Genomic DNA, 225,409 nt, shown 5'->3' with positions numbered 1-225,409 from the left:
AATCCGGCCAGCGCGAGCTTCCGCGTCTTTGGCACCACCAGGGCCAGCCCGATCGCAGTCTCGATCCCGCCGTCGATGTAGATGTGCGCCAGGGTGTTGTCCGGGAAGGCCGACTTGGTCGCCGATTCGAACAGTTCGGGGCGCACGAAGTGCGACAGCCCGGTGACGGCAACGACGACTCCGGTCAACTTGATCAACGGCTCTGCAGACATCGACGTCCTCTCAGGTTCAGCTGATGCGGTAATCGGACACCGGATACGTCGACGCCTCGCGTAGTGCTTCGTGCGTAGTCATCGGGCGCAACAGCGTCGCCTCACCACTGGGATTGAAATAGTACGACCGCGACGACGCGCAGTTGCCGAGGGTGAACAATGAGGTCCCGAGCAACTCGGTCATGTGGTCGAGGTACCGGGTGTTGGCCGCCTCGGTGATCTCGAATGTGGTGGCCCCACGCTGCTTGAGTTCTCCGAAGAGCCGGTCCATGTGTCGCATCTGATATTCCATCGAGTTGAAGAAGTTCAACCCGAGGAAGGCATACGGGCTGGCCAGGCTCAGGAAGTTGGGGAAGTACGGAACCGACACGCCCTGATACGCCTGGAACCGGGTCTCCCGCCACCACTTACCCAGGTTGCGCCCGCCGCGACCGACCACCTCGATGGCCGGGAAGTTGGCTTCCCAGAGATCGAAACCCGTTGCCAGCACCAGAGTGTCGATGACAGCTTTGCTGCCGTCGTTGGCGACGATGCCGTCGGCTTCGATGTGGTCGATGCCGCTGGTCTGCAGGTGCACATTGGGTTTGGTGAACGCCCGATAAAACTTGTTCGAGAATGTGGGCCGTTTACAGCCGAAGTCGTAATCCGGAGTGAGCTTGCGTCGCAGTTCCTTGTCCCTGATTGTGGCGAACCGCCACACTTTGGAGAGGTAAGCCGCGGCCTTGTTGCCCGCCGGGAAACGGCTGTAGTGCAGGATGCCCCAGTCGACCAGCACCTCGTAGACGAAGTCGGTGACGACGCGGATCGCACGCTGGGTGAGCGGGAACCGGGCGAAGATCCGCTGGGCCCGAGCCGAGAACGGGATGTCGATTTTGGGCACCACGTAGATCGCGGTGCGCTGGTACACAGTCAGGTCGGCGGCGTCCTTGGCCAACTCGGGGATGAGCTGGACGGCGGTGGCGCCCGTGCCGATGATGCCGACCTTGCGGTTGGCCGGCTCGTAGCTGTCGTCCCACTGCGCGGTGTGGATGACCGTGCCCTCGAAGCTGTGGATCCCCGGGATCTCCGGGGTGAACGGCTGCGACAAGAAGCCGGTTGCCGTGATCAGGTAGCGCGCCACCAGGGTGTCGCCGTCGGCCAGTGTGACCCGCCACAGGTTGTCTTCCTCGTCCCATTGCGCGCTCTCGGCGCATGCGTTGAACCGGATGTGGCGGCGTACGTCGTACTTGTCGGCGACATTGTCGGCGTATTGCTTGATTTCCGCGCCGGTCGAGAACAACCGGCTCCAGTTCGGGTTGGGCTCGAAGAAGTACGAATACGTGGTGGTCGGGACGTCGACGGTCAATCCTGGGTAGTGGTTGACGTACCAGGTGCCGCCCAGGTCGTCCTCGCGGTCGAGCACGACGAAGTTGTCGAACCCGGAGCGTTTGAGCTGTATTGCCGCACCGATTCCTGCGAAACCGGCACCGACGATGATCGCGTCGAGCTGCATCGATGGCATGCGGCCAGAATACCGTACCTTACTCACGAGTAAGGTGAAGCCGTTCGGCCCGAGTCCCGGGGACCAATGTCGTCAGCGCAGGGCCCGCAGCGCGGCATCGACCGCCAGTGTGGGGACGTCGAGCGTCTTGGACCCGAGGTCGTGGCGCGCGCCGGTGATCTCGACGATCTCGACGGGCCCGGCGATGCCGTTGGCGGCGTCGCGAACCTCGTCGATGCCGCCGAACGGGTCGGAGGTGCCGTGGGTGAACACCGTCGGGACGGTGATCCCGCCGAAGTGTTCGGTGCGCAGCCGGTCGGGCTTGCCCGGGGGATGCAGCGGATACGAGAACAGTGTGAGCAGGTCCAGCAGGTCGGGGTGCTCGGCGGCGACCATCGAGGTCTGCCGTCCGCCGTAGGAGTGCCCGCCGGCGATCACCGGGCCGCCTGCCAGCGTGCGGGCCAGGGTCAGCGCCTCGACGATGCCGTCCCGGTCGCCGGCCGCCGACCCCGACGGCGGTCCCTTCGGGCGGCGCCGCCGATAGGGCAGGTTGTAGCGCACCGCGAGCCAGCCGCGCGACGCCCACTCGTCGCAGATCCTGATCAGCAGCGGGGACTCCCGGCTGCCGCCGGCGCCGTGGGTCAGCATCACCACCCCGGCCGGTGTGCCGTCCGGTTCGTGGGCGACGCCCGCGATGTCGTCGAGGCTCATGCTTGCAGCCGGAACAGCGCCGACACCGGGCCGTGTCCGCCGCCCAATGGATAGGCGGCGCGCAGGCATTCGGTGACCCAGGCCTTACCGAAGGCCACCGCCTGGGGCATCGAATACCCGTGCGCCAGTGCGCATGCGGTGGCCGCGCCCAACGTGTCTCCGGCACCGTGGTCGTGGCCGGTGTCCACCCGCGCCGCGTCGAACTCGTGGAAGTCGGTGCCGTTGTAGAGGAGGTCGGGACTGTGCGCCGAACCCCGCAGATGGCCGCCCTTGACCAGCGCCCACTGCGGGCCCAGCGCATGCAGTGCCTTGGCGGCGTCGCGCTGGGTCTGCTCGTCGACGACGTCGATGCCGACCAGCAGGCGCACCTCGTCGAGGTTGGGGGTGACCAGGCTGGCCAGCGGGAACAGTTCGGTGCGCAGGGTTTCCAGTGCTGAGGGGTGCAGCAGTGGGTCGCCGTGCATGGACGCGCAGACCGGGTCGACGACGAACGGCGTGGTGCCGGCCAGTCCGAGGTCTCGCCAGGTCCCCGCGACCGTCTCGATGATCTGCGAGGAGGCCAGCATGCCGGTCTTGGCTGCCTGCAGACCGATGTCGCCGACCACCGCCTCGATCTGGCCGGCGATGATGTCCAGTGGAATCTCGTGGAAACCCTTGACACCCAACGAGTTCTGTACGGTCACGGCGGTGACGGCGACCAGTGAGTGCACCCCGAGTAGCGCGAAGGTGCGCATGTCGGCCTGGATGCCCGCGCCACCCCCGGAGTCGGATCCGGCGATGGTCAGGACGCGCAGCGGGGTCTGGCCCAGCGGGGTCAATGGCAGAAAATTCACGCCGACGAGTTTTCCAGAGGGATGTACACCCGGTTGCCGTGTGCGGCGAACTGCTCGGATTTGGCGGCCATCGCGTCGCGAATGTCGGCCGTGATGCGCATCGAGCAGAACTTCGGCCCGCACATCGAACAGAAGTGCGCGGTCTTGGCGGGCTCGGCCGGCAGGGTCTCGTCGTGGAATTCCCGCGCGGTGTCGGGGTCCAGCGACAGGGCGAATTGGTCGTGCCACCGGAAGTCGAACCGGGCCCGCGACAGCGCGTCGTCACGTTCCTGGGCGCGCGGGTGGCCCTTGGCCAGATCGGCGGCGTGGGCGGCGATCTTGTAGGCGATCACGCCGTCCTTGACGTCCTTGCGGTTGGGCAGCCCGAGGTGCTCCTTGGGGGTGACGTAGCACAGCATCGCGGTGCCGGCCTGGGCGATGATCGCCGCGCCGATCGCGGAGGTGATGTGGTCGTAGCCGGGCGCGATGTCGGTGGCCAGCGGTCCCAGCGTGTAGAACGGGGCCTCGTCGCACAGCTCCTCCTCGAGGCGGACGTTCTCAACGATCTTGTGCATCGGCACGTGGCCGGGACCCTCGATCATCACTTGCACCCCAGCGGCTTTCGCGATCTTGGTCAGCTCGCCGAGGGTGGCCAGCTCGGCGAACTGGGCCGCGTCGTTGGCGTCGGCGATCGACCCGGGCCGCAGGCCGTCGCCGAGGGAGAAGGTCACGTCATAGCGGGCAAGGATCGTGCACAGCTCTTCGAAGTTCGTGTACAGGAACGATTCTCGATGATGAGCCAAGCACCAGGCGGCCATGATCGACCCGCCGCGACTGACGATTCCGGTGACCCGCTCGACGGTCAGCGGGATGTGGCGCAACAGCACACCGGCGTGCACGGTCATGTAGTCCACGCCCTGCTCGCATTGCTCGATCACGGTGTCGCGGTAGATCTCCCACGTCAATTGAGTGGGATCGCCCTTGACCTTTTCCAGCGCCTGATACATCGGCACGGCGCCGACCGGCACGGGGGAGTTGCGCAGGATCCATTCTCGGGTGGTGTGGATGTCGGCGCCGGTGGACAAGTCCATGATGGTGTCGGCGCCCCACCGGGTGGCCCACACCATCTTGTCGACCTCCTCGGCGATCGAGGAGGTGACGGCCGAATTGCCGATATTGGCATTGACTTTCACGGCGAAGGCCTTGCCGATGATCATCGGCTCGCTCTCCGGGTGGCGGTGGTTGGCGGGGATCACGGCCCGCCCGCGCGCCACCTCGTCGCGGACCAGCTCGGCGGGCACGCCCTCCCTGACGGCGATGAACGCCATCTCCGCGGTGATCTCGCCCGCCCGGGCCCGCTGCAGCTGGGTGCCTTCGGCGACCACGCCCGGTCGCGCGGGCAGCCCGGCGTGCAGGTCGATCACCGCATCGGAGTCGGTGTAAGGGCCTGAAGTGTCGTAGAGATCGAGGTGTTCGTCGTTGGTGAGGAGAACCCGGCGAAACGGCACCCGGGCGCCGCCGTCGAGTTCGCGGTAGACCTTCGTGCTGCCGGCTATCGGGCCGGTGGTGACGGTCGGTTCGACAAATAGATCGGTCATGCTCACTCCCTACGCCGGCATTACCCGGACAGGTTCTACGGTCGACGGCCGTCAGCCGTCCTCTCAGCGCACTCGTTGTGCGCTCCCGTGTGGTTGGTTTCCGCCGCCCACAGTAACCCATCGCCGCGGTGCGCGACCGAGCGCGAGTTTCACGTTCTGCACCGACTCTTTCGATCTTTCGCTGCGAAACGTGAAACTCGACGGCCTGATCTTGCTACCCGCGGTGTCGGTGCCCGATGACATGCTCCCGCCATGGCCAAGCGGGAGGTGTTCCTGGGCCGGGAGGCGCTGACGACCGGCCGGCTCACCAGGAGTGAACTGGCCCGCTGGTATCGGCCGGTGTTCCGCGGTGTCTACGTGCCGAGGGATTCGCCGGTGACGTTGTGGGACAGGGCGAAGGCGGCGTGGTTGGCGACCGGCCGGCAGGCGGTGGTCACCGGTGTGGCGGCGTCCGGACTGTATGGCGCGAGCTGGGTCGACGCGGACGCCACGATTGAGCTGATCACCCCGCGGCACGCGCGGCCGCAGGCAGGTCTGGTCGTCCGTCAGGAGTCGCTCGCGCCCGACGAGGTCACCAAGGTTTCGGGCATTCCCGTGGTCGTACGCGCACGCGCGGCGTTCGACCTGGGTAGGCATCTGGGACGCGGTGAATCGATCGCCCGGCTGGACTCGCTGATGCGTAACGGAGTGTTCTCGGCTGAAGATGTGCTGGTCCTGGCCAAGCGGTATCCCGGAGTGCGCGGACTCAAGCAGTTGGTCGACGTGCTGCCGTTGGTGGATGGTGGAGCGGCCTCGCCGCAGGAGACTCGCCTGCGACTGTTGTACGTCGACGCCGGCCTCCCCCGTCCGGCAACTCAAGTCCCGGTGCTGAAGGGATGGGAGGCGGTCCGGATCCTCGACTTGGGGTGGGAGGAATTCCGGGTCGGCTCGGAGTACGACGGCGACGTGCATCGCACCGACCGGCGCGCGTACGTGAAGGACGTGCGCCTGCGCCCGATCGTGGAAAGCCTCGGCTGGGCGGTCGACCACGTCATCAAGGAAGACCGCGACGCCGACATCGTCGACCGCGCCCGTCGTCTTCTGCTGTCCCGCGGTTGGAAACCCTGACCCTCGCCGGCCGGGAATCGACTTTCACGTTTTGCAGGGGTGTACTCGATCTTTGGCTGCGAAAGGTGAAATTCGAACCCGGGAATATCGATTGGCCCCATTTGATTTGTATAGCTAACATATGTGTTTCGCATACGAAACGAGATTCGCCCGTGACGACCGAGCTTGACCCTGCCCTGGCTGAAACCGACCGTCGCCGTCGCCGGATGGACCACGACCATCCGCACTACAAGTGGGTCGTGCTGTCCAACACCACGCTGGGCATCCTCCTGGCGGCGGTCAACGCGTCGATCGTCCTGATCTCACTGCCTGCCATCTTCCGGGGTATCGGTCTCAACCCCCTGGCGCCCGGCAATGTCAGCTACCTGCTGTGGATGCTGATGGGTTACCTGGTGGTGACCGCCGTACTGGTAGTGCCGTTCGGCCGTCTCGGCGACATGTACGGCCGGGTGAAGATCTACAACGTCGGCTTCGTCGTGTTCACCCTGGCGGCCGTGGCGCTGTCGTTCGACCCGTTCCATCTCGACGGCGGGGCGATCTGGCTGATCGCCTGGCGCGTGATCCAGGGCGTCGGTGGCGCAATGCTGATGTCGTCGTCGTCGGCCATCCTCACCGATGCGTTCCCCGCCAATCAGCGCGGCATGGCGCTGGGGGTCAACATGGTCGCGGCGGTGGCCGGGTCGTTCCTCGGCCTGCTCATCGGCGGCGTGCTCTCCGAGATCCACTGGCAGGCCATCTTCTGGGTGGGCGTGCCGATCGGCATCATCGGCACCCTTTGGAGCGTGCGCTCCCTGAAGGAACTGGGGGTCCGTAGCCCCGGCCGCGTGGACTGGGCCGGCACCTTCACCTTCGGTATCGGACTGACCGTGCTGCTCGTCGGGATCACCTACGGAATCCAGCCCTACGGCGACTCGACGACGGGCTGGACCAACCCACTCGTCTTGGGCTCGATCATCGGCGGCGTGCTGCTTCTGGTGGCGTTCTGTTTCGTCGAACTGCGGGTGGCCCAGCCGATGGTCGATATCCGGTTGTTCCGGTCGGCCGCTTTCGGCATGGGCAACCTCGCCGGGTTGATGTCGTCGATGGGCCGGGGCGGCTTACAGTTCATGTTGATCATCTGGCTGCAGGGCATCTGGCTTCCGTTGCACGGCTATAGCTTTGAATCCACGCCGCTGTGGGCGGGCATTTACCTGCTGCCGGCGACGTTCGGCTTCCTCGCCGCCGCACCCATCGCCGGCTCGTTCGCCGACCGGTTCGGCGCGCGGCCGTTCACCGTCACCGGCATGCTGTTGATGGCGGTGACATTCGTTGCGCTGCTGATGATCCCGGTCAACTTCAACTACTGGGTCTTTGCGGTGCTGGTGTTTCTCAACGGCCTTGGCGGCGGTGTCTTCACCGCGCCCAACACCGCAGCCATCATGTCCAGCGTGCCCGCTTCCCAGCGGGGTGCGGCTTCCGGGGTGCGGTCGACGTTCTTCAATGCCGGCAACTCGTTGTCGATCGGCATCTTCTTCTCGCTGATGATCGTCGGACTGGCGCACACCCTGCCGGACGCAATGAGCCAGGGCCTACAGGCTCAAGGCGTTTCAGCGTCGGTGGCCCACGACGTGGCCAATCTGCCACCGGTGGGCAGCCTGTTCGCCGCGTTCTTGGGTTACAACCCGATCGCCGAGTTGCTGGCACCGTACGACGCGCTGCACCAACCGGGCGTCAATGCCGACGTGCTGACTGGGCAGACGTTCTTCCCGAACCTGATCACCGGTCCGTTCCACTCGGGCTTGGTGGTGGTGTTCGGCGCTGCCGCGCTGATGATGGTGATCGGCGCTATTGCGTCGCTGTTCAGCGCGGGCCGCTACGGCGGCGATTCGGTCACCGAGGACCAGACCCCCGAGCAGGCGACGGACGAGTAGACACCGCAGGAGCGGCACTCAACGTGACTGGCTGGACAACCAGGTGTGGATTCGTTCGGCGACATCGGACCAGCGGGGCTCCAGCATCATGACGTGCCCCATGTCGGGAAAGATCTCCACATCGGCCTGATAAATACCCGCTAGGGCCGAGGCGTCTCCCTCGATTCGCGATCCGTCGCTTCCTGCGCCGAGAACCAGCAACGGTGCTGTTATGTCGCGAGCATCGGGAAGTTGGTCCACGGTTTCTCTTGCAGCGCGTGCACTTTCGGGTTCGAGGCGGGACATACACGACATCACGATGGAGTCCGGGGTCTGGGCACTGAACAAGAATTCGCGGACCAGGGCCGGAGTGCTGAATAGATCAACCGGGTTGCCGAAGACGTTACTGCGGATAACCAGCCACGGGTGACGCTTGACGGCGCGGAATGCCCATCGGCGTAGGCCTTTCGGTGTTCCGGGTGCCATAAGAACTCCGGCTGGGGCACCGTGCTTCGTAAGGTAATTCAGTACGACCCAACAACCCATCGAATGGCCGATCAGCACCGGCGGAGAAGATAGTTGGGCGACAATGGCGCCTACGTCCTCCACATAGTCGGCAAGCGAACAATCGTTGAGAGGCTTGGATGTGCTGCTGTCGCCGTGGCCGCGAAGGCTCAGGGCGATGGCGCGATAGCCCTTGTCGGCGAAGAAGTCCAGGAAGTGGTCGTCCCACAGCTGTGCCGAGCTGCAAGCGCCGTGAACAAAAAGCAGCGGGGCGGCCGACCTGGTAGCCGCCCCTTTGTCGATCAATTCAAGCAATGAGCCACCCCCTGCGAACCGGCCACGGTCCTGGGCAGCATCTTTTCATAGCATTCGCGGTGGACTGGCGGCTTCTCGGCAGTTCCCGCGGATGCGAGAACTGCGTCCGGGCCGCTACGGCGAACCGGTCACCGAGGGCCGGGCGCCCGCGCAGGCGACGGCCGAGTAGGCACCGGCGGGGCCGTCCCCTCGGCGACCCAGCGATGCAGTCGTCCGGCGGTGCGCCACATGGCGGCCTGCATCTCGTCGGGACCCAATTCGTCCTGGGCACAAGCCTTGAGACGATCGGACACCCTGACCAGGGTGACGGCTGCCACCCGGGCGGTGCGGTCGCGGGACGCTCGCATGCTCTGCGAGATCACCTCACGGAGTTCGATGAGATCGCCGACCACCCGCGCACCTCCGGCGGGTCGTTCGCGGCGATAAAGCTCGATGAGTGCGTCGATGCACGTCAACGTCTGGTGTGCGGTGCTTTTGGGAATCAGGATATCGATGTCCGAACTCACCATCCCACCCCAGCACGTCTGCGCGAACAGACCGTGACGAGCCGAGAACGGCCCGGGTTCAGCAATCCGAACGGCCGACCAGAATGAGGTCGGCCAGGGCGAACGCCGGCACGGCGAGCACCTCGGAGAGTTGGGCAGCGTAGGCGCGGGCGATCAGGGTGCCGTCGCGCCGCTCGTCGAAGTCACCGGTCAGGTCCACGGCGATCCGGCAGCCGAATGTGTCGCCCGCCTCCACGACGTCGACGCCGAGCACCCCGGCGGGCATCGGCAGTTTCGACGCGGCGGCACGCACGTGCTCCACGGTGGCTGCCCAGTCGACATAAACCGACACAAACGATCGCATCTCGATGATCGTTGTTTCGGTGACGCGCTATCGCCACCCGAACCGCCGAATGTTCACCTGCCGGTAATCGCCGCCGGCTCACGTGCCCCGGACCGATACGTCGGTGGTCACCCGATCGTGGGACTGTCCCATCCTGGCTCCAAACTGTCGCCGCCTTGGGTAGCTTCACGTTCGTGCCCGCGCTGACGAACCGCCAGATCCTGCTGCGCCAACGCCCGACCGGGCTCGTGCAACCCGCCGACACCGAGCTGATCACCACGGCCGCACCCGAGCTCGCCGACGGCGAGGCGCTGCTGCGGACCACCTATGTGGGTCTGGACGCCGCCGTCCGCACCTGGCTCGACGATCAGCCGAGCTACCTGCCGCCAGTGCAACTCGGCGAGGTGATCCGTGCCGCGGGGATAGGCGAGGTGGTCGAATCGCGGTGTGCGGCGTTCGCGAAGGGCGACATCGTCACCACTCTCACCGGCTTTCAGGACTACGCGATCATCCGCGACGACGTGTTCAGCACGCCCATCCCCGGCGAAACGGACCAGCTGGCCATCATGAGCGTGTACGGCCCGACCGGCGCGACCGCCTATTTCGGGATGACCGACATCGGCCGCCCGCAGGATGGGGAGACGGTCGTGGTGTCGGCCGCGGCCGGCGCCACCGGCTCGGTGGCCGGGCAGATCGCCAAGATCGCCGGGGCCCGGGTCATCGGCATTGCCGGCGGACCGGACAAGTGCCGGGCCGTGGTCGAGGACTTCGGCTTCGACGCGTGCATCGACTACAAGAGCGACGACATCCCCGCCGCCCTCAAGGCGCACTGCCCCAAGGGCGTCAACGTCTATTTCGACAACGTCGGCGGCCCGATCCTCAACGCGGTGCTCGGCAGGCTGGCGCCCAAGGCCAGGGTGGTGTTGTGTGGCGTCATCTCCAGCTACCTGACCGGCGAGCATCCCGGGCCGGCCAATTACGTCAACCTGCTGGCGAAAACCGCCTCGATGCAAGGGTTCAACGCCCTCGACATGTGGGGCCGCTTCGACGAGGCGTTCGCCGATCTTCGCCGCTGGGAGTCCGAGGGCAAGCTGGTGCACCGCGAGACCGTCTTCGACGGGCTCGAATCGTGTGTCGACGCGCTCAACGGACTGTTCACCGGCGCCAACATCGGCAAGATGCTGGTGAAGGTCAGCGAGCCGTCAAGCCTCTGAAGACATTTGAGCTCAGCGGCGCAGATCGACCAGCACCGGTGCGTGATCACTGGGCGCAGGGTCGCCCTTCTTGCCGGGACGGCGTTCGTCCTTGACGATCTCGGCATGGGTCACCCGCTGTGCCAGCCCCGGTGAGCCGAGGATGAAGTCGATGCGCATGCCGCGGCGCTTCTGGAAGGCCAGCTGGGTGTAGTCCCAGTAGGTGTAGACCCCGGGACCGGGTGTGTATTGGCGGACCACATCGGTGAACTTGGTGTCGATGAAGGCGTTGAACGCCTTACGTTCTGGCTCCGACACATGGGTGGCGCCGTCAAAGGCCGCCATGTCCCAGACATCCTCGTCAGTGGGTGCGATGTTCCAGTCGCCGACCAGGGCGATCGGCTGCTGCGGATCGCTGTCCAGCCAGGCTTCGGCGGTATTGCGAAGGGCGGCAAGCCATTCCAACTTGTACTGATAGTGCGGATCGGCCAGGGTGCGGCCGTTGGGCACATAAAGGCTCCACACCCGCACGCCGTCGCAGGTGGCGGCCAGCGCGCGGGCCTCGGCCTTGGCGTCCGCCCCGTCTTTACTCCAGGACGGCTGGCCGTCGAAACCGACCTCGACGTCATCGAGGCCGACCCGGGAGGCGATCGCGACGCCGTTCCACTGGTTGAACCCGCAGTGCACCACTTCGTAGCCGGCCTCGAGGAACGGCATGGTGGGGAACTGGTCGTCGGCGCACTTGGTTTCCTGCATCGCGAGTACGTCGACGTCACCACGTTGCAGCCAGCTGACGACCCGGTCCACCCGCGTGCGAATCGAGTTCACATTCCAGGTGGCGATGCGCAGGACGTCGTCGGGCATGGGCTACACCCTACGTCCGGTCAACGACACGGCATCGACGTAGCGATGGTGATGGTGCAACCGGAAACCCAGCGCGTGATACAGCCTGATCGCACCGTCGTTTTCGCTCAGCACCTGCACATACGCCCGGGTCGCGCCGAGCTGCGCACCCCAGCGCATCAGCGCCGCGCACAACCGTCGGGCATGGCCTTGCCTGCGCTGTTCGGCCCCGACGTGCACCGCCGAGATCCCCAGCCAGCAGGCGCCGTCCGGCGCGGTCGTCACCGCCCCGCGCCCGACCGCGGCGCCGGAGGCGGCGAACACCACCTCGCCGTCCACGACCGCGGTCAGCACATCGGTGGGCACGTCGCGTGCGTAACCCGTCAGCCACGCCGCATCCGGGCGATCCAGCAGCGCGACCGCCGGATCCGGGACGGCGTCGGTGAGATCGGTGACCATCACCCGGGTGTGCTTGACGCCCTCAGCTCGAATCGGCAGCAGCCGCTCCGGCAGCGCCAGCCACGGCTGCAAACCCCGTTGGCGATACCAGTCGATGATCGGCGGCAGGGCCGCAATGGTCGCCGAGAAATCCAGCGGCACAGCCGAGTTGGCCCGGCTGGTGTACCCGCCGCCGGCACGCAACAGCCACCCGTGCTGCCAGCTCTGCTCGGTGCCCGGCCAGGCCAGCGCCGCCGCGTGCTCCAGCGCACGAATTTCGGAGGCCCGCACCGGAACCACGCTGAGCTCGCGTACAGCCACCACATCGGCGGGCGCGACCTCGACAAGTCCGTCGGATTTGGTGCGCACCACGATCACCGGATCGAGCGCCTGCAGTTCGCCGATCACGTCGGTCATGGGCGGCGTCGTGCCCGCGGGCAGGCGATAGCGAACGCTCACCCGGCTGCCGACCGGCGGCAGGCTCGTCATCGGATCAGTGACCGAACGGGTCGGGCACCTCGCCGGGCGTCCACGACAGGCCGGGCACACCCCAGCCGTTCTTCTTCACGGTCTTCTTCGCTGCCCGCGCGTGCCGGCCGATCAACTTGTCGACGTAGAGGAAGCCGTCGAGGTGGCCGGTCTCGTGCTGCAGCATGCGAGCGAACAGGTCGTGGCCCTCCAGAGTGACCGGATTGCCGTCGGCATCCAGACCGGTCACCCGGGCCCACTTCGCCCGGCCGCACGGAAACGACTCGCCCGGTACCGACAGGCAGCCTTCGTCGTCGTTGTCCGGGTCGGGCATCGTCTCGGGAATCTCCGAGGTCTCCAGCACCGGGTTGACCACCACACCGCGGTGGCGGGTGGTCTTGCCGCGTTCGTCGGCGCAGTCGTAGACGAATACCCGCAGTCCGACTCCGATTTGGTTGGCCGCCAGCCCGACTCCGTTGGCTGCGTCCATCGTGTCGTACATATCCTTGATCAGATCGGCCAGATCTTGCGGCAGCGAACCGTCGGCTCCGACCGGCACGGGTTGGGTCGGAGTGTGCAGAACGGGATCGCCCAGAATCACGATTGGTCTGACTGCCATGATCGGCAAGCTTAAGTCAGCCGACGCGCGGGCTTGGCTGCCGTCCCAACCGGCTCCACCGTGATTGAATGAGCGCCAAGCAAAGGGATGTCTTTTCCAGGTCTTCGAAAGGGTCAGCAGATCGAAATGGACGGCGCCATGGCACGGGCCGAGCGGTCTAATGACGACGCTGACCTTCCCGATGGGTTGACTCGCCGCGAATACGACATCCTGGCCTTCGAGCGGCAGTGGTGGAAGTACGCCGGCGCCAAGGAAGAGGCCATCAAGGAACTCTTCTCCATGTCGGCCACCCGCTACTACCAGGTGTTGAACGCCCTCGTCGATCGCCCCGAGGCGCTCGCCGCCGATCCGATGCTGGTCAAGCGGCTGCGACGGCTGCGGGCAAGCCGGCAGAAGGCGCGTGCGGCCCGCCGGCTCGGCTTCGAGGTCCCCTGATTTTTCTCCGTTGGCGGGCGCCCTGGTTACAGTGGGCGCGATGAACGACCGCGTTCCGGACTCCTCCGGCCTGCCGCTGCGGGCCATGGTGATGGTGCTGCTGTTCCTGGGTGTGATCTTCCTGCTGGTCGGTTTCCAGGCCATGGGCTCGGGCAGCGACACCAGCAGCGACGACACCTCGGTGCGCACCGTCACCACCACGACCAGCAAGACGTCGGCCGCGCCGGCGCCCAAGGCCGACGTGCGGGTGTTCAACGTCGGTGAAGGCGAAGGTGCGGCCAGCCGCATCGGTGACCGGCTGCGTGAGGCCGGCTGGAATGTCACCGAGACGACCAACCTTGAGGTGCCGCCGCTGCCCGCGACGACGGTGTACTACGGCACGACCGACGGGGAGCAGGCCGCTGCCGAGGCGGTGGGGAAGGTGCTCAGCGCCCCGGTGGCACCAAGAATTCCAGAAATTGCCGAGCAACCACCGGGCGTCATCGTTTTGGTGACCGGATAGGCTTCGGCACATGGTCAAGACTGTGAGCCCGTTGAGAACTGCCGCCGCCGTCCTGTTCGTTGCTCCCGTCGCGTTGCTGAGCGCGTGTAGCCCCAACGAACCGATCGCATCGCAGCCCGGAACCACGCCCCCGGTGTGGACCGGGTCCCCGGCTCCGGCCGCCGCGGGCGAGGAGTCGCACGGCGCGCCGGAGGCCCCCGCCGGCCACGGCGACACCCTGACCGCACAGATCAAGACCGCTGACGGCACCCAGGTCGCCGCGGCCACCTTCGAATTCACCGACGGCTTCGCCACCGTGACCGTGCAGACCACCGGCACGACCAAGCTGACGCCCGGCTTCCACGGCCTGCACCTGCACTCGTTCGCCAAATGCGAGGCCAACTCCGTCGCCCCGGCCGGCGGTGCGCCCGGCGACTTCCTCTCTGCCGGCGGCCACTTCCAGGCCGGCGGCCACACCGGGCATCCCGCCAGCGGCGACCTGGCCTCGCTGCAGGTCCGTGATGACGGCTCGGCGATGTTGGTGACCACCACCAGCGCGTTCACCAAAGAGGATCTGCTGGCGGGCGACGGAACGGCGATCATCATCCACGCCGATGCCGACAACTTCGCCAACATCCCGCCTCAGCGCTACCAGCAGATCACCGGCGGCGCGCCCGGCCCCGACGAAACCACCATGGCCACCGGCGACGCCGGCAAGCGGGTGGCCTGCGGTGTCATCGGTACCGGCTAAGCCGGCAGCGGGGAAACCCGACCGCATCGACTTCGCCGGCTCACCCCGGCCGACGCTCGGCGTCGAGTGGGAGTTCGCTCTGATCGACGCGAAGACCCGCGATCTGAGCAACGAGGCGGCCGCAGTGATCGCCGACGTGGGGGAAAACCCGCGCATCCACAAGGAGTTGCTGCGCAACACCATTGAGGTCGTCACCGGTGTCTGCGACACCGTCGACGAGGCAATGGCCGACCTTCGTACCACGCTGGGCAGCGCACGCGAGATCGTGCACGACCGCGGAATGGAGCTGTTCTGCGCGGGCACTCACCCGTTCGCGTCGTGGTCGGCGCAGAAGTTGACCGACGGACAGCGCTACGCCGAGCTGATCAACCGGACCCAGTGGTGGGGACGGCAGATGCTGATCTGGGGTGTGCACGTGCACGTCGGAGTGTCCTCGGCGCACAAGGTCATGCCGATCATCTCCTCACTGCTCAACCAGTATCCGCATCTGTTGGCGCTGTCGGCGTCCTCGCCGTTCTGGGCGGGCGAGGACACCGGCTATGCCAGCAACCGGGCGATGATGTTCCAGCAGTTGCCGACGGCGGGTCTGCCGTTCCAGTTCGAGAAATGGCGGCAGTTCGAACGGTTCGTGCACGACCAGAAGACCACGGGCATCATCGACCACATCAACGAGATCCGTTGGGACATCAGACCGTCGCCGCATCTGGGCACCGTCGAGGTGCGGGTGTTCGACGGTGTCTCCAACCTGCGTGAGCTGTCGGCGCTGGTGGCGCTGACGCACTGCCTGGTGGTCGACCTGGACCGCAGGCTCGATGCCGGTGAGCAGCTGCCGGTGATGCCGCCCTGGCATGTGCAGGAGAACAAGTGGCGTGCGGCCCGCTACGGGCTGGACGCGATCATCATCTTGGATGCCGACAGCAATGAGCGGCTGGTCACCGAGGATCTCGACGACCTGCTGACCCGGCTGCAGCCGGTCGCCGAATCGCTGCACTGCGCAGACGAATTGGCTGCCGTCGCCGATATTCCGCGGCGGGGAGCGTCGTATCAGCGCCAGCACAAGGTGGCCGACGACAATGGCGGGGATCTGCGCGCGGTGGTTGACTCGTTGGTCGGGGAGCTGGATGTATAGGAGGCGCCCGTGAGGATTCGTCGAATGGGATTGGCGGTGCTGGCCGCCACGGTGGTGCTGGCCGGTGGCGGCTGCGCCAAGGCGATCACCGGCACTCCGGTGGCCACGCCGGGGGAGGCGGGCAAGGGCATGGTGCCGGCCGACCTGCTCACCACGACCTGCCGTGAGTACCTGACCATGGACACCGTCACGCGGCGCGAGGTGATCGCAGAGATCGGCAAGAGCGGCAACCAGTTGGTCGCCATGAACCCGCAACTGTGGGCCGGGGTGGCCGCCGCGCTGTGCGGATTCGTCGATCCCAGCGCGCCGGTGAAGGACGTGGTGATGGGGCAGGGCATCCGCTAGCCATGGCGGCCCAACCGATGTTCCCGCTGCAGTCGGCACTGTTACCGGGAGAATTGTTGCCGCTGAGGATCTTTGAGCCTCGATACTCTCAGCTGGTGGCCGACTGCCTGGCGATGACCGACCCGGCGTTCGGCGTCGTGCTGATCACCCGTGGCCGTGAGGTCGGCGGCGGGGATGCCCGCAGCGATGTCGGCACGTTGGCCCGCATCGTCGAATACGCCGACCAGGGGATGGGCCGCTACCAGTTGAAAACTGTTCTCGGTGAACGTATCCGGGTGCTCGAATGGCTGGACGATGATCCGTACCCGCGGGCCGTCGTCGAACCCTGGCCCGACGAGCACGGCCCGCCGGTGACGCCCGAGCGGATCGGTGAGGTCATCGACAAGATCCTCGCGCTGTTCGAACGAATCGTCTCCACCCGCGGTGGCCAGCTGCGGCCTGATGCGCTGGCCGTCGAACCGGAGATCGCCGACGATCCGTCGCGGCACATCTACGAGCTGGCCGCGCGAGTGCCGATGGGTCAGGCCGACCGGTACGCGGTGCTGGCCGCGCCGACGTTGGCGCAGCGCGTCGACGTGTTGATCGATGCGATCGAAACCGTCACGGCCCTGGTCGAATTCCAGATCGCCGACGAGGATTCGTAGACGCTCGACTTGCTCCGCGATAGCGCCCGCGCGGCGCTGTCGGGGTGGGATGGCACCATCGGTGAATGACCTCGATGGAGCGGCCTATGCCGCCGCTGAATGCCGATGAGCGCACCACACTGGAAAGTTGGCTGGACTTCTACCGCGTGACCTTGGCCACCAAATGCGAAGGTCTCGAGGACGAGCGGCTGCGCTTCGCGTCAGTGTCGCCGTCGCAGTTGACGTTGTTGGGCTTGCTTCAGCATGTCGCAGAGGTGGAGCGTAATTGGTTCCGTCGCGTACTCGCGGGAGAGCAGGCGCCGCCGATTTTCGGACCATCCGATCAGCCCGAGGGTCGCGACGGTGGGTTCGCGGTCACCGCGCAATCGTCATATCGCGCCGCGGTGGAGATCTGGCAGGACGAAATCAGGCACGCGCGCGCGAACTGCGCGGCGCGGGCGCTCGACGACACCAGCCCGTTCATGGGCAGCGCGGTGAGTCTGCGCTGGATCTACATCCACATGGTCGGCGAGTATGCCCGCCATTGCGGGCACGCCGACCTGATTCGTGAACGCATCGACGGGGCCGTCGGTGTCTGAATCGATGGCCGTCCCCTATCCGATCCACGTCGCTGCGATGCGGCCTCAGGCGCCGCGGGAGTGACCGGTGAGCTCTGCGAGCAGGCTCAGAGCTTCCTGGCGTCGAGCAGAACCGTATCGGGCACCGGGTCCTCGAGTCCCTCGGGAGCCGGCCGTTGGTAGTGCGCCATCAGGTCGGCCGCGGCGATCGTGCTGACTTCCCAGCCGCGTTCGGTCAGCCACTTCGCAACGTCAGTGCGGGCCTCCATGTACCAGAGCCGGGTGACGTCAGAGACCTCCGGTCGACCAGCCTCGGCGGCAGCGCGACGGGCCTCGGCCATCCGTTCTCGCCGCCGGGCCAGCTGCTCGGCGGAGTAGAACACCTCCCCGAACGCCTCGACCGAGAGATGGCTGCCCCGCGCGCTGAGCGTGTGGATCTGTTCGAACAACGTGTCCTGGGCGGTGGCGGGCAGGTATGGCAGGAGCCCCTCGGCCGACCATGCAGTCGGGGTGGACGGGTCGAACCCGGCCTTGCGCAACGCCGTTGGCCAGTCGTGCCGCAGATCCACCGGCACCGCCGCGTAGCGAGCGGCAGGACGGGCTCGATGGTCGGCCAGTACGCGCTCCTTGAACTCGAGCACCCTCGGCTGGTCGATCTCGTAGACCGTGCTGTCGTCGATCCACGGCAGCCGCCAGGCGCGGGTGTCGAGGCCGGCGGCCAAGATCACCGCCTGGTCGACACCGTTGGCGCCGGCCGTGGTGAAGAACTCGTCGAAGAACTTCGTCCGCGATGCGATGTAGGCGGCCATGGCCTGTGCGCGCACCGGGTCCTCGTCGAGGAACGGTGAACGCCAGCCCGCCGCGATCGCGGTCTCGACGAAGAAGTGCGCGTAGGGATCGGTGTAGAGCGGGCACTTGGCGTCGGTCTCGGCGGCCCGGGCGCGGGCGACGCTCAGCGCGGTGGCGCCGACGCTTTCGGTGATGTCCCAGGTGTCGTCGTCGGTTCGGCTCACGGCTTCGGCTTCGTTCTCTCGGTGTCGTCGCGCATCTCGTCGACGGTCAGCTCATCGCTCACCTTCTGTTCACGGTAGGCGAGCTGTCCGACGCGGTGCGCGACGACGGGCGCTGTGATGAGGGTGAACATCGCGGTCAGTATGAGCATGCCCACGTCGACGTTGCCGGACAGGCGGATCGCGGCGCCACCGAGCACCAGCAGCAGCCCGAGCACCTGTGGTTTGGTCGCCGCGTGCATCCGGGTCAGGGTGTCCGGAAAGCGCAGGACGCCGATGGCGGCGGTCAGCGCCAGCGCCGAACCGGCCAACACCAATACTCCGGCCAGTACGTCGAGGGCACTCATACTTCGCGCTCCCGTCCCGGTGACTTCCCCGCGATATCGGGCACGCGGAAGCGGGCGACGCTCACCGAGCCGACGAAGCTGATCAACGCCAACGCCGCCAGGCTGTAGGTGACGGTCGTGTCGAGGCTGAACGCTGCCCACGCGGCGACGCCGCACATCGTCACCGCCACCAGGGTGTCGACGGCGACCAGCCGGTCCAGTGTGCTGGGGCCAGTCAGCAGGCGGAGCATCGTCACCGCGGCCGCCGCGACCAACATTATTCCGGAGAGAATCCACACCACCGTCATGCGCGATCTGCCTTCGCTGCTCGCTGAACCGTCACGAGACCTCCTCGGATTCGCTTGCTGCAGGGCGCCATTCGGAGTCGCGCTCGAATGCGGCGATCAACAGCCGCTCGAGCTGGGCCACCTGCCGGTAGAACTGTTCCACCGCGCGCTCGTTGCCGACGTCGAGCACATGCACGTAGACCAGCCGCCGGGACTGGTCTATCTCCAGCACGATCGTGCCCGGGGTCAGGTTCATGATGTTGACCGCCAGGGCCAGCACCAGGTCGGACTTTAGCGCCAGATGCCCGCGCAGCACCGCGGACCGCGGCGGGCGGCCGGGTCGGATTGCCAGCCAGGCAACTTGTATCGAGGACTGTGCCAACCACCACGCCACATTGAGCACCAACCACATCAGCGACAGGGGGTGTAGCCGGCCCTGCACCGGAACCGACGGCAGCGGCAGCAATAGCGTGATGGCCAGCGCCACGACCAATCCGGAGAGCACGTTGGCCGCCGACACGCTGCCCCACAGCAGCACCCACACCATCGTCAGCCACACCAGAATCCAGATCCGCAGGGTCAGTGTTCTCATCACGGGCTCATCTCCGGCGTCCCCAGCACCGCCGTGATGTACTGGCCGCGGTCGAGCACCTCGTGTGCGGCGCGGTCGGTGTAGCCGAAGATCGGACCGGCGGCGACCGTGAGTGCGATCCCGACGGCGATCAAACCCATTGTGGGAGCCAGCATTCCGACCGGCATCCGGCCGACGTCGTCGCGATCGTCGAAGGCGACGTCTTCGGAGTAGTCGTCGAGCAGCACCGACGGTGCGGAGTCGGCGAGCTCGCCCTCGGGTGCGTCGGCCCGAGCCCGCCAGAACGCCTTGGTCCACACCCGTGACACCACGTACAGCGTCAGCAGACTGGTCAGTACCGAACCCACGACCAGCAGCCAGGACAGCACCGAGCCGTTGGCGGTACCGGCCTCCAGCAGCGCCACTTTGCCGATGAAACCCGAAAAGGGCGGAATACCACCGAGATTCAACGCCGGAACTATGAAGACGAACGCCAGCAACGGGCTGGCGGCAGCCAGCCCACCCAGGCGGCGCAGTGTCGAGGCGCCGGCCTGCCGTTCGATCAGGCCGACGACCAGGAACAGCGTGGTCTGAACGACGATGTGGTGGGCGACGTAGTAGATCGCTCCTGACATGGCGAGCTGGCTGGACAGTGCGACGCCGAACACCATGTAGCCGATGTGGCTGACGAGGGTGAAGGACAGCAGGCGCTTGATGTCATTCTGGGCGATCGCGCCCAGGATGCCGACAAGCATCGTCAGCAGTGCGGCGACCAGCAACACGTTGTCCAGTCCGCCTGCGGGGAACAGCAGCGCGTGTGCCCGGATGATCGCGTACACACCCACTTTGGTCAGCAAGCCGGCGAAGACGGCGGTCACCGGTGCCGGTGCGGTGGGGTAGGAGTCCGGCAGCCACGCCGACAGCGGGAACACCGCGGCCTTGATGCCGAATGCCACCAGCAGCACTGCGAAGATCGCGCTGCGGGTGCCGTCGCTGATGTCATGCAACCGCAGCGACAGCTCGGCCATGTTCAGCGTGCCGGTCGCCGCGTAGACCAGGGCCAGGCCGATCAGGAAGATCAGCGAGGACACCATCGACACCATCACGTAGGAGATGCCCGCGCGAACCCGATCCTTGCTGGCGCCGATGGTCAACAGCACGAAGCTCGCCGACAGCAGCACTTCGAAGCCGACGTACAGGTTGAACAAGTCACCTGCCAGGAACGCGGTGCAGACGCCGGCCGAGAGCACCAGGTAGGTGGGCAGGAATATCGACACCGGCTGGTGTTCATCGCCGTCGCGGATGCCCTGTCCGATGGCGTAGAACACCACCGCCAGCAGCACGATCGCCGACACCACCAGCATCAGGGCCGAGAGCCGGTCGGCCACCAGGGTGATGCCCAGCGGCCCGAGGCCCGCTTCGGTCGGGCCCCAGCCGCCGACGTGCAGGGCCTGGGTGCCGTCGCGGTCGGTGAGGTACAACAGCACCGAGCACACCGCCAGCACCCCGGTCAACGCGGCGAGGGTGATCAGCCGCTGCAGGCGCGGCCTACGGCCGGCGATCAACGTCAACGCGGCCGCCACCAAAGGGATCAGCACCGGCAGCGGCATCAAAACACCCAAGGTTGTCATCGCGAGCCCTCGTGCCCGGGCAGCGCGTCGAGCTCGTCGGGTTCATCGGTATCGCGCTCGGCCACCGGCTGGGGGACGTCTTCGTCAACCGAGGAGGCTTCCTCATCGGACAGCTTCGAGACCCGGGCGTCCTCGGGGTCGATATCCACTTCCTCCTGGGTGGTCAACCGGAACGACCGGTAGGTCAGCGCCAGGACGAATGCGGCGATACCCATCGCGATGACGATCGCGGTCAGGATCATGCCCTGTGCCAGCGGGTCGGCCGTCGTCGTCTCCGAACCGCTCGTGCGCCCCCGGATGGGCGGGTTCCCGCTCTCGCCGCCGACGGTCAGGATCAGCAGGTTGACGGCGTTGCCGACCAGTAGCAGACCCAGCAGCATACGGGTGAGATTGCGGGAAAGCAGAAGGTAGACACCACAACTGGTGAGCCCACCGATGATGACGAGCGGAACCAGGTAGACGATCATGACGCCCTCGCCTTCACGGCGGAACGAGCGACGATGACCTCTTCGTCGATGCGCGCCCCGAGGCTGCGCAACACGTCGAGCACCAGTCCCACCACGATGAGGTACACCCCGAGGTCGAAGAACAGGGCGGTCACGAACTTCACCGTGCCGAGCAGCGGCAGGTGCAGCGTGATCACCGCCGAGGACAGGGCCGGCGCACCGAGCAGCATCGAGCCGACGGCGGTGCCGCCCGACAGCGCGAGCCCGGCGCCGAGGATCTTGCCGGCGTCCAGCGGAAGCGTCTCACCGAGTTCGTAGCGTCCACCGGCCAGGTAGCGCAGCACCAGCGCCAGGCCGGCGGTCAGCCCGCCGGCGAACCCGCCGCCGGGGGTGTTGTGCCCGGTGAAGAAGAAGTAGACCGACAGCACCATGATCAGCGGGAAGATCATCCTGGTGGCGACCTCGAGCACCAAAGAGCGGTTGCGCGGATCGCGCAATTCGCTGCCGCGCAGCCAGGTGGTGTCGCCCGCAGCGGGGCTGTAGGCCGTCGACGGCAACAGGCCGATGTCGGGCTGGCCGGCGTCGGAGACCCGCGGTGCGGCGCCGAACCGGCGGTTGCGGAACACCAGCGATGCGACGCCGGTGGCGGCGGCCACCAGGACCGAGATCTCGCCCAGGGTGTCCCAGGCGCGGATGTCGACCAGCAGCACGTTGACGGTGTTGGACCCGTGGCCGCGGTCGTAGGCGGCGTCCGGCAGAAGGTCGGCGATGGGCGTGCCGGTGCGGGCAGCCATCGCGAACACCGCGAGCGTGGTGACGCTGGCGCCGACTGCCAGCGACAGCGCGATGCGCGGCATGCGGAAGCGCTTGGCTTCTTCGGCCTCGGCGGGCAGCGTCCGCAGCACCAGCACGAAAATGACCAGGGTGAGGGTCTCTACCAGGAATTGGGTGAGCGCCAGGTCGGGGGCGCCATGGAAGGCGAAGATCGCACCGCAGCCATAACCGGTGATGCCGACCAACAGGACCGCGGCCAGCCGGTTGCGCATGATCGTGGCGGCCACTGCGGCGGCCAGGATGAGCAGACCCACCACCGGCTGCACCAGCGAGTCCCACAGCCGGAACTGCGGGTGGTTCCTGGCGCCGACGGCCAGCACGGCGATGGGGAACAACACCAGCGTCGACAGGATCACCGACTGGGTGACCGGAATCGAGCCGCGCTGGGTGACCGCGGTGAGCCGGACGGATACGAGGTCAGCACCGCGGATGACCGCGTCGTAGATCCGGTCGGCGTTACCGAGCGGCTGCCATGCGCCTACCCTGGCGCGGCGGAGGCGGTCGCGGCTGAAGAACGCGGCGATACCGATCGCCAGCACCGCCGCCGAGAGCACCAGCGGCAGGCCGATCCCGTGCCACAACGCCAGCGTGTAGTGCCCGTCGTCGGCTCCGGCGGCGGGCATGGTCTCGGCGTAGCCGTCGAGTGTGGTGTCCAGGTAGCTGGGCGCCACCCCGAAGAACAGGCCGGCCGCGGCCAGGATCGCGGGCGCGAGCAGGAATGCGGGCGGCGGCCGGTGCAGATTGGCGACCAGACTGGTCGGGCCCGCGGATCCCTTGCGCGCGAACGCACCCCAGAGGAATCGAAGGCTGTAGATGGTCGTGAAGACCGAACCGATCGCCACCCCGGCGAGCACCACCGGCGCCCAGCCGCCGAGTGACTCGCTGTGCGCGATGGATTCGAAGTCGGCCTCCTTGGCCACGAAACCCAGGAACGGTGGCAGTGCGGCCATGCTGGCGGTCGCGCCGGCAGCGATGACGAACAATCCGGGCATCCGGCGCCCGAGCCAGGCCAGCCTGCGGATGTCACGGGTGCCGGTCGAGTGGTCGATGACGCCGACGACCATGAACAGCGTCGCCTTGAACAACGCATGTGCGCAGAGCATGGCCAGCCCGGCCAGCATCAGATCCCGCCCGCCGCCACCGACCATGACGGTGATGAAGCCCAACTGGCTGACCGTGCCGAACGCGAGGATCAACTTGAGGTCGTATTCGCGGACCGCGCGCCAACCGGCCAGCAGCATGGTCACCACGCCGAGCGTGATGACGGTGGGTCGCCAGCCGGGGGAGTCGGCGAACCCGGGCGCAAGCCGGGCGACCAGGTAGACGCCGGCCTTGACCATGGCGGCGGCGTGTAGATAGGCGCTGACCGGGGTCGGGGCGGCCATGGCGCCGGGCAGCCAGAAGTGGAACGGCACGATGGCCGATTTGGACAGGGCGCCGATGAGTACCAGGACGACGGCGACCGCGACGGCCGTACCGTGCGGCGGTCTGGCCACGAGCTCGGAGAGCAGGTAGGTACCGGCCGCGTGCCCGAGGATGATGATCCCGGCCAGCATGGCCAACCCGCCCGCGGTGGTGACCAGCAGCGCCTGCATGGCGGCCCGGCGGCTGGTGGCCCGCTCGGCATAGTGCCCGACGAGCAGGAACGACAACACCGTGGTCAGTTCCCAGAAGGTGTAGAGCAGCAGCATGTTGTCGCTGACCACCAGGCCGAACATGGCTCCGGAGAACGCGACGAGTTCCGCGGCGAAGCTCGGGAGCCGGTTCTCGGTGTGGCCGTCGCGGTGGTGGAAGTACTCCGCGCAGTAGAACAGCACCAGCGCGCCGATACCGAGCACGAGCACGCTCATGACGGCGGTGAGCGTGTCGAAGCGCAGCGTGATGTTCATCGACAGCTCTGGCACCCACGGGATGTCCACCGATGCGGGCGGATCGTCGTTGGGCCAGTTGAGCGCCACCCAGATCAGTGAGGCCGCCGGGACGAGCGCGAGAGGGTAGAAAGCCAGCCGTCCCCATCGCTGGACGAGCGCCGGCGCCACGGCGGCGGCGATCGCATGCGCGATCAGGATGACGAGCATGGCACTCCGATCTGGCTAGCTGTCGGTCGGGGTGTCAGCCAAGGTGTTCGGCTATGTCCTGTCAACAGTCTACGGGGTTGACCCCCTCGCAGATTTCCGGGCCGGAGTGCCGCGGTGCTCAAACTTTGCGGGTCGGCTCCGAAATAGCTTGAGCAGCAATGCGTCTCAGCATCTTTCGGACGACGATCCGGTGTCCACCGGACCCGATCACCAGCGCGCGGTAGAGCTTGCCCCTGAGGCCGGGGAAGGCTGCCCAGGTCTGCGCGACGACGCGGGTGCCGCCTTCGGCGTCGTCGGACAGCAGGAAGATCAGCCGATACACCGAGAACCAGTGCCGTCCCTTGCACGCGAGGCGGTCCGGCTCCTCGGCGGCATCGAGGACGAACCCGAACGGGACCGTCGCGGGATCGGCGGGGTTGGTGCATATGGTGCGCAGCACTGCGTGCCACGTCGTGACCCGGTCTGCGGGGACGCGTATGGCATGCTCATCGATATAGGGTAAACGTTCCATATGGAAGGACTGTACTAGATCGTGGCGCCACCCCGAAAGCACGAGACCGACGTCATCCTCGACGCGGCGCGCGGGCTGCTCCTCGCCGAGGGGCCGCGGGCGGCCAGTGTCGCGGCGATCGCGAAAGCCAGCGGCGCCCCGGTGGGCACCCTCTACCACCGATTCGGCAATCGCGACGGCGTGGTGACGGCGGTGTGGTTGCGCGCGCTGGAGCGCTTCCAGGCCAGGGTGATGGCGGCGGCCGGCTCAGATCCGGTGGATGTCGCGGTCCAGATGGCGGTGGCTGCGGTCGGCTTCGCAACGGACTGCAACGAGGATGCCCGCCTGCTGTTGACCATCCGGCCCAGTGATCTGCGCGACGCCGAACCCGACCCGGAGTTCACGGCGACGGTGGCGGCGATGAACGCACCGCTGGCCGACCGGGTGGCCGTGCTGGCTCGCCAGCTGTACGGCGATGGCGACACCCGCAGCGTCGACGCCGTCACCAGGGCGGTCGTCGACCTGCCCTACGCGGTGGTGCGCAGGCACGCGTACGACGAGGGAATGCCGCCATGGGTGGCGGCCGATCTGGCCGCATCCGTTCGGGCCGTGTTGACGGCCCACCGGACGAGTTCGGGCTAACGCTGCATGTAGGTGATCGTCTGGACGGCGTTGGCGGCCGGGTTCTCCGTATACAGGACGTCGGTCGTGCCGGTTGCGCTTGCGCTGATGCGGGCCCGGCTGGCATCGGCGCGCGCGGCGATGGCGATACCCCCGGAGTTCATCAGGTGCTCGGGATGGCGATACGCGAAGTTGCAGTTGGCCGGACCGCCGCCTGCTCGGCTCTTGCCTTTCAGCAATCCGGTTGCGCCAGAAGCAATCCGCTGCGGACAGCTCGCGACATTGGCGCTGACCTCCGGCACAAAGATCAAGTCGTGGCCGCATGAGTTCGTGAGTTCGACTGCCCACCCGTTGTAGTTCGGTCCCCAGAGGTCGGGCCACTGGACAACCACAACCTGCGTGAGCGGGGTCTGATTGTGGATCTCTAACTCCCACCCATCCCGATTGGTGCCCCAGTCGAGTTGGGCCAGCTGATCGGGGACTGCATTCATCGTCGCGTTCACGGTTTTCCTTCTGTCGCATGCCAAGTGGCATAACGATGCCGCAGAAGGTGCGCGCTGCGCGTCGGGTGATCGGTGGGCAGCGGGGATGAAATCGTTGTCCCCCGATCGGAGTACCGACGCCTACCGGCAGAAGGTTCGCACCGGGAGCGCGTGTCCCAGCAGCCCGACGGCTCCACCGAGGATCGGCCAGACAGGCCAGAAATACGCGAAAGAACCCGTGGTGAGTGCGACGGCCAACCAGACGGTCAGGACGATCGCGACCATTGCCGCGTAGCCGGCCAGATGGATTCGCACCGAGGTGCGGGCGGCGTTTCTGCGGGCGGCGATGCGACGAGGGTCGATGCGGCGCAGGTGTTCGACGGGAAGGTCGGCGAGGACCCGTCGAAGCTCGTCGGCGGTCTCTGCGGCGAAGGCCGCTTGAACCCGGGTCTCGTATTCCGCGAGGTCGAAATATCCCTGGCCGAGGGCCTGGGACAGCAGGTCAGCGGTGGTCTGGCGATCGCGATCGCCGACTCGGACGGACGTGATGCTCATACCGTCCTACTCTGACATGTCATAAATGGAGTGTCAACGGGTGGGGTTGAATTGGGGCATGGTCGAACAGGATCGTGTCGTCAGTGCCAGCAGGCGGATCGCCGCACCCGCGGCAGCCATCTTCGAGCTGATCGCCGACCCGGCACGCCAGCCCGAATGGGACGGCAACGACAATCTCGCGCGGGCTTCGGCCGGCCAGCGGGTGCGAGGCGTCGGGGAGATGTTCACGACGACGCTGACCCAGGGCGCCGACCGGGAGAACCATGTCGTCGAATTCGACGAGGGCAGATTGATCGCCTGGCGGCCGTCCGAGCCCGGCAACACACCGCCGGGGCATCTGTGGCGCTGGCAGCTCGAACCCGTCGACGATGTCACCACCGTCGTCACGCATACCTACGACTGGACCGATCTGGCCGACCCCAAGCGTCTGCCGCGTGCGCAGGCCACCACGGCCGACAAGCTGGCGGCCTCGATCGACCGGCTCGCCGCACTCGCCGAACGGAGTTAGCGGCCCGCGGCAAAAGCGCGCAGCGACTCCACTTGAGCCGAATCCAGTGACGGCCGAACCGCTTCGCGGGCCTTGGCCACGTCGGCGGCGGTGACGTCGGCAGCGTCGATCGAGCGGCGCATCGCGGTCAGTGCGGCCTCGCGCAGCAGCGCCACGCAGTCTGCTGCGCTATAGCCGTCCAGCTCACCGGCCAGTGCGTCGAGATCGACCTCCGGCGACAGTGGCACGGATTTACCTGCCGTGCGCAGGATTTCGCGTCGGGCGTCGGTGTCCGGCGGCTCGACGAACACCAGCTTCTCCAGCCGTCCGGGGCGCAGCAGCGCGGGGTCGATCAGGTCGGGACGGTTGGTGGCACCGAGGACCACCACATCACGCAGCGGCTCGATCCCGTCGAGTTCGGTGAGCAACGCGGCTACCACCCGGTCGGTGACCCCGGAGTCAAAACTCTGCCCGCGCCGGGGAGCCAGTGCGTCGATCTCGTCGAGGAACACCAGCGACGGTGCGGAATCCCTTGCCCGGCGGAATAATTCGCGGACTGCCTTCTCGGAGGAGCCGACCCACTTGTCCATCAGTTCGGCGCCCTTCACCGCGTGCACGCTGAGCCGGCCGGAACTGGCCAGCGCGCGCACCACGAACGTCTTGCCGCAGCCCGGCGGGCCGTAGAGCAGCACGCCCTTGGGCGGTTCGACGCCGAGACGGGCGAAGGTGTCCGGATGCTGCAGCGGCCACAGCACCGCCTCGGTCAGCGCTTGTTTGACCTCGACCATATCGCCGACGTCGTCAAGGGTGACGGAACCGACCGAGACCTCCTCGGTGGCCGAGCGTGACAGCGGGCGAATGACCGTCAGCGCCCCCTTGAGGTCCTCCTGGGTAAGGGCGGGCGGCTTACCGTCCTCGCTCGCGCGGGCGGCCGCCCGCAGCGCCGCCTCCCGGACCAGCGCTGCCAGATCGGCGCGAACGAATCCCGGTGTGCGCTCGGCAATCTCGTCGAGCGCCAGGTCCTCGGCAGGCACATCGCGCAGCAGCACTTCCAGCACCGCCTTGCGCGTCGCGCCATCGGGCAGGCTCAGGCCGAGCTCACGGTCGCAGAGATCCGGTGCACGCAGCCGTGGATCCACCCCGTCGGGCTGCTGAGAGGTGGCCACCAGCGCCACCCCGGGTGTGGCCACGGCCTTGCGTAACTCGGCCAGGATCAGCGCCGACACCGGCTCGGCCGGGGTGGGCAGCAGCGCGTCGATATCGGTGACCAGCAGTACGCCACCGCCGCTGACGACGGTGGCGACGGCCTCGGCGACGGCACGCTGGCGATCCTGTGCGGCCAGCGCGCCGGTGTCGGGCCCGTCGAGTTCGACGAGACGCCGCCCCGCGCACACCGCGCGCACCAGGGTGGCCTTGCCGACCCCGGCCGGACCGGTGACCAGCACACCCAGAGTCGGTTTGGCGCCGAGCTTTTCCAGCAGTTCGGGCTCGTCGAGCGCCAGCTTGAGCCACTCGGTGAGCCGGCCGGCCTGCACATGCTGGCCCTTGAGGTCGTCGATCGACACCGCCGGGGCCTGCGGCCACACCATCGGCGGGCTGACGGCTGCGGCGAGTGCGGGCGGCGTGGACCCCGCTACCGCGTCACCCCAGCTGACCGACGAATTCGGTTGCACGCTCACCGGTCCCGCTGGATCGGTGCCCGTGACGGTCAACAGCTCGGAAGTCCAGGTGATCCCCACCGACGACGCCAGCGCGGAGCTGGCCGCCGTCGTCGACGTGCCGGGTCCGAGGTCCCGCGGCAACAGCGACACCGTGTCACCGACCGTCAGCACCTTGCCCAACAGCGCCTGTCGCAGGGTCGCCGACGACACCGACTGGGTCGCCAGAGTGGAGCCGCGCAGGGTGACCGATCGCGCGCCGTAGACGGTGACCGGCGCGACCAGCACCGCGGTGGCCTCGCGCAAGCCGGCGTTGGACAGCGTGACGTCGTCGAGTAGCGCAGTGCCCGCCGGCGTCCCCGGCGGCGCCACCGCGGCGACAGCGGTGGTGGTGCGAGAGCCGGTGAGCGACACCGCATCCCATTCACGAATGCCGAGGGCGGCGATCGCCTCGGGATGGAGGCGCACCACACCGCGACGGGTATCGAGCGCCGAGGTGTTCAGTCGTGCCGTCAGCGCCAGGTTTGTTGCCACGGTCAACCGCCCGGCTTACGAAGACCGAGCCGGGTCACCGAACGGCGGTTGGGCTGGCCGCGGCGGCTCGCGCGTCGCGCTGCGCGCCGCTGTTTGGGGGCGTCGTTCCAGGCCTCTGGGCGGGCCGCGACCCAGCGTTGGCTGTAGACCGTGAACGGGATGATGCACAGGTAGCCCGCGATGATCAGGAGGACCAGGATGTAGGGGAACAACAGCAACGCCGCGGCGGCGGCGGCGATGAGGATCAGCAGGATCGGTGCGGCGTTGGCCGGCATCTTCACTGCCTTGAGCGCCAGCGTCGGAACCCGGCTGATCAGCAGCGTGGCGTTGGCGGCGAACCAGAAGCAGATGAACCACGGTGAGGTCCACCAGCCGTGGCCGAACTGCAGCATTGCGGCGAGCGGGCCGATCACGCCGACCGCGCCACACGGTGCGGGCATGCCGGTGAAGTACTCCCGCGTGTAGGCAGGCCGGGTGTCGTCGTCGAGCAACGCGTTGAACCTGGCCAGGCGCAACACGATGCACACGGCGTAGAGCAGCGCGAAGATCCAGCCGACCGGCGACGTCGGCAGCAACGTCACGTAGACCACCAGCGCGGGTGCGACTCCGAAGTTCACCGCGTCGGCGAGCGAATCGATCTCGGCGCCCATCCGCGACTGAGCGTCCAGGGCGCGCGCAATGCCGCCGTCGATACCATCGAGCACCGCCGCGGCGCCGATCAACGCGAGGGCGATGTGCGGGCGTCCGTCCAGGGCGAACTTGATCGAGGTGAGCCCCGCGCAGATGGCCAACACCGTTGTCGCACTTGGCAGGATGCGCATGGCGGACGGGCGCGGCGATTTGATCATGGCAGTTGCGCCAGCACGGTCTCGCCGGCGGTCGCGCGCTGGCCGGGGGACACCAGCAGCGTGGAGCCTTCCGGCAGGTAGGTGTCCAGCCGTGACCCGTACCGGATCAGGCCGTAGGTGTCGCCGATCGCCACCGAATCGCCGGGGTGGACATCGCACACGATGCGCCGTGCGACCAGGCCGGCGATCTGCACGGCCACCACCTCGGCGCCGTCGGGAGTGCGGATGATGATGCTGTTGCGCTCGTTGTCTTCGCTGGCGGCGGGTAGGTCGGCCGAGACGAACCGGCCGGGCCGGTAATGCACCGCGGTCACCTGGCCGCCGACGGGCGCCCGCTGCACGTGCGCGTCGAACACTGACAGGAAGATGCTGATCCGCGGCAGGGGCTCGGCGGGAAGGCCGAGTTCGGCGGGCGGGACCGCAGTGTCGACGAGGCAGACCTGGCCGTCAGCGGGCGCGACGACCACACCCGGCCGGGTCGGTGGGACGCGGTGGGGGTGGCGGAAGAACGCGGCGTTGGCGCCGGCGGCGACCAGAGCCGCGCTGCGTACCCAGCGATGGCGCCGGCCGAGCGCGGCGACGGCCAGGCTGGCGCCAACGAACGGCAGGCCCGCCGGGTGCATCGGTGGCACGGTCGAACGGACCAGATCAAGCAGATGTGCTGCTTCGGATGTGCGTGGTCGTCTGGCCATCGGCGACGAGTCTAGCGGCCGGGCACTACGACAGGTCCCAGAGCTGGACCTGCTCGCCCGCGGACATCTCGGTGACGTCTTCGGCGATTTCCAGCAGACAGTTCGCCGAGGCCAGCCAGCGCAGGTGATGCGATGCCGGCGGCCCGTAGGTGGTCACCGTGCCTGCCGCCGCGTCGTACACACCGCGGCGGAACTGGCGCTTGCCGTTCGGCGAGGTGAGGCTGTCGGCCAAAATCGCGGTGCGCCGTTGCCGGTGCGGATGCGGCAGGCCCATCGCCGCCCGCAGGGCCGGGCGCACGAACACCTCGAAGGAGACCAGGGCGCTCACCGGATTGCCCGGCAGGGTGATGATCGGGCATCCGTTGATCCGTCCCGCACCTTGCGGCATGCCCGGCTGCATGGCGACCTTGACGAACTCGACAGCGCCCCCACCGAAGGCGTCCTTGACCACCTCGTAGGCGCCTGCGCTGACACCACCGGTGGTGATGATCAGGTCGGCCTGCCCGGCATACCCCTCGAGCACGGTGCTGAACTGGGCGACGTCGTCGCTGGACGTCGGGGTGGCCACGACCTCGCCGCCGGCCTCACGGACCGCGGCGGCCAGCATGATCGCGTTGGACTCGTAGATCTGGCCGGGCTTCAGCTCGGTGCCCGCCGACACCAGCTCGGTACCGGTCGACATCACCAGCACGCGCTGGCGCGGGCGCACGGTGAGTGAACCAAGGCCGAGCGCGGCAGCCAGGCCGAGTGCGGCCGGTGTCACCACGTGGCCGGTCTGCAACACCGTCGTGCCCGCGGTCACGTCCTCGCCGGCGCGGCGGATGTGCTGGCCCGCGCTGGGTGCCATCCGGATTTCGACGGTGTCGATTCCGCCATCGGTGGCCTCGACCGGTACCACAGCCGTCGCACCCGCCGGCAGTGGTGCTCCGGTCATGATTCGGTGCGCGGTACCGGCGGCCAATGTCAACCGGTCGATGCGCCCAGCTGGAATGTCTTCGGCCACAGGTAATCTCACCGGGTTGGCGTCGGCTCCGGCGACGTCTTCGGCGCGCACGGCATAACCGTCCATCGCGGAGTTGTCGAACACCGGCAACGACAGCGGCGCCGCCACGTCGGCCGCCAGGGCGAGCCCCTCGGCATCGACAAGCCCGACCGTCTGGGCCGCCCGTGCAGCGATGAGGTCGGCGACGACCTGCTGGTGTTCGGCGACGGTGCGCATCAGATTCCGTAGCTCACGCCGGTCAGCTCTTCGGACACCGTCCACAGTCGCCGCTGGAGGTCGGGATCGTGAGACTGCGAACTGGATCCCACCAGCTTGGGATTGCCGCGCTGCTCACCGAAGCCGTCCGGGCCGTAGTACTGACCGCCGCGCACATCGGGATCCGTCGCGGCGCGCAGCGTCGGCAGCGCCCCCATCGCCGCGCTCTGGAACAGCATCGGTCCGACGATGCGGTAGGCCGGGTGCAGGATCGTCGGAATGTTGCGCGCCAGCTCGGTGTAGGAACCGCCCGGATGGGCGGCCACCGCGATGGTGTCGGAATTGGCCTGTTCGAGGCGGCGCTGCAACTCGTAGGTGAACAGCAGATTGGCCAGCTTGGACTGGCCGTACGCGGCGATCCGGCTGTAGCGGCGTTCCCACTGCAGATCGTCGAAGTGGATGTCGGCCAGCAGCCGGTGGCCGAGGCTGCTGATCGTCACCACCCGCGAATTCGGTACTGGCAGAAGCGAGTCCAGCAGCAGGCCGGTGAACGCGAAGTGACCGAGATGGTTGGTGCCGAACTGCAGCTCGAAGCCGTCCTTGGTGGTCTCCTTCGGAGTCCACATCACACCGGCGTTGTTGATCAGCAGATCGATGCGCGGGTGCAACGCGCGCAGCGAATCGGCGGCGGCGCGGACCGAATCAAGAGACGTCAGATCCAACTGCTTGACGCTGACGTCGGAGCCCGGCGAGGCGGCCAGGATCTTGTCGCGTGCGGCGCCACCCTTCTCGAGGTTGCGCACCGCCATCACGACGCTGGCACCGCGCGCCGCGAGTACTGCGGCCGCCTCATAGCCGATGCCGGAGTTCGCGCCGGTGATGACGGCGACCCGGCCGTCCTGCGCGGGGACGTCGCCCGCCGTCCACTTGCTGCCGCTCATGGCACGACGATACGTCGGCCCAAGTTGCATCCAACCGGTGGCCGTTTACTGTCGCGGTATGGCTATCGGTGGGGTGCTCTTCGACATCGATGGCGTCTTGGTGACCTCATGGAAGCCGATCCCCGGTGCGGCCGAGGCGCTTGGTGTGCTCGCCGACCACCAGATCGCCTGTTCCTATCTGACCAACACGACCACCCGGACCCGCCAGCAGATCGCCTCGGCGTTGTCGCAGGCCGGAATCAGCGTGCGGCCCGACGAGGTGCTCACCGCCGCGGCGCTGACCGCGGACTACGTGCGGAACAACTATCCCGACGCGCGCTGCTTCCTGGTCAACAACGGTGACATCACCGACGACATGCCGGGCATCGACATCGTCGACTCGGTGATGTACGACGACGGTGTCGATCCCGATGTCCCCGACGTGATTCTGCTCGGCGGGGCGGGGCCCGAATACAGCCATCGCACGTTGAGCCGGGTCTACGAATGGATGGCCCAGGGCGTGCCGGTGGTGGCCATGCACCGCAGCACCGCGTGGACCACCACCGAGGGCCTGCGCATCGACACCGGCATGTATCTGATCGGTATGGAGGAGACCTCCGGGCGCAAGGCCACCGCCGTCGGCAAGCCGGCGCCTGCGGGATTCCTGGCGTCGGCGGCCCGGCTCGGCGTCGACCCCGACGAGATGTACATGATCGGCGATGACCTGAACAACGACGTGCTGGCCGCGCAGGTGGTCGGCATGACCGGCGTGCTGGTGCGCACCGGCAAGTTCCGTCAGGACACGCTGGACCGTTGGGCCGCAGACGAATTCGCCATGCAACCCAATCACGTCATCGACTCGGTGCGGAACCTGCCGGAGTTGCTCGGGCTCTAGACCGATGAGTTTCTCCTGCGGCGCCGGTCTAGAAGAGCATGACCGAAATTCTGATTGTGAACGCTGTCATCGACGCCCCCGCCGCGCGGGTGTTCGGTGTGTTGGCCGACCCGACCACCCACAAGGACATCGACGGGACCGGTTGGGTGCGGGATCCGCTGGACCCGCAGCCGCTGCGCGCGGTCGGGCAGGTGTTCCGCGTCGCGATGTACCACGACCAGCACCCCGACAAGCACTACGAGATGGCCAATCAGGTCACCGTGCTCGAACCCGACCGCGCCATCGGCTGGGCGCCGGGTGGGTTGGCCGAGGACGGCAGCGTCGAATTGGGCGGCTGGACCTGGCGCTACGACCTCGAACCCGTCGGCGCCGAGCAGACCCGCGTCGTCCTGACCTACGACTGGTCGAACGCGACGGCCGAGATCCGGCAGACCATCGTCTTCCCGCCGTTCGGCGTCTCGCACCTGGACAACTCGCTGGCGAACCTCGCGAAGCTGGTCACCTAGCGAAGTCGCCTTGGTCTCGAGTAGCCCACGACGGATTGCTGCACTGACCTGAGTAGCAAACTACTGGCGACAAGCGCGCCGGCGTGGGTCACTGTGCTTGTGACATGGCTATTTGCTGCGGATCAAGCGCTCGACCCCGGTCTCGGCCCACCACCGCCTCCCGGGTGGCCGGCGATCGCTCGAGGAGCGATCGAAATTTGCTGTGCTTGCCCCCCGCGGTGCTTCTCGGTGTGGTATTCATGCAGGCAATGTCGGTGCCCTCGATGGGCTATGCATTTCGCCTCCCGGGGGTAGAGGTCATGATCGATTGGCATTGCATTCGCTCAATAGTTGGAACCGGTAGCGACGCTGCTTCCCTAACGTCGGCACCCGATCTCGACGCTCGAGATATCACGGACCGGACATGAAGGGCGCGCGGTGCCAATCCTCCTGACCGGGCAGACGCCCGGCGAACAGATGCGAACGCTGGCGGGCGGGAAAGCACACAACCTGTGCGATCTGACGACTGCCGGCTTTCCGGTGCCACGGTGGGCCATTCTCGGCACAGAGGCCTTCGAGACAGCCGTCGCGGCGGCCGGGCTGAGCATCAGCGAGGCGCCCCTGACATTGGCCGAACGCCTTCACGAGGCGGCATCAGCGGAAGCAGCCCTGCGCGAATTCGCCATCACCGCCGAGATCCGTGACGCCATTGCGGCGGCATTGGATTATGTGGGTGCCGAAACTGTCGCCGTCCGCTCATCGGGGCGGCAGGAGGACGGGGTCCGCGATTCTTTTGCAGGACTGTTCGACACCTTTCTCAATGTCGACGGCGTAGAGGCGACGGAGGACGCGGTCCGGCGTTGCTGGGCGTCGGCGTTCTCACAACGCGCCACGCGGTACCGTCACGTCCGCGGACTCGACTTCCGTGACGTCGCTCTCGCGGTCATCATTCAGCGATCACTCAAACCGGTGAGCAGCGGCGTGATGTTCACCGCGGACCCGCTCACGGGTTCGCCGGACCGGGTGGTCATCAACGGTGTGTTCGGGCTGGGCGAGGGACTGGTCTCCGGCACGGTCGATTCGGACTCCGTCGTCATCGACAAGTTCAGCGGCGCACTCGTCGACGAGGCGGTCGTCACCAAAGAGCAGATGGTGGCCAGCGAGTCCGGAGGCGGAATCCGCACCGTCTCGGTACCTCCTGAGCGACAACAGGAATCCTGCATCGGTCCGGCCCTGCGTGCCACCCTGTTCGACCTGGGGACTCGGCTGGAACAACATTTCGGTGCTCCCCAGGACGTCGAATGGGCCTGTGACGAGACGTGCACGTGGATCCTGCAGTCCCGGCCCGTCACCACTCTCGATCGCGAAATTACCTATACCCCAGAGCATTTAGGTGAAGAGGTCCCGGCAGGCGCGGTGCGTATCTGGGACAACTCGAATATCATCGAGAATTTTGCCGGCGTCACGTCGCCGTTGACGTTCACCACCGCACGCAGGCTGTACGGCGATGTGTACCGCGCCTACGCGCGCAGCTTGAAAGTGCCGCCCGCACAGCTGCAACAGATGGAGTCGTGGCTGCCGGTGATGCTCGGCCAGTTCAACGGCAACGTCTACTACAACCTGCTGCACTGGTACCGGATGGTGGGTATCGCGCCCGGCTATGCGCTGAATCGACGGGTCCTGGAGGTGGCGCTCGGCGTCAGCGAGTCACTAGACCGTAAGACGGCAAAAAACCTGCCTCCCTTCACATTCGCCAACCCGATCGAGCGGGTGCGCTCCCGTGTCCGCACTACCATCGCCTACGCCCGCAGCATCGCGACCATCGACGCCCTGGTTGCGGACTTCGACAAGACGTTCGTCGAATTGATCGACCGGCACGGACTGATGGACGTCTCAGCGATGGACGGGCCTGCGGCCTACCGGAAGTTCCGCCAGATCCACGACGAAGTCGCCGAGCTGTGGGGCCCGATGATGGTCCTCGACGCGATCTTGCTGACGTTGGTCGGATCGCTGGCCGTGCTGACGAAGCTGTTCTTGCGGAACGCGCCGGAGTGGGTCCAGTTCGCCATCGTCAATCCCGAGCCCGACGTGATATCCGTCGAACCGGCAAAAGCTTTGGTGGACATCGCCGCTTTCGCGCGCGAGCATCCAGAACTCGAGGAGTTCATCGGCTCGGTCGAACCCGCCGTCGCCTATGCCCGGCTCGCCGAATACGCGCAGGAGAGCGGGTCGACCGAATGGCAGGAGCTGCATCGCAAGATCGACGAGTACATCGACAGATTCGGATATCGGTGCCTCGACGAACTCAAGCTCGAAGCACCCGATCTTCGGCAGGATCCGGCCGGGATCTTCCACATGCTGCGAATGGCGTCGGCCGAACAGCGCGAGCAGACGGGCGATTCCGCGGAAGACTACCTTGACATGCATCTGCGTGGCCGGCGCCGAAAGGTATTCGACGCGCTGCGCAGGAAGATTCAGCGGGCGGCCACCCACCGTGAACACCTCCGGTTCTGCCGAACACAGGGTTTCGGAATCTTGAAATCCCTTGCCGCGGTGATGGGTCGAGACCTCGAGCAAAGCGGAACAATCGGCACTCGCACCGACATATTCCAGTTGCGCATCGACGAGTTGTTCGATGTGTACGAAGGAACGATGTCGGTGGCCGACGCCCAGACGGCGATTCGCCGGCGCAAATCACTGCACGAGAGCTACTCGCAACTCGCGGCCCCGGCCCGGTTCACCACAACGGGATCGCGCTACTCGCACCAGGAGCTGACGGCGGCCGGCTGGCGGTTGTCGCAAGACTCCGAGCATGCGCCCGCGGGCACGGTGCTCACCGGAACACCTTCCAGTCCAGGCGTTGTGACGGGCCGCGCCGTGGTGGTGGAGAAGCCCGAAGACTTCTCCAGCGGCATTCTGGTGGCGTACCGAACCGATCCGGGGTGGGTGGCGGCTCTGCCGTTCGCGTCTGCGTTGCTCATCGAACGCGCTTCGCCGCTGACCCACGTGGCGATCATCGCCCGTGAATTGGGGGTGCCCACCGTCGTGCAGATCGATGGGCTGACCAGTGCGGTCCGTACCGGAATGACCATCAGCGTGGACGGCGCCAGCGGCCGGGTCGTTCTGTTGGAAGAGCCGGCATCATGAGCTCCGTCGAACGCATCGTCGGCTGGCTGATGGCGCCGCGGGATGACACCGGGATCCACCTGGCCACCGACGACGGGGGCTGGCATCTCGCGAACTACCGGGATTTGGCCGACCAGGCCCGGCGTATCGCACGTCGATTGGTCGACGAGGGCGTGCGCTCCGGTGACGTCGTCGCCGTCTTGATGCCGACCTCTGATCTGTGCCTGGCAACGCTGTTCGGAGTGCTCGCGGCGGGCGCAACGCTCACCCCGATCGTGCCGCCGATGTTCCAGCACCCCGATCAGTACACCGCCCACCTTCACGGGATTCTTGGCGCGTCGGGCTGTTCCGCTGTGGTCGCTGCGTCCGGCTTCAGCGGGCTCGTGCAACGAGCGCTGCCCGGCCTGGATCGGGCCCCGAAGCTCATTGAACTGGACCAGGTTCCCGAATGTGCGCCCATCGATGACCTTGTCGAACCCGCGCCGTCGGTGCTCCTGCAGATGACATCGGGATCGACGAGCGCTCCGCGTGGCGCGAGCATCGGGTGGCACAGCCTGGCCACGAATCTCAATGTCATGGAAGAGCTGTGCGGCATGGCCGATGGCCAGCTCGGCGTTTCCTGGCTTCCGCTGTATCACGACATGGGGTTGATCGGGTGTGTCTTCCAAGCGATGACTCGGCAACGCAACCTGAGGCTGCTGCGTCCCGATCAGTTCGTCCGCGATCCCCTTCGGTGGCTGCAGGCGGCCGCCACCGCTCAGCACACCGCGTCGCCGTCGTTCGGTCTGGTGTACGCCAGTCGAAGGCTCAAGCCCGAAGACCTCGGTGACATCGACCTGTCGGGGCTACGCACACTGGTCATCGGGGCCGAGCCGATCAATCCCGACCACTTACGGGCGTTCACCGAACTGACTGCAGCAAACGGGTTTTCGCGCGCCGCGTTCATGCCGTCATACGGTTTGGCCGAGCACACCCTGTTCGCCACCTCCCACCGGCTGGGCGAGGCGCACCGGATGGTGCGGGTGGACAGATCAACGTTGCGACACGGCAAGCCGGTACGCGTGATCGCGCGCGCATCAGACTGTGTGACGGACGAGCCGGGTAACGACTGGGTGGTCTCGGTCGGTACCGCAGCGCCCGGTCACGACATGTGGATCGCCGACGAATCCGGTGCCCGGATGCCGGAGGGCACGCTGGGGGAGATCGTCCTGTCGGGACCGTCGGTGGCGCAGGGATACCACGGGGACGACAACAGTACGACCCGGTTCGTCGACGACGAACTGCGCACCGGCGATGCCGGGTTCCTTCTCGACGGCCACCTGCATGTGTTGGGGCGCATGGGAACGAGCCTGAAGATCAACGGGCGCAGCATCTTCACCGAGGACCTGGACGTTTCGACCGCAGCCGCCATGGGATTGGCGCCGAGCCGCGTCGTCACCGTCGCAGTCAACGATGCCGGCCAAGCAGGTGTGGCGGTGTTCATCGAACAAGCGACCATCGCCCCCGGCATGATCACCGCAGGAATCAGGTCTTTGCAGGCGAACGTCGGCGAGGACGCGCTGCTATGGTTGATCAACGTTCCGCGCGGCACGCTGTCGCGCACCTCGAGCGGGAAGCCCCGCCGTGCGCATATGTGGCAGCAGTGGCGGGCGGGCCAATTCCTCGGTGCGGAATTGCTCACCATCGGCGGAGCGCAACGGGATCCTCAGCAACTCGAAAGGGTCCGCACACTCTTCGAAAAGGCCCGCGAGCTGGCGGTGATTCCTGCAGACGCGACAGTGCATTTCGAGGGTTCACTGGCAGAGGGCTTCGGCAACGAAGGATCCGATATCGACTTCTTGTTGCTGGTGCCCGGTGCGAGCAAGCAAGCGGTGATGCCGACCGTTCTCTTCGTCGACGGCCGCCGGGTGGAGGTTCGGGCACAGTCGCACGAGCAGATCCGCAAACGACTGCTGCGGGTCAGGCGGGCCATCGACACCGGGTCGATCACCGGCGTGACCGAGGACTTGCTGAACCGCGTGCAACGTTTCCTGCATGGCATCCCGCTGTACGCCGGTCCCGAATACGGCCAGCTGCTCGACATCGTGACCTACTCGGAGCTCACCACGTTGTTGCGTTCGTGGTGGCGCCGCAGAGCAAACGGCTGCCTGCGTCACGCCGCCGCCATCACGCTGCTCGGCGACGAGCACGAGGCAGTCAGCTGGGCGCGAGAAGGTCTGGCGCAGAACATGAAAGCCTTCCTCGCCGCGCGCGGAGAGGGCTACATCGAGATCAAATGGCTGCCCGAGCAGATTGCCCGGCTCCGACGGGACGCCGACCAGAACGTGGCCGCCCTGCTCGATGAATACCAGATCCTCGACGCCACCCACCCGTCGTCGGGCAAAGACTTTATCGAGCAGGCCCTCGCACTGGCGGTGCGATTGGGTGGTCCGACGATCACCCTGGACCCCGAAAACGTGCTGCTGCGGCGCACACCGGGGGTGACCACCTGGCCCATCGGCTCCGCCCCCCACGTCGTGCGTGACAAGAACGACGTGTTCATGCTCTCGGCCGAATGCGCGCAGTCGTGGGGCAACGTGGTCTTCGGGCAGTCGATCGCGGAGACCAAGGCTGCCCACCAACACATTCGGCTCTTCGTCCATCACGGACTGATCGGCCTGGCCTGGCGGGGTGCCGGGCTCATCACGCCCGTCGCGGCGATGTGCACGCCTGGCCGACCGCTGACACCGCTGCCGTCCAGCCGCCGGCCGGTCGTCACGATCGACGGTGCCGTCACCGATCAGGACATCACCCGATCACCGCTGAACGCGCGAGCTTTCGCCGAATGTGCCGGTGCGTTGCTGGTGGCCAATATGGTGCTCGAGAACGCCCGCGAGGATTTCGACGGGGCGGTGAAGAACGGGCAATGGCAGGTCACCTCACTGTGCGGCCGACGCATCGTCATCATGGCTGTCCGAATATTGGCCAGCGCCTGGGGAATCACCCCGTTGCCGTCGGACCCGGTGCTTCTGCACCAGCTTGACGTCCTGGTGCCTGAACACCCGCAGCTCGCGATGACCGTCCGCCGGCTCAGCGACCTGTCGGTCAGCGACCATGACGAAGCCTCGGCAGTACAACGGGAACTCGACACCCTCGTCGCGGAGGTACGAGAGGTCACCTGCGGAGCCCAGTTCCCCTCGTCGTTCTCGTCAAAAGACGAGTGGCAAAAGACCATCCGCTACGGGTACCAGTGGTTGCGGTTGGGCGGATATGTCGGCGCCTATGTCGAACTCGACGAGACCCGGGATCTGCTCGCCACCGGCGGCGCCCAACCATCGGAGAGGCCGGCACCATGACCGTCCGTGACGAAGTTCTCGCACTGGTTGCGGCGATGGCCCCGGACACCGCGAGCGAGCCCGACCTGAACAGTGCCTTGATCGGCGACCTCGGGTACACATCGCTGCGACTTGTCGAACTCTCGATCGCCGTCGAACGCGCCTTCGAGTTACCGCAGCTGAATCCCGAACTGCTCGCCGGCGTCTACACGGTGAGCGATCTCGTCGATCTTGTTGAGGCCCAGAAGGATCGGATATGAGTGCGGGCACGGGCATCTTGATCACCGGCGCCGCCGGACACCTCGGCACCGACGTCGTGAACCGGCTGTCCAGACGCGGGCACAACGTCATCGCGCTGACGCACGATCGGCCGGTCGGCGGAGCGCGGCTGCTGAAGGGGGATGTCCGCCGCGTTGACTTCGGGCTCGACCAGCAGAGCGTGTCCGACCTCACCGGCGAGGTCGGCTTGGTCGTGCATTCCGCTGCGGTCACCGATTTCGGGCTGCCCCGGGACCGTTACACCGAGCTGAACGTCAACGGCACCGCCAACGCGCTAGCTCTGGCGCGACGTTTCGGCGCCGGCTTCGTCTACGTGAGCACGACCTACGTCTGCGGTGAGACCGAGGGGACGTTCTACGAGAACCAGCTCGACATCGGTCAGCAGTTCAGCAACGACTACGAACACAGCAAGTACCAGGCCGAAAAACTCGTCGAAGCGTCGGGCCTTCGTTCGGTCGTCGTCCGGCCCGGCATCGTGACCGGCGAGTATCGCACCGGAAATACGCAGGTCTACAAGCACATCTACCAGCTGCTCAAGGTGATCGTCGAAGGTAAGTTGCGGACGCTGCCGGGGAACTACGCGGCGACGTTGGGACTGGTTCCGATCGGGCACGTCTCCGACGTGTTGGTGGCCGCGGTGGAGAAGTTCGCCGACAACGTCGGACGGACGTTCCATGCGGTCGGCGCGAATTCCCTGTCGCTGCGGACGGTTTCCGACGTCCTTGCCGAATACCCGTGCTTCCGCATCCCCGACTTCGTGCCGCCGACCACGTTCAGCGAGTACGACCTCGACGACATCGAACGCAGCTACTTCCAGAAGGTCGGGACGCTCTACACCAGCTATCTGCGCCGTCGACTGGAGTTCGACAATTCCGGCACCCGCGAGCGACTCGGCCTCACGCCGCCGCCTATCGGCCCTGGATACTTCCGGCGTCTTCTCGACTCGTGTTTGCGCACCGGCTATTTGGGGCGGCCTGAGCCATCGGTCGCCGAGGTACTGGCCCGCCTGCAGGCCACGAGGAGCTCCGTATGATCAGCGCCGACCGCATCGAATCGATGCCCGTGCCACAACCCGGCAGGTACGACTCGGACACCTACTTCATCGAGACGTGCGATGCACTGGCCGCGTTGAACGTCGACCGCGACACATTCGGCTACGAGAACGCGATATTGCTGCTCAAGCCCGATGCGGCGGTCACCGGGGCGATGCGCCCTGCCATCGACTGGTTGCTCGAGCACGGCTACCGCATCGTCGGCGCATCTGCGGTGCAGTTGACCTATCTGCATCTGCGGGCCCTGTGGTACTTCAACTGGCACCGGGCCACCTCCGAACGCCGCAGGGTCGCCGATCGACTGGCGGCGCTGACACCGTCGCTGGTTCTCGTCATCCGGCATTCCGACGCCGAGCAGCCGGTCTCGGTTCGGCTGACCGCCGACAAGGGCCCCGCTGACCCGGCGCTGCGGCAGCCGGGCGAGTTGCGGCATGCGCTGGCGGCCGGAACTTATCTGCTCAACAAGGTGCATACCCCCGATGATCCCGACGACGTACTGCGCGAGCTGAGCATCTATTTTCCCGAACCGAAACTTAGCGCCGTGATTTCGGCTTGCGTCGCCGGCGCCGACGCAACACCGGATGCCGTCCGCATAGTCGACGGCATCGAGTCCGGACTGGAACGCAGGAGCGGCGACCTCGCCGCCGCTCAGGATGCCATCTGGCAGGGACTTCGTGAGGTCGGCGTGGGGAACCGACCTCGAACCGGCGAGGAATGGCTGGCTGCATTGGCCGACGCAGAGAAGCGGGACATCGGTGTCGATCCGTGGTTTCGGATCGTCGTCGAGTCGTCTTATCTGCCGATGCACCGATGACGAAAGTGACGGAAAACATGAACGGGGAGTTCTATTCTCAGACGCTTCGCCGAGAGTTGGTACACAAACGAGCGGTCTCCGAAGTGCTGGTCACCTCGGTGAGCAACCAGGCCGGCACCTGGACTGTGCACGCCCAATTGCCACGTCTGCACAGCTTTCACACCGACGTGGTGGGGCGCCAACGTGCCTACTACGACCCACTTCTCGTCTTAGAAGCGTTCAGGCAGGGGTGCATCGCGGCGAGTCATCTGTTCTACTACGCACCTCCCGATGCTCGGCACACCGTGCGCTACTACGAGCTCTCCGTCGTCGACCTCGACCAGCTCGAGTGCGGATCTGAGACACTGGATTTGGAACTGAACATCGTGGTGCAGAAGGAATTCCGCCGCGAGGACCACGGTCCGGTCCACGGCCTGGAAGTCAGGGCGGTCGTGGCTCACGAAGGCGCCAAGGCGGTGGAGGTGTCCGCCGCGTTCGGCTGGATGCCACTGCAGAAATGGGATGTGATGCGGGCAGGGGCGAGCTGGGATCCCGGGCCGCAACCGGCGCCGACTGATGTCCGCACCGTGGGCCGGACGCGGGCGGAGAACGTCGTGATCGGCGAACCGATTCACGCGACCGAGGGCGGGTCGGCCAGTGCACCGCTGGTGGTGGACATCAATCACGCGACGTTGTTCGACCACCCCCTCGACCACCTCCCCGGCGGCCTCATGATCGAGGCGGCGCGCCAACTTTCGCTCACGATCGACGATTCACGGGTCTCGAGCCTGGTGGGCCCGTCCTGGCTGAGGATCGACTTTCATTCCTTCGCCGAGATGGATGCCGTGAACACGGTTGTGATGACGCAGGATGCGGCCGATCCGCTGACATTCCGCGGCGATATCACCCAATCCGGAAAGACCAGGGCCACCATCGAACTGGCATTCATGGAATGACGGTCTTGCGGCGGACGGGTGGCATCGGGGCGTTCCTCGTCGAACGATGCCTTCCGGTCTATCCCATCTACCTGGCTCTGTGGGTCGTCGCGGTGGAGAGCATGGTCGTCGTCATCGGGCACTCATCGGGCCCGTGGCGTCCATCGTGGGATACCGCACTGAAAGTATTGGCGCTGAACGCTGCCGGCGCGTTCCTGCGGATGGTCGACGACCAGAAGGACCTTGACTACGACAGGGTGCACAACCCGGACCGGCCCCTCGTCCAAGGCCGGATCACCATCCGAGAACTGCGCGTCGCGATGGTGCCGGCCGCACTGATCGCGTTGGCTCTGGGTGCGGCGGTATCGGTGTGGACGGCGGTGTCGTTGGCGCTGATCCTCGGCTACAGCCTGCTCCTGTGGTGGGCGGAGTCCCGGGTTGCGACAGTTCGCGACAACCCGATCGTCAACCTGATCGCGGTGTGTCCCGCGCAGTTCTTGGCGACGGGTTTCGCGATGACGGGCCATCCGGGTGTCGGTGATGCGTCCTGGCTGCAGCTGGCGGCCGTACCGCTGGTGTTCACCGCGACAATCCTGCATGTGGAGTTGGCGCGAAAGACCACACGGCTGGCGGATGCCACTGACCTGCGGTCGTATTCACAGGTCATCGGGCCCACCGCCAGCGGGGCCTTGGTCCTGCTTTTCGGCCTGTTCGCGGTGCTTGTGGAAGTGCTGCTCACCACGCCGTGGACCTGGGCTGGCCAGTGGTGGCCGATCGCCTGGCTGCCTCTGGTGGCCGCGGTGATGCCGGGTCTCTCCGCCTGGGCCTTCTTCGTCGGGCGGGTCAGCGTCCACCCACGCGGTCTGCCAACGGCTTTCGTGATCGTCTTCTATCTGACCATCCTCGGGCAAGGCTTGATCTACCACTAGAAAGGTGCAACTGTGCGGATCCTCATACCGCTGGTCGGGAGTCGCGGGGACGTCCAGCCCGGGGTAGCGCTGGGATTGGAACTCGAACGTCGCGGCCATGATGTGATCATCGGTGCCCCACCGAATTTCGTCGACTTCGTCGCCAAAGCGGGTCTGACTGCGCGCCAATTCGGCCCTGATGTGCACGCACTGTATTCGTCGCCGGAAGGTCAGCGCGCGTTGGCGGCGGGCAGCACATTCAAGTTGATGTCGATGGTGTCGAAGCAGATGTCGGAATATGCCGACCGGATGGACGACGAACTGATCGACATCTCCCGCGGCGCCGAGATGATCGTCTGCACCACGTTCAGTGAGGACCGTTCGGCGATCATCGCCGAGTCCCTCGGTATCCCGATGGTGACACTGCACACCTACCCGTGCCGGAAGAACAGTCACTACGCGCCGCCGGGATCGGTGCCCGCCAACTGGAAGGTGCCGGGAGTCTTCAATCGGGTGGCCTGGTCCGCGATCGAGCGACTGCGGACCGTGGTCTTCGGGAAGTACCTCAACAACCTTCGCGCCAAGCTCGGCCTGCCGCGATCATGGGCGAGCACCGAATCGATTCTGCTTGCCCGAAATGTCCCCGAATTGCAGATGTACGACCAGGCGTTTGTGCCGGGTCTCGCCGAGGAATGGGGCTCGTCGCGGCCCATGGTCGGCTTCCTGTGGTTACCGCAGTCAGCCCGGGCAGCGATCGGCGAATCGGCTGAAGCGCACACCGAGGTGCTCAACTGGGTGGACGCGGGGACACCGCCGATCTTCTTCGGCTTCGGGAGCATGCCCATCCTGGATTTCGCCTCGGTGCTCGGGATGATCGAGCAGATCTGCGCCAGGACCGGGGAACGAGCTCTGGTCAGCGTCGGCGGCGCCAGCCTGAGTCCCGAGATGCGCAATACCTCCGAGAACGTGAAGGTCGTCGATGCGCTGGCGCACGATCTCGTCTTCCCGCACTGCAAGGCGGCCGTCCATCACGGTGGAATCGGCACTCTCTTCGAGAGCCTGCGGGCAGGACTGCCGACGCTGGTCTGTTCGGTGTCATTCGACCAGCCGGTGTGGGGACACCAGGTGGAAAGGCTGGGGGTCGGCGCGCACATTCCGTTCACCAAGCTACGGGCAGACACGCTCAGTGCCGGAATCGACGCCGTACTCGACCCGCACATGCGTTCCCGGGCCGAAGCTCTGGGCGCGCGCCTGCAAGCGACCGGCGACGGTGTGCCGCGGGTCTGCGACATCGTCGAGAAGACGGCTGCGCGTTAGCGGCGTCTGGGCGAGAACACCACCGGCAAGGACGCCGGCGAGAGAACGAAGTCCTTCGCCTGCGGCTTGACCTGGAAACCATTGGGCAGCTGAATATCCCACCGGGAGAACAGGGCTGCGGCCTGCAAGGTGATGGACAGCAGCGCGAATTGGCTTCCTGGGCAGTGTCGTTGACCCAGCCCGAAGGCCATCATGACGTCGCGGTCGCCCGATCCGGAGTCCCAGCGGTCGGGGTCGAACGCCGCCGCGTTGGGAAAGAACCGGTCCTGGAGATGCACCATCAACGGGCTGAACAGGATGTTGGTGCCGTCCGGGATTTCCACCGCGCCGATCTGTACCGGGCCGTCGGCGGTGAGGATGCTGATCCACGGTGCCCAAAGGCGCAGTGTCTCGGTGAGGACGTTGCGTAGGTAACCCAAGGCGGCCACGTCACCCACTTCCACAGGGCGAGAACCGATTACCGCATCCAGCTCGTCCCGGATCTTTGCCGCGACCTCGGGTGCCCGGCTCGTCTCGTAGACAAGCCACGAGAAGATGGACGTCTGAGACCCGATGCTCGCCGCGAGCGACAGGAGCAGCTCGTCGACGAGATCGTCGTCGGACAACCTCGCTCCGGTCTCTTCGTCGACGTGGTGCAGCAGTGCCGACAGCATGTCGCCTTCGTCCGGTTCGTGGCGGCGCTGCTCGATGAGCGATCTCAAGGCCGCGCGTACCTGCCGGGAATGAGTGGTGAATCGGCGGTTGGCCAGGACCCGCAGCTGCCTCGCCGCCTTCGGCAGGGCGCCGCGAATGATGACTTCGCTGAGCAGCCAAGGGGTTCGCTCGCGGATGACGTCGATCTCTTCGGCGTCGGATCGCGCGCGGAACAACGTTGCCAGCATGGTCCGCATCACCAACTGGTGCACGCTGGAGCGCAAATCGCTCTGAACACCGCTCACCAGCGAGCTCGACCAGTCGTCGGCGATCGCGGCGACGGTGAGTCCGTACTCGCCCAGGCGACGTTGCCGAAAGACCGGTGCGATCAGCCTGCGGCGCAGATCGTGTTCGGGACCGCTGAGCACGTTGGTCGCGCCGCTGACCAGTTCGTGGATGGCCTCGCGCATCGGCTCCCGATGGAATGAACCCGCGCGCCCGAGGCTGACGTCCCGGATGAGCTCGGGGGTGGTGAGCAGATACGACGCGCGCGGTCCCAGATACACGCGCACGATGGGGCCGATCTCCGGAGCGCGCAGCAGCAGGTCGCGAGGATCACCCGTGACCATGTGGGCGTGGCCGATCAACGGCAGACGCCCTGGCGCGGTGGGGATTCCAGAGAGGCCAGCTGGCGTCATGGCCGCAGCGTAGCTGGTTTAGGACGACGTGAGGCCGCGAACGGCTTCGATGCGGGCCTTGAGCTGGTCGGTGGTGGCCGCCGCCACCGGCGGACCGCCGCAGACCCGGCGCAACTCGTTGTGGATCTGCCCGTGCGTCTTGCCGGTCCGGTGATGCGCCAGCGACACCAGTGCGTTGAGTTCGCGGCGCAGGTCTCGCAGCTGGCCGTGGGTGGTCAGCCGTGGCACCTCGCCGCTGGCGGTGCGCTTCTCGATCTGCTCTTCTTGCCTGCGCCGCAACAGATCTCGCATCGACTCGGCATCGAGGAGGCCGGGGATGCCGAGGTAGTCGGCCTCCTCGTCGCTGCCGGCCGGCGTGGCGGTCCCGAATGACGACCCGTCGAAGATGACCTGATCGAGCTCGGCGTCGGCGCCCAGATACTCGATCTTGTTCTCGCCGTCGTCGGGTTCGTCGCGGTTCTGCTTGGCCAGCTCGGCGTCGAGCGGATCGTCCTCGAGGTTCTCCCGGTGCGGCTTGCCCAGCACATGGTTGCGTTGGGCTTCCATCTCGCTGGCGAGCAGCAGCAGGTTGGGCACCGACGGCAAGAAGATGCAGGCGGTTTCACCGGGCCGCCGTGAGCGCACGAATCGGCCGATCGCCTGCGCGAAGAACAACGGGGTCGACGCGCTCGTCGCATACACGCCGACGGCCAGCCGCGGTACGTCGACGCCTTCGGACACCATCCGCACCGCAACCAGCCAGCGCGACGTGCTCGCCGAGAACTGCGAGATGCGATCGGAGGCGCCCTTGTCGTCGGAGAGCACGACCGTCGGCGCCTCCCCGGTGATCTTGAGCAGCAGATCGGCGTAAGCGCGCGCGGCGGTCTGATCGGAGGCGATGATCATGCCGCCGGCATCGGGCACGTGTTCGCGCAGGCCGCGCAGTCGGGTGTCGGCCGCGGCGATCACCGCCGGCATCCATTCGCCGGCCGGGTTGAGCGCGGTCTTCCACGCCCGCGCGGTCTGCTCGGCGGTCAGCGGCTCGCCCAGGCGCGCCGCATGCTCCTCGCCGGCACTGTCGCGCCAGCGGGCCTCGCCGGAGTAGGCCATGAACATGACCGGACGCACGACGCCATCGGCCAGCGCGTCGGAGTAGCCGTAGGTGTGATCGGCCTGCGAGCGGGCGAAGCCATCGGGTCCGACCTCGTAGTTGACGAACGGGATCGCACTGTCGTCGCTGCGGAACGGGGTCCCGGTCAGGGACAGCCGCCGCGTCGCGTCGTCGAACGCCTCCCGCATGGCGTCGCCCCACGTCTTGGCGTCGCCGCCGTGGTGGATCTCGTCGAAGACGACGAGGGTCTTGCGGTTCTCGGTGCGCACCCGGTGCCGGGTGGGGTGGCTGGCGACCTGCGCGTAGGTGACGACGACGCCGTGGTACTCCGCGGAGGTCTGCGAGTTGGAGTTGGAGAACTTCGGATCCAGGGCGATGCCGTGCCGGGCCGCGGCCTGCGCCCACTGGATCTTGAGGTGCTCGGTGGGGACGACGATCGTGATGGTCTCGACGGTGCCCTCGGCGAGAAGTTCGGCGACGATCCGCAGGGCGAAGGTGGTCTTGCCGGCACCAGGGGTGGCCACTGCGAGAAAATCGCGCGGTTTGGCGGTCAGATACTTGACCAACGCCCGCCGCTGCCAGCCCCGCAATGCCTGGGTGCTGGGCGCATCAACTGCCCGCACCCCTGGGACTCCTCTCCGGTCGAGATGGACTCTAGTGCAAGCAGATCCGCCGGCGCATATCGATCCGGCGTGTCGGCACAGAGAGTGGTGGTCGGCGTTGCGCCGCGATTCGCCCCGCCCGTCGCGTGCCTCAATTAATCCCTCGTCGAGGGTCAGCGGCCTATGCTTGGCGGGTCGGGTACCCGGGGGGTCCCCGGGTTGGCGGTCGGCATGACGGTGGCAGCTTGTGTGGCCTGCGGTACCCACCTGCGCGAGTCTGCGAAGTTCTGCGACGAGTGCGGCGCGGCCGTTGTGGCCAGCGCCGAACCGGCCGAGTACAAACAGGTGACTGTTTTGTTCGCCGACGTCGTGCACTCGATGGACATCGCTTCGGCGGTGGGGGCTGAGCGCCTTCGTGAAATCATGACCGCGCTGGTCGACCGCGCCGCGAGGGTCGTGCAGCGCTACGGGGGAATTGCCGATCAATTCACCGGCGACGGCCTGATGGCCCTGTTCGGCGTCCCAATCGCTTTAGAGGATCACGCGTTTCGCGCGTGCTTGGCGGCGCTGGAGATTCAGGAGGAATCGAAGGTCGTCGCCGAGGAGGTGCGACGGCTGGACGGCATCGACCTACAGCTGCGGATCGGCCTGAATTCCGGCGAAGTCATCGTCGGCCAGCTCGGCGCGAGCCCGTTCGGCCGTACCGCGATCGGCGAGCAGGTGGGGATGGCGCAGCGGATGGAGTCGGTGGCTCCGCCCGGTGGCGTGATGCTGAGCCAGTCGACCGCCCGGCTGGTAGAGGACGGCGCCATCCTGGACGACGAAGAAAAGGTCCGCATCAAGGGTCGGGACAGTCCGGTTCTCGTCCGTCGGCTGCGCGGTGTGAGGACGCAACGCGGCGACGGCGGTCGGCGGGACACGGTGTTGGTCGGGCGCGGGCAACAGATCGCCACGTTGACGGAGATCCTCGACCGCGCGATCGGGGGCACCGGCGGCGTCGTCGGGATCGTCGGCGCGCCCGGAATCGGTAAGAGCCGGCTGGTTCGGGAGACCGCGGCGCTGGCCGGTGCGCGCGGTGTCGCGGTGTTCTCGACGTTCTGCCAATCCCACACTCGCGACATCGCGTTTCACGCCGCGGCGGGGCTGCTACGCGCGGTCTTCGACACCGATGGCATGGATGCGGCCACCGCACGCGAACGGCTGCGAAATCGCCTGCCTGATGCCGATTCCGAGGATCTGATTCTGCTCGACGATCTGCTTGGTGTCCGTGAACCCGATGCCGAACCGGTCGTGATCGATGCGGATGCACGGCGTCGGCGGCTGACCCGCTTGATCAGGTCTACCGCGCTGGCCCGTCGGAAGCCGGCTCTCTATGTCATCGATGACGTCCATTGGCTCGATGCTGCGAGCGAATCGATGATCGAAGAATTCGTCTCGATACTTCCTCGGACGGTGTCTCTGGCGCTGTTCAGCTACCGGCCCGAATATCGCGGCGCCCTGGCACACACGGCCGGTTCGAGAATCATCTCTCTCGCCCCGCTCGATTCCTCGGAGACCGCGGCGTTGGCCGCGGCGCTGCTCGGTGAGGACCGAACGGTCGCCGGACTCATGTCGCAGATCGCCGAGCGCTCCGGCGGTAACCCGTTCTTCACCGAGGAGATCGTCCGCGATCTCGTTGAACGTGACGTGCTCAGTGGGAGCCCGGGCGCGTACATCTGCCATCTGGACTCGGCGGGTGTCACGGTGCCCGCCACTGTCCAAGCCACCATCGCGGCCCGCATCGACCGCCTCGGCGGCGCGGCGAAACGCACGCTGCACACGGCAGCGGTGATCGGGTCCCGGTTCCAGCCCGATCTACTCTTCAGGGTCGACGGGCGTGCGGCGCTGGCGGAGCTGACGGATGCCGAGCTGGTGGACGCCGTTCCCGCGTCGCCGCGTGGAGAGCACACATTCCGCCACCCGTTGATCCGCGCGGTTGCCTATGAATCGCAACTCAAGGCCGACCGCGCGGTGTTGCACCACCGGGTGGCCGAGGCGATCCAACAGGGTGACCCCGCAGCTGACGACGAGAACGCGGCGTTGATCGCCGGCCACTTGGAGGCCGCCGGGGACACGCGCGCCGCCTTCGACTGGCATATGCGTGCGGCGGGCTGGCTCATGACCCGCGACATTCGCGCTGCGAAGGTGAGCTGGCAGAAGGCTCGCGACGTGGCCGACCAACTCCCCGACGACGAGCCGGACGGCATTTCTTTGCGGATCGCCCCACGCACCCTGCTGTGCGGTTTCGCGTGGCGGGCCGGCGGCGGGGCGAGTGTTGCCGACTCCAGCTACGACGAGCTGCGTGATCTCTGTACGGCGGCCGGCGATCAGATGGCATTGGTGATGGGCACCTCGGGCCTCCTGGTCGCGATGGGCCTCAACCATCGGCTCAGCGAATTGCGTTCCCTCACACCGGAATACGTTCGCCTGCTCGAGTCGACCGGTGATCCCGCGGTGATCCTGTTGTCCAACTGCGCAACGTTCGGCGTGTTCCAAACAGGTGATATCGCCGGCGTGATGCCACTGTTCGAGCAGGCCATCGATGCTGCGGGCGGCAACCCCACGCTGGGCGATTTCTTCTTCGAATCGCCGTTGGCATTCGTGACCACGCTCCGCGGGCTGGCCCGATGCAGCCTTGGCGATCCGAGCTGGCGAGCGGACCTACAGGCAGGGCTTGCGATGGCCCGCGTCGTGGAAGGCATCACTCTGACTGCCATCATCACGTACGGCTACGGCGCGCTCCTGCTGAACGGCGTCCTACTGCCTGACGCAGTGATGCTGAGAGATTCGGCTCTTGCGCTGGAGGCCGCCGAACGATCGGGAGACGACCTGTCGCTGGCGTGGTCGCGAATCATTCATGGCATCATGCTGATCCGTTCCGGCGCCGGCGCCGGCAGCATCGACCTGCTCAGGCAGGGGCGTCACCAAGCGGCCGACCAGGCCGACCAGGCCACCGTCACCACCGCCGACATTCAACTTGCCATCTGCGCCGCCGATAGCGGTGATCTGGACGTGGCTATCGAAATCGCCGGGGCGGCCGTTGCGCACTTGTTCGACTGCGGTGAAGCCATTATTCGCGGGCCGGCCGTGACCGTGCTTGTCGAATCGCTGTTGCGCCGCAGAGGCGGCGACGATGTGCGGGAAGCGCAGTGTGTGGTCGACCGGTTGGCCGCGTCCGAGCACGACGAGGGCTTCGTGTTCTACGAACTGCCGCTGCTACGGCTTCGTGCTCAGTTGGCGCGCGCCCGCAACGACGACCGGGGTTACCGAGAATTCGTGGACCGCTATCGAGCGATGGCGCTGACCGTAGGATTCGAAGGCCATATCGCCGCAGCTGAGGCGATGGTGGGGCCGTCGTGACGGTCGGGAAGTTCGCCGCTCAGTCGAGCGGGAACACCACGCCCGTCAGCGCTTCCGACACCGCCCACAGCCGCTTCTGTGCGGCGATGTCGTGGGACCGGCCGTTGGACGAGACGAGCTTGGGATAGCCCCGCATCTGGAGGAATCCGCTGGGCCCGTAGTACTGGCCGCCCAGCACGCTCGGGTCGGTGGCGGCGCGCAGCTGCGGCAGTGCGCCCATCTCCGAACTCTGCACGGTCAGGCCGAACCCCCACTCGACGATCCGGGGCAGGTTGCGGCCCAATTCGGTGGCCGAACTGCCCGGGTGGGCCGCGGTGGCAATGGTGTTGGTTCCCGCCAGCCGCCGCTGCAGCTCGTAGGTGAACAGAAGATTGGCCAGCTTGGCCTGGCCGTAGGCGCCCGCGCGGCTGTAGCTTCGCTCGGACTGCAGGTCATCGAACCGGATTTGGCCCATGCGATGGCCGTTGCTGCTGACCGTGACCACCCGCGAGCCGGGAACCGCCAGCAGGCGGTCCAGCAGCAGTCCGGTGAGGGCGAAATGTCCCAGATGGTTGGTGCCGAACTGCAGCTCGAACCCATCCTTGGTGGTCTGCTTCGGCGTCATCATCACGCCCGCGTTGTTGATGAGCAGGTCGATCCGGTCGTGCCCGGCGCGCAGTTGGTCAGCAGCCGCCCGGACGGACTCCAGCGACGTGAGGTCGAGTTCCTGGACGGCCACGTCGGCGCCCGGATAGCGCCGGGCAATCAGATCGGCAGCGGCCTTGCCCTTGTCGAGGTTGCGGACCGCGAGCACCACGCGGGCGCCCTTCGAGGCCAGTGCGCGGGCGGTCTCGTAGCCAAGTCCGGTGTTGGCGCCGGTGATGACGGCCGTGCGGCCGGTTTGGTCCGGAATGTCGTTGACGGTCCAGGCGGCCATGCTCTTCTCCTCGATTACGATGGATAAACGGAGCGCGCGCCCCGGTTTCTTCGACTATACGGAACGTGCGCCCCGCTTTGTCAACGAGCGAGAGGGCGTGAGGTGGGTGTGAGCTGCCGGCCGCTGCGGGCCGATGCCGCGCGTAACCGCGCTCGGGTGCTGCAGGTCGCCTACGAGGTCTTCGCCGAGCAGGGGCTCGGCGTGCCGATCGACGAGATCGCCCGGCGGGCCGGCGTCGGCGCGGGCACTGTCTACCGTCACTTTCCCACCAAGGAAGCCCTGTTCGAGGCCGTCATCGGTGACCGGGTGCGCGTTGTCGTGGAGCGCGGACGGGAGCTGCTGGCCGCCGATCCGTCCACCGCGTTGTTCGAATTCATGCGCGAGATGGTGCGTGCCGGCGCGGCCGACCACGGGATGGTCGAGGCGCTGGCGAGCTACGGGATCGACCTCGACTCCGCGGCGCCCGGTGCCGAGGCGGAATTCCTCGGGGTGCTGGGCGAGATGCTGGTCGCGGCGCAGAAAGCCGGAGCGGCGCGGTCCGACGTCGGTCTGGCCGAACTCAAGGCGCTATTGGTCGTGTGCAAGAGCGGACAGGAATACGGCGACGACGTCGCCGACCGGATCACCAACGTCATCGTGGCCGGGTTACGCGCCGGGTGAACGGCCGATTCATCTTCTTGCACTCACCAAGGGCGAGTGCTAAAAAGGTGGTTGGCACTCCCGACCGGTGAGTGCTAGGTCGGGTCGGTGAGGCCGGAGCCGCGCACGCGCGGAGCACTCTCCAGCCGTCCGTCGCGGGCACTGTGCCGACCGAAGACGTGCCATCCCCAACCGGAGGATTCACTTCGCAATGTCCAAGATCATTGCTTACGACGAAGAGGCCCGCCGCGGCCTCGAGCGGGGCCTCAACGCCCTCGCCGACGCGGTAAAGGTGACGCTGGGCCCCAAGGGTCGCAACGTCGTCCTGGAGAAGAAGTGGGGTGCCCCCACGATCACCAACGATGGTGTGTCCATCGCCAAGGAGATCGAGCTGGAGGACCCCTACGAGAAGATCGGCGCTGAGCTGGTCAAGGAAGTCGCCAAGAAGACTGACGATGTCGCAGGCGACGGCACCACCACCGCCACCGTTCTGGCTCAGGCCCTGGTTCGCGAAGGCCTGCGCAACGTCGCTGCCGGCGCCAACCCGCTCGGCCTGAAGCGCGGCATCGAGAAGGCCGTGGAGAAGATCACCGAGACGCTCCTCAAGAGCGCCAAGGAGGTCGAGACCAAGGACCAGATCGCTGCCACCGCCGGAATCTCCGCGGGCGACCAGACCATCGGCGACCTGATCGCCGAGGCCATGGACAAGGTTGGCAACGAGGGTGTCATCACCGTCGAGGAGTCCAACACCTTCGGCCTGCAGCTGGAGCTCACCGAGGGTATGCGCTTCGACAAGGGCTACATCTCGGGTTACTTCGTGACCGACGCCGAGCGGCAGGAAGCGGTCCTCGAGGATCCCTACATCCTGCTGGTGTCGTCGAAGGTTTCGACGGTCAAGGACCTGCTTCCCTTGCTGGAGAAGGTCATTCAGTCGGGCAAGCCGCTGCTGATCATCGCCGAGGACGTCGAGGGCGAGGCCCTGTCGACCCTGGTGGTCAACAAGATCCGTGGCACGTTCAAGTCCGTCGCCGTCAAGGCCCCGGGCTTCGGTGACCGCCGCAAGGCCATGCTGCAGGACATCGCGATCCTGACCGGTGGCCAGGTTGTCAGCGAGGAGGTCGGCCTCTCGCTCGAGACCGCCGACGTCTCGCTGCTGGGTCAGGCTCGCAAGATCGTCGTCACCAAGGACGAGACCACCATCGTCGAGGGTGCCGGTGATTCCGACGCCATCGCCGGTCGGGTGGCTCAGATCCGTGCCGAGATCGAGAACAGCGACTCCGACTACGACCGCGAGAAGCTGCAGGAGCGCCTGGCCAAGCTGGCCGGCGGTGTTGCGGTGATCAAGGCCGGCGCTGCCACCGAGGTGGAGCTCAAGGAGCGCAAGCACCGCATCGAAGATGCCGTGCGCAACGCCAAGGCTGCTGTCGAGGAGGGCATCGTCGCCGGTGGTGGCGTGGCTCTGCTGCAGTCGGCTCCGGCTCTGGACGAGCTGTCGCTGTCCGGTGACGAGGCCACCGGTGCCAACATCGTGAAGGTTGCGCTGTCGGCTCCGCTGAAGCAGATCGCCTTCAACGCGGGCCTGGAGCCCGGCGTTGTCGCCGAGAAGGTCACCAACTCGCCTTCCGGAACCGGCCTGAACGCCGCGACCGGTGAGTACGAGGACCTGCTCAAGGCCGGCGTCGCCGACCCGGTGAAGGTCACCCGCTCGGCGCTGCAGAACGCGGCGTCCATCGCGGCGCTGTTCCTCACCACCGAGGCCGTCGTCGCCGACAAGCCGGAGAAGGCCGCCGCACCTGCGGGCGACCCGACCGGTGGCATGGGCGGTATGGACTTCTAAGTAAGTCAACGAAAACGCCCGGTCCCCCTTGCGGGGGGCCGGGCTTTTTCGTTGTCCAGCCGCGCGTTGTGCGGTTTCATCCGCAACACGCCGTCGTCGGCGTATGGCGCCGCACACTCGGCGACGCTGTGGAGAGCGGAACACATGCGCCGCCGGGCTTTGACACTGTTCGCGAATGCAGACCGTTCCGTGGCCATTCATCGCGAAGGAGATGCTCGAGGCGGGAGCGCTGACGTTCCGCGAACTCCGGCGGTTCCATTGCGCCGTCTATCCCGGCGTCTGGGTTCCGCGGGGGGTCGACATCTCGGCAATAGATCGCGCGCGGGCCGCCTGGTTGTGGTCTCACCGCAGTGGCGTGCTCGCGGGGTTATCGGCGTCGGCGTTGTTAGGCGCCAAGTGGATCGGCCCTGAGGTTCCTGCCGAACTGATCCACTCGAATCGTCGGGCGCCGCGGATGCTGACCGTCCATTCGGACACCCTCACTCCCCGAGAGACACAATCGATCGCCGGCATGACCGTGACAAGTCCTGCGCGCACGGCCTTCGACCTCGGTCGGCGATTAGTTCTTGCGAACGGACTGCAGCGGGTCGACGCGCTCATGAACGCCACCGACCTCAAGGCTGTCGAGGTCGAAGCGGTGATGGCCGACCATCCCGGCGCGCGAGGTCTGGCCGGACTTCGGCGCACGCTCGACCTCGCTGACGGCGGTGCCGAATCGCCTTACGAGACGATGACGCGATTACTGTTGCTAGAGAACGGATTTCCGCGGCCCCAGACGCAGATTCCGGTGTACGACGAGCGTGGGATCCTGTTTGCCCGCATCGATATGGGTTGGCCGGAATATCGCGTCGGTGTCGACTTCGAGGGAGCCCACCATTGGACCGACCCACGGCAACGATCCAAGGATGTCGAACGCTATGCGCGGTTGCCGGAGCTGGATTGGGTCGACGTGCGGGTGACGAGTTCGATGCTCCACAACAGTCCGCGGGTCTTCCTCGATCGGGTTGGCCGTGCGCTCACGGCGAGAGGCTGTCCGCGGACATGGTGAGTGTGCGTCCTCATCCGCGGTCGGCGGCGTGTTGCGGACGAAACCGCACACTCGAGCCTGTCGACGGCGGCTAAAGCGGGACGCAGTCGTCGCCGCAGCCCGACGCCGTCGGCACGTTCGGTTGTGCCGGCCGGTGCAGCACGGCGCGATGGGGAACGACGCGCAAAGAGTCGTCGGTGAGCTCGCCGCGGCCGTCGACGATCAGGCTGTAGCCGCCCGGTTCGGCCGGTGGCCACAACAGAGTCGCATCAGGGTGGCCGCAGATGTTGCGCCGGGTGCTGTTGCCGACCGGACCGATATCGAGAACGCCGTCATGGAGTTGCGGGTCCACGGCCACGGTGTGTGCCCGGTGGTCGTCGCTCACGGTGATCAGGTAGCCGGTCGGGAAATCACCCAGCTTGCCTGCGAGCTGAGCGAGGTCGACCTTGATGCTCATGGGCGCAATCTTATTGCGGATGGTGCACGGAAAGCCTGGGAATATCACCGTCGAGCGCATAGGTTGTCGACGACATGTCGTTGCCTACGCCATCGCCCACGTCCACCGCCGTCGTCACCGGGGCGTCCTCGGGAATCGGCGCCGACCTCGCCCGCGAACTTGCGGCCCGCGGGCACGGCGTCACGCTCGTCGCCCGCCGCGAGGACAAGCTCAAAGAGCTCGCCGCCGAACTCGCCGACCAGGTACGCGTCGAAGTCATCGCCTGCGACGTCGCCGATCCGGCCGCCCGCGCCGCCCTGTTCGACGAGGTGGAGCGACGGGGCCTGACCGTCGACATCCTGGTCAACAACGCCGGCATCGGCACCATGGGCGCAGTCAAGGACGCGTCGGTCGACGACGAGATCGCCCAGGTCCGCGTCAACGTCGAGGCTGTCATCGACCTGACCACGCGGGCCGTGCAGATGATGGTGCCGCGCGGCCGCGGAGCGATCCTCAACGTCGGCTCGACGGCCGGCTTCCAGCCGTTCCCCGGCCAAGCCGGGTACGCGGCGACCAAAGCATTCGTCCGGTCCTATACCGACGGGGTGCGCGCGGAGTTGGCGGGCACCGGCGTCACCATCGGGACGCTCAACCCCGGTCCGGTGCGCACCGGATTCCTTCAGGCTGCCGGGATGGACGAGCGGTCGTTCGCCGACGCGTTTCCGAAGTTTATGTGGGAGCCGTCGCGCGATGTCGCCAAGGCCGGTATCGACGTGATCGACCAGGACCGCGGCAGCGTCATCCCCGGACTGGCGAGCCAGGTGTCGACGCGGATCTTCCAGGTGCTGCCGAAACGGCTACTGCTGCCGCTGTTGGTCAAGCAGCATCCGGCGCTACGACGCTGAATCCAATTCAGTAGTCGGCTACGTAGCCCGGCCGGCGTGGTGGCCCGTTAAGGTGGCAATGCGCCATCGAGGGCGGTGACTGTCGGGGGATTGTCATGAAGCGTCAGCGCCGACGTCTGTGGTTAGCCGCCGGTGCGGTTTCAGTCGGCCTCGGTGCCGCGGTTACCAGCGGGACCGCTCTCGCCCACGCCGACACCAACGAGTCGTCGTCGGCTTCAGGTTCCGCGAAGCCGCGCGCCGCGTCGGCCGCGACACATCCGCGTGCCACGCGTCACCAGCAGCTCGAACAGGCCGTCGGTGTGCGTCGCGCCGCGACAGTATCCAGACCGGCGAATGCGCCTTCACCCGTCGAGAGGCGGGCATCGGTCGGACGTGCGCCGCTGGTCCCCGCGGCCGCGCGCCAGCTTGCGGCGGCTGTGCCGGCACCACCGCCTCCCGGGGCACTCCTCCCGCGGCTGTTCAACGCGCTGGTACCGCTGATCAACAACACACCGATCCGCGACTTGCTCAACGTATTCGACCCAGTGGGCACGCCGGGTGCCACCGTGATCCGTCTGGTGGGGGCGCCGTCCGGTGCAGTGCTCAGCCCCAACGGCAAGCTGCTGTTCGAACTCACCGTGCCGCCGAATCCGCTCGGGCCCTTCTATATCCCGCCGGCGTACTCGACACTGACAGAGATCAACACAGCGACGAATACCGTTGTCGGAGTTCCGATCAACATCCGCGGGGTGCCAATAGGCACTCCGGTGGTCAGCGCCGACGGAACCCGTGTCTATCAGACCTCCTCAGTGGCCGCGACCAACTCGACGTACGTGACGGTGATCGATACGGCACACAACACCGTCGTCGGCAAGCCGGTCCGTCTGGACGGCTGGGCGACAGGAGCGGTGGTGCTCAGCTCGGACGGCCGCTACGCCTTCCTGGCGACCAACACCAGCGTCGGCGGGGTTTCCACGGCGAAAGTGACCGCCATCGACACCGACACGGTCGCCACAGTTGGCGCTCCGGTGACGTTGGACGGCTTCATCCTGGGGTCGACCGTTCTCAACGCCGACGCCAGCCGGCTGTGCGTCATCTTCCAACCGAACCCCAGCTCGACCAGCGCCGACGAACTCGCGGTGATCGACACTGCGGACATGTCGCTGGTCAGCCCGACGATAGCCATGGACGGCTACACCAAGGGCAGTGTCGTGGTGAGTCCCGACGGCACCCGCGCGGCGGTGACCACCATCACCGGTGACATCAGCAGCAGCACCGTGGCGGTCACTTTGGTCGACCTCGCCGACGGGGTCGTGATCGAAACGCCGACGATCTACGAGGGCGGCCCCTACAGTGCCGAAGCCGCCCCGGTGGTCTTCAGCGACGGCGGGGCGCGGATCAATCAGGTCACTCAAATCTATGACCCGGACAGCAAATCCGCCTCGACGGTACTCACGGTCATCGACAGCAGCACCGGAGATATCGTCGGCACGCCTATCACTGTGCCCGCCAACAACACTCGCTTGGGGACGGTGCTGGTGCCCGACCCGATGGGCAGCCACCTCTTCATCGCGTCGCCGATCGAGAACAAGTCGACCTCGACGTACGACTCGACGGTGATCACCGTCGTCGACACCACCGACGGCACGGTGGTGGGAACTCCGGTGACGGTGGGGGGTTACGGCGCGATGGTGTCCGGTCCCGACGCCGACAGTGTGTACCTCTCTGCCGGCACCGTCGCCGACCAGTCCCAGGTCAGTGTCATCAACGGCGACGGTTCGGCCACCGGTAGCTCGAGGTGGCTGACCGGGGCGCCGACAGTCCTCCTGGTGACTCACGGTGGTTCACGTGTGTATCAGCTCACCGCTGTCGGCTCGCATGCGGAGGTGACGGCACTGACGGCCGCCACGGCGATCTCGACAGGCGCACAACGCGTCAACGGCACCGTCTACAGCGCGCTGATTGCCCCCGACGGCACCAGGATCTACGACACCAACAATGGATCCTCACCACTGTTGTCGTTGTCTTTCCCCTACCGGGTGACGGTGGTGAACACGAGCGTGCTCGGCTAGAGCGCGTCCGTTACGACGCTGAACCGGGCCACGGCCGCATCCAGCCCTCGACCGGCAGGTCCAGCCCGTTGCACAGCGTGCACACCGTCCGGTACCAGCCGACGGCGATCAGTAATTCCATCCGCTGTTCGTCGTCGAAGTTCTCACCCAGGGCCGCCCAGGTCGCCGACGACCATGACCCGGTCCGCTCCAATTCGTCGACGGAGACGATGAGCGTGCGCTCGTCGTCGCTCCACCGCGGATCGGTGGCGTCGCCGACGGCCAGCGCATCCGCCTCATCGCCGGACACCCCGGCGATCGGTCCCCAGAACGCCGCCTGCCCGCCCCACTCGTAGGCGCAACGCACCAACCCGCAGATCCGCAGGATCGCGATGGTGCGCGCACGCGGTGCCAGCCGGGTGTCGAGGTAGAGCGACTCGCCCATCTTGCGCAGCTTGCGGGCCATGTCGGGGTGGCGCTGCAGGCACCGCACCAGCAGCAGCGGCTCATAGGTCCGGTCGGGGTGGCCCCAGCTGCCGATATCGGCGGCGTCCTCGGAGCTCCACGGCTCGGCCAGCGGCGCGACCCGGCTCACGCGGTGGGCGCCGGTTGCCGGCCGCGGATCAGCTTGCCCGGCCGGGCGGCGGTGGGCACACCGTTCTCGGAAATCACCTCGCCGGACACGATCGTCGCCACATAGCCGTCGGCGGTCTGATCGAGTCGGCGTCCGCCTGCGGGCAGATCAGACTTGACTGTCGGCTGGTGCAACCGCAGCGCGTCGGCGTCGATCACGTTGACGTCGGCCTTGTAGCCCACCGCGAGCCGGCCGCGGTCGGCCAGTCCCGCGATGCGGGCGGGCACCGACGTCAGCTCCTGGATCACCCGCTCCACCGACAGCCTGCCCGACTCGCGATCACGGACCCAATGCGTCAGCATGTAGGTGGGAAAGCTTGCGTCGCAGATCATTCCGTAATGGGCGCCGCCGTCGCCGAGGCCGAGGACGACGTCGTCGCGCTGGATCAGCTCCGCCACCGTGTCCAGCGAGTTGTCGCGGAAGTTGGCCAGCGTGACGAGCAGCATGGCGTGACCGTCATCGTCGAGCAGCCGGTCGTAGGCCTCCTCGAGCGGGCTGACGCCGCGAGCAAGAGCCCGGGCGCCGATCGAATCTTCGGCTGCGGGTTCATAATTGGGCGGGTCGCCGAGCGGGTACATGTAGTCCCACGCTTGGGCGGCGAACATCAACGGATGCCCGTCGCTGGCCGGCTTGTCGTTCAGAATGCGCTCGCGGACTTCGGGTTTGCGCATCTCGGCCACGCGTTCGGCCAGCGGCAGATCAGCGATCTCCCGGTACGCCGGGTACAGAACGAACGGGTTACCGGACAGGTCCAGGCCGAGCACCAGTCCGATCGGGCGCGGGAAGATCTGCCCGGTGACGTCACCACCGTTGGAGTTGGCCTTCTCGACCATGCGCAGTGCGTCGAGGTGGATCGGCGGTCCGGCGTTGCCGATCGCGAGCGTAAACGTCACGGGCAGGCCCACTTCCGAAGCGACGTCGAACACGGCGCTGAGCGCACCCTCGTAATCGCCTGCCATCAAATCGGGCACGAACTGCAGCAGGCCGCCGCCGGCGTCGTCGACACCGCGGGCGATCGCCTCGATCTCCTCGTACTGTGCTTCGTAGCTCGGAATCGGCTGTCCACCAGAGGTTTTGTGCAGGGTCAGACGTGACGATGCGAAGCCGAGCGCGCCTGCGTGAATAGCCTCCGCGGCCAGCTTGCGCATCATCGCCAGGTCCTCGGCGGTGGGCAGCTCGCGGTCGACGCCGCGCTGTCCCATGACGTACACACGCAGCGGGGAATGCGGTAGGAACGCGGCGACGTCGATATCGCGCTGCCGCGACTCCAGGGCGTCGAGGAATTCGGGGAAGGTCTCCCAGGTCCACGGCAGTCCGTCGACCATCACCACACCGGGGATGTCCTCGACGCCGGCCATCACGTCGACGAGTACGTCGTGGTCCTCGGGGCGGCAGGGTGCGAACCCGACGCCGCAGTTACCCATCACCGCCGTCGTCACGCCGTGGGCCGACGACGGTGTCATCCGGTCCGACCAGATCGCCTGACCGTCGTAATGGGTGTGGAGGTCAACGAAGCCCGGGGTGACAAGCAGCCCCGTCGCGTCGATCTCCCGGGTTCCCGTTCCGTCGACGGTGCCGACCGCGGCGATGACGCCGTCGGATATGGCGACGTCACCGCGGTAGGGGTCGCCGCCCGTACCGTCCACGATCGTGCCGTTGCGGATGACCAAGTCGAAACTCATGGGCTCAAATCTACGGTGGCGACCGCAGCAGTCTTCGTGGAATCGACTGTGGCGAGTTCGCAGAATTCGCCGCCCGCCAGATACTGACGCGACAGCAAATGCGGAATATGATTTGTCCAATCTGCCGGGCTGCAACCGGGGGTTGCCATGCACATTTCCGTATATCCGCAGACCAAGTTGCTGGCGGCGCTCGTGGCGGCCGGAGTAGTGGCAGCCGGCGCCCCGCTCGTCACGAGTCCTTCGCGGCCCGCGATGCCGGCCATCTACACCGCTGAAATCCAGCCGGCATCATTCATCACCGACGCGCTGTCCGACGCGGCGATCGTCGTAGGCGCGGTGACCTTGGCGGTCAATGGCACGGTCGACACGATCGCGGAGCTACCGGTGAACTCGCTGGCCCTGTTCTCGACCGCGCTGCTGAACCCCGGTGCAATCGGCAGCCTGCTCAGCTTCGCCGTGCAGTCGACGTTCAATCCGGAGTACAACGCGCCGGTCTACGGGTTCTACGGATCGACGTTGCGGCTGGTGCTGCTGAATCTCGCGTCGGCCCTGTTGCCGGCACCGCTGAATTCGCTGGCCCAGGGCGCCATCGTGGACACCAGTGTCGCCATCGGTAACCTCTTCGCGGGATTGCCGGACCCATCCGTGGGAGATGCGCTGATCGAAGACGCTGTCTACCGAACCGATGTCGGTCGGGTTCTGCTCTCCATCACCAAGGCCATCACCGGTCCGGTACACATGGTCACCAGTGCCGTGGAAGACCTGGCGTGGGTGCCGTACAACGTGGAGGCGTCCATTGAGAACGTCTTCCAGGATCCGGCCGATTTTCCCGGCCTCTTCGGTTTCCTCGCCCGTGACGTGGTGTACGGGGTCGTAGGGGCGGCCTACCAGCTGGTGGAGTTTGGCATCTCCTTGCCGGCGCCGATCGGATCGTCATCGATTGGCCGGTCCAGCTTCGTCACCGACGGGATCGCGTGGAACGCCCTGAACGACTTCTACACCGGTGTCGCCAACGTGGTCGACCTGCTCGTGCCGCCGTCGGTCACCCCCCAGCCGGCCGCCGCCGTCTCGGCTGCGCGCACACCGGCCACCTCCTCCGGCACCGAGCCGCCAGCAGTGAGCTCGTCCGGAAAAGGGATTGCGCGACATAGGGTTCCACTGCGGGGACATCCCGGGGCGAGCGACAAGGCCAACGTCAAGGCCGATGCAAGTAAGCCGGGCGTGAAGCAGTCAACCGGTCACTCAGCGCGTCCGGGCAGGGTCGGATAACCGTTCACCGCGGCCGGTCGGCTGCCACTATGGGAGCCGTGATCGATCACTTCGGAATCAACTGCAGCGACTGGGCCGCGTCGAAGGAGTTCTACGACGCCGTGCTCGGTGTGCTCGGCTATACCCGTCAGATGGACTTCGATGTCGCGATCGGCTACGGCCGCGACGGTAAGCCGGACTTCTGGATCGCCGACGCCTCGGCCGGTGATGCCTCGGGCCCCAACCGTGAGGTGCACATCGCCTTCGCCGCCGCCGACGTCGACGCGGTGAAGGCCTTCTACGACGCCGCACTGGGACTGGGTGCCGAGTCACTGCATGCGCCGCGGTTATGGCCCGAGTACCACCCCGGCTACTACGGTGCATTCGTCCGGGATCCCGACGGCAACAACGTCGAGGCGGTTTTCCACGGCGCGTAGCGTCAGGCCCATGACTGACTCATTGTCGGATGCCACCGCCTCCCGCGAACTGCTGCGGGATTCCTTCACTCGCATCATCGAACATGTCAACGACCTCACCGACGACGTCTCGTTCTTCCGGCCGACGGCGACGGCCAACAGCATCGCGTGGTTGATCTGGCACAGCGCTCGTGTCCAGGACGCTCAGCTGGCCGATATCGCCGGAACCGATCAGGTGTGGTTCACCGGCGGCTGGGTCGACCGCTTCGGGCTGGACCTGCCCCGTGACGCGCACGGCTACGGGCACACTCCCGATGAGGTCGGCAAGGTCCGTGCGCCCGCCGATCTGCTGGCCGGCTACTACCACGCCGTGCACAAGGCGACGCTGGAGTACATCGCCAGCGTCACCACCGATGAGCTTGCTCGTGTGGTCGACACGAACTGGGATCCGCCCGTGACAGCCAGCATTCGGTTGGTCAGCATCATCGACGACTGCGCACAGCATCTCGGCCAGGCGGCCTACGTGCGGGGCATCGCCCGCTGAGCGCCCACGCGGTGCGGTGGTGGCCGCCGATCGGGTTGGCGTCCATGGTGCTACTGGGCTGCGCGGTGGGGCCCGGGTCGACGCCGATCGACGACTGGTTCCAGCGGGCTCGCGGCGGTGCGCTGGGCTGGCTGCTGTTCTTCACCGACCAGCGCACCGCCGCGATGATCCTGCTTGCCGGGCTTGCGGTGGCCGCCTACCGCCGGCGCTGGCTGCTCGCCGCGCTCGTTGTGGTGACTCCTGTTGCAGCCGTGTGGCTTTCGCGGATGTTCAAAGACTGGTTCGGCCGGGAGAAGGACGGCGCGGTCGCCTATCCCAGCGGCCACACGACGCTGGTGGTGGTGGTGCTGGGCATGGCGACCGTGGTCCTGGGAGCCCGACTGTACGTCGTGGTGGCCGCGATCGTCTGGGCGCTACTGGGGATGCTCGGTCAGGCGGTGACCTACCACTACTTCACCGACGCCATCGGCGGACTGCTGCTGGGCAGTTCACTGGTGTGTGCGGCTGCCGCGACACTTGCGGCCGGCGCCAAGAAAGCGACCCGCGGATAGCGCACGTCTCACGGCTGCGGGCTCGCCGTTCACCTCGGCGTCACCCCGGGTTTCCCCGTCGCTGATAATTTCCGCGCGTGTCACTGGAGAGCAATGGCTTCACGGTTTTTGACGACGACGATGACGACCCGGTGCTGCTCGACGCCGCGGGACTGGCTGTCGATACCTGGCGGGAGAACTACCCGTACGAGCATCGGATGTCGCGCAACGAGTACGAGGAACAGAAGCGGCTGCTGCAGATCGAGTTGCTGAAGCTGCAGAAGTGGAGCCAGGCCCACGGACTGCGGCACGTCTTCGTCTTCGAGGGGCGCGACGCGGCCGGCAAGGGCGGAACGATCAAGCGCTTCATGGAGCACCTCAATCCGAGAGGCGCGCGGGTGGTGGCACTGGAGAAGCCCACCGAGAAGGAACGCACCCAGTGGTATTTCCAGCGCTACGTCAACCACCTGCCTGCCGCCGGTGAGATCGTCATGTTCGACCGGTCCTGGTACAACCGCGCCGGCGTGGAGCGAGTGATGGGGTACTGCACGCCCAAGCAGCACGCCGAGTTCATCCGCCAGGCGCCGCTGTTCGAACAGATGCTGGTCAACGACGGCATCAGCCTGACCAAGCTCTGGTTCTCGGTGTCGTCGAGCGAGCAGCGCACCCGGTTCACCATCCGCCAGGTCGACCCGGTACGGCAGTGGAAACTGTCGCCGACCGATCTGGCGTCACTGGACAAGTGGCACGAATACACCGCCGCGAAGGAAGACATGTTCGCCTGGACGGACACCGAGGTCGCGCCGTGGACCGTCGTCAAAAGCAACGACAAGAAACGCGCGCGAATCAACGCGATGCGCCATGTGCTGAGTAAGTTCAATTACGACAACAAAGACCATGAGGTGGTCGGCCAGCCCGACCCCTTGATCGTGGGCCGCGCAACTCACTCCGACTGACCCCGCGCGTCCCCGTAGAGGAGGACGCGTGCGGCTCGCGACGACGCTGCTCATGTGGCTCGTCACGACGCTTCTGCTGGCGGTGGCCCTGCCCGCGGTATGGGTGCAACAACATCTTGTCGACGAGGACGGCTACGCGGCGCTGGCCCAGAAGGCGGCCGCGGACCCCGCACTGCAATCCGCGGTGGCCTCGCAATTGACCACCCAGGTGGCCCGGCTGGGCACCAGCGTGAACACCGGCACCGTGAGCCTGGTGGCCGCCACCTACACTTCGAGTGCGTCGTTCCCCGGCCAGTTCGCCCAGGCGAACCGGTTCGCTCACCGGTGGTTGTTCACCGACTCGATTCGCTCGAGCGTGGACTCGCAGGGCCGCTGGGTGATCGACGTCGCGCCGATGCTTTCGGATGCCGCGTTCTCCGAGACGCTGTCGGACTACAACATCACGGTGCCGACGTCAGTGCCAATTCCGCTGACCGACAACGCTCCTTCGGTACTGCGGCCCGGTGCGTTGCGCCTGTTGGGGACCTACGGGCCGTGGGTCAGCGTCGGCCTGGCCGTGCTGACCGGGTTATTCGCGCTACTCACGCTGTTCATCGCCCGAAGCCGCGGAAAGATGCTGGTGGGGTTGGGGGTGTCGGCCCTACTTGTCGGTGCAGCCGGTTGGGCCGCAATCGAATTCGGCCGCCGGAAGCTCAATACGGTGCTGGACAATTCGTCCGGTGACATCCGGCGGATTGCCGACGTACTCGTCGGCACGGCGCAGAACAGCATGCATCAGTGGCTCAACATCACGCTGGTGGTCGGTGGCGGCCTGGTGATCATCGGGGTGATCGTGTCGCTGTTGGTTTCTCTGGCCAAGTCGAGTTAGACATGCCCTTCGTCACCGATATCGTCGGTCCGCAGCAGCCCGTCACCGAGTGGCCACCGCTGCGCCCGGGAACGCGGCGCAGGACGAGCACGATCGACACACATCCGCAGGATGCCCACACGGCCGAGGCGCATCTGCGAGCCCGCGACGTTCGGGTGGATTCGTCTGGCAACCATGAAGTGCTCGACGATGTCGTCGTGCTGGCACGATTGACTGATCGTGTGATCGACGAAATCAGCGGCGGCGACCCACGATTGGACCGACTGCGGGGCGCCAGGGTCGCGCAGGGCTTCCGCGCGATGGTCCGGGATCTGCTGGGCAGCGACACCGAGCGCTCGCCCGCGCTATACCTTCTGCTCGACGACTGGGTCGGCGCAACGTTGGTGACGGGTTACGGTGCGCACCACGCGGACATCACCGGCGGGGTCGAGTGGCCGATGTCGGACGCCATCTCCGACCATCTGGAAGGTATCTGTTCGGGCTTCGCTCCCGGCGCGTCGGCCGTCGACTTCAGCAGGCGCAACATGCTGATGCCCTGCGTGCGTGGGCCACTCGCACCGGTGCTGGGCGAGATGCACCCCGCAGAACCCCTTCGCCCGCACGGTATGCGCCGTATGCGGAGGCTGGACGTCCTTCCGAACGGTGCGACGGCGGCGTTCGACGCACATTTCCGCGACTCCCACGTCGACGCAGCGGGTATCGAGACCATCGTGCACGAGTACGCTGTCGTCGGCCAGATCAACCTTGCCTCGCAGTCGATTTCACAGGTGACGGCGGAGGCGAGGGTGCTGCCGTGGCAGGAGTGCCCCGGTGCCTTGGCCAGTGCGCAGCGACTCGTCGGCATGGCGGTATCCGAATTGCGCGACCGTATTCGGACCGAGTTCACCGGTATTTCGACGTGCACCCATCTCAACGACACGCTTCGGTCGCTGACTGACGCGCATGCGCTACTTGCTGCTCGCGGGTAGGGTCCCGAGCTGTCACGGCTCGATGATGTGCGACGGGTCGGGGCGTCGCCCCGGCGGCGCCTGGCTGTAATCGCCCCACGGGCCGTCTCGACCTTCGACGGCGGCACGGACGCCCTGTGTGCCTGCGGTATTGATGAAGTCCAGGGCCTCCGGGGTGTTGCGCATCAGCCCGTCGAGGATGCCGCCGAGCGTCTGGGTACTCGCCAGGCCCATGTTCTCGTAGGCCTGGTTGACGATCATCTTCTGAGCTTGCAACTGCGACAACGGGATTCGCGCCAAATCGGCGGCGATCTCGGCCACCCGCGCTTCCAGCCGTTCGAACGGAACCGCCTCGTTGATCAGCTCGATGTCGGCGGCCTCTCGTCCGGTCAGCGGGCGTCCGGTCAGCGAGTGCCACTTGGCCCTGCTGAAACTGAGCCGGTAGAGCCACATCCCGGACAGGTAGGCGCCCCACATCCGGCTGTACGGCGTGCCGATCACCGCGTCCTCGCTGGCGATCACCAGATCGGCGCACAATGCGTAGTCGCTGGCGCCGCCCACGCACCAGCCGTGCACCTGCGCGATCACCGGCTTGGACGCCCGCCAGATCGACATGAACTTGCTCGTCGGGCCCGTCGCGCGACCGCTGACCATCGCGAAATCCTTGCCGGGATCCCAGCGGCCGTCGGTCATCATCGACTCACCCCAATGCTGGAATCCGCCGCCGAAGTCGAAGCCGCCGGAGAAGGCTCGCCCCGCCCCCCGCAGCACGATGACCTTGACCGACGGATCGTGTTCGGCCAGCCCGATGGCGGCCTCCACTTCGTCGGGCATGGGCGGGACGATGGTGTTGAGATGTTCGGGCCGATTGAGGGTGACGGTGGCGACGGGGCCGTCGGTGGTGTACAGGACGGTTTCGAATTCGGGCATAACCGCAGTGAAGTGACTTCGACCCGGTTTGGTCAAGAACTTCTCATTGAAGGTATTACCGAATGGCTTACAGTACGATCATCTCGTGTTGCGGGTCATCCAGTGGGCCACCGGTTCGGTGGGCAAGCATTCCGTCGCGGCGGTTCATCGGCATCCTGATCTCGAACTGGTCGGGGCACTGGTCTACAGCGACGACAAGGCGGGTCGTGATGTCGGCGAGCTGTGTGGAATCGGACCGATCGGCGTGCGGACCACCAGGGATTGCGACGAGATCCTCGCGCTGGACGCCGACTGCGTGCTGTACATGCCTCAGGGCGAGATGAATCCTCTTGCTGCGGTCGACGAGATCTGCCGGCTGCTGGCGTCGGGCAAGAACGTGGTGTCGACGGCGGTCACTGCACTCATCTATCCGTTGAGCATGGGCACTCAGGTGGTCGACCGCCTGACGCAGGCGTGCGCCGATGGCGGCACGTCATTTCACGGCACGGGTATCGAACCCGGCTGGGCGGCCGAGGTGTTGCCGTTGACGATGTCGGGGCTGTTCGCCCGCATCGACTCGCTGCTGGTGCAGGAATTGATGGACTACACGACCTACGACAGTGCGCCGATGTTGTTCGACATCATGGGATTCGGCAAGCGTCCCGAAGAGCCGGTACCGATGGCCGACGCGGCTCTGGCCGGCGTGACGTTTCGCGCGCCGCTGATGTTGCTGGCCGAAGGGCTTGGTGCGACGGTCGACGATTTCGTCTACCACCGCGAGATCGCTGTGGCTGCCCACGCGTTCGATGTCAAGGCGGGCCGGGTGGAGGCGGGTACCGTTGCGGCGCAGCGCTTCGGCTACACGGCGGTGGTCAACGGGCGACCCGCGATGACGGTGGAGCACATCACCCGGCTCGGGGACGAGCAGGCACCGGACTGGCCGAACGGGCGCGGATGGAAGGTGACCGTCGAGGGGGAGCCGTCGATGGTGCTCGAGTCCAAGATCGCCACGCACGGCGAGGATGAAACCGATCAGGGCTGTCTGGGCACGGCAATGCATGCGGTGCATGCGGTTTCACCAGTGTGTGCGGCCGCGCCGGGGATCCGGACGTTCCTGGATTTGCCGATGATCACCGGGCGGTACGTGTTGGGCTGACTACTCGTCGTCGACCGGAGCCAGTGCCGGTGGCCGGTCGGGTCGGCTGGAGGCGCCGTAGACACGGCCATTGATCTTGATGAAGGTGGTCCACCGGCCTGCGACGGCGACGAGAGCCAGGGCCAGCAGGATCGATGCGAATAGTCCGCGGCCCCAGTCGGGCCACTGCAACAAGAACACCGACACCGTGGCGATGGCGCAACACGTCCACCAGACTCGCCGTTTGATCGAGTCCGGCGACAGTGTCGCCGATCTCCACAGCGGAAAACTGCTGAAGACGGCGGCAGCGCCGAGTGCGGCCATCGCCGAATACCCGAAGATCTCTTGCACTTTCACCAGCTCCCGCCGCCACCGCCAGGGGATCCGAAGGCGGGGTCGAAGAGCGACCCGATGCCGCCGCCCAGCTGTTCACCGCCCAGCCCTCCGACAATGCTGGCCGCCACGACGATGCCGGCCGTGGTCCACGGCCCGGTAAACGAGCCGGCGAGCGCTGCCGCACCCCACGCAGCCGCAGAGCCGCCGGCCACACCGCCCACTGCGCTGCCGAAGTCTTCGTTGCTGCCGCCGTTGGCCTTTTCGTTGAGCGCGTTGACCAGTTGGATCACGTCGCCCACCTTTCCGACCCGGCCGGCGATGTGCGCCCACTTCTCGGCGTCGGCCGGCGATAGCAGATCTTCCAGCTTCGCGTGCCGCCCGCCAGGTATGCGCTCGCCGTAGGCTTCGACGCCATTGGCCGCCGGTCCGGTGTAGCCCGCGAGATCGCTTCCGTGGTGGAGCATGTCGCCCAGCACCGCCTTGGCGCCGTCCTCGGACATGCCCTGGCTGGTGAGTGCGAACATCGCCTGCTTCACCGCGACGACGCGCCCGAACTGCTCGCCGATGTCGACCTGCTGGGTCGCCTGATCGGGTGTCATCGGCGGCAGGTTGTATAACCCGCCCTGTTCCAGTTGGCGTTGCATGTCGAGTCGGCGCTGAGCCCGCTCGCGGGCATCTTCGCCCAGGACAGGGTCCCTGGGTAGCGGGCCGACGAAGTTCGCCATCCGGAAGTCATCGAGGCGCTCACCGGCCAGCCGTCGTGCATCGGCGTCGGCAGCCGGGTTCGTCGCCGTGGCGAAGTCACGTAGACGTGCTGCGGCATCGGCCTTTTCCGGCGTCATCGGGCCGCCGCCGTTGACCAGAGCTTCGTCCTTGGCGCGCTGATTCACGTCGTAGTACTCGGTGGATTCTCGGCCACGCTGCTCCGGCCCGAGCTCACCGTCGCCGTCGACGTCCTCGATCGCGGCGGGGTCGTATCCGTGCTCAACGCGCAGGTCGGTCATCGACGCTTCCAACTTGGCGCCGTAATCGTCGCGCAGAGCCTCGATCTGCTTCAGCACCCCGGACGTCGCTGCGATCGCGTCGTCCTCCAATGCGGAGATGTCCTGATCCTTGACCAGCGCCTGGTCGATCAACGCGTCGATGTAGTGCAGCTGGGTGTTGAGGTTGTCCACCTGCATATCGGAGAAGCGCTGCGCCTCAGCAAGATCGGCGGCGATAGTGGAGAGGTCCGCGCCGATGGCGGGCAGCTGGTCGCGCTGGACCATCAACCCGGTGGTGGCGCGCTGGACCTCGGCGCTGTCGTTGATCGGGTGCTCGCCGTTCTCCCGGTTCCACGACGCCTGAAAGCGGGCCTGCGCCTGCTGGAATTCGGTGTATGTCTCTGCGGTGCAGGCGCCTGCGTTGTAGAACGCACGTCCCAGCTCGGCGATCTGCCCGGGATCGCCACTCTGCAGCGTCTGGTCGACCTGCCACGGATCGCCACCGGCCTCGCCGATCAGGGCTCCGATGCTGATGTGGACCAGGCTCGGGTAGCCGGTCACAGCACCGAACGCAGGGCCTCGGCGTTGCGTTCCTCCATCTCGACGAACACCGATGCAGTCTTGTGCCCCTTGTCGCCCAGCACTCCAAGGCGATTCTCGTGCTTGCGAAGCCGGTCAACGTGGTTGCTGTGCGCGGCAGCTAGTGCGCCGTGGAACGACGCCGCAGCGGGGAAGTCGCCGAAAATACCTGAGGTCGGACTGACGCGAGACAGCTGGTCAGCGCCCTCCATGGCGAACGAAGCCGCGTTGTACGAGCGGTTTGCACCTGAGCGCATCTCATCGACATCGACCTGCATTGCACACCCCCTGGCATGTTAGCTGTTAGCTAGAGGGTACTCGAAGGGGTTTGCTGGTCAATTCAGCATGCGATGCAGGAACGAGTAGCTCAGCGCCGACTTGAACGCCGTCTGCGCATTGTCGGCCGCCCCGGCATGCCCACCCTCGATGTTCTCGTAGTACCAGACTGGATGGCCGGCCTGCTCCAAGGCCGCCGTCATCTTGCGGGCATGCCCGGGATGCACCCTGTCATCCCGCGTCGAGGTGGTGATCAGGACCGGGGGATAACGCCGGTCGGCCGAAATGTTCTGATATGGCGAGTATTCGGAGATGAACGCCCAGTCCTCGGGATCGTCGGGGTCTCCGTACTCGGCCACCCATGACGCCCCGGCCAGCAGGAGATGGAACCGCTTCATATCGAGCAGCGGCACCTGGCACACCAGCGCGCCGAAGGACTCCGGGTACTTGGTCAGCATGATGCCCATCAACAGACCGCCGTTGCTGCCGCCCTGTGCGCCGAGCTGTGCGACTCCTGCGATACCGCGGGCGACGAGATCGCGTGCCACTGAGGCGAAGTCCTCGGCCACCTTGTGCCGGCCCTCCCGCATCGCCTGGGTGTGCCACGCGGGGCCGTACTCGCCGCCGCCGCGGATATTGGCCAGCACATAGGTTCCGCCCCGGGACAGCCACAGCCGCCCCAGCACGCCGTCGTACCCCGGCGTTCGGGACACCTCGAATCCGCCATAACCGCCCAGCAGGGTCGGCGCCGGTGCCCGGTCATGCTTGTGGCCGACGACGAAGTAGGGGATGGCCGTGCCGTCGTCGGATGTCGCGAAGTGCTGCTGCACCTGGAGGTCCGCGGCATCGAAAAACGAAGGAGCCCGTTTGATCTCGGTCAGCTCACCACCCGCCGTCCCGTGCAGCAGCCGCGACGGGGTGATGAAATCGCTGGAGTCCAAGAAGATTTCGTCACCGTACTCGTCGGTGGACACGATCACGGTGTTCCCGCCGAGACCGTCCAGTTTCTCGCGCGTCCAGGACCCGGGTGTCACGATCTCCACCCGGCTGGCGACATCGACCAGCGTCACCAACAGCAGCCGATCCAGCGTCCAGGAGTACTGGTGCAGGCTGGTGTGCTCGTCGGGTTCGAATACCACCACCAATTCTGCTGTGCCGCCGATGAATTCGTCGTACTTGGCGGCCAGCAGCGACCCGGTCCGATACGACGCAGTGCCCGTGAGCCAATCGCTGCGGAGCTCGATCAGCAGCCACTCCCGGTGCACCGACAAGCTTGCGTCCGTCGGTGCGTCGATGCGGACCAACTCACCCGAACGGAGTTCGTAAACCTGGTCGTTGAAGAAGTCGACGGCTCGGCTCAGCAGAGTGCGTTCGTAGCCGGGGGTTCGGTCCACCGATGCTCCGACGGCCACGTCGGTGACCGGTCCGGTGAAGAGCGTCGTGGCCTCGGCCAGCGGTTGGCCGCGTCGCCACCGCTTGACGATCCGCGGGTAGCCGGACTCGGTCATCGAATCCGGACCGAAGTCGGTGCCCACCAACACCGTGTCGTGGTCCTCCCACGACAACCGCGACTTCGCCTCCGGAAGCTCGAAGCCGCCGACAACGAATTCTCGTGTCACCATGTCGAATTCGCGTACGATCGCAGCATCGGAACCGCCCCGCGACAAACTGATCAGCGCCCGCGTGTAATCGGGCTCGATGACGTCGGCTCCGGCCCACACCCACTTCTCGCCATCGGCGGCGGCCAGCTCGTCGAGGTCGAGGATGACATCCCAGTCGGGTGTCTCGGTGAGGTAGCTCTCGAGCGTGGTCCGCCGCCACAACCCCCTCGGATTGGTGGCGTCGCGCCAGAAGTTGTAGAGGAACTCCCCGCGCCGGCGCACGTAGGGAATCCGCGCGTCGGTGTCGAGCACCTCCAGCGCCTCGGCACGCATCTGCTCGAACGTCTCACCGCTGAATTCGGCGACGGTCGGATCGTTGTGCTTGCGCACCCAGTCCAGCTGCTCGTCACCGGTGATTTCCTCGAGCCAGAGGTACGGATCCGCGGGTTCCTGGGTATCGGTCACGTCCACCATTGTTCCTATATGCGCGATACTCATCGGCATGGGCATCTTCGGCCGGTCCGACAGCGTGGACGAGGTCGACGACGGTGGCTTGCGCAGACGGGTCGATGAGCTGGAACGGCGCGTCGCGCAATTGGAGTGGGCGCTTCGCGATGCCACGTCGTCCGTCGCGTCCGACCAGGTCCGCGATGTCGGCGCACCGGCGGTGAGTCAAGAGGTACTGCAGCTGGCGCTGCAGGGCCAGAAGATCCAGGCCATCAAGGTGCTGCGCGAGCAGACCGGTCTCGGGCTCAAGGAGTCCAAGGACATCGTCGACGGCCTCGCCCCCTGACCGCGCGGAGCCTCCTCAGCTGAGGTGGTGCACCTCCGGCAGCCCGTACACCGGGGTGGCGAGTCCCTCGTAGCGAGCCTTGAGCTGCAGCGCCAGATACAGCGAGTAGTGCCGGGACTGGTGCAGGTTTCCGCCGTGGAACCACAGGTTCTCCTGCCGGGTGGGCTTCCACATGTTGCGCTGCTCGCCCTCCCACGGGCCAGGGTCTTTGGGGGTATCGGAGCCCAGTCCCCACACCTTGCCCACCTTGTCGGCCACACCCTGGCCGATCAGGTCGGCCGCCCAGCCGTTCATCGACCCGTACCCGGTGGCGTACACCACCACATCGGCGGGCAATTCGGTGCCATCGGCCAGCACCACCGAATCCTCGGTGAGCCGGTCCACCTGGCCGTGCGCGAGCTTGATTCGGCCGTCGGCCACCAGGTCGCAGGCGCCGACATCGATGTAGTAGCCGGAACCGCGCCGCAGATATTTCATGAATAGCCCGGAACCGTCTGCACCCCAGTCCAATTCGAAGCCGGCCGCGGCCAGCCGGTCGTAGAAGTCCTTGTCGCGTTCGCGCATTTGGTCGTACAGCGGGATCTGAAATTCGTGCATGATCCGGTACGGCAGCGACGCGAATGTCAGATCCGCCTTCTCGGTGGTCATCCCCGCTGCCAGCGCCCGCTCGGAGTACAGGTCGCCGAGGCCGATGTCCATCAGGGTGTCCGACTTGACGATATGGGTCGACGACCGCTGCACCATGGTCACGTCGACGCCGTTCTCGTAGAGCGCTTTGCAGATGTCGTGCGCGGAGTTGTTCGACCCGATCACCACGGCCTTCTTGCCCACGTAGGCATCAGGTCCCGGGTGTGCGCTGGAGTGGTGCTGGTCGCCGCGGAAGACGTCCTGGCCCGGCAATGCCGGCACGCTGGGTTTGCCCGACATGCCGGTCGCCAGCACCAGCTGGGTCGGATGCAGCGTCAACCGTTCGCCGTCGCGGTCGACCTCGACGCTCCACTGTTTGGCGACTTCGTCATAGGACGCCGCCAGGCACGTCGTCTTCGGCCAGTACGGCACCTCCATGACGCGGGTATAGAACTCCAACCAGTCGCCGATCTTGTCCTTCGGGGCGAACACCGGCCAGTTCTGCGGGAAGGGCAGGTACGGCAGGTGGTCGTACCAGACGGGGTCATGCAGGCACAGCGACTTGTATCGCTTGCGCCACTGATCGCCGGGCCGCTCGTGGCGGTCGACGACGATCGCGGGTACCCCGAGTTGGCGCAGCCGCGCCCCGAGCGCGATCCCGCCCTGCCCGCCCCCGATGACCAGCGCGTAGGGCTGGACAGTCCGGCCCAACTCGGCTTCTTCGTCGGAACGCTTCTGCGCCCAGGAGCGCGGATCCGGGTCGTCGCCGTGCACCGCGCCCAGCACCCGGGTCGGGCCCTTGGCCTCCTCGAAGCCCTTCAGTTCCTGCAGTGCGGTGAGCAGCGTCCAGGCCTGATCGGTCCCGGATTCGCTTCGGAGTCGCAGGTGCCCGACCCCACGACCGGCGGAGGTCTCGAATTCGATGAACGCCGACGTCACATCGCCCTCGGTGGTAGGGGCCTCCCGGGTCCGGAAGCCGGAGGGATCGGTGCCGTCGAGGCAGGCACTGAGCATGCCGGCGATCTCGTTGCGGCCTTCGACGGTCTTGATGTTCCAAGTGAAGCTGACGAGGTCGCGCCAGAAGCTGTCGGTGGCGAACGTGGCTGTGGCCGCGTCGATATCGCGGGCGGCCAATGCGGCCTCGAAGCCGGCCAGCCAGGCATCGACCCGCTGCTGCGGGGTGACGGCTGCCTGAGGTTCCAATGTCGATGTCATGTGAGCCAGAGCACACCCGCGCATCGACGCCGGTCAAGGGTTGCGAGGTGTTGCAATCGTCAACTGCAACGCCCTGCAACTCTGTCGCGGTGTGGTCGCCGTCACATAGAACTGGCCCATGAAAGCAGCTGTCTACTACGGACCGAACAAGGTTGAGATCGCCGACGTCGCCGAACCCGAGCCGGTACCGGGCACCGTGAAGCTCAAGGTCGGCTTCAACGGGATCTGCGGTACCGACCTGCACGAGTACTACGCCGGGCCGATCTTCGTGCCCACTGCCCCGCACCCGCTGACGGGCCGGCAGCTGCCGCTGACCATCGGCCACGAATTCTCCGGGACCATCACCGCGGTCGGTGACGGCGTCACCGGCTGGGCGGAGGGCGACCGGGTCGCCGTCGAACCCATCTACAAGTGCGGCCACTGCGCACCCTGTCGTGCCGGGAACTACAATGTGTGCCAGCACATCGGCTTTCACGGGCTGATGTCCGACGGCGGCATGGCTGAATACACGGTGGTCCCGACGAGCATGCTGCACAAGTTGCCCGACAATGTGTCCCTGGAACTGGGTGCTCTCGTCGAGCCGATGTCGGTGGCCTACCACGCCGCCACTCTCGGCGATGTCGCCCCACCGGACACCGCCGTGGTCTTCGGGGCCGGACCCATCGGCATCGGTCTGTGGTTTGCTCTGCGCGGCAAGGGACTTGACGACGTGTTCGTGGTCGAACCGTCCGCTACCCGACGCGCGGCCATCGAGGTACTCGGCGCCCAGACTCTCGACCCGCTGGCGCTCGATGTTGCGGCCTTCATCGCCGACCACACCGGCGGCGACGGTGCCGATGCGGTGTTCGACGCCGCCGGGGTCACCCCGGCCGTGGCCGCGGCGCTGGCCTGTGTGGGTTCCCGCAAGCCGATGGTCAGCGTTGCGATTTACGAAAAGCCTTTGGATACACCACTTCTCAACCTCGTCATGAACGAGAGCCGTATTCAGGGCTCGCTGTGCTACACCGCTGCGGACTTCGAGTCCGTCATCGCGTTGATGGCCGACGGTGCTTACGACACCACTGGCTGGGTGGCCACGATCGGTATCGACGACGTCGTCGACGAGGGCTTCGAGGCGTTGCACGCCGGCAAGAAGATGAAAGTCTTGGTCGACCCGAACGGAGAATCATGAGTCTGGACCACCGCGGCCTGGTCTACCGGTGAGATGCGGAGCACAATCGGCATTGATGCATGGGGCGGATGTGCCTGAGCCCGCAGTCGCGGTCGGCGAGGACCCGCGCAGTTACGCGCGGCTGATGTCGGCTGTCTATGACGCGACGATGTCGGGTCACCGTGCCCCGGCCCGACCGCGGGACATCATCGGAGACTCGTGGCGGCGGTTGAAGGCGGCGGGTGTCGACCCCGACAGCCGCACGCCACCGGTAGTGGAGTCGGGCGGCTTGGAGACGCTGCGCCGGGCCTCGGGCCTGATGGCCGTGCTCGACGAGCTGTCCCGCGGGCTGGAGTCGATCGTCGCCGACGGCACCAACATCCTGGTCGTAGCCGACGCCGAGGGCCGGGTGCTCTGGCGCTCGGGCTCCCCGGCGGTGCTCAGCAACGCCGACCGGCTGGGTTTCATCGAAGGAGCACGCTGGGCCGAAGGCGAGGTAGGTACCAATGCGATCGGCACGGCGCTGGTGTCCAACCGTGCCGTCCAGGTGTTCTCGGCCGAGCACTTCCTGCGCACGCACCACTCCTGGACGTGTGCCGGGGCGCCCATCCGTGACCCGCGAACCGGGCACGTGATCGGAGTGGTCGACGTGTCCGGCCCCGCGGCGACGGTGCACCCGACGACCGTGGCGTTGGTCGACGCGGTCGCCCGGCTCGCCGAATCGCACCTGCGTGAGCAGCACGACCGCACCTTGAATCGACTGCGGATGGTCGCCGCCCCGATCCTGGCGCGCATCGGCAAGCCCGCCCTTGCGGTCGACTCCGATGGTTGGGTGGCGGCGGTCGACTCGCTACCGCTGCACAATCGCATTCTGCTGCCGGATGACGTCGCCCCCGGCCGGGCCTGGATCCCCTCGTTCGGCATCTGCGACGTAGACGTGCTTCCCGGGGGCTGGCTGGTTCGGCCCACCGACGACGACGGCGCACCGGCGCTCACGCGGCTGGAGCTGGATCTCAGCGTGGCCGGCGCGCCCGCAGTGGACATGGCGGGTCAGTTCGGACGTTGGCGGCACGACATTTCGCTGCGCCACGCCGAAATCCTGCTGATCCTGGCTCGGGATCGGCGGGGCCGGTCGGCGCCCGAGCTGGCCGCCGATCTCTACGGTGATCGCAGCCGGGTGGTCACCGTTCGCGCCGAACTATCCCGTCTGCGTAAGCAATTCGCGGGCGTGCTGGCCGCTCAGCCGTATCGATTTGCCGGAGGTGTCGACGTGACCGTGCGATATCCCACGGACATGGCAATGGTGCTGCCATCATCGACCGCACCAGCGGTTCGCGCCGTTCGTATCAATGAAAGTGTCTCGTAGAGGAGTACTTATGACTGTCTATGCCCGCCCCGGTACCGGGTCCACGATGGCGTTTCAATCCCGGTATGAGAACTTCATCGGCGGTGAGTGGGTTGCGCCGGTGGGTGGTCAGTACTTCGAGAACCCGACGCCGGTGACCGGTGAAGTGTTCTGTGAGGTGGCGCGTTCCACGGATGCCGATATCGAGAGGGCGTTGGACGCCGCGCATGCTGCCGCGCCGGGGTGGGGTAAGACGTCGGCGGGGGAGCGGGCGGTGATCCTGAACAAGATCGCTGATCGTATCGAGGCGAATCTGGAGTCGATCGCGCTGGCTGAGTCGTGGGACAACGGTAAGCCGATCCGGGAGACGCTGAATGCGGATATTCCGTTGGCGGTGGATCACTTTCGGTATTTCGCGGCGGCGATCCGCGCGCAGGAGGGTTCGCTGTCCCAGATCGATGAGGATACTGTTGCTTACCATTTCCACGAGCCGCTGGGTGTGGTGGGCCAGATCATTCCGTGGAACTTCCCGATCTTGATGGCGGTGTGGAAGCTTGCTCCGGCGTTGGCTGCTGGTAACGCGGTGGTGCTCAAGCCTGCCGAGCAGACCCCGGCCTCGATCCTGTACCTGCTGTCGTTGATCGCCGATCTGCTGCCGGCCGGTGTTGTGAATGTGGTCAATGGTTTTGGGGTGGAGGCCGGTAAGCCGTTGGCGTCCTCGAACCGGATCGCCAAGATCGCGTTCACCGGGGAGACCACCACCGGCCGGCTGATCATGCAGTACGCCTCGCAGAATCTGATTCCGGTCACCCTGGAACTCGGCGGCAAGAGCCCGAACATCTTCTTCTCCGATGTGATGGCGGCCAATGACGACTATCAGGACAAAGCCCTGGAGGGCTTTACGATGTTCGCCCTCAACCAGGGCGAAGTGTGCACGTGTCCGTCGCGCAGCTTGATCCAGGCCGATATCTATGACGAGTTCTTGGCGATGGCGGCGATCCGTACCAAGGCGGTCCGCCAGGGTGATCCGCTGGACACCGACACCATGATCGGGGCGCAGGCCTCCAACGATCAGCTGGAGAAGATCCTGTCCTATATCGAGATCGGGAAAAGCGAGGGCGCGAAGGTGGTGACCGGTGGTGAGCGCGCCGAACTGGGCGGTGACCTGTCGGGCGGCTATTACGTGCAGCCGACGATCTTCACCGGTGACAACGCCATGCGGATCTTCCAGGAGGAGATCTTCGGGCCCGTCGTCGCGGTGACGTCGTTCGCCGATTACGACGACGCCATCCGCATCGCCAATGACACGTTGTACGGGTTGGGTGCGGGGGTGTGGAGCCGCGACGGCAACACCGCTTACCGCGCCGGGCGCGACATCAAAGCCGGCCGGGTCTGGACCAACTGCTATCACGCCTACCCCGCCCACGCCGCGTTCGGCGGCTACAAACAGTCCGGCATCGGCCGCGAAAACCACAAGATGATGCTCGACCACTACCAGCAGACCAAGAACCTGCTCGTCTCCTACTCCAACAAAGCCCAAGGCTTCTTCTGACGAGCGGAGCGAGGAAGAAAGGACCGGCACCGTTGATGAGTGATTTCGGCGCGCATTCCGCCGCACAGCGATCGAAAGCGCGCCGAAATCGCGGGGATGCCGAGACCGAGGCGCCGCCGCGGGCGCTGATCACCGCGGCGGCCGCCGACCTCCTGCACACGCTGCAGGAGCGGCACGGGCCGGTGATGTTCCATCAGTCCGGCGGCTGCTGCGACGGGTCGTCGCCGATGTGTTATCCCGACGGCGAGTTCATCGTCGGCGACCGTGATGTTCTGCTCGGCGTCCTCGAGGGTGCCCCGGTATGGATCTCCGGCCCGCAGTTCGAAACGTGGAAGCACACCCAGTTGGTGATCGACGTCGTTCCGGGCCGGGGCGGCGGATTCAGCCTCGAGACGCCCGAGGGGATGCGCTTCCTCAGCCGCGGCCGGGCCTTCAGCGAAGCCGAGAACGAGTTGCTGGCCAGCGCATTGCCGCTGACAGGGGCTGACTACGAGCGGGGTGCGCGGCCGCCCGAACGGACCGATCTGGTGGTCGCCGAGGCCGCCGACGCCTGCGCAATCCCTGGTCGGCTCGCCGGAGCCGTTCAGCCATAGTCGGCTCGCCGGCAAGTACCCTCGTAAGCGTGATACCCCTGCCTCGGGCATGGCTGCTCACAAGTGCGTTGCTGGTCGGAACCGTGACCGGTCTGGTCGCGGCTGTCGTGGCCACCGTATTGATCAAAACCCCGGTTCGCCCCGATCTCGTGGTGGGCTTGGTGGTGGCGGTCCCCAGTTCGATCGGGATGCTGCTCATCCTGTTTTCCGGTCGGCGCTGGGTCACCACCATGGGGGCGTTCATCCTGGCGATGGCGCCGGGCTGGTTGGGGGCCTTGGTTCTGGTTCAGGTGGTGTCCAGTGGCTGACAAAACTTCCCTTCCGTCGACCGAGCCGCATCACGCGCCGATTTTCGACACCGGACCACACCCAGACGTCCTCAAGGCGCTGACCGACGAGCCCGAAGCGGAGATCTCGGGACCGTCCATCGCGTTCAGCGAATTGGAGAGCTTCGACACCGATGCGTTCCTGCGCCCGGTCAACGGGTCGCTGCACGCCGAACCGGTCGTGGTGCCGCCCTCGGTCACCGCGACGACTGGCTCGTATCAGTTCGTGAAGCGGTGGCAGTTCGTGTTCATCGTGGCCGCGGTCTGGGTGCTGGCGGCGGCCGCCGGCCTCGGCTTCTACTTCTGGTGGTACACATCGCTGAACAAGACCCCTGCGGTGTTCTTCGTGCTGATCTACCTGATCGTCTGCTCGGTCGGGAGCATGCTGGTTTCCATGGTGCAGAACCGGCCATCGGTAACGGCGCTGGCCATCGCCCTGATGTCGGCGCCACTGGCCTCGGTGGCCACCGCCGCGCTACTGCACGGTGCCTACTACTTCGAATGGATCGCCCGCCCGACGATAGGCTGACGACGTGACCCACTATGACGTCGTCGTTCTCGGAGCAGGTCCCGGCGGGTACGTAGCGGCCATCCGCGCCGCCCAGCTCGGGCTGAATACCGCCATCATCGAACCCAAGTATTGGGGCGGAGTCTGCCTCAATGTCGGTTGCATTCCGTCGAAGGCATTGCTGCGCAACGCCGAGCTGGCCCACATCTTCACCAAGGAAGCCAAGACGTTCGGCATCAGTGGAGAGGCCACCTTCGATTACGGTGCCGCCTTCGACCGCAGCCGCAAGGTCGCCGACGGCCGGGTGGCCGGCGTGCACTTCCTGATGAAGAAGAACAAGATCACCGAGATCCATGGCTACGGGAAGTTCACCGGCCCGAACAGCATCGAGGTCGATCTCAACGAGGGCGGTACGGAGAAGGTCGAGTTCGACAACGCGATCATCGCGACGGGCTCCAGCACCCGGCTGGTGCCGGGCACCTCGCTGTCGAAGAACGTCGTCACCTACGAGGAGCAGATCCTCTCGCGCGACCTGCCGGGGTCGATCATCATCGCCGGTGCCGGCGCGATCGGCATGGAATTCGCGTACGTCATGAAGAACTACGGCGTCGACGTCACCATCGTCGAGTTCCTGCCTCGCGCGCTGCCCAACGAAGACGCCGAGGTCTCCAAGGAGATCGAGAAGCAGTACAAGAAGCTCGGCGTGAAGATCCTCACCGGCACCAAAGTCGAGTCCATTGACGACAACGGATCGACAGTGACCGTCGTGGTCAGCAAGGACGGCAAGACCGAAGAGCTCAAGGCCGATAAGGTGTTGCAGGCCATCGGCTTTGCCCCCAACGTTGACGGCTTCGGACTCGACAAGGCGGGCGTCGAGCTGACCGACCGCAAGGCGATCGGCATCGACGACTACATGCGCACCAACGTGCCGCACATCTACGCCATCGGCGATGTCACGGCCAAGCTTCAGCTCGCTCACGTCGCTGAGGCGATGGGTGTGGTGGCTGCCGAGACCATCGCCGGCGCCGAGACGCTGGCGCTCGGTGACTACCGGATGATGCCGCGAGCCACGTTCTGCCAGCCGCAGGTCGCCAGCTTCGGCCTCACCGAGCAGCAGGCCCGCGACGAGGGCTACGACGTGAAGGTGGCCAAGTTCCCGTTCACCGCCAACGGCAAAGCGCACGGGCTGGCCGACCCCACCGGGTTCGTCAAGGTCATCGCCGACGCCAAATACGGTGAGCTCCTCGGCGGGCACTTGATCGGGCCCGACGTCTCCGAGCTCCTGCCGGAGCTGACCTTGGCGCAGAAGTGGGATCTGACCGTCAACGAGCTGACCCGCAACGTGCACACCCATCCGACGCTGTCGGAGGCACTCCAGGAATGCTTCCACGGTCTCGCCGGCCACATGATCAACTTTTGAGACCGACGCTGATCGCCGGTATCGGCGGACTCGTGGTCGGCCACATCCTGTGGCTGATCGGCATTTCCGTCGCTACCAGCGGCGAGGACGTCAGCTTCCGGGTGCTGATCCTCTCGGCGGTCATTGCGGTTGTGGCCGCCGTCGTCGGCTTGGTGGCGTGGCGGAAATACCAGCGTAAGCAGATGGTGTGGGCGGCGTTCCTGGGCTGTGTCCCGGTGTCGCCGCTGATCTTCACCCTGATCGTGCTCGGCGTCACCTACCTGTAGGCGCCAATCTGCCAGCTGTTGGCCAGCTCCGCTACAGGCTGTCTCAAGGCTTGTGGGATCCACTTTCTTCACACCGGCGACCACACCTGGCGCCGATTGCGAAACGGGGGCGGCATGGCTGAATCGGCGCGTAGTGCGCGTATCAAAATTCTGCTGGCAGTGGTGGGCGGCGCTGCCGTCGTCGCGATGGGTGGATTGTCCGCGGCGTTCGGCGACGGCATCACGGTGGATTCACCGCCGGTGGCCGCGCCGATCATACCGGGTCCAATGACGGTGGGCGACACTGTGACAACCACAATCGCGCCCGCGGTCCTGGCCACCGAGAAGGCCAAACCGCAAGTCAAGGCCAAGCACTTCGGCGAATAACCGCTCCGCTAGTCGGGAAAATCCATCGGAACACGCAATGTTGCCAGGATGCCGGCGATTGCATCGTAATGCCCTGCCAGGGCGCAGAATTCGATGATCTGCTCACGGGTCAGGTGCGTCGACAGCTCGGCGAATGTGTCGTCGCTGAGGTCCCGGTTGAGTATGAACTCGTCGACCGCCGTCACGAGGGCGCGCTGGCGATCGGTCAACCCCGGCGCGGTCGGACCGGCAAAGATCTTGTCCTGCAACGCTGAATCGAGCCCTCGGGTTCTGGCCAGCCGGCGGTGCTGCTGCAACTCGTACTGCGAGTTTCGCAGGTGACCCACTCGCAGGATCACCAGTTCCTTGTCGCGCTTGGGCAGCTTGCCCCAATTCAGCAGGACGTGCGAATACGGCAGAAACGACAGGAACAGCAACTTGTGCTGACCCAGGACTTCGAACAGGTGCATGTGCGGTGCCCGTATCGCGCGGGCGCCCAATCGAGAGATCCCCCAGTTGAGCAACCCGAGCTCGCGCCGGCCGCCTGGCGGAATGCGTTGACCCATCAAGACTCCTTGACCAAATAGGGTGACACCGTGCTGCGATGCTCGTCGAGATCCAGCGCGCGGCCCAGTGCCGGGAAGGCGCGCTGCGGGCAGTTGTCGCGCTCACACACTCGGCAGCCGGCCCCGATCGGCGTCGCGCTGTCCGACGACAGGTCGAGGCCCTTCGAGTAGACCAGCCTGCTGGCGTGCCGGGCTTCGCACCCCAGGCCGATCGCGAATGTCTTGACCGGCTGGCCGTATCGGGACGCTCGTCGTTCCACGGTGCGGGCCACCCACATGTAGCTCTGTCCGTCGGGCATCTGGGCCATCTGCACTCCGATTTTGCCTGGGTTGGCGAACGTCTCGTAAACGTTCCACAGCGGGCAGGTACCGCCGGCGGAGGAGAAGTGAAAGCCGGTGGCGGACTGGCGTTTCGACATGTTGCCAGCCCTGTCCACCCGGACGAACGAGAACGGGACACCACGCATCGACGGCCGCTGCAGCGTTGAGAGCCGGTGGCAGATCGTCTCGTAGCTCACCTGGTAGAAGGCCGAGAGCCGTTCGATGTCGTAGCGGAAGGTGTCGGCCATGTTGTGGAACTGCCCGTAGGGCAGCACCGTCGCGGCCGCAAAATAGTTGGCCAGTCCGAGCCGGGCGAGCTTGCGGGATTCGTCGCTGGTGAACTTGCCCTCGTCCACCAACCGGTCGATGAGGTCGCCGAACTCCAGGTACGCCAGCTCCGTTGCCATCTTGAAGACCTGCTGACCCGACGACAGGTTGTTACTGATCTCCAGCGTGCGAGACACCGGGTCGTAGCGGTGCAGCACCGTGTCGCCGAGATCGATGCGGCGGATGATGTGTACACCGTGCACCATGGTCAACCGGTCGGAGAGCTCTCGCGGCAACTCCGCTCGGTGCATCCGCATCCGAATGGTGAGGTCCTCGGCGGCGGTATCGAGTTCGTGCAGATAGTTCTGCCGTTGATAGAAGTAGTCCCGGACTTCCTCGTGTGGCATCGAAATCGATCCCGTGCCGCTGCCTCCGGTGTTGATGCTGAAGCGGTCCTCGGTGGCGGCGGCCAGCTGTGCTGTGGTGATCCGATAGCGGCGGTGCAGGTTGACGATCGCGCGGGCGACGGCGGGGTGGGCGTTCACGATGTCGGCGACTTCGGACATGTCGACGTCGAGATCCAGGTCGCGGTCCATCGTGACCTCGCGGAGTTCGGCCACCAGTCGGGTGTCGTCCTGGGACGCGAAGAAGGTGGCGTCGACCCCGAACACGTCGGTGATGCGCAGCAGCACCGCGACGGTCAGCGGCCGGACGTCATGCTCGATCTGGTTGAGATAGCTCGGCGAGATCTCCAGCATCTGTGCCAATGCCGCCTGGCTGAATCCGCGTTCGCTGCGCAGTTGGCGTATCCGGGATCCGACGAACGTCTTGGACACTCACTCAGCCTACCGACGCGTGCGAAGAGCGTCTTCGCAGCGTTGGCAACGCAGGCTGGTTGGCATTCACAAGGGCCTTTGGCATGATCGCGCTGGGGCGGGGATGGGGAGAGGACGGCCGACGATGAGCGCGAGTGAGAAGCCGGAGGCGGATCGCGCATGAACACGGCCGAGCACGCCGCGAACGCCGGATTGGCGAAGGTGCTGATGCCCGTTCCCGATCCGAACCCCGATGTGTTCGACCGGGAATGGCCGCTGCGGGTGGGCGACATCGACCGGGTCGGCCGGCTTCGCCTCGACGCGGCCTGTCGCCACATCCAGGACATCGGCCAGGACCAGTTGCGCGAGATGGGGCACGAGGAAACCCACCCGTTGTGGATCGTCCGGCGCACGATGGTCGACCTGATCCGCCCCATCGAGTTCCAAGACATGCTGCGGATGCGGCGCTGGTGCTCGGGCACATCGAATCGCTGGTGCGAGATGCGGGTCCGCATAGATGGTCGCAAGGGCGGGCTGATCGAATCGGAAGCCTTCTGGATCAACATCAACCGGGAGACTCAGGGGCCGGCCCGTATCTCCGACGACTTCCTGGACGACCTGAAACGCACCACCAGCGAGGGCCGGCTGCGCTGGAAGTCGTATCTGACCGCAGGGGCACGCCAGGACGCCAACGAAATTCGCGATTTCCCGATCCGGGTGAGCGACATCGACCTGTTCGATCACGTCAACAACTCGGTCTACTGGAAAGTCGTCGAAGAGTTCCTGGCGCACTACCCCGAACTGTTCGAGGCCCCGCTGCGAGTCACCATCGAGCACGATGCGCCGGTGGCCTTCGGCGACAAGCTCGAAATCCTGTTGCACGTGTATCCGCCCGGCTCCACCGACAAGTTCGGTCCGGAGCTGACCGATCGCACTGTTAGAACGCTCACATACGTCGTCGGGGATGAGATCAAAGCGCTCGCCGCGATCTTCCCGCTCTGAGCGACGCGGTTTAACAGTACAAGCGTACTGACCTGCGAAAAGTCCCTACCCGGCGGTAACTTCTGAACCGGTACAGGCGACGACGACCTTCGCAACCTTCGCAAAGTTGCGGGTGCTGTTGGCGAAAATTGGCACTTCTAATGGCTTGAAGTGCACTAATGATGCGAGGCATGCTCGTAGCAGCACACAAGCGAAGCTGCGTTGGCGTTAACAGTTCACTTCCCGTCAAGGTGGCGACCTCGATCCAAAGGAGCAGGCATGTCCACCGTTGGCCAGCCGAAGACCCCCGAAGAAATCCAGAAGGACTGGGACACCAACCCCCGCTGGAACGGAATCACCCGTACCTACACCCCGGCCGACGTCGTCGCCCTGCAGGGCAGCGTTGTCGAGGAGGCCACCCTGGCCCGTCGCGGCGCGGAGGTGCTGTGGAACCAGCTGCACGACATGGAGTTCGTCAACGCGCTGGGTGCGCTGACCGGCAACATGGCCGTCCAGCAGGTCCGTGCCGGCCTGAAGGCCATCTACCTGTCGGGCTGGCAGGTCGCCGGTGACGCGAACCTGTCCGGCCACACCTACCCCGACCAGAGCCTCTACCCGGCCAACTCGGTGCCGCAGGTCGTGCGCCGCATCAACAACGCGCTGCTGCGCGCTGACGAGATCGCCAAGGTCGAGGGCGACACCTCGGTGGAGAACTGGCTGGCCCCGATCGTCGCCGACGGCGAGGCCGGTTTCGGTGGCGCCCTGAACGTCTACGAACTGCAGAAGGCGATGATCGCCGCCGGTGTCGCAGGCTCGCACTGGGAGGACCAGCTCGCGTCGGAGAAGAAGTGCGGCCACCTCGGTGGCAAGGTGCTGATCCCGACCCAGCAGCACATCCGCACCCTGACCTCGGCCCGTCTCGCGGCCGATGTCGCGGACGTCCCGACCGTCGTCATCGCCCGTACCGATGCCGAGGCCGCCACCCTGATCACCTCCGATGTCGACGAGCGCGATCAGCCGTTCATCACCGGTGAGCGCACCGCCGAGGGCTTCTACCGGGTGCGCAACGGCATCGAACCCTGCATCGCCCGCGCCAAGGCCTACGCGCCGTACTCCGACCTGATCTGGATGGAGACCGGCACCCCGGATCTGGAGCTGGCGGCGAAGTTCGCCGAGGGCGTCAAGAGCGAGTTCCCCGACCAGATGCTGGCCTACAACTGCTCGCCGTCGTTCAACTGGAAACAGCACCTGGACGACTCGACGATCGCGAAGTTCCAGAAGGAGCTCGGCGCGATGGGCTTCAAGTTCCAGTTCATCACCCTGGCCGGCTTCCACGCCCTCAACTACTCGATGTTCGATCTGGCCTACGGCTACGCCCGCAACCAGATGAGCGCCTACGTCGAGCTGCAGGAGCGCGAGTTCGCCGCAGAAGAGCGCGGCTACACCGCGACCAAGCACCAGCGTGAGGTCGGCGCCGGCTACTTCGACCGGATTGCCACCACCGTGGACCCGACCAGCTCGACCACGGCTCTCGCCGGCTCGACCGAAGAGGGTCAGTTCCACTAAGCCCTTGTCCGCGAGCAGGCGCAAAATCGCACGGTTGCAGCCCGATTAACGCGATTCTGCGCCTGCTCGTGAGAGGTCCCACCATTTCGCAGTCCAGGCCCCGTCCTTATATTGGGCGGGGCCTGATGCGTGAGGAGATGAAGTGAGCATTCAACGAGTTGGCGTGGTCGGTGCGGGACAGATGGGCGCGGGCATCGTCGAGGTGTCGGCCAAGGCAGGCGCGAACGTCGTCGTCTACGAGCCGACCGACGCGCTGATCAACGCGGGCCGCGATCGGGTCACCTCCTCGCTGGAACGTGCCACGAGCAAGGGCAAGCTTTCGGAAGCCGACCGCGACGCAACCTTGGCCCGGCTGACCTTCACCACCGATCTGAACGACATGGCCGATCGCCAGCTCGTCATCGAAGCGGTCGTGGAGGACGAGAACGTCAAGGCCAAGATCTTCGGTGATCTCGACCGGATCATCACCGACCCCGACGCGGTGCTGGCGTCGAACACCTCGAGCATCCCGATCATGAAGATCGCTGCGGCCACCCAGAACCCGAGCCGAGTACTGGGCTTGCACTTTTTCAACCCGGTCCCGGTGTTGCCGCTGGTCGAACTGATCAACACGCTGGTCACCTCCGATGCCGCCGTCGCCAAGGTCGAGCAGTTCGCAAGTGAGGTACTGGGCAAGAAGGTCGTGCGGTGCGGCGACCGCTCGGGATTCGTCGTCAACGCGCTACTGGTGCCTTACCTGCTGTCGGCCATTCGCATGGTGGAGGCCGGCGTCGCGACCATCGAGGACGTCGACACCGCGATCGTTGCCGGTCTGTCGCATCCGATGGGGCCGCTGCGGCTCTCGGACCTCATCGGTCTGGACACGATGAAACTCATCGCGGACTCCATGTACGAAGAGCTCAAGGACGCTCACTACGCCCCGCCGCCGCTGCTGTTGCGCATGGTCGAGGCCGGAATGCTGGGCAAGAAGTCGGGGCAGGGCTTTTATACGTACTGAGGCTGACCCGCCCCGCGCCCTGTGCAATTCATAGGTGAATTGGCTAGGCTCCTGGTTTTGGTCGGGGCGGCCGTTGCAACAACATCGCATTTCTCGGCATCCGTCCACGCAAGTAGAAAGCTAAGAGGTAGCTGTTGATGGTGGACGTAGACGCGAATTTGACTCCTTACTACGAGGAGTCACAGTCGATCTACGACGTCTCTGACGATTTCTTTGCACTGTTCCTGGGCCCGACCATGGGCTACACCTGTGGATACTACGAGCGCGACGACATGACGCTCGAGGAGTCCCAGAACGCCAAGTTCGACCTCGCCCTCGGCAAGCTCAACCTCGAGCCCGGCATGACACTGCTCGACGTCGGCTGCGGCTGGGGTGGCGCGCTGGAGATGGCCGTGCAGAAGTACGACGTCAACGTCATCGGCATCACGCTGAGCAAGAACCAGTCGGAGTTCGCCCGCAAGCGCCTGGCCACACTCGACACCGACCGCTCGATCGAGGTCCGGCTGCAGGGCTGGGAGGAATTCGACCAGCCCGTCGATCGGATCGTGAGCATCGGCGCCTTCGAGGCGTTCAAGGTCGAGCGGTACCCGCTGTTCTTCGAAAAGGCGTACAACCTGCTGCCAGCCGACGGCCGCATGCTGCTGCACACGATCCTGGCGCACACCCAGAAGTTCTTCCGGGACAACCAGATCAAGGTCACCATCAGCGATCTGAAGTTCATGAAGTTCATCGAGAAGGAAATTTTTCCGGGTGGGCGGCTGCCTGCGGTCGAGGACATCGAGCAACTCGCGCTCGATTCCGGCTTCACCCTGGAACGGATCCACCTGCTGCAGCACCACTACGCGCGCACGCTGGACATGTGGGCCTCGAAGCTGGTGGCCAGCCGCGACGAGGCGATCGCCATCACCTCGCAGGAGATCTACGACCGCTACATGAAGTACCTGACCGGCTGCGCGGACTTCTTCCGCCGCGGGATCACCAACATCGGTCAGTTCACCCTGGTCAAGGGCTGACGCTCAAGCCTGCTCGAGCCTTCTTTTCTCGGCCTCGACGTCGAAGCCGGCGGCCGGCCACGACAGCTTCATGCCCTTGAGGGCTTCGATCAGTAGCTCGGTGATGGCCAGCCGCGCGTACCACTTCTTGTCGCACGGGATGACGAACCACGGCGCGTAGTCGGTCGAAGTGCGGTCCAGCACAGCCTGATAGGCCTCCTGGTAGGCCGGCCACAGCAGGCGCTCGGTGACGTCCCCGGGGTTGTACTTCCAGTACTTGTCGGGCCGGTCCAGGCGTTCGGCCAGCCGGCGCTTCTGCTCGTCGAGGGAGACGAACATCGCGCACTTGACGATCGTTGTCCCAGAGTCGACGAGCTCTTTCTCGAAGGCGTTGATCTCGTCGTAGCGGGGTTCCCACACGTCGCGTGGTACCAGTTCGTGGACCCGGACCACCAACACGTCCTCGTAGTGCGACCGGTCGAATACCCCGATGTGGCCACCGGCCGGGAGCGCCTTGCGGATCCGCCACAGGTAATGGTGGGCGCGCTCCTCCTCGGTCGGAACGCCGAAGCCGGTGTAGTGGATGCCCATCGGATCGCCGGCACCGACGACATGCTTGACGATGCCGCCCTTGCCCGCGGTGTCCATGCCCTGCAGCACCAACAACACCGAGCGACTGTCGCCGGACTTGCCGTTGGCGTAGAGCATTTCCTGCAGGCCCGCGAACCGGGCGTTCCGTTCAGCCTGCAGTTCCTCTGACCCGTCTTTGCCGTCGGAGTATCCAGGGCTGGAGTCGGTGTCGATGTCGGCGACTTTGGTGCCGGGACGGAACCTGAGGATGTTGTGCGGCTCGTGGGTCCATTGTGACGGCAGATCGGTCATAGCCGACGACACTAGTCGGCGATCCGCTGCGTCAGCTGTGGTCGGCGGATGCGTGTTCGTCGGAGCCGAACCACTTCCGATAGAGCGTCTGGTACGTGCCGTCTTCGGCGGTGATCGACAGACCGCCCGCGGCGATATCGGCTTTGCCGTCGGTCACCGACTGGAGTTGGTCCTTGACGTCTGCGACGGTGACGTAGTTCGTCTTCCAGCCGAGTCGTTGCGCGATCTGCTCCCACAGCTCGACCGTGAACCCGGTCTACTGGTCCTGCTGTTGGATGACGAACGGCGACATCTGGTACCCGGCCACGGACGCCGTGCGTTGAGTCGGGGCGGGCGGGGCAAATGCCGGCGCGGCACCGCAGAGCGCGACACCAGAGCTATCAGCAGCAGTGCGTACCAGTGCCTGCTCATACCGAGCCTCCTGGACGATGTGACTGCGTGCCGCGGGCGCGACAGACTTCGTGCCCCCGGCACGCGAAATCGGTTGGGTCAGTGGGGAGTTGCCGATCTTCCTATCCGGCGCGTCGGCGCCTCGTGGCGACGATGAATCCGACTGCGGCCAAAGCCAACACTCCCGCACCGATCGCGACTACGACCAATACCGTCAGGTTCTTCTCGATCCAGGATTTCTTCTCTGCGGCAGCGGTCAGCGTGACGTTGTAGCCCGGCAGCGGTTCCTGTCCGGGCGGATTCACGCCGGGAAGTGTTTGGGTTTGGTTGATCACGAACAACGGGTCGCCCTTGTCGGTCTTCGACCATTGCCCCCAGGCCGGAATCTCTTCGTCCAGCAGCACCTTGGTGGCGCCGTTCATCGTGGGGTCGGCGCCGAGGTCGGTCAGCGCCTTCACCCGGAAAGGCGCGGACGCTCCCCGGTCGAACTTCACCTGGACCAGGACGTTCTTCTGGGTGTTCAACGGCGCCGGTTTCTGGGGCGGCGCCTGCCCGGGGGCCGGTTCGTATCCGCCACCGGTGAAGCTGCCCACGCTCAGGTTGGCGGGCGGCCCGGAATCGGGGCGCGTCGCCGCGGTGAAGCTGTAGACGCCGGTGTTCGGAACGTTCACCGCGGCCCGTTGCAGCGGCGGCACCACGAAGGTCTGCGGTTGGCCGCCCGAGGTGTACACGATGCTCAGCGGTGTGCGGTACGGGTTGGTGAACACCGGACGGTAATAGCGGTCGTAGGAAATCCAACTCGAATTCCACAGTGCTACAGGGCTGCTCAAGCTGAGTCCGGTGGTGAACGACGACGTGCTCACGACGGACGAGATCGACGACTGGAAGCTGGAGTACTCCTCCGACGTCATCTCGGTTGTCGTCGTGGATGTCACCTCGGAACTCGAAGCGGTATTGACGTCCGGCTCGGAGGCTTGCGGACCCTGCGGCGTCGGCTCGGCGACGTCGCCGCCGGTCGGATCGTCCGAACCAGTCCCGTCGCCGGGCACTTCATTCGTGTCGTTCGTGCCGCCGCCCGGTGCCTCGGTGCCGCCGGGTTCGTCGTGCGTGCCGCCGGGCTCTTCGTGTGCGCCGCCCGGGAGATCGTCGGTGCCGCCCTGTTCTTCGCCGCCCGCGGGCTCTTCCATGCCGCCGCCGGAAGGCTCTTCCACGCCCCCACCGGAGGGCTCCTCCATGCCGCCGCCGGAGGGCTCCTCGAACCCGCCGCCGGTATCCCCGCCGCCGTCGTAGCTGCTGCCGCCGCCGTCGTCCCCGTCGTACGGGTCCGCATGAGCAATCGGAATCCCAGCAAACGCGGTGCTGAACAACACGGCGACTGCGGCGATGACCCCCGCCGGCCTGCGATACCTGAAACTCTCGGTTCCCACCCTGACTCCCCTTGATGTACGAGCTGGCCGTCGCGCAGGCGAGGCCATGCCCATTCGATCGAAACACTGTCCATCTGAACCTGAATGCTGTTCATACATGCCCGGGGCACCCTCCGTTGGTGATTTGCTGTGCAGCAGTGAGATGTGGCGCGACTTGCCTGGTTCGATGCGGTCGTTTAGAGCGCATCCCCCTCACCCGCGAATTGGTATGCCGCTCAAGATCGTTGCGGACCGCCGCCGAACGACCCAACGTGAGGCCGGCGGCACGGCGCATCCTGACATCGCCCGATTGGACGTTATCAATCGGCAGCGCCGTTGTGGGGGAAACACATCCACATCACTACCCCACATCACTACCCGAAGTTGCCATGCGGTTGCGCCAGATACCGCCGACCGATCGATTCCGTGTTTGTCCAGCGTTGACGGCGTGCGCCAGTTAACATCATCCGGCGTTGGAGGAACGATTCTGGGGGACTGGTGCGCGGGCGAATCTGCTCGATCGGGGTGGTACTGCTGTCGATGGCAGTTGCCGCCGGTTGTGGACATGACTCATCGAATTCCTCGGACGCGCCGGTGGCCGCCTCGACGGCCCAGGTGCCGCAGGGGTCGGGTCAGCCGGATAAAAACGCAAACGGAACGCCGGACACGTCGAACGACGACAAGGACTGGCCGGGCAAGATGACGGCGTCCTACCAGGATGCGACCTCGCCCGAAGCGGTCACCGGCCGGGACATCATGCGCAGCGAGCACCTGCTCGAGGATCTCGCTGACGGCATCACCGACTCCCTGAAGCTGCCGTACGACATCCCGCTGATCGGTAAGCAGTGTGATACCGCGAATGCGTACTGGAGTCCTGACGACAAGTCGATCACCATCTGCTACGAGGACGCGGCGGATGCACTGGACATTTACACCAAGGCGGGCGACGACAACCCCAGGGCGTCGGCGGTCAATTCGGAGATCGCCACGTTTTACCACGAGACCGGCCACATGGTGATCGACCTCTACGACCTGCCGGCGACCGGCAAAGAAGAGGATGTCGCCGATCAGCTGGCGGCATACATCCTGCTGGCGCCGGGACCCGACGGAAAGATCGACCCCGAGTCGGTGCAGGCGGTCAAGGACTTCGCTCGCGAGTTCAAGGGATACAGCGACCAAAAGGGCGGCGAAATCGACGAGGGTCAGCTCTCAGATGTCCACTCGCTGGACCTCGCCCGCATGTACAACCTCGAATGCTGGGTGTACGGCGCCGACCCTGTCGGCAACGCCGACCTGGTCAAGAACGGTTCACTGCCCGAAGACCGCGCCGACGGCTGCGAGGACGAATACAACAAGCTCAGCAGCTCGTGGGACACGCTGCTCGGCCCTTACCTCAAGTGAGCCTGGGCGGCAGTATCGGGGACGGATGCGGCCCGGAGCTGAACATCTCCAGCGAGCCACCGGCTTCGACAATGCCGCACAGGGCGTTCCAGCACAGCATGGTCAGGTAGTCGATCAGCTCGTCGCTGCTCATCCGCGGATTCGACATCCACGAGTGTGTGGCCAACTGCACGCCGCCGACGATCAGGTAGGCCCAGGGCTCGACGCCGCCGGTGTCCATTCCGGCTCGTTGCATGCGCCGGCGCAGCACCACAGCGAGCATCCTGGCGATGATTTGCTCCGAGTCTGCGATGACTTTGTTTTTGCTGGCGGAACTGTTTGCCATCACAAATCGGTACGGTTCGGGCTCGTTGGCGACGGTATCCACGTAGACCCGGATGATCTCGCGGGTGAGGTCGAAGCCGTCCATGTTCGATGACAGTGCAGCGGCCATATTGGGGATCAGGGTGGTCTGCGCGAAGCGCATCATGACCGCGGTGGTCAGATCGTTCTTGTCGACGAAGTAGCGGTACAACACGGTCTTCGACACACCGATTTCCGCAGCTATCTCGTCCATGCTGACGTCGTGGCCACGCTGGCGAACAGCTTCCAGCGCGCCGTCCACCAACTCGGTGCGGCGTTCGACCTTGTGTTGATGCCAGCGTCGCTTGCGACCGTCGGTCTTGGCGACCCCATGACTGATCTGCTGTGCCACTATCGCGGAGTCCATTCCCCTCGTCCGCGACGATTCTACTGTCTAATCAAAGGGCAGGGTCACATTAACTGGGTCGCCCGATAGCGGATGATGGTGGAGTGGCAGCGAAACATCGCCTCCCGGCGTTGCCGGTGGAGGTAGCCCGAGCGGGCACGTCGTTTGCGGAGTCGTTCGCCGGGGCCGACCCGGAGGCGGACGCCGAGCGACGTCGTGGGTTGCGCCGGATGAAAGCCGTCGCGCTGAGTTTCCTGATCGGTGCCACGGTGATTTTCCTGGTCTGCCGGTGGGGTCAGTCCCAGGGTGGACCGGCGTGGATCGGCTACGTGGGTGCGGCCGCCGAGGCGGGCATGGTCGGTGCACTGGCCGACTGGTTCGCCGTCACCGCGCTGTTCCGTCACCCGTTGGGGCTGAAGATTCCGCACACTGCGATCATCAAGCGCAAGAAGGATCAGCTCGGTGAGGGCCTGGGCACCTTCGTGCGGGAGAACTTCCTCTCCCCGGAGGTGGTGGAAACCAAGCTGCGGGACGCCGACGTGGCCGGCCGGCTGGGCAAGTGGCTGTCCGAACCGTCGCACGCCGCCCGGGTGGCCAATGAGGCCGGCACGGTGCTGCGCGTCGTCGTGGAATTGCTCAACGACGAAGACATCCAGCAGGTCATCGACCGCACCATCGTCAAACGGCTTGCCGAGCCGCAGTGGGGGCCGCCGGTGGGCCGGGTGCTGGGACAGCTCCTGGCCGAGAACCGCCAGGAGGCGCTGATCCAGCTGTTGTGCGACCGGGCCTTTGAATGGGCGCTGGGCGCCGGTGACACCATCGAACGCGTCGTCACCCGCGATTCGCCGACCTGGTCGCCGCGATTCGTCGACCAATTGGTGGGCGACCGGATTCACCGGGAGCTGATGGATTTCACCGACAAGGTGCGTCGCGACCCGAATCATGAACTGCGCCAATCGGCTACGCGTTTCCTGTTCGAGTTCGCCAATGACCTGCAGAACGACGAGGCGACGATCGCGCGCGCGGAGGCGGTCAAAGAACAACTGATGGCGCGCGACGAAGTCACCCGCGCGGCGGAGACCGCCTGGAAGACGTTGAAGCGCTTGGTGCTCGACGGGGTGGACGATCCGTCGAGCGCGCTGCGCACCCGGATCACCGGTTCGATCGTGCTCATCGGGGAGTCGCTGCGCGACGATGTCGAGCTGCGCGACAAGGTGGACAACTGGATCGTGCGCGGGGCGCAGCATCTGGTCGCCCAGTACGGGGCTGAAATCACCACGATCATCACCGACACCATCGAGCGTTGGGATGCCGAAGAGGCCAGCCGGCGGATCGAATTGCATGTCGGCCGCGACCTGCAATTCATTCGCATCAACGGCACCGTGGTGGGTGCCCTGGCCGGCCTGATTATCTACAGTGTGGCGCAATTCATGTTCTGACCTGCGCTAGCAAGTGCTTGCAAAAGCTAGCACCCCCACGTAGTGTGGCGATGGTACGCATCGGATACCCAACGCGACGGGAGGTGAACCATGGCGCAAGACGGAGATATCCAGGCCGTGGTGTCCACTGCCGCGCATGACATCGGCGGCTTCATCAGGGCGCAGCGTGAAGCCGCTCAGGTTTCGGTGCGGCAGTTGGCCGAAAAGGCCGGTGTCAGCAATCCGTACCTCAGTCAGATCGAACGGGGGCTACGGAAACCCTCTGCGGAGGTTCTGAGCCAGATTGCCAAGGCGCTGCGGATGTCTGCCGAGGTGCTCTACATCCGGGCCGGGATTCTCGAGCCCGGGGAGACGAGCAAGGTGCACGACGCGATCATCGGAGACACCGTGATCACCGAGCGTCAGAAGCAGGTTCTGCTCGACATCTACACGTCGTTCTGTCAGCAGAACGAAGCTGCCCGTGAGGAGCTGTCGACTGAGTAACAGACCAGCACCCTGGCGAAAACCGTTAACTGACAACTGATTCGAACATCGAAGCATCGAAAGGAGCCACACCATGGCTGAGAACAACCCCAACCTCGAGGACCTGAAGGCCCCGTTGCTCGCCGCGGTAGGTGCCGCCGACCTCGCCCTGGCCACCGTCAACGAGATCCTGGCGAGCCTGCGCGACCGCGCCGAAGACGCGCGTTCCGAGGCCACCACCCGCGTCGAAGAGCGTCGTGCGGCGCTGACCAAGCTGCAGGAGGACCTGCCGGCCCGCGCCGAGGAACTGCGCGGCAAGCTGTCCACCGAGGAGCTGCGCAAGGCCGCCGAAGGCTACGTCGAGCAGGCCACGGAGACCTACAACAGCCTCGTCGAGCGCGGCGAGGCCGCCCTGGAGCGGCTGCGCAGCCAGTCTGATCTCAAGGACGTCGCCGCCCGCGCCGAGGGTTACGTCGACCAGGCCGTCGAGCTGACCCAGGAGGCCCTGGGCAACGTGTCGTCGCAGACCCGTGCCGTCGGCGAGCGTGCCGCCAAGCTGGTCGGTGTCGAACTGCCGGCCAAGAAGGCTCCGGCCAAGGCTCCCGCCAAGAAGGCCCCGGCCAAGAAGGCCGCTCCGGCCGCCAAGAAGGCTCCGGCCAAGGCTCCCGCCAAGAAGGCTCCGGCCAAGAAGGTCACCCAGAAGTAATTCGGAGGGCAGCAGCGAAGCGACCCGGGACATATCCCGGGAAGCGACCGATCTGCTAGCCCGGTCGCCAGTACGGACAAGACCCGCCTACGCTTGTAGCTGTGATGCTGCAAGGTGTGGCGGGTCTTGTTCTTCAGATCGTGTTCTGGGTGGTCACCGTGGTGACCATCTACGCGTTCGTCCACGCGGCGATGCAGCGGCCCGATGCATACACCGCGGCGGAGAAGCTCACCAAGCCGGTCTGGTTGGTGATCCTGGGTGTCGCGGGTGTGTTGTCGCTGTTCCTCGGCGTCATGGGTGTCGCGATCGCGGCCGTGGCCGCCGGTGTGTACCTGGTGGACGTCCGACCCAAGCTGCTCGAGGTCCAGGGGAAGTCGCGCTGACCATGCGAGGCCGTCTGGCCGGTGTGCTGGTTGTCGTCCCCATCGCACTGAGCCTGTCAGCCCCAGCCGCGGCCGACACCACTCCGGCGCCGCCGTTCATCGACCACGTCCAGTGGGCGAACTGGGGGGATCTGAAGAGCCTGCGGGTCTATCCCACGCGTGCCGGCCGTCAGGCGGCCGCCCAACTCCTCAAGCCGCCGTGGCAGATCGATGAGGCGTGGGGTGAGGTGCTGGCCCTGGCCCCCGATGCCGACCTCCCCGGGATGCGGGACCAGTTCGTCTGCCACTTCCGTTTCGCGGAGTTCGGCCAGCCGGGGAAGACCAGCTGGAACCTGGAGCCGTTCCGGCCGGTGGTCGATGACGAGACGATGACGGCGGCCGGCTGTAACCCCGGCGGTCTGGACGAGCCGTTCTAGTGCGTTCGCCAGCTGAGGTGGCCGCGCTCGTCGACCACACCCTGCTCAAACCCGAAGCCACCGAGGCTGACGTCGTCGCCCTGGTAGAAGAGGCTGTTGCCCTGGGGGTGTTCGCGGTGTGCGTGTCCCCGTCGATGGTGTCCGTCGCGCACCGAGCCGCAGGGGCTCATCCCGAAGGTCTCGCCGTCGCCGCCGTCGCCGGCTTCCCGTCCGGCAAGCACCTGGCGGGCATCAAGGCCGGTGAGGCCGCGGCTGCGGTCGGTGACGGTGCCGCCGAGATCGACATGGTCATCGATGTCGGGGCGGCGCTGGCCCGAGACTTCGCCCAGGTCGCCGCGGACATCGCGACAGTGCGCTCCGCCGTCCCCGGCGCCGTGCTCAAGGTGATCGTCGAATCGGCCGCGCTGCTGCGCCTCGGCGACGAGCAGATGTTGGTGGCGGCGTGCCGCGCCGCCGAAGATTCCGGCGCCGATTTCGTCAAGACCTCCACCGGCTTTCATCCCGCCGGAGGTGCGTCGGTGACGGCCGTCGAGATCATGGTGAGAACTGTCGGCGGTCGGCTGGGGGTCAAAGCCAGTGGCGGTATCCGCACCGCCGAGCATGCGCTGGCGATGCTCGACGCGGGTGCGACCCGACTCGGGTTGTCGGGGACGCGCGCGGTGCTCGACGGTCTGGGCTAGACGCCGGCGAAGCAGGGGTCCTGCTGGCCGTTGGGGATCGTCGCGTTGCGCGTGATGAACTTCGCGGTGACGCCGTCTTCGGTGACCGCGACGCTGTCGGCGTGAATTCCCATCGGCAGGTTCTTGGTCAACGTGGTCATGAACGCGTCCAGGGCGGGCTGCACTGATTCCTTCGGCAGCATGAAGCCCAACCCGGTCAGGCTGAGCACCTGCAGGTTCAGTTGGCCGTTGGACACCGACGGCTTGACGATCACGCTGCCCAGTCCGCCTTGTAACTCGATCGTGCCTTCGGACGGCGTCGTGGTGACCCCGCTGATCAGGCTGCCCAGGAACGGGATGGCGTCCTGCACGGTCTGCTTGATGCCGTCGCTGGACCAGGTGATGTTCGCGTCGAGGGCGCCCATCGTCCCGGCCGAGTTGGCGGTCTGGTTGATCCGGACGTCGTCGAGGAGCAGATCGAGCTTCATGCCCTTGGCTTGGCGGATCTGATTACCTGCGGTCTCGACGTGAATGTCGTTGTAGTGCTTGGTCAGGTGCTGGAGGATGAACGGCCGCACACCGAACGAGACCTTGGTCTGGTCCTGGACCACGCAGGAGACCGCCCTGGACACCACGGTGTCGGCGACATGGCGCACGTAGAGCTCGGTGCCGAGCAGCCCGGCGAGCACCAGCGCCACCACGATGATCAACGACAGAACGATCGACAGCGGGTCGCGCAGGAAGCCCCGCTTGGGCTCCTCGGGCTCCTCGGCCTGCGTGGGCGGCGGCGGCGGCGATGCCGGCGGCGGTACCTGCGGGATGTACTGCGTGGGCGGTTCGGCCGGGCCCCCTGGCCGCGGGATGTATTCGGTGGGGGTGCCCTGTCCCGGGGCCGCCGGCCATGCCGGAGTTGTCGGGTCGCCGGGGCCGACGGGATGGCTCGGACCTTGTGGCGGATGCGTCACCTGGGCGATTCTGCCTTATCCGTCTGAGCGAACTCTGAGCGGTTACGCAGCACCCCGAGCATTTCGCGCACCGGCGCGACGCGATCGATGTCGATATCGGCGATCACCAATTGCGGATCGTCACCTGCCGATGCCACTACCTCGCCGAGCGGGGACGCCACCAGACTGCCGCCCACGCCGGTCGGCGCTTTGGACGCCGTGGCCATCTCGTCGCCCGGATAACCCTGGTCGACTGCGGCCACGAAACACGTCGAGTCCAGGGCGCGGGCGCGGGCCAGCAGCGTCCACTGCTCCAACTTGCCGGGCCCCGCGCCCCACGACGCATGGACGGTGATCAGCTGGGCGCCACGATCGGCGAGCTCGGTGTAGAGGGTGGGGAAACGGATGTCGTAGCAGAGGGTGAGCCCGACGCCGACTCCGTCGACGCTGATCACCACCGGCTCCCGGCCGGGCGCCACGGCATCGGACTCGGCAAATCCGAACGCGTCGTACATGTGGATCTTGTCGTAGTGCGCATCGACATCGGGTCCGACGGCCAGCACCGTGTTCGTGACCCGGCCATCGGGGACCGGGGTGAACATGCCGGCCAGCACGGTGATGCCCGCGCGGTGCGCGATGCGGCGCACCTCGTCGGCCCACGGTCCGTCGAGTGGTTCGGCCACGGGCGCCAACGGGACGCCGAACCGGCACATCATCCCTTCGGGGAACATGACCAACTGGGCGCCGGCGTCCGCGGCGCGGCGGGTGTAATCCTCGACCAGCTTCAGGTTCACGGCAGGGTCGGAGTCCGAGAGCAATTGGGCCAGGGCAATCCGCATCCCGCCAGCCTACGTCGGTGCCACCGTCGACCAGGGAACAGTCAGCACCGCATCGCGGGCATTGCGCCGCTGCGCCTCAATCGGTATCCCGGCCGTGCGGAGTTCGGCGAGCATGGCCCGCCACCGGTCGCGCGGGCCGAACACCGAATGCCCGGCCGCCGCCGCCCAGGCCCGATCCGCCTGAGTCAACAGCGTGTGGATCAGTTCACCCGGAACATTGTGGTGGATAAGGACTTTCGGCAATCGCTCGGCCAGATCCGACGGGCGTTCGATATGCCGGGGGTCGCATGCCAGGGTCAGGCTCACCGGTCCGTCGCGATCCAGCAGCACCCAGCAGCAGCGCCTGCCGAGCTCGTCGCACGTGCCGTCGAGGATCAGCCCACCCGGCGCGAGCCGGGTCCGCATCTGGGTCCACGCCGCCTCGACCGCATCTTCGGGGTACTGCCGCAGGACGTTGAACGCCCGCACCAGAACCGGATGCAATCCGGCGAGTTCGAAACCACCGACCCCGAATTCGACACCGTCGACGCCTGGTACCACCCGCTGCGGATCGATCTCCAGGCCGATCACCTTGATGTCGGCGCGCACCGCGCGCAGCCGCGCCGCCAATTCCAGGGTGGTGACGGGTAAGCGGCCGTAACCCAGGTCGACGATCACCGGGCCGGTGGCCGATTCCAGCGCGGCGCGAACCCGCGGCGAGTTCACCAGCCAGCGGTCGGCCCGCCGCAGCCGGTTGGCATTGGTGGTGCCGCGGGTCGGAACGCCGACGGGCCGTGGTGGTCTAGTGATGGCCGGCGATCCAGTCGCGGGTGAAATCCCGTTCGCTGTCGAACAATCCGCGCAAGCCGTCCAGGACCCACTGCTCGATCTTGCCGCCAACCAGCGGCACGTTGACCTTGCAGAGGCTGCTCAGTCGAAGCTCGCTGCCCTTGCCGGTCTGGGTCAGCACGTATGTCCCGTCGAATTTCAGCGGGGCGGCGGGCACCAGCGCCCGGTAGTGCCCGTCGGCCGAATTCGTCGCCGGGTTGAACGGGTCGAAGTGCTGTGCACGGGTGACGGTGAGCCGCAACGGAACCACCGCGGCGATCATCGGCGGCATGTCCCGGCGCGACACCGTGTGGGTGAACACGATGTCGGTGCCGGTCTCGTCCGTGGAGAACTCGGCAAGCTCGGTGTCGGTGTGCTTCTGGTGTTCGGCGACCAGGTCTTCCCAATACGGTCGGCTGGTGAAGCTCTGATAGAGATCGGCCACCGGCTTGTCGAGTTCGATGACGTAGTCCATGCGACGGGACATAAGGCAACCGTACCTGCGGGGTCAGCCGTGCTCGGCGATCCACATCGTGGTGAACCGCTGCTCGGCGATCAGCAGGTCGACGAGCTGATTGCCGATGAAATTCTCCACCTTGCCGCCGACCAGGGGGATCCGCACCTCGACGGTGGCGCGAAAAGCCAAGCGCGCCCGCAGTTCTGACGGTGCCAGCTGCGCACTGCCGGCCAATGTCACCGGCGCGCCGGGGATGCTGCCGCTGACGGTGGCTTCGGCTTGGCCGCCCACCAGTCCGGTCCAACTCTCCGCGCGCCGGATTTCGAGATCGCCGTGGTGAAACTGGGTGACGACGGCAGGCAACCGGTCGGCCCGCAGCACCTGGGTGGTCGTCACCTCGACCCCGCCGTCGTGAGTCAACCGGATCGAATTCAAGGTCGCGTCGTCGGCACCGGAATCGGCCAGCCGGGCCAACCAGTACTGCTCGTCGAGAAATGCTCGGTGCACCTGTTCGACACTGCCCTCGTAATCGGTGGCCATGTCGAATGAACGCGGCATAGCTGGTGAGGCTACCGTTACGGGCCGTGGGAGCAGGGCAGGGGCACGACGGGCCGGGGAACCGCCAGAGTGGGCAGGAGCGAAGCGACCCGGGGAACCGCCACGGTGGGCAGGAGCGAAGCGACCCGGGGAACCGTTATGCCGGCGCGGTGGTCGCCGACGACGTGCCGCTGGCCTCACTGACCACACTGCGGGTCGGCCCGCGCGCGCGCCGGGTCATCACCTGCACCACAGCCGAGCAGATCGTGGCCGCCCTCGGCGCAGTCGACCGGGCCGCCGACGGTCCGGTCCTGGTTCTTGCCGGCGGATCCAACGTCGTCATCGCCGATGACCTCACCGATCTGACGGTCGTGCGGCTGGCCAACCAGGCCGTCAGCGTCGAGGGTGGGCTGCTACGTGCCGACGCCGGTGCTGTCTGGGACGACGTGGTGGTCGCGGCCGTGACGGCCGGATTGGGCGGGCTGGAGTGCCTGTCCGGGATTCCCGGGTCGGCCGGGGCCACCCCGGTGCAAAACGTCGGCGCCTACGGCGTGGAAGTGGGCGACTACCTCACTCGCGTCCGGCTGCTGGATCGGCGAACCTCGCAGGTGAGCTGGGTCCCAGCCGACGAACTCGGGCTGGCATACCGGCACAGCGACCTGAAGAACTCCACGGCTGCCGTCGTCGTGGAAGTGGAGTTCGCCCTCGACGAGACCGGCCGCTCGGCCCCGTTGCGGTATGCCGAGCTGACCACCGCGCTGGGTGTGCCGGCGGGGGAGCGGGCCGAGCCCGCTGACGTGCGTGCGACCGTGCTGGAACTGCGGGCTCGCAAGGGCATGGTGCTCGACGCCGACGACCACGACACCTGGAGCGTCGGCTCGTTCTTCACCAACCCCGTCGTCACCGCCGCCCGCTTCGACGAACTCCAGGCCCGCCGCGACGATCCGGTACCGCATTACCCGGCGCCTGACGGCGTCAAGCTGGCCGCCGGCTGGCTGGTCGAGCAAGCCGGCTTCGGCAAGGGCTATCCGGGCTCTGATGACGCGCCGTGCCGATTGTCGACCAAACACGCGCTGGCCCTGACCAACCGCGGCAGCGCCACCACGACCGACGTGCTGGCGCTGGCGCGCACCGTCCGCGACGGGGTGCGAGACGCGTTCGGGATCACCTTGGTGCCCGAACCCGTACTGGTCGGCTGTTCGCTGTAGGCCGGCGCGCTACCGCCTTCACTCGGGATTCACCACGCCGGTGGCGACACGCCATGCGAATATTTTGAAAATTAACCCGTACGCCTAAAAATGGGGAGAATGGTGGGTGTCGTCCCGCGCGCGGGTTTGCTTCGAGGACTTTTGGGGGATTGAGATGGCCACTGCGACCACGAAAATCGTGAAGCGCGGACCGCACCGCACGCTTGGCGTCCGAACTTGGCTGGGCGCGGGCGCGCTGACCCTGGGTGTGGGTGCAGCTCTGGCGGGTGCGACGGCGGTCGCCCAGGCAGACACCGGGGGTCATGCGGCGTCGAGTTCGACGTCGTCGAGCTCGTCGACCAAGTCCGATGCCGGGCCCCAGCGCAAGGCCGGCGTGGCGTCGACCAAGCGGGTGGCGCCGGTGGCCAAGGTGGCGAACGCCCGGCCCGCCGCGGCAAGCAAATCCGCCGTGGGAAGCTCGCAGACCAACGAGACCACGCAGACGATCAATACTCCGTTCGGCCCGATCACCGTGTCGATCAGCGCCACGGTTCCTGACGTCGGTGACAGCGGGCCGGTGACGCTGGACGCGAACGCGAGCACCCCGCTGGGCCGGGTGAAATTGGGGCTGGCGGGCAACGAGGTCTTCACGGCGCCGACGCAGCAGGATCCGACGGCCAAAGTCCAGTTCTCGCTCACGGACGGCACGCTGGTGGTTCCCAAGCCGGTCGCCTTCCTGGTGAGTTCGGCCGGGTCCGCCGTGTTGGGCGCCACGTCGGCCTACAACAGCGCCAACGCGTTCTTCACCGCGGTCCAGCACGGGAACATCATCGGCGCGGCGCAGGCGTTCCTCGAGGGCGGACCCAAGATGGCGAATGCGGTCCTCTTCGGCCAGGAGTCGCTGACTCTGCCGATCAACTTCGGCCAGGGGGAACCCGCGCAGGTGAGCATCCCGTTCGGCGGCTTCTTCGCGCCGCTGAGGCCGGTGTCGGTGACCTGGCCGGGCTACAGCTACGTCGATGAGACCACCGGCGCGGAAGTCACGATCGACCCGGTCGATATCGACTTCGAGGGAACCCAGTTCGGCGGCGTCGTCGGCGCCTTCGGGCAACTCATCGGCCTCCTGTGAGGTCTTGACCACACTCGCTGGATTGGCAGCACGGCGGCTGGGTTCCGTATCTTGGATTGACGTGAGCCCAGCCGACCAGCCGCCGATCAATCGGCGACGCGCGTTGACAGCGCTGGTGCTCGGCGTGGCCGCCCCGGGCGCACTGGCCGCCTGTGTCAGCGGCGGGCCCGGCAAACAGGCCGCAACGTCAGGCCCCCCGCCCAAGCCTTCGCTGAATTTCACCCCGGCCGACGCGACCAAGGACGTCATGCCGACGACGCCGGTCAGCCTCCAGGTCAAGGATGGCTGGCTGCAGCACGTCACCTTGACCAATGCCGACGGCCAGGCCGTCGCCGGGGTGCTCGACCGCGAGCGCACCGCGTTCACGATCACCGAGCCGCTGGGCTACGGCGTCTCCTATACGTGGGCGGGTTCGGCGGTCGGGCGAGACGGCAAGGCGGTGCCGGTGGCCGCGTCGTTCACCACTGTCGACCCCACCACCACGGTCAACGGCCAGTTCCAGTTGTCCGACGGGCAGACCGTCGGGGTGGCGGCGCCCATCATCCTGCAGTTCGACGCCGCGATCGACGACGAGCACAAACCCGGCGTCGAGAAGGCGCTGACCGTGACCACCACCCCGCCGGTCGAGGGCAGCTGGGCGTGGCTGCCCGACGAGGTCGGCGGCTCGCGGGTGCACTGGCGCACCAGGGACTACTACCCGGCTGGAACCAAGGTCCACGTGGACGCCCGCCTCTACGGCGTGGAGTTCGGCGAGGACGCCTACGGGGCGGCAGATTCGACGCTGGACTTCGACATCGGCCGCCGCCAGGTCGTCAAGGCCGACGCGACCTCACACCGCATCCAGGTGATCACCGACGAGGGCGTCATCATGGACTTCCCCTGCAGCTACGGCGAGGCTGACAAACCCCGCAACGTCACCCGCAGCGGCATCCACGTCGTCAGCGAGAAATACGCGGATTTCTACATGACCAACCAGGCCGCCGGCTACAGCAATGTGCACGAGCGGTGGGCGGTGCGAATCTCCAACAACGGTGAGTTCATCCACGCCAACCCGGCCTCGTCGGGTGCCCAGGGCAACACCAACGTCACCAACGGCTGCATCAACCTGTCCACCGGCGACGCCGAACAGTATTTCGGCACCGCCATGTACGGCGATCCGGTCGAGGTGACCGGCACGTCGATCCAGCTGTCCTACGCTGACGGCGACATCTGGGACTGGGCGGTGGACTGGAACGAGTGGACTTCCATGTCAGCGTTGTCGTCTCACAAGCCGGAGACGAGCATGCCCAGCACGGCCCCGGCCACCCCGACCGATGCGCCCACGTTGTCGGGCACACCCACCACCACGACAACGACGACGAGTCCCCCGACCACGTCGAGCCCGACGACAGGTGACACGACGTCGACCCCGGCTACGACGGGTACCGCTACGACCGGCGGTTGAACCGGCTGGCGCTGGCCTGATCCCGTGGCCGGATGACGATCTGGTCCAGGTTGACGTGCGACGGCCGTGATGCGACGAAGCCGATCACCTCGGCGACATCGGCGGCCACCAGCGGTGTGATGCCGGAATAGACGGCGTCGGCGCGCTGCTCGTCACCGCCGAAACGCACCAGGGAGAACTCCGTCTCCACCGCGCCGGGCGCAATCTCGGTGAGCCGCACCGGCTTTCCGAGGAGTTCACCCCGCAGTGTCCGATGCAGCGCGCCCTGCGCATGCTTGGCCGCGGTATATCCACCGCCGTTGTCGTAGACCTCCAGGGCGGCGATCGAGGTGACGGTGACGATCAGTCCGTCGCCGGATTCGACGAGCTTGGGCAGCAATGCCCGTGTCACCCGCAGGGTCCCGAGGACGTTGGTCTCCCACATCCAGCGCCAGTTGTCGACGTTCGCCTCGGCGATCGGTTCCAGGCCTTTGGCGCCGCCGGCGTTGTTGATCAGCACATCCACTCGCGGCAAACCGGCTGCCAACGCGGTGACGGCGGCGTCGTCTGTGACGTCGGCCACGACGCCGGTTCCACCGATCTCGTCGGCCAAGCGCTGGATGCGGTCCGCCCGGCGCGCCACTGCGACGACGTGAAAGCCAAGGGCAGCAAGGGTTCTGGCGGTCGCCTCACCGATACCTGAGCTGGCGCCGGTGACCACGGCCACCCGGGAATGGGCGTCTGGAGTCGTCATCGGTCCAACTCTAGTAACTGTGCTATTTTCTCTGCGTGATCCGTTTCGGTCTGGCCAGCTGTCTGGCCGCGCACACCGCGTGTTGTTGTCACGCGATTCGCTGCGCCTGACAGATACGGACAGTTTCTTCTCTCGTCCAGCTCACGTCGCCAGGTGTGGCATCAGCCCCCACTGGAGACTCGAGAAGGACACCCCCGAATGCGCACCGTCGCCCTTTCTTCCCACGATCCGCTTCGCGTCGCTGCTCGTCCGCATCCGCTGCGGACCCGCCACCACGTCGTAGCCCCGTCGCTGCGCATCCCCGAGGCCGCCGTCGCGTCGGTCTTCGCGGCGGTCCGCCAGCGCGGTGCCATCGGCCGGGATGTGATCGCCCAGGTCACCAATCTGTCGATCGCCACGGTGAACCGCCAGGTCACCGCCCTGTTGGACGTCGGCATCCTTCGTGAGCGCGCCGACCTCGCCGTATCCGGCGCCATCGGTCGGCCACGCGTTCCGGTCGAGGTCAACCACGAGCCGTTCCTGACCCTCGGCGTCCACATCGGCGCGCGGACCACCAACATCGTCGCGACCGATCTGCTCGGTCGCACCCTCGACGCCGTCGAGACCCCGACACCGCGGGGTGGGCAGGCCGCGGCACTGGCCTCGCTGGCCGGCAGCGCCCGGCGCTATCTGAGTCGCTGGCATCGCCGCCGCCCCCTGTGGATCGGCGTCGCGATCGGTGGTGTGGTCGACAGCGTCACCGGACACGTCGACCACGGCCGGCTCGGCTGGGCCCAGGCCCCGGTCGGTCCGGTGCTCGCCGAGGCGTTGGGCCTGCCGGTGTCGGTGGCATCGCATGTGGACGCGATGGCGGGAGCGGAAGTTCTGCTCGGGTTGCGGCGCCCGCCTGCCCCGACATCGAGCAGCCTGTACGTCTACGCCCGTGAAACCGTCGGCTTCGCCTTGGTGATCGGGGGTCGGGTGCACAGCCCGTCCAGTGGCCCCGGCACCATCGCCGCACTGCCGGTGGCCTCCGAATTGCTCGGCGGCAGTGGACAACTGGAGTCGACGGTCAGCGATGAGGCCGTGCTGGCCGCCGCGCGCACGCAGGGCATCGTGCCCGCCGCCGGCCCGGGGGCCTCGATGGCGACGCTACTGCGCACCGCCCGCCAGGGGGCCACACCTGCCGCGGTCGGTGCCCGGGCGTTGCTCGCCGAGCGGGCGCGGGTGCTGGGCGGCGCGGTGGCGCTGCTGCGCGACATGCTCAACCCCGACGACCTCGTCGTGGGCGGCCAGGCGTTCACCGAATACCCCGAGGGCATGCAGTTGGTCGAGGCGGCGTTCGCCGCGCGTTCGGGGCTGCCGACCCGCGACATCCGGGTGACCGCATTCGGCAACCGGGTGCAGGAAGCCGGTGCCGGCATCGTCTCGCTGGGCGGGCTGTACGCGGACCCGATCGGCGCTTTGAGACGGGCGCAGAATCGCCGCGACACCGCGGTGTAAAGATGGAGGCGTGCGGTACGCCCGGGAACTGACTGACAGTTCGGCCGATGGGATGCCGCGACGCGTTGCGGTGTTGTCGGTGCACACCTCGCCTTTGGCCCAGCCCGGCACCGGTGATGCCGGCGGCATGAACGTCTACGTCCTGCAAACCGCGCTGCACATGGCCCGCCGCGGCGTCGAGGTGGAGATCTTCACCAGGGCGACGTCCTCGTCGGATCAGCCGATGGTTCGCCTGGCCCCCGGGGTGCTGGTGCGCAACGTGGTGGCCGGCCCCTTCGAAGGGCTCGACAAATACGATCTGCCGACTCAGCTGTGTGCGTTCACCGCGGGCGTGCTGCGTGCCGAGGCCAACCACGAGCCCGGCTACTACGACATCGTGCATTCGCACTACTGGCTGTCGGGTCAGGTCGGCTGGCTGGCGCGCGATCGCTGGGCGGTGCCGCTGGTCCACACCGCGCACACCCTGGCCGCGGTGAAGAACGCCGCGCTGGCCGAGGGCGATTCGCCCGAGCCACCGCTGCGTTCGGTGGGTGAGCAGCAGGTGGTCGACGAGGCCGACCGGCTGGTGGTGAACACCGAAGATGAAGCCCACCAACTGATTTCGCTGCACAACGCCGACCCGCGGCGGATCGACGTGGTGTATCCGGGCGTCGACCTCGAGACGTTCGTCCCCGGCGAGCGGGCGGCCGCGCGGGCTGCGCTCGGTCTGCGGGCCGACGAGCCCGTGGTCGCCTTCGTCGGTCGCATCCAGCCGCTGAAGGCACCCGATGTGCTGCTGCGCGCGGCGGCGCAGCTGCCCGGGGTGCGCGTGCTGGTCGCAGGCGGGCCGTCCGGCAGCGGGTTGGCCGCACCCGATGCGTTGGTGGGTCTTGCCGCCGAATTGGGTATCGCTGAGCGGGTGACGTTCCTTCCCCCGCAGTCGCGCGAGCAATTGGTCAAGGTGTACCGGGCCGCCGATCTGGTTGCGGTGCCCAGCTATTCGGAATCGTTCGGATTGGTCGCGGTCGAAGCGCAGGCCTGCGGAACGCCGGTGGTGGCCGCCGCGGTGGGCGGGCTGCCGGTTGCAGTGGCCGACGGTGTCAGCGGGGCCCTGGTGTCCAGCCATGACCCCGCCCAGTGGGCCGGCGCGATCGACGGGTTGCTGCGGCGTGACCCGGGCGAGCTCAGCCGCGCTGCCGTCGCGCACGCACGGCGCTTCTCCTGGGACGACACCGTCGACGGGCTGCTCGCCAGCTATGGCCGTGCGATCAGCGATTACGGCAGTGCCCGTCGGCGCGGTGCGGCCGGCGACGCGCTGGCTCGGCGCAACAGCCGGCGCTGGTCGATGCGCCGCGGGGTCAGGGCCTGATGGGTGACGTTCGGCAGACCATCGAGGACGCGCTGACCGAACATGGTCTGGTCTACAGCCGCCATGAGGGTGCCCACGGCGGCCTACCGGGACTGATCGTCGAGCTGCCGGGGGAGCGCAAGCTCAAGACGAACACCCTGCTGAGCATCGGCGAGCATTCGGTGCGCGTCGAGGCGTTCGTCTGCCGCCAGCCCGACGAGAATCATGAGGGCGTCTACCGGTTTCTGCTCAAACGCAACCGCCGGCTCTACGGCGTGGCCTACACGCTGGACAACGCCGGCGATATCTACCTGGTCGGGCGGATGGCGCTGGAGGCGGTGACCGCCGACGAGCTGGACCGGGTGCTCGGGCAGGTCCTCGAGGCCGTCGACACCGACTTCAACACCCTTTTGGAACTCGGCTTCAAGTCGTCCATCCAGAAGGAATGGGCGTGGCGGGTCTCGCGCGGTGAATCGCTGAAGAACCTGGAGGCCTTCGAGCACTTGATCGACGACGACGATGCAGAGTCCTCGCGCAGCCAGGACGACGAATCGCGCCCGTGAGAGGATTTCGGGCATGGCTGACTCCACACTGATCCTGCTGCGGCACGGCGAGAGCGAATGGAACGCGCTGAACCTGTTCACCGGCTGGGTGGACGTCGACCTGACCGACAAGGGCCGGGCCGAGGCGGTGCGCGGCGGAAAGCTGATGGCCGAGCAGGGCGTGCTGCCCGACGTGCTCTACACCTCGCTGCTGCGCCGCGCGATCACGACGGCGCATCTGGCGCTGGACGCCGCCGACCGGCTGTGGATCCCGGTGACCCGCAACTGGCGGCTCAACGAGCGGCACTACGGCGCGCTGCAGGGTCTGGACAAGGCCGAGACCAAGGAGAAGTACGGCGAGGAGCAGTTCATGTTGTGGCGGCGCAGCTACGACACGCCGCCGCCGCCGATCGAGCGGGGCAGCACCTACAGCCAGGACGCCGACCCGCGCTACGCCGACATCGGCGGCGGCCCGCTGACGGAGTGCCTGGCCGACGTTGTCGCCCGGTTCGTCCCGTACTTCACCGAGACGATCGTCCCGGATCTGCAGGCCGGTAAGACGGTGCTGATGGTGGCGCACGGCAACTCGCTGCGGGCGCTGGTGAAATACCTGGACGGCATGTCTGACGCCGAGGTCGTTGGCCTGAACATCCCGACCGGCATCCCGCTGCGCTACGACCTGGACGCCGATCTGAAGCCGCGCGTCGCAGGTGGCACCTACCTCGATCCGGAGGCCGCTGCCGCCGGTGCCGCCGCGGTGGCCAGCCAGGGCGCCAAATAGTCCGCTGATCCACCCGGTTTGGGAAACACCGGGTAAACGGGGGCGGAATACATGCGTGCTGAGAGTGTGACGTGACCCGATTTAGCCGCACGCTGCTGGGATGACGTTCACCGGATGCGTACGCTTTCCCTGTGAGTGTTGTCTCGGTGGCACTACTGGTCACCGCAGCGGCGCTGGTAGCGCTCGCTTTCGGTCTTGGGATCGGGGCCGCTCTCACTCCACGCATCCTGGAGCGCAGGCAGCGCCGCGCGATCACCGAAGCGGGCATCACGGTGTCGCAGATGTTGCAGCACGTCGTGTCGCTCGCGCCGATCGGCATGGTGGTCGTCGACTCCCACCGCGACGTGGTCTTCATCAACGACCGCGCCACGGAACTCGGTCTCGTGCGTGACCGCCAGCTCGACGAGCGGGCCTGGGCCGCCGCCCAGCATGTGCTGGCCACCGGTGAGGGCGTCGAGGTCGACCTATCGCAGCAGCCGCAGCGAGCGGCAACCGGCCGCTCGGGGCTGTCGGTGCGCGGACATGTTCGGCTGCTGAGCAAGCAGGACCCGCGCTTCGCCGTGGTCTACGTCGACGACCAGTCCGAGCAGGCCCGGATGGAAGCCAGCCGGCGCGACTTCGTGGCCAACGTCAGTCACGAGCTGAAGACGCCCGTCGCCGCGATGGGCGTGCTGGCCGAGGCGCTGCTGGAATCGGCCGAAGATCCCGAGACCGTGCACCACTTCAGCCGAAAGATCCTCACCGAGTCCCAGCGGTTGGCCAACATGGTTGGTGAGTTGATCGAGCTGTCCCGTCTGCAGGGTGCCGAGCCCCTGCCGGACCTCGACGGAATCGACGTGGATTCTGTTGTCAGCGAGGCTATTTCGCGCCACAAGGTGGCCGCCGACAACGCCGATATCAAGGTGACCACCGACGCGCCGAGCGGCTTTCGGGTGCTGGGCGATCAGTCGTTGTTGGTGACCGCGCTGGCGAATCTGATCTCCAATGCGATCGCCTACTCGCCTGATGGATCGAAGGTCTCGATCAGCCGCCGTCGTCGCGGCGACAACATCGAGATCGCAGTCACCGACCGGGGAATCGGCATCGCCCGCGCCGATCAGGAGCGCGTGTTCGAGCGATTCTTCCGGGTCGACAAAGCGCGCTCCCGTGCCACCGGCGGCACCGGCCTGGGGTTGGCCATCGTCAAGCATGTGGCGGCCAATCACAACGGCAGTATCCGGCTGTGGAGCCAGCCGGGAACAGGCTCGACGTTCACCCTGTCCATACCCGCCTATCCCAACAACGACGAAGACGAACCGGCCGATCAATCGGCCATTGACGAGGAGGCACTACGCCAATGACCAATGTGTTGATCGTGGAGGACGAAGAGTCCCTGGCCGATCCGCTGGCTTTTCTGCTCCGCAAGGAGGGGTTCGAGGCCACTGTGGTCGGTGACGGCCCGTCAGCCCTTGCCGAATTCGACCGATCCGGCGCCGACATCGTGCTTCTCGATCTCATGTTGCCCGGGATGACCGGTACCGATGTCTGCAAGCAGCTGCGCGCCCGCTCCAGTGTGCCGGTGATCATGGTCACCGCTCGCGACAGCGAGATCGACAAGGTCGTCGGTCTGGAACTCGGTGCCGACGACTACGTCACCAAGCCCTACTCGGCGCGCGAGCTGATCGCCCGCATCCGTGCCGTGCTGCGCCGCGGCAGCGACACCGAAGACTCCGGTATCGGCGATGCCATCCTGGAGGCCGGGCCGGTGCGCATGGATGTCGAGCGCCATGTCGTCACGGTGAACGGCGAGCCGATTACTTTGCCGCTCAAAGAGTTTGACCTCTTGGAGTACCTGATGCGCAACAGCGGGCGGGTGCTCACCCGTGGTCAGCTCATCGACCGGGTGTGGGGCGCGGACTACGTCGGCGACACCAAAACCCTTGACGTCCACGTGAAGCGCCTGCGGTCGAAAATCGAAGCCGACCCGGCCAACCCGGTGCACCTGGTCACGGTGCGCGGGCTGGGCTACAAGCTGGAGGGCTAGGACCTCGTTGGCGGTGGCGGCGCCTGATCTAGTAGGCGCCCTCGCCGCTGAGGACCGTCTTGACGGTTTTGCCGATGATCACCAGATCCTTGATGGGTGACCAGTTTTCGATGTAGCTGAGGTCCAGGCGGACGGCGTCTTCGAGCTGGAGGTCCGAGCGTCCGCTGACCTGCCACAGACCGGTCAGCCCGGGCTTGACGGTCAACCGTTGACGAACCAGGTAGTCGTAGGAGTCGACCTCGCGGCGAACCTGCGGCCGAGGGCCGACCACGCTCATATCACCGCGCAACACATTGATGAACTGGGGTAGCTCGTCGATGCTGTACTTGCGGATGATCTTGCCGACCCACGTGATTCGCGGATCATCTTTCGGCTTCCAGAAAATCGGGCTGCTGCCGTCGGCGGCGATCATCGCCGACGCGCCGGCGTCGGCGCCGTCGACCATGCTGCGGAACTTGAGCATCTTGAACGTGGTGCCCCGCAGGCCGATCCGCTCGGACACGTAGAACACCGGGCCGGGGCTGGACAGCCGGACGGCCAGCGCCGCGACTGCGAACAGCGGCGCGATCGCGATCATCGCCGTCGTCGCGAAGACGATGTCGAAGGCCCGCTTGGCCGCCGAGTTCGCCCCTTCATGCTGCGGCTTGGTCACCTCGAACATGGCCATGCCCGCCACCGGCCGGCTGTGCAGCCGGTCCTCGGCGATGTCGACCAGCCCGGGGGCGATCAGCAGATCCACGCCCAGGGAATCGAGCTCCCAGATCAACCGGCGGATCTCGGTGGGGTGCAGGTGGTCGGTGGCCGCCAGGGCGACGGTGTGCGCCCCGGTGCGGCGCACGGCATCAGCGATCGCCTGATCGATCCCGACGACGGGGATGGACTGCCCGTCGACGTCGATGCCGTGGTCCTGCGCTGTCGGTCCGGCGGGGGTGCAGATCCCGACGACGCGGTACCCGGCGCGGGGGTCACGAACAAAGGTCGCCGCAACGTCGGCGGCCGATCTCGAGCTACCGACGACGAGTACCGAAACCTGGTGCTCGGCACGGCTGAGTTCGGCGGCCTCAACCCGGCGCCGGTGGCGGCGGGTGAGCAGCAGGCCGATCAGTCCGGCCGGGAATGCGATGGCGAGGTAGGCCCGCGAGACGTCGACGTGCAGCAGCAGCGCGCCGATCGCGATCAGGCCAAACACCTGCAGCGTGGCCAGCGTGACGCTGGTGCACTCACCGACGCCGCGGCCGACGACGCGGCGCGCCCGGTAGCCGTTGAGGCCCAGGGCGGCCATCCACAGCGCAGCCAGACCGGCCGATCCCACCGCGTAGTTCAGCAGCGCATCCGGATTGCCGGCAAACACCGACACCGTCGCGGTGGCCAACGTTACGCAAATAATCGCGGCGTCACTGACGACCATCCGCCTGGAATGCCGAACGTGTCGTACCTCGCGCCGCGAGGCCCGCTTCTCAGGCCACAGAGCAGGGATGCTGTTCTCGAAAAATAACGGCGAGGTCGAGTTTTGGCGAATATCTTTGTCCCAGTCATTACCAACTGACGTGTGGTTATCGGACTGTTCGGCCAACACAGCGAAAATCCGCCCTTGTTATCGGAGAACTGCTATTAACTGCACCGTAACTCCACTTAGGCCGCATGGCAACCGCAACCGCGAATGGCGTGCGTCACTTGTATTGTGCAGAGTGATGCAGATTCAGCAAATAATCAGCAGAACGTGCTGCTGGGCGTTGTCAGTCCGTGCCGAAGGCGTCGTCATAGGCAGCGAAGACCGCTGGCCGTGAATACCGGGAGAGGAAGTGTTCGCGCGCCTGCGCCGAGATTTCGGCGTTGTAGGCGGGGTTGGTCAGCGAGCACAGCAGCTCGGTGAATTCGGCGGGCTCTGCGCTCACCAGCACGCCTGTGCCCGGGCCGCTGGCGATGCCCTCCGCGCCGATGGGGGTGGACACCACGGGCAGGGCGCGGCCGAGGGCCTCGACCACCTTCAGCTTGATGCCCGAGCCGAACCGAACCGGATTGACCAGGGCGGCCGCCCCGCCGAGAGCTTCGCCGAGGTCGGTGACGTACCCGTCGACCTGCACGCTGTCGCGCAGCGTCGCCGCCAGCTCGGACAACTCGGGCCGGGCCTCGCGTCCGATGACCCGCAGCCGCGCGCCGGGCAATCGCTCGACGATCTGCGGCCAGGCTGTGCGCAAGAACGAGCGCAGACCATCATCGTTGTGCGGCAGGGATAGCAGTCCCAGGAAGACGAACTCCGGTTCGCCGTCCCAGTGCCGCTGGGGCGAGGCAGGGGCCATCACCAGCGGCGGAACGCTGCGGATGCGATCATCCGGCGCACTCGAGCGGTCGGCCAGCACGCTCGCCTCGTCGGCGTTGACCAACAGCGAGCGACGGAACCGGTGCACCGTGCGGTCCTCGCTGCGCCGGACCAGCGACCGCTCGGCGCGCAACAGCAGCGTCTGGCTATGCCGGTGGTTGGCCAGCGGGCGGAGCTTCGCGGGCACATGTTCGGCGAAGTTACCCAGCGGGCTGACGTTGATCTCGCCGTAGCGTTCGGCGGCTGCCAACATTCGCTCGTAGCGCTCGGAGAACAGGTCGTCGAGATAGCAGACCTGGGTGGCTGCCACCTGGTCGGATGCGTACTGAGCCATCCGGACGGTGTCGTATACCTGCAGATCAGGGCGGATCTTGCCGAGAATTTCGGAGATGCCCGCGGCGGTCCGCCGGGAACCCAGGAAGGCTTCCTGCAGACTGGCCCGGCCGGTGGCGACCTTGGTGACGAGATTGCCGAGCACCTGGGCGCGGCTGGGGCCGGGCACGACGTGCACCTGAACCGGAAATTGCTGTTGTGGCGGTGCGCCGACTTTGATGTAGTGCACGTTGTCGTGCCCGTGCCGTTCGCTGAGGTAGTCGATGAACCCCGCGAGGACGACTTTCTTGCCCGCATCGGTCGGATAGGGGTCGACGGCACTGATCAGCGCAACAGCCACCGCGTGATGTTAGCTAATCTGCGAAAATTTGCCCCGAACTCGTCAGGCTGGGGGGCTGGTCGGCGTAGTCATTTCGGGTAGCAGGACAACGCGACCTGCGCCTCCTTCATGTACGAAGGCGCGTTGACACCGAAAAGCCGCAGGATCGTCGGAGCCACCGACGTCAGCGGGATCCGTTCGTCGACCCGGCGAGGCGTCGCGGACTGTACCCAGAAGCAGCCGTCGGGATGGTGGCGGCCGCTGCGAAGGCTGTGGATTCGGTAGAAGTACTCGTCGAACGGAACCTGCTTGCCGTCGGGCAGCGTCATCATCGTGCGGGCCTGCGACCATTCGTTGATCGCGCAGCCCGCCTTGAATCGTGGCCCCTCGGCGTCCTGCATACGGAACAGCGGATCATCGCCGACTCGGCATTGGTCGAGGTGCGCGATGGCGCGCGCAGCGGCCGCTTCGTCGGGGAAGGACAGCAAGAATTCCTCAGCCATCAGCGGCGCAACGTCCGCACTGGTCATGTCGATGCCGATGAGCCGGAGCAACTGGTCGAAGTCCTTGGGCCGGTAGGTGCACTTGGTCGTGTCCCAGGGCTGCTGACTGAGCGCGGTGGCGAACACCAGGCGGTCGTCGGGGAAGTCGGCCAAGAAGCGCCCGATGAGCTGATCGTTGTTGCGGTAACCCTCGAGCATCGCGTCCGCCAGCGACGTGTGGTCCTCCGCCGGCGACGGCAGCGAGAAGATCTCGGGCCGGAAGTTCCGCCAGTAGTAGTGCTGGAGGTGGGCTGTCGAATTGGAGAAGAAGGTGGCGAAGGCGACCTCGTGACGGCGGACCAGATTGCGAAAGACGTCGTACGACATGGCGTCCAGGGCGAACGACCGTCGCCACTTCACCCCCGGGTCGCGGCGTTCTTGGAGGAGCTGCCGCACCGTGGATCGGGCGGTGGCCGGCGTCAGGCCATGTGTGGCGAGGTATCTGGCGAAGGGCAGTGCGGCCCGCTTGTCCAGCTGATCGGACGAGTTCTCCTGCACGGCAGACACCACAAAGTTGGTGAACGCCTTGATGTCGGCGGGATGCGGGGTCAGCTCCGCGTTCCACGGGTCGGGTATGACAAACCCGTCCAGCGGTCCGTAGTCCATGTTCATCGAGCCGAAAATGCCGACTGTGAACCCGGCAGCGGCCAGTTCACGGGCGATCCCGCGCCCCGCGACCAGATCCGCTTCGCCCAGGTGCTGGATACCGTGATCGCGGTCCGGGATGCCGGTGTGCAACGTCGGCCACTGCACCCACGGCTCGAGGTTGATCTCGCTCGCGGCGTCGGTGACGAAGACCTCCGAGGAGTCCCGCAGCTTCCGGAAATTCGGCAACTCGCCTGCGTCGATGAACTCGTCGATCAGAGTCGGACTCAACTCGTTGAATTCGATCTGGATTGTCCGTCGCATCGGCAACTCCACCCGGTAGGTCCTGGCGTGAAGATAGCATGAGCGCCGTCGCGTCGAGGGGCGCCGCAGTTACCTCCCCGAAGTTCGCCGGGCCGACAGGCCAATCAACAGTCGTCCCAGTTCAGACGGCGCTGTATTGTGACCAGCACCCGAGTACATCGGTAACGAGAAAATCGGGTGGACGACAACTTGTGCGCGGCACGGCGAGACTGAAGGACCGGACATGACCAAGCATCGCAGGACGATTGCCGTCTTCGCGTTCATCGGCGCCATCGTCGGCGCGGCACTGGGATACTTCCTGGCCCCGCAACCGCACTGGTACCAAGCATCGGCCAATGTCGCGCTTCTGCCGGCGCCGGATCTGACCACTGAGCAGTCCTCGGCGTTCTGGGAGGTGCTCACCCGGGGCCAGGTCAGCAGGACGGCCGCGGTGCTCTACAACGACGCTCGCTGGGTGCCGTCGGCGGCCAATGCGGCCAAGGTCCCGCAGGCCGATCTCTCGCTGTCCGCCGCGGCGCTGCCGGATACCACGATCGTGGTCGTCACGGTGGTGGCTCACTCGGCGGATGCCGCCGAGGCGGGCCTGAACGACGTATTGAACCGGGCCACACCAGAAGTCGCGTCATTGGCTGCGCCCTACGCCGTGAAAGTGATGTGGCCGCCGCAGAACAATGCTCTTCCGCTGCCGAGCCCGCGCCGCTCGCAGGTCGCCGCAGCCGTGGCACTCGGCGGATTGCTTGTCGGCGGCGGCGCAGGCTGGATCGTCGCCCGCTCGCGAGATCGGCGAAATGACCCGGCGTCTGGTCGTACCGGCCCGATTCGCGAAGAGGTGCTACCCGGGTTATGACCGGGTCGATCCGGGCCACGCCCCAGTCCGGCGAACTCGCGGCGATGGCCCTCGTCGGTGGTGCCGCGACGATCGTGGCTGTGGTCATGTTCGGATCGCGTAGCCCGTTGTTCGTGATCGCCGCTCTGATCGGTGGCGTCGGCTTGGTGTACGCGGCGCGGCGCCCCCTGCTCGCGCTCATCGCGATGGTCGCCATCGAGGCGAGCAATCTCTCCGGCGTGCTCGAGCAACACGGCACTGTTCCGGTTTTCCAGGCATCGATGGCGCTCGGACTCCTCGCGGTCGTGCTCGGCCTGCGCGATCCGCAGCTACGGGCCCGGCTCAATGTCTGGACAGTGATCTGCGCCGGCTTGGTGGCTGTTTTCCTGGCGACCCAGATGGTGGCTGCGATGGGCAGCACCGACCTGGCGGCGTCGCTTTCGTCGGTGCGCCGCACCGCTATTGACTTGCTCTTTCTGATGCTGGTGCTGATGCTGGCCCAGATGACGGCGCGGCCATGGACCGTCGCGATCACCATCGTCACGGTCCTGGCCCTGTTGTCGGTCCTCACCGTGATCGACTTCGTCGTCTTCGGTGGCTCCAACTCGTTCGGCGGATTCTCCATCGTCACAACGTCTTCCGGCGAACTGGTGACGACGCCGCGATACGGCGGCCCGCTACCCGACTCGAACTTCTGGGGCAGGCACCTGATCATGGGTCTGCCGCTGGCGGCGGCGCTGCTGACGCGGTCGCTGCGGGCGTCGGACCGCAGGGCGGTGACCCTGGTCGTCTTGTCGATTCTCGCGCTGCTGGCCGGTATCTACCTGACGCAGTCGCGCGGCACATTCCTGTCGGCCGGCGTCGCGATGGTGGTGTGGTTCATCGCTTCTGAGCGATCGGTACGGCGGTGGTCGCTGGTCGCCGTTCCCGCGGTGTTCGCCTCGTCGTTCGTGCCCGGCATCGGTAACCGCCTGCAGGACATGTTCCAGCAGATCAGTCGCGTCGATGAAGCAAGTCACGTCGACCCGTCCCTGTTAGGGCGGCTCGCCGCGCAGGAACAGGCCGCAATGATGTGGTCGCAGCGGCCCTATTTCGGCTTCGGTCCCGGCACATTCGCCGGTGAGGTGATCAATTTCGCCGGGCGGGTGTCCACGGCGGTACGGGAGCCGAATCTGGCGGCGCACAACCTTTATCTGTCGTTGCTCGCCGAGACCGGGGTGTTCGGTCTCATCGGGTGGACGCTGATGGTCGCGGGCTTCCTGGCGATTGTCATCTTGCGGATCATCGCGCAGCCCCGCTCGGCCGACCGGGTTCTGGTGGCCGCGCTAGCCGCTGCGATCGTCGGGTGGTCGGTTTCCAGTGTCGGGCTGCATTTGTCGTACTTCCGCACCTTCGCATTGGTGCTGGCCATGGTCGCAGCAGTTGCGCCGCAGTGGCCGGTGTCCGACGAGATCATCCGGCGGTTCCTGCGCAACGCCGGGATCTGGCTGGTGGCCACCGTTCTGGGTGGGGCGTTCTTCTGGGCGTACCTGACAGCGAACAGCACTTCGGTGTACCGGGCGACCCAGCATTTGACTCTGATGCCCGCCCAGCCTCCCGACGGCTATTTCGCGTACGCCCTCGACGTCCGGTCCAGGATCGAAATGCTGCCCACCATGGGAAGAGTGCTGCGCGACGGACAGTCGAGTGTCACCATCGACGCGGATGCCGTCCGTGGGCTTCTCACGTTCACCGGCGAGGCGGACAGCGCGGATCGGGCGCGCGACGAGGTTCAGCGTGCCGCGGCCATCGCGAGTACGCGGTTGAGCCAGGTGAGCGGTTACGACCAATACGTACTGGAGTCCGTCGGCAGTATGGAGATCGCGCAGGCCGACGATCACACGAACACCACGGTCTTCGTCGCTGTCGCGATCGGGATTGCCGGCGGGCTGGTCACCGGGATGTTGCTGTTCGCACTGGTGGGCGGTAGGCGTACAGAGCATCCGGATCCCGTAACGCCGTCGTCGGTCGACGAGCGCGTTGCCGCCGAATGAGAGCTACCGACAACGCTATTCACCGCATGCTCGACAGTCGATCAGGGCGATCCGTCGCCGCGGTGGTGGTGATCGTGACCGTGGTGGCCGCAGTCTTGACTGGGCGGGCGGCCTGCTCGAAGACCGTCGAGGGTGGGCTCGCCAATCCCTTTGCCTCCGACAGCCCGTGGCGGCGCACGATTCCTCAACAGCCGACGGTAGATCCGAAGAGCGCGGCGATGATCGAGTACGTCCAGTCCACCCGCGGTCTGTTCGCCAACATCGTGGAGTTCGGCATCCCGATCTATTCGGCCGGCCCGGATGCCCCCACGTTCGATGTGAAATGCACGGGACCAGAATGGGGTGTCTGCCCCTTCGCCGGCTGGCCGGTGCCGATTCCCTATGGGGCGAAGCCAAATTCGGGTTCGGACGGCGTGCTGGTCACCGTCGACGAAACCAGCTCGACCATCTTCGAGTTCTGGCAGGCAGTCAAAACGGGCAACGAATGGTCTGCGCAGTGGGGCGCGGTCAACAGTCTGCGCGGGTCGGGCTGGGGCGGCTCGGCTACCGGATCCGGCGCCTCTCGGCTGGGTGGCGTCATCCGCGTCGCCGAGATCAGGGCCGGCGTGATACCGCACGCCCTGGCCTTGCAAACCAGCAACGCCTGCACGACCTTTCGGCCACCGGCACTGAAGTCCGACGGCAAATCGACCAGGGCTGACTGCCTCCCCGAAGGCGCTCACCTGCAACTGGATCCGGCTGTTGACCTGAGTGCGCTCGGTCTGAGCAGGGGGGAGTTGGCGGTCGCGACTGCCATGCAGCGCTACGGCGGATACATCGTGGACGTCGGGGGTGCGCCACTGAGCGTGAGCTTCGAACTCGAGGCCTCTGCGGCGCCGCCGGCGCTCGGCAAGACCTACCAAGCCGCGGGATTCCGTTGGGATTACGACCCGATGGAGCGGGTGCCGTGGGAAAAGCTGCGAGTGCTGAGCTGACACCGCTGCTATCGTGCACAAGTGGCCCTCAAGCACGCCGTGTACGACGCCGTCAATCGACCTCCGACCCGCTGGCTGCTCGGACTCGCCGCCTCCGCGAAAGCCACCCTGGGCGGCGATCGTGCGTTGTTCACCTACGACCGGCAGACCGGTGATTGGCTGAAGCGCACGCGGGCCGGCGCCATGCTCCTGCCAGACCTGCGCGGCGGCGAGGGAATGGATGCCGGACAGTGTGACGAATTCGCGCGGGAGGTCTTCCTGGCGGAATACTCGATTCGGCCGGGAGACGTCGTTCTCGACGTCGGGGCGGGGATCGGGACCGAGGCCCTTCCGTTCTCCCGAATGGTCGGCGATTCGGGCAGAGTCATCGCTGTCGAAGCGCACCCGACGACCTACGCCAAGCTGGAACGCGTCTGCCGGGCCAACGATCTGCGCAACGTCGAGTTGATCCACGCGGCTGTGATGGACTCCGAAGGCACGGTGAAAATCACTGACCTGCAGGCTGAGTCGTATCTGGAGAACAAGATCGGCTCCGAGGGAGTCCCGGTTGCGGCGATCACGATCCCGGGTCTGGTGGCGAAGCTGAAGCTGGACCGCATCGACTTCTTGAAGATGAACATCGAAGGCGCCGAATTGCCCGCCCTGCGCGGTGCAACCGATGTGCTCCCGATCGTGCGGAACGCTGCGATCGGGTGTCATGATTTCCTGGCCGACGAAACCGGCGATGAGTCCTACCGCACCAAAGAAGCCGTCCACGCGATCCTGGTCGACGCCGGCTTCACGGTGACATCGAGGGCGGACGATCCGCGGCCGTGGGCGGCCGGTTACCTTTTCGCTTCGCGCTGACGGTCGCCGCTTTATGATGGCCGTGAAATGGCTGCGGCTCCAAGTCGATCGGGGACTCTTCGGGTGGGACAGGGCGAGGATCCGACCATAGCCGGCGAGGATCGCGACCAGACCAAGGACGAGCCGTCGGCAGCACCGGAGCCCACGCCTCCGACGGGCCGGCAGGCCGCGTGGAACTATCTGGTCTTCGGTCTGAGCAAGAGCTCAACGCTGATCATGACGATCGTCGCGGCACGGCTGCTCGATCCCGCTGATTTCGGTCTGTTCACCCTGGCGCTGCTGGTCGTCAATCTCTTCGACTACATGAAGGATCTCGGGGTCGGCGCCGCACTCGTGCAGAGCCCCGGGAAGTGGGACCGCCTGGCCCCGACGGGGCTTACCCTCACGGCGATCTTCGGTGTCATCGCCGGGGCCGCACTGGCCGTCGCCGCCCCATATGGCGCCCAGATGGTCCGCCAACCGGAACTCACGCCCCTGATTCGAGTGCTGGCCATCGGCCTCACCATCTCGGCGTTCAGCGTGATCCCCGCTGCCCGGCTGCGGCGCGATCTCGACTTCCGGCAGCGGATCTGGCCCGAGTTCGTAGGCTCGGCCGCCAAGGCGATACTCACGATCGCCCTGGCCGCCGCCGGGCACGGGGTGTGGAGCCTCGTCTACGGCCAGCTCGTCGGGACCATACTGACGACGATCTTGTACTGGGTGGTCGCCCGCACGCCCGTGCGATTCGGATTCGACCCGCAACAGGCCCGCAACCTCGTCCGCTACGGGACGGCGCTGACCGGCGTCGCTCTGCTCAGCTTTGCGATGTTCAACACCGACTATCTCTTCATCGGCATGCGGCGCGGGGATGAGCAGCTGGGCCTGTACACCTTGGCCTACCGGCTGCCCGACTTGCTGGTCCTGGCACTGTGCAACGTGATCAGCGAGGTGCTGTTCAGCTCGCTGTCTCGGCTTCAGCATGCACGCGAGCGTCTTTCGGAGCACTTCCTCCAAGTCATGGCGGTCACGATGGCGTTGAGCGCACCGATCAGCGTCGCGCTCGCCACCGTCGCCCCCGCCGTCGTCGCCACCCTGTACGGACCCCAATATGCCGGTGCCGCACCGGTCCTCGTGGTCCTCTCGGTGTACGGTCTGCTGTTTTCGGTGTCGTGGCATGCCGGCGACGTGTTCAAGGCCATCGGCCGGCCGTCACTCCTGCTCGCGACGGGCACGGGCAGGCTTGCGCTCATGGTCGGGCCGGTGTGGTGGGCCGCAGGCCACAGCATCGTCATGGTGGCCCTGATGCTGGTCGCCGTCGAGTTGGTGCTCCTCGTGGTCAACACCGTGCTGTTGCGCCGAGTCGGTGGAATCACCCCGGGCCAGTTGTGGAATGCGGTAGGCGGACCGTTGCCCGCGGCGGCCGGGATGGGCGTCATCATGCTCGCGATCGCCTATCTCATGACCGGGCTGCCGGATCCGCTGATCCTGGTCGCGGCCGGAGCGGCAGGTGTGCTGACCTACATCCTCGGGCTTCAACTCAGTGCGCCGAGTCTGTTCGAAGCGGGACTCTCGGTAGTCCGGCGCGTTCGTGGAAAGGGCGCTGACGAGGCAGCGAGTTCGGTTGTCACCCAACCGCGCAACCACTTCGTGATCACGGTCCTTGTCATGATAGGCCTGTCGCCCGTCATCACCGCGGTCAACAGCCTGCGACAATTGGGAGGTTCTCGGTGAGTGACCGGCGACCGGCGCCCACGCGGGTACTGATGATCCTGGACTCGTACAACTTCGGTGGTGCCGAGAACCTGATCGCCGAGCTCGGGCGGTACGCGCCTGCGGCACTTGATGTGTCGGTCGCGAGCCTGGCGCCCGAAGAGAGCAACAGGAACGCCTTGTACGGGCGTCTCGCCGACGCGAATCTGAACCCGACCTACATCTCGGTGCGAAAGCTGCTGGATCCCATGGGTTTCGTTCGACTCGTGCGGACATTGCGACAGGCTCACGTCGACGTCGTACATGCGCACCTCGGGTATTCCGCGACCCTGGTGCCGCTGGCTGCCCGGCTGGTCGGCCTGCCCGTGGTCGCCACACTGCACCTGAGCCCGCAGCCCCATACCAGCCGAGGCGAATGGTTCAAAGAGTTTCTCTCGGTGCGGATCCCGGCTCGGCTGGGCCGGATCGTGCTGGTGTCACAGCATGCGTTCGACCAGTACGCCAACAGATACGGCCCGGCGCGCTCCACCTGGCGAGCAATCCCCAACGGGGTGGATGTGGATCGCTACACCGTCCGAGGCGGCACCCGCTGCACCGATCAACCGGTGTGGGCCGTCGTGGCCGCGCTGCGCCCGGACAAGAATCACGTCGATCTCATTCGCGCCTGGGCCGGTGTCGTGGCGGTGCATCCGAAAGCAAAACTGTTGATTGTCGGGGACGGTCCCAGCCGTGCAGACATCGAAAATGCGGTTTCCGAAGCGGGATTGACGGACTCGGTCGAGCTGCTCGGCCGCCGCGAGGACGTCCCCGACATCCTCGCCACCGTCGACGGGGTGGTTTCGGCATCTGTCGACGAAGCCCTTCCGACCGCGCTGATCGAGGCGGGCGCCTCTGGCCTGCCCGTGGTGGCCTCTGATGCCGGCGGAACCCGCGAGATCGTGGTGGACGGTGTGACCGGACGGCTGGTGCCGCTACGCGACGTTCCCGCGTTGACCGACGCGCTGCTGGAGGTCATCGGAAATCCAGAGCTGGCAGCAGCATTCGGTGCAGCAGGCAGAGCTCAGGCGGAGGCCAAGTATTCGATGCGGACGTGGGTCGACAAACTCGACCGCCTTTATCAGGAGGTCATCGGTGAACGCGCCTGACCGAGCCGCCGCGTCTGCCTTGACGGTGGCGCACGTGATCCACTCCCTCGGTCCGGGCGGTGCCGAGTCGGTCTTGGTCGATCTGGCCCGTGCGGCTCCGTCTGCGGCGATTCGCCTTGTCGTCATCGGACTTTCCGACGCACATGCCGAGGGCGGCATCGACAACCGCGCAGTCCCGCTACTGCGTGATCAGGGCGCGACTGTCTACGAGATGCATTCAGGCCGTTACGATCTCACCGCGGTCACGCGGTTGGCGAAGATACTCAGAGATGAACGCGTCGACATCGTGCACACCCATCTCAAGCACGCCGATCTGGTCGGCGGTCTGGCCGCCCGGCTGGTCGGTGTGCCGTCGGTGTCGACACTGCACGTCATCGACATCCCGAAGTCTCGGATGTCGCGGCTGCGGGTCAAGGCGGCAGTGGTCGGCCGTCGGTTCCTGTCGAGCGCGGTGATCGCCCTTTCCAGCGCGCAACGGCGGTGGTACGCCGAATACGCTGGTGCCGCGGCCCCGGTCGTGGTGCTGCCCAACGGTGTTGTCGAACCTCAGGTGACCCGCGACCGCGCGGCGATCCGCGACGAGATCGGGGTGCCCGAGGATCACCTGCTGGCGGTGTGCGCGAGCCTGATGCGGCCGGAGAAGGGCCACGCCGATCTCGTGGAAGCCGTGCGGCTGTTGCCCGCTGATGTCCCGCTCGTCGTCGCGCTCGCCGGCGACGGCCCGCTGCTGGGAGATGTCCAGTCCGCTGTCGATTCTGATCCTGTTCTGAGCCAACGGATTCGGGTACTCGGTTTCCGCAGTGACGTGCCTGATCTGATCGCTGCCGCCGACTTCGTCGTCCAGCCGTCGCTGGAGGACGCGCTGCCCACGTCGCTCATCTCGTCATTGGCCGGCTCCCGGCCGATCGTGGCGACCAACGTCGGCGGCATTCCCGATATCGTCGGCCCCGGCTGTGGGTCGCTCGTGGAGGCGGGTCAACCGAGCGCCTTGAGTTCGGGAATCGCCGACATGGCAACAATGATCCGGACCGATCCCGGGGCGCTCGCCACCATCGGGCACGCTGCGCGTCACCGCTACGACACGATCTACAGCGCTGGTGTCTGGGTCGAGAGCCTCCGTGCGCTGTACGAGCACGTGCTCGGTCGTGGGCCGGCGAGAGCAGCACAATCCGTTGTCCTGGTCGAGTTTCCACCGTCGGGCGGGCTGTACCAGTTCTCGCTGCAACTCGGTGAGGCGCTGGCGCGCGCCGGTGACAGCGTGGAACTCATCACCGGCCCCTCCCCTGAACTGGGCTCTCGCGAACTCGCTTGCCGAGTCGTGTCCATCCTGCCGACCTGGCACCCCACCGCCGGCGCAAACCTCCCCGAGCTTTTGCGTAAGGGCCGCAGGGTGATTCGGGCCGGGCAGCACACCGCGGCCTGGGGGGTGTTGCTCGCGCACCTGATCCGCACCCGGCCGGATGTGGTCGTGTGGTCGGCATGGCGGTTCCCGAGCGACGGCTGGGGAGTGCGGGCGGTGCGCAGGATTCTGCCGAAGGCACTGCTGGTGCTGGTCGCTCACGAGCCCCGCGCGTTGGTCGAGCAGCCCGGCCAGGACGGGTTGTACAAGACGTCGCCTCTGATGACCTCGGCGCTGGGACCGGCCTACGCCGCTCTCGACGTCGTGTTCGTGCTCGGCGAGGCGGCGAAGCGGATTCTGCTCGAGACGTGGCCGGTGACCGCGCCGGTCCACGTGATCCCACACGGCGATGAGGGAATCTTCGTCTCGCCCGACATGCCGAGCCCCGCGACGACCGCTCCGGTCGCCCTCTGTTTCGGAACCGTCACCGCCTACAAAGGCATCGACACCCTCTTCGAGGCGTGGCCTGCGGTGCGCGCCCAGGTCCCCGATGCCGAATTGGTGGTCGCCGGGGCGTTGGGACCGGACATGGCCGAGTCGCAGCTTCGCGCCGAGGTCGCTCGGCTGGCCGGAGTCACCCTGGATCTCGGGTACATCCCGGTCTCCGACGTGGCGTCCTACTTCGCGCCGGCGCGCTGCGTGGTCCTGCCCTACAAGCGCAGCTCGCAGTCCGGTGTCGCCCATCTGGCATACACGTTGGGCCGTCCGGTCGTGGCAACCCGGGTCGGCGACATTCCGGTGGTGGTCCGGGACGGGATTTCGGGAATCCTCGTCGATGCCGACGACCCCGATGCACTCGCCGCTGGACTGATTGCGCTGCTGACCGATCCCGCACTCGCCGACGTCATGGGCAAGGCCGGTGAACAGAGCCTGGCCGGTGCGTCCTGGGACGAGGTCGCAGCGCTGGTCGAGGCGGCCCTGTCGGACGCCCGAAACACCCGGGACGCAAGGGGATTGGGCTACAACACGTCTCGCTGATCGAATCCCGGCCCCTCAACGGCCTTTCAGATCCCCAGCTTCAGTACGACGCCGTTGAGAACCGCGAAGGCAAGGTAGTTCATCCGCAGAAGGCGCACATGTGCCGGCGAGCGGCGTAGATAGACGCCGAGGGCCGGCCCGACGTGGCCCTGTCGGGCCAATTCCTCTGCCTCGTTGGGGAATTTGGCGACCCGCATGCCGACGGGTGGAGTGCGGTGCCTGGGCGGACTGTCGGTCAGGTTGGCGGAGAACAGATATCCGGCCGCCGTGTCGAAGCGATCCTGGTCGTAGTTCAGCATCCCGCCGAATGGCCGAATGTTGAGGTCGATCACCCAGTGCCGCCCCTGGTCGTCGCGAATCGCCTGAAGGTCGATCGGCCCGCACGTTGCGACACCGCGACAGACGGACCGGCCGACTTCGGTGAAGGCCGGGTCGTCGATGACCTCATACCCGAATGCTGCGTTGGTGGGGTCTGACGCGGAGTCGAAACCCTTGCAGGTCATCTCCTGGACGATGCCCTCGTCGGTCATCATCGCCCCGTACGAGAGGATCGGGCCGTCGACGAAACGCTGATAGAAGTAGTCCTCGGCCGCACCCATCTCCGCGGCCGCCCGTTCTGCGTCGGCGACCGAGTGCGCGATCCGCACACCTGAGCCCGCCGCGCCGTAGTTGGACTTGACGACGATGGGCAGGCCGAGCTTCTGCACGGCTTCCGGGGCCGGTAGGTACCCCGGGAGTTGATCGGGCACCAGGGCGCCGCGCTCGACGGCCAAGACTCCTGCCGCGGTCTTGTCGCTGAGCCGTCGCTTGACCCGCAGGTCGGCCGCGATCTCCGGTGGCATCCGGTCGATGAGATCATCGCTCATGTGGTCGAGCAGGCTGTCGGTCACACAGAGTCTGGCCGGCCGAAATGGCGCGAGCAGTTCGGGCAGTCGGGTGAACTCGGCGACGTCTGACAGATAGATGGCGTGTTGGTAGAGCAGGCGATCGACCAAACGCGCGATGCGCCCGGTTCTGGCCGTCGTGACCCGGACTGTTCCGTACCCGTGTCTGCGCACGAGGGCCGCAACCTGGTGGAAGCTATGCCACAACGGGTCGTCGTCGACGAACACCACGGAGCCTCGATCGGACTGCCTCATCTGAACCTCCGTCGGCGGAGAAAGAGAACCGACAGATTCTAGATGGTCAAACCGAACCTTGCCAATGCATAGCTAGCGAACGATCTAAAAGAGCTTCAGGTGCGATTTCGTTGGCTCGAGCAAGTAATCATTCATTTGCGAGTTCTTTGCTACTCGGCGGCGCGGGTGGCCGGGTGGATGGCCAGCAGCGGGAAACCACCGCGCCGTTTGCACATGGCCGCCAGTTCCGCATACGCCTTCTCGCCGAGCAGCTCGGTCAGTTCGGGGCCGTAGGTCTGCCACACCTGCTTCTTGCCGACGTGAGCGGCCGGATCACCGGTGCAGTACCAATGCAGATCCAAGCCGCCCTCGCCCCAGCCGCGCCGGTCGTATTCGGTGATCGTGGTCTTGAGCACCTCGCTGCCGTCGGGGCGGGTGATCCGCTCCTGGACGCGCCGGATCGGAAGCTGCCAGCACACCTCGGGTTTCATCGTCAGCGGCTCGACCCCGAGCTTGAGCGCCTTGGTGTGCAGTGCGCAGCCGATGCCCGTCGGGAAGCCCGGACGGTTGAGGAAGATGCAGGCGCCCTTGTATTTGCGGGTGCGCAGCGCCGGCTCGTCGTCGTACTCGTCCGGCTCGAGGTAACCCTTGCGGCCCAGACCCTTGTCCCGGAACTGCCAGTCGGCGTCCGTCAGCTTCTTGACCGCTTCGTCGAGGTTGGCCCGGTCGTCGTCATCGGACAGGAAAGCGCCGTGCGAGCAGCAGCCGTCGTCGGGGCGGTCCTCGACCGTGCCCTTGCAAGCCGGGGTCCCGAAGACGCATGTCCAATGGGACAGCAGCCAGGTCAGATCCGCGGCGATGAGATGCTCGGGATCGTCGGGGTCGTAGAACTCCACCCATTCGCGGGGGAAGTCCAGTTCAACTTCGCCGGGGTGCCCAGTTGTCACAGCGCCCAACGGTAGTCCACATTTGCCCGGCTCTCTCGCTGGCTTTTGCCCCATGTCGCAAGTGGGCCGGTGGGCTCGCACGCTACGTTTGTTCACGTGCGATTAGGCGTGCTCGACGTGGGCAGCAATACGGTTCATCTGCTGGTGGTCGATGCCCACCGCGGCGGGCACCCGACTCCGATGAGTTCGACGAAGGCCGCACTGCGGTTGGCCGAGGCGATCGACGACTCCGGCAAGCTCACCCGCCGCGGCGCCGACAAGCTGATCGAGACCATCGACGAGTTCGCCAAGATCGCGGCCAGCTCCGGATGCGCCGACCTGATGGCCTTCGCCACCTCCGCGGTGCGCGACGCCAAGAATTCCGAGGATGTGCTGGCCCGGGTGCTCGCCGAAACCGGGGTGAACCTGCAGGTCCTGTCCGGTGCCAACGAATCCCGGCTGACGTTTCTGGCGGTGCGGCGCTGGTACGGCTGGAGCGCCGGGCGGATCATCAACCTCGACATCGGCGGCGGGTCGTTGGAGCTGTCCAACGGGGTCGACGAGGCGCCGGAGGTGGCGTTGTCGCTGCCGCTGGGGGCCGGCCGGCTGACCCGCGAATGGCTGCCCGACGATCCACCGGGCCGCCGCCGGGTCGCGATGCTGCGTGACTGGCTGGACAACGAGCTCGCCGAGGCCAGCACCTTCGTCCTGGAGGCCGGCGTCCCCGACCTGGCTGTGGCGACGTCGAAGACCTTCCGCTCGCTGGCCCGGCTCACCGGCGCGGCACCGTCGGGAGCGGGACCCAGGGTCAAGAGGACGCTCACCGCCAACGGCCTGAGGCAGCTCATATCTTTCATCTCTAGGATGACCACGACAGATCGTGCCGAGTTGGAGGGAGTCAGTGCCGAGCGGGCGCCACAGATCGTGGCAGGCGCTCTGGTGGCGGAGGCAAGCATGCGAGCACTGTCATTGGAATCGGTCGACATCTGTCCCTGGGCACTGCGCGAGGGCATCATCCTGCGCCGACTCGATAGCGAAGCTGACGGAACGGCCCTGGTGGAAACCTCGGTGGGGGATGCTGGACACAAGGTTTTTGATCGGTCGACTATTGCCCGATCGAGAGGCACACGATGACTGCACCAGATGAGAGCGAGAACAGCCGACCCATTTCGGTGGCCGAGTTGCTCGCCAAGAATGGAACGATCGGCTCACCGCCGGTCGGCGGGCGGCGCCGCCGCCGGCGCGGCAACAGTGACGCGGTGACGGTTGCCGAACTGACCGGCGAGATCCCGATCATTCGGACCGGCGAGATTCCCATCGCGCGTGACGTCGAGGTGCCTGCCGTCGAGGAGGCCGAGGAGCCGGCCGAGGCAATCGACGACGGGGCAGCCGCTGAGGCCGAAGTACCGGCCAGCAACGGATCGGCCCCCGCCGTCGACCAGGTCGAGCAGGTCGACGAGGAGGAGCCGGCGCGGCCCTTCGATGGACCGCCGCCACGCGCCGACAGCCCGCTGCCCAGGCGTGAGAGCCGTCCTGAGCGCAGCTACGACCCCCGGCCGCTGCGCAGACCCGAACCGCAGCCCGCGGCGGACGCTCCCGACACCGAAGCGTCCGACGCCGAACAGATGGCCTTCGATCCGCTGGACGAAGCCGCCCCGGCGCTGGATCTGGCACCCGACGAGCAGGTCGAGGTGGCCATTGAGGCCGCTGCGCTGCAGTCCTACCTCCGGTCCTCGGGCGGCACGCTGTTCGGTGGCCAGACGGTGGCCGACGACCTGGCCCGCCGCGGTGTCACCGTCGACGAGGACGATGACGGCGGCGCGGTCGCGGTGGCGACCGATATCGATGAAGCCGCCGAGCCCGCAGACTATCCGCGCGAGGGCAAGCTCGCCGCGGTGTGGCGGGCTCTTCTCATTGTCGGCCAGTCGATCCTGGCAGTCGCGTTCGGTGCCGGGTTGTTCATCGCGTTCGATCAGCTGTGGCGGTGGAACAACATCGTGGCGCTGGTGCTGTCGGTTCTGGTCATCCTGGGCCTGGTGGTGGCCGTCCGAATCGTCCGGAAGACCGAGGACATCGCCAGCACGCTGATCGCGGTAGCGGTCGGGGCGCTGGTCACACTCGGGCCGCTGGCGCTGCTGCAATCGACCTGATTCATCAGTGCGCCCCGCAATCAAGGTCGGTCTGTCGACGGCCTCGGTCTATCCGCTGAGGACCGAGGCCGCTTTCGAGTACGCGGCTGAATTGGGTTACGACGGTGTCGAACTCATGGTGTGGGCCGAGACGGTCAGCCAGGACATCGGGGCCATCGCCAAGCTGTCCCGTCGTTACGACATGCCGGTGTTGTCGGTCCATGCGCCCTGTCTGCTGATCTCCCAGCGGGTTTGGGGTGCCAACCCCATTCCCAAGCTGACCCGCAGCGTGCAGGCCGCCGAGCGGCTTGGCGCACAGACGGTGGTGGTGCACCCGCCATTCCGCTGGCAGCGCCGTTACGCCGAAGGATTCAGCGAGCAGGTCGCGGAGCTGGAGAGTCGCAGCGATGTACTGGTCGCGGTGGAGAACATGTTCCCGTTCCGGGCCGACCGGTTCTTCGGCTCCGGGGACCCGTCGATCGAGCGGATGCGCAAGCGCGGTGGCCGTCCCGGCGTTGGGATTTCGGCGTTCGCGCCGTCGTACGACCCGCTCGACGGCAACCACGCCCACTACACGCTGGATCTGTCGCACACCGCGACGGCGGGCACCGATGCCCTGGAGATGGCCGGGCGGATGGGCGCTGGACTGGTGCACCTGCATTTGTGCGACGGCAACGGGGCATCGACCGACGAACATCTGGTTCCCGGCCGGGGAACGCAGCCCACTGTCGAGGTGTGCCAGATGCTGGCGGCCAGCGACTTCACCGGGCATGTGGTCCTCGAAGTCACCACCTCGGGTGCGCGCACCAAGGCCGAGCGGGAGGGCCTGTTGGTCGAGTCACTTCAGTTCGCGCGCACTCACCTGTTGCGTTGAGCGAGAAAGGTATTGATGTACCCCCGGTTCGACGAAGTGATGGTGCTGGCGCCAACTGAAGACGGCTTTACCGCAAACCTGAACGAACACTGGACAATTGGGCCGAAGATCCACGGCGGTGTGATGCTGGCGTTGTGCGCCAAGGCCGCTCGCGAGGCCTATGCGCATACGGGCTTCGAACCTGTTGCGGTATCGGCGGATTTCCTGTCCGCGCCCGATCCCGGTGCGGTGCGGCTGATCACGACCGTGCAGAAGCGCGGCCGTCGCATCGGTCTGGTCGACGTGGCGCTCGTACAGGGCGAGCGGACCTGCGTGCGCACCGTGGTCACCCTGGGTGATCCGGAACATCACGTCGAGCCGCTGCTGTCGGCCAGCCCGGCGACGGCGCTGATGAGCGTCGAGCCGCCCGCCCATATCGAGCCGATCGGGCCGGGCCATCCCGCCGCGGCGATCAACAATCTGGCTCGCGGCTGCGATATCCGTCCGGAGCTGACCGAGACGGTCACCGAGTCCGGCGCACCGGTGTTCAAGATCTGGGTCAGGCCCCGACAGGGGCCGGTGGATGTGTTGTTCGCGCTCATGTGCGGCGACATCTCCGTTCCGGTCTGTTACGCGGTGAACCGTCGCGGCTGGGCGCCGACGGTGCAGATGACCGCGTACCTGCGCGGCATGCCCGATGACGGCTGGCTGCGGGTGGCGTGTACGACGACCCAGATCGGCCAGGACTGGTTCGACGAGGACCACACCGTGGTCGACAGTGCGGGGCGCATCATCGTGCAGACCCGCCAGCTGGCCTTGGTGCCGAGCCAATAGCCGTTCTATAGGGTCTGTGCCCATGGCCAGAATCGCGATCATCGGCGGCGGCAGTATGGGCGAGGCGATCCTTGCGGGGCTGCTTCGGGCGGGCCGGCAGGTCAAGGACCTCGTGGTGTCCGAACGGATGCCTGAGCGGGCCCGCTACCTGGGCGAGAAGTACTCGGTTCGGATGGCGACGGTCGCCGAGGCCGTGGAGACTGCGTCGTTCGTGATCGTCGCGGTCAAGCCGGCCGATGCCGAAACCGTCATCGCCGAGATCGCCGAGGCCGCCGCCCAGGCCGAGAGCGACACCGTCGAGCAGGTCGTCGTCACCGTCCTGGCCGGTGTGACGATCGGTTTCTACGAGGCCCGGCTGCCCGCGGGCTCACCGGTGGTGCGGGTGATGCCCAACGCCCCGGCTTTGGTCGGTGCGGGCGTCAGCGCGCTCGCTGCGGGCCGGTTTGCGACCCCTGAGCAGCTCGCCGACGTCGCGGCGCTCTTCAAGTGCATCGGCGACGTGTTGATGGTCCCGGAGAGCCAGCTCGATGCCGTCACGGCCATCTCCGGTTCCGGGCCCGCGTACTTCTTCCTATTCATCGAAGCCTTGGTCGATGCGGCGGTCGCAAACGGGCTCGGCAGGGCCGTCGCGACCGATCTCGCAGTGCAGACGATGGCCGGATCGGCCGCCTTGCTGCTCGAACGCCTCGACGGCGAGCGGGCCGCCGGCGAAGACGCCGGACTGGACACCTCTGCGGCCCGGCTGCGGGCGATGGTGACCTCCCCGGGCGGGACCACCGCCGCTGGCCTGCGGGAACTCGAGAGGGGTGGGGTCCGGGCGGCCATCGCGGCGGCCATCGACGCCGCGAAAACACGCTCTGAGCAGCTAGGAATTACATCAGAGTAGTTCAAGAATTTTCGGATGGATCTACCCACACCCGTCGCAGTAACCCCATCCGCCACGCTATTCTCCTCGTGTATGCACGGCTGGGTGCCAGCGGTGGGGAAGCCGCTGGAACTGCCGTGCCTGACGGATTGGGTTGCGATGACGTCTATGAACGGGCCATCGGCGCGGGACTCGGCTGGAAAATCGGCGCGGGACGCCGGTGGCGCCGATAGCCCGCCGGCCGCCAGAGCTCAATTTCTGACCGTCGCCGAAGTGGCTGCGCTGATGCGTGTCAGCAAGATGACGGTGTACCGCTTGGTGCACAACGGTGAGCTCCCCGCGGTGCGGGTGGGCCGGTCGTTCCGGGTGCATGCCAAGGCCGTCCACGACCTGCTGGAGACGTCGTACTTCGACGCAGGCTAGGTCGTTGGTCTCACACGGCTGGTTGCTCGTCGCGCGAGCGCTCATCGGTGGTCGTTTTCCGTTCTGCATGCCTGCTTAGGTAAGGTGTCGCAGGACATTGAGAAGCCTGCTCTGATGCGGGCACTGCAAAGACTTAGGTAGCGGATTTCATGGGTTCAGTCATCAAGAAGCGGCGCAAGCGCATGTCGAAGAAGAAGCACCGCAAGCTGCTGCGTCGTACCCGGGTCCAGCGCAGAAAACTCGGCAAGTAGTTCCCCTGCCGGGCCTGCCCCGGTGAGACGTCGAGCCGCGCCGGGCGCAGGCGCAAGCCGATAGGCTGTCCTGATGGATTCCGGCGGTACCGACTCCGAAACTCCGCACTACCCGAAGGTCGTGCTGGTCACCGGTGCCTGTCGATTCCTCGGCGGGTATCTGACTGCCCGGTTGGCGCAGAACCCATTGATCAACAAGGTCATCGCCGTCGACGCCATTGCGCCGAGCAAGGACCTGCTGCGCCGGATGGGGCGCGCTGAGTTCGTCCGCGCCGACATCCGAAACCCGTTTATCGCCAAGGTGATCAGAAACGGCGAAGTCGACACCGTCGTGCACGCCGCAGCGGCCTCTTACGCCCCGCGCTCGGGCGGACGCGCCACGTTGAAGGAAATCAACGTGATGGGCGCCATGCAGTTGTTCGCGGCCTGCCAGAAGGCGCCGTCGGTTCGCCGGGTGATCCTCAAGTCGACCTCTGAGGTCTACGGTTCGCACCCGCACGACCCGGTGGTCTACACCGAGGACAGCAGCAGTCGTCGTCCGCCGGGCGAGGGTTTCACCCGCGACAGCATCGACATCGAGGGCTACGTGCGCGGCCTTGGTCGGCGCAGGCCCGATATCTCGGTCACGATCCTGCGGCTGGCCAACATGATTGGCCCCGGCATGGACACCGCGCTGTCGCGGTATCTGGCCGGCCCGGTGGTGACCACGGTGCTCGGCCATGACGCGCGGCTGCAGCTGCTGCACGAGCAGGACGCTCTCGGGGCGCTGGAGCGCGCGACGATGGCGGGCAGGTCGGGCACGTTCAACATCGGCGCCGACGGCGTGATCATGATGTCGCAGGCGATCCGGCGAGCCGGGCGCGTTGCGCTTCCCCTGCCGAATCCCGGCTTTTGGGCACTGAATTCGTTGCGCAGGACGGGCCGCAGTTCCGACCTCAACCGTGACCACATGGACTGGCTTAATTACGGGCGCGTCATGGACACCACGAGAATGCGCTCCGAGTTGGGGTTTGCGCCGAAATGGACGACGATGGAGGCCTTCGACGATTACGTGCGTGGCCGAGGTTTGACCCCGATCATCGACCCGAAATGGGTACGATCTCTGGAGAGTCGCGCAGTCGCCGTAGCGCAGCGATGGGGCGGCTGATGAGCCGATGGTGGGGAAGAGGTAACCGAAGTGGCGGGTGAATCCAAAGCGAAAGTGATTCCGCTGCATTCGAATTCAAGTCGTGCAGCGGCCGCCCGACGGGCTGCCCAGCGCGCCGAGGCCGCCCGCCGGCATCCCTCGCTGCTGTCCGACCCCGGCACCCGCGCCTCGGCAGACGATATTGCCGCTGTCGTAAGGGAAATCGACGCGCGTCGTGGCGCTGGCACAATGGGTCGCCCCGACGAGGCTCCCAACGAACTGGCGCAACGTATTTCGGCGATCGCCGATTTCGTCTACAAGCGGCTCACCGGTGATTACTCGGTCGACGAATTCGGTTTCGACCCCCAGTTCAACAACGCGCTCGTTCTGCCTTTGCTGCGATTCTTTTTCCAGAATTGGTTCCGGGTCGAGGTCAGTGGTATCGAGAACCTGCCCAAGAATGGGGCAGGCCTGCTGGTCGCCAACCACGCCGGGACGTTGCCGTTCGACGGGCTGATGCTGTCGGTGGCGGTGCACGACCACCACCCGAACCACCGCGACTTGCGGTTGCTGGCCGCTGACATGGTGTTCGACATGCCGATGATGGGCCCGATCGCCCGCAAGGCCGGCCACACCATGGCGTCCACCGTCGATGCCCACCGGCTGCTGGTCGGCGGCGAGCTGACGGCGGTCTTCCCGGAGGGCTACAAGGGCCTGGGCAAGCCGTTCAAGGATCGCTACAAGCTGCAGCGATTCGGCCGCGGTGGGTTTGTCTCGGCGGCGCTGCGCACCAAGGCCCCGATCATTCCGTGCTCGATCGTCGGGTCCGAGGAGATCTATCCGATGATCGCCGACGTGAAGCTGCTCGCGCGGGTGCTGGGACTGCCGTACTTCCCGATCACACCGCTGTTCCCGTTGGCCGGACCGGCCGGGTTGGTACCGCTTCCGTCCAAGTGGCACATCACATTTGGTGAGCCCATCGAGACCGCCGACTACGACGAATCAGCGGCCGACGACCCGATGGTCACCTTCGATCTCACCGACCAGGTGCGCGAGACCATTCAGCAGACGCTCTACCAGTTGCTGACCAAGCGTCGCAACATGTTCTTGGGCTGAGCACCCCGGGCCAGCTCGCAGCGCTCGAGGTCAGCGCTGGGTTTGCCTGCCTAACGCCGCCGCGGCGATCGCGGCCACCTGAGCGTTGGTCTCTTCGTCGCCCGCGGCTTCACCGATCATTGTCACCACGGTGGTCATCACCGGTTTGCCGTCCTCGTCGGTGACTTCACTGCGCAATTCGCTGATGACCGTGCCGTGCGATTCGACGACCGAATCCAGCCAGGAATCGAAGAACAATTTGTCGCCGGCCACGATCGGCCGGTGGAAATGGATCTTCTGGTCGCGGTGAATGACGCGCGCGATATTGATGCCGACGTCGAAGTTGAGGAAGATGTCCAGCTGCACTTGGCGTCCCGCGATCGCGATGAACGTCAGCGGCGCCACCACGTCGGAGTAGCCCGCCGCCTTGGCCGCTTCCTCGTCGAAGTACAGCGGGTCGTCCGACTGGATCGCCTTGGCGTACTCGCGGATCTTCTCCCGGCCGACCAGGTAGTAGTCCGGATAGCGGTAGTGAGTTCCGATGATGTCGCTGGCGAATGACACCCGGGGAGCCTATCAGCGGGTATCGCGGTGGCTGTGCGGGCGAGCGGCGTTGTCAGTGCTCGTGGCGGCGTGACACGGCGGCCGCGAGCGCCCCGCCGATCGCGCCTAGAGCCAGTGCGGAGGGCACTCCGATGCGCGCCGCTTTGCGCGCCGTCCGGAAATCACGGATCTCCCAGCCGCGCTCGCGGGCCAGCTCGCGCAGGTTGGCATCCGGGTTGATGGCGACCGCAGTGCCGACCAGGGACAGCATCGGCACGTCGTTGTAGCTGTCGGAGTAGGCGGTACAGCGCTTCAGGTTCAGACCCTCGCGGACAGCGAGCTGCCGCACCGCGTGCGCCTTACCGACCCCGTGCAGGATGTCGCCCACCAGCCGGCCGGTGAACACCCCGTTCTCGGACTCCGCGACGGTGCCCAGCGCTCCGGTCAAGCCCAGCCGGCGGGCGATCGTGTCGGCCAGCTCGAAGGGCGTGGCGGTGACCAGCCACACCTGCTGGCCGGCATCCAGATGCATCTGGGCCAGCGCGCGGGTGCCGGGCCAGATCTTGTCGGCGATGATGTCGTCGTAGATCTCCTCGCCGACCGCGATCAGCTCGGCGGTGGAACGGCCCTCGATGAAGGCCAGTGCCTTGCGCCTGCCTTCGGCCACGTCATCGCTGTTCTCCCGGCCGGTCAGCTGGAACTTGGCCTGCGCGTAGATGAATTTGGCCATGTCGGCGTAGGTGAAGTACTTGCGGGCGGCCAAGCCGCGACCGAAGTGCACCAGCGACGAGCCCTGCACCAGTGTGTTGTCGACGTCGAAGAACGCCGCCGCGGTGAGGTCGGCGGGCGGCGGGGCGACCGGCTCGGCCGCCTGCGGTCCGGGCTCGCGATGCGCGGCGATGCTCGCGTCGCGTGCCACGGCGCTGGCCTGCTCGGCGACCAACTCGTCGACGGCGCGCTCGGCACTCGCATCGCCGGCGAGTTCCTGGTCGTCGTCCCCGGGCCCCATGGGACAACCCTAACTGCGACACTGGGACACGTGAGCCGCGCACACGTCGAGCTGTTGACCCGGGCCGGATGCACCATCTGCCAGCGGGTCTACCACCGGCTGGCCGAGCTGGCCGACGAGCTCGATTTCGAGCTGTCCGCCGTCGACGTCGACGCCGCGGCCGCGGCCGGGGACAGCGCGCTACGAGCCGAATTCGGCGATCGTCTGCCGGTCGTCCTGCTCGACGGCCGCGAGCACAGCTACTGGGACGTCGACGTCGAACGGTTACGGGCCGATCTCGCACCCGGCCGCGCGGCCGTCGACGACAGGTGAACGAACCGCCGGAATTTGGCCAGCCGCCTGCGCAGCGTTTACCGTGGAAGTAAGTTTCACTAACGGAGCATTCCGTCGCAGCAAGGGAGCGGGCCAGGTGATCGTGCCGTGAGCGTCCTGCTGTTTGGGGTGTCGCATCGAAGCGCTCCGGTTTCCGTTCTCGAGCAGTTGTCCACCGACGAGTCGGACCAGGTCAAGATCATCGACCAGGTGTTGCAATCGCCGCTGGTCACCGAGGCGATGGTGCTGTCCACCTGCAACCGGGTCGAGGTCTACGCGGTAGTCGACGCCTTCCACGGTGGCCTGTCCGCGATCGGTCAGGTGCTGGCCGAGCACTCCGGCATGTCGATGGGCGACCTGACCAAATACGCCTACGTCCGCTACAGCGAGGCCGCCGTCGAGCATCTGTTCGCCGTCACCAGCGGTCTGGACAGCGCGGTGATCGGCGAGCAGCAGGTGCTCGGTCAGGTCCGCCGCGCCTACGCCAACGCCGAGACCAACAAGACCGTCGGCCGGGTCCTGCACGATCTGGCCCAGCGAGCGCTGTCGGTGGGCAAGCGGGTGCACTCCGAGACCGCGATCGACGCCGCCGGCGCCAGTGTGGTTTCCGTCGCATTGGACATCGCGGGATCGCGGCTGACCGGATTGGGCGGGCGCACCGCCACCGTCATCGGCGCCGGTTCGATGGGCGGGCTGTCGGTGGCGCACCTGCTGCGCGCCGGTATCACCCACATCGACGTCGTGAACCGCTCACTGCCCCGCGCCGAGCGGCTGGCGGACAACATCCGTGCGCAGGGGGCCACTGCCCAGGCGCTGACCCTCGAGCATCTTGCCGAGGCGCTGGCCGCCGCGGACGTGGTCGTCAGCTGTACCGGCGCGGTGCGCCCGGTGGTGTCGCTGGCTGACGTGCACAACGCGCTCGCCAGTGCCCGCCGCGACGAGACCGCGCCTCCGCTGGTGCTCTGCGACCTCGGAATGCCCCGCGACATCGACCCCGCCGTCGCCGGATTGCCCGGTGTCTCGGTTATCGACATGGACCGCGTGCAGCGTGAACCGTCTGCCCGCGCTGCGGCCACCGACGCCGAAGCCGCCCGTCAGATCGTCGCCGCCGAGGTTGCCAGCTACCTGGCCGGTCAGCGGATGTCGGAGGTCACCCCGACCGTGACCGCCCTTCGCCAGCGTGCCGCCGACGTCGTCGAGGCCGAGCTGTTGCGGCTGGACAACCGGCTCCCGGGCCTGGATGACTCCCAGCGCGACGAGGTCGCCCGCACCGTGCGCCGGGTGGTCGACAAACTGCTGCACGCCCCGACCGTGCGGGTCAAGCAGCTGGCCAGCGCACCCGGTGGAGACGCCTACGCCGAGGCATTGCGCGAACTCTTCGAACTCGATCCGCAGGCCGTCGATGCCGTCGCCGCAGGTGAATTGCCCCTGCCGGCACCGGAATTCGATCAGGGCCGAGCCGACGGCGCCGGGTAGCACGGTTGGCCGGCAGTAACGACGCGGTAATCCGGATCGGCACCCGGGGCAGCTTGCTGGCGACTACGCAGGCCGGGACCATTAGAGATCAACTCATCGAGCGCGGGCATCGCGCCGAGCTGGTCATCATCAGCACCGAGGGCGACCGATCCGACAAGCCGGTCGCCGAAATCGGGGTCGGCGTGTTCACCGCCGCGCTGCGCGAGGCGATCGCCGACGGCCGCGTGGACATGGCCGTGCACTCGTACAAGGATTTGCCGACGGCCCCCGACGAACGCTTCGTCATCGCCGCGATCCCCCCTCGGCAGGACGCCCGCGACGCGTTGGTGGCCCGCGACGGGATGGTCCTGGGAGAGTTGCCGACCGGCTCGGTGATCGGTACGAGCTCCGTGCGACGGGCGGCACAGCTTAGAGCACTGGGTCTCGGTTTGGAAATCCGCCCCCTAAGAGGCAACCTAGATACCAGGTTGAACAGGGTAAGTAGCGGTGATCTCGACGCCATCGTGGTTGCCCGGGCGGGCCTGGCCCGCCTCGGACGACTCGGCGATGTCACCGAGACGCTGGAGCCGGTGCAGATGTTGCCAGCGCCGGCGCAAGGTGCGCTCGCGGTCGAGTGCCGCGCAGGCGACACCGAGCTCGCGACGCTGTTGGGAGAGCTGGACGATCCCGACACCCGCGCCGCGGTCACCGCCGAGCGAACCCTGCTGGCCGAACTGGAGGCGGGTTGTTCCGCACCGGTGGGCGCGATCGCCGAAGTGGTCGAGTCCATCGATGACGACGGCCGCGTCTTCGACGAGCTGTCACTGCGCGCATGCGTGGCGGCAGCAGACGGATCCGACGTGATTCGTGCGTCCGGTATCGGCACTCCCGGCCGAGCCGCAGAGCTGGGGCTCGCGGTGGCTGCGGAGTTGTTCGAACTCGGTGCGCGGGAGGTCATGTCGGTACAAGGCTCCGTGAATGCGAAGACAGACGGAGTGGAGCGGGAGTGAAGCGATGACTGGGCATGTGAGCGGTCGGGGACGTAAGGCGAAGCCGGGACACATCACGTTCGTCGGCTCGGGTCCAGGCGACCCCAACCTGCTGACGACGCGTGCCCGCACCGTGTTGGCCAATGCCGCGCTGGTGTTCACCGACCCAGACGTGCCGCAGGCCATCCTCGCCGTGGTCGGCACCGACCTGCCGCCGGCTGTCGGCCCTGCCCCGGCGCCCGAGGGTGCCACGGCCGACGGACATGACGAGACCGCCCCGCCGGTCGTCAACGTCGGCCCCGACGTCCGCCCCGCCCTCGGGGACCCGGCCGAAGTGGCCAAGACCCTGGCGGCCGAGGCCAAGGCCGGCTTCGACGTGGTGCGTCTGGTCGCGGGCGACCCGCTGTCGATCGACTCGGTCATCACCGAGGTCAACGCGGTGGCCCGGGCCCACGCCGAATTCGAGATCGTTCCCGGCCTGCCCGCCACCAGCGCGGTGCCGACGTACGCGGGTCTGCCGCTGGGCTCGGCGCACACCGTCGCCGACGTGCGCGGCGAGGTCGACTGGGCGGCGCTGGCCGCCGCGCCCGGCCCGCTGATCCTGACCGCCAGCGCCTCGCACCTGCCCGAGGCCGCCCGCACCCTGATCGAGTACGGCCTGGCTGACGGCACGCCGTGCGTGGTCACCTCCAACGGCACCACCTGCGCCCAGCGGTCGGTGGAGACCACGCTGCAGGGGCTGACTGACCGCGCCACGCTGGCCTGCAACAGCGACCCGGCCGGTCCGCTGACCGGCACGCTGGTCGCCACCATCGGCAAGACCGTGGCGCACCGGGCGAAGCTGAACTGGTGGGAGAGCCGCGCCCTGTACGGCTGGACCGTGCTGGTGCCGCGCACCAAGGACCAGGCCGGCGAGATGAGTGACCGGCTGGTCGGTCACGGTGCACTGCCTATCGAGGTCCCGACCATCGCCGTCGAGCCGCCGCGCAGCCCGGCCCAGATGGAAAGGGCCGTCAAGGGTTTGGTTGACGGCCGCTACCAGTGGGTGGTGTTCACCTCCACCAACGCGGTGCGCGCGGTGTGGGAGAAGTTCGGCGAGTTCGGTCTGGACGCCCGTGCGTTTTCGGGTGTGAAGATCGCCTGCGTTGGCGAGTCGACCGCGGATCGGGTGCGGGCCTTCGGCGTGAGCCCCGAGCTGGTGCCGGCCGGTGAGCAGTCCTCGCTGGGCCTGCTCGACGAATTCCCGGAGTACGACAGCATTTTCGATCCGGTCAACCGGGTATTGTTGCCGCGCGCCGACATTGCCACCGAGACGCTGGCCGAGGGTCTGCGCGACCGCGGCTGGGAGATCGAGGACGTCACCGCCTATCGCACCGTGCGCGCGGCACCGCCGCCGGCGGAGACCCGCGAGATGATCAAGACCGGCGGGTTCGACGCCGTCTGCTTCACCTCCAGCTCCACCGTGCGCAACCTGGTCGGCATCGCCGGTAAACCGCACGCCCGCACGATCGTCGCGTGCATCGGCCCCAAGACGGCAGAGACCGCAGCGGAATTCGGCCTGCGGGTGGACGTTCAGCCCGAGACGGCAGCGGTCGGCCCGCTGGTCGATGCGCTGGCCGAGCATGCCGCCAGGCTGCGCGCCGAGGGTGCGTTGCCGCCGCCGCGCAAGAAGAGCCGACGCCGCTAGGGGGCTGCGTGTCATACCCGCGTCAGCGTCCGCGCCGGCTGCGCTCAACGCCGGCATTGCGCCGATTGGTTGCCGAAACAACTTTGCAGCCACGGCATCTGGTTCTCCCGATGTTCGTCGCCGACGGGATCGATGAGCCGCGGCCGATATCTTCTATGCCCGGCGTCGTTCAGCACACCCGCGAATCGCTGCGCCGTGCCGCGCAGCAGGCGGTCGAAGCCGGTGTCGGCGGGCTGATGCTGTTCGGAGTGCCTCGGGAGGCGGACAAAGACCCCATGGGGTCCTGCGGTGCGGATCCCGACGGGATCCTGAACGTCGCGCTGCGCGACCTGTCCAAGGACCTCGGCGATGACACCGTGCTGATGGCCGACACCTGCCTCGACGAGTTCACCGACCACGGACATTGCGGCGTCATCGACGCCCGCGGCCGGGTCGACAACGATGCCACCACCGCTGAATATGTCAAACTCGCTGTGGCACAGGCAGAATCGGGTGCCCGGGTGGTTGGGCCGAGCGGAATGATGGACGGTCAGGTGGCCGCCATCCGCGACGGGCTGGACGCGGCCGGGTTCACCGACGTGCTGATCCTGGCCTATGCGGCGAAATTCGTGTCGGCGTTCTACGGCCCGTTCCGCGACGCGGTGGGCTCGAGCTTGCAGGGCGACCGGCGTACCTACCAACAGGACAGCGGCAACGCGCGAGAAGCGTTGCGCGAGATCACACTCGATCTCGACGAGGGTGCCGACATCATCATGGTCAAACCTGCCATGGCCTACCTGGACGTCGTGCGCGCGGCCGCCGACGTCTCACCGGTTCCGGTTGCCGCCTATCAGGTATCGGGGGAGTACGCGATGATCAGCGCGGCCGCGGCCAACGGATGGATCGACGGCCAAGCCGCGGCACTGGAGTCGCTGACCAGCATCCGACGGGCCGGCGCGGACATCGTCTTGACCTACTGGGCCGCCGACGTCGCTGGCTGGCTGGCGTGAGCGACGCTTGCGGAGCGAACCGTGGGTGGACACGCCGCGCCCTCGCTTGCGAGGTGGCGGCGTGAGCGACGCTTGCGGAGCGAACCGTGGGTGGACACGCCGCGCCCTCGCTTGCGAGGTGGCGGCGTGAGCGACCAACAGCCACCCGAGGCTCCCGCGCGTCCCGCCGACGTCGACACCGGATTCTGGCTGTGGCTGACCGCGCTGCCGTTGATGGTGATCGGCTACATCACCAACGCCTACTTCGCTGCGGGCAAGCAGGCCTCGGTCCTGGTCGTCGGTGTCTCCGTGCTGATCTCGTTGATGGTGGCCGCCCTGGTCCTGACCTTCCTGTTCTTGATGCGATCCGGGTACCGCTGGACCCGCACACTGCTGACCGGCGGCGGCGTGGCCACCGTGATCTACACCGGGGCCAATCTGTTCAGCGGTGAGCGTGACACCGTGCAGGCGGTGATCTTCGCGGTCACCGGCATCGTCGGGTCGGTGCTGATCCTCGGCGGCGCGTTCCTGTTGCACCGGCCGGACGCCCACGGGTTCTTCACCAAGTGAACCGATAGGCTGGCCCGACCATGACCGCTACCCAACCCAGGCCCCGGATCGTCTCGATTGCGTTTTGGTGCTGGCTTGCGGCGGCGATTCTGCTGATGTTGGGTGGCCTGCTGACGTTGTTTTCGCAGGCTCCGGTTCCGGTGTTCTTCCGAGGTGCCGGCGTGCTGTGGATCGTCAGCGGTGCGCTGTTGAGCTATCTGGCCGGTCGGTCTCGTGGTGGTGATACCAGGTTCCGGCGGGCCGCCGTCGCGCTGTCGATCGCACTGGCTGTGCTGTTGGCCCTGTTCTCGGTGATGACCAGCGGCCTGCTGTGGCTGGGGATCCTGATCCTGGTGATGGTCGCCGCGGTCCTGGTCATGCGTCCGTCGGCGCAGGAGTGGTACCAGCCGGACGATAAACCGGAGTCCAATGCTTGAGGGTCAGCCGGTCGAGCAGCCGGAACGACTGTTTTTCGAGAACGGTGCCAGCTGGTACTGGCTGCTTGCCGGGCCGGCGTCGGCGATCGCGATGCTGCTCATCCAGTTCAAGGGCGGCGTGGGCTTCCAGCCGGTGGTCCCGTTGATCTTCCTGGTGCTCGTGACGGGATTCCTGGGTCTGCAAGTCAAGGCCGCACGCATCCATACCAGCGTCGAACTGACCCGCGATGCGTTGCGGCAGGGCGCTGAGGTCACCCCCTTGACTCACATCGTGGGAGTCTTCCCCGAAGCGAAGCACTCGGTGAAATCCCGTGAGCCCCTGGAGAAGTGGCAGCAAGCGCGGGCGCTTGGCGAATTGTCCGGCGTGCCGAGGGGCCGCACTGGAATCGGTGTGGAGCTCACCGGCAAGCGCACCGCGCAGGCGTGGGCGCGCAACCATCGGGGCCTGCGAGCGGCTCTCACCGAGTTGGTCGGGGAAAAGACGGCGAGCACTCAGTGAGGCATGCCATCCAGCTGGTGCTGGCCGTGCTGGCGCTGGCGGGCGCGGTGATCACCGCCGCGCAGGCCCGCGGCGTGGTGTCGGTGGCACCCGTCGCCGACGGTGAGCCGTCGACGACGTCGTTCGTCTTCGATCCACCGCTGATGATGTTGACCTGGTTGCTGGTCACCACGGCGGGAGTTCTCGCAGTGCTGGGCATCGCCGGCCTGCGTCGGGCCAGGAAGGCTCGCGAGGCGGCGCTCAAAACACCCGCGTCTGACCCTCCAGCACCGGAACCGTCGTAGGCAGCTTGTAGGTCTGCACGCCGTTGCGCCACATCACCGCGTCCCGAGCGTGTTCGGGCAGGTGTTTGACCAGCCAGCGCGGGTCGTCGAACGTCCAGTGCGGGTAGTCGGAGCTGAACAGCAGGATCTTTTCGCATTCCATCCACTCGAAGGCCCGCAGTAGTTCGGTCTTGTCCTCGGGGTAGTCCAGCGGCTGGGTGGTGAACTTGATGTGGTCCTTGACGTATTCACTCGGCTTGCGCTTGATGTCCAGCCAGGACTTGCGGGCCGAGTAGATCGCATCCATCCGCCACATCAGCGGCAGGATCCAGTTGAACGCATGCTCCACGAACACGATGCGCAGCGTGGGATAGCGGTCGAAGACCCCGTCGAAGATCAGGCTCATCACCTGGTTGGCGGCCAGCAGCGAGTAGCTGACCATGAAGTCGTGGTTGTAGCTGGGCAGGCCCACCGGCGGGATCGGCAGGGTCTCGTACTTGCCGCGGCCCAGGTGGCAGCTGACCGTGATGTCGTGCCGGGTGGCGGCGGCCCAGACGGGGTCGTATCGCGGGTCGCCCCACGACGGGCGGGGCTCGGCCTTGATCAGGATCTGCGACATGTACGGGTGTCCGGCCCATTTCTCGATCTCGCGCGCGGCCCCGGCCGGATCCTCGATGGCCACTGAGATCGATCCGCGCCAGCGTTCGTGCCAGTTGTTGCGGCTGTCCAGCCAGTGCTGGTCGAGCCAGAGGTTGGTCGCGATGGCCGCAGCCTGGGCGGCATCGGCCAGCCGGGCGCCGGGAGCCAGCGGTTCCAGGATGCAGATATCCGCACCGGCCTCCATGACCAGCTGGCGAAATGCCAGCTCGGGGTCGCTGCCGGCGAACTCCCCGTCGTCGGGGAAGGTATCGGTGCGCATCGCGAACGCGTGCGCGTAGTCCGGCGCGTCGTAGTAGATCTGCTCGCCGATGGGGTGGGATCCGAAGTACTTCGTGCGCCAGGGCTCGGGTATGTAGTCGGTCAGCACTCCGCGTCGCGGTACCGGGTGGACGTCGGAATCCACGCACCGGACGGCGATGTGTTCGGTCGGTTCCGACCGTTGCTCGATGTGCGTCAGGGTCATCGGTCATCTCTTCGTCGTCGGTGTGTCCAGTGTCCCACTCCAACTGCGGGTGGTCCCCGAGAAAAATGAAGTAGTGGCCTACGCATGTCGGGAGAAGGCTTATGCGGGACAGTTGAAGAGGCGGAGCTAGCAGTGCCGTTGCCCGGGTGGGGGATGAATCTCAAACCTGTTCTGCGACAATATGATACGACGAATCGCAGCATGAGCAGGGAGTGAGGAGGGGGCGTGGAGCGCATCCGCAGTCTGTCATCGGAATCCGCACAGGTGCCGGCTACGCTGCACGGCCAGCTCTTTCTGCTCGCTTTCGACCCCAAACTGGGCCGATTCGCCGGCCCCGATTCCACGTTGTTCGGGCTGGGTCTGCGTGCCGCGATGCTGGCCGATCTTTATCTGCAGGGTTACCTGGTGGAACGCCAGGGCTGGGCCGTCCCGGGCCGGGCCGCCAGCCCCGACGACCCCATCCTTCGCGCCGCATTTGCCCAGGTAGGCGTCCACAATCGCGCGACGTGGGCGCAGTTGGTCACCGGAAACGCACCCGAGGTGATTTCGGTGGTCCGGGAGCAGTTGCTCACCGAGGGCTGGCTGCGTCCCGGCCTGCACGCGGTTCTGGCGGTGCCCGCCGCGGGTCTCGAACCGTATGACACCTGCCGTGTCGGCATTCTGGCCGATCAGGTCACCGGTGCCCTGCGCAATGCGGTCGCCGGGGAGCCTGCCGAGCCGTGGCGGCTGGCGTGCGGATTGGTGGCGGTGCTCACGCAGATGCCCGGTGTGGCCGGTTTCGCGGCACGGGCAGATCGCGATCGGGTGCAGGAGCTGGCCCGCTATGGGATCGCGCCGGTTGCCGGTCTGGCCGAAGCGATCCGACTGCACCGCGAGGGCGTGCCTGCGCAGTGGGCGGGTGGGTCGCCGTGACGGCCCGCGAGTGGCGACACCTGCACGTGGTGCCGCCACTGAGCGCCGTCGACGAGGACCCCGAGCCTCCGGAGCCGCAGGATCCCGAGCCGCCCGACGAAGAACTCCGCGTGCTGTTGTGGTGACCGGGTAGACACTGGACAACATACCCCCTAGGGGTATCATCACGGTATGGCGACAACCGACCTCCAGTTGACTGGCATGAGCTGCGCGTCCTGCGCGGCCAGGATCGAGCGCGGCCTCAACGATCTGGATGGCGTGCAGGCCACGGTGAACTTCGCCGTCGAGCGCGCACACATCGAACACGGGCCGCAGATTTCCGAGCACGACCTGATCCACGCCGTGGAATCCACGGGCTACCACGCGTCGGTGGTGGACCACTCCGGCCACGGACACGACCACATGGACCACGACGTCCCGACCGAACAGCTGCGGCCGCGGCTCATCGGCTCGGCGGTGCTGGCCGTTCCGGTGGTGGTGCTGTCGATGGTGATGGCGTGGCAATTCCCGGGCTGGCTGTGGCTGGTGTTGGCGTTGACGACACCGATCGTGTTCTGGGGCGGCTATCCGTTCCACAAGGCCGCGCTGAACAGTGCGCGGAACGGCGCTTCGACCATGGACACCTTGGTATCCATCGGCACGCTGGCGGCCTACCTCTGGTCGCTGTATGAGGTGGTGACCGGGGCGGCCACGCACGGTCACGGGCATGTGTACTTCGAGGTGGCGGCGGCAGTGACGGTGTTCCTGCTGGCCGGTCGGTATGCCGAGGCCAAGGCCAAGCGGTCGGCCGGCGCCGCGCTGCGTGCGTTGCTGTCGCTGGGCGCCAAGGACGCCACGGTGCTGCGGGACGGGACCGAGGTGCGAATCCCGGTGGGGGAGTTGCGTGTTGACGACGTGATCGTGGTCAGGCCCGGTGAGCGGGTGGCCACCGACGGTGTCGTCGTGGACGGCGCATCGGCACTGGACACCTCGGCGATGACCGGTGAGTCGGTGCCTGTCGATGTCGGGGCGGGCGCCGAGGTCCTCGGCGGCGCGGTGAACACCTATGGCCGGATCCTGGTGCGCGCCAGCCGTGTCGGCGCCGACACCCAGCTGTCCCGGATGGCCCGCATGGTTGCCGACGCGCAGAGCGGGAAGGCCTCGATCCAGCGGCTGGCCGACCGGGTGTCGGCGGTCTTCGTACCGGTTGTGCTGGCCGTCGCAGCGATCACGCTGGTGGCCTGGCTGCTTGCCGGTGGTTCGGCGGCCGCGGCGTTCACCGCCGCAGTGGCGGTGCTGATCATCGCCTGCCCGTGCGCGCTCGGCCTGGCGACGCCGACCGCGATCCTGGTCGGCACCGGCCGGGGCGCGCAGCTCGGGGTGCTGATCAAGGAGCCGCAGGTGCTCGAAACCGTCACCGGTATCGACGCCGTCGTCCTGGACAAGACCGGCACGGTCACCACCGGCACGATGTCGGTCGCAGCCGTCGAGGCCGAACCCGGCGCCGATGACGACGCCGTGCTGGCCTGGGCCGCAGGCGTCGAAGCGGCTTCCGAACATCCGGTGGCCGCCGCGATCGTGGCCGCAGCCCGTGAGCGGGGCCTGCGCGTGCCCGAGGTGAGTGACTTCGCCAACGACCCCGGGACCGGGGTCAGCGGCGTGGTCGAGGGGGTGACGGTCCGGGTGGCCCGCGCCTCGGATGATGACGGGCGCACGAGTGTGGCGGTGACGGCCGACGGCACTCGGCGCGGAGTGATCCGCCTGGTCGACGCGGTCAAGCCGACCAGTGCCGAGGCGATCGCCGAACTGAAGGCGATGGGGATCACGCCGATCCTGCTGACCGGCGACAACCCGGCCGTGGCGGCGCGGGTGGCCGCCGAGGTCGGCATCGCCGCCGAGAACGTCATCGCCGGTGTGCTGCCCGCGGAGAAGGCCGAGGCCATCAAGCGGCTGCAGGCGCAGGGTCGCACGGTCGCGATGGTCGGCGACGGGGTCAACGACTCCGTCGCGCTGGCCACCGCCGATGTCGGTCTGGCGATGGGCACCGGCACCGACGCCGCCATCGAGGCGGGCGACATCACGCTGGTCCGCGGCGACCTGCGGACCGTACCGACCGCCCTGCGGCTGTCGTCGCGCACCCTGCGGATCATCAAGCAGAACTTGTTCTGGGCGTTCGGCTACAACGTGGCGGCGATCCCGCTCGCCGCGCTGGGCCTGCTGAATCCGATGATCGCCGGCGCCGCGATGGCGTTCTCGTCGGTGCTGGTGGTGACCAACAGCCTGCGCCTCAAGCGATTCGTCTGACTGCGCGAAACCGACATTTCGCCGGTCTTGGCGCGGAGTGACGCTGGTCACGAAGCACTTGGTACAAAGTGCGAAATCTGTAACGCTGTTTCACATGACGGATACAGCCGAGTCCCAGTCGACCATCGATGCCCTGCCGCTCGGCCCACAGTCACTGGTGTGGCGCTACTTCGGCGACAACCGGATGTTCCTGATCGGACCCCGGCCGGCCGTGCTGCAGAACATGCTTGCCGAATTGGGCCAGGGTGTGCTGGACCACTCGGTGTTCTTCGCTGACACCGCAGCGCGGGTCAAACGCTCGTTGCCGCCGATCTTCAAGACCGTCTACGGCAGCGACGACGACAACGCCGGGACCAGCGTCCGTGACTTCCACCACGACATCAAGGGCGACATGCCCGACGGCAACCGCTATCACGCGCTGGATCCCGACACCTACTTCTGGGCGCACGCGACGTTCTTCGACCAGGCCCTGTACTTCGCCCACACCTTCGTCAAGCGGCTCTCGCGCGCCGAGAAGGAGCAGATGTACTCCGAGTCCAAGACGTGGTATCGCCGTTACGGTGTCAGTGATCGCCCGATGCCTGCCGATTACGCAGAGTTCGAGCGCTACTGGGACCGCATGATCAACGAGGTGCTCGTCGCCCACCCCACCGCCAAATACGGCGTCGGCTATGTCACCAAGGGGTTCCCGAAGCCCAAGGCCGTCAACCCGATTGTGTGGCGGCTGGTTTCGCCGGTGTTCAACCCGGTGGCGGCGTTCCTGACCACCGGGGGGATGCCGCCGCGCACCCGTGAGTTGCTCGGCCTGCCGTGGAGCGAGCGCAAGGAACGCAATTATCAGCGGTTCGCCGCGTTGTGGCGCTCGCGCCCGGTCAACTGGCTGTGGGACCATCTACCGATGAACGTCCGCTACAACCGCTATGCCGCAGCGGGTTTCGCGCAGGCAGGGCATGTCTGACCCGTCGACCGAAGCGATCCTCGACGCCGCGCTCGTCGAGTTCGATCGGCACGGCATCCGCCGGGTCGCCCTCGATGACGTCGCCCGCCGGGCCGGGGTGAGCCGGACAACGATCTATCGCCGCTTCGCCAACAAGGACGACCTGGTGTCCGCCGTGGTGGACCGGGAGAACGCCCAGCTGTTCGCCGACATCGCCGAAGAGCTCAAGAACGCACGGCCACAGTCGAATTACTATGTCGAAGCATTCACCCAGGCGATCCTGCGCGGTCGCAAGCACCGGGTGCTCAACCGGATGGTCCGCGACGAACCGGCGCTGACGCTGGAGTTGGCCCGCCGACACTATGCGGCTGCGGTGCAGCGCATTGAGGCCGCGCTGCAGGTGATCTTCCCGCCGGGCTTCGCCGATCGGATCGGACCGCGGGCTGTCCACGAACTGGCCGACAACATCTGGCGATACGCGATCATGGCCGAACTGCTACCCGGCCCGGATCCGATCGAAACTGCAGACGATATCCGGGCTTTCGCCACCAAGCACTTCTTACCGAGTCTGCCTGATGCGCTGCGGGCAGTTTCGGTCTAGTTCCCGGCCGGGCAATCGACGTCGACGTAGGCGGCGGGTGCGGCCTGGTGCACGCCGGTGACGGTGCACTGAGACAGCGCTCCGTTCGGCTGGCCGTTGAGTTGAACGTCATAGCCCTGGCTCTCCAATTGGCTGATGATGTCGGGTGCCGGGCCGATTCCGGAAGTCACAAGGTGGGTGATGCTGATGAGCGCTACTCCAATGATGTTGCTGTACATGCCTTTAGATATGTGGTCTGGTTACACGCCGTGCGGCGGAGCCAACACTTGCACCACGCCGCCCTTTTCCCGAACCTCGAAGTGCGGCAATGGCTTCGGTGCGATCGGCAACGCATGGGTGATGACCACTCCGGCCGGCGAGAATGACGTCGAATGGCACGGGCAGCGCAGCCGGTCGACACTTTGGTCGAACCACAGCTTGCAGCCCTGGTGGGTGCACACCCCCGACACCGCCTCCACCTTGCCGTTGACCCGGCGGACGAACCCGTTGACCGAGCCCAGATCAAAGGCGTGCATGGTTCCCTCGGACACCTCGGTGCTGGACGCCACGGTCTGCCATGACCCGTCGACGGGCACCATGTCACCGTCGGCGATCTGTGGTCCGTTGGTATTGGGGCGCAGCACAAGTCGGTCAACGGAAACGCCGGCCACCGCCGCTGTTGCCGCGGCGGTGGTCCCGAGGATCACCTGCCGGCGGGTGGCCGGCGGCCCGGTGTCGGGCGCGGGGACATCCGCAGTCGCGCGCGCAGGCGCTGACGACATTTCGGCGGCCAGCCGCGCCTTGAGCCCGGTCACGAATTGCGGGCGCGGCTCACCGGCATCTTCGCGAACGGCGATCAGGTCGATGGCCGTGCGCAACTGCGCGGCCTCGAAATCGCTGGGGGTGAAGCCCTTCGGGTGGCGCCCGGCCAGCATGTCGTCGATGTAGCGGCGCAGTTCGCGGCGGGTCATGGCAGTGCCCTCTCGCTGATCTGTGCGGCCAACCGCAGTGCCCGATGCTGCAGCACTTTGGCGTTCGCGACGCTTACGCCGAGGGTACTGGCCGTCTCTCGCACCGAACAGCCTTGAAGGAAGCGAAGTTCCAGCACGCGTCGGTAGTTGTCCGGAAGGGCGTCCAGCAGTGCGGCGACGCGTTGGGGTGCGGTGCTTGGTGCCGCCGGACCGAAGTCGGTGGCGGGCAGGTCCTCGACGGTGGTGATCTCGGTGCCCAGGGTGGCCCGCCAGTGCGCCGCCAGTACGGTGCGCGCTGTGGCCCGCAGATAGGCGCGTACCTCCGGGATGCTCGCGGTCAGGCGCAGAGGCCGCATCGCGGCCACAAAGACCTCGGAGGTCAGGTCCTCGGCGTCGGCTTGGTTCCCGACTCGGCCGAAGATCATCCGGTACATCCAGGTCACGTTGTCGTCATAGACGGCTTCCCAATCCGGATAGTGCGCATCGGGGACCAGACGTAGGTCTGGTCGCGGGCGCCGATCATCGTCCGACGCCACCATCGTTTGCCTTCCGCTCATCATCCAGAGATAGGCGGCGGGGTTACGCATCCCTCGGTGTAACCGTCGGCCTACCTCTTCATGAGACGGTCCGCGCTGCGGACATGGTTCAGCCGAGGAGGCAGATTTCATGCACCACTGGAGTACCGCGCTCGCATGCGTCGCGGTCGCACTCGGGGTCGCCGGGTGCTCCGCACCGACGACAGTGCCCGCGCCGACAGTCGACTTCGGGCCGAACGGCGGCACGTCGGTCGGGATGCCCGGGATGTCGCCAATGCCGGGCATGGGCCCGATGCCCTCGGCCGCGACGCCCACGATGGAGGCCCCGCCGGTCGCCGGTACGGCGGTGAACATCACCAACTTCGCGTTCGCCCCTGCCACTCTCGCCGTCAAAGTCGGCGACACCGTGACGTGGACCAACAAGGACGAGGAGCCCCACAATGTCGTCGCCGAGGATGGCTCATTCCGCTCGCCGGGGATGGACGCCAATGCCACCTACAGTTTCACCTTCACCAAGGCGGGCAGCTTCGATTACCGCTGCGGGATCCACCCGTTCATGCGCGGCAGCGTGGTGGTGAACCCATGACCGGTGATCCGCAGCAGATGAGCCGCCGACAGCTGATGCGGCACGGTGCCTGGTTCGGCGCCGCGGTCGGCCTCGCTGTCGTCGGCGGCGAGGTGCTCTCCCATGTCGCCGCCGCCCCGGCCGCCACCCCGCTGAGGCCGACCCTGCGGTTCGCCCAGATCAGCGACAGTCACATCGGCTTCAACGGGACGGCGAACCCGGACGTCGTGGGGTCCTTCGAGCGGGCGATCAACCAGATCAACAACCTCGGCTACCGGCCCGATTTCGTCATCCACACCGGCGATCTCACGCATCTGGCCACCCCGGCACAGTTCGATCAGGTCAGCCAGATGATGGGCAGCCTCAACACTCCTCACGTCTTCACCGTGCCCGGCGAGCACGACTCGGTCGACGACGCCGGGCAGAAGTATCGGGCGGTGTTCGGGGCCGGCACCCGCGGGGAGGGCTGGTACAGCTTCGACATCGCAGGCGTTCACGTGATCGGACTGGTCAACACACTCAACCTCAAGAAGCTCGGGCACCTCGGCGCCGATCAGTTGGAGTTCATCGAGAAGGACGTCGCGTCACTGTCGTCGGACACCCCGATCATCGTCTTCAGCCACATCCCGCTGTTCGCGATGTACCCGGACTGGGGGTGGGGCACCGATGACGCCACCCAGGCACTGAGCTATCTGCGCCGATTCTCGTCGGTCACCTGCCTGAACGGCCATGTCCACCAGTTGTTTTCCAAGACCGAGGACAACGTCACGTTCTACAGCGGCACCACCACGGCCTACCCGCTGCCGCATCCCGGCGATGGGCCCGCACCCAAGCCGCTCACCCTGCCGGCCGGCCAACTGCACGACGCGCTCGGCATCCGCGAGGTCAGCTACACCAAGGGCCAGACCATGCTGGCACTGAAAGAGGAGACGCTGCAATGACACGGTTCGTCAACGTCGGTATCGCGGCAGGCTTGTTGGTCAGCGCCGCCAGCCACGGCTACCTGTACCTGCACGGTTATCGGTACATCCCGGCGATAGGCTCCGGATTCCTGTTCCTGACAGCCGTTTCCGTCGCCCTGGCGATTGTGATCGCGCTCGGCGGGCCCGGCTGGTTGCGCGTGGTTGCACTGCTGGTCTCCCTCGGCGCGCTGGGAGCCTTCGCGCTGTCGCGCACGGTCGGTGTCATGGGATTCATCGAACGGGGCTGGGAGGCGCCGCACGGTCCGATCAGCGTTCTCGCCGAGGCGATCACGGTGGCGCTGTGTGCGTGGTCGCTGCTCAGGCGCGGGTCAGTAGTACCTGCAGGGCATTTTCAGTAGTGCACTACTCAGGTGTCGCACGCCGCGCGCACCTACCGTTGCAAGATGCCACCCCATTGGACCCGGGCTGCTGCGGTGTTGCTGGCCGCCCTGTCGGCCGTCTCGGGATGTGTGCGTGAACACCCGCTGGCAACACCGAAGCACGAACCGCCGCCGTCGGTGATCGTCGACCAGCCCCCGGAACGGCGCGTTGTCGACAATCCGATAGTGACCACTGCCAAGCCGAGCGTGGTCGCAGTCAGGGGAGTGGCCTGCCACGAGCTGACGGGCGGTAGCGGCTTCGTGATCGGGCCGAATCGGGTGATATCCCTGGCGACGGCCGTTGCTGGAAGTGCTGTGGCGGGGGTGTACGCCGACGGCAGAAGCTACCGCGCTCGAGTGGTGGACTTCGATCCTCGAGCGAACGTTGCGATCCTGGACGTGCCGAACCTGGCCGTCGCGCCGCTGTCACTCGCCCCATCGCGAGCGAAAAAGGGCGCCGATGTATTGATATTGGGCTACCCGACCAGGTCCGGGCCCGAGGCGGTGGCCGCGAGCATCCGCCAGTTCGCCTTGGCGCGCGGTGAGGACATCTATCAGGGTGACGCGGTCACCCGTGAGGCCTACGAGGTCAACGGCGTGATGGACCCCCGCAGCGCGGGTGGCCCGCTCATCGACATGGACGGCCGGGTGCTCGGCATGGTGCTCGGCCGCGAGGTTCAACGGCTGGAGGTGGTCCTGGTGTTGAGTGCACGCGAGATCTCACGCCACCTGGTGAAGGCTGACAAAAGTGCGCTGACGGCGCCGACCGGACCCTGTATCGCCCCTCCTTCGGGACTGTGAGCGCCGACGACCTCAGCTCCGCGTCAGCAACACTGCGTTCTCAAACGGCAGCATTGTGAAGATCGCCCGCCAGAGGCCCGAAACATGATGGGCGGCTTCGGCTTTGGTCATCACCCGCGGATTGCTGACGGCAAAGGTCCGGCCATAGCGTTTGAGTCGGCCGCCGCCGGTGGCGGTGATGTTCTTCAACCAGTCCCGGTTCGGTCCGTAGGTCAGCAGGATGGCCACGCCCTCGTCGGTGGTGAACACCATCAGCGGGGTGCGGTAGTGCGCACCGGAGCGGCGGCCGACGTGTTCGAGGATGCCCATCGTCGGAACGAACCCCGCCCACAACCGCTGCACCGGGTTGGTGACGTGTCGGTTGAACCTGGCCAACCATTGCGGCAGATGCATCAGCCCATCAAACTCTCTAACCATGGCCTACCTCAAGCCTCCGTGGTTCACCGTCAAGGTGTTCAACAAGATCGCGATGGCCACCGGCGTCTCGGGCACCGAGACGCTGACGGTGACGGCCCGTGCCAGCGGGCAGGAGCAGCGGATCCCGGTGATCACCGTCGAGGTCGACGGCACCCGGTACCTGGTGTCGACCCGGGGTGAGTCGCAATGGGTGCGCAATGTGCGGGCCAACCCGGTGGTGACCTTGGACACCAAAGTGGGCTCGGCGCGGTTCACCGCCGCCGAAGTGCCCGTTGCCGAGCGTGGACCGGTCTTGGCGGCCTACCGCGTCAAGGCGGGAAAGACCGTCGACGGCTACTTCGCCAAGCTGCCGGAGCTCGCCGACCACCCGGTTTTCGGCCTCGAGCCGGTGTGACCCACACTCGTAGGCCGGACTCCTACACCCTGTAGTTGACCATCCCCGCCTGCCTGGGACACTGGTGGCCATGAACAGCACCGATCAGGCCGCCTCGACCGCGGCATCGGCCAGGCTGTTCGCCGACGCCTGCGCGGTCATCCCCGGGGGAGTGAATTCCCCGGTCCGGGCCTTCAACTCCGTCGGCGGAACGCCCCGCTACATCACCTCGGCCAACGGCTACTGGCTCACCGACGCCGACGGCAACCGCTTCATCGACCTGGTGTGCTCGTGGGGTCCGATGATCCTGGGCCACGCCCATCCCGCCGTCGTCGACGCGGTGCAACGCGCGGCCGCCGACGGCCTGTCGTTCGGCGCCCCCACCCCCGGCGAGACCGAGCTGGCCGCCGAGATCATCGCCCGGATGAAACCGGTCGAGCGAGTGCGGCTGGTGAACTCCGGCACCGAGGCGACCATGAGCGCGGTCCGCCTGGCCCGCGGATTCACCGGCCGCTCGAAGGTCATCAAGTTCTCCGGCTGCTACCACGGCCACGTCGACGCCCTGCTGGCCGACGCCGGTTCCGGGGTCGCGACCCTGGGCCTGCCGTCGTCTCCTGGGGTCACCGGCGCCACCGCCGCCGACACGATTGTCTTGCCCTACAACGACATCGCCGCCGTGGAGGAGTCTTTCGGCACGTTCGGCGACACCATCGCCGCGGTGATCACCGAGGCGTGCCCGGGCAACATGGGCGCCGTTCCGCCGCTGCCCGGCTACAACGCCGCGCTGCGCCGCATCACCGCCGAGCACGGTGCCCTGCTGATCGTCGACGAGGTGATGACCGGCTTCCGGATGAGCCGAAGTGGTTGGTACGGAATCGATCCCGTGGACGCCGACCTGTTCACCTTCGGCAAGGTGATGAGCGGCGGCCTGCCCGCCGCCGCGTTCGGCGGCCGCAAAGATGTGATGGAGCGCCTCGCCCCGCTGGGCCCGGTGTATCAAGCCGGCACCCTGTCGGGCAATCCGGTGGCGGTGGCCGCCGGGCTGGCCACCCTGCGCAACGCCGACGACGCGGTGTACGCCGCACTCGACGCCAACGCCGGCCGGCTCGCCGGTCTGCTCTCCGACGCGCTGACGCAAGCCGGTGTGGCCCATCAGGTTCCGCGGGCGGGCAACTTCCTTTCGGTGTTCTTCACCGACACCCCGGTCACCAACTTCGCCGAGGCGAAAGCCAGCCAGACGTGGCGGTTCCCGGCGTTCTTCCACGCCCTGCTCGACGCCGGCGTCTACGTACCACCGAGTGCCTTCGAAACCTGGTTCGTCTCAGCCGCGCTCGACGACGCCGCCTTCGATCGGATTGCCGGCGCCCTCCCGGCGGCGGCGCGGGCTGCCGCGGAGGCCAAGGAATGAGCGACCGCACGATCGTCCACGTCATGCGCCACGGCGAAGTGCACAACCCCGACGGCATCCTCTACGGCCGCCTGCCCGACTTCCACCTCTCCGAGCGCGGCCGCGCCCAGGCCGAGGCCGTCGCCAGCTGGCTGGCCAAGCGCGACATCGTCTACGTGGTGGCCTCTCCGCTGGAGCGGGCGCAGGAGACTGCCGCGCCGATCGCCGCCCACCACGGCCTGGCCGTCGACACCGACGACGAACTCATCGAGTCCCGGAACGTCTTTCAGGGCGAACGGGTCTCACCCGGCGACGGCGCGCTGCGCGATCCCCGCAACTGGTGGCACCTTCGCAACCCGCGGACACCGTCGTGGGGCGAGCCGTACCGCGAGATCGCCGCGCGGATGAAGGGCGCCGTGGAACGCGCGCGGATCGAGGGGGCCGGCCACGAGGCGATCTGCGTCAGCCACCAGCTGCCGGTCGAGACGCTGCGCCGCGCGATGACCGGTGCCAAGCTGCACCACTTTCCGACCCGGCGACTGTGCAACCTGGCATCGCTGACGTCGTTCTACTTCGACGGGGATGACTACATCGGCTGGGGATACGCGGAGCTAGCCGGACGGTGAAGCGGCTGTTGGTCCTCCTGATGGCGGCGACGGTGTTGGCCGGCTGCTCTACCGGTGACGACGCGGTCGCGCAGGGAGGCACCTTCGAGTTCGTCGCTCCGGGCGGCAAGACCGATATCTTCTACGACCCGCCGGCCAGCCGTGGCAGACCAGGACCACTGTCCGGGCCTGAATTGATGGACCCGTCGAAGACGCTGTCGCTGAAGGATTTCGACGGCAAGGTCGTCGTCATCAACGTGTGGGGCCAGTGGTGCGGGCCGTGCCGATCCGAGATCACCCAGCTGGAGCAGGTTTACGCCCAGACCCGCGAGCTGGGTGTGGCATTCCTCGGAATCGACGTGCGGGACAACGACATCACCGCCCCACAGGATTTCGTCACCGACCGCAAAGTCACGTTCCCGTCGATCTACGACCCGGCGATGCGCACCATGATCGCCTTCGGTGGCAAGTACCCCGCGACAGTGATCCCGTCGACCGTGGTGCTCGATCGGGAACACCGGGTGGCCGCAGTGTTCCTGCGTGAACTGCTGGCCGAGGATCTGCTACCGGTGGTGCAGCGTCTGGCCGCCGAGCCGAAACCGGCTGCACCATGACCGGTTTCGCGCAGACCGCCGCCGCGGGCCCGCTGCTGCTGGCCCTCGGGGTCTGCGTGCTGGCCGGGCTGGTGTCCTTCGCCTCACCGTGCGTGGTGCCCCTGGTGCCGGGCTACCTGTCGTATCTCGCGGCAGTCGTCGGAGTCGACGACCTCGACGCGCGCACCGGACAGGTGGCGGTCAAGGCGCAACGCTGGCGGGTGGCCGGCTCGGCGTTGCTGTTCGTGGCCGGCTTCACCGCGGTGTTCGTGCTGGGCACGGTGGCGGTACTCGGCATGACCACCACGCTGATCACCAATCAGCTGGTCTTGCAGCGGGTCGGCGGGGTGCTGACCATCGTTATGGGTCTGGCGTTCATCGGCTTCATCCCGGCTCTGCAGCGCCAGGCGCGGTTCACGCCGAAAAAGCTCGCCGGCGTGGCCGGTGCCCCGCTGCTGGGCGCGGTGTTCGGGCTGGGCTGGACACCCTGTCTCGGCCCGACGCTGACCGGCGTGATCGCCGTCGCGTCGGCCACCGACGGTGCCAGCGTGGCCCGTGGTGTCGCACTGGTGATCGCCTACTGCGTCGGCCTCGGCATCCCGTTCGTTCTGTTGGCACTCGGATCGGGTTGGGCGGTCAACGGATTCGGCTGGCTGCGCCGCCACACCAGGATCATCCAGATCGTCGGCGGCGTGCTGCTGATCGCCGTCGGGCTGGCGCTGGTCACCGGGGCCTGGAACGACTTCATCTCCTGGGTGCGCGACGCCTTCGTCTCCGACGTGAGGCTGCCGATTTGACCACCTCCCCGCCGCGAGCAGACGCGAAATCCCCTAAAAACGGTCGATTTTGGGGGGTTTCGCGTCTGCTCGGCAGGCAGGTCCGCACCCTGTGGCGGGCGCTGACCTCCATGGGCACCGCGCTGGTGCTGCTGTTCCTGCTGGCGCTGGCGGCCGTGCCCGGTGCACTTCTGCCGCAGCGCAGCCTCAACGAAGCCAAGGTGGCGGAGTACCTCGCCGAGCACACCGTCATCGGCCCGTGGCTGGACCGCCTCCAGTTCTTCGACGTGTTCTCCAGCTTCTGGTTCACGGCCATCTACGTGTTGCTGTTCATCTCGCTGGTGGGATGCTTGACGCCGCGGATGGTCGAGCACGCCAAAAGTCTTCGCGCAGTCCCCGTCCCGGCCCCGCGCAACCTGTCCCGGCTGCCCAAGTACGCCAGTGCCGAGATCGCCGGTACACCGCAACACGCCGCCGCCACGATCTCACAGCGCCTGAAGGGTTGGCGACGGGTCACCCGCGAAACCGACGGCGCCACCGAGATTTCCGCCGAGAAGGGCTACCTGCGGGAGTTCGGCAATATCGTCTTCCACTTCTCCCTGCTCGGCCTGCTGGTCGCGATCGCGGCCGGCAAGCTGTTCGGCTACGAGGGCAACGTCATCGTCGTCGCCAACGGCGGCCCGGGATTCTGCTCGGCGTCACCGGCCGCGTTCGACTCGTTCCGGGCCGGTAACAGTGTCGACGGCACTTCGCTGTATCCGATGTGCCTGCGGGTCAACGACTTCCAGGCTCATTATTTGCCGAGCGGGCAGGCCCTTTCGTTCGCGTCGAACATCGAGTACCAGGCCGGGCCGGATCTGGCCGACGGCACCTGGCGCCCCTACCGCCTCGAGGTCAACCATCCGCTGCGCATCGGCGGTGACCGGGTGTACCTGCAGGGTCACGGCTACGCCCCGACGTTCACCGTCACCTTCCCAGACGGCCAACAGCGCACCCAGACGCTGCAATGGCGCCCCGACGATCCACGCACGCTGCTGTCCTCGGGCGTGATCCGCGTCGACCCGCCCGGCGGCATGTATCCCGACGCCTCCGAGCGGCGCAAGCATCAACTGGCGATCATGGGCTTGTTCGCGCCCACCGCCGAGCTCGACGGCACCCTGCTCTCGTCGAGCTTTCCGGCGGCCAACGACCCCGCGGTCGCCATCGACATCTACCGCGGCGACACAGGCCTGGACACCGGCCGACCCCAGTCGCTGTTCAGCTTGGACCCGCGCCTGATCGAGCAGAAGCGGCTGACCAAGGTCAAGCGCACCAACCTGCGCCAGGGCGAAGCGGTCACGCTCGACGACGGCACCGTGGTGCGCTTCGACGGCGCCACCCCGTTCGTCAACCTGCAGGTCTCCCACGATCCGGGCCAGCTGTGGGTGCTGGTGTTCGCGATGTCCATGATGGGCGGGTTGCTGGTGTCGCTGATTGTGCGCCGCCGTCGGGTGTGGGCGAGGATTACCGGCGGGCAGGAGCGAAGCGACCCGGGGTTTGGGGTAGTCCCAGCTGACCCGCCCGGTACGGTAAACGTCGAGCTGGGCGGTTTGGCCCGCACCGACAACTCCGGGTGGGGCGGCGAGTTCGAGAAGCTCACCGAGCGGATGTTGGCGGACCCGCCGGAGCCGGCGCCGTCGAAGGAGAAGGTGTGAATACCGAGCACGTCGACATCGGACTGGCCCGTTACTCAGACTGGGCTTTCACCTCATCGATCATCGTTCTTGTCGGCGCGCTGCTCTTGCTGGCCGTCGAACTCGCCTACAGCCGCGGCCGCAAGGTCGAGGCCCGCGAGCTCGTCGCGGCGGGGGTGACCGCCAACAGTGACCGACCCGGTGTCGTCGTCGAAAAGCCGCGCGCGTCGGCCGACGAACGCATCGGCAAGGCCGGCCTGTCGCTGGTCTACGTCGGCATCGCGCTGTTGTTCGCCTGCATCGTGTTACGCGGGCTGGCCACCTCCCGGGTGCCGTGGGGCAACATGTACGAGTTCATCAACCTGACCAGTTTCTGCGGTCTGGTCGCGGCCGCGATCGTGCTGCGTAAACCGCAGTACCGCGCGCTGTGGGCGTTCGTGCTGCTGCCGGTGCTGATCCTGCTGGCCGTTTCTGGCAAGTGGCTGTACTCCAACGCCGCCCCGGTGATGCCCGCGCTGCAGTCCTATTGGCTGCCGATCCACGTGTCGGTGGTCAGCCTCGGCTCGGGTGTGTTCCTGGTCGGGGGCGTGGCCAGCATCTTGTTCCTGCTGAAGATGTCGCCGTTGGCCGCTCCGGAGCACGACGGCGCGCTCGCAAGGATCGTCCAGCGCCTGCCTGACGCACAGACACTGGACCGAATCGCATACCGCACAACGATTTTCGCGTTCCCGATTTTCGGTTTCGGTGTGATCTTCGGCGCGATTTGGGCCGAAGAGGCATGGGGCCGCTACTGGGGTTGGGACCCCAAGGAGACGGTCGCCTTCATCGCCTGGGTGGTGTACGCCGCGTATCTCCACGCCCGCTCGACCGCGGGTTGGCGGGACAAGAAAGCCGCTTGGATCAACGTCGTCGGCTTCGTCGCGATGGTCTTCAACCTGTTCTTCATCAACCTGGTGGTGACCGGACTGCACTCCTACGCCGGGGTGGGCTGACCCGACGTTGCGCTAGGGTCGGAAGGACACCCACGAAAACACCCAACCCGAAACGATATGTCAGGGGGAAGTGCCCGTGTCCAATCCTGCACCCCGTCGGGGTCACGAATTGACTGATGCGACAACGGTGTTCCGCACAGAGCAGCGGTTCACCGATCCTGCGGCGGCGACGCAGGAACCCGAACCGGACTGGCTGGCCTCGACGCCGCCCATCGGCATCCCGATGGATCCGTTGCTGGCTCCAGCTCCGCTGTTCAACCAGTATGTCGCTGAGCACCCGCCGTCGTACCGGCCCGAAGTGCCGCCGACGCCGTACCCGGACCTGTCGACCCGTGCGCTGCTGCGGCAGGTCAAGCCGCCGCCGTCGGGCGGCTGGCGTCGGTGGCTGTATGTGGCGTCGGGCAAGCTGATCAACCTCGGTGACGGCCCGCGCGCCGCCCGCCAGCACAACCTCACTGCGCAGGTGAACCGTCCGCTGCCGGGGTGCTACAAGATCGCCTTGCTGTCGCTGAAGGGCGGTGTCGGCAAGACGACGATCACGGCCACCTTGGGTGGCACGTTCGCGACGATCCGTGGGGATCGGGTGGTGGCGGTGGACGCCAACCCCGACCGGGGCACCCTGAGCCAGAAGGTGCCGCTGGAGACCCCGGCCACCGTCCGTCACCTGTTACGCGACGCCGACGGAATCGAGCGCTACAGCGACGTCCGCAGCTACACGTCGCAGGGTCCGAGCCGGCTCGAGGTGCTGGCGTCGGAAAATGATCCGACGGTCTCCGAGGCGTTCAGCGCCGACGACTACGACCGGGCGCTGGCAGTGCTGGAGCGCTATTACAGCCTGGTACTCACCGACTGCGGGCCCGGCCTGCTGCACTCGGCGATGGCCTCGGTGCTCGAGCACGCCGACACCCTGATCGTGGTCAGTTCTGGTTCGGTGGACGGTGCCCGTAGCGCGTCGGCGACGCTGGACTGGCTGGATGCGCACGGCCACGAGGACTTGGTGCGGCGGTCGGTGTGCGTGGTCAATGCGGTGCGGCCGGGCACCGGCAAGGTCGACCTGCAGAAGGTGGTCGACCACTTCTCCCGGCGCTGCCGCGCGGTGTGTGTCGTACCGTTCGACCCGCATCTCGAGGAGGGGGCGGAGGTCGAACTCGACCGGCTGAAGCCGAAGACTCGAGAGGCTCTCGTCCACCTGGCCGCGGTGGTGGCCGACGGATTCCCCGCCGCTGACACCAGCGAGCGGTTCGGCTAGCGCGGGTTGTTGTCTCCGTGGCTCAGCCGCCACAGGAAGTCCGGATCGTCGTCGGGGCCGACCACCCTGGTCTTCGTCCGGTTCGACTGGGCCCGGATCGCACGCCAGCCGACATAGACCGCGGCGGCGATGATCAGGACTAAGAGCAGGTACAGCACGTAAACCTCCTTTGTCCGAATATACGCGCGTCGGTAGGCTCGGCGCCGTGTCGGACAATTCGGACAACCAGATCTCAGGATCGGCCGCTCGCTTGGCGCGCGACGTCCTCATCTATACCGCCGCGCGGATCGCTTTGGTGGTCGCCCTCACCGCAGCGATCTACTACATCGCGCAGCTGATCGGGATCCGCGAATTCCCGCTCATCGTGGCTCTGTTGTTCGCGATCGTGATCGCCCTGCCGCTCGGAATCTGGGTTCTCGCCCCGTTGCGCAAGCGCGCCACCGCGAGCATCGCACTGGTCGACGAACGCCGCCGCCGCGACCGCGAACAGCTGCAGGCGCGGCTGCGCGGAAAAAAGCCGTCCGACTAGCCGAACACCAGGGCCGACGTCACCGCGACGGACCAGACCAGCATGGTCAGGCCGGTGTCGCGCAGCACCGGGATGAGCTCGCGGCCGCCGAGGCCGCGACGCACCGGGCCCGCCGCGCGCACCGCCAGCGGCGCCGCGACCAACCCGACCGCGCACCACGGTGTGGCGAGCATCAGGACCAACGTCAGCACGCCGGCCAGCCCGAGCAGGGACTGGTAGAACACCCGGGTGCGGCGGTCGCCGAGACGGACCGCCAGGGTCAGCTTTCCTGCCACCCGATCGGTCGGGATGTCGCGCAGATTGTTGGCGACCAGCACGGCCGACGACAGCGCACCCGTCGCGACGGCCAAGGCCAGGCCGACCCAGTCCACTCGCAGCGCCTGGGTGTACTGCGTGCCCAGGACGGCGACGAGCCCGAAGAACACGAACACGGCCACCTCGCCGAAGCCGGCGTAGCCGTAGGGCCGCGAGCCGCCGGTGTAGAGCCACGCGCCGGCGATACAGACCACGCCGACCGCGATCAGCCACGGGGCACTGACGATGGCCAGCGCCAGACCGGCGAGTGCTCCCACCGCAAGGCTGACGATCGCGGCAGTCAGCACCGCACGCGGGGTCGCCACTTTGGAGCCGACCAGGCGCAGCGGTCCCGCACGCTCGTCGTCGGTGCCGCGGATGCCATCGGAGTAGTCGTTGGCGAAGTTAACGCCGACGATGAGCGCGACCGAAACGGCAAGGGCCAGCAGGGCCTTCCACCACACGGCACCGTGCAACCACGCTGCCGCGCCGGTGCCCGCGATCACCGGCGCGATCGCGTTGGGCAGAGTTCTGGGCCTGGCCCCCTCGACCCATTGCGCGATGCTCGCCATGCCAGCAATCGTCCCACGCACCTCGGGCGGGTCTCGGGCGGCTGTCGCGGGGGTGGCGATTTCCCCCGCGTATTCGTTGGCCGAGCAGCGATCTGCGTGCCGACATCGTGGCGAACGGGTATTTGCTGACCGCACGGGGCGGTGGTGAACCGGGTGTAGCTGCCGGGTCTTGTCCGCACTTTTGCATTCATTAGCCAGGCGTGGTGTCTGTCCCGATCCGGGCCGCGCCGACCGCTGCTGAAAACACCTCAACGGGTGTACTCGCCTTTGCCCATCGCCTAGTTGATTCGATAGCCACGATCGGGTGACCGGCGACGCCGGAAGCATACGACGGCATGTCAGCAATGTGCGGATTCAGCAAACCATCGTGATCCGCATAACGGGTAGTAATAGTCGGGTGGTGACACGTTGTCGAAAGTGTTCAGTTAATAAAATAGTTCCCGATAACAAGTTTCATTCTGCCGTTGACTTGTTGCTACTCTAAAGTAATTTAGCGGGACGACATTGTTTGCCATCGGTGGGGTTTGACTGCCCTTACCTGCATGTCTCTGAACGGTGGCGATTGCGCGGCGCGGTGCGCCCCTGACGGACCCGTAAGCACTTCGGTGAATGCATACAATTCTCAGCTTTCACTCAGTTAGCGTTTGCCGCGTCCAAGTGATTGCCTTGACGGGAGTAAACATGCACATAGCTGTGCGTTCAACCGTTGCGACTGGCGTAGCGCTGGTCGGAGCCAGTGCCATCGCGTTGTCACCGATACAGCCAGTCGGTTCGGTCGCGTTGTCGTTGCCGGAAGTCAATGTCCCCGCTGCCGTTTCGAACGTCGCAGTCGAACTCGCCGCGCTGCCCAACCCCATCGCGCCGTGGGTGGATGTCTTCACCCAGGCCGTAACAAACGCGGGTGTCCTTGGCTCAGCGTGGCTCGCCGACCCCGCACCCGTCCTTCGTCAGACGGCGTCGAACTGGATCGGCTACGGCCAGATTGTCGCGACCGCGCTCGGGGATGGGGCAAAGGCGGCAATCGACTACTTCACGACGACGTTTCCGCAGGCTCTCCAGACCGCGTTCCAACAGCTTCGTGACGGGGAGCCGGCCGCGGCGGGTGCCACGCTGAGCGATGCGGTCCTGGGCATCGTCCTGAACGTCGGACTGCCGTTCTTCCCGGTTGTCGCTATCCCCGGACAGATCACCACCAACCTCAACGCGGCGGTGCAGGCAGCCACCGGTCTTGGGACACTGCTCAATCTGGTTCTCGGTGTCGTCGGGCCCATCGGTGGCGTGATCCGCGCGACGGGCGACACCGCGCAGGCATTCGTCGACGCCCTCAACGACAAGGACTACTCGGCGGCCGCCCAGGCGGTCTTCGACCTCGGGCCGAACCTCGCCACCGCGATCATCAACGGCTACACGACGACGGACGGGACGCTGTACCCGGGCCTTCTCACTCCGCCCGACAGCAGCGGCTTCAACCAGGGCATCATGTACTCGCTGCTGGTGACGATTCCGCAGACGATCGCCACCGCGATCGGCGCTCCGGCTCCCACCGGTGCCGCAAAGGTCGCCAAGCCCACCGCCGGCGCTGAGGCGGCCGCGGCGAAGTCGGGCACTGCCGGATCGGCGAGGACCACGGGTCCGCGAGCGACCGGCAAGAAGGCGACGAAGGCCGATCGCGCTGCCGCTGGTGCCAAGAAGTCCACGGGCGCCAAGACGTCGACCGGTGCCAAGAGTGCTCGACCGCACCGCGGTGGTAACGCAGCCTCGTAGGCCACTGGATGCATCACGACGATGCGGATGGCGGGTCCTCTGCCCAATGGGTGGCGGACCCGCTGCCGCGGCTTGAATGGCAACCGAACGCGGGCAACGGTTTTCGGTCCGCACACCAAAGGTACCTGAGCCTCGGGTTCGACGACCTCGAAGCGAGTGCGTGGCTGCATTTCGAGTCGGTGGCCCTGGCGCTGCAGTCGGTCGTCAACCGTGGTCTGCTGCAACAGCACAAGTTGAGCCTGGCCGACGTCCAGCTGTTGTCGCATCTGAAGAGCAGCGGTCCCAGCCAGATGGGCACCCTCGCCGACATGCTGATGGTGACCCCCAGCGCCTTGACCCAACAGATCCAACGCCTCGAGCGACGCCGGTTGGCCCGCCGGGAGACGAGCAGTGCTGACGGGAGGCGGGTGCTGGCGATGATCACCAGAGAGGGCGACAGGCTCATCGCGGCCGCGCTCGAAACCTATTCCCGGTTGGTGCGCGCCCACTTTCTGGATGAACTGAGCAGACGGCAGATGATCGCCCTCGGTGACGGGTGCCGGCGGATCAGCGTCAGATTGAAGGCGGCTGAAGTGGCGCCCGACGCGCCGGATAGCCAGCGCAATCGGGGATAGCCCACAATGGTCGAATGCTCGGAGTCATCGGCGGCAGCGGCTTCTATACCTTCTTCGGCTCCGACGCGCGCAGCCTGAACCTGGACACTCCCTATGGCGAGCCGAGCGGGCCGATCACTGTCGGTCGGGTAGGCCGGCACGAAGTAGCCTTCCTGCCGCGGCACGGCCTGAGCCACGAATTCTCGCCGCATACCGTGCCGTATCGGGCCAATATGTGGGCGCTCCGCGCCATTGGTGTCCGGCGGGTTTTCGGGCCGTGCGCGGTGGGCAGCCTCACGCCGGACCTGGGTCCCGGTGCGGTCGTCGTGCCCGATCAGTTGGTCGACAGAACCCGTGGCCGCGACGACACGTATTTCGACTCCGGCGGAATCCACGTCGGCTTTGCCGACCCGTACTGCCCGGCGCTGCGCGCGGCGGCCGTTGATCTGCCCGGGGTTGTCGACGGCGGCACCATGGTGGTGGTGCAGGGTCCGCGGTTCTCCACCCGTGCCGAGAGTCAGTGGTTCGCACGTGAGGGGTTCGCCCTGATCAACATGACCGGGTATCCCGAGGCGGTCTTGGCTCGTGAACTGGAAATGTGTTATGCCGCAATCGCATTGGTGACAGATCTGGATGCAGGCATCGATGTCGGCGCCGGCGTGCGCGCGGTCGATGTCTTCGCGGAGTTCGAGAAGAACATGGCGCCGTTCAAGAAGCTGGTACACGAAGCGATCGATCAGGTGCCCTCGGACCGCGTGTGTACGCATTGCCTTGCGCACGAGGGTGTCGAGTTGCCCTTCGACCTGCCGTGAAGGTGCTGCTGACCGGCGCTGCCGGGTTCATCGGAAGCCGCGTGCAGGCTGCCCTGCTGGCCGAGGGCCACGAGGTGGTCGCGGTCGACGTCATGCTCGACGCCGCCCACGGCCCCGGTGGCGTGTTGCCCGATGGCTGTCATCGGGTCGATGTGCGTGACGCGGATGCATTGGGGCGCTTGCTTTCCGGAGTCGATGCTGTTTGTCATCAGGCCGCGGTCGTCGGTGCGGGGGTCAACGCCGCCGACGCGCCGTCCTACGCATCGCACAACGACCACGGCACCGCCGTGCTGTTGGCGCAGATGTTCTCCGCCGGGGTACATCGGTTGGTGCTGGCGTCGTCGATGGTCGTGTACGGCCAGGGCGGATACCGGTGTCCGGTGCACGGCGCGGTCGATCCGGCGCCGCGCACCCGCTCCGATCTGGACGCCGGCCTGTTCGAGCACCGCTGCCCGGTCGGCGGGGAGGAACTGTCCTGGCAACTGGTCGGTGAGGATGCACCGCTGCGCCCGCGGAGTCTGTACGCCGCCAGCAAGGTCGCCCAGGAGCACTACGCGCTGGCGTGGTCCGAGTCGACTGGTGGCTCGGTCGTCGCGCTGCGTTATCACAACGTGTACGGCCCAGGTATGCCACGTGACACCCCGTACTCGGGAGTGGCCGCGATATTTCGGTCGTCACTCGAAAAAGGCGAACCACCAAGGGTTTACGAGGACGGCGGGCAGATGCGCGATTTCGTCCACGTCGACGACGTCGCGGCCGCCAATGTCGCGGCGATCGGTTCGGAGGAAGGCGGTTTCCTGGCCGCAAACGTCTGCTCGGGCCGGCCGATCTCGATCATGACGGTGGCCGCGCGGCTCAGCGAGGCCCGCGGCGGAGCCGCGCCGGTGGTCACGGGCCAATACCGCAGCGGCGACGTCCGCCACATCGTCGCCGACCCGGCTCGGGCTGAACGGATTCTTGGCTTCCGGTCCGCAATCGACCCGGATGACGGGTTGCGGGACTTCGCGTCCGCCCCACTGCGTGCGTGAGCCGCGCCACATTCCTAAATACGTTCGCCCCGTGTGTATTTGAATGTTGTGACGCCGATCCTCGGAACTGGTGACAATGGTCACCTTCCGGCGCCGGGGCCTGACCAAACTGCGCTTCGCCTGGCAGAATCTGGAATGGTTCCAATTTAGATATTCGAGGAAGTGGTGACAACCATGGCTCTATTGACGATCGGTGATCAGTTCCCGGACTACGACCTGAAGGCAGTGGTCGGCGGTGACTTGTCCAAGGTCGATGCCAAGCAGCCCGACGACTATTTCATCCAGGTGACGAGCTCGGACGCCCCGGGTAAATGGCGCATTGTCTTCTTCTGGCCCAAGGACTTCACGTTCGTGTGCCCGACTGAGATCGCTGCGTTCGGCAAGCTCAATGACGAGTTCTCCGACCGCGACGCGCAGGTTCTCGGGGTGTCGGTCGACAACGAGTTCGTGCACTTCCAGTGGCGGGCCCAGCACGAGGATCTCAAGAAGCTGCCGTTCCCGATGGTCTCGGATCTCAAGCGCGAGCTGTGTTTGGCGACGGGCGTGCTCAACGCCGACGGCGTTGCCGATCGCGCGACCTTCATCGTCGATCCCAACAACGAGATCCAGTTCGTATCCGTCACAGCAGGTTCGGTCGGCCGCAACGTCGAAGAGGTACTGCGGGTCCTCGATGCGTTGCAGTCCGACGAGCTGTGCGCCTGCAACTGGAAGAAAGGCGACCCGACGATCGACGCCGGCGAGCTTCTGGCCGAGGCGGTCTGACCGTGAGCATCGACGCCATCAAGGAGGCCTTGCCCGAGTACGCCAAGGATCTCAAGCTCAATCTGGGCAGTATCGCCCGCTCGACCGAGCTGACCGAACAGCAGTTGTGGGGCGCGCTGGTGGCCACTGCCGCGGCGACCAAATCCGAACGGCTGCTGCGCGAGGTCTCCGAGGACGCCCTGGACGTGTTGTCGGAGGAGGCCTATCACGCCGCCCTGGGTGCTGCCGCCGTCATGGGGATGAACAATGTGTTCTACCGCACCCGCCACCAGCTCGACGGTCGTTATGACGACCTGCGGGCTGGTCTGCGGATGAACATCATCGCCAATCCCGGTGTAGCCAAAGCAGATTTCGAGCTGTGGTCACTCGCGGTGTCGGCGATCAACGGATGCGATCAGTGTCTGGCCGCTCACGAAAAGGAGCTCCGGGACGCCGAGGTGTCGCGGACGGTGATCTTCGAGGCCATCCGGCTGGCGGCGATCGTGTCCGGGGTCGCGCAGGCGCTCGTCGCGACGGAGGCGCTGGCCACCGCCTGACCGGATCCAGGTGTTCGGCCCCTTCCCAACCCGGTGGTTGGTCGGGAAGGAGGCCGGGCGCATACTGGGCTGGTGAAGACCGAGATCTGCGACCAGTTCGGCATCGAGTTCCCCTTGTTCGCCTTCAGCCACTGCCGCGACGTCGTCGCTGCGGTGACCAACGCCGGCGGCTTCGGCGTGCTGGGCGGCACCGCATTCACCCCCGATCAGCTCGACCAGGAGCTCAGCTGGATCGACGAGCAGGTGAAGGGCAAGCCTTACGGTGTCGACATCATCGTGCCGGCGAAGTTCGAGGGCAAGGGTGAGAACCTGTCGTTCGGTCAGCTCGCCGAGCGCATCCCGGACGACTTCCGCGGTTTCATCGACGAGCTGCTGGCCGCACACGATATCGACATCAGCGACCAACCGCGGGTGGCCGCGTCGTCGCTGAGCGGGGACACCGGCGCGAGCCTGCTCGAAGTCGCGCTCGATCATCCGATCAAGTTGATGGCCAACGCACTTGGTGTTCCGCCCGACTACATGATCGAGGCCGGCAAGCAGACCGGCATTCCGGTTGCCGCCCTCGTCGGCGCCAAGGAACACGCCATCAAACAGGTCAACGCGGGTGTGGACCTGATCGTCGCGCAGGGCACCGAGGCCGGCGGGCACTGTGGTGAGGTGACGACGCTGGTACTCATTCCCGAGGTGATCGAGGCGATCAAACCGATTCGCGAAGTACCCGTGCTGGCGGCAGGCGGGATCGTGACCGGTCGGCAGATGGCCGCATCGGTGGCGCTCGGTGCCGCCGGCGCGTGGACGGGATCGGTGTGGCTGACCACCGAGGAGGCCGAGACCGCTCCGCACACCGTGCAGAAGTTCTTGGCCGCGACGTCGCGCGATACCGTCCGGTCGGCGGGACGCACCGGAAAGCCGTCACGGCAACTGGTTTCGGATTGGACCGATGCGTGGGCGCCCCATGAGGGCGGTCGGCAGCCGCTTCCGTTGCCTTTGCAGTCCATGATCGCCGAACCGGTCCTGCGCCGGATCGACAAGCTGGCCGAGGGCGGTCATCCCGGGGCGCAGGCGCTGGCGACCTACTTCGTCGGCCAGGGCGTGGGCATGATGAACAAGGTCAAGCCCGCCCGTGAAGTGGTCTTGGAGTTCATCGAGGACTACCTCGCCGCTGCCGAGCGGTTGAGCCGCTCGCTCGACTGATCTACAGCCCCTTGGGGGCGTCCTGCACGGCCTTGACCGCCGCGGCATCACCGCTGAAGTCGACCTGGGCCAGCCGCCCGGTAGCGAACAGCAGCAATTCCTGGGGGGCACCGGTCACCGTCACGGCCGGGCCGCGCCCGGCGACCAGTAACGTCTCGCCGTCGGGTGTGCGCAACTGCACCCGGGCGGGCATCTTCGCCAGGGTGAGCCGGCCCATCATGCCGAGGGTGCGGCGAAGCCTGCCGGCCAGGTCGGCGTCCAGCGTCCGTGGTTCCCAGTTCGGCTGGGCCCGGCGAATGTCCTCGTGGTGGATGAACATCTCGGCAACATTGGCCACCGAATCGACAAGCTTGAGCGGCGAATAGAGCGGTGGCCCCGCCGCCACCTTGTCCACCAGAACGTCCCAGTCGGTGTGTTCGGCCACGTCGTCCTGGACACGCGCGGTGTGCCCGGCGAAGCGGGGGATGAGGATGCCCGGTGCGGCGTCCACCCGATACTCGCGAACCATCAAGTGCGCGGCCAGATCTCGGGCATCCCAGCCGGCGCACAGAGTCGGTGCGTCGGGCCCGACTTCACGCAGGGCGGCGATCAGGGCAGCGCGTTCGCGTTGGGCCACCGACATGTCAATCTCCCTTCAGACACCACCAACTCGGTCGAGGCTACCGATGATCAATCCGAGTGCGGCAGCCGGACCTCGAACCGTGCGCCATGTTCGGTGTTGTGCGCCGACAGTGTGCCCCGGTGGGCCTGCACCAAACCCGCCGCGATCGCCAATCCCAGCCCTGACCCGCTCGGGAGCGACGAATCCTCGCGCGGAACACGACTATTCGAGCCACGGTAGGCCACGTCGAAGACCCGCGGCAGGTCGGCCTCGTCGATCCCGACCCCGGTATCGTCCACCCGCGCCCACGCTGCCTCGGCATCCGTCCCGAGCGCCAGTGTCACCGTCCCGCCCGACGGTGTATGCGCGATCGCGTTGGCCACCAGATTGGACAGCACCCGTACCAGGGCGCGGTCACTGCCCATCACCCGAACAGGTTCGGCAGGCACTGATGCGGCCAAGTTCACGCCGGCGCGTTCGGCGGCGATCCTGTGCGCGGCAATCACATCATCGACCACCTCGTCGAGCGCCACCTTCTCGTAAGGGGCTTGTACTGCACCGGCGTTGATCTTCGACATCTCGAACAGGTCATCGACCATCTCGGAGAGCCGGATCGATTCGTGCTCGATGTTCTTGGCCTGCACCCGCACTTCGCCGTTGACGACCACCCCGTCCGCGATGGCCTCGGCGAGTGCCCGGATCCCGGCCAGCGGGGTGCGCAGGTCATGGCTGACGAATGCCACCAGCTGCCGCCGGGACTGTTCGGCCATCCGCTCGGAGTCGCGAATCTCTTTTTCCCACACTGTTCTCCGGGCCTGGTAGCGGGATAGCATCACCGCCGCGGGAACTGTCACGATCGCCACGATGAACAGCACGACGGCAATTGAGGCGAACGTGCTGGTGATCATGAACCCACTGGCACCCAGTACCCCGGTCAGTGTCGCCAGCGTCGGGATCAGCACCAGCACCGCCATCGTGACCGTCATCGACCATGACCGGGCCAGCCGGATCACCAACGCGCCGAGCAGAACAACGGGCAGGGAACAGGCCAGTGCGAGCATCGCCATCCGGGCGAGGTCATTCGGCGGCATGATCACCCCGACGGTCGTCTCCGAGCCACAGATACCCACGTCCCCAGACGGTTTGCAGGCGGTGGTGCTCACCAAGTTTGGACCTTAACCGCTTGACGTGCACGGTGACCGTCGACAAGTCGCCGAATTCCCAGCGCCACACCAACTGCAGCAGGTCTTCGCGAGAGAACACCGTGTCGGGATGTGTCAGGAAGAAGATCAGCAGATCGAATTCGCGGTTGGTCAATCCCACCGGTCTGCCCGCGGCGTACACGGTCCGCGCTGCGGTTGCCACCAACAGATCACCCATCGAGATCTCCAGCGGCAGCGCCGCTGCCGGTGAGGGCGCTCGCCTCAACACCGAACGAACCCGCAGCGCCAGCTCGCGCGGGCTGAACGGTTTGGTCAGATAGTCGTCGGCGCCGGCCTCCAGACCGGCGATACGGTCGTCCTCCTCGCCGAGCGCGGTCAGCAGGATCACCGACACGCTGTAATCGCCGCCCTTGCGCAGGCTTCGGCACAAGGCCAGGCCGTCCGGCCCGGGCATCATGACGTCCAGAACGGCCAGGTCGATTCGCTCGGTGCCCAGCACTCGCAGTGCTTCGGCGCCGTCGCCGGCAACCCGGACCTCCAGGCCGTCCCGCTCGAGGTAGCGGCGCACCACGTCACGCACGACGGTGTCGTCGTCGGCGATCAGGACCCTGGCCGTCATAGCTCAACACCGTATCCAACAGGGGCCGTCACCAGCGTCGATGTCATTGTTTTGTCACGCGCTGGAGCGCGCCCGGGCAGCTAGGTTGGGCGTTATGCCCGAGTGTGCGGTCACCGTGGTGCTGCCATGCCTGAACGAAGCGGAGTCTCTGCCCGCCGTGCTCGCCGCCATTCCGACTGGCTATCAGGCCCTGGTCGTTGACAACAACAGCACCGACGGCACCGCCGAGGTCGCTCGCCGGCACGGTGCCGAGGTGGTCAGCGAGAGCCGGCCCGGCTACGGATCGGCGGTGCACGCCGGCGTGGTCGCCGCCCGAGCGCCTGTCGTCGCGGTGCTCGACGGTGATGGTTCGCTGGATCCGGCCGACTTGCCGCGTCTGATCGCCGAACTGGAGCGCGGCGCCGATATGGTGACCGGCCGCCGCCGACCCGTCCGGGGCCTGAAATGGCCCTGGCATGCACGGTTGGGAACAGCAGCTGTCTGCTGGCGACTACGCCGCCGGCACGGGCTGGCCGTGCACGACATCGCGCCGATGCGGGTGGCCAACCGTGAGGCGTTGCTGACGCTCGGTGTCGCCGACCGGCGTTCGGGGTATCCGCTCGAATTACTGGTCCGTGCTGCGGCTGCAGGATGGCGCGTGGTGGAGGTCGACGTCGAGTACGGCCCGCGGACCGGGGGGAGGTCGAAGGTGAGCGGCTCGCTGCGAGGAAGCGTCACCGCTGCCGTCGACTTCTGGAAGGTGATTTCGTGACACCGCCGGCCGGCTCGATCCCGGTGACTGTGCTGGTGGTCGCCAAGGCGCCGGTTCCCGGACTCGCCAAGACCCGACTTGCGGCGACGTTGGGAGAACAGGTCGCCGCCGATATCGCTGCCGCGGCCTTGCTGGACACTCTCGATGCGGTGGCGCAGACCCCGGTCGCCCACCGTGTCGTCGCGATGACCGGCGACCTCGACCAGGCCAGCTGCGCCCGCCGAATCCGAGATGCGCTGGCCGAATTCACCGTGATCGACCAGCGCGGCGACGGGTTCGCCGAGCGCTTGGCCAATGCGCATGCCGACGCCGCTGCTGTCACGTCGTCCCAACCGGTGCTGCAGATCGGGATGGACACCCCACAAGTGCGCCCGGATCTGCTCGCCGATTGCGCTCGCACGCTGCTGGATGTGCCGGCCCTGCTCGGGATGGCCCGCGATGGTGGCTGGTGGGTGCTCGGGGTTGCCGACCCGCTGACTGCCGAATGTCTGCGCGATGTGCCGATGTCGCAGCCTGACACCGGTGCTGTAACGCTTGCCGCGTTGAAGCACACAGGCGTATCCGTGCACCTTGTCGAAGAACTCCACGACGTCGACACCGTCGGCGACATTTCACCGGTCCGCGCGGCCTGCCTCTCATCGAGCCGGTTCGCCCAAGTCACCCAAGGGTTTTGAGATGCTGGGACAACTGTACGACCGCGCGCTGACCGGCGAACGATGCTGGCTGCGCCACGACGACGGCGGGGTGCATCGCCTTCCCGTGCACAGCTGGCTGGGCGGCCATGGTGCCGACACCGTGTTCGACGCTGCCGTGGTCGCACTGTGTGACGGCCCGACCATCGACTTGGGTTGCGGTCCAGGGCGGTTGGTGGCCCATCTGGTTCAGCGTGGGATTCCGGCGCTCGGGGTCGACCAGTCGGCGACGGCGATACGGCTGGCGCGACGTAGTGGCGCTCCTGCTCTGTTGCGTGACGTGTTCGAACCCTTGCCGGGCACCGGCCGCTGGCAGACGGTGCTGCTGGCCGACGGCAATGTCGGCCTTGCCGGGGATCCAAGCCGCATTCTTCGGCGCGCCGGCGAGCTGTTGCGAGCGGGCGGGCATTGCGTGGCCGAATTCGATCCGGACACGGTCGGGGTGCGCACCAGGTGGGTGCGCCTGGAGTCCTCGCGCAGCATCGGGCCCTGGTTCAAGTGGGCCTCGGTGGGTGTCGACTGCGCTGCCGCTCTGGCACAAGAAGTTGGCCTGGCGTTGGTGGGGATTCACCAGATCGGCCAGCGTGTCGTCGCTACACTCGCGCTGACGTGACTCCGCAGATGAGTGCTCCGAACAAGGCCACGTTGCGTGGTACAGCAGTGACGGCCCGGGTCGGGCTCGCCCTCGGTATCGCCGTGGCCGTCTGCTTCGTCACGGGTTTGATCAGTCACTTCATCCAGCACCCGCAGCCCTGGTTCTTCTGGCCGACCCGCCCGGTCTGGCTCTACCAGCTGACCCAGGGCCTGCACGTGATCACCGGTATCGCCGCGATTCCGCTGTTGGTGGTCAAGTTGTGGTCGGTCTACCCCAAACTCTTCGAACGCCCCATCATCGGCGGGTTGACTCGTCAGATCGAGCGAGGTTCGATCCTGGTTCTGGTGGGCGCCATGATCTTTCAGCTGTCCACCGGCATCATGAACATCGCGCAGTGGTATGCGTTCAAGTTCTTCTTCACCACCAGTCACTACGCGATGTCCTATGTGGCCGCCGGTGCGGTGATGGTGCACATCGGGGTGAAATTGCCGGTGATCCGCCGAGCGCTGGGTGAACCGCTGGACGCGCTGCCGAACGGTGAGCTGCCGCGCACGGGTCCCAGCCGGCGCACGGTGCTGGGTGCCACCTGGCTCGCGGTCGGCGCTGCCACGATTCTCACCGCCGGGCAGACGGTCCCCTGGCTGCGGCGCGTCTCCCTGTTGGCTCCTCGCTCGGGGCAAGGGCCACAGGGTGTTCCCGTGAACCGGTCGGCGTTTGCCGCGGGGGTGCTTGGCAGCGCGCGCTCACCGGATTACCGGCTCACCGTGGTGAACGGGTCCACCACCAAGGCGTTCACCGTGGAGGAACTGGCCGCGTTCCCGCAAACCACACACCGGCTGCCCATCGCCTGCGTCGAGGGCTGGAGCGCCACCGCCGACTGGACCGGCGTGGTGCTGGCGGACCTGATCAGAACCGTTGGTGCGCCGTCGGATTCTGATGTGCGGATGATCTCGCTGGAGCCTCCTGGGCCCTATTCCCGCACCGTGCTGCCGGCCCGGCACGCCCGCGACTCGCAGACCCTGATCGCTCTGAAACTCAACGGTCAGACCCTCGACCTCGACCACGGTTATCCGTGCCGGCTGATCGCCCCGACGAGGCCCGGTGTGCTGCAGACGAAGTGGCTGACCAGGATCGAGGTGGTGCCGTGACCGCGACGAGAGTGATCCTCGTGCTGGCCGGAGTGGCGCTCGGTGTCTACGGTGTGGTGCTGGTGGTGGACAACTCCACCGAGGTGATCATCCGCATCGTGGTGTGGGCGCTGATCGGTGTGCTGCTACACGATGCCGTGTTCGCACCGCTGTGTGTGGCGCTCGGATTCGCCGGGCGGCGATTGCTCCCGCACAAGTGGTGGACGCCGGTATTGGTCGCCGGGTTGCTGACGGTAGTCCTTGTGCTGCTGGCGATTCCGGTCTACAACAAGCCGGGAATGCATCTGGACAACCCCACCGTGCTGGACCGCGACTACCAAGCGGGTTTCTGGATCGCGCTGGCCGTCGTCTGGGGTGCTGCACTGCTCTACCTGGTTGGCGACCGGGTGCTACCAATTCGTCAGGATGACGTGGTTGAGCAACAGGGCACCGATCACGTTGAGGCTCAACCACCATCGCTGAGCCCGGACGGGAAGCAAGGCGCCGGCGGCGGTCAGCCAGACCTCGAACGGTAGCCAGATCCGCTCCGTCTCAGCCTTGGACAACATCGACAGATCGGCGAACAGGATCGCCGTCAGCGCGGCCAGCACGAGCACGTGCAGTCCGGAGCGCCGCCTGATCGCGGCGATGTCGAAAACCCGGCCGATCCCGGCGACACTTCCCAACCCGATCGCGCACACCACTGACGCGAAGTTCGCCCAGCTCCAGTACTGGAATGGCCGGTTCAGCGCGATGCCCTGCCAATAGCGCTGCTGGACAAGGATATAGCCGTCGAACCACCAGAACCCGGCGACCGCGAACACGCCAGCGACCGCGCACGCACCCAGCACCGCGGGAACCAACGTGCGAACCGCGTCGCGCCAGTTCGCCGCACAGACCAGCACGGCCACCGCCGGAATGGCCATCAATGCCAGTCCGTAGTTCAGGAAGATCGCCCAGCCCAGCACCAGGCCGGCGGCGATGGCGGCCAGGACCGGCCAGCGAACGGCTCGGCGGACCGCCAAGGCCAGCAATGCGATACCCCACGCCGCCACACCCGTGAAGTAGCCGTCGGCGGACACCGCGATCCAGATCGCGGTCGGCGCCACCGCGACGAACGGCGCCGCCAGCCGGGCGGTCTGCTCGCTGCCCAGGGCGCGAACGGCGACGAGCACCGCCGCCGCGGCAGATGAGCCGAACAGCAGGCACCACAGACCTGCCCACGCGCCGCCGCCCAGTCCGATCCGGTCGAGCCAGACAAACGTCAGCAGCGCGCCGGGCGGATGGCCGGAGACGTGGGTGATCCACGAATTCGGTTGGAAATCCAGGATTCGGCTGGAGAAGGTGCGGACGGCCTCGGGGATGTCGGTGATCGTCGGTACCTGGCGTAGATACTCGTGGCGGGCGGTGAGCCGGCCGGCGAAGCCGCGCTGCCAGCCGTCGATCATCGCCAGTGCGAACGCCCACGAGAACGACGTCGCCCACACCGTCAGCGTCAGCGTCCGCCAGGACAGCCGTGTCGCGACAGCGGATCCCCACACCACGGCCGCCGCGCCGATCAGGATCGCCGGCAGCGTGCCCCAACCGACATGGGCATTCCACCAGCCGAAGATCGGCGCGGCGTCGGCGAAGCTCTTGATCTGTTCCGGGGTGCTGTTGATCAGCGGAGTGACGATGCCCAGGTGCAGGTGCGGAACCACGAAGGCCGCGGCCACCAGCAGCACGCCGACGGTGACCGCGATGGCCTCCTTGCGACCGATGCTCACAAGTCTCCAGCGTACGGGCGCCTGGGTGTGGCATTCTCCCTCTGTGTCCGACGGGGCGGCCACACCTTCGGGGGTGGTGACTTTTCTGTTCACCGATGTCGAGGGTTCGACTCGTCGGTGGGAGTCCGATGCTGACGCCATGCGGGCCGCGCTGGGCGCGCACGACGATGTCCTGCGCCACGCCATCGCCGCGCGCGAGGGATACCTGTTCAAGCACACCGGCGACGGGGTATGCGCGGCGTTCAGTTCGCCGAGGTCGGCGGTGCTGGCGGCCGTCGAAGCCCAGCACGCGCTCGGGCTCCCGGTCCGGATGGGTATTGCCACCGGCGAAGCCGAGCTGCGCGGAGGTGACTATTTCGGAACGGTTCTCAATCGGGTAGCCCGAGTGATGGCCGCCGGCCACGGCGGACAGATCCTGGTAGCCGACTCGACGGTGCGATTGGTTACCGGTTTCGACTTCACGAATCTCGGGCCGCAGCGGCTGCGGGACGTCCCCGAGCCGATAAGTCTGTTTCAGGTCCGTGAAACCGGTCTGCGTTCGGAGTTTCCACCACTGCGGACACAGAGCCGGCGCCTCGGCAACATCCGGCCGCCGGTCTCGACCTTCGTCGGGCGTGAGACCGACCTGTCGAACGTCGTCACAGAGATCGGCCCACGCCGGTTGGTGACGCTGACCGGCGTGGGCGGGGTGGGGAAGACGCGCCTGGCGGTGGAGGTCGCTCGCCACCTCAGCGATGAGTTCCCGGACGGGATATGGCTTTTGGAGCTGGCCGCGGTATCCGACCCGGCGGCGGTCCCTGCCGCGGCGGCAGCGGTATTTGGTGTCACCCAACAATCGGGGTCAAGTGTGGCCGACAGTGTGGCCGAGTCGTTGGCGGGCAAAGAGCTGCTGATCATCGTCGACAACTGCGAGCATCTCCGGGATGCGGCAGCGGAGTTGATCGACACGATCATGAGCCACGCCCCGACGGTGCGGATCCTGGCGACCAGCCGCGAAGGCCTCGGAGCCGCCGACGAGCATCTGTGGGCGGTGCCCTCGCTCGACGTCGATGCTGGAATCGATTCCGCGGCGGTCGATCTCTTTGTCGACCGCGCCCGCACTGTGGTCGCCGGGTTCCAGTTCGCCGATGCCGACGAAGCGCTCACTGCGGTGGAGATATGTCAGCGCCTCGACGGAATCCCGTTGGCGATCGAGTTGGCAGCGTCCCGGATGGCGTCGATGACTGTCGCCGAGGTGCGTGATCGCCTCGACAAACGGTTCCGACTGCTGGTCGGATCGCGCCGCGGACTGGAACGCCATCAGACCTTGCGGCACACCGTGGCGTGGTCATTCGACCTCCTCGAGCCCGCGGAAAAGGATCTACTGCAACGCTGCTCGGTGTTCTCCGGCGGCTTCGACCTCGCTGGTGCGCACTTCGTCGCGGCCGACGGTCCCGCTGACGAATTCGAGGTCCTGGATCTGCTCGATGCGCTCGTGCGTAAGTCGTTGGTTGTCGCACAACGGGTTTCAGGACGCACGAGGTACTCGATGCTCGAGACGATTCGGCAGTTCGCCGAGGACCGGCTTGTCGACAGCGGTCTGGCCGGGGAGGTCCGCTCGGCTCACGCTGCCTACTTCGCGAGCAAAGCGATCGAGCTCAACTCGATCTGGAACAGTCCGCGCCAGCGTGACGCCTACGATTGGTTCAGTACCGAATTGTCCAATCTGCGAACCGCGTTCCGATGGGCGAGCGATGAGTCGCAGCTCGACCTCGCCATCACCATCGCTGCGCTTGTCGCATTCATGGGCCTCGCGATCGAGAATCTGGAACCGCTGGGCTGGGCTGAGGAACTCATTCCCGCCGCGCGTGAAGCCGGCCACCCCCGCCTGGCGTCACTGCTGGCCATGGCTGCGCAGTGCTGGATGCTCGGGCGCCGCAGTGATGCGGTGCAGTTCGCAACCGCCGCACTGAGCGAACTACACGCCAACCCGGTCGCCGAGATGCCGTTTGGAATCGAGGGCCTGCTGGCGTCGGCGTTCCTGGCCGGCGGCGAGCCTCGCCGGGCTGTCGATTACTGCCGGAGCCGGCTCGAATCCAACCCGGATGCCACGGCAATCAACAGGGTCACGCTGGCGGTCGCACTGGCCGCGGGCGGTGATCCCGACGCCGGGGTGGCGCTTGCGACCGAGGCGCTGGATACGGTTGAAGTCGCTCAGAATCCGTATCTGGAGTCCTATGCACTGCTGGCGCTGGGTACCGCCCTGGCGATCACGGAACCGGCGAGTGCGCTGGTCGCGCTTCGTCGCGGCATCGAGATCGCGCACCGCAGCGGGAACCGGGGTCTCGAAACCCATCTGACAGCCGGCCTTTCGCGGATAACCGTCAGTCAGGGCGAACCGCTGGAGGCGCTGGAGTTGCTGGCAGGCGTCATCCGGAATTACCTCGACGCGGGGAACTTCGGAAACCTCTGCAACTCATTGGCGGTCCTTGCCGGCTTTCTCCACCGATGGGGGCATTCGACCGCGGCCGGACTGATCGCGGGCTTTTCGCTCAACCCCTTTGTCAGCATGACGATGCCCGAGACCGTCACGACCGTAGCCGATTTACGTGCCAGCCTCGGCGACGAGACCGTTGACGCCTTGATGGCCGAGGGAGCGGCGATGACGCGACAAGCGATGGTTGATTTCGTCGCGCGGGAGATCGACGCCCTACGGGCTGAGCTCACGGCTCAGATGCCCCAGGACGACCATTGATCGACGTCCACCGCGATCACCGGGCCGTCGAGCGGAACATACTGATACTGAGGATATTTCGCACGCAGCAGCTCATGGCCACGCTCGTACACCGGACCGTTGTGGTGAATCGTCGCGACGCCATCGGCCCGCACCCACCACAGCTGCGACCAGTCGTCGTCGTAGTGGTCGACCAGGATGCTGACCCGCGGGTTGGCCTCGATGTTGGCCAGCCGCCGCAGTCGGTGGGTGGTTTTCGGCTTACCGTCCACCGCGGTGTAAACGCACGCCTCGGCCACGGCGAACACGATCGGCACCAGATGCGGCGGACCGTCCGGTGTGACAGTGGCCAGCCTGGCCACGGCGGCGGTCGCGAAGCGGTCGGCCGCGGTGCTCACGCCTGGGTGGCGGGCTGCTCGATATCCACGCCGGCCGTGGTGGCGATGAAGTCGTCGATCAGGTCGACCACCTCGGCGGGCCGCTCCACCTGTGGAAAGTGTCCGACTCCGGGCAGTATTTCGAGCCGGACGTCGGGCCGGACTTCGTGGACGGCGTACGCGTGCTTGACGGGAATGATGGCGTCCTCGTCGCCCCAGATGACCATGGTCGGCATGTGTGCGACGTGCAGCCGGTTCAGGGCGCTGACTGCCTGCCCGCGATAGTCCACCACCGAGCGCAGCGTGCGGAGGAACGCCTGCCGGGTCTCGGCATCGGAGAACGAACTGTAGGCATTCCAGATCTCCGCGCCGCGCGGCGACTGGATGCCCAGCTTGCCGAACAACGACCGCACCCGTTCGCCGGCGCTCAACACCGGTGGGGGCGCGATGATCGGCATGATCAGTTCGGCGCCGGGTGCCGACAGCAGTCGTAGCGTCCAGCCGACGTCCTGCCCCAATCCGCCGCTGTTCATCAGGATCAGTCGGCGGCAGTAATCGGGATGCTGGTACACGAACTGCATGGCCACCCCGCCGCCCAGGGACTGCCCGACGACGGTCGCGTGTGCCACCCCGAGCTCGTCGAGTAGGTCGCGCAGGAACACCGCGAACGCGCCCAGCGAATAGTCGCTGCGCGGCTTGGCCGAACGGCCGTGGCCGGGTAGGTCAGGGGCGATCACCCGGTACTTGCGTGACAGCGGTCGCCACATCGAGCGCCAGGTCTGGGAGCTGCCGGCCATGCCGTGCAGCAGCAGGATCACCTCGCCCTGGCCCTCGTCCAGGTACGCAACCCGTTCGCCGTGCAGGTCGAGATACTTCAGCTCGTCCATGACATTCCTGTCCCCTCTATATGGCGGTGCAAACCATTGTTCACCAGCCGTAGCCGCCGGGTAGGTCACCGCCGTTGGCGAATCGCTCGCGCAGCGCGCGGCGGTCCAGCTTGCCGATGCCGCGACGCGGCAGCTCATCGACAATGTGCAGCTCACGGGGTGCCGCTGTCGGGTCCAACGACTGCTCGAGGTGCTCTCTGATGTGGTCGAGCGTGGGCTCGGGCGCGCCGGTGACAAGCACCACAGCGGCCACCACCCGCTCACCGAGCCGGTCGTCTTCGATGCCGAACACCGCACAGTCGGCTATTGCCGGATGCCGCGACAGCACCGCTTCGACCGGCGCGGGCATGACCGTGAGCCCGCCGGTGCTGATCGCTTCGTCGACCCGCCCGAGAACCCGCAGGGTGCCCGCCTCATCGAGGATGCCGAGGTCGTCGGTACGGAACCAGCCGGGTTCGGCGAACGGATCACCGCTGGGCCCGGCGAATTGGCCTGAGCCTGGCCGGTTGCGGTAGCCCAGCGCCAGTGTCGGCCCGCCGATGACGATGCGCCCCTCGCCGGGCTCGGTGCCGTCGTCGAGCCGGATCGTCACCCCGTCCAGCGGCACACCGTCATAGACGCAGCCACCAGCCGTCTCACTCGAGCCGTACGTGCGCACCACCGCGATACCGGCGGCCGCCGCCCCCTCCAGAACGGGTCGGGGAGCCGGGCCGCCGCCGAGCAGTACCGCGTCGAGTTCGCCCAGCGCCGCGGTGGCCGCTGGATCGAGCAACGCCTTGGCGAGCTGGGTGGCGACGAGCGAGGTATAGCGTCGGCCCGACCCGAGTTGTGCGACAGCCGTTGGCAATTCGGCGGGGTCGAACCCCGCGGAGACATCGAGCTCGACCGGCATGGTTCCGGCCTGCAGGCTGCGCACCAGCACCTGGATGCCGGCGATGTGGTGGGCTGGCAGCGCCAGCAGCCACGTGCCGGGTCCACCGAGACGGTCGTGGGTGGCCGACGCGCTGGCGATCAGCGCCGCGGGCGTGAGCATCGCGCCCTTGGGCGTCCCGGTCGTTCCCGACGTCGACACCACCAGTGCGACGTCGTCGTCGATCTCCTCGCCGACCCGCAAAGACGTTGTCAGCAACTCGCTTTCACGCAAGTCACCGGCGGGGATCGGAACCAGAGGCGCGTCACGTCCGTCGAGCACGCCGGCCAGGGCGGCCATCAGTGAGTGCGCCGACGGGCCGGGCGGGATGGCGAGCGCTCGCAGAGTGGTTATTCGACGTCCTCACTGTCTCTGGGATCGTCAAGCGGCCAGCCGAATGCGGCGAGCTTGTCGTGAACCCGGTCGATGTCCTCGGGAGTGGGCAACGCATCGGTGATCTCGGTGATCAGGACGCCGATGTCGATGTGGTCGAAGTCCCCGCGGTCGAGCAGTGCGTGGGCGACGGCGATGACTTCCTCCTCGCTCAAACGCCTGCGGAGCAGGGCGAACAGCGGCACCTGGTCGGGATGCGGAACCCCGTCCGGATAACCCGCTTTGATCCAGGCCACGATCTTGGTGATGAAGTTGGTCACCGCGGCATCTCCCTGGCGGAGGGCGTGTGGACGCCCAATGGAATACACAGATGGTAGTCGGCAGAAACATGCCGTGCCTCTGTTGTACCCCCGATCCGGCGGGGCAGGGGAACCGCCGACGGCCACAAGGTTAACGACAGATGAACACCTGCGGGACAGTCGCAAATACGCAGTTCGGGGACCTTTGGCAGCTGGTCAAAGGACCCGTTCAACCACCACAATCTGACTTATGAGCGCGGAGATGATCATCCTGGTGCTGTTGATCGCCACAGCACTGGCTTTCGACTTCACCAACGGGTTCCACGACACCGGCAACGCCATGGCCACCTCGATCGCCACGGGTGCGCTCAAGCCCAAGACGGCGGTGCTGCTGGCCGGTGTCCTGAACCTGGTCGGCGCGTTCCTCTCCGTCGAGGTCGCCGTGACGGTGACGACGTCGGTCCTGAAGGTGCAGGACGGTAAGACCGGTCATCTGCTGCCGGGTATCGACGCGTCGATGGGCTTGACCATCATCTTCGCCGGCTTGATCGGCGGCATCCTGTGGAACCTGCTGACCTGGCTGTTCGGCATCCCGTCCAGCTCGTCGCACGCGCTGTTCGGTGGCCTGATCGGCGCCGGGCTGGCCGCGCTCGGCAGCAATGGGGTCAACTGGAGCGGCGTCACGCAGAAGGTGCTGATCCCCGCGATCGCCGCACCGGTCATCGCCGGCCTCGTCGCCGCCTGCGGCACCTGGCTGGTCTACCGGATCACCCGCAGGGTGCTCGCGCGGCGCCGCGAAGAAGGGTTCCGCTGGGGACAGATCGCCACCGCCTCACTCGTCGCGCTCTCGCACGGCACCAACGACGCCCAGAAGACCATGGGTGTCATCGCCCTGGCTCTGATCACCACCGGGCATCTGACCGGCGACGTGAAGAAGGACGGCCTGCCGTTCTGGATCATCTTCAGCTGCGCGCTGGCGATCGGCCTCGGCACCTACATCGGCGGCTGGCGCGTCATCCGCACCCTCGGCAAGGGACTGGTGGAGATCGAGTCGCCTCAGGGGTTGGCCGCCGAAGCCTCTTCGGCCGCAATCATTCTCAGCTCCAGCGCCGCCGGTATGGCGCTGTCCACCACCCACGTCGCCACCGGATCGATCCTCGGCAGCGGCGTGGGCAAGCCGGGCGCCGAGGTGCGCTGGGCGGTTGCCGGCCGGATGGCGGTGGCCTGGCTGGTCACGTTGCCGGCCGCGGCTCTGGTCGGGGCGCTGGCCTACTGGCTGTCCTACGTCGTCAAGGACGTCAGCGGTTCGCAGCTGATGGGTGACGGCCTGATCTTCCTCATCCTGGTCGGCCTGTCCTTCTACATGTGGTGGCGCGCCCAGCAGCAGAAGGTCGACCACAGCAACGTCAACGCCGATTGGGATACGTCGACGAACTCGGTGGTGCCTGCCGAGGTCCGGGCGGCCACGAAGGAAGCCAAGTCCTCCGAGCCCACCGCCACGGTCTGATCAGCGCGATAAGCAAAGGACACGTTGATGACGTACTTCGAATCCATCTTCAAGGTGCTGGTGGTCGGACTCATTCTCGGCGCCGGCCTGCCGGCGATCTTCGCGACCGGCATGCTGGCGTACTCGTTCGGTGCCGGCGGCGAGGAGGCCGACCATGAGATCCACAAGGCCAATCCGGCGCTGAAGTACCTCGGGATCGTGCTGTTCCTCTTCGTCGGCTTCGTCATCCTGACCGCCGTCGCGTGGATCACCAGGTCGACGATCATCCATCACTTCGGGATCGACCTCTTCCCGATGCTGAAGAAGTGAGTGTGCGATGACCGTCGAACAACAGCAGCCCACCTTCCTCGCCAACGTCCTGGACTGGCTACACCGGGGTTACCCGGAAGGCGTTCCGCGCAAAGACTATTACCCGCTGCTGGCCCTGCTGAAGAGGTCGCTGTCGGAAGACGAGGTCGTGCAGGCCGCCCAGTCCATTCTGCGCGACGGCGATTTCGACACCCCGGTGACCGAGGATCAGATCCGCGACGCGATCCGTGACGTCATCGAGAAGGAACCTGTCGCTGACGAGATGAACCAGGTTGCGGGCCGGCTGGCCTCGGTGGGCTGGCCGCTCGAAAAGCACTAGCCGCGAGTGTCGCGGCGCAGCGGGTGGTCGTCGGGGACCTGCACGAAGATCAGCGTCATCCCGTCGGGATCGTCGACGTGCATCTCGTGCAGCCCCCACGGTTCGGCGCGGGCTTCCCTGGTGATTTCGACGCCGCGGTCCTGTAAGTGCTTTTGGGTGGCGTAGAGATCGCGCACCTGTAGCCATAGTGACACCGGAAACGGGGTGCCGGGACGTTCGGGTGCGCCGTGGCCGGCGACTTCGATCAGCGACTGCCCGGCGTAGAACACGACGCCCCCGCTGTATTCGCGGGCGACGGCCAGACCGAGCGCATCGCGGTAGAACGACACCGAGCGTGCGTAATCCGCTGGGCGGAGCAGCATCCGGCTCGCGAGGATCTCCATGCCGTCGTGTCTACCTCAGTTCGGCTGCAGGCGCTGACGCTTCATCACCCGGCTGATGACACCGGGGGCCACGATGTCGAGTGCGCGAGCCGTGACGGCGATGCGGGGGGCGATGCGCACCGGGCGATGCCGGGCGGCGTCGATCATCCACTGCGCGGCCTCTTCGGGGGTCAGCGCGGCCAGGCCGTCGTAGGCCTTGGTGGGCGCGATCATCGGTGTGGCGACCAGCGGGTAGTACAGCGTCGTCGAATGCACGCCATGCCCCGACCATTCGGTCTCGATGACCCGGCTGACCGCACTGAAGGCGGACTTCGACGCGTTGTACACCCCGAACAGCGGGGAGGCCTCGCTGAACACGCCCCACGTCGCGACGTTGATGATGTGGCCGTCGCCGCGCTCGATCATGCCTGGTGCCAGCCCGCGGATGAGCCGCAGCGGCGAGAAGTAGTTCAGCGTCATCGTGCGCTCGACGTCGTGCCAGCGGTCCAGCGATTCGGCCAGCGGCCTGCGGATCGACCGGCCGGCGTTGTTCACCAGGATGTCGACCGCACCGACCTGCTCGGCGAGCGCGTCGACGGCGTCCAGATCGGACAGATCGCACGCGATCGCGGTCGCGCTTCCGCCCGCGGCGGTGATCCGATCGACGACCTCGCCGAGCAGGTCGGCGCGCCGCGCGACCACGACGACTTCGCAACCCTGAGCGGCGAACAGCTCGGCGCCGGCTGCACCGATGCCCGACGAGGCACCGGTCACCAGTACTCGCTTGCCGCGTAGGTCGATGTTGATGCCGGTCGGCATGCTCAGCGGTGGCCGCATCCCGGTCAGGGCGATGGCGTCGGTCAATCTGCGGCGCAGGGGATTCACAACTGGACTCCTCAGAGTTGCGATTTCGGCGCGCTTTCAGCCGCTGAGCGACGGTTTTCGCGCCGTAATCGCTAGAAATAGCGGGGGAACGGGCTCCAGTCCGGGTCGCGCTTCTCCAGGAACGCATCGCGGCCCTCGACGGCTTCGTCGGTCATGTAGGCCAACCGGGTGGCCTCCCCGGCGAACAGCTGCTGACCCACCAGACCGTCGTCGAGCAGGTTGAAGGCGAACTTCAGCATGCGTTGAGCCTGAGGCGATTTGCCGTTGATGGTCTTGGCCCACTGCACGCCAACGTTTTCCAGGTCGGCATGGTCGACCACCCGGTTGACCGCGCCCATCTGATGCATCTGCTCGGCGGTGTACGGCTCACCCAGGAAGAAGATCTCCCGGGCGAACTTCTGCCCGACCTGGCGGGCGAGATAGGCGCTGCCATACCCGCCGTCGAAGCTGCCCACGTCGGCGTCGGTCTGCTTGAACCGGGCGTGCTCGCGGCTGGCCAGCGTCAGGTCGCAGACCACGTGGAGGCTGTGTCCCCCGCCGGCGGCCCACCCGTTCACCAGGCAGATGACGACCTTGGGCATGAACCTGATGAGCCGCTGCACCTCCAGGATGTGCAGGCGGCCAGCCCGCGCCGGATCGACGGTCTCGGCTGTCTCTCCGGCCGCATACTGGTAGCCGCTGCGGCCCCGGATGCGCTGATCGCCGCCGGAGCAGAACGCCCAGCCGCCGTCCTTGGGGGAGGGGCCGTTGCCGGTCAGCAACACGACGCCGACATCGGGTGACATCCGGGCGTGGTCGAGGGCGCGGTACAGCTCGTCGACGGTGTGCGGACGGAACGCGTTGCGCACCTCGGGCCGGTCTAAGGCCACCCGCACCGTTCCGTCGGAGACGTGACGGTGGTAGGTGATGTCGCTCAGGTCCTCGAAGCCGTCGATGGTGCGCCACTGCGAGGGGTCGAACGGGTTGTCGGTCAAGGGTTTTGAACTCCATCTTCCAGGGGATCGAATCGGAACACCGCGCAGCGGCCGGCCAGCGCCTCGAACTCGTCGGGCCTGCCCTCGGTGACCAGGCCCGCGTTCTTCATGAAGCTCACACCGGGGAAGCCGCCGACCACGTAACGCCTGCCGTCGACGGTGAACGGGGTGATCGGCGTCGAGCGGGCCTTGCCGGATTTGCGGCCGGGAACGGTCAGTACCTCCGGCGACTCACCGCCGAATCGCGCGAGACCGAGCCGCATCGCCGCCATGAAGATCTTGTTCATCGGCTTGAGCCACCACGGCGGCCTGATGCGCTCGGAGTCGGCCATGTGCAAAACCTACGTCAACAGTTGATGCCGCGGTCGCGCAGTGCGTCGATCAGCCCGGTCGGGCGTTCGGCCACCGGTAGTGGGTCGACGAGGATGAAGTCGCAGCCGAGTTGGCGCGCGGCGCCGTCGTTCTCCTCGCTGTCGCCGACCATGACGGTGTCCTCGGCCGCGACGCCGAGACGCTGCAACGCAACCTGGAAGATCCGCGGATCCGGTTTGACCGCACCGACTTCGAAGGACAACACGAACTCGTCGGCGTCGGCCCCGGCGGCGCGAAACGCGGGCCGGATGTCGAAAGCGATGTTGGAGACGATGCCGATGCGCAGACCGCCGGCACGCAGCGACCGCAGCACCTCGACGGTGTCGGGGTAGGGCACCCACGACGCCGGATCGACGGCACGCCGATAGAGCGTTTCGGCGGCGTCGTTCGGCAGGCCTACGTCCGTCAGCGCGTGCAGATAGGCCTCGCGGTGCAGGGCCGGTTCGAGGTCGCGGTTGACCCAGGCATGCTGAGCCTCCGCAGACCTGGTCACCGATCCGCCGGTGGGATGAGTGAGACGTTCCATCAGCTCGGCCTGCACATGGTCGTCGATCGCGCGGCGGCCCTCGTCGTCGACCAGTTCCATCCCGGCGAACCAGCTGTCGTCCTCCTCGAGGCGGAAGAGCGTGCCGGAGAAGTCGAACAGGACGGCGCGAACAGTAGTCACCGGTTCATGCTGCCAGTGCGCGAGCGTAACGCCACGGCGGGATCCGGCGTCGATTTCCGCCCTACCGTTACGGTCGCTGCAGAGCAGGCGGACCGGACGTGGGTGCCGGATGCTGCACCGGGTGCACGCCCGGCCACAGTCGCGGGCCCTGGGTGTAGACCAGCAGCAGGAACAGCGCGATGAGGGCGGCGCCCAACGCAGCCTTGAGCACCAGTGCGACGGGGCGGGGGACGGCAGGGATCGTGATCTTGCTGCGGACCTTCGGCGCGATCCGCTCCGCGCGGGGCATCACCTGCTCGTCTTTGCCGCGCAGGAACACCATCACGAGGTCGGTAGCCCGATTGATCTGCTCGCGGTCCACGTAGAGCTGCTTGCACTGGCTTTGGGCACCTTTCAAGCCACTCGGAGTTGCCGCATACGCGCCGATGTCCGCGTCGCGAAGGAGCGCGAGAATCGGTGCGGCGTGGGCGGATTCGAGTTCGGCGAGGATCACCCAGGTGTCGGCCCACACTTCGTTGTCCTGGCCACCCGGAGGCAGCCAGAACATCACGTCGCGCTGTTTGAGGTACTCGAGCGGGATGACCCGAGACAACATCACACCAGTATGTGCCTCGGACTCAGCCGATGGCGCGAGATGCACCCTCCCAGAACTGCGCCCGCACCGCCTTCTTGTCCGGCTTGCCCAGTGCGGTCACCGGCACCGAGTCGACGATGATCACCTGCTTGGGCGACTGCACCGAACCCTTGCGGTCCTTGACCGCCGCCTGGATCTCGGCGGTCAGCGTGGCCACCGAGTCGTCGTCGCTGGGGTGGTCGGGGCGCAGCACGACCACCGCGGTGACGGCTTCGCCCCACTTCTCGTCGGGGGTGCCGATCACGCACACCTGCGCGACCGCGGGATGCTCGGCGACGACGTCCTCGACCTCGCGGGGGAACACGTTGAACCCGCCGGTGACGATCATGTCCTTGACCCGGTCGACGATGAACCAGAAGCCGTCTTCGTCCTCGCGCGCCATGTCACCGGTGTGCAGCCAGCCGTCTTTGAAGGTTTTCGAGGTCTCCTCCGGCAGATTCCAGTAGCCGCCACTGAGCAGCGGCCCGGACACACAGATCTCGCCGACCTCGCCTTGGGGCACCTCCTTGCCGTCGGCGCCCAGCAGCGCCGTGCGGGCGAACAGCGTGGGCCGTCCGCACGAGGTGAGCCGCTTCTCGTCGTGATCCTTCTTACCCAGGTACGAGATCACCATCGGCGCCTCGGACTGCCCGTAGTACTGGGCGAAGATCGGGCCGAACCGGCGGATCGCCTCGGCCAGCCGCACCGGGTTCATCGCCGAGGCGCCGTAGTACACGGTCTCCAGCGACGACAGGTCGCGGGTGTGCGAATCGGGATGATCCATCAAGGCGTAGATCATCGACGGCACCAGCATGGTCGCGGTGATCTTCTGCTCCTCGATCACCCGCAGCACCTCGGCCGGATCGAACTTCGTCAGCACCACCAACTCGCCGCCCTTGACCACGGTCGGCACGAAGAACGCGGCCCCGGCATGCGACAGCGGCGTGCACATCAGGAACCGCGGATTCTCCGGCCACTCCCACTCGGCGAGCTGGATGGTCGTCATGGTGGTGATCGACTGCGCGGTACCCAGCACGCCCTTGGGCTTGCCGGTGGTGCCGCCGGTGTAGGCCATGCCGCCGACGTGATCGGGGGCAAGATCGGCTGCCACCAACGGCTTCGGCGAGTACTTGGCGGCCTCGGCGATCAGGTCCACCGCCGAGTCACCGAGCGCCTCGGGGACCGGCCCCAATGTCAGCACCTGCTTGAGGGCGGGCACCTTCTCCAGCAGGCCCTGCGCCCGCTCGATGAACATCGGGTTGGGGTCGATGATCAGCGAGGTCACCCCGGCGTCGCCCAGCACGTAGGCATGGTCGTCGAGTGAGCCGAGAGGGTGTAGTGCCACCCGCCGGTAGCCCTGGGTCTGGCCGGCACCGATGATCATCAGCACCTCGGGCCGGTTCAGCGACAGCAGCCCCACGGTCGCGCCGCTGCCCGCGCCGAGCGCCTCGAACGCCTGAATGTACTGGCTGATGCGGTCGGCGAGCTCGCCACCGGTCAGCGTGGTGTCACCCAGATGCAGCACCGGCTTGTTCTTGTTGCGCTTCAGCGCGCCGACCGTCAGGTGTCCGGAATGAATCGGATGGCGCAGCAACTCGTCACTCATGGCGTCCACACTAGAACGTGTTCCAGATTTGATGGAAGGGTCACCGACAAACGCGACTAGCGCGAAGCGGCCGACCGTGGGTCACCGACCGTGAATAGTTTGACTCGACACCAAACGGGTCACCCACAGGCTTCGCCTGCGAGGCGGCCGCGAGAGGACATGGCGTGCTCGATGTGTTCGCCGGTGCACGGCAGCGACAGGCCGTGCTCGTCGATGCGATCCGCAGCCGGTTGTGGCCGGTGCCGGCCATCGGTGTGGTCGTCGCGGTCGCGCTCGGGGTCGTGCTGCCACAGATCGACGGCGCAGTGGACGAACGCATGCCACCGGCACTGGGCGAGTACCTGTTCGGCGGGAGCGCCGACGCCGCACGCGAGGTGCTCGGCGCCGTTGCGACGTCGTTGATGACGGTCACGTCGCTGACATTTTCGTTGACCCTGGTGACGTTGCAGCTGGCCAGCAGCCAGTACTCGCCCCGGCTGTTGCGTACGTTCGCCGCCGACCGGTTCGTCCAGCGGACACTCGCGTTGTTCTTGGCGACGTTCGCCTACGCGCTGACGGTATTGCGGACGGTCCGCAACGGCGGCGACGGGTCCGTGCTGTTCGTCCCGCGGATCTCGGTCACCGTTGCCTACCTGTTGGCGATCGCCAGCGTGTTAGGTCTGGTGTTGTTTTTGGGGCATCTGGTGCGGCAGATCCGGATCGAAGCGATGCTGAACCAGGTCTCGTCCGACATCATGACGACCGTCGGCCGGACCTCGGATCCGTTGGAGGAAGGATCCGCACGCCCGCCCCTGCGCCCGCGCTCGGGCGGTGAGGTCATCCTCGCGGGTTCGTCGGGTTTCCTGGTCCAGGTGGACGACGCCAATCTCGTGGCTGCGGCGGTCGACGCGGATGCGGTGGTGTGGGTAGACCGCCCGGTCGGAGCCAACGTCACTGCAGGCGTTCCGGTCGCGTTCTACTGGGCTGCCGACACCGGAGGTCAGCTCGACGACGGCTGCATCGAATCGTTGCGTGACCGGGTCGCGGCCGCTCTGCACACCGGCATCGAACGAACGGCAACCCAGGACGTCGGCTATGGGTTGCGGCAGCTGACCGATGTCGCCATCAGGGCCTTGTCGCCGGGGATCAACGACCCCACCACCGCGGTGCATGCGTTGAACTCCTGTTCGGCTGTTCTGTGTGAACTAGCCCGCTATCGGCTCGGTTCGAGAGTGCTGCGCGACGCTCACGACGTGGTCCGTGTGGTCGTGGTCGGGCCGGATCTCCCCGAGTTGCTGGACCTGGTCTGCACCCAGCCACAGATTTACGGTGCCCGCGATCCGCTGGTTCTGGGCAGCCTGCTGGCACTGCTGCGGGACCTGGCTTGGCTGGTCCGGCTACCCGAGCACCGGCAGGCTGTCGCGGACCGATCTGAACGGCTGGGGCGCTGTATTGCGGCGCAGGAATTCGAGGCAGCCGAGCGCGATGCCCTCGAGCGTCTCAGGCTCCAAGTCGGCGAGGCTCTGGCCGGGCAGTGGCATCCGTCGGCCTGAGCATCACCCGAGGTCGGCTTCCGCGACACCGGCGGACCGCCGCACGGGTTTTCCTCGGCGCCCGATCGTCACAGGGCTAGCATCTGCCAATGCCGCAGCAGCAGGAAGTCACCGGGCGCGCGGCGACCATGACCATCGTCGCGATGGGGCTCGGGTACAGCATCACCGCCGGTGACCCGACGATCCTGTCGGCCAACCTCGCCGAGGTGCGCCACGGCCTGGGCTTCAGCAACAGCACCGCCAGTTTCCTGGCCTGCCTGGCCACCCTCACACTCGCCGCGGCGGTGCTCGGCGCGGGTGCGCTCGGCGACGCGTACGGCATGAAGCGGATGTTCGTGATCGGCAGCTACGGCTCGATCGGATTCGGGATTCTGGCGGCCGTCGCGCCCAACGTCGCGGTGCTGACGATCGCGCGAGCGGGCGTCGGCATCTCCTTCGCGTTCGTCCTCGGTCTGTCGCTGGCCATCATCAACGCGGTGTTCCCGACGGGACGACGGGCCGCCGCGATCGCGATGTATCTCGGAGTTGGCCACGCGCTCAGCGTGTTTCAGCCCGCGGTGGGAAGCTGGCTTGCGGCCCATTTCGGTTGGCGTGCCTGCTTTCTGGTCACTCCGGTGCTGGCCGCGGTCACGCTCGCACTCACCATGCGGTATGTGCCGGAGACGCTGCGCTGGCAACGCAAGCTCGACGTCGTCGGCATCCTGCTGATCGCCGTCGGCCTGATCCTGCTGATCCTGGGGCTGACTCAACTGCAGGGCGGTTTCGGAGTCAGCGCACTGGTGCAGATCCTGGTCGGGATCGCGCTGGGAGTGGCGTTCGTGCTGTGGGAAATGCGCACCGACGAACCGGCATTGAACATGCGGATCTTCTCCTCGGGCCGGTTCAACGCCGCGGTGATCGCGGGTGCGGCGTTCAACTTCCTGCAGGGTGGGGCCACCATCCTGTTCGCCTACTACCTGGTCACGATCCGCGGTGAGTCACCCGAACTGCTCGGGCTGCTCCTGATTCCGGCGGTGCTGCTGGCGTCGCTGGCCGCGACGGCGGCCGGCCGTGCTGTCGGCCAATTCGGAGAACGTGCGGTGCTGGTAACCGGCCTGGCCATCCTGTTGGTCGGCATGGTGATGCTGGTCGTGCTCGACGCGGAGACGCCGATCATGGTCATGGGGGTTGCGGTGGCGTTGAATGCGATCGGCGGCGCGGTGGTGCAGACCCCGCAATCGACGATCATGATGTCCAGCGCGCCCGCCGAACTCGGTGGTGTCATCTCCGCGGTGAAACCTGCTGTCGGACAGGCGAGTTACTCGCTGGGCCCGGCGTTGTTCGCGTTGGTCGGTACGACGTTGTTCCTGCGCGACGGCCGGCACAAACTCGAGGGGTCGGGGATCACCGAGGACCAGGCCCGCGACGCACTGCGCGTTGCACACGGCGGCGTGCCCGGACCGGCAGCAGGTGCCGAGGTGCTGGACCCCGAAAAGGCCCGCTGGGTGGTGTCGGAGGCGACCCAGAGCTGGCTGACCGCCATCCACGATCTGAGCCTCATCATGGCCGTCGTGCCCGCCGCGGCGATCGTGATCGCGTGGGTGCTGCTTCGGCCGAAGGCTGGCTCGCCGCAGACCTGACGTGGCACTCTGGCCGGTATGGATGCACCGCAACCGCGCTTTCTCGACGACCGGCTCACCCACTGGGCGCAGCACAAGCCCGACGGTGAAGCGGTCAGCTACCTCGGCCGCAGCTGGACATGGGCGCAGTGGAATGACCGGATCCGACGGCTGGCCGGTGCGCTGGCGGCCCGCGGTATCGGGCGCGGGGATGTGGTGGCGTTCCTGGACAAGAACCATCCGGCCTGTGTCGAACTGACGCTCGCGGCGTCCTCGATCGGCGCGGCCACCGCTGTCATCAACTTCCGGCTGGCCGCCGACGAGATGGACTACGTGCTCAACGACTCCGGCGCCAAGTTGCTGATCGCCGGCACCGAGCTGATCGGGGCCGTCGACAAGATCCGCGACAAGCTGACCCACGTCGAGGACGTCTTCGAAGTGACGCCCGAGGGTACCGACGGCGATCAGTACGAGGCGCTGCTGGCGGCTGCCACGCCGACGGGGCGCCCAGCCGAGGTCGACCCCGAGGACACCTGCCTGATCATGTACTCGTCGGGCACCACCGGGCGGCCCAAGGGTGTCGTACTGTCACAGCGAAATATCTTGGCGCACACGATCAATGCGGCCACATTCGAGTTCGGCGACGACGACAAGAACATGGTGGCGATGCCGCTGTTCCACGTCGGCGGTTCGGCTTATGTGCAGTACGGCATCCACGCCGGCATCCCGACGATCATGACGCGCGAGGCCGACGGCGCGTCGCTGGCCGGTGCGCTGCTGCAGGGCGCGAACCGCACCTTCCTGGTGCCCGCGGTGCTGGGCAAGGTGCTGGAGTCCGGCGAGGACGCGGTGAAACTGTTCAGCAGGCTGCGGACCTTCGTCTACGGTGCCTCGCCGATGCCGCCTGCGTTGTTGAAGTCGGCGCTGAAGGCGTGGCCGGACACCGATTTCATCCAGGTGTACGGGCTGACCGAGGTGTGCGGCGCGATCACCCAGCTGTCGCCGGAGGTACACCGCGACGAGTCCCGCCCGGACCGCATGGTCAGTGCCGGCCAGCCGTCCCGCGAGGTCGAGGTGCGCGTCGTCGACATCGACACACTCGCCGAGGTACCGATCGGTGAGCCCGGAGAATTGTGGTTCCGCACACCGCAACTGATGAAGGGCTACCACAACAAGCCGGAGGCCACCGACTCGGCGATCACCGAGGACGGCTGGTTCCGCACCGGCGACATCGGCCGCGTCGACGCCGACGGTTTCATCTTCGTCGAAGACCGGCTCAAGGACATGATCATCTCCGGTGGTGAGAACATCTACTCCGTCGAGGTCGAGCGGGTGCTGACCGATCATCCCGCGGTGCTCGACGCCGCGGTGTTCGGCATCCCCGACGACAAGTGGGGCGAGTCGGTCAAGGCGGTCGTCGAATTGTCAGCTGGCGGTGAGACTTCCGAAGAAGAGCTGGTTGCCTGGTGCCGGGAGCGGCTGGCGCACTACAAGTGCCCGCGCAGTGTGGAGATTTCTCCGGCGCTGCCGCGTAACCCCACCGGCAAGCTGCTCAAGCGTGATTTGCGCTCGCCGTACTGGGAGAACCGCGACCGCGCGATCTGATGGCCGTCTCGCTGGACGATCTCCTGGAGCGTCTGCATGTCGTCGCACTGCCGATGCGGGTGCGCTTCCGCGGCATCATGATTCGCGAGGTGGCGCTGATCGACGGGCCGACGGGCTGGGGCGAGTTTGGTCCGTTCGTCGAGTACGAGCCGTCCGAGGCCGCCAACTGGCTGGCGTCGGGCATCGAATCCGCCTACGGCACACGACCTCCCGTGCTGCGCTCCGTCGTGCCGATCAACGCCACCGTGCCTGCGGTACCTGCCGCGCAGGTGCCCGAGGTGTTGGCGCGCTTTCCCGGGGCGCGTACCGCCAAGGTGAAGGTGGCCGAGCCCGGCCAGACGCTGGCCGACGACGTCGCGCGGGTCAACGCGGTACGTGCGCTGATGCCGACCGTGCGGGTGGACGCCAACGGCGGGTGGACGGTCGAGGAGGCGGTGGCCGCCGCGACCGCGCTGAGTGCCGACGGCCCGCTGGAATACCTCGAACAACCATGCAAGACAGTGGCGGAACTGGCCGAGGTGCGCCGGCAGGTGCAGGTCGCGGTGGCCGCCGACGAGAGCATCCGCAAGGCCGCCGACCCGCTGGCGGTCGTGCGAGCGCGGGCCGCGGACATCGCGGTGCTCAAGGTCGCGCCACTCGGGGGAGTGGCCGCGATGCTGGCCATCGCCGCCGAAATCGATATCCCGGTAGTGGTTTCCAGTGCGCTGGACACCGCCGTCGGCATCGCGGCCGGCCTGGCCGCGGCGGCCGCGCTGCCTCGACTGGAGCACGCGTGCGGGCTGGGTACCGGCCGGCTGTTCGTCGAGGACGTCGCCGAGATCGCACCCGTGGACGGTGGCCTGCCCGTCGGCGACGTGGCGCCCGATCCGGCGCGCCTCGCTGCGCTCGCCGCCCCGGCCGAGCGCCGCGACTGGTGGATCACTCGCGTCCGCGAGTGCTTCCCCCTCCTCGCCCAAACCGACATACGGCAGAACATTCGCGAGTAGGACGCCGCACAACGTCGACCTCGGCGCTAGATGCCTGCTTTCAGCGCGGTGACCGCGCGGCGGACGAAGTACGCCAGGTCGTGCTTGTCGGCGGCCAGCCACTGCTCGAAGGCCAGGTGGAACACCGCGGCGCCCGCCTCGCTCGTCAGGCGGGCGGTCGTCGCGGGCACACCACGCTGCACCAAGCCATCGGCCATCGCCACCGAGAACGCGGCGCGCTTGCTCAGCTCGCGTTCCTGCAGGGCGGGGTTGGCGTCGATCACCGCTTGCCGCAGCCGTGACCCCTCCCGCCGCCCGTCGAAGAATGCGCCGACCGCCTGAATCCCGTTGCTGACCGCATCCAGGGGAGTAGCCGAATCAGGTGCTGCCGCAACACCGTTCGTCAACTGCTCCAGTAGCTGGGCTTGGCCGCCGAACAGCACCTCACGTTTGTCGGCGAAGTAGCGGAAGAAGGTCCGCTCGGTCAGCCCGGCCTGCTCGGCGATCTCGGCGACGGTCGTCTGGTCGAACCCGCGCTCGGTGTACAGCGCCAGGGCCGCCTGTTGCAGGCGGCCCTGTGCGTCCGGCTCCCAGCGGCCCATGTGCGGAATAATATCGCGATGACAGTTGCTGACATCACCGTTAGAGTCTGATGACAGCGACTGACATGGAGGTAGTGCCATGAAACTATTCGTCACCGGAGCATCCGGCTGGGTCGGCTCGGCGGTGGTCCCCGAGCTGGTGAACGCCGGCCACCAGGTGGTCGGCCTGGCCCGATCCGACGCGTCCGCCGAGAAGCTCGCCAAGGCAGGTGCCGATGTCCACCGCGGCGACCTCGAAGACCTGGACAGTCTGCGCAGCGGAGCCAAGGACGTGGACGGCGTCATCCACCTGGCCTTCCACCACGACTTCACCGACTTCGCCAATGCGGGTGAACTCGACCGCCAGGCCATCACCGCACTCGGCGAGACGCTTGCCGGCTCCGGCCGGCCGCTGGTTGTCACCAGCGGAACCGCCGGTCACGCGGTCGGCCAGGTCCTCACCGAGGATCAGCCCGCCAACCCGCAGTCCCCCCGGGTTTCCGAGCCGGCTGCGCTGGCCTTCCAAGACCAAGGCGTCCGGGTGTCGATCGTGCGACTCGCACCGACCGTGCACGGCAACGGCGACTACGGCTTTGTCCCGACGCTGATCAACGTCGCACGCGACACGGGCGTCGCGGCCCACGTGGGTGACGGCGCCAACCGCTGGTCGGCGGTGCATCGCGACGACGCCGCCGTCCTGTTCCGGTTGGCTGTTGAGTCCGCCGACGCCGGAACCGTCCTGCATGCGATCGGTGAGGAGGGGGTCGCGACCCGCCAGATCGCCGAGGCCATCGGCCACCACCTCGGCGTGCCCGTCACCAGCGTCGCGCCCGAACACGCCATGGACCACTTCGGCTGGATCGGCGCCTTCTTCGCCCTCGACATCCCGGCCAGCAGTGCGCTCACCCGCCAGCGCTTCGGCTGGACACCCACCGGGATTGGCCTACTCGAGGACTTGGACCAGGGGCACTACTTCATCCGGCGATAGGCTTGCCATGTGTTGCGTCCGGGTGATGAGTTCGCCGGCTACATCGTCGAGAGGACGGTGGGACGTGGGGGCAGTGCGACGGTCTACCTCGCACACCGAGACTCGGATACGTTCGCGCTCAAGGTCCTCGACGCGGCGGACCGCACGCAGGACGCCCTGGAGCGGATGCGGCGCGAGTTCGCGATCGCCAAGAGTCTGAGTCACCCACACATCGTGGCGGTCGCGGATCACGGGCCGACCTGGCTGTCCATGCAGTACGTGGACGGAGGCAATGCCACTGCCGTCGAGACCCTGTCCGACAAGTTGGTGGTGCTCAATCAGATCGCCGATGCTCTGGATTACGCCCACAGCAACGGTGTCGTGCACTGTGACGTCAAGCCGGCCAACATCCTTGTCAACAAGGATTTTACGTGTGGCGGGGCGGTGCTCGTCGATTTCGGGGTGGCCCACCTCGCAGGTGAGCCACCGCCGCCGCTGGCCGCTCGGCCGCACCATGTAAAGGCGTCGTTACCTTATGCCGCACCCGAGCTGCTGGCGGGTGAGCCGCAGACTCCAGCCACCGACGAGTACGAATTCGCTTGCACCACAGTTGAACTCATAACCGGAGCAACGCCCTTTCGGGCCCGCACCCCGATCGGCCTGATCGATGCGCACCTTCACCACCCGCCGCCCCGAGTCTCGCGCAACATCAGCTGGGTGCCCAGGGCATTCGATTCCATTTTGGCCAAGGCGATGGCCAAACGTCCCGAGCGCCGATACCAGACGTGCACGGAATTCGCCGGACTCGTAAGCAGAGTATTGACGTGACTGCCGAGAAATCTTGCGTAACAGGAGCTTAACTGCCTAGAGGTTTTGGCCGCATGCCCGGCTGGATATTCTCGGGCGATGGCAGCGCCCACGAAATACGACAATTCAGCGTTGGCCCACGAAGAAGTCGGCTATCACAAAGGTCTCAAACCCCGGCAGTTACAGATGATCGCCATCGGGGGAGCGATCGGTACCGGCCTCTTCATGGGCGCTGGCGGACGCCTCCACACGGCAGGCCCTGGCCTATTCATCGTATATGCCGTGTGCGGGGTGTTCGTCTTCTTCATCCTGCGAGCGCTGGGCGAGTTGGTGCTGCACCGGCCGTCGTCGGGATCCTTTGTCTCGTATGCCCGCGAGTTCCTGGGGGAGAAGGCCGCCTACGTGGCCGGCTGGATGTACTTCTTCAACTGGGCATGCACGTCGATCGTCGATGTGACGGCCATCGCGCTCTACATGCACTACTGGGGTGCGTTCAAAGCGATTCCGCAGTGGACCATCGCTTTGATCGCCTTGGTCATCGTTCTCACCGTCAACATGATTTCGGTCAAGGTCTTCGGAGAGATGGAGTTCTGGGCCGCACTGATCAAGGTCATCGCGCTGGTGACATTCCTGATCGTGGGCATTGTGTTTCTCGCCGGCCGGTTCACCGTGGAAGGTGCGACGACGGGTCCGGCAGTGATCACCGACAACGGCGGACTACTGCCCACCGGCTTGCTTTCTCTCGTGGTCATCACTTCCGGAGTCATCTTCGCCTATGCCGCAGTGGAATTGGTGGGTACCGCGGCGGGCGAGACGGAGAATCCCGCGAAGGTGATGCCCAAAGCCATCAACTCGGTCGTCGTCCGCATCGCGGTGTTCTACGTCGGATCCCTTGTCCTGCTGGCACTATTGCTTCCCTACACCACCTACAAGCAGGGCGAGAGCCCGTTCGTGACGTTCTTCTCCCGCATCGGCGTGCCCGCCGCGGGAACCATCATGAACTTCGTAGTGCTGACGGCGGCCCTGTCGAGCCTGAACGCCGGACTGTATTCCACCGGCCGAATACTGCGGTCGATGGCGATGAACGGCAGCGCACCGCAATTCACCGGGCGCATGACCAAACGTGGCGTGCCGTTCGCGGGCATCTCGCTCACGGCCTGCTTCACCGTGCTGGGCGTCATCCTCAACCTCGTGGTGCCCGCCGAGGCTTTCAACATCGCACTGGATCTCTCGGCGCTGGGCATCATCGCGTCGTGGGGCACCATCGTCATCTGCCAGATACAGCTGTACCGCTGGTCGCAAAAGGGCATCTTGAGCCGGCCCGCATTCCGGCTCTGGGGAACGCCGTACACCAGCTACGCCACCCTGGCTTTCCTCGCGGTGGTCACCGGGCTGATGTGTTACGAGAACTACTGGAATCTGGTCGCACTGGTGGTGATCGTGCCGGTGTTGATGGTGGGCTGGTACGCGGTGCGCGGCCGGGTGCTGGAGATGGCCCGCGAACGTGTCGGCTACACCGGCGACTACCCGGTCGTCGCCGAGACGCCGTTGATGGACGAGTACCTCAACGAGGACCGGGCCAGGCCGGAAGGAATGCAGTAGCCGACTACGCAACCCCGCGGTCGGGGGGCTCCCGAGACTGAAGCGATGTCAACGCTTCGCGTCGGAATGATGGACCCCATCGTCGCGGCACGCCCCACGGTCGATTTCCTCACCAGGGCCAACTACGCGGCCGCGGCCGCCGTCCGGCTGGACTCGTTCTGGGTGCCTGATCACCTGAACTCGCTGTTTCCCCGCTCACTGTGGAACAACCCGAAACACTGCGGTGGCGCAAGGCTTTTGCCACGCGGCGATGCGTATCTCGAGCCGTGGACCATGCTCGGCAACGTCGCCGCCCGCAACCACGCGCGTTTGCGCCTCGGCGTCGGTGTCACCGACACCGGCCGACGCAATCCGGCGGTCACCGCTCAAGCGGCGGCCACCCTGCAGTTGTTGACACGGGGGCGCGCCATCCTCGGAATCGGCAGTGGCGAACGAGAGGGCAACGAACCTTACGGCGTCGAATGGTCCAAGCCGGTAGCCCGATTCGAGGAAGCCATGGCGACCATCCGTGCGCTGTGGGATTCCCACGGGGAGCTGGTGAATCGCGACTCGCCCTACTTCCCGCTGCGCAATGCCCTCTTCGACCTCCCGCCGTATAAAGGCAAGTGGCCCGAGATCTGGATCGCCGCGCACGGCCCGCGCATGTTGCGTGCCGCGGGCCGGTACGCCGACGCCTTCTATCCGGCGTTTCCGCACACTCCGCAGGAGTATGCGCAGCGGCTCGAGGCGGTGCGCACCGCGGCCTCCGACGCCGGACGTGACCCGATGACGATCACGCCGGCGATCTGGTTCATGACCCTGGCCGCCCGCAACAACGCCGACCTCGATGAGGCCCTCGACTCTCAGGTTGTTCGCGCGTCCGCGCTCAATGCGCCCGACCAGTTCTTCGCCCGCCACGGTGCGCAGCATCCACTGGGCATCGGCTTCACCGGCGCGCAGGACATTCTTCCTCAGGACATGGACGAACAGACCGCTCTTTCCCACGTCAAAGCCATCCCGACGAACGTGGTGCGCGACTGCCTGCTGTGCGGGACGCCCGACGAGATCGTCGACCGGGCTGCCGAATGGCGCGATTGCGGCGTGGAGTACATGGTGCTGGCGAACCTGGGACCGCTGCAGCGCAACCTGCGCAAAGGCATCGCGTCGATGGTGCCGCTGCTCCAGGCCGTGCGCCGGCTCAGAAAGCTGTGATGTCCTGATTTGTGGGGTAGCTGGCCTGGACGCCATCACCGGCCAGGGTCAACACTGAACTTATGGCGCGATCGGTGGTGATCCTCGGCTTCCCCGGCGTGCAGGCGCTGGACCTGGTCGGGCCGCACGACGTGTTCACCGGCGCCGCCCTGCTCACCGAGGGCGGCTACCGGGTCAGCGTCGTCTCGCACGGCGGTGCGCCCGTGACCACCCCGACCGGGCTGGCGTTCGTGGGCGAGTCGCTGCCCGAGCCGCGGGACATCGACACCCTGATCCTGCCCGGTGGCGCGGGCGTCGGCGCCGCGCGCGACGACGCCGCCACGATGGCCTGGATCCGGCAGGCGGCGGCCAACTCGCGCCGCGTCGTCAGCGTGTGCACCGGCGCGTTCCTGGCCGCCGAGGCGGGCCTGCTCGACGGCTGCCGCGCGACCACCCACTGGGCGTACGCCGAGCAGATGGCGCGCCAGTTCCCGGCCGTGACCGTCGATCGCGAACCCATCTTCCTGCGCAGCTCCGAGAAAGTCTGGACGGCCGCGGGCGTGGCGGCCGGCATCGACCTGTCGCTGGCGCTTGTCGAGGACGACTACGGCACGGAAGTCGCCCAGACCGTCGCCCGCTACCTGGTGCTGTATCTGCGCAGGCCCGGCGGGCAGACCCAGTTCGCCGCGCCGGTCTGGATGCCGCGCGCCCGCCGCCAGCCCATCCGGGACGTGCAGGAGGCGATCGAAGCCGAACCCGGTGCGGCCCACAGCATCTCGGATCTGGCGCGGCGCGCCGCGATGAGCCCGCGGCACTTCACCAGGTTGTTCACCGACGAGGTCGGCGAGGCGCCCGGCGCCTACGTCGAACGCGTCCGCACCGAAGCCGCGCGCCGCCAGTTGGAGGAGACCGACGACACCGTCGTCACCATCGCCGCGCGGTGCGGATTTGGAACGTCGGAGACCATGCGCCGCAACTTCATTCGCCGTATCGGCGTATCACCGGACCAATACCGCAAGACCTTTGTGTAGAGGAGAAGCTCATGCAGATCGCCATCGTGCTCTATCCCGGATTCACCGCCCTGGACTTCATCGGGCCCTACGAGGTGCTGCGCTGGCTACCCGACGCCGAAGTGCGCTTCCTGTGGCATGAACCCGGACCCATCACCGCCGACTCCGGCGTCCTCGTCATCGGCGCCACCCACTCGTTCGGCGAAACCCCCTCTCCTGATGTCATTCTCATCCCGGGCGGGATGACGACCATGGAGCACGCGCGCGACGAGAGGCTGCTCGACTGGGTGCGCAGCGCGCATGAGACAGCGACCTGGACGACGTCGGTGTGCAGCGGCTCGGTGATCCTCGCCGCCGCGGGACTGCTGAAGGGTAAGCGCGCGACATCGCACTGGGCCGCACTGACCGCGCTCAAGGCCCTCGGGGTGACGCCGGTCAAAGACGAACGCGTGGTTCACGAGGGTGACATCGTCACCAGCGCGGGGGTGTCGGCAGGAATCGACCTCGCGCTGTGGCTGGCGGGCCAGATCGGTGGCGAGGACCGCGCCAAGGTGATCCAGCTCTCGATCGAGTACGACCCTCAGCCGCCGTTCGACTCCGGGCACATGTCGAAGGCCTCGGCCACCACCAAGGCCTCGGCGACCGCGCTGATGGCCAAGGACCTGGCCAACCCCACCCAGCTCAAGGCGACGGCGTCCCTGCTGTGGACCGGAGCGCTGGAAGCGGCACGGTCGCGGGGCAAGCGGAAACGGGGACGCGTAGCCTCTGCCAGGTGATCAACCTGGCCTACGAGGAAAACGGCACCGGAGAGCCGGTGGTCTTCATCGCCGGCACCGGCGGCGCGGGGCGGACCTGGCACATCCATCAGATCCCGACGTTCGTGGCGGCAGGCTATCGCTGCATCACGTTCGACAACCGGGGCATCGGGGCCACCGAGAACGCCGGCGGCTTCGGCACCGAGCAGATGATCGCCGATACCGCCGCCCTCATCGAGGACGTTGCCGGTGGGCCGGCACGGGTGGTGGCGATGTCGATGGGCGCCTACATCGCCCAGGAGCTGATGCTGACCCGCCCCGAACTGGTCAGCCAGGCCGTACTGATGGGCACCCGCGGGCGGCTGGACCGCATCCGGAAATCCATCCGGGCCGCCGACGTCGAACTCACCAAAGCCGAGATCCAGCTGCCGCCCGCCTATGCCGCGAAAGTGCGTGTGCTGGAGAACTTCTCGCCGAAGACGATCAACGACGAGAAAGCCATCGGGGACTGGATGGAGATGTTCACCGCGTTCCCGATCAAGCGGACCCCGGGCCTGGCCGCCCAGCTCGAGGTGTATCCGAAGGAGAACCGGCTGACGGCCTACCGGTCGATCCGCACCGAGGTGCTGGTGATCGGGTTCGCCGACGATGTGCTCACGCCCGCCGCGCTGGGCCGTGAGGTGGCTGACGCCCTGCCCAACGGCCGCTACGTGCAGATCGGCCACACCGGTCATCTCGGATTCCTGGAGCGCCCGGACACCGTGAACAACGCGATGCTGGACTTCTTCGCCGGCACGCTGGTCTAACCGCTCGCCGAGGTCGACGTTTTGCCGCGGCCTACTCGGTCTTTCCCGGCCGTTTGTCGGTTTGGGCGCAAATTTCGACGTGTGACACGCTGTAGTGGTGAACCCATCGACGGCCCAGGCGCGCGTCGTCGTCGACGAATTGATTCGCGGCGGCGTCCGCGACGTCGTCCTCTGTCCCGGCTCACGTAACGCCCCGCTGGCTTTCGCACTCGCCGATGCCGACCGCGCCGGCCGGCTGCGCCTGCACGTCCGTATCGACGAGCGCACCGCCGGCTTCTTGGCGATCGGGCTTGCCGTCGCCGAGCGTGCCCCGGTGTGTGTGGCGATGACGTCGGGCACGGCGGTGGCCAATATGGGTCCCGCTGTCGTCGAGGCCAACTACGCCCGGGTGCCGTTGATCGTGCTCTCGGCCAACCGGCCCTACGAACTGCTGGGCACCGGAGCCAACCAGACCTTCGAGCAGCTCGGCTACTTCGGCACCCAGGTTCGCGCATCGATCAGCCTGGGCCTGGCCGAAGGCGCATCCGACAAGCTCGATCAGCTCAATGCACAGTGGCGCTCGGCCACCTCCCGCGTGATCGCCGCAGCCACCGGCGCCCGGACCGCCAATGCCGGCCCGGTGCAGTTCGACATCCCGCTGCGTGAGCCGCTGGTTCCCGACGCCAATCCCGGATCCGCCGACCTCCCACCCGGGCGCCCCGACGGCAAGCCGTGGACCTACAACCCGCCGGTGTCCTTCGACCAGCCGCTGGAGATCGACCTCACGCCCGACACCGTGGTGATCGCGGGCCATGGTGCCGGTGTGCACCCCAACCTGGCCGCACTGCCCACGGTCGCCGAGCCGACCGCGCCGCACGCCGCCAACCCCTTGCATCCGCTGGCGCTGCCGCTGCTCAAACCCCGCCAGGTGATCATGCTGGGCCGCCCGACCCTGCACCGGCCGGTGTCGACGCTGCTGGCCGATCCGTCGGTGCCGGTGTTCGCGCTGACCACCGGCCCGCGCTGGCCGGACGTCTCGGGTAACTCCCAGGCCACCGGCACCCGCGCCGAGACCGGCGGCGAACCCGACCCGGGTTGGCTGGCGCGCTGCGCGGAAGCCAACCGGCACGCGATGGCCGCCGTCCGTGGCCAGCTGGCAGCCCACCCGCTGACCACCGGTCTGCACGTCGCCGCGGCGGTGGCCGATGCGGTGCGTCCGGGGGACCAGCTCGTGCTCGGCGCGTCCAATCCGGTGCGCGATGCGGCGTTGGTCGGGCTGAACACCGAAGGCATCAAGGTGCGTTCCAACCGCGGGGTGGCCGGCATCGACGGCACGGTGTCGACGATCATCGGTGCAGCGCTGGCACATGACCGGAGCCGGAAGGCCGGTGACATCGGATCGGGCCGGACCATCGGGCTGATCGGTGACCTGACGTTCGTGCACGACAGTTCCGGGTTGCTCATCGGGCCCACCGAGCCGACGCCGAAGAACCTGACGATCGTGGTGTCCAACGACAACGGCGGCGGCATCTTCGAACTGCTCGAGCAGGGCGACCCGCGGTTCTCCGATGTGTCGTCGCGGATCTTCGGTACTCCGCACGACGTCGACGTCGGTGCGCTGTGCCGCGCGTATCACATCGACGCCCGCCAGATCGAGGTCGATCAGCTCGGCCCCGCGCTCGCCGAGCCGCACGAGGGCATGCGCGTGCTGGAGGTGAAGGCCGACCGGTCCTCGCTGCGGCAGCTGCACGCCGCGATCAGGGCGGCGCTGTGATTCGCAGGCTTGCTGCCCTGCTGAAATCGGCTCTGCCCTGGCGTGATCCGGACGTCACCGACACGACACAGCGAAAGCTGTTGCGCTGGAGCAAGTGTGCGGTCTGGATCATCATCGGACTGGTCAACCTGCAGTCGGTGCTGTTGGTGGCAGGCGCGTGGCGCAACGACCGCCGGATCGAACACAACATGGGTGTCGCACAGGCCGAGGTACTTTCGGCCGGGCCACGCCGTTCGACGATCGAGTTCGTCACCCCCGATCGTGTCACCTACCGTCCCGAACTCGGGGTGCTCTATCCCTCGGAGCTGGCGGAGGGGATGCGCATCTACGTCGAGTACGACCGCACCGATCCCGATCTTGTTCGGGTGCAACACCGTACCGCTGCGCTCGCGATCATCCCGGCAGGTTCGATCGCGGTGGTGGCGTGGTTGATCGGCGGGCTTGTGCTGACCGGGCTGGTGTTGGTCGAGCGCAGGATGAATCAGGTCGACATCAACTTGGACAGCCAGTTGTTGTCGTAGATGTCGATTTTCTCGTTGTTGGTCAGGTCGAAAACCGTTGGGGTGCCGGTGCTGATCGGATCGATCTCGTAGAGATACTCGAAGTTGGTGTCGGCCATCTCGATCAGGTCCAGATTGCGTGCGGGTTTGCCTGCGCGCATCTCCTCGACCGCGGTCAGCGGGACACCGCTCTCCTGGGCCATCTCGGCGATCTCGGTATCGCTGGGTCCCTTACTGCCTCGTTGATCCTGATGACCCCAAAGGTCTTGGACGAACGCCTGAAACGCCTTGGCTGAGGTCTTCGGGCTGACCGCCAGGAACAACGCGTTGCTCACCCGATCGGAATAGCCACCGGGCTTGTCGTCCAGGAACGTCAACGGCCGGTAGGTGACGACGAGCTGGCCGAGGTTGATGTAACGGGACAACTCGTCGCCGAAATCCTTCTGCAGATCGGCACAGTGATCGCATTGCGGTTCGGTGTAGATCTCGATCTCCACCGGGGCCTTGGGATCGCCGACCACGATGCCGAAGCCGTCCTTGCTGAGCGCTGTCCCGGGTCCTCGCGGATCCATCTGTGCCACACCGGCGATTTCCTTGCTGCAACCGGCAACCAGCATGACCAACGCAACCACGACCACCGACCAGTACCGCATGCACGCACGGTACCTGGTTCCACCAGTTCTTCGTGTCGTGTATGCCTGGGCGCAACCTTGCTGACAGGCGCCGCTGCGACTCTCGTCGTGTGCGCGTTGCGATTGTCGCTGAGTCGTTCTTGCCCAACGTCAACGGAGTCACCAATTCGGTGCTGCGGGTGCTGGAGCACCTCCGCCGTACCGGACACGAGGCGCTCGTCATCGCCCCGGACACCCCACGCGGTGAGCCGGCGGCCGAGCGTGTTCACGATGGAATCCGGGTGCATCGGGTGCCGTCGAAGATGTTCCCCAAGGTGACGTCGCTGCCGCTGGGCGTGCCGCGTCCGCGGATGGTGGGGGTGCTGCGCGGTTTCGATCCGCATGTTGTCCACCTGGCGTCGCCGGCGCTGCTCGGCTACGGCGGGCTGCAAGCCGCCCGGTTCCTGGGCGTGCCGACGGTGGCGGTGTATCAGACCGATATCGCCGGATTCGCCCAAAGCTATGGCATCGGCGCCGCCGCGCGGGCGGCCTGGGCCTGGAACCGGCACCTGCACTCTCGCGTCGACCGCACCCTGGCGCCCTCGTCCGCGGCGATGGAAGACCTTGCCGCCCATGGTATCCCGCGGGTGTTCCAGTGGGCTCGTGGCGTCGACGTCACCGGCTTCGCTCCGTCGGCGCGCAGCGGTGAATTGCGCACCCGGTGGTCACCGGCAGGAAAGCCGATCGTCGGTTTCGTCGGCCGGCTCGCGCCGGAGAAGCATGTCGAGCGGCTTGCGGTGCTGGCGGGTCGCGACGACCTGCAACTGGTCATCGTCGGTGACGGCGTCGACCGCGCAAAGCTGCAGACGCTGTTGCCTTCAGCGGTATTCACCGGTGCCCTCTACGGCGCGGAACTGGCCGCCGCGTACGCAAGCATGGACGTATTCGTCCACCCCGGTGAGCACGAGACCTTTTGTCAGGCCGTACAGGAGGCGATGGCCTCCGGTCTGCCGGTCGTCGCCCCCAACGCGGGCGGCCCGCGCGATCTCGTTGCGCCGTACCGCACCGGACTGTTGCTGGGTGTCGACGAATTCGAGGCGCGCCTTCCGCAGTCGGTGGACCATCTGCTCGATGAGCGGGCGCGCTATTCACTGGCTGCCCGGCGCAGCGTTCTCGGCCGAACGTGGCCGGCGATTTGCGATGAGCTACTGGGTCATTACGAGGCGGTGCGCATCGAGGGTCGGCGCCGTCGTCGTACTCATGCAGCCTGAGCCGTAGCGTACCCAACCCTTAATTGTTGCTGAGAAACCTTTCCATACCCAGTGGTCTGGAGCAGACTGAATGCCAAGCGGGGGAACGCTAACAGCAAATGTCAACACCACCTCTCCACGACGGGGGCCATCTGATGAGCGACGCGTCGTATCGCCAAGATCTCAGTGAATTTGCCCTAGAACTGCGTAAGTTGGCTTACACCATGCCAGCTGGACACGAGGACCGGCTCATTCACCTCAGCGAACGGATGGCGAGTCGCGCGCGTCAATTGCCAAGAGTTGACGCGCACGCTATATAGCTAACCCTGCGCCTGTATGGCGACGGGCTGCCATTCCTCCCAATTGGCAAGGCGACTTTCATAGTCGGCCTTCGCCGTCGCCAACGGCGACTCCCCGAAAAACGCTCGCAGCGGTGGCTTCGGCGCGTCCACGATCGTGAGGATCGCCGACGCAGAGGCTCGCGGATCTCCGGGCTTGGCCCACCGCTTGGCTCGCATCTCGTCGACCTCTCGATGAAGGTCCGCATAGTCCGGCAGTTCGACCGAACGCTTCGAGGACGGCCCGGACCAGTCGGTGTCGAAGCCGCCCGGCTCGATCAGCGTCACGTGAATGCCGAACGGCGCGACCTCCTGGGCCAGCGCCTGCGAGAAGCCCTCCAGCGCCCACTTCGACGCGTGATAGATGCCGACGAGCGGGAACGCGGTGATGCCGCCGATCGATGACACCTGGATGATGTGGCCGCTGCCCTGGGCGCGCAGATAGGGGAGCGCGGCCTGGGTGATCCACAATGCGCCGAACACGTTGGTCTCGAACTGGTCGCGGGCGTCGGCCTCGGAGAGTTCCTCGATGAAGCCGAAGTGCCCGTAGCCGGCATTGTTCACGACGACGTCGAGCCGGCCGAAGTGTTCGTGGGCTTGCTTCACTGCGGCGAAGTCGGCGGCGCGGTCGGTGACGTCGAGCTGGATCGGCAGAACTGCGTCGCCGTACGTGCCGACCAGATCGGCCAGGGTGGCGGTGTCGCGGGCGGTGGCGGCGACCTTGTCGCCGCGCTCCAGGGCGCCGATCGCCCACTCCCGGCCGAAGCCGCGCGATGTACCGGTGATGAACCACACTTTTTCGCTCATGGCAGTGTCCAACGCGCTGTCGGGCTCATCATTCCCGCTCAGGTAGCGTCGGCACGGTGAGCCGCGCGACGCTGGACAAGGATCCCCGCGATGTGGCGTCGATGTTCGACGCCGTCGCGCGCCGCTATGACATCACCAACACGGTGCTCTCGATGGGGCAGGACCGCTCCTGGCGGCGGGCGACGCGTGCGGCGCTGGGTATCGGACCGGGCGACCGGGTGCTCGATCTGGCGGCGGGTACGGCGGTGTCGACGGTCGAGCTGGCCCGCTCCGGGGCGTGGTGTGTGGCGGCGGACTTCTCGGTCGGCATGCTGAAGGCCGGTGCTGCGCGGGCGGTGCCGAAGGTGGCCGCCGACGCGACCAAGCTGCCGTTCGCCGACGAGGTCTTCGACGCGGTGACGATCAGCTTCGGTCTGCGCAATGTCGTCGACCACCCGGCCGGTCTGCGCGAGATGGCGCGGGTGACCCGGCCAGGCGGGCGGCTGGTGGTGTGCGAATTCGCCACGCCGGTGGTGCCGGTGTTCTCTTTCGTCTACAAGGAGTACCTGATGCAGGCGCTGCCGCGGGTGGCCCGCGCGGTGTCCAGCAATCCGGAGGCCTACGTGTATTTGGCCGAGTCCATCCGGGCCTGGCCCGACCAGGCGGCGCTGGCCCGGCAGATCCGGGACGCCGGCTGGTCAGATGTGCGCTGGCGCAACCTGACTGGCGGCATCGTCGCACTGCATCAGGCCGTCAAGCCCTAGCGGCCGGCGTCGGCCAGCACCTGATAGCCGGCGTTGTAGCCCGGGACGAACGTGATGCCGGGCCCGCCGTGGCATCCCGCACCGCCGAGGTACAGGCCTTCGATCGGGATCGGCTCGTCGATGAATCCCTTGGGCCCCGGGCGGTTCACCCCCATCAGCTCAGGCTGCAGCAGGCCGTGGCAGAAGTCGCCGTTGGGCGCGGCGAACATGGTGTTCATGTGATACGGCGCGAACGTGATGTCGCGGATCAGGATGTCCTTGAAGTTCGGCGCGTAGCGGGTGATCTTGTCGACAACCCGTTGCGCCATTTCGGTTTTCAGCTGCCCGTGCTGCTCGCGCGGCGCCTCGATGGGGAAGCCGTAGGCGTAGACGCTGGCGGCATGCTTGCCCGGAGGAGCCATCTCGGGGTCGCCGACCGTCGGCATCTGGATCGACAGCGCCGGGTTGTCGGGCACCTCACCGCCACGGGCCTTCTCCCATTGGCGCTGCTGCTCTTCGGGTGAACCGAACATGCCTACCGACATCTGCATGCCGGGCTCATTGAGGAAGTCATACGGCGCGGCGTACTCGGGCGCCCCGTCCAGGGCGAAGTGGATCTGCATGAACGACGCCCGGTGGTCGCGACCGCCGAGGCGGGTCACCAGTGACGACGGAAGATGGTCGACACCAACGAGATCCAGCAGGGTGGTCTCCGGCGCGAGATTCGACACCACGACCGGCGTGGTGATCACTTCGCCATCCCTGAGTCGAACCCCGGTGACCTTGCCCTCCTCGACCAGGATCTGCTCGACCTTCGCGCGGTAGCGCATTTCGCCTGCGGCGTCGACGAACAGATCGCGCAGATGCTCGGCGAGCACACCGATTCCACCCTTGAGCTTGGTGGTCATCTGGCCGCCCTCCGGGGGCATGGCCATCGCGAACGCCAAACACGTTGCGCTGCCGGGGGTGTACGGGCCGCGGTAGGTGGAGTTGACCGCCAGGAAGGCCAGCATGCCGCGGATCACGGAGTGCTTCTCCTTGTCGGGCAGGAACCGGTCGACGACGTCCATCGCCGAGCCGAACAGCATCTCGTGGATCGCGCGCCGCTCGTTTTCGTCTGCGGCACAGGCATACATCTCGTCGATGGTCTTGGGCAGCGCCAGTGCGTCGAAGCGGCCGAGCGCCTTCCCGGGGCCGGTGCTCCACGCATACAGATTGGCCATGGCCATCACGGCTTCCATGCCGTGCTTCTCGCTCAGATGGGTCATCATCGCCATCGGGTCGCTGTGGAAGATCATCGCTTCCTCGCCGTTTTCCCCGAGGTTGACCGACATGATCTCCGAGGAGATGGTCGGCAGGGTGTCCAGGCCCAGCTCGCTGTTGATCTTCTGCGCGGTGGGGAAGCGCACCGAGCCGGCGATCTCGTACTTGAACCCGTCGATCAGCTCGACGGTGGCCGACATGCCCCCGCTGTAGGTATTGGCCTCCAGGCACAGCGTGCGCAGGCCCGCTCGCTGCAGCACCACCGCCGCGGTCAGCCCGTTGTGTCCCGCCCCGACGATGATCGCGTCGTAATCAGTCATGGCGCGGAGCCTATGACGCAACGGCCGCGATTTGAAGAAGTTTTGTCAAATTTGTCATTTCTGTTGACCGCGCTGCATCGCCCGACGATGGTGTGATCGGATGGCTGCGGAGGTTCCCGACATGCCGACTGTGCTCGTGACCGGGTTCGGACCCTATGGCACGACGCCGCTCAATACGGCCCAGCTGACCGCCGAGGCCCTAGACGGGCGGATCATCGCCGGGGCCGACGTGGTGTCACGCATCGTGCCCAACTCGTACGTCCAGTCCATCGACGAGGCGGTGCAGGCTCTCGATGAGGTGCGCCCCGCCCTGATCGTCATGCTCGGCGAGTACGGCGGCCGCGCCATGATCACCGTCGAACGGCTGGCCCAGAACCTCAACGACTGCGCCCGCTACGGACTGGCCGACAACGCCGGGGTGGTTCTGGACGGCGAACCCACGGTCCCGGGTGGCCCCGTCGCTTACCACGCCACGGTACCGGTCAAGGCGATGGTGCTGGCCATGCGCGGTGCAGGTGTTCCGGCCGATATCTCCGATGCGGCAGGCACATTCGTGTGCAATCACCTGATGTACGGGATGCTGCACCACATCGCCAGCCACGACCTGCCTATCCGGGCAGGCTGGGTTCACCTGCCGTATCTGCCCGAGGTTGCCGCCCTGGACCGCAATCTGGGTGCGCCCAGCATGTCGGTGGAGACCGCCGCCGCCGGTGTCGCGGTCGGCATCGAAGCCGCGCTGCTCAACCCCGTCGATGTGGGCCTGCCCGTGGCCTCCCGGCTACTGATCTGAGACCAAGATGGCCGCGCCGGTCGCTCAGCTGAACGGCTTGCGGCGATCCAGCGCCCGCGAGCCCAGGCCCGCCACCCGCCATGCCCGCGCCACCAGGTCGGTGTCGTCGTCGGTCACCAGGTTGCCCATCACCCGCACCGCCACGCCCATCATCCGCGACGAGCGCATGGCGATCGGTCCGGTCAGCGGCAGGAACCGCGGCAGCGTCAGCAGCAGGCCAAGACGGCGGGCCACCGAGAAGCCTCGCCCGTAGTGCGCTTGCAGGAGGGCAGGCCACGCCGACGACAGATCGCCGGAGCCCGCCAACATCTCGGCGGCCAACCGCCCGGTCTCCAGCCCGTAGTCGATGCCCTCGCCATTCAACGGGTTCACGCAGGCCGCGGCGTCCCCGATCAGCACCCAGTTCGGCCCGGCCACGCCGGAGACCGCCCCGCCCATCGGCAACAGCGCCGACGACACCGCGCGCGGCGGCCCCTCGAAGCCCCACGACGCCCGCTTCAGGTCGGTGTAGTGCTTGATCAGCGGTCGCAACGCCACATCGGCGGGCCGCTTGGCCGTCGCCAGCGCGCCGACGCCGATGTTCACCTCGCCGTTGCCCAGCGGGAAGATCCACCCGTAGCCGGGTAGCACTTCGCCGGCGGGCGAGCGCAGTTCCAGATCCGAGGAGATCCATGGCTCCGACGACCGTGGCGAGGCCAGGTAGCCCCGCACCGCCACCCCGTACACCGTCTCCTGATGCCACTGCCGCCCGAGCACCCGGCCGAACGGCGAGCGTGCGCCGTCGGCCACGATCACCCACGTGCACGACACCCGCGACCCGTCGGCTAATACCACGGCGTCCACCCGACCACGGGAATCATGGGACACGTCAACGGCTTTCACGCCGAGCAACATCGACGCCCCGGCGTCCTCGGCGACCTTGCGGATCCGGTCGTCGAGTTCGGTGCGGGGCACCGCCGAGCCGCCCGAGGGAAACGACGGCCCGGGCCACGGCACCTCGACGTCGGCGCCGAACCCGGACAGTCGCAGCCCGTGATGACGGATGTGGCCGTCGAGCCAGTCGCCGAGGCCGAGGCGCTGGAGCTCCAGAACCGCGCGCGGGGTCAGCCCGTCACCGCAGGGCTTGTCGCGGGGAAACTCGGCGGCGTCGATGACCAGCACGTCGTGACCGTGCCGGGCCGCCCAGGCGGCGGCCGCCGACCCCGCCGGTCCGGCCCCGACGATGACCACGTCTGACCGCAAGTCCATGTCCCCAGTATGTTGGCAGGGTGAGTACTCCGGCGACGGTGGTAGCAGGGGTGGACTTCGGCGACCCGGCGTTCGCCCAGAACGTCCGCGACGGGGTGGCCCGCGTCGAAGAGCTCATGAGCACCGAACTGCGCGGCGGCGACGAGCTGATGACTGAGGCTGTCGTGCACTTGTTCGAGGCCGGCGGCAAGCGATTCCGTCCGCTGTTCACGGTGCTTTCGGCGCAGCTCGGTCCCGATCCGGACGCCTGGCAGGTCACGGTGGCCGGTGCGGTGATCGAACTGGTGCATCTGGCGACCCTGTATCACGACGACGTGATGGACGAGGCGCAGATGCGCCGCGGGGCGCCCAGCGCCAACGCCCGGTGGGGCAACAACATCGCGATCCTGGCCGGCGACTATCTGTTCGCGACGGCGTCGCGGCTGGTGAGCCGGCTCGGTCCGGACGCGGTGCGCATCATCGCCGAGACATTCGCCCAGCTGGTGACCGGCCAGATGCGCGAGACCAAGGGCAACACCGGCGGCGTGGATCCGGTCGAGCACTACCTGAAGGTGGTCTACGAGAAGACCGCCTGCCTGATCGCGGCGTCGGGCCGGTTCGGCGCGACATTCTCTGGCGCCACCGACGACCAGGTCGAGCGGCTGAGCCGGCTCGGCGGGATCGTCGGCACCGCGTTCCAGATCTCCGACGACATCATCGACATCGACAGCGACCCCGACGAGTCGGGCAAGCTGCCGGGCACCGACCTGCGTGAAGGTGTGCACACGCTGCCGGTGCTGTACGCGTTGGCCGAGACCGGCCCCGACGCCGACCGGCTGCGTGAACTGGTGAGGGGCCCGATCGAGGACGACGACAAACTGGCCGAGGCGCTGGGGTTGCTGCGGTCCGGCGGCGGCATCGTGAAGGCCAAGGCCACTGTCGAGCGCTATGCCGAACAGGCCGGTGAGGAGCTCGCCGGGTTGCCGGATGTGCCCGGCCGCCGGGCACTGGCCTCGCTGATGGACTACACGATCAATAGGCACGGCTGAGCGATTCGCGGAACCTTGGCGTCGGGTCGAGGCGTTAATCTCCGGTGAGAGTGCGTTTGCTCGTAGGAGGAATTCGATGACTTGGCATCCGACCGCCAACACGTTCAAGACGTTCATGCTGCTTGTCGGAATGTCGGCGCTGATCGTCTTCATCGGTTCGCTGTTCGGTCGCAACGTCATGTTCCTAGCCCTGGTGTTCGCCATCGGCATGAACGTCTACGTGTACTTCAACTCCGACAAGCTGGCGCTGCGCGCCATGCACGCCCAACCGATCACCGAGGTGCAGGCGCCGCAGATCTACTCGATGGTGCGCGAGTTGGCCACCGCTGCCCACCAGCCGATGCCGCGGCTGTACATCAGCGACACCGCCAACCCGAACGCCTTCGCCACCGGCCGCAACCCGCGCAACGCCGCGGTGTGTGTCACGACCGGGATCCTCGACCTGCTCAGCGAGCGTGAACTGCGCGCGGTGCTCGGCCATGAACTCTCGCATGTCTACAACCGCGACATCCTGATCTCGTGCGTCGCCGGTGCGTTGGCCTCGGTGATCACCGCGCTGGCCAACATCGCCTTCTTCGCCGGGATGTTCAGTGGCGGCAACCGCGAAGGCGGTCCTAATCCCTTTGCCATACTGCTGGTTTCACTGCTCGGGCCGATCGCCGCGTCACTGATCCGGCTGGCGGTGTCCCGCTCGCGCGAGTACCAGGCCGACGAGTCCGGAGCTGAGCTATCCGGTGACCCGCTGGCGCTGGCCTCGGCGTTGCGCAAGATCAGCGGCGGGGTGGAGAACGCTCCGCTGCCGCCGGAGCCGCAGCTGGCCGACCAGGCGCATCTGATGATTGCCAGCCCGTTTCGGTCGACCGAGAAGATCGGCAAGTTGTTCTCCACCCATCCGCCGATCTCCGACCGGATCGCCCGGCTGGAGCGGATGGCCGGGCGCTAAGAGTCGGGGTCAGGTCGAGGCCACCGCTTCAACGCCCGCCTTGGACGGGCTCGCGATCCCGGCCTGACGCAGCGAGCGCAACACCATCGCCCGCAGCATCCGGCCCACCTCGAACTGCTTGCCCGGCAGGGTGCGGGCCACCATCCGCAGGTTGACGGTGTCCAGCTTGATGCTTTCCACACCCATCAGCGCTGGCTCGTCGAGCAGCAATTGGTCCAGCCGGCGGTCGGTCGTCGCGGCGGTTGCCACCTCGTGCAGCACCTCGTTGACCTTGTTGAGGTCCGCACTCGCGGGCACCGGGATGTCGACGACGGCCCGCGCCCAGTCCTTGGACAGGTTCAGCGCCTTGACGATCTGGCCGTTGGGGATCGTGAACACCTCGCCGTCACTGGTGCGCAGCTTGGTCACCCGCAGCGTGACGTCCTCGACGGTGCCCTGCGCTTCCGAGGACCCGGTGACCGTCAACGTCACCAGATCACCGAAGCCGTATTGCTTCTCGGTGATGATGAAGAACCCGGACAGCAGGTCCTGAACGATCCGCTGCGCGCCGAAACCCAGTGCGGCGCCAAGCACGGCGGCCGGCGCGACCAGCGAGCCGATCGGCAGGCCGAGTTGGTCGAAGACGTCGACGGAAACGACGACATAGAGAATCGCGATGGCCACCGAGGAGATCACCGACGCGACCGCCGCGCGGTGCTTGGCGCTCTCGGAGCGCACCAGCTCGTGACCGGTGTCGAGGCGGCGGGCGATCTTGCCCGCGACCCAGCGGATGATTCGCGTGGCCAGCACGGCGGCCACGATGACCAGCACGATGTGCAGGCCCTTGGTTCGCAGCCACTCGCCGAGGTTTCCGGTCCAGAAGTCCTGCCAAGTGCCGGCAGCCAGGTACGTCGTTGTGAGTGAAGTCATGGTCCTTGTCGCGAATTGCCTTGTCATGACGCTCGTTTGGGGTGCATAAAGCACGGGGACCGTCGTTGCGTTTCCCGATCCGGTGACTTCTACACCTGATGGGTTTAGCCGATCGCTATTCGGCGGCGGGCGGGGGAGTGCCCGGGTTACCGACCCCTGAGGGCGCGTTGTCCCGGTTGAAGATGTGATTCACCGTGTCCGACACCTTGTCGAGCACGTCGTTGACGAACTTGTCAGTCGCATCGGACAGGTCGGATTTGGCCCCGGGTGAGGTCGTCGTCGCGCCGGATCGCCCGGGGGTGAAGTCCGGTGCGGGTCGCACCACGTTCAGGCGAGGCCCGGTGCCGGCTGCGGCCGGCGCGTCGGCGGGTGCCGGGACGGGATCGGCCGCCGCGGGAGCGGGATCGGCGGCCGCAAGTGGCGGCGCGGCGGCCTGCGGCGTTGGCGCGTCGACCGGGGGTGGTTTGAGATGGCCGAGGACGGCGGCCCCGAGCGTCTTGTAGGCGACGACGGCGATGTCGTTGATGCGTTCGACGACCGCGACGACACCGTCCGGGTAGGTGATGGTGGTGGCCCCGCTGCGCGGGTCGGTGTGGCAGATCGTGGCGCCGGTGCAGTTCACCCCGCCGGCCTGGTCGACGGTTTGCTTGGAGTCGTGTTTGGCCAGTGCGTTGCTGTCGGTGAAGACGGTCAGCACCTGAACCTTTGCGCGCGCGTCGAATTCGTAGTTGACGTGGAAGACGTTGTTCGACGGATCCGTCGAATCCAGGAGTTCGGCCAGGGTGGCGGCGTCGTCGGAGCCGCCACCGATGGACAGCACCTGGTTGTCGGCGCCGGGCTGCAAGATCTTGTAGTCGAAGATGTCGACCATCGCGTCGCCGGCCGGGTTGGTGGTGACGTCGCCGAAGACCAACGCGGCCAGACCGACGACCGGAGTGCTGACGGCCTGCGGGTGCGTCGCGGCCAGCACCATGGTGGCCAGGGCGAGGCTCAGCGCCGCTACGCCCCCGCGCAGCGGCCTCACGAAATGCCCCAGCACCGAACGGCCTCTCCAGCTCAAGTCGGAATCGTTCAAGTGTAGGCCGCTGACGGCAGGAAATGGCGCGAACATGGCGGCGGGAAAGGGCTCGGCACGGTAACGAATCGGCGTGCCCCGGGCGAAGGACGAGGTAAGTGCGCAGGCTGCGCCGCTGGCGGCGCTTACGTAGGGTGTGGTGATGCTGAGCAGAATCCTGATCGGCCTGGTGAGTGCTGCTGGGGCGGCTGCCATCGGTGTGCCGGGTGTGGCCTGGGCGGACCCCGAGCCGGCGCCGGCCCCGGTCCTTCCGAACGTCAATGCCTACAAGCCGGTGAGTCCGGTCGACTACACCGTGCTGGGCGGCAACTGGTACGCCTTCGCCGGACCGTCCGGTGTCATCTGTGTGTTGGACCGCCAGAACGGCAGCTATGGCTGCAGTGGCGCGCTTCCCGGCGCGCCCGGTGGTGCGAATCTGGTCAGCGGCGGTCCGTCCGGTGAGCCCGGATTCTCGAGCACGGGCGCGTCGATCTACGCCGCGGCCGGCGAGGTCAAGCCGTTGGCGCCGAACACCCGGCTGAGTTTCCGCGACATCAGCTGCGGCGTCGACGGCGGTGGAACGGTGGCATGCGTGAACGGCCACGACCAGGTCGGCTTCGTGGTCGGGCCGGGCGGATCGTTCACCTCGGGCCCGAGCCCGATGCTGGATCGGCCGAACAACTCGAACCCGCTGTTCCCGTCGTTCCCGGGCTGAGGTTCATCCATTCAGACCTCAGAGCGCGATCCGCGCCGGAATCTCGCTCCTAGTTCTGAATGGACGCTGGATCAGAAGTGTGAGTCGTTGACCTCGTGGCCGGGCTTCTCGGCCATCAGGCCGCGGTAGGCGGTTTCGACATTGGCGCCGTGATTGACGACGGCGTCGACTTCCCGGGCGATCGGCATGTTGAGTCCGTACTTTTCGGCGAACTCCATGATCACGCTGGCGGCCTTGACACCCTCGGCGACCTGGTTCATCGAGGCGATGATCTCCTCGATGGTCTTGCCTGAGCCCAGTTCCTCGCCGACGTGGCGGTTGCGGCTGCGCTTGGACGTGCAGGTGACGATGAGGTCGCCCATGCCGGCCAGGCCGGAAAAGGTGTCGCGGTGGCCGCCGATCGCCTCGCCCATCCGGGACATCTCGCGCACCGCGCGGGCCATGACCAGCGCCCGGGTGTTCTCGCCGATCCCCAGCGAGTAGCCCATGCCGACGGCGATGGCATAGACGTTCTTCAGCGCGCCGGCGATCTCGACGCCGACGACGTCGTCGGTGGTGTAGACGCGGAACCGCTTGGTGCGGAACATCTTCGCGAGGTTGGCGGCCAGATGCTGATCCGGCATGGCCAGCACCGCCGCGGCGGCGTAGCCGTCGGCGACCTCGCGCGCGATGTTGGGGCCTGCGAGGATTCCGGCCGGGTGGCCGGGCAGGATGTCGTCGATGATCTGGCTCATCCGCATGTTGGTGCCCTGTTCGAGGCCCTTGACCAGGCTGACGACCGGGACCCAGGGGCGCAGTTCCCTGCTCAGCTGCGCGAGCACGCCACGGAAACCGTGCGAGGGCACGCCCATGACGACGACGTCGGCGCACTCGGCGGCCTCGCTGAAATCGGTGGTGGCGCGCAAGGTTTCCGAGAGTTCGACATCGTCACCCAGGTAGCGGGAATTGCGGTGGTTCTCGTTGATGTCCTTCGCGGTCTCCTCCGAGCGCACCCACTGCAGCGTCGGCCCGCGCCGGGAGCAGATCGATGCGACGGTGGTGCCCCAGGATCCGCCACCGAGTACGACAACTTTGGGTTCGCGGCGCTCAGACGTCATGGGTTCAGGGTATGGCGGATACCCCGGTGTTCATGTGGAGTTCGGGCAATCCGCGACGGGCGCGTGAAGTCAGCCCGCGACGTGCACCGGGCTGGCCACCCGGCCGAACGTCATGTTCTCGTCGACCTTGTCGATGAAGTGGTGGTCGAAGGCATCCGCGAGGTAGTTCTGCCGCACCACCCACGGTCGTTTGAGCCCCGACTTGGGCAGGGCGTGCAGGTTGCGCAGCACGTAGCCGGCCTGGATGTCCCAAGCCGGTTTCTCCGCGAGCGGCTCACCGCCCAGATGTGGGAAGGCGTGGGTGTAGCCGTGAGAGTTCATGTGCGCGATCAGCTTTGCCGCCGACCGGGCGGTCATGTCGGCTCGCAGCGTCCACGACGCGTTGGTGTAGCCGATGCACCAGATCAGGTTGGGCACGTCCTCGAGCATGTACGCCTTGTAGGAGAACCGCTCTTGCGGCTTGATCTCGTTGCCGTCCAACGTGATCCGGACGCCGCCGAGGGCATGCAGTTGCAGGCCGGTGGCGGTGACGATGATGTCGGCGTCCAGGTGCTGGCCCGATTTCAGCATGATGCCGGTCTCGTCGAAGTGGTCGATGTGGTCGGTGACCACCTCGGCGCGGCCGTTGCGGATGGCCTCGAAGAGGTCGCCGTCGGCGACCAGGCACAGCCGCTGATCCCACACGTTGTAGCGCGGATTGAAGTGCACATCGACCGGATAGCCGGGCGGCAGTTCCTTGATGTTCTGCGCCCGGACGATCTTTCTGGCCGTGCCGGGGGAGATCCGGGACAGGAACCAGACGAAGCTTTCGAACGCCACCGCGAAGTAGCGCGCGAACGCGTGAGAGATCTTGCGGGGAGCGATCTTTCGGACGAATTCGATGAGCGGATTGACTCGCGATCCGGCCAGCAGATAGGTCGGTGAGCGCTGCAACATGGTCACTTTGGACGCCTTCTGCGCCAGGGCGGGAAGCAACGATATGGCGGTGGCCCCACTGCCGATGACGATTATCTTCTTGCCGGTGTAGTCGAGGTCCTCCGGCCAGAACTGGGGATGCACTTTCGCGCCCTTGAAGGTCTGCAGGCCGGGGAAATCGGGGGTGTAGCCCTCGTCGTAGTTGTAGTAGCCGGAGCCGAAGAACACGAAGCGACCCCGGTAGGTCTTGAGTGCACCGTTCTCGGTGACGTGCACCGTCCAGGTGTCGGTGACCGAATCCCAGTCGGCGGAGTTCACGTGAGTCTGGAAGTGGATGTGTTCGAAGATGCCGCGGCGGCGGGCGGTGTCCTCCATGTACTCCCGGATGTGATCGCCGTCGGCGACCCCTTCCTTGCGGACCCACGGTTCCCAGGGCCAGGACAGCGAGAAGATGCTGCTGTCGGAGCGGACGCCGGGATAGCGGAACAGGTCCCAGGTTCCGCCGATGCGCTCGCGGCGCTCGAGGACGACGTAGCGGATGCCGGGGTTGCGTTCGGCGATGCGGTAGGCCGCGCCCAGTCCGGAGAAGCCGGCGCCGATGATCACGACGTCGTAGGACCCGCCGTCCTGCTCGGCGGTCACGGGTTCGGTCGCCGGGGTAGCGGTCATCGCGGTCCTCGCTTCGTGACTTCGGTGGTGATGCTCACCACATTAGGCACTGACCGGTTGGTCGGGCGAGGGGTGTCCTACCGGTAGTTGACGAACTGCAGGGCCACGTCCAGATCGGCGCCCTTGAGCAGGGCGATGACGGCCTGCAGGTCGTCACGCTTCTTCGAGCTGACCCGGATTTCGTCGCCCTGGACCTGGGTCTTGACGCCCTTGGGGCCGTCGTCGCGGATCAGCTTGTTGATCTTTTTGGCGTTCTCGGAGTCGATGCCCTGCTTGAGGCCGCCGGTGACCTTGTAGGTCTTGCCGCTGGCCTGCGGTTCTCCGGCGTCGAAGGCCTTCATGGAGATGTCGCGGCGAATCAGTTTCTCCTTGAAGACGTCGACGGCGGCCTTGACCCGCTCCTCGGTGGAGCTGACGATCTCGATGGCCTCGTCGCCCTTCCAGGCGATGGTGGTGTCGGTACCGCGGAAGTCGAAGCGGGTGCTCAGCTCCTTGGCCGCCTGGTTCAGTGCGTTGTCGACCTCCTGGCGGTCGACCTTGCTCACGATGTCGAACGATGAATCCGCCATTGGACCCCTCCACGGTGTGATCGGCCGGTTTGTATTTGAGGTACATCCTCGTTGTACCCTGCTAGTCGCACCAAACCGGATCCCCGGCGCGGCGCACCCAGGCAGGTTGCCCGAGCGGCCAATGGGAGCGGACTGTAAATCCGTCGGCGGAAGCCTACACAGGTTCGAATCCTGTACCTGCCACCTAGTTCTCGGCTACGTTGCAGGCGCCCACGCCGAGCATGTGAAAATATTTACCTATGCGTAAATACCAGCGTGTGGCGCTCTGACCTCCGATGGATCTGGTAGCCCTCGGTCGCGCCCGTCAGTCAGTGCTGCGGGTTGGCGTCGTGTTGATCATGGTCGGCGCGATGATCGTCGGCACGGCGCCGGGCGATTGGCTGGCGCAGTGCATCTGGATCGGGATGTACGCACTGGTCGCGGTCGGTGCGGCGGTCGTGGCAGTCTCTCCGCTCGGCGCGACGATCACGGGACCGCGATGGCGGCTCGCCACCGCGATCACCGACATCGTCGCGTTGTCGGGGTTCCACCTGCTGACCACGGGCGGCTACGTTCCGCTGCTGATCGTCGGGCTGCTGCCGCTGATGGTCATTCTCGAACTGTCCTGGCAGCGTGCCGCGGTCGTCCTGAGCATCAGCGTGGTGGCGTTTCTGGTGACGCTGCTGGCCGATACGTCGATCCCCGAGAAAATCGGGTGGCCGGCGGCGTGGTTCCTGGTCGCCCTGTACGCGTACCTGTGCTGTGCCGCATTCCTGGCGACCTATGTGCAGTCGCGCCAGCTTCACGAAGTCTCCAAGCAGCGCACGGCAAGTGAGCGATTTGCCTACCAAGCCACCCACGACGCGCTGACCGGTCTGCCCAACCGTCCGTATGTGATCGCCCGCATCGAGGACGCATTGACAAGTGATTCGCCGAATGTGTTGTCCGCGGTCCTGTTCATCGATCTCGACAAATTCAAAGAGATCAACGATTCGATGGGGCACGAGGCCGGTGACACCGTCCTGCGAACGGCCGCACAACGACTCGAGCGGTCGCTGCGGCCCGATGATCTGGTCGCCCGCCTCGGCGGTGACGAGTTCGTCGCCTTGCTTTTCGGCCCGACGACACGCGGCGAGCTCGACCGGATCAGCGACCGGTTGCACGCAACGCTGGCCGAGCCGACGCGCATCGGCAACGCCACGCACCGGATCAGCGCCAGTATCGGGATCGCCCCAGTCGGCGAGCACGACGAGCGCGATGCTGCCGCCATCTTGAACGACGCCGATCGCGCCATGTACGAAGCGAAGACCGCCGGCGGTGGCCGCAGTCAGTACTTCGCCCAATTACGCGGTCTCACAGAGAAACTCGTTGCCAGACAATCGTGACGCCCGCCGAGCCCAAGACTGAGGACCGCTAGATGTACTGACCTGAGAGGTTAGGTACGCGGCTGGCGGGTGGTTGGCCGCCGAGTGCGGTGTGGCCGCGGTGGCAATTGTAGGTGTGCAGCCAGGTGGTGAACGCTGCGCAGCGTTCGGCATCGCTGCG

At 66.7% G+C, this 225,409-nt stretch carries 232 protein-coding genes, 1 tRNA gene, 2 pseudogenes and 1 riboswitch (1 of these 236 cut by a window edge); of the genes and pseudogenes, 145 read left to right on the top strand and 90 right to left on the bottom strand.

What is annotated here, in order from left to right; translation table 11 throughout:
- From HPC46_RS01170 to thiC, 5 genes are all read right to left on the bottom strand, one after another.
- Window positions 1-212, bottom strand: the 5' portion of a protein-coding gene (locus tag HPC46_RS01170; protein WP_179466370.1) for a DoxX-related protein. Its footprint begins 49 nt before the window's first position; the window shows 212 of its 261 coding nt (coding positions 1-212); the start codon lies at window positions 210-212; its stop codon lies off the left edge, out of view.
- A gap of 16 nt (window positions 213-228) precedes the next feature.
- A complete protein-coding gene (locus HPC46_RS01165; protein WP_179466369.1) occupies window positions 229-1,713 on the bottom strand; it encodes a flavin-containing monooxygenase in 1,485 nt (494 codons plus the stop codon).
- Between the two features lie 72 nt (window positions 1,714-1,785).
- On the bottom strand, window positions 1,786-2,403 hold the full coding sequence (locus HPC46_RS01160) for an alpha/beta hydrolase family protein (RefSeq protein ID WP_179466368.1): 618 nt from the start codon (window positions 2,401-2,403) through the stop codon (window positions 1,786-1,788).
- Complete coding sequence (gene thiD / locus HPC46_RS01155) at window positions 2,400-3,236, bottom strand: bifunctional hydroxymethylpyrimidine kinase/phosphomethylpyrimidine kinase (protein ID WP_179466367.1); 837 nt, start codon at window positions 3,234-3,236, stop codon at window positions 2,400-2,402. The genes HPC46_RS01160 and thiD overlap by 4 nt, the downstream gene beginning before the upstream one ends.
- A complete protein-coding gene (gene thiC, locus HPC46_RS01150; RefSeq protein ID WP_179466366.1) occupies window positions 3,233-4,813 on the bottom strand; it encodes a phosphomethylpyrimidine synthase ThiC in 1,581 nt (526 codons plus the stop codon). Before thiC ends, thiD begins: the two co-directional genes overlap by 4 nt.
- A riboswitch (TPP riboswitch) is annotated at window positions 4,803-4,912 on the bottom strand. (Overlaps the previous gene by 11 nt.)
- Before the next feature lie 153 nt (window positions 4,913-5,065).
- On the opposite strand from thiC, the gene HPC46_RS01145 reads away from it, so the two are divergent.
- Window positions 5,066-5,920 carry a putative endonuclease domain-containing protein gene (locus tag HPC46_RS01145; RefSeq protein WP_179466365.1) on the top strand — a complete coding sequence of 285 codons (855 nt, stop codon included), beginning with the start codon at window positions 5,066-5,068 and terminating at the stop codon, window positions 5,918-5,920.
- A gap of 206 nt (window positions 5,921-6,126) precedes the next feature.
- Window positions 6,127-7,830, top strand: coding sequence for an MFS transporter (locus HPC46_RS01140; RefSeq protein WP_218893580.1), 1,704 nt, complete (start codon window positions 6,127-6,129; stop codon window positions 7,828-7,830).
- An 18-nt stretch (window positions 7,831-7,848) separates the two neighbouring features.
- Here the strand turns inward: HPC46_RS01140 and HPC46_RS01135 are convergent, their stop codons facing one another.
- From HPC46_RS01135 to HPC46_RS01125, 3 genes are all read right to left on the bottom strand, one after another.
- A complete protein-coding gene (locus HPC46_RS01135; RefSeq protein WP_179466363.1) occupies window positions 7,849-8,628 on the bottom strand; it encodes an alpha/beta hydrolase in 780 nt (259 codons plus the stop codon).
- Window positions 8,629-8,756: 128 nt separating this feature from the next.
- Complete coding sequence (locus tag HPC46_RS01130; protein WP_179466362.1) at window positions 8,757-9,134, bottom strand: hypothetical protein; 378 nt, start codon at window positions 9,132-9,134, stop codon at window positions 8,757-8,759.
- A gap of 58 nt (window positions 9,135-9,192) precedes the next feature.
- The gene (locus HPC46_RS01125) at window positions 9,193-9,477 is read right to left on the bottom strand and encodes a hypothetical protein (protein ID WP_179466361.1); all 285 of its coding nucleotides are present in this window, start codon (window positions 9,475-9,477) and stop codon (window positions 9,193-9,195) included.
- Window positions 9,478-9,650: 173 nt separating this feature from the next.
- Here HPC46_RS01125 and HPC46_RS01120 point away from each other — a divergent pair, with 173 nt between their 5' ends.
- Window positions 9,651-10,670 carry an NADP-dependent oxidoreductase gene (locus tag HPC46_RS01120; protein WP_179466360.1) on the top strand — a complete coding sequence of 340 codons (1,020 nt, stop codon included), beginning with the start codon at window positions 9,651-9,653 and terminating at the stop codon, window positions 10,668-10,670.
- Between the two features lie 12 nt (window positions 10,671-10,682).
- Here HPC46_RS01120 and HPC46_RS01115 read toward each other — a convergent pair whose 3' ends face one another.
- The 3 genes from HPC46_RS01115 to HPC46_RS01105 are packed head-to-tail and all read right to left on the bottom strand — an operon-like array spanning window position 10,683 to window position 13,017.
- Window positions 10,683-11,498 carry an exodeoxyribonuclease III gene (locus HPC46_RS01115; protein ID WP_179466527.1) on the bottom strand — a complete coding sequence of 272 codons (816 nt, stop codon included), beginning with the start codon at window positions 11,496-11,498 and terminating at the stop codon, window positions 10,683-10,685.
- A gap of 18 nt (window positions 11,499-11,516) precedes the next feature.
- On the bottom strand, window positions 11,517-12,419 hold the full coding sequence (locus HPC46_RS01110) for an N-acetylglutamate synthase, CG3035 family (protein ID WP_179466359.1): 903 nt from the start codon (window positions 12,417-12,419) through the stop codon (window positions 11,517-11,519).
- A 4-nt stretch (window positions 12,420-12,423) separates the two neighbouring features.
- Window positions 12,424-13,017 (bottom strand): peptide deformylase, encoded by a 594-nt coding sequence (locus HPC46_RS01105; RefSeq protein WP_179466358.1) that lies wholly within the window; start codon window positions 13,015-13,017, stop codon window positions 12,424-12,426.
- Between the two features lie 126 nt (window positions 13,018-13,143).
- Here HPC46_RS01105 and HPC46_RS01100 point away from each other — a divergent pair, with 126 nt between their 5' ends.
- The 7 genes from HPC46_RS01100 (at window position 13,144) to HPC46_RS01070 (ending at window position 17,380) form a co-directional block, all read left to right on the top strand.
- Entirely contained in the window at window positions 13,144-13,452 is a 309-nt protein-coding gene (locus tag HPC46_RS01100) for a nucleoid-associated protein NapA (protein ID WP_099246410.1), read from the top strand.
- Window positions 13,453-13,492: 40 nt separating this feature from the next.
- A complete protein-coding gene (locus tag HPC46_RS01095) occupies window positions 13,493-13,954 on the top strand; it encodes a LytR C-terminal domain-containing protein (protein WP_179466357.1) in 462 nt (153 codons plus the stop codon).
- Window positions 13,955-13,964: 10 nt separating this feature from the next.
- Entirely contained in the window at window positions 13,965-14,684 is a 720-nt protein-coding gene (sodC, locus tag HPC46_RS01090; RefSeq protein ID WP_179466356.1) for a superoxide dismutase[Cu-Zn], read from the top strand.
- Window positions 14,665-15,813 (top strand): glutamate--cysteine ligase, encoded by a 1,149-nt coding sequence (locus tag HPC46_RS01085; protein ID WP_179466355.1) that lies wholly within the window; start codon window positions 14,665-14,667, stop codon window positions 15,811-15,813. Before sodC ends, HPC46_RS01085 begins: the two co-directional genes overlap by 20 nt.
- A 9-nt stretch (window positions 15,814-15,822) precedes the next feature.
- Window positions 15,823-16,158: a hypothetical protein gene (locus HPC46_RS01080; protein ID WP_005143239.1), complete on the top strand. Its 336-nt coding sequence runs from the start codon at window positions 15,823-15,825 to the stop codon at window positions 16,156-16,158.
- Window positions 16,159-16,160: 2 nt separating this feature from the next.
- Window positions 16,161-16,802 carry an LON peptidase substrate-binding domain-containing protein gene (locus HPC46_RS01075; RefSeq protein ID WP_179466354.1) on the top strand — a complete coding sequence of 214 codons (642 nt, stop codon included), beginning with the start codon at window positions 16,161-16,163 and terminating at the stop codon, window positions 16,800-16,802.
- Window positions 16,803-16,867: 65 nt separating this feature from the next.
- Window positions 16,868-17,380 carry a DinB family protein gene (locus tag HPC46_RS01070; RefSeq protein ID WP_179466353.1) on the top strand — a complete coding sequence of 171 codons (513 nt, stop codon included), beginning with the start codon at window positions 16,868-16,870 and terminating at the stop codon, window positions 17,378-17,380.
- 86 nt (window positions 17,381-17,466) lie between these two features.
- On the opposite strand, the gene HPC46_RS01065 is transcribed toward HPC46_RS01070, so the two are convergent.
- From HPC46_RS01065 to HPC46_RS01030, 8 genes are all read right to left on the bottom strand, one after another.
- A complete protein-coding gene (locus HPC46_RS01065) occupies window positions 17,467-18,372 on the bottom strand; it encodes an SAM-dependent methyltransferase (RefSeq protein WP_179466352.1) in 906 nt (301 codons plus the stop codon).
- On the bottom strand, window positions 18,369-18,716 hold the full coding sequence (gene mnhG, locus HPC46_RS01060; protein ID WP_179466351.1) for a monovalent cation/H(+) antiporter subunit G: 348 nt from the start codon (window positions 18,714-18,716) through the stop codon (window positions 18,369-18,371). The genes HPC46_RS01065 and mnhG overlap by 4 nt, the downstream gene beginning before the upstream one ends.
- On the bottom strand, window positions 18,713-19,003 hold the full coding sequence (locus HPC46_RS01055) for a monovalent cation/H+ antiporter complex subunit F (protein ID WP_179466350.1): 291 nt from the start codon (window positions 19,001-19,003) through the stop codon (window positions 18,713-18,715). The genes mnhG and HPC46_RS01055 overlap by 4 nt, the downstream gene beginning before the upstream one ends.
- A gap of 31 nt (window positions 19,004-19,034) precedes the next feature.
- On the bottom strand, window positions 19,035-19,574 hold the full coding sequence (locus HPC46_RS01050) for a Na+/H+ antiporter subunit E (protein WP_179466349.1): 540 nt from the start codon (window positions 19,572-19,574) through the stop codon (window positions 19,035-19,037).
- A complete protein-coding gene (locus HPC46_RS01045; RefSeq protein ID WP_179466348.1) occupies window positions 19,574-21,184 on the bottom strand; it encodes a Na+/H+ antiporter subunit D in 1,611 nt (536 codons plus the stop codon). Before HPC46_RS01045 ends, HPC46_RS01050 begins: the two co-directional genes overlap by 1 nt.
- A complete protein-coding gene (locus tag HPC46_RS01040) occupies window positions 21,181-21,651 on the bottom strand; it encodes a Na(+)/H(+) antiporter subunit C (protein WP_179466347.1) in 471 nt (156 codons plus the stop codon). Before HPC46_RS01040 ends, HPC46_RS01045 begins: the two co-directional genes overlap by 4 nt.
- The gene (locus tag HPC46_RS01035) at window positions 21,648-24,542 is read right to left on the bottom strand and encodes a Na+/H+ antiporter subunit A (RefSeq protein WP_179466346.1); all 2,895 of its coding nucleotides are present in this window, start codon (window positions 24,540-24,542) and stop codon (window positions 21,648-21,650) included. Before HPC46_RS01035 ends, HPC46_RS01040 begins: the two co-directional genes overlap by 4 nt.
- Before the next feature lie 118 nt (window positions 24,543-24,660).
- The gene (locus tag HPC46_RS01030) at window positions 24,661-25,053 is read right to left on the bottom strand and encodes a hypothetical protein (RefSeq protein ID WP_179466345.1); all 393 of its coding nucleotides are present in this window, start codon (window positions 25,051-25,053) and stop codon (window positions 24,661-24,663) included.
- Window positions 25,054-25,074: 21 nt separating this feature from the next.
- Here HPC46_RS01030 and HPC46_RS01025 point away from each other — a divergent pair, with 21 nt between their 5' ends.
- Complete coding sequence (locus HPC46_RS01025) at window positions 25,075-25,674, top strand: TetR/AcrR family transcriptional regulator (RefSeq protein WP_005143254.1); 600 nt, start codon at window positions 25,075-25,077, stop codon at window positions 25,672-25,674.
- Here HPC46_RS01025 and HPC46_RS01020 read toward each other — a convergent pair.
- Together HPC46_RS01020 and HPC46_RS01015 are read right to left on the bottom strand one after the other, a co-directional pair.
- Window positions 25,671-26,156: a hypothetical protein gene (locus HPC46_RS01020; RefSeq protein ID WP_179466344.1), complete on the bottom strand. Its 486-nt coding sequence runs from the start codon at window positions 26,154-26,156 to the stop codon at window positions 25,671-25,673. The genes HPC46_RS01025 and HPC46_RS01020 overlap by 4 nt on opposite strands.
- A 120-nt stretch (window positions 26,157-26,276) precedes the next feature.
- Window positions 26,277-26,690 (bottom strand): DUF1707 domain-containing protein, encoded by a 414-nt coding sequence (locus HPC46_RS01015; RefSeq protein WP_179466343.1) that lies wholly within the window; start codon window positions 26,688-26,690, stop codon window positions 26,277-26,279.
- A gap of 58 nt (window positions 26,691-26,748) precedes the next feature.
- On the opposite strand from HPC46_RS01015, the gene HPC46_RS01010 reads away from it, so the two are divergent.
- Complete coding sequence (locus tag HPC46_RS01010; RefSeq protein WP_179466342.1) at window positions 26,749-27,198, top strand: SRPBCC family protein; 450 nt, start codon at window positions 26,749-26,751, stop codon at window positions 27,196-27,198.
- Here the strand turns inward: HPC46_RS01010 and HPC46_RS01005 are convergent.
- The 5 genes from HPC46_RS01005 to HPC46_RS00985 are packed head-to-tail and all read right to left on the bottom strand — an operon-like array spanning window position 27,195 to window position 33,048.
- Window positions 27,195-29,369 (bottom strand): AAA family ATPase, encoded by a 2,175-nt coding sequence (locus HPC46_RS01005; protein WP_179466341.1) that lies wholly within the window; start codon window positions 29,367-29,369, stop codon window positions 27,195-27,197. The genes HPC46_RS01010 and HPC46_RS01005 overlap by 4 nt on opposite strands.
- Before the next feature lie 2 nt (window positions 29,370-29,371).
- Window positions 29,372-30,217 (bottom strand): CDP-alcohol phosphatidyltransferase family protein, encoded by an 846-nt coding sequence (locus HPC46_RS01000; protein WP_005143262.1) that lies wholly within the window; start codon window positions 30,215-30,217, stop codon window positions 29,372-29,374.
- Window positions 30,214-30,909: a phosphatidylserine decarboxylase gene (locus HPC46_RS00995; RefSeq protein WP_179466340.1), complete on the bottom strand. Its 696-nt coding sequence runs from the start codon at window positions 30,907-30,909 to the stop codon at window positions 30,214-30,216. The genes HPC46_RS01000 and HPC46_RS00995 overlap by 4 nt, the downstream gene beginning before the upstream one ends.
- A gap of 25 nt (window positions 30,910-30,934) precedes the next feature.
- On the bottom strand, window positions 30,935-32,128 hold the full coding sequence (gene moeA, locus HPC46_RS00990; protein ID WP_179466339.1) for a molybdopterin molybdotransferase MoeA: 1,194 nt from the start codon (window positions 32,126-32,128) through the stop codon (window positions 30,935-30,937).
- Window positions 32,128-33,048: an SDR family NAD(P)-dependent oxidoreductase gene (locus HPC46_RS00985; RefSeq protein ID WP_179466338.1), complete on the bottom strand. Its 921-nt coding sequence runs from the start codon at window positions 33,046-33,048 to the stop codon at window positions 32,128-32,130. The genes moeA and HPC46_RS00985 overlap by 1 nt, the downstream gene beginning before the upstream one ends.
- Window positions 33,049-33,106: 58 nt before the next feature.
- On the opposite strand from HPC46_RS00985, the gene HPC46_RS00980 reads away from it, so the two are divergent.
- The 10 genes from HPC46_RS00980 to HPC46_RS00935 all read left to right on the top strand — a co-directional run bounded on the left by HPC46_RS00980 (window position 33,107) and on the right by HPC46_RS00935 (window position 46,131).
- Window positions 33,107-33,922, top strand: a complete 816-nt coding sequence (locus tag HPC46_RS00980; protein ID WP_179466337.1) for an HAD-IIA family hydrolase — start codon at window positions 33,107-33,109, stop codon at window positions 33,920-33,922.
- Between the two features lie 38 nt (window positions 33,923-33,960).
- The gene (locus HPC46_RS00975) at window positions 33,961-34,428 is read left to right on the top strand and encodes an SRPBCC family protein (protein ID WP_179466336.1); all 468 of its coding nucleotides are present in this window, start codon (window positions 33,961-33,963) and stop codon (window positions 34,426-34,428) included.
- 417 nt (window positions 34,429-34,845) lie between these two features.
- On the top strand, window positions 34,846-37,554 hold the full coding sequence (locus HPC46_RS00970) for a phosphoenolpyruvate synthase (protein ID WP_325096526.1): 2,709 nt from the start codon (window positions 34,846-34,848) through the stop codon (window positions 37,552-37,554).
- On the top strand, window positions 37,551-40,868 hold the full coding sequence (locus HPC46_RS00965; RefSeq protein ID WP_179466335.1) for an AMP-binding protein: 3,318 nt from the start codon (window positions 37,551-37,553) through the stop codon (window positions 40,866-40,868). Before HPC46_RS00970 ends, HPC46_RS00965 begins: the two co-directional genes overlap by 4 nt.
- Window positions 40,865-41,107 carry an acyl carrier protein gene (locus HPC46_RS00960; protein ID WP_179466334.1) on the top strand — a complete coding sequence of 81 codons (243 nt, stop codon included), beginning with the start codon at window positions 40,865-40,867 and terminating at the stop codon, window positions 41,105-41,107. Before HPC46_RS00965 ends, HPC46_RS00960 begins: the two co-directional genes overlap by 4 nt.
- Window positions 41,104-42,159 (top strand): SDR family oxidoreductase, encoded by a 1,056-nt coding sequence (locus HPC46_RS00955; RefSeq protein WP_179466333.1) that lies wholly within the window; start codon window positions 41,104-41,106, stop codon window positions 42,157-42,159. The genes HPC46_RS00960 and HPC46_RS00955 overlap by 4 nt, the downstream gene beginning before the upstream one ends.
- Window positions 42,156-42,992, top strand: coding sequence for a nucleoside-diphosphate kinase (locus HPC46_RS00950; protein WP_179466332.1), 837 nt, complete (start codon window positions 42,156-42,158; stop codon window positions 42,990-42,992). Before HPC46_RS00955 ends, HPC46_RS00950 begins: the two co-directional genes overlap by 4 nt.
- Window positions 42,989-43,927, top strand: a complete 939-nt coding sequence (locus HPC46_RS00945; protein WP_179466331.1) for an AfsA-related hotdog domain-containing protein — start codon at window positions 42,989-42,991, stop codon at window positions 43,925-43,927. Before HPC46_RS00950 ends, HPC46_RS00945 begins: the two co-directional genes overlap by 4 nt.
- Complete coding sequence (locus tag HPC46_RS00940; RefSeq protein WP_179466330.1) at window positions 43,924-44,835, top strand: UbiA family prenyltransferase; 912 nt, start codon at window positions 43,924-43,926, stop codon at window positions 44,833-44,835. The genes HPC46_RS00945 and HPC46_RS00940 overlap by 4 nt, the downstream gene beginning before the upstream one ends.
- A 12-nt stretch (window positions 44,836-44,847) precedes the next feature.
- Window positions 44,848-46,131, top strand: a complete 1,284-nt coding sequence (locus HPC46_RS00935) for a glycosyltransferase (protein WP_179466329.1) — start codon at window positions 44,848-44,850, stop codon at window positions 46,129-46,131.
- Here the strand turns inward: HPC46_RS00935 and HPC46_RS00930 are convergent.
- Complete coding sequence (locus HPC46_RS00930) at window positions 46,128-47,462, bottom strand: cytochrome P450 (protein WP_179466328.1); 1,335 nt, start codon at window positions 47,460-47,462, stop codon at window positions 46,128-46,130. The two genes, HPC46_RS00935 and HPC46_RS00930, sit on opposite strands and share 4 nt — an antisense overlap.
- Window positions 47,463-47,480: 18 nt before the next feature.
- A complete protein-coding gene (locus HPC46_RS00925) occupies window positions 47,481-49,235 on the bottom strand; it encodes a DEAD/DEAH box helicase (RefSeq protein ID WP_407665457.1) in 1,755 nt (584 codons plus the stop codon).
- Between the two features lie 150 nt (window positions 49,236-49,385).
- Here HPC46_RS00925 and HPC46_RS00920 point away from each other — a divergent pair, with 150 nt between their 5' ends.
- Complete coding sequence (locus tag HPC46_RS00920; protein WP_179466326.1) at window positions 49,386-52,553, top strand: AAA family ATPase; 3,168 nt, start codon at window positions 49,386-49,388, stop codon at window positions 52,551-52,553.
- Window positions 52,554-52,572: 19 nt separating this feature from the next.
- On the opposite strand, the gene HPC46_RS00915 is transcribed toward HPC46_RS00920, so the two are convergent.
- Entirely contained in the window at window positions 52,573-53,469 is an 897-nt protein-coding gene (locus HPC46_RS00915; RefSeq protein WP_179466325.1) for an SDR family NAD(P)-dependent oxidoreductase, read from the bottom strand.
- Window positions 53,470-53,571: 102 nt separating this feature from the next.
- Between HPC46_RS00915 and HPC46_RS00910 the strand changes: the two genes are divergently transcribed.
- The 3 genes from HPC46_RS00910 to HPC46_RS00900 all read left to right on the top strand — a co-directional run bounded on the left by HPC46_RS00910 (window position 53,572) and on the right by HPC46_RS00900 (window position 56,993).
- Window positions 53,572-54,129, top strand: coding sequence for a TetR/AcrR family transcriptional regulator (locus HPC46_RS00910; protein ID WP_179466324.1), 558 nt, complete (start codon window positions 53,572-53,574; stop codon window positions 54,127-54,129).
- Between the two features lie 190 nt (window positions 54,130-54,319).
- Entirely contained in the window at window positions 54,320-55,945 is a 1,626-nt protein-coding gene (groL, locus tag HPC46_RS00905; protein ID WP_005143290.1) for a chaperonin GroEL, read from the top strand.
- Window positions 55,946-56,120: 175 nt separating this feature from the next.
- A complete protein-coding gene (locus HPC46_RS00900; RefSeq protein ID WP_179466323.1) occupies window positions 56,121-56,993 on the top strand; it encodes a type IV toxin-antitoxin system AbiEi family antitoxin in 873 nt (290 codons plus the stop codon).
- A 70-nt stretch (window positions 56,994-57,063) separates the two neighbouring features.
- Here the strand turns inward: HPC46_RS00900 and HPC46_RS00895 are convergent, their stop codons facing one another.
- Window positions 57,064-57,429 (bottom strand): pyridoxamine 5'-phosphate oxidase family protein, encoded by a 366-nt coding sequence (locus HPC46_RS00895; RefSeq protein WP_179466322.1) that lies wholly within the window; start codon window positions 57,427-57,429, stop codon window positions 57,064-57,066.
- 74 nt (window positions 57,430-57,503) lie between these two features.
- Here HPC46_RS00895 and HPC46_RS00890 point away from each other — a divergent pair, with 74 nt between their 5' ends.
- On the top strand, window positions 57,504-58,313 hold the full coding sequence (locus tag HPC46_RS00890; protein WP_179466321.1) for an SDR family NAD(P)-dependent oxidoreductase: 810 nt from the start codon (window positions 57,504-57,506) through the stop codon (window positions 58,311-58,313).
- A 95-nt stretch (window positions 58,314-58,408) separates the two neighbouring features.
- Window positions 58,409-60,364, top strand: a complete 1,956-nt coding sequence (locus HPC46_RS00885) for a YncE family protein (RefSeq protein WP_179466320.1) — start codon at window positions 58,409-58,411, stop codon at window positions 60,362-60,364.
- Between the two features lie 10 nt (window positions 60,365-60,374).
- On the opposite strand, the gene HPC46_RS00880 is transcribed toward HPC46_RS00885, so the two are convergent.
- Window positions 60,375-60,938 carry a carboxymuconolactone decarboxylase family protein gene (locus HPC46_RS00880; protein WP_179466319.1) on the bottom strand — a complete coding sequence of 188 codons (564 nt, stop codon included), beginning with the start codon at window positions 60,936-60,938 and terminating at the stop codon, window positions 60,375-60,377.
- The gene (locus HPC46_RS00875; protein WP_179466318.1) at window positions 60,935-62,659 is read right to left on the bottom strand and encodes an N-acyl-D-amino-acid deacylase family protein; all 1,725 of its coding nucleotides are present in this window, start codon (window positions 62,657-62,659) and stop codon (window positions 60,935-60,937) included. Before HPC46_RS00875 ends, HPC46_RS00880 begins: the two co-directional genes overlap by 4 nt.
- Window positions 62,660-62,806: 147 nt before the next feature.
- On the opposite strand from HPC46_RS00875, the gene HPC46_RS00870 reads away from it, so the two are divergent.
- The 7 genes from HPC46_RS00870 (at window position 62,807) to HPC46_RS00840 (ending at window position 68,189) form a co-directional block, all read left to right on the top strand.
- The gene (locus tag HPC46_RS00870; RefSeq protein WP_179466317.1) at window positions 62,807-63,928 is read left to right on the top strand and encodes a hypothetical protein; all 1,122 of its coding nucleotides are present in this window, start codon (window positions 62,807-62,809) and stop codon (window positions 63,926-63,928) included.
- A 38-nt stretch (window positions 63,929-63,966) separates the two neighbouring features.
- Complete coding sequence (locus HPC46_RS00865) at window positions 63,967-64,344, top strand: VOC family protein (RefSeq protein ID WP_179466316.1); 378 nt, start codon at window positions 63,967-63,969, stop codon at window positions 64,342-64,344.
- 10 nt (window positions 64,345-64,354) lie between these two features.
- Window positions 64,355-64,867 (top strand): mycothiol transferase, encoded by a 513-nt coding sequence (locus tag HPC46_RS00860; protein WP_179466315.1) that lies wholly within the window; start codon window positions 64,355-64,357, stop codon window positions 64,865-64,867.
- Window positions 64,868-64,878: 11 nt separating this feature from the next.
- Window positions 64,879-65,418, top strand: a complete 540-nt coding sequence (locus HPC46_RS00855; protein WP_179466314.1) for a phosphatase PAP2 family protein — start codon at window positions 64,879-64,881, stop codon at window positions 65,416-65,418.
- Window positions 65,419-65,495: 77 nt separating this feature from the next.
- Window positions 65,496-66,353: a polyphosphate kinase 2 gene (ppk2, locus tag HPC46_RS00850; RefSeq protein WP_179466313.1), complete on the top strand. Its 858-nt coding sequence runs from the start codon at window positions 65,496-65,498 to the stop codon at window positions 66,351-66,353.
- A gap of 28 nt (window positions 66,354-66,381) precedes the next feature.
- Complete coding sequence (locus tag HPC46_RS00845; protein ID WP_179466312.1) at window positions 66,382-67,221, top strand: hypothetical protein; 840 nt, start codon at window positions 66,382-66,384, stop codon at window positions 67,219-67,221.
- A gap of 2 nt (window positions 67,222-67,223) precedes the next feature.
- Complete coding sequence (locus HPC46_RS00840) at window positions 67,224-68,189, top strand: DUF2889 domain-containing protein (protein WP_179466311.1); 966 nt, start codon at window positions 67,224-67,226, stop codon at window positions 68,187-68,189.
- A 12-nt stretch (window positions 68,190-68,201) separates the two neighbouring features.
- Here the strand turns inward: HPC46_RS00840 and HPC46_RS00835 are convergent, their stop codons facing one another.
- The gene (locus HPC46_RS00835) at window positions 68,202-69,098 is read right to left on the bottom strand and encodes a crotonase/enoyl-CoA hydratase family protein (RefSeq protein WP_179466310.1); all 897 of its coding nucleotides are present in this window, start codon (window positions 69,096-69,098) and stop codon (window positions 68,202-68,204) included.
- Between the two features lie 85 nt (window positions 69,099-69,183).
- On the opposite strand from HPC46_RS00835, the gene HPC46_RS00830 reads away from it, so the two are divergent.
- Window positions 69,184-70,233 carry an NAD(P)H-dependent amine dehydrogenase family protein gene (locus HPC46_RS00830; RefSeq protein ID WP_179466309.1) on the top strand — a complete coding sequence of 350 codons (1,050 nt, stop codon included), beginning with the start codon at window positions 69,184-69,186 and terminating at the stop codon, window positions 70,231-70,233.
- On the opposite strand, the gene HPC46_RS00825 is transcribed toward HPC46_RS00830, so the two are convergent.
- Genes HPC46_RS00825 through HPC46_RS00810 form a run of 4 tightly spaced genes read right to left on the bottom strand, consistent with a single transcriptional unit; the run spans window position 70,234 to window position 74,461 of the window.
- Window positions 70,234-70,569: a hypothetical protein gene (locus HPC46_RS00825; RefSeq protein ID WP_179466308.1), complete on the bottom strand. Its 336-nt coding sequence runs from the start codon at window positions 70,567-70,569 to the stop codon at window positions 70,234-70,236.
- Window positions 70,566-72,092 carry a putative alpha/beta hydrolase gene (locus HPC46_RS00820; RefSeq protein WP_179466307.1) on the bottom strand — a complete coding sequence of 509 codons (1,527 nt, stop codon included), beginning with the start codon at window positions 72,090-72,092 and terminating at the stop codon, window positions 70,566-70,568. Before HPC46_RS00820 ends, HPC46_RS00825 begins: the two co-directional genes overlap by 4 nt.
- Entirely contained in the window at window positions 72,089-72,388 is a 300-nt protein-coding gene (locus HPC46_RS00815; RefSeq protein ID WP_179466306.1) for a DUF2563 family protein, read from the bottom strand. Before HPC46_RS00815 ends, HPC46_RS00820 begins: the two co-directional genes overlap by 4 nt.
- 57 nt (window positions 72,389-72,445) lie before the next feature.
- On the bottom strand, window positions 72,446-74,461 hold the full coding sequence (locus HPC46_RS00810) for a prolyl oligopeptidase family serine peptidase (protein ID WP_179466525.1): 2,016 nt from the start codon (window positions 74,459-74,461) through the stop codon (window positions 72,446-72,448).
- 28 nt (window positions 74,462-74,489) lie between these two features.
- Here HPC46_RS00810 and HPC46_RS35925 point away from each other — a divergent pair, with 28 nt between their 5' ends.
- Window positions 74,490-74,780: a ribosomal protein L7/L12 gene (locus HPC46_RS35925; protein ID WP_179466305.1), complete on the top strand. Its 291-nt coding sequence runs from the start codon at window positions 74,490-74,492 to the stop codon at window positions 74,778-74,780.
- A gap of 15 nt (window positions 74,781-74,795) precedes the next feature.
- Here the strand turns inward: HPC46_RS35925 and HPC46_RS00800 are convergent, their stop codons facing one another.
- Entirely contained in the window at window positions 74,796-76,622 is a 1,827-nt protein-coding gene (locus tag HPC46_RS00800; RefSeq protein WP_179466304.1) for a flavin-containing monooxygenase, read from the bottom strand.
- Between the two features lie 118 nt (window positions 76,623-76,740).
- Here HPC46_RS00800 and HPC46_RS00795 point away from each other — a divergent pair, with 118 nt between their 5' ends.
- From HPC46_RS00795 to HPC46_RS00755, 9 genes are all read left to right on the top strand, one after another.
- On the top strand, window positions 76,741-77,793 hold the full coding sequence (locus HPC46_RS00795) for a 2,3-butanediol dehydrogenase (protein WP_179466303.1): 1,053 nt from the start codon (window positions 76,741-76,743) through the stop codon (window positions 77,791-77,793).
- 55 nt (window positions 77,794-77,848) lie between these two features.
- A complete protein-coding gene (locus HPC46_RS00790) occupies window positions 77,849-79,138 on the top strand; it encodes a GAF domain-containing protein (protein WP_179466302.1) in 1,290 nt (429 codons plus the stop codon).
- 10 nt (window positions 79,139-79,148) lie between these two features.
- Window positions 79,149-80,669 carry an aldehyde dehydrogenase gene (gene adh, locus HPC46_RS00785; RefSeq protein ID WP_179466301.1) on the top strand — a complete coding sequence of 507 codons (1,521 nt, stop codon included), beginning with the start codon at window positions 79,149-79,151 and terminating at the stop codon, window positions 80,667-80,669.
- Between the two features lie 35 nt (window positions 80,670-80,704).
- Window positions 80,705-81,262 (top strand): DUF779 domain-containing protein, encoded by a 558-nt coding sequence (locus tag HPC46_RS00780; protein ID WP_233716139.1) that lies wholly within the window; start codon window positions 80,705-80,707, stop codon window positions 81,260-81,262.
- A 29-nt stretch (window positions 81,263-81,291) separates the two neighbouring features.
- Entirely contained in the window at window positions 81,292-81,570 is a 279-nt protein-coding gene (locus tag HPC46_RS00775) for a putative holin (protein WP_179466300.1), read from the top strand.
- Window positions 81,563-82,117: a hypothetical protein gene (locus tag HPC46_RS00770; protein WP_179466299.1), complete on the top strand. Its 555-nt coding sequence runs from the start codon at window positions 81,563-81,565 to the stop codon at window positions 82,115-82,117. Before HPC46_RS00775 ends, HPC46_RS00770 begins: the two co-directional genes overlap by 8 nt.
- A gap of 4 nt (window positions 82,118-82,121) precedes the next feature.
- Window positions 82,122-83,516, top strand: a complete 1,395-nt coding sequence (gene lpdA, locus HPC46_RS00765) for a dihydrolipoyl dehydrogenase (RefSeq protein WP_179466298.1) — start codon at window positions 82,122-82,124, stop codon at window positions 83,514-83,516.
- On the top strand, window positions 83,513-83,782 hold the full coding sequence (locus tag HPC46_RS00760) for a hypothetical protein (protein WP_179466297.1): 270 nt from the start codon (window positions 83,513-83,515) through the stop codon (window positions 83,780-83,782). Before lpdA ends, HPC46_RS00760 begins: the two co-directional genes overlap by 4 nt.
- A gap of 114 nt (window positions 83,783-83,896) precedes the next feature.
- Entirely contained in the window at window positions 83,897-84,148 is a 252-nt protein-coding gene (locus tag HPC46_RS00755) for a hypothetical protein (protein WP_179466296.1), read from the top strand.
- An 8-nt stretch (window positions 84,149-84,156) separates the two neighbouring features.
- Here HPC46_RS00755 and HPC46_RS00750 read toward each other — a convergent pair whose 3' ends face one another.
- Window positions 84,157-84,693 (bottom strand): carboxymuconolactone decarboxylase family protein, encoded by a 537-nt coding sequence (locus tag HPC46_RS00750; protein WP_179466295.1) that lies wholly within the window; start codon window positions 84,691-84,693, stop codon window positions 84,157-84,159.
- The gene (ramB, locus tag HPC46_RS00745; protein WP_179466294.1) at window positions 84,693-86,117 is read right to left on the bottom strand and encodes an acetate metabolism transcriptional regulator RamB; all 1,425 of its coding nucleotides are present in this window, start codon (window positions 86,115-86,117) and stop codon (window positions 84,693-84,695) included. Before ramB ends, HPC46_RS00750 begins: the two co-directional genes overlap by 1 nt.
- Before the next feature lie 159 nt (window positions 86,118-86,276).
- On the opposite strand from ramB, the gene HPC46_RS00740 reads away from it, so the two are divergent.
- The 4 genes from HPC46_RS00740 to HPC46_RS00725 all read left to right on the top strand — a co-directional run bounded on the left by HPC46_RS00740 (window position 86,277) and on the right by HPC46_RS00725 (window position 90,653).
- Window positions 86,277-87,098, top strand: a complete 822-nt coding sequence (locus tag HPC46_RS00740) for an acyl-[acyl-carrier-protein] thioesterase (protein WP_179466293.1) — start codon at window positions 86,277-86,279, stop codon at window positions 87,096-87,098.
- 258 nt (window positions 87,099-87,356) lie between these two features.
- Complete coding sequence (aceA, locus tag HPC46_RS00735; RefSeq protein WP_179466292.1) at window positions 87,357-88,643, top strand: isocitrate lyase; 1,287 nt, start codon at window positions 87,357-87,359, stop codon at window positions 88,641-88,643.
- Window positions 88,644-88,785: 142 nt separating this feature from the next.
- Window positions 88,786-89,640, top strand: coding sequence for a 3-hydroxybutyryl-CoA dehydrogenase (locus HPC46_RS00730; RefSeq protein WP_179466291.1), 855 nt, complete (start codon window positions 88,786-88,788; stop codon window positions 89,638-89,640).
- A gap of 137 nt (window positions 89,641-89,777) precedes the next feature.
- Complete coding sequence (locus tag HPC46_RS00725) at window positions 89,778-90,653, top strand: cyclopropane mycolic acid synthase family methyltransferase (protein ID WP_179466290.1); 876 nt, start codon at window positions 89,778-89,780, stop codon at window positions 90,651-90,653.
- 3 nt (window positions 90,654-90,656) lie between these two features.
- Here the strand turns inward: HPC46_RS00725 and HPC46_RS00720 are convergent, their stop codons facing one another.
- The 3 genes and pseudogenes from HPC46_RS00720 to HPC46_RS00710 form a co-directional block, all read right to left on the bottom strand.
- Window positions 90,657-91,514 (bottom strand): polyphosphate kinase 2 family protein, encoded by an 858-nt coding sequence (locus HPC46_RS00720; RefSeq protein ID WP_179466289.1) that lies wholly within the window; start codon window positions 91,512-91,514, stop codon window positions 90,657-90,659.
- A 31-nt stretch (window positions 91,515-91,545) separates the two neighbouring features.
- Window positions 91,546-91,758 (bottom strand): annotated as a pseudogene (locus tag HPC46_RS35460) (transporter substrate-binding domain-containing protein); the annotation flags it as partial.
- A gap of 268 nt (window positions 91,759-92,026) precedes the next feature.
- Window positions 92,027-93,331 (bottom strand): ICP22 family protein, encoded by a 1,305-nt coding sequence (locus HPC46_RS00710; protein ID WP_179466288.1) that lies wholly within the window; start codon window positions 93,329-93,331, stop codon window positions 92,027-92,029.
- Between the two features lie 477 nt (window positions 93,332-93,808).
- Between HPC46_RS00710 and HPC46_RS00705 the strand changes: the two genes are divergently transcribed.
- On the top strand, window positions 93,809-94,711 hold the full coding sequence (locus HPC46_RS00705) for a DUF4344 domain-containing metallopeptidase (protein ID WP_179466287.1): 903 nt from the start codon (window positions 93,809-93,811) through the stop codon (window positions 94,709-94,711).
- On the opposite strand, the gene HPC46_RS00700 is transcribed toward HPC46_RS00705, so the two are convergent.
- Window positions 94,704-95,420 (bottom strand): TetR/AcrR family transcriptional regulator, encoded by a 717-nt coding sequence (locus HPC46_RS00700; RefSeq protein WP_218893519.1) that lies wholly within the window; start codon window positions 95,418-95,420, stop codon window positions 94,704-94,706. The genes HPC46_RS00705 and HPC46_RS00700 overlap by 8 nt on opposite strands.
- An 83-nt stretch (window positions 95,421-95,503) precedes the next feature.
- Between HPC46_RS00700 and HPC46_RS00695 the strand changes: the two genes are divergently transcribed.
- From HPC46_RS00695 to deoC, 6 genes are all read left to right on the top strand, one after another.
- Window positions 95,504-96,838: a DUF445 domain-containing protein gene (locus tag HPC46_RS00695; RefSeq protein ID WP_325096523.1), complete on the top strand. Its 1,335-nt coding sequence runs from the start codon at window positions 95,504-95,506 to the stop codon at window positions 96,836-96,838.
- Window positions 96,839-96,928: 90 nt separating this feature from the next.
- Complete coding sequence (locus HPC46_RS00690) at window positions 96,929-97,321, top strand: helix-turn-helix domain-containing protein (RefSeq protein WP_179466286.1); 393 nt, start codon at window positions 96,929-96,931, stop codon at window positions 97,319-97,321.
- A 73-nt stretch (window positions 97,322-97,394) separates the two neighbouring features.
- Window positions 97,395-98,006 (top strand): heparin-binding hemagglutinin, encoded by a 612-nt coding sequence (locus HPC46_RS00685; RefSeq protein WP_179466285.1) that lies wholly within the window; start codon window positions 97,395-97,397, stop codon window positions 98,004-98,006.
- Between the two features lie 104 nt (window positions 98,007-98,110).
- Entirely contained in the window at window positions 98,111-98,389 is a 279-nt protein-coding gene (locus HPC46_RS00680) for a DUF2516 family protein (RefSeq protein ID WP_005143343.1), read from the top strand.
- A 2-nt stretch (window positions 98,390-98,391) separates the two neighbouring features.
- Window positions 98,392-98,805, top strand: coding sequence for a DUF2599 domain-containing protein (locus HPC46_RS00675; RefSeq protein WP_179466284.1), 414 nt, complete (start codon window positions 98,392-98,394; stop codon window positions 98,803-98,805).
- Window positions 98,805-99,485 carry a deoxyribose-phosphate aldolase gene (deoC, locus tag HPC46_RS00670; protein ID WP_179466283.1) on the top strand — a complete coding sequence of 227 codons (681 nt, stop codon included), beginning with the start codon at window positions 98,805-98,807 and terminating at the stop codon, window positions 99,483-99,485. Before HPC46_RS00675 ends, deoC begins: the two co-directional genes overlap by 1 nt.
- Here deoC and HPC46_RS00665 read toward each other — a convergent pair.
- Genes HPC46_RS00665 through HPC46_RS00645 form a run of 5 tightly spaced genes read right to left on the bottom strand, consistent with a single transcriptional unit; the run spans window position 99,482 to window position 103,069 of the window.
- Complete coding sequence (locus HPC46_RS00665) at window positions 99,482-100,429, bottom strand: LmeA family phospholipid-binding protein (RefSeq protein WP_325096522.1); 948 nt, start codon at window positions 100,427-100,429, stop codon at window positions 99,482-99,484. The genes deoC and HPC46_RS00665 overlap by 4 nt on opposite strands.
- Window positions 100,426-101,247 carry a carbon-nitrogen hydrolase family protein gene (locus HPC46_RS00660; protein WP_179466282.1) on the bottom strand — a complete coding sequence of 274 codons (822 nt, stop codon included), beginning with the start codon at window positions 101,245-101,247 and terminating at the stop codon, window positions 100,426-100,428. Before HPC46_RS00660 ends, HPC46_RS00665 begins: the two co-directional genes overlap by 4 nt.
- A 9-nt stretch (window positions 101,248-101,256) precedes the next feature.
- Window positions 101,257-102,036: a class I SAM-dependent methyltransferase gene (locus tag HPC46_RS00655; RefSeq protein ID WP_179466520.1), complete on the bottom strand. Its 780-nt coding sequence runs from the start codon at window positions 102,034-102,036 to the stop codon at window positions 101,257-101,259.
- On the bottom strand, window positions 102,029-102,541 hold the full coding sequence (locus HPC46_RS00650; protein ID WP_179466281.1) for a DUF2505 domain-containing protein: 513 nt from the start codon (window positions 102,539-102,541) through the stop codon (window positions 102,029-102,031). The genes HPC46_RS00655 and HPC46_RS00650 overlap by 8 nt, the downstream gene beginning before the upstream one ends.
- Window positions 102,542-102,562: 21 nt before the next feature.
- Window positions 102,563-103,069 carry a DUF2505 domain-containing protein gene (locus HPC46_RS00645; protein WP_179466280.1) on the bottom strand — a complete coding sequence of 169 codons (507 nt, stop codon included), beginning with the start codon at window positions 103,067-103,069 and terminating at the stop codon, window positions 102,563-102,565.
- Window positions 103,070-103,095: 26 nt separating this feature from the next.
- Between HPC46_RS00645 and HPC46_RS00640 the strand changes: the two genes are divergently transcribed.
- From HPC46_RS00640 to HPC46_RS00630, 3 genes are all read left to right on the top strand, one after another.
- Window positions 103,096-104,256, top strand: a complete 1,161-nt coding sequence (locus HPC46_RS00640; protein WP_325096521.1) for a UDP-N-acetylmuramate dehydrogenase — start codon at window positions 103,096-103,098, stop codon at window positions 104,254-104,256.
- 154 nt (window positions 104,257-104,410) lie between these two features.
- Window positions 104,411-105,364, top strand: a complete 954-nt coding sequence (locus HPC46_RS00635) for a hypothetical protein (protein WP_179466279.1) — start codon at window positions 104,411-104,413, stop codon at window positions 105,362-105,364.
- Window positions 105,365-105,425: 61 nt separating this feature from the next.
- Window positions 105,426-106,808: a L,D-transpeptidase gene (locus HPC46_RS00630; RefSeq protein WP_179466278.1), complete on the top strand. Its 1,383-nt coding sequence runs from the start codon at window positions 105,426-105,428 to the stop codon at window positions 106,806-106,808.
- Here HPC46_RS00630 and HPC46_RS00625 read toward each other — a convergent pair.
- Window positions 106,792-107,541: an SDR family NAD(P)-dependent oxidoreductase gene (locus tag HPC46_RS00625; RefSeq protein WP_179466277.1), complete on the bottom strand. Its 750-nt coding sequence runs from the start codon at window positions 107,539-107,541 to the stop codon at window positions 106,792-106,794. The two genes, HPC46_RS00630 and HPC46_RS00625, sit on opposite strands and share 17 nt — an antisense overlap.
- 198 nt (window positions 107,542-107,739) lie before the next feature.
- Here HPC46_RS00625 and HPC46_RS00620 point away from each other — a divergent pair, with 198 nt between their 5' ends.
- The 6 genes from HPC46_RS00620 to regX all read left to right on the top strand — a co-directional run bounded on the left by HPC46_RS00620 (window position 107,740) and on the right by regX (window position 113,696).
- Complete coding sequence (locus tag HPC46_RS00620; protein WP_179466276.1) at window positions 107,740-109,023, top strand: ROK family protein; 1,284 nt, start codon at window positions 107,740-107,742, stop codon at window positions 109,021-109,023.
- Between the two features lie 52 nt (window positions 109,024-109,075).
- Window positions 109,076-110,371 (top strand): D-inositol-3-phosphate glycosyltransferase, encoded by a 1,296-nt coding sequence (gene mshA, locus HPC46_RS00615; protein WP_179466518.1) that lies wholly within the window; start codon window positions 109,076-109,078, stop codon window positions 110,369-110,371.
- A complete protein-coding gene (locus HPC46_RS00610) occupies window positions 110,371-110,913 on the top strand; it encodes a type III secretion system chaperone family protein (RefSeq protein ID WP_179466275.1) in 543 nt (180 codons plus the stop codon). The genes mshA and HPC46_RS00610 overlap by 1 nt, the downstream gene beginning before the upstream one ends.
- Before the next feature lie 13 nt (window positions 110,914-110,926).
- The gene (locus HPC46_RS00605; RefSeq protein WP_005143361.1) at window positions 110,927-111,673 is read left to right on the top strand and encodes a phosphoglyceromutase; all 747 of its coding nucleotides are present in this window, start codon (window positions 110,927-110,929) and stop codon (window positions 111,671-111,673) included.
- 131 nt (window positions 111,674-111,804) lie between these two features.
- A complete protein-coding gene (locus HPC46_RS00600) occupies window positions 111,805-113,013 on the top strand; it encodes a sensor histidine kinase (protein WP_179466274.1) in 1,209 nt (402 codons plus the stop codon).
- A complete protein-coding gene (gene regX, locus HPC46_RS00595) occupies window positions 113,010-113,696 on the top strand; it encodes a two-component sensory transduction protein RegX (protein WP_108053022.1) in 687 nt (228 codons plus the stop codon). Before HPC46_RS00600 ends, regX begins: the two co-directional genes overlap by 4 nt.
- Before the next feature lie 28 nt (window positions 113,697-113,724).
- Here regX and HPC46_RS00590 read toward each other — a convergent pair whose 3' ends face one another.
- From HPC46_RS00590 to HPC46_RS00580, 3 genes are all read right to left on the bottom strand, one after another.
- A complete protein-coding gene (locus HPC46_RS00590) occupies window positions 113,725-115,104 on the bottom strand; it encodes a sugar transferase (RefSeq protein ID WP_407665455.1) in 1,380 nt (459 codons plus the stop codon).
- A 328-nt stretch (window positions 115,105-115,432) separates the two neighbouring features.
- Window positions 115,433-116,689: a glycosyltransferase family 4 protein gene (locus HPC46_RS00585; RefSeq protein WP_179466272.1), complete on the bottom strand. Its 1,257-nt coding sequence runs from the start codon at window positions 116,687-116,689 to the stop codon at window positions 115,433-115,435.
- Between the two features lie 68 nt (window positions 116,690-116,757).
- Window positions 116,758-118,119 (bottom strand): alkaline phosphatase family protein, encoded by a 1,362-nt coding sequence (locus HPC46_RS00580; protein ID WP_179466271.1) that lies wholly within the window; start codon window positions 118,117-118,119, stop codon window positions 116,758-116,760.
- 223 nt (window positions 118,120-118,342) lie between these two features.
- Between HPC46_RS00580 and HPC46_RS00575 the strand changes: the two genes are divergently transcribed.
- The 7 genes from HPC46_RS00575 to HPC46_RS00545 all read left to right on the top strand — a co-directional run bounded on the left by HPC46_RS00575 (window position 118,343) and on the right by HPC46_RS00545 (window position 128,009).
- On the top strand, window positions 118,343-118,966 hold the full coding sequence (locus HPC46_RS00575) for a YtxH domain-containing protein (protein WP_179466270.1): 624 nt from the start codon (window positions 118,343-118,345) through the stop codon (window positions 118,964-118,966).
- A complete protein-coding gene (locus tag HPC46_RS00570; protein WP_179466269.1) occupies window positions 118,963-120,978 on the top strand; it encodes an O-antigen ligase family protein in 2,016 nt (671 codons plus the stop codon). Before HPC46_RS00575 ends, HPC46_RS00570 begins: the two co-directional genes overlap by 4 nt.
- Before the next feature lie 26 nt (window positions 120,979-121,004).
- Window positions 121,005-121,952: a hypothetical protein gene (locus HPC46_RS00565; protein WP_179466268.1), complete on the top strand. Its 948-nt coding sequence runs from the start codon at window positions 121,005-121,007 to the stop codon at window positions 121,950-121,952.
- Window positions 121,953-121,973: 21 nt separating this feature from the next.
- A complete protein-coding gene (locus HPC46_RS00560) occupies window positions 121,974-122,798 on the top strand; it encodes an FkbM family methyltransferase (protein WP_179466267.1) in 825 nt (274 codons plus the stop codon).
- Window positions 122,799-122,861: 63 nt separating this feature from the next.
- The gene (locus HPC46_RS00555; protein WP_325096519.1) at window positions 122,862-124,508 is read left to right on the top strand and encodes a lipopolysaccharide biosynthesis protein; all 1,647 of its coding nucleotides are present in this window, start codon (window positions 122,862-122,864) and stop codon (window positions 124,506-124,508) included.
- Complete coding sequence (locus HPC46_RS00550) at window positions 124,505-125,632, top strand: glycosyltransferase family 4 protein (RefSeq protein WP_325096518.1); 1,128 nt, start codon at window positions 124,505-124,507, stop codon at window positions 125,630-125,632. Before HPC46_RS00555 ends, HPC46_RS00550 begins: the two co-directional genes overlap by 4 nt.
- Window positions 125,619-128,009: a glycosyltransferase gene (locus HPC46_RS00545; RefSeq protein ID WP_325096517.1), complete on the top strand. Its 2,391-nt coding sequence runs from the start codon at window positions 125,619-125,621 to the stop codon at window positions 128,007-128,009. The genes HPC46_RS00550 and HPC46_RS00545 overlap by 14 nt, the downstream gene beginning before the upstream one ends.
- A 26-nt stretch (window positions 128,010-128,035) precedes the next feature.
- Here the strand turns inward: HPC46_RS00545 and HPC46_RS00540 are convergent, their stop codons facing one another.
- Both HPC46_RS00540 and HPC46_RS00535 read right to left on the bottom strand, forming a co-directional pair.
- Window positions 128,036-129,148, bottom strand: a complete 1,113-nt coding sequence (locus HPC46_RS00540; protein ID WP_179466265.1) for a hypothetical protein — start codon at window positions 129,146-129,148, stop codon at window positions 128,036-128,038.
- A gap of 149 nt (window positions 129,149-129,297) precedes the next feature.
- The gene (locus HPC46_RS00535) at window positions 129,298-130,128 is read right to left on the bottom strand and encodes a DUF3109 family protein (protein WP_233716137.1); all 831 of its coding nucleotides are present in this window, start codon (window positions 130,126-130,128) and stop codon (window positions 129,298-129,300) included.
- A gap of 42 nt (window positions 130,129-130,170) precedes the next feature.
- On the opposite strand from HPC46_RS00535, the gene HPC46_RS00530 reads away from it, so the two are divergent.
- From HPC46_RS00530 to HPC46_RS00490, 9 genes are all read left to right on the top strand, one after another.
- Complete coding sequence (locus HPC46_RS00530; protein ID WP_179466263.1) at window positions 130,171-131,187, top strand: Ppx/GppA family phosphatase; 1,017 nt, start codon at window positions 130,171-130,173, stop codon at window positions 131,185-131,187.
- Window positions 131,184-132,203 (top strand): Rv0497 family membrane protein, encoded by a 1,020-nt coding sequence (locus HPC46_RS00525; RefSeq protein ID WP_179466262.1) that lies wholly within the window; start codon window positions 131,184-131,186, stop codon window positions 132,201-132,203. The genes HPC46_RS00530 and HPC46_RS00525 overlap by 4 nt, the downstream gene beginning before the upstream one ends.
- Window positions 132,204-132,210: 7 nt before the next feature.
- Window positions 132,211-133,056, top strand: coding sequence for a sugar phosphate isomerase/epimerase family protein (locus HPC46_RS00520; RefSeq protein ID WP_179466261.1), 846 nt, complete (start codon window positions 132,211-132,213; stop codon window positions 133,054-133,056).
- 15 nt (window positions 133,057-133,071) lie between these two features.
- Window positions 133,072-133,869 (top strand): thioesterase family protein, encoded by a 798-nt coding sequence (locus tag HPC46_RS00515; RefSeq protein WP_179466260.1) that lies wholly within the window; start codon window positions 133,072-133,074, stop codon window positions 133,867-133,869.
- Complete coding sequence (gene proC / locus HPC46_RS00510) at window positions 133,814-134,755, top strand: pyrroline-5-carboxylate reductase (RefSeq protein WP_325096516.1); 942 nt, start codon at window positions 133,814-133,816, stop codon at window positions 134,753-134,755. Before HPC46_RS00515 ends, proC begins: the two co-directional genes overlap by 56 nt.
- Window positions 134,756-134,893: 138 nt before the next feature.
- On the top strand, window positions 134,894-135,157 hold the full coding sequence (locus HPC46_RS00505) for a helix-turn-helix domain-containing protein (RefSeq protein WP_036422530.1): 264 nt from the start codon (window positions 134,894-134,896) through the stop codon (window positions 135,155-135,157).
- A gap of 149 nt (window positions 135,158-135,306) precedes the next feature.
- Entirely contained in the window at window positions 135,307-135,408 is a 102-nt protein-coding gene (locus tag HPC46_RS00500) for a 30S ribosomal protein bS22 (RefSeq protein ID WP_003402602.1), read from the top strand.
- Between the two features lie 73 nt (window positions 135,409-135,481).
- Window positions 135,482-136,555: an SDR family oxidoreductase gene (locus HPC46_RS00495; RefSeq protein WP_179466258.1), complete on the top strand. Its 1,074-nt coding sequence runs from the start codon at window positions 135,482-135,484 to the stop codon at window positions 136,553-136,555.
- 30 nt (window positions 136,556-136,585) lie between these two features.
- Window positions 136,586-137,650, top strand: a complete 1,065-nt coding sequence (locus tag HPC46_RS00490; RefSeq protein ID WP_179466257.1) for a lysophospholipid acyltransferase family protein — start codon at window positions 136,586-136,588, stop codon at window positions 137,648-137,650.
- A 30-nt stretch (window positions 137,651-137,680) separates the two neighbouring features.
- Here HPC46_RS00490 and HPC46_RS00485 read toward each other — a convergent pair whose 3' ends face one another.
- A complete protein-coding gene (locus tag HPC46_RS00485; protein ID WP_179466256.1) occupies window positions 137,681-138,193 on the bottom strand; it encodes an FAS1-like dehydratase domain-containing protein in 513 nt (170 codons plus the stop codon).
- A 52-nt stretch (window positions 138,194-138,245) separates the two neighbouring features.
- Complete coding sequence (locus HPC46_RS00480) at window positions 138,246-139,181, bottom strand: HAD family hydrolase (protein ID WP_179466255.1); 936 nt, start codon at window positions 139,179-139,181, stop codon at window positions 138,246-138,248.
- Window positions 139,182-139,211: 30 nt separating this feature from the next.
- Here HPC46_RS00480 and HPC46_RS00475 point away from each other — a divergent pair, with 30 nt between their 5' ends.
- The 9 genes from HPC46_RS00475 to HPC46_RS00435 all read left to right on the top strand — a co-directional run bounded on the left by HPC46_RS00475 (window position 139,212) and on the right by HPC46_RS00435 (window position 146,361).
- The gene (locus HPC46_RS00475) at window positions 139,212-139,493 is read left to right on the top strand and encodes a glutaredoxin family protein (protein WP_179466254.1); all 282 of its coding nucleotides are present in this window, start codon (window positions 139,212-139,214) and stop codon (window positions 139,491-139,493) included.
- Window positions 139,494-139,601: 108 nt separating this feature from the next.
- Window positions 139,602-140,969 (top strand): glutamyl-tRNA reductase, encoded by a 1,368-nt coding sequence (locus tag HPC46_RS00470; protein WP_179466253.1) that lies wholly within the window; start codon window positions 139,602-139,604, stop codon window positions 140,967-140,969.
- A gap of 5 nt (window positions 140,970-140,974) precedes the next feature.
- On the top strand, window positions 140,975-141,958 hold the full coding sequence (hemC, locus tag HPC46_RS00465; protein WP_179466252.1) for a hydroxymethylbilane synthase: 984 nt from the start codon (window positions 140,975-140,977) through the stop codon (window positions 141,956-141,958).
- Between the two features lie 16 nt (window positions 141,959-141,974).
- Window positions 141,975-143,624 carry a bifunctional uroporphyrinogen-III C-methyltransferase/uroporphyrinogen-III synthase gene (locus HPC46_RS00460; RefSeq protein ID WP_179466515.1) on the top strand — a complete coding sequence of 550 codons (1,650 nt, stop codon included), beginning with the start codon at window positions 141,975-141,977 and terminating at the stop codon, window positions 143,622-143,624.
- An 8-nt stretch (window positions 143,625-143,632) separates the two neighbouring features.
- Complete coding sequence (gene hemB, locus HPC46_RS00455; RefSeq protein ID WP_179466251.1) at window positions 143,633-144,613, top strand: porphobilinogen synthase; 981 nt, start codon at window positions 143,633-143,635, stop codon at window positions 144,611-144,613.
- 126 nt (window positions 144,614-144,739) lie between these two features.
- Window positions 144,740-145,162, top strand: coding sequence for a hypothetical protein (locus HPC46_RS00450; protein ID WP_179466250.1), 423 nt, complete (start codon window positions 144,740-144,742; stop codon window positions 145,160-145,162).
- A gap of 20 nt (window positions 145,163-145,182) precedes the next feature.
- Window positions 145,183-145,578 (top strand): hypothetical protein, encoded by a 396-nt coding sequence (locus HPC46_RS00445; RefSeq protein WP_179466249.1) that lies wholly within the window; start codon window positions 145,183-145,185, stop codon window positions 145,576-145,578.
- On the top strand, window positions 145,571-146,077 hold the full coding sequence (locus HPC46_RS00440; RefSeq protein ID WP_179466248.1) for a transport-regulating membrane protein Mce1N: 507 nt from the start codon (window positions 145,571-145,573) through the stop codon (window positions 146,075-146,077). The genes HPC46_RS00445 and HPC46_RS00440 overlap by 8 nt, the downstream gene beginning before the upstream one ends.
- Window positions 146,074-146,361 (top strand): hypothetical protein, encoded by a 288-nt coding sequence (locus HPC46_RS00435; RefSeq protein ID WP_179466247.1) that lies wholly within the window; start codon window positions 146,074-146,076, stop codon window positions 146,359-146,361. Before HPC46_RS00440 ends, HPC46_RS00435 begins: the two co-directional genes overlap by 4 nt.
- Here the strand turns inward: HPC46_RS00435 and HPC46_RS00430 are convergent.
- Window positions 146,318-147,463, bottom strand: coding sequence for an amidohydrolase family protein (locus HPC46_RS00430; protein ID WP_179466246.1), 1,146 nt, complete (start codon window positions 147,461-147,463; stop codon window positions 146,318-146,320). The two genes, HPC46_RS00435 and HPC46_RS00430, sit on opposite strands and share 44 nt — an antisense overlap.
- Window positions 147,464-147,688: 225 nt before the next feature.
- Between HPC46_RS00430 and HPC46_RS00425 the strand changes: the two genes are divergently transcribed.
- The 5 genes from HPC46_RS00425 (at window position 147,689) to HPC46_RS00410 (ending at window position 152,196) form a co-directional block, all read left to right on the top strand.
- Entirely contained in the window at window positions 147,689-148,375 is a 687-nt protein-coding gene (locus HPC46_RS00425; RefSeq protein ID WP_179466245.1) for a GPP34 family phosphoprotein, read from the top strand.
- The gene (locus HPC46_RS35455) at window positions 148,372-148,500 is read left to right on the top strand and encodes a hypothetical protein (RefSeq protein WP_267909789.1); all 129 of its coding nucleotides are present in this window, start codon (window positions 148,372-148,374) and stop codon (window positions 148,498-148,500) included. The genes HPC46_RS00425 and HPC46_RS35455 overlap by 4 nt, the downstream gene beginning before the upstream one ends.
- 46 nt (window positions 148,501-148,546) lie before the next feature.
- Window positions 148,547-150,658 (top strand): heavy metal translocating P-type ATPase, encoded by a 2,112-nt coding sequence (locus tag HPC46_RS00420; RefSeq protein ID WP_179466244.1) that lies wholly within the window; start codon window positions 148,547-148,549, stop codon window positions 150,656-150,658.
- A gap of 94 nt (window positions 150,659-150,752) precedes the next feature.
- The gene (locus HPC46_RS00415; RefSeq protein WP_179466243.1) at window positions 150,753-151,616 is read left to right on the top strand and encodes an oxygenase MpaB family protein; all 864 of its coding nucleotides are present in this window, start codon (window positions 150,753-150,755) and stop codon (window positions 151,614-151,616) included.
- Window positions 151,609-152,196: a TetR/AcrR family transcriptional regulator gene (locus HPC46_RS00410; RefSeq protein WP_179466242.1), complete on the top strand. Its 588-nt coding sequence runs from the start codon at window positions 151,609-151,611 to the stop codon at window positions 152,194-152,196. Before HPC46_RS00415 ends, HPC46_RS00410 begins: the two co-directional genes overlap by 8 nt.
- On the opposite strand, the gene HPC46_RS00405 is transcribed toward HPC46_RS00410, so the two are convergent.
- From HPC46_RS00405 to HPC46_RS00395, 3 genes are read right to left on the bottom strand one after another with little or no spacing between them, the layout of a single operon-like run.
- Entirely contained in the window at window positions 152,193-152,414 is a 222-nt protein-coding gene (locus tag HPC46_RS00405; RefSeq protein ID WP_179466241.1) for a hypothetical protein, read from the bottom strand. The genes HPC46_RS00410 and HPC46_RS00405 overlap by 4 nt on opposite strands.
- 21 nt (window positions 152,415-152,435) lie before the next feature.
- Window positions 152,436-153,146, bottom strand: a complete 711-nt coding sequence (locus HPC46_RS00400; RefSeq protein WP_179466240.1) for a Rieske (2Fe-2S) protein — start codon at window positions 153,144-153,146, stop codon at window positions 152,436-152,438.
- A complete protein-coding gene (locus tag HPC46_RS00395) occupies window positions 153,143-153,685 on the bottom strand; it encodes an RNA polymerase sigma factor (protein WP_179466514.1) in 543 nt (180 codons plus the stop codon). The genes HPC46_RS00400 and HPC46_RS00395 overlap by 4 nt, the downstream gene beginning before the upstream one ends.
- A gap of 127 nt (window positions 153,686-153,812) precedes the next feature.
- On the opposite strand from HPC46_RS00395, the gene HPC46_RS00390 reads away from it, so the two are divergent.
- From HPC46_RS00390 to HPC46_RS00375, 4 genes are read left to right on the top strand one after another with little or no spacing between them, the layout of a single operon-like run.
- Window positions 153,813-154,268, top strand: a complete 456-nt coding sequence (locus HPC46_RS00390) for a cupredoxin domain-containing protein (RefSeq protein ID WP_179466239.1) — start codon at window positions 153,813-153,815, stop codon at window positions 154,266-154,268.
- Window positions 154,265-155,188, top strand: coding sequence for a metallophosphoesterase family protein (locus tag HPC46_RS00385; protein ID WP_179466238.1), 924 nt, complete (start codon window positions 154,265-154,267; stop codon window positions 155,186-155,188). The genes HPC46_RS00390 and HPC46_RS00385 overlap by 4 nt, the downstream gene beginning before the upstream one ends.
- Complete coding sequence (locus HPC46_RS00380; protein ID WP_179466237.1) at window positions 155,185-155,568, top strand: hypothetical protein; 384 nt, start codon at window positions 155,185-155,187, stop codon at window positions 155,566-155,568. Before HPC46_RS00385 ends, HPC46_RS00380 begins: the two co-directional genes overlap by 4 nt.
- A 45-nt stretch (window positions 155,569-155,613) precedes the next feature.
- On the top strand, window positions 155,614-156,390 hold the full coding sequence (locus HPC46_RS00375; RefSeq protein WP_179466236.1) for a trypsin-like peptidase domain-containing protein: 777 nt from the start codon (window positions 155,614-155,616) through the stop codon (window positions 156,388-156,390).
- 12 nt (window positions 156,391-156,402) lie between these two features.
- Here HPC46_RS00375 and HPC46_RS00370 read toward each other — a convergent pair whose 3' ends face one another.
- The gene (locus HPC46_RS00370; protein WP_179466235.1) at window positions 156,403-156,783 is read right to left on the bottom strand and encodes a nitroreductase family deazaflavin-dependent oxidoreductase; all 381 of its coding nucleotides are present in this window, start codon (window positions 156,781-156,783) and stop codon (window positions 156,403-156,405) included.
- A 22-nt stretch (window positions 156,784-156,805) separates the two neighbouring features.
- Here HPC46_RS00370 and HPC46_RS00365 point away from each other — a divergent pair, with 22 nt between their 5' ends.
- The 8 genes from HPC46_RS00365 (at window position 156,806) to HPC46_RS00330 (ending at window position 164,455) form a co-directional block, all read left to right on the top strand.
- On the top strand, window positions 156,806-157,201 hold the full coding sequence (locus HPC46_RS00365; protein ID WP_179466234.1) for a nitroreductase/quinone reductase family protein: 396 nt from the start codon (window positions 156,806-156,808) through the stop codon (window positions 157,199-157,201).
- A gap of 70 nt (window positions 157,202-157,271) precedes the next feature.
- A complete protein-coding gene (hemL, locus tag HPC46_RS00360) occupies window positions 157,272-158,588 on the top strand; it encodes a glutamate-1-semialdehyde 2,1-aminomutase (RefSeq protein ID WP_179466233.1) in 1,317 nt (438 codons plus the stop codon).
- Window positions 158,585-159,193: a histidine phosphatase family protein gene (locus HPC46_RS00355; RefSeq protein ID WP_179466232.1), complete on the top strand. Its 609-nt coding sequence runs from the start codon at window positions 158,585-158,587 to the stop codon at window positions 159,191-159,193. Before hemL ends, HPC46_RS00355 begins: the two co-directional genes overlap by 4 nt.
- Window positions 159,190-159,786, top strand: coding sequence for a TlpA disulfide reductase family protein (locus HPC46_RS00350; protein WP_179466231.1), 597 nt, complete (start codon window positions 159,190-159,192; stop codon window positions 159,784-159,786). The genes HPC46_RS00355 and HPC46_RS00350 overlap by 4 nt, the downstream gene beginning before the upstream one ends.
- Window positions 159,783-160,562 carry a cytochrome c biogenesis CcdA family protein gene (locus HPC46_RS00345; RefSeq protein ID WP_179466230.1) on the top strand — a complete coding sequence of 260 codons (780 nt, stop codon included), beginning with the start codon at window positions 159,783-159,785 and terminating at the stop codon, window positions 160,560-160,562. The genes HPC46_RS00350 and HPC46_RS00345 overlap by 4 nt, the downstream gene beginning before the upstream one ends.
- Complete coding sequence (gene resB / locus HPC46_RS00340; RefSeq protein WP_179466229.1) at window positions 160,559-162,235, top strand: cytochrome c biogenesis protein ResB; 1,677 nt, start codon at window positions 160,559-160,561, stop codon at window positions 162,233-162,235. Before HPC46_RS00345 ends, resB begins: the two co-directional genes overlap by 4 nt.
- Window positions 162,232-163,206 (top strand): c-type cytochrome biogenesis protein CcsB, encoded by a 975-nt coding sequence (gene ccsB / locus HPC46_RS00335; protein ID WP_179466228.1) that lies wholly within the window; start codon window positions 162,232-162,234, stop codon window positions 163,204-163,206. The genes resB and ccsB overlap by 4 nt, the downstream gene beginning before the upstream one ends.
- 109 nt (window positions 163,207-163,315) lie before the next feature.
- Window positions 163,316-164,455, top strand: a complete 1,140-nt coding sequence (locus HPC46_RS00330) for a MinD/ParA family ATP-binding protein (protein ID WP_179466227.1) — start codon at window positions 163,316-163,318, stop codon at window positions 164,453-164,455.
- Here the strand turns inward: HPC46_RS00330 and HPC46_RS00325 are convergent.
- Window positions 164,452-164,613, bottom strand: coding sequence for a hypothetical protein (locus HPC46_RS00325; protein ID WP_108053062.1), 162 nt, complete (start codon window positions 164,611-164,613; stop codon window positions 164,452-164,454). The two genes, HPC46_RS00330 and HPC46_RS00325, sit on opposite strands and share 4 nt — an antisense overlap.
- 47 nt (window positions 164,614-164,660) lie before the next feature.
- On the opposite strand from HPC46_RS00325, the gene HPC46_RS00320 reads away from it, so the two are divergent.
- Entirely contained in the window at window positions 164,661-164,984 is a 324-nt protein-coding gene (locus tag HPC46_RS00320; RefSeq protein WP_179466226.1) for a DUF4229 domain-containing protein, read from the top strand.
- Here HPC46_RS00320 and HPC46_RS00315 read toward each other — a convergent pair.
- A complete protein-coding gene (locus tag HPC46_RS00315; RefSeq protein WP_179466225.1) occupies window positions 164,981-165,850 on the bottom strand; it encodes a 1,4-dihydroxy-2-naphthoate polyprenyltransferase in 870 nt (289 codons plus the stop codon). The genes HPC46_RS00320 and HPC46_RS00315 overlap by 4 nt on opposite strands.
- A 693-nt stretch (window positions 165,851-166,543) precedes the next feature.
- On the opposite strand from HPC46_RS00315, the gene HPC46_RS00310 reads away from it, so the two are divergent.
- From HPC46_RS00310 to HPC46_RS00280, 7 genes are all read left to right on the top strand, one after another.
- A complete protein-coding gene (locus HPC46_RS00310; RefSeq protein ID WP_179466224.1) occupies window positions 166,544-167,614 on the top strand; it encodes a hypothetical protein in 1,071 nt (356 codons plus the stop codon).
- 8 nt (window positions 167,615-167,622) lie between these two features.
- On the top strand, window positions 167,623-168,228 hold the full coding sequence (locus HPC46_RS00305; protein ID WP_179466223.1) for a MarR family winged helix-turn-helix transcriptional regulator: 606 nt from the start codon (window positions 167,623-167,625) through the stop codon (window positions 168,226-168,228).
- Between the two features lie 14 nt (window positions 168,229-168,242).
- Window positions 168,243-169,019 carry an S-methyl-5'-thioadenosine phosphorylase gene (locus HPC46_RS00300; protein ID WP_179466222.1) on the top strand — a complete coding sequence of 259 codons (777 nt, stop codon included), beginning with the start codon at window positions 168,243-168,245 and terminating at the stop codon, window positions 169,017-169,019.
- Complete coding sequence (locus tag HPC46_RS00295) at window positions 169,016-170,047, top strand: NAD-dependent epimerase/dehydratase family protein (RefSeq protein WP_179466221.1); 1,032 nt, start codon at window positions 169,016-169,018, stop codon at window positions 170,045-170,047. Before HPC46_RS00300 ends, HPC46_RS00295 begins: the two co-directional genes overlap by 4 nt.
- Window positions 170,048-170,221: 174 nt before the next feature.
- Window positions 170,222-170,809, top strand: coding sequence for a peroxiredoxin (locus HPC46_RS00290; RefSeq protein ID WP_179466220.1), 588 nt, complete (start codon window positions 170,222-170,224; stop codon window positions 170,807-170,809).
- A gap of 2 nt (window positions 170,810-170,811) precedes the next feature.
- Window positions 170,812-171,345: an alkyl hydroperoxide reductase AhpD gene (gene ahpD, locus HPC46_RS00285; RefSeq protein WP_179466219.1), complete on the top strand. Its 534-nt coding sequence runs from the start codon at window positions 170,812-170,814 to the stop codon at window positions 171,343-171,345.
- Between the two features lie 72 nt (window positions 171,346-171,417).
- The gene (locus HPC46_RS00280; RefSeq protein ID WP_179466218.1) at window positions 171,418-172,539 is read left to right on the top strand and encodes an NAD(P)H-dependent flavin oxidoreductase; all 1,122 of its coding nucleotides are present in this window, start codon (window positions 171,418-171,420) and stop codon (window positions 172,537-172,539) included.
- 1 nt (window position 172,540) lies between these two features.
- On the opposite strand, the gene HPC46_RS00275 is transcribed toward HPC46_RS00280, so the two are convergent.
- The 3 genes from HPC46_RS00275 to HPC46_RS00265 are packed head-to-tail and all read right to left on the bottom strand — an operon-like array spanning window position 172,541 to window position 174,922.
- A complete protein-coding gene (locus HPC46_RS00275) occupies window positions 172,541-173,161 on the bottom strand; it encodes a TIGR03085 family metal-binding protein (protein WP_179466217.1) in 621 nt (206 codons plus the stop codon).
- A 47-nt stretch (window positions 173,162-173,208) separates the two neighbouring features.
- Window positions 173,209-174,231 carry a sensor histidine kinase gene (locus HPC46_RS00270; protein ID WP_179466513.1) on the bottom strand — a complete coding sequence of 341 codons (1,023 nt, stop codon included), beginning with the start codon at window positions 174,229-174,231 and terminating at the stop codon, window positions 173,209-173,211.
- Window positions 174,218-174,922, bottom strand: a complete 705-nt coding sequence (locus HPC46_RS00265; protein WP_179466216.1) for a response regulator transcription factor — start codon at window positions 174,920-174,922, stop codon at window positions 174,218-174,220. The genes HPC46_RS00270 and HPC46_RS00265 overlap by 14 nt, the downstream gene beginning before the upstream one ends.
- A 94-nt stretch (window positions 174,923-175,016) precedes the next feature.
- Between HPC46_RS00265 and HPC46_RS00260 the strand changes: the two genes are divergently transcribed.
- The 4 genes from HPC46_RS00260 to HPC46_RS00245 are packed head-to-tail and all read left to right on the top strand — an operon-like array spanning window position 175,017 to window position 178,108.
- Window positions 175,017-175,673 carry a glycosyltransferase family 2 protein gene (locus HPC46_RS00260; protein WP_179466215.1) on the top strand — a complete coding sequence of 219 codons (657 nt, stop codon included), beginning with the start codon at window positions 175,017-175,019 and terminating at the stop codon, window positions 175,671-175,673.
- Window positions 175,670-176,347 (top strand): TIGR04282 family arsenosugar biosynthesis glycosyltransferase, encoded by a 678-nt coding sequence (locus HPC46_RS00255; RefSeq protein WP_179466214.1) that lies wholly within the window; start codon window positions 175,670-175,672, stop codon window positions 176,345-176,347. Before HPC46_RS00260 ends, HPC46_RS00255 begins: the two co-directional genes overlap by 4 nt.
- A 1-nt stretch (window position 176,348) precedes the next feature.
- On the top strand, window positions 176,349-176,978 hold the full coding sequence (locus HPC46_RS00250; RefSeq protein ID WP_179466213.1) for a methyltransferase domain-containing protein: 630 nt from the start codon (window positions 176,349-176,351) through the stop codon (window positions 176,976-176,978).
- Window positions 176,979-176,986: 8 nt separating this feature from the next.
- Window positions 176,987-178,108: a molybdopterin-dependent oxidoreductase gene (locus tag HPC46_RS00245; RefSeq protein WP_179466512.1), complete on the top strand. Its 1,122-nt coding sequence runs from the start codon at window positions 176,987-176,989 to the stop codon at window positions 178,106-178,108.
- A gap of 389 nt (window positions 178,109-178,497) precedes the next feature.
- On the opposite strand, the gene HPC46_RS00240 is transcribed toward HPC46_RS00245, so the two are convergent.
- Window positions 178,498-179,853 carry a hypothetical protein gene (locus HPC46_RS00240; RefSeq protein ID WP_179466212.1) on the bottom strand — a complete coding sequence of 452 codons (1,356 nt, stop codon included), beginning with the start codon at window positions 179,851-179,853 and terminating at the stop codon, window positions 178,498-178,500.
- Window positions 179,854-179,929: 76 nt separating this feature from the next.
- On the opposite strand from HPC46_RS00240, the gene HPC46_RS00235 reads away from it, so the two are divergent.
- Window positions 179,930-182,587 (top strand): ATP-binding protein, encoded by a 2,658-nt coding sequence (locus HPC46_RS00235; protein WP_325096514.1) that lies wholly within the window; start codon window positions 179,930-179,932, stop codon window positions 182,585-182,587.
- Here the strand turns inward: HPC46_RS00235 and HPC46_RS00230 are convergent.
- From HPC46_RS00230 to HPC46_RS00215, 4 genes are read right to left on the bottom strand one after another with little or no spacing between them, the layout of a single operon-like run.
- Complete coding sequence (locus HPC46_RS00230) at window positions 182,563-182,964, bottom strand: TIGR03668 family PPOX class F420-dependent oxidoreductase (protein ID WP_179466210.1); 402 nt, start codon at window positions 182,962-182,964, stop codon at window positions 182,563-182,565. The two genes, HPC46_RS00235 and HPC46_RS00230, sit on opposite strands and share 25 nt — an antisense overlap.
- Entirely contained in the window at window positions 182,961-183,830 is an 870-nt protein-coding gene (locus HPC46_RS00225; RefSeq protein WP_179466209.1) for an alpha/beta fold hydrolase, read from the bottom strand. Before HPC46_RS00225 ends, HPC46_RS00230 begins: the two co-directional genes overlap by 4 nt.
- A 40-nt stretch (window positions 183,831-183,870) precedes the next feature.
- Window positions 183,871-185,040: an o-succinylbenzoate--CoA ligase gene (gene menE / locus HPC46_RS00220; protein ID WP_218893515.1), complete on the bottom strand. Its 1,170-nt coding sequence runs from the start codon at window positions 185,038-185,040 to the stop codon at window positions 183,871-183,873.
- Window positions 185,041-185,090: 50 nt separating this feature from the next.
- The gene (locus tag HPC46_RS00215; RefSeq protein WP_179466208.1) at window positions 185,091-185,393 is read right to left on the bottom strand and encodes a DUF3349 domain-containing protein; all 303 of its coding nucleotides are present in this window, start codon (window positions 185,391-185,393) and stop codon (window positions 185,091-185,093) included.
- A gap of 229 nt (window positions 185,394-185,622) precedes the next feature.
- Between HPC46_RS00215 and HPC46_RS00210 the strand changes: the two genes are divergently transcribed.
- From HPC46_RS00210 to HPC46_RS00200, 3 genes are read left to right on the top strand one after another with little or no spacing between them, the layout of a single operon-like run.
- Window positions 185,623-186,879, top strand: coding sequence for an inorganic phosphate transporter (locus tag HPC46_RS00210; RefSeq protein WP_179466207.1), 1,257 nt, complete (start codon window positions 185,623-185,625; stop codon window positions 186,877-186,879).
- 27 nt (window positions 186,880-186,906) lie between these two features.
- Entirely contained in the window at window positions 186,907-187,188 is a 282-nt protein-coding gene (locus tag HPC46_RS00205; protein ID WP_179466206.1) for a hypothetical protein, read from the top strand.
- A gap of 7 nt (window positions 187,189-187,195) precedes the next feature.
- Complete coding sequence (locus HPC46_RS00200; protein ID WP_179466205.1) at window positions 187,196-187,507, top strand: DUF3349 domain-containing protein; 312 nt, start codon at window positions 187,196-187,198, stop codon at window positions 187,505-187,507.
- Here the strand turns inward: HPC46_RS00200 and HPC46_RS00195 are convergent.
- The 7 genes from HPC46_RS00195 to fadD8 form a co-directional block, all read right to left on the bottom strand.
- Window positions 187,504-187,890: a VOC family protein gene (locus HPC46_RS00195; RefSeq protein ID WP_179466204.1), complete on the bottom strand. Its 387-nt coding sequence runs from the start codon at window positions 187,888-187,890 to the stop codon at window positions 187,504-187,506. The two genes, HPC46_RS00200 and HPC46_RS00195, sit on opposite strands and share 4 nt — an antisense overlap.
- Before the next feature lie 15 nt (window positions 187,891-187,905).
- Window positions 187,906-188,754 (bottom strand): SDR family oxidoreductase, encoded by an 849-nt coding sequence (locus HPC46_RS00190; RefSeq protein WP_179466203.1) that lies wholly within the window; start codon window positions 188,752-188,754, stop codon window positions 187,906-187,908.
- Window positions 188,755-188,825: 71 nt separating this feature from the next.
- Window positions 188,826-189,728: a 1,4-dihydroxy-2-naphthoyl-CoA synthase gene (locus tag HPC46_RS00185; RefSeq protein ID WP_179466202.1), complete on the bottom strand. Its 903-nt coding sequence runs from the start codon at window positions 189,726-189,728 to the stop codon at window positions 188,826-188,828.
- On the bottom strand, window positions 189,725-190,060 hold the full coding sequence (locus HPC46_RS00180; protein WP_179466201.1) for a hypothetical protein: 336 nt from the start codon (window positions 190,058-190,060) through the stop codon (window positions 189,725-189,727). The genes HPC46_RS00185 and HPC46_RS00180 overlap by 4 nt, the downstream gene beginning before the upstream one ends.
- A 14-nt stretch (window positions 190,061-190,074) precedes the next feature.
- Entirely contained in the window at window positions 190,075-190,767 is a 693-nt protein-coding gene (locus tag HPC46_RS00175) for an HAD family hydrolase (RefSeq protein WP_179466200.1), read from the bottom strand.
- Window positions 190,768-190,834: 67 nt separating this feature from the next.
- Complete coding sequence (locus tag HPC46_RS00170; RefSeq protein WP_179466199.1) at window positions 190,835-191,362, bottom strand: hypothetical protein; 528 nt, start codon at window positions 191,360-191,362, stop codon at window positions 190,835-190,837.
- A gap of 22 nt (window positions 191,363-191,384) precedes the next feature.
- Window positions 191,385-192,986 (bottom strand): fatty-acid--CoA ligase FadD8, encoded by a 1,602-nt coding sequence (fadD8, locus tag HPC46_RS00165; protein ID WP_179466198.1) that lies wholly within the window; start codon window positions 192,984-192,986, stop codon window positions 191,385-191,387.
- A 164-nt stretch (window positions 192,987-193,150) separates the two neighbouring features.
- Between fadD8 and HPC46_RS00160 the strand changes: the two genes are divergently transcribed.
- From HPC46_RS00160 to HPC46_RS00145, 4 genes are all read left to right on the top strand, one after another.
- Window positions 193,151-194,518, top strand: coding sequence for a DUF2254 domain-containing protein (locus tag HPC46_RS00160; RefSeq protein ID WP_179466197.1), 1,368 nt, complete (start codon window positions 193,151-193,153; stop codon window positions 194,516-194,518).
- Between the two features lie 89 nt (window positions 194,519-194,607).
- Window positions 194,608-196,137, top strand: coding sequence for an MFS transporter (locus HPC46_RS00155; RefSeq protein ID WP_179466196.1), 1,530 nt, complete (start codon window positions 194,608-194,610; stop codon window positions 196,135-196,137).
- Between the two features lie 18 nt (window positions 196,138-196,155).
- A complete protein-coding gene (locus HPC46_RS00150) occupies window positions 196,156-197,721 on the top strand; it encodes a long-chain-fatty-acid--CoA ligase (RefSeq protein WP_179466195.1) in 1,566 nt (521 codons plus the stop codon).
- Window positions 197,721-198,707, top strand: coding sequence for an o-succinylbenzoate synthase (locus HPC46_RS00145; RefSeq protein ID WP_179466194.1), 987 nt, complete (start codon window positions 197,721-197,723; stop codon window positions 198,705-198,707). The genes HPC46_RS00150 and HPC46_RS00145 overlap by 1 nt, the downstream gene beginning before the upstream one ends.
- A 26-nt stretch (window positions 198,708-198,733) precedes the next feature.
- Here the strand turns inward: HPC46_RS00145 and HPC46_RS00140 are convergent, their stop codons facing one another.
- Window positions 198,734-199,288 carry a TetR family transcriptional regulator gene (locus tag HPC46_RS00140; RefSeq protein WP_179466193.1) on the bottom strand — a complete coding sequence of 185 codons (555 nt, stop codon included), beginning with the start codon at window positions 199,286-199,288 and terminating at the stop codon, window positions 198,734-198,736.
- Between the two features lie 79 nt (window positions 199,289-199,367).
- On the opposite strand from HPC46_RS00140, the gene HPC46_RS00135 reads away from it, so the two are divergent.
- The 9 genes from HPC46_RS00135 (at window position 199,368) to HPC46_RS00095 (ending at window position 208,658) form a co-directional block, all read left to right on the top strand.
- Window positions 199,368-200,255: an SDR family oxidoreductase gene (locus tag HPC46_RS00135; RefSeq protein ID WP_179466192.1), complete on the top strand. Its 888-nt coding sequence runs from the start codon at window positions 199,368-199,370 to the stop codon at window positions 200,253-200,255.
- Between the two features lie 9 nt (window positions 200,256-200,264).
- Entirely contained in the window at window positions 200,265-201,062 is a 798-nt protein-coding gene (locus HPC46_RS00130; protein WP_179466191.1) for a serine/threonine-protein kinase, read from the top strand.
- 78 nt (window positions 201,063-201,140) lie between these two features.
- On the top strand, window positions 201,141-202,643 hold the full coding sequence (locus tag HPC46_RS00125; protein ID WP_179466190.1) for an amino acid permease: 1,503 nt from the start codon (window positions 201,141-201,143) through the stop codon (window positions 202,641-202,643).
- A 45-nt stretch (window positions 202,644-202,688) separates the two neighbouring features.
- Window positions 202,689-203,834: an LLM class flavin-dependent oxidoreductase gene (locus tag HPC46_RS00120; RefSeq protein WP_179466189.1), complete on the top strand. Its 1,146-nt coding sequence runs from the start codon at window positions 202,689-202,691 to the stop codon at window positions 203,832-203,834.
- Window positions 203,835-203,896: 62 nt separating this feature from the next.
- A complete protein-coding gene (locus HPC46_RS00115) occupies window positions 203,897-204,844 on the top strand; it encodes a GlxA family transcriptional regulator (protein ID WP_179466188.1) in 948 nt (315 codons plus the stop codon).
- Window positions 204,845-204,855: 11 nt separating this feature from the next.
- On the top strand, window positions 204,856-205,599 hold the full coding sequence (locus HPC46_RS00110; protein ID WP_179466187.1) for a DJ-1/PfpI family protein: 744 nt from the start codon (window positions 204,856-204,858) through the stop codon (window positions 205,597-205,599).
- Window positions 205,596-206,384, top strand: coding sequence for an alpha/beta fold hydrolase (locus HPC46_RS00105; protein WP_179466186.1), 789 nt, complete (start codon window positions 205,596-205,598; stop codon window positions 206,382-206,384). The genes HPC46_RS00110 and HPC46_RS00105 overlap by 4 nt, the downstream gene beginning before the upstream one ends.
- Before the next feature lie 97 nt (window positions 206,385-206,481).
- On the top strand, window positions 206,482-208,137 hold the full coding sequence (menD, locus tag HPC46_RS00100) for a 2-succinyl-5-enolpyruvyl-6-hydroxy-3-cyclohexene-1-carboxylic-acid synthase (protein WP_179466185.1): 1,656 nt from the start codon (window positions 206,482-206,484) through the stop codon (window positions 208,135-208,137).
- Window positions 208,137-208,658 (top strand): DUF3592 domain-containing protein, encoded by a 522-nt coding sequence (locus tag HPC46_RS00095; protein WP_325096537.1) that lies wholly within the window; start codon window positions 208,137-208,139, stop codon window positions 208,656-208,658. The genes menD and HPC46_RS00095 overlap by 1 nt, the downstream gene beginning before the upstream one ends.
- Here HPC46_RS00095 and HPC46_RS00090 read toward each other — a convergent pair.
- Complete coding sequence (locus HPC46_RS00090; protein ID WP_179466183.1) at window positions 208,619-209,290, bottom strand: DsbA family protein; 672 nt, start codon at window positions 209,288-209,290, stop codon at window positions 208,619-208,621. The two genes, HPC46_RS00095 and HPC46_RS00090, sit on opposite strands and share 40 nt — an antisense overlap.
- An 89-nt stretch (window positions 209,291-209,379) precedes the next feature.
- Between HPC46_RS00090 and HPC46_RS00085 the strand changes: the two genes are divergently transcribed.
- Entirely contained in the window at window positions 209,380-210,519 is a 1,140-nt protein-coding gene (locus tag HPC46_RS00085; protein ID WP_179466182.1) for a glycosyltransferase family 4 protein, read from the top strand.
- A 299-nt stretch (window positions 210,520-210,818) separates the two neighbouring features.
- On the opposite strand, the gene HPC46_RS00080 is transcribed toward HPC46_RS00085, so the two are convergent.
- On the bottom strand, window positions 210,819-211,643 hold the full coding sequence (locus tag HPC46_RS00080; protein WP_179466181.1) for an SDR family oxidoreductase: 825 nt from the start codon (window positions 211,641-211,643) through the stop codon (window positions 210,819-210,821).
- Between the two features lie 56 nt (window positions 211,644-211,699).
- Here HPC46_RS00080 and HPC46_RS00075 point away from each other — a divergent pair, with 56 nt between their 5' ends.
- On the top strand, window positions 211,700-212,386 hold the full coding sequence (locus HPC46_RS00075; protein WP_179466180.1) for a demethylmenaquinone methyltransferase: 687 nt from the start codon (window positions 211,700-211,702) through the stop codon (window positions 212,384-212,386).
- Here HPC46_RS00075 and HPC46_RS00070 read toward each other — a convergent pair.
- A complete protein-coding gene (locus HPC46_RS00070) occupies window positions 212,383-213,948 on the bottom strand; it encodes a phytoene desaturase family protein (RefSeq protein ID WP_179466179.1) in 1,566 nt (521 codons plus the stop codon). The two genes, HPC46_RS00075 and HPC46_RS00070, sit on opposite strands and share 4 nt — an antisense overlap.
- Window positions 213,949-214,069: 121 nt before the next feature.
- Here HPC46_RS00070 and pcp point away from each other — a divergent pair, with 121 nt between their 5' ends.
- A complete protein-coding gene (pcp, locus tag HPC46_RS00065; protein ID WP_179466178.1) occupies window positions 214,070-214,738 on the top strand; it encodes a pyroglutamyl-peptidase I in 669 nt (222 codons plus the stop codon).
- Window positions 214,739-214,762: 24 nt separating this feature from the next.
- On the opposite strand, the gene menJ is transcribed toward pcp, so the two are convergent.
- Window positions 214,763-215,986, bottom strand: coding sequence for a menaquinone reductase MenJ (gene menJ, locus HPC46_RS00060; protein WP_179466177.1), 1,224 nt, complete (start codon window positions 215,984-215,986; stop codon window positions 214,763-214,765).
- Between the two features lie 20 nt (window positions 215,987-216,006).
- Here menJ and grcC1 point away from each other — a divergent pair, with 20 nt between their 5' ends.
- Window positions 216,007-217,014, top strand: a complete 1,008-nt coding sequence (grcC1, locus tag HPC46_RS00055) for a nonaprenyl/(2E,6E)-farnesyl/geranylgeranyl diphosphat synthase (RefSeq protein ID WP_179466176.1) — start codon at window positions 216,007-216,009, stop codon at window positions 217,012-217,014.
- A 76-nt stretch (window positions 217,015-217,090) separates the two neighbouring features.
- Window positions 217,091-217,957: a zinc metalloprotease HtpX gene (gene htpX / locus HPC46_RS00050; RefSeq protein ID WP_179466175.1), complete on the top strand. Its 867-nt coding sequence runs from the start codon at window positions 217,091-217,093 to the stop codon at window positions 217,955-217,957.
- A gap of 9 nt (window positions 217,958-217,966) precedes the next feature.
- Here the strand turns inward: htpX and HPC46_RS00045 are convergent, their stop codons facing one another.
- Both HPC46_RS00045 and HPC46_RS00040 read right to left on the bottom strand, forming a co-directional pair.
- Window positions 217,967-218,866: a mechanosensitive ion channel family protein gene (locus HPC46_RS00045; RefSeq protein ID WP_179466174.1), complete on the bottom strand. Its 900-nt coding sequence runs from the start codon at window positions 218,864-218,866 to the stop codon at window positions 217,967-217,969.
- 115 nt (window positions 218,867-218,981) lie between these two features.
- A complete protein-coding gene (locus HPC46_RS00040) occupies window positions 218,982-219,926 on the bottom strand; it encodes a hypothetical protein (protein ID WP_179466173.1) in 945 nt (314 codons plus the stop codon).
- Between the two features lie 157 nt (window positions 219,927-220,083).
- Here HPC46_RS00040 and HPC46_RS00035 point away from each other — a divergent pair, with 157 nt between their 5' ends.
- Window positions 220,084-220,635 (top strand): hypothetical protein, encoded by a 552-nt coding sequence (locus HPC46_RS00035; RefSeq protein WP_179466172.1) that lies wholly within the window; start codon window positions 220,084-220,086, stop codon window positions 220,633-220,635.
- A gap of 71 nt (window positions 220,636-220,706) precedes the next feature.
- Here the strand turns inward: HPC46_RS00035 and HPC46_RS00030 are convergent, their stop codons facing one another.
- From HPC46_RS00030 to HPC46_RS00020, 3 genes are all read right to left on the bottom strand, one after another.
- The gene (locus HPC46_RS00030) at window positions 220,707-221,732 is read right to left on the bottom strand and encodes an NAD(P)H-dependent glycerol-3-phosphate dehydrogenase (protein WP_179466171.1); all 1,026 of its coding nucleotides are present in this window, start codon (window positions 221,730-221,732) and stop codon (window positions 220,707-220,709) included.
- A gap of 69 nt (window positions 221,733-221,801) precedes the next feature.
- A complete protein-coding gene (locus tag HPC46_RS00025; RefSeq protein WP_179466170.1) occupies window positions 221,802-223,316 on the bottom strand; it encodes a flavin-containing monooxygenase in 1,515 nt (504 codons plus the stop codon).
- A gap of 77 nt (window positions 223,317-223,393) precedes the next feature.
- Window positions 223,394-223,885, bottom strand: coding sequence for a YajQ family cyclic di-GMP-binding protein (locus HPC46_RS00020; RefSeq protein WP_179466169.1), 492 nt, complete (start codon window positions 223,883-223,885; stop codon window positions 223,394-223,396).
- 100 nt (window positions 223,886-223,985) lie between these two features.
- Here HPC46_RS00020 and HPC46_RS00015 point away from each other — a divergent pair.
- Together HPC46_RS00015 and HPC46_RS00010 are read left to right on the top strand one after the other, a co-directional pair.
- A tRNA-Tyr gene (locus tag HPC46_RS00015) sits at window positions 223,986-224,068 on the top strand.
- 92 nt (window positions 224,069-224,160) lie between these two features.
- Window positions 224,161-225,249: a GGDEF domain-containing protein gene (locus HPC46_RS00010; protein ID WP_179466168.1), complete on the top strand. Its 1,089-nt coding sequence runs from the start codon at window positions 224,161-224,163 to the stop codon at window positions 225,247-225,249.
- 28 nt (window positions 225,250-225,277) lie between these two features.
- Here the strand turns inward: HPC46_RS00010 and HPC46_RS00005 are convergent.
- A pseudogene (locus HPC46_RS00005) lies at window positions 225,278-225,409 on the bottom strand (IS481 family transposase); the annotation flags it as partial.

Origin of the sequence: Mycolicibacterium vinylchloridicum, from assembly GCF_013404075.1 — a bacterium.
Classification (GTDB): Bacteria; Actinomycetota; Actinomycetes; order Mycobacteriales; family Mycobacteriaceae; genus Mycobacterium; species Mycobacterium vinylchloridicum.
This window is presented reverse-complemented; position numbering and strand designations above follow the sequence as displayed.

Coding starts and splice junctions, on each gene's coding strand:
- HPC46_RS00020 (WP_179466169.1), bottom strand. CDS start 223,885: ATGGCGGATTCATCGTTCGACATCGTGAGCAAGGTCGACCGCCAGGAG.
- pcp (WP_179466178.1), top strand. CDS start 214,070: ATGCCGACTGTGCTCGTGACCGGGTTCGGACCCTATGGCACGACGCCG.
- HPC46_RS00135 (WP_179466192.1), top strand. CDS start 199,368: ATGAAACTATTCGTCACCGGAGCATCCGGCTGGGTCGGCTCGGCGGTG.
- HPC46_RS00180 (WP_179466201.1), bottom strand. CDS start 190,060: ATGGCCGACTCCGAGCGCATCAGGCCGCCGTGGTGGCTCAAGCCGATG.
- HPC46_RS00565 (WP_179466268.1), top strand. CDS start 121,005: ATGCTCGACAGTCGATCAGGGCGATCCGTCGCCGCGGTGGTGGTGATC.
- HPC46_RS00680 (WP_005143343.1), top strand. CDS start 98,111: ATGCTGCAAGGTGTGGCGGGTCTTGTTCTTCAGATCGTGTTCTGGGTG.
- HPC46_RS00445 (WP_179466249.1), top strand. CDS start 145,183: ATGACCGCTACCCAACCCAGGCCCCGGATCGTCTCGATTGCGTTTTGG.
- HPC46_RS01140 (WP_218893580.1), top strand. CDS start 6,127: ATGGACCACGACCATCCGCACTACAAGTGGGTCGTGCTGTCCAACACC.
- HPC46_RS00755 (WP_179466296.1), top strand. CDS start 83,897: ATGGCTGAATCGGCGCGTAGTGCGCGTATCAAAATTCTGCTGGCAGTG.
- HPC46_RS01165 (WP_179466369.1), bottom strand. CDS start 1,713: ATGCCATCGATGCAGCTCGACGCGATCATCGTCGGTGCCGGTTTCGCA.
- HPC46_RS00690 (WP_179466286.1), top strand. CDS start 96,929: ATGGCGCAAGACGGAGATATCCAGGCCGTGGTGTCCACTGCCGCGCAT.
- HPC46_RS00270 (WP_179466513.1), bottom strand. CDS start 174,231: ATGCCGCCGAATGACCTCGCCCGGATGGCGATGCTCGCACTGGCCTGT.
- HPC46_RS00940 (WP_179466330.1), top strand. CDS start 43,924: ATGACGGTCTTGCGGCGGACGGGTGGCATCGGGGCGTTCCTCGTCGAA.
- HPC46_RS00305 (WP_179466223.1), top strand. CDS start 167,623: ATGCATCACGACGATGCGGATGGCGGGTCCTCTGCCCAATGGGTGGCG.
- HPC46_RS00080 (WP_179466181.1), bottom strand. CDS start 211,643: ATGAGCGAAAAAGTGTGGTTCATCACCGGTACATCGCGCGGCTTCGGC.
- HPC46_RS00685 (WP_179466285.1), top strand. CDS start 97,395: ATGGCTGAGAACAACCCCAACCTCGAGGACCTGAAGGCCCCGTTGCTC.
- moeA (WP_179466339.1), bottom strand. CDS start 32,128: ATGCGCACCGTCGCCGAACACCAGCAGGTCGTCGCCGACCTCATCGCT.
- HPC46_RS01040 (WP_179466347.1), bottom strand. CDS start 21,651: ATGATCGTCTACCTGGTTCCGCTCGTCATCATCGGTGGGCTCACCAGT.
- HPC46_RS00870 (WP_179466317.1), top strand. CDS start 62,807: ATGCACATTTCCGTATATCCGCAGACCAAGTTGCTGGCGGCGCTCGTG.
- HPC46_RS00740 (WP_179466293.1), top strand. CDS start 86,277: ATGAACACGGCCGAGCACGCCGCGAACGCCGGATTGGCGAAGGTGCTG.
- HPC46_RS00090 (WP_179466183.1), bottom strand. CDS start 209,290: ATGCGGTACTGGTCGGTGGTCGTGGTTGCGTTGGTCATGCTGGTTGCC.
- HPC46_RS00035 (WP_179466172.1), top strand. CDS start 220,084: ATGCTGAGCAGAATCCTGATCGGCCTGGTGAGTGCTGCTGGGGCGGCT.
- HPC46_RS00430 (WP_179466246.1), bottom strand. CDS start 147,463: ATGACCCTGACGCACATCGAGCAACGGTCGGAACCGACCGAACACATC.
- HPC46_RS00950 (WP_179466332.1), top strand. CDS start 42,156: ATGATCAGCGCCGACCGCATCGAATCGATGCCCGTGCCACAACCCGGC.
- HPC46_RS00835 (WP_179466310.1), bottom strand. CDS start 69,098: ATGCCCGAATTCGAAACCGTCCTGTACACCACCGACGGCCCCGTCGCC.
- HPC46_RS00495 (WP_179466258.1), top strand. CDS start 135,482: ATGGATTCCGGCGGTACCGACTCCGAAACTCCGCACTACCCGAAGGTC.
- regX (WP_108053022.1), top strand. CDS start 113,010: ATGACCAATGTGTTGATCGTGGAGGACGAAGAGTCCCTGGCCGATCCG.
- HPC46_RS01035 (WP_179466346.1), bottom strand. CDS start 24,542: ATGCTCGTCATCCTGATCGCGCATGCGATCGCCGCCGCCGTGGCGCCG.
- HPC46_RS00900 (WP_179466323.1), top strand. CDS start 56,121: ATGCAGACCGTTCCGTGGCCATTCATCGCGAAGGAGATGCTCGAGGCG.
- HPC46_RS00225 (WP_179466209.1), bottom strand. CDS start 183,830: ATGGACGAGCTGAAGTATCTCGACCTGCACGGCGAACGGGTTGCGTAC.
- HPC46_RS00200 (WP_179466205.1), top strand. CDS start 187,196: ATGACCGTCGAACAACAGCAGCCCACCTTCCTCGCCAACGTCCTGGAC.
- HPC46_RS00610 (WP_179466275.1), top strand. CDS start 110,371: ATGGGTGACGTTCGGCAGACCATCGAGGACGCGCTGACCGAACATGGT.
- HPC46_RS00965 (WP_179466335.1), top strand. CDS start 37,551: ATGAGCTCCGTCGAACGCATCGTCGGCTGGCTGATGGCGCCGCGGGAT.
- HPC46_RS00635 (WP_179466279.1), top strand. CDS start 104,411: ATGGCCACTGCGACCACGAAAATCGTGAAGCGCGGACCGCACCGCACG.
- HPC46_RS00395 (WP_179466514.1), bottom strand. CDS start 153,685: ATGGTGGCGTCGGACGATGATCGGCGCCCGCGACCAGACCTACGTCTG.
- HPC46_RS00620 (WP_179466276.1), top strand. CDS start 107,740: ATGCGCACCGTCGCCCTTTCTTCCCACGATCCGCTTCGCGTCGCTGCT.
- HPC46_RS00675 (WP_179466284.1), top strand. CDS start 98,392: ATGCGAGGCCGTCTGGCCGGTGTGCTGGTTGTCGTCCCCATCGCACTG.
- HPC46_RS00265 (WP_179466216.1), bottom strand. CDS start 174,922: ATGACGGCCAGGGTCCTGATCGCCGACGACGACACCGTCGTGCGTGAC.
- HPC46_RS00605 (WP_005143361.1), top strand. CDS start 110,927: ATGGCTGACTCCACACTGATCCTGCTGCGGCACGGCGAGAGCGAATGG.
- HPC46_RS00860 (WP_179466315.1), top strand. CDS start 64,355: ATGACTGACTCATTGTCGGATGCCACCGCCTCCCGCGAACTGCTGCGG.
- groL (WP_005143290.1), top strand. CDS start 54,320: ATGTCCAAGATCATTGCTTACGACGAAGAGGCCCGCCGCGGCCTCGAG.
- HPC46_RS00885 (WP_179466320.1), top strand. CDS start 58,409: ATGAAGCGTCAGCGCCGACGTCTGTGGTTAGCCGCCGGTGCGGTTTCA.
- HPC46_RS35925 (WP_179466305.1), top strand. CDS start 74,490: ATGGGCATCTTCGGCCGGTCCGACAGCGTGGACGAGGTCGACGACGGT.
- HPC46_RS00385 (WP_179466238.1), top strand. CDS start 154,265: ATGACCGGTGATCCGCAGCAGATGAGCCGCCGACAGCTGATGCGGCAC.
- HPC46_RS00720 (WP_179466289.1), bottom strand. CDS start 91,514: ATGACCGATCTGCCGTCACAATGGACCCACGAGCCGCACAACATCCTC.
- HPC46_RS00810 (WP_179466525.1), bottom strand. CDS start 74,461: ATGGTGGACGTGACCGATACCCAGGAACCCGCGGATCCGTACCTCTGG.
- HPC46_RS00980 (WP_179466337.1), top strand. CDS start 33,107: ATGGCTATCGGTGGGGTGCTCTTCGACATCGATGGCGTCTTGGTGACC.
- HPC46_RS00405 (WP_179466241.1), bottom strand. CDS start 152,414: ATGTACAGCAACATCATTGGAGTAGCGCTCATCAGCATCACCCACCTT.
- HPC46_RS00155 (WP_179466196.1), top strand. CDS start 194,608: ATGCCGCAGCAGCAGGAAGTCACCGGGCGCGCGGCGACCATGACCATC.
- HPC46_RS00170 (WP_179466199.1), bottom strand. CDS start 191,362: ATGTTGTCTCGGGTCATCCCGCTCGAGTACCTCAAACAGCGCGACGTG.
- HPC46_RS00895 (WP_179466322.1), bottom strand. CDS start 57,429: ATGAGCATCAAGGTCGACCTCGCTCAGCTCGCAGGCAAGCTGGGTGAT.
- HPC46_RS00410 (WP_179466242.1), top strand. CDS start 151,609: ATGTCTGACCCGTCGACCGAAGCGATCCTCGACGCCGCGCTCGTCGAG.
- HPC46_RS00275 (WP_179466217.1), bottom strand. CDS start 173,161: ATGTCGGTGGCCCAACGCGAACGCGCTGCCCTGATCGCCGCCCTGCGT.
- HPC46_RS00945 (WP_179466331.1), top strand. CDS start 42,989: ATGACGAAAGTGACGGAAAACATGAACGGGGAGTTCTATTCTCAGACG.
- HPC46_RS00815 (WP_179466306.1), bottom strand. CDS start 72,388: ATGCAGGTCGATGTCGATGAGATGCGCTCAGGTGCAAACCGCTCGTAC.
- thiC (WP_179466366.1), bottom strand. CDS start 4,813: ATGACCGATCTATTTGTCGAACCGACCGTCACCACCGGCCCGATAGCC.
- HPC46_RS00480 (WP_179466255.1), bottom strand. CDS start 139,181: ATGGGGCCCGGGGACGACGACCAGGAACTCGCCGGCGATGCGAGTGCC.
- menJ (WP_179466177.1), bottom strand. CDS start 215,986: ATGGACTTGCGGTCAGACGTGGTCATCGTCGGGGCCGGACCGGCGGGG.
- HPC46_RS01145 (WP_179466365.1), top strand. CDS start 5,066: ATGGCCAAGCGGGAGGTGTTCCTGGGCCGGGAGGCGCTGACGACCGGC.
- HPC46_RS00725 (WP_179466290.1), top strand. CDS start 89,778: ATGGTGGACGTAGACGCGAATTTGACTCCTTACTACGAGGAGTCACAG.
- HPC46_RS00315 (WP_179466225.1), bottom strand. CDS start 165,850: ATGGCGAGCATCGCGCAATGGGTCGAGGGGGCCAGGCCCAGAACTCTG.
- HPC46_RS00195 (WP_179466204.1), bottom strand. CDS start 187,890: ATGGAGATCCTCGCGAGCCGGATGCTGCTCCGCCCAGCGGATTACGCA.
- HPC46_RS01105 (WP_179466358.1), bottom strand. CDS start 13,017: ATGGCAGTCAGACCAATCGTGATTCTGGGCGATCCCGTTCTGCACACT.
- HPC46_RS00365 (WP_179466234.1), top strand. CDS start 156,806: ATGGCCTACCTCAAGCCTCCGTGGTTCACCGTCAAGGTGTTCAACAAG.
- HPC46_RS00700 (WP_218893519.1), bottom strand. CDS start 95,420: ATGGACTCCGCGATAGTGGCACAGCAGATCAGTCATGGGGTCGCCAAG.
- HPC46_RS00205 (WP_179466206.1), top strand. CDS start 186,907: ATGACGTACTTCGAATCCATCTTCAAGGTGCTGGTGGTCGGACTCATT.
- HPC46_RS00370 (WP_179466235.1), bottom strand. CDS start 156,783: ATGCATCTGCCGCAATGGTTGGCCAGGTTCAACCGACACGTCACCAAC.
- mshA (WP_179466518.1), top strand. CDS start 109,076: ATGCCGCGACGCGTTGCGGTGTTGTCGGTGCACACCTCGCCTTTGGCC.
- HPC46_RS01070 (WP_179466353.1), top strand. CDS start 16,868: ATGACCTCGATGGAGCGGCCTATGCCGCCGCTGAATGCCGATGAGCGC.
- HPC46_RS00120 (WP_179466189.1), top strand. CDS start 202,689: ATGTCAACGCTTCGCGTCGGAATGATGGACCCCATCGTCGCGGCACGC.
- HPC46_RS01125 (WP_179466361.1), bottom strand. CDS start 9,477: ATGCGATCGTTTGTGTCGGTTTATGTCGACTGGGCAGCCACCGTGGAG.
- HPC46_RS01010 (WP_179466342.1), top strand. CDS start 26,749: ATGGTCGAACAGGATCGTGTCGTCAGTGCCAGCAGGCGGATCGCCGCA.
- HPC46_RS00985 (WP_179466338.1), bottom strand. CDS start 33,048: ATGAGCGGCAGCAAGTGGACGGCGGGCGACGTCCCCGCGCAGGACGGC.
- HPC46_RS00525 (WP_179466262.1), top strand. CDS start 131,184: ATGACTGCACCAGATGAGAGCGAGAACAGCCGACCCATTTCGGTGGCC.
- HPC46_RS01045 (WP_179466348.1), bottom strand. CDS start 21,184: ATGACAACCTTGGGTGTTTTGATGCCGCTGCCGGTGCTGATCCCTTTG.
- HPC46_RS00505 (WP_036422530.1), top strand. CDS start 134,894: ATGACGTCTATGAACGGGCCATCGGCGCGGGACTCGGCTGGAAAATCG.
- HPC46_RS00580 (WP_179466271.1), bottom strand. CDS start 118,119: ATGCGACGGACAATCCAGATCGAATTCAACGAGTTGAGTCCGACTCTG.
- HPC46_RS00625 (WP_179466277.1), bottom strand. CDS start 107,541: ATGACGACTCCAGACGCCCATTCCCGGGTGGCCGTGGTCACCGGCGCC.
- HPC46_RS00210 (WP_179466207.1), top strand. CDS start 185,623: ATGAGCGCGGAGATGATCATCCTGGTGCTGTTGATCGCCACAGCACTG.
- HPC46_RS00500 (WP_003402602.1), top strand. CDS start 135,307: ATGGGTTCAGTCATCAAGAAGCGGCGCAAGCGCATGTCGAAGAAGAAG.
- HPC46_RS00125 (WP_179466190.1), top strand. CDS start 201,141: ATGGCAGCGCCCACGAAATACGACAATTCAGCGTTGGCCCACGAAGAA.
- htpX (WP_179466175.1), top strand. CDS start 217,091: ATGACTTGGCATCCGACCGCCAACACGTTCAAGACGTTCATGCTGCTT.
- HPC46_RS01030 (WP_179466345.1), bottom strand. CDS start 25,053: ATGGAACGTTTACCCTATATCGATGAGCATGCCATACGCGTCCCCGCA.
- HPC46_RS00245 (WP_179466512.1), top strand. CDS start 176,987: ATGAGTGCTCCGAACAAGGCCACGTTGCGTGGTACAGCAGTGACGGCC.
- HPC46_RS00145 (WP_179466194.1), top strand. CDS start 197,721: ATGGCCGTCTCGCTGGACGATCTCCTGGAGCGTCTGCATGTCGTCGCA.
- HPC46_RS00930 (WP_179466328.1), bottom strand. CDS start 47,462: ATGACGCCAGCTGGCCTCTCTGGAATCCCCACCGCGCCAGGGCGTCTG.
- HPC46_RS01000 (WP_005143262.1), bottom strand. CDS start 30,217: ATGATCAAATCGCCGCGCCCGTCCGCCATGCGCATCCTGCCAAGTGCG.
- HPC46_RS00645 (WP_179466280.1), bottom strand. CDS start 103,069: ATGCCGCGTTCATTCGACATGGCCACCGATTACGAGGGCAGTGTCGAA.
- HPC46_RS00045 (WP_179466174.1), bottom strand. CDS start 218,866: ATGACTTCACTCACAACGACGTACCTGGCTGCCGGCACTTGGCAGGAC.
- HPC46_RS01055 (WP_179466350.1), bottom strand. CDS start 19,003: ATGACGGTGGTGTGGATTCTCTCCGGAATAATGTTGGTCGCGGCGGCC.
- HPC46_RS00375 (WP_179466236.1), top strand. CDS start 155,614: ATGCCACCCCATTGGACCCGGGCTGCTGCGGTGTTGCTGGCCGCCCTG.
- hemL (WP_179466233.1), top strand. CDS start 157,272: ATGAACAGCACCGATCAGGCCGCCTCGACCGCGGCATCGGCCAGGCTG.
- HPC46_RS00440 (WP_179466248.1), top strand. CDS start 145,571: ATGCTTGAGGGTCAGCCGGTCGAGCAGCCGGAACGACTGTTTTTCGAG.
- HPC46_RS00010 (WP_179466168.1), top strand. CDS start 224,161: ATGGATCTGGTAGCCCTCGGTCGCGCCCGTCAGTCAGTGCTGCGGGTT.
- HPC46_RS00540 (WP_179466265.1), bottom strand. CDS start 129,148: ATGAGGCAGTCCGATCGAGGCTCCGTGGTGTTCGTCGACGACGACCCG.
- HPC46_RS01075 (WP_179466354.1), top strand. CDS start 16,161: ATGGCGGCCCAACCGATGTTCCCGCTGCAGTCGGCACTGTTACCGGGA.
- HPC46_RS00890 (WP_179466321.1), top strand. CDS start 57,504: ATGTCGTTGCCTACGCCATCGCCCACGTCCACCGCCGTCGTCACCGGG.
- HPC46_RS00390 (WP_179466239.1), top strand. CDS start 153,813: ATGCACCACTGGAGTACCGCGCTCGCATGCGTCGCGGTCGCACTCGGG.
- HPC46_RS00150 (WP_179466195.1), top strand. CDS start 196,156: ATGGATGCACCGCAACCGCGCTTTCTCGACGACCGGCTCACCCACTGG.
- HPC46_RS00840 (WP_179466311.1), top strand. CDS start 67,224: ATGCCCTTCGTCACCGATATCGTCGGTCCGCAGCAGCCCGTCACCGAG.
- mnhG (WP_179466351.1), bottom strand. CDS start 18,716: ATGAGTGCCCTCGACGTACTGGCCGGAGTATTGGTGTTGGCCGGTTCG.
- sodC (WP_179466356.1), top strand. CDS start 13,965: ATGGTCAAGACTGTGAGCCCGTTGAGAACTGCCGCCGCCGTCCTGTTC.
- HPC46_RS00995 (WP_179466340.1), bottom strand. CDS start 30,909: ATGGCCAGACGACCACGCACATCCGAAGCAGCACATCTGCTTGATCTG.
- HPC46_RS00345 (WP_179466230.1), top strand. CDS start 159,783: ATGACCGGTTTCGCGCAGACCGCCGCCGCGGGCCCGCTGCTGCTGGCC.
- HPC46_RS00515 (WP_179466260.1), top strand. CDS start 133,072: ATGTACCCCCGGTTCGACGAAGTGATGGTGCTGGCGCCAACTGAAGAC.
- HPC46_RS00920 (WP_179466326.1), top strand. CDS start 49,386: ATGACGGTGGCAGCTTGTGTGGCCTGCGGTACCCACCTGCGCGAGTCT.
- HPC46_RS00800 (WP_179466304.1), bottom strand. CDS start 76,622: ATGACATCGACATTGGAACCTCAGGCAGCCGTCACCCCGCAGCAGCGG.
- HPC46_RS00915 (WP_179466325.1), bottom strand. CDS start 53,469: ATGGCCGCCTGGACCGTCAACGACATTCCGGACCAAACCGGCCGCACG.
- HPC46_RS00140 (WP_179466193.1), bottom strand. CDS start 199,288: ATGGGCCGCTGGGAGCCGGACGCACAGGGCCGCCTGCAACAGGCGGCC.
- HPC46_RS00535 (WP_233716137.1), bottom strand. CDS start 130,128: ATGGGGCAAAAGCCAGCGAGAGAGCCGGGCAAATGTGGACTACCGTTG.
- menE (WP_218893515.1), bottom strand. CDS start 185,040: ATGGCCGCCCTGGCCGGCGTGCTCGACGGACGTGACGCGCCTCTGGTT.
- HPC46_RS00790 (WP_179466302.1), top strand. CDS start 77,849: ATGCATGGGGCGGATGTGCCTGAGCCCGCAGTCGCGGTCGGCGAGGAC.
- HPC46_RS00975 (WP_179466336.1), top strand. CDS start 33,961: ATGACCGAAATTCTGATTGTGAACGCTGTCATCGACGCCCCCGCCGCG.
- adh (WP_179466301.1), top strand. CDS start 79,149: ATGACTGTCTATGCCCGCCCCGGTACCGGGTCCACGATGGCGTTTCAA.
- HPC46_RS01050 (WP_179466349.1), bottom strand. CDS start 19,574: ATGAGAACACTGACCCTGCGGATCTGGATTCTGGTGTGGCTGACGATG.
- HPC46_RS00300 (WP_179466222.1), top strand. CDS start 168,243: ATGCTCGGAGTCATCGGCGGCAGCGGCTTCTATACCTTCTTCGGCTCC.
- HPC46_RS00355 (WP_179466232.1), top strand. CDS start 158,585: ATGAGCGACCGCACGATCGTCCACGTCATGCGCCACGGCGAAGTGCAC.
- HPC46_RS00570 (WP_179466269.1), top strand. CDS start 118,963: ATGACCGGGTCGATCCGGGCCACGCCCCAGTCCGGCGAACTCGCGGCG.
- HPC46_RS00420 (WP_179466244.1), top strand. CDS start 148,547: ATGGCGACAACCGACCTCCAGTTGACTGGCATGAGCTGCGCGTCCTGC.
- HPC46_RS00955 (WP_179466333.1), top strand. CDS start 41,104: ATGAGTGCGGGCACGGGCATCTTGATCACCGGCGCCGCCGGACACCTC.
- HPC46_RS00660 (WP_179466282.1), bottom strand. CDS start 101,247: ATGCGGATTGCCCTGGCCCAATTGCTCTCGGACTCCGACCCTGCCGTG.
- HPC46_RS00875 (WP_179466318.1), bottom strand. CDS start 62,659: ATGAGTTTCGACTTGGTCATCCGCAACGGCACGATCGTGGACGGTACG.
- HPC46_RS01100 (WP_099246410.1), top strand. CDS start 13,144: ATGGACGGCGCCATGGCACGGGCCGAGCGGTCTAATGACGACGCTGAC.
- HPC46_RS00575 (WP_179466270.1), top strand. CDS start 118,343: ATGACCAAGCATCGCAGGACGATTGCCGTCTTCGCGTTCATCGGCGCC.
- HPC46_RS00960 (WP_179466334.1), top strand. CDS start 40,865: ATGACCGTCCGTGACGAAGTTCTCGCACTGGTTGCGGCGATGGCCCCG.
- HPC46_RS00415 (WP_179466243.1), top strand. CDS start 150,753: ATGACGGATACAGCCGAGTCCCAGTCGACCATCGATGCCCTGCCGCTC.
- HPC46_RS00795 (WP_179466303.1), top strand. CDS start 76,741: ATGAAAGCAGCTGTCTACTACGGACCGAACAAGGTTGAGATCGCCGAC.
- HPC46_RS00290 (WP_179466220.1), top strand. CDS start 170,222: ATGGCTCTATTGACGATCGGTGATCAGTTCCCGGACTACGACCTGAAG.
- HPC46_RS00115 (WP_179466188.1), top strand. CDS start 203,897: ATGGCGCGATCGGTGGTGATCCTCGGCTTCCCCGGCGTGCAGGCGCTG.
- HPC46_RS00780 (WP_233716139.1), top strand. CDS start 80,705: ATGAGTGATTTCGGCGCGCATTCCGCCGCACAGCGATCGAAAGCGCGC.
- HPC46_RS00250 (WP_179466213.1), top strand. CDS start 176,349: ATGCTGGGACAACTGTACGACCGCGCGCTGACCGGCGAACGATGCTGG.
- HPC46_RS00590 (WP_407665455.1), bottom strand. CDS start 115,104: ATGGTCGTCAGTGACGCCGCGATTATTTGCGTAACGTTGGCCACCGCG.
- HPC46_RS00750 (WP_179466295.1), bottom strand. CDS start 84,693: ATGGGTCAACGCATTCCGCCAGGCGGCCGGCGCGAGCTCGGGTTGCTC.
- HPC46_RS00400 (WP_179466240.1), bottom strand. CDS start 153,146: ATGACCCGCCGCGAACTGCGCCGCTACATCGACGACATGCTGGCCGGG.
- HPC46_RS00110 (WP_179466187.1), top strand. CDS start 204,856: ATGCAGATCGCCATCGTGCTCTATCCCGGATTCACCGCCCTGGACTTC.
- HPC46_RS01095 (WP_179466357.1), top strand. CDS start 13,493: ATGAACGACCGCGTTCCGGACTCCTCCGGCCTGCCGCTGCGGGCCATG.
- fadD8 (WP_179466198.1), bottom strand. CDS start 192,986: ATGAGTGACGAGTTGCTGCGCCATCCGATTCATTCCGGACACCTGACG.
- HPC46_RS01160 (WP_179466368.1), bottom strand. CDS start 2,403: ATGAGCCTCGACGACATCGCGGGCGTCGCCCACGAACCGGACGGCACA.
- HPC46_RS01110 (WP_179466359.1), bottom strand. CDS start 12,419: ATGACGAGCCTGCCGCCGGTCGGCAGCCGGGTGAGCGTTCGCTATCGC.
- HPC46_RS00260 (WP_179466215.1), top strand. CDS start 175,017: ATGCCCGAGTGTGCGGTCACCGTGGTGCTGCCATGCCTGAACGAAGCG.
- HPC46_RS00030 (WP_179466171.1), bottom strand. CDS start 221,732: ATGACGTCTGAGCGCCGCGAACCCAAAGTTGTCGTACTCGGTGGCGGA.
- aceA (WP_179466292.1), top strand. CDS start 87,357: ATGTCCACCGTTGGCCAGCCGAAGACCCCCGAAGAAATCCAGAAGGAC.
- HPC46_RS01015 (WP_179466343.1), bottom strand. CDS start 26,690: ATGAGCATCACGTCCGTCCGAGTCGGCGATCGCGATCGCCAGACCACC.
- HPC46_RS00380 (WP_179466237.1), top strand. CDS start 155,185: ATGACACGGTTCGTCAACGTCGGTATCGCGGCAGGCTTGTTGGTCAGC.
- HPC46_RS00650 (WP_179466281.1), bottom strand. CDS start 102,541: ATGTCCCGTCGCATGGACTACGTCATCGAACTCGACAAGCCGGTGGCC.
- HPC46_RS00025 (WP_179466170.1), bottom strand. CDS start 223,316: ATGACCGCTACCCCGGCGACCGAACCCGTGACCGCCGAGCAGGACGGC.
- HPC46_RS00070 (WP_179466179.1), bottom strand. CDS start 213,948: ATGACTGATTACGACGCGATCATCGTCGGGGCGGGACACAACGGGCTG.